Here is a 230033-nt window from a genome sequence, read left to right on the forward strand (position 1 = left end):
CCTGGCCACCGAGGGCGGCCACGACGACGCCACCATCGACCGGATCAGGACCCCGATCGGAATCGCCGAGATCACGGGCAAGGAACCCGCCACGATCGCGGTCAGCGTCGCGGCGGACCTGCTGCGCACGTTCGAGCGGGACCGGCGGAGCCACACGGCGCGGGAGGGCGGGCCCGTCCGGGAGGCCTCATGAACCGGCCCGGGCCCGTGCCGTCGTGCCGCGTCCGCTGGGATGCCATTCGGTGAGCAGGATGGTGGCGTCGTCACGGAGCTTGTGGCCCTGGTGCTGCCGCAGGCCCAGGATCAGGCGCCGGAGGGCTTCGGGGGCGGGATCGCCCGCCGCGGTGGCACGGATGACGGTGTCGGCCAGCCGTTCTTCGCCGTACAGATCCCCGTCGGGCGAGCGGGCGTCGGTGACTCCGTCGCTGTAGAGGAGGATCCGGTCACCGGGCTGGAGGCGCTGGGAGTGCTCGGTGGGCGGGAACTCGGTGACGAATCCCCACCCGAGGGGCAGGTCGGACTCCCGGGCCAGTACCTGCGGCAGAACCCTTCCCTGGCGGATGAGCAGGGGCGGCGGATGTCCGCAGTTGATCCAGGTCAGCCGTCCGTCGGAGGTGTCCAGGTGGGCGACGACGGCGGTCATGAGCCGGTCGATGAACCACTGGTCCAGGATCCGGTCGATCGCGGTGACGATGTCGGTCAGCGAACCGCCGGAACGGCGGGTCGCGCGGCACGCGGCAAGCCCGGCGGCGCTGGCTCCGCCCGAGGCGAGGTCGTGGCCCATGGAGTCCATGACCGTCAGGTGGAGGCCCCGTTCGTCCAGGCTGTGGTCGAAGGTGTCGCCGCCGATGTCGTACGCGGGCTCCAGCACCGCCGAGGAGGTCACCTCCGCCGTACCGATCGTCCGCGGTGGCAGGAAGGCCCAGAGCAGCTCCGCCTGCACCGTCATCGCCCGCATGCGCTCGACCTCGACCAGCAGGTCGCTGTGGGACGACTTCGACACCACGAGCAGAGCCGCCACACCGGCGAGCGTCTCGCTGCGCCTGAGCAGGGCGTCCCCCAGTGAGGGCGCCGTCACCATCAGGACGCCGAGGCGCTCGATTCCGTCGATCATCGGCAGCCAGGCGGTGCCGCCGTCCCTCGACCGCTGCACCTGCTGCGTACGGTAGGCCAGACCCGCGAGCGAGGTGTCGATGTCGAGGTTCTCCTGCCGCGCGGCACCCGGCTGGGGCAGTGCGATGAGCCGGATCTGCTGCAGGTCCGCCACATACATGGCCGTGCCCTGGAGCCCCATGTGCCGCCCGGCGTCGTCGACGAGGCCCGCGAGCTCCCGTACGGACAGCAGTTGGGAGCGGCTCAACAGATCGGCCAGCACATCCTCGTACGTCGACACACGACCTCCGCGGTTCTCCTCAGGACGTCTCGCGGGGCGGCGGCAGGTAACGGCCCGTGGCTCTCAGGCTACGCAGACCCTCCGGTGATCGCCTCCGCACGGGCCGGGGGTGGCAGGGCGACACGGGCCGGGGGGTACGGCGACGGCGGGAGGGCCCGGACTCGTCGAGTCCGGGCCCTCCCGCCTTACCGCCCCACGGTGTCTCAGATCATCGGGCCGCCGAACGGGCCGCCCAGTCCGTAGTAGGTGCCGATGCCGTGGCGGTAGTCGGGGTCCTCGAGGTGCTTGTCGCGGTGGAACTCGGGAGCGTCCTTGATCTGTTCCTTGGTCCGGTCGACGAAGATCTTCCGGTCGTCCACGTCGATCCGCACCACGGTGCCGGCCGGGAGGAGGACCTCCTTGCCGAAGATCCAGACCCCGGTGTCCACGACGAGGTAGGCGTCGTCGACCTGGTCGGAGTGCTTGTCCACCTTCCCGATGCTGCCGTCGGTCGCCTCGACCTTGTAGCCGGTCAGGTCCGTGCCGGCCAGATGACCCGCGGTCGACTTGTAGCTCCACACCTGCTCAGTCACGCGAAAACAACTCCTCCGGTAGGCGAGGACGGCCAACGGAACGCTGCCGTCCTCCTCTTCCGTATGCCTTTCCCTGCGGGGCGCCTGCCCCGCCTCGGCTCCGCCTGCCCCGAGCCGGGCCAGGCATTCGCCCGAGTGAGCCCGAACCGAACCTGGAAGCGAGAATTCCGGCCCCGGGCATGCCTTTCACGCCCCTCTCACAGAGAGCAGGCGTGAAATCCCGGTCCGCGGTTACGAGCGGGGGTACGGCGCCGTTAGGACGGCGCGCGACTGCCCCCGACGGAACGGGTGACGATGTCTGAATCGAGCCGGCACGAGACCGCCCAGCCACCCCCGGCACCTCTGGTGCGGTCGTGGCGGACCACGGCGCGCCGGATCCACGGAGGGATCGGTCTGCCCGTCGAGGCGACGTTCCACTACGACCCCGACGACCCCTGGGCGGTACGCGTCGCCTTCCGGCCTCCGCTGGGCGAGACGGTCGACTGGACGTTCTCCCGTGAGCTGCTGCGCTCCGGGACCCGCGTCCTGAGCGGCGAGGGCGACGTCCGGCTGTGTCCCCTGCGCCGCGGAGGCAGGGAGGGGCGCGTCCGCATGCGACTGGGCCCGGTCGAGCGGTTCGCCGTGGTCGACGTCGACCGCGCGGGTCTGCGGAGCTGGCTGGGCGAGACGTACGGCGCCGTGCCCGAAGGAGAGGAGGCCGCGCGGATCGTCTGGGCGGCCGAGACCTCATCGCTGTTCGCGCGGCCGTAGACCCGGAGATCCCGCGCGACGGACACACGTATGGAGACGACAGGAGGACATGATGTTGGACAGCTGGCGTGCACGTGCGGCCTGCCAGGATGTCGACCCCGACCTCTTCTTCCCGGTGGGGACGGGAGCACCGGCACTGATGCAGGTCGAGGAGGCCAAGGAGGTCTGCCGACGCTGCCCGGTGAGGGAGGAATGCCTGCGCTGGGCGATGGACGACTCCCGCCAGGTGACGGGCGTGTGGGGCGGCCTGGACGAGGGCGAACGGCAGTCGCTGAAGCGAAGGGCGCGCCGCCGGGCGAACAGGTCGGATTGAGGCGGGCGATGATACCGGGGTGAACGATGAAGCGAACGAGGTAGACGAGGCGATCAGGGGCGAGCTGCGGCTCATGGACCCGGAGGTGCGGACGTCGCGGGCGGAGGCCAGGCAACTCCTGGACCCGGAGTTCGTGGAGGTCGGCGCCTCGGGCCGGCGATGGTCGTACGAGCAGATGCTGGCCGAGTTGCCGGCCATGACCGGCAACTCGGCGCAGGGCCCCCGGTACGAGCCGTCGGGCATGACGGGCGTCGTGCTGGCTCCGGGTGTGGTGCACCTGACGTACGAGACCGAGATCGAGGGCCGCCGGGCGCGCCGGAGCTCGCTGTGGCGCAGATCGTCGGACGAAGGGGCGGGCTGGCGCATGTACTACCACCAGGCCACGCCCATCCCGTCCCGGGGCGACTAGGCCCACCGCGCAGCGGCTCGTCGGCGAGTGGGTGAGGTGAGGTGACACGGCCAGAGCACTGATCGCGCGTCACCTCACCTCCAGGTCGCTACGGCGACGCGTCAGAAGAAGTACGAGCCGTCGACCGTGCCGTCCGCGTTGTGGCTGGCGATGAACTCACCGCCCGCCTGGGCCGGTTCGAGGTTGGCGAAGTCGACGGCATCCTGCCAGCTGGGCCAGCCGGCGACGGCCAGCCAGGTCGCGCCCGGGGCCGCGGCCTGCTCCTTGCTGCGGGCCGCCTTGAGGTCGCGGGCTTCATTGATCGACATGGCCATGGGACATCCCTTCCTTGGTGACTTACAGTAGCTGAATCGTAGCCTATCGTCACACAATGTGAGCGCATATGCCACGGCGGTAGCTCACGCGCGTGTCGGATCAGCCGGGCGCGGCTGTGGATCCTCCGCAAGCGGGGAGCCAGGCACTGTCCGGCGAATCCCGGTGCCGGGGAAGCCCCGGGTCGGGCAGGATGCGGCGGTGGACTGCTGGGAGTACTTCATCGCGCCGGACGACGAATCGGCCGCACAGGTGCAGGGGTTCGGAACGGCCGGCGCGTTCGAAGCGGTGCTCGTGGGCGACTACGATCCGTCCGATGCCGTGGTCGAGTGGGAGGGGCTGTTCACCGGGGTGACCCCGGAGGCGCTCGTCCACGCCGGCGAGCCGTGGATGCTGACGTGGCTCACCAACGACGGCACGTACGTCTTCGTGTTCTCGGAGCGTCTGCAGAAATCACTCGGCACGGCGGATCGGGAACAGCTCGACTCCGTCGCCCGAGCCTGGTCCCGTCTGCGTCGGGAGGCCGGCGACGACATCGCCGAGGCCGAGGCGGTCGACCACCTCGCCGACCTCGCCGGCTTGGCGCGCAGGGCCACGGACCAGGGGCTCCGGGTCTACTGCTCCGTGACCTAGGCGGGCACCCGTGGTTCTCCGTGTACGCACGGAACGGCCTCACCAGAAGGGGGTTGGTGAGGCCGTTCCGCCGTGGGGGGGGGGAGATGGTCACGACTCGTCGAGCATGCCCTTGCGCAGTTGCTCCAGGTTGCGGGAGAGCAGGCGGGAGACGTGCATCTGGGAGATGCCGAGCTCCTTGCCGATCTCCGACTGCGTCCGCTCCTCGACGAAACGCAGATGCAGGATCCGGCGGCTGCGTTCGTCGAGTTCCACCAGCAGCGGCGCCAGCGTGTGGAACTCCTCGAAGAGTTCGAGCGCCGGGTCCTCCACTCCGATGAACTCGGCGAGCGCCGTGGCGTCGTCCTCGCCGTCAGGGCCGATGGCCGCGTCGAGTGAAGCCGAGTTGTAGCCGTTCGAGGCGATCCGTGCCTCGATCACCTCGTCCTCGGAGAGGTTCATCAGGCTCGCCAGCTCCGCCACGCTCGGCGCGCGGCCGAGCCGGGAGCTCAGTTCGTCGGTGGCCTTGGCCAGCTCCAGCCGGGCTTCCTGCAACCGGCGCGGTACGTGGACCGCCCAGGAGGTGTCGCGGAAGAAGCGCTTGATCTCACCGACGATGTACGGGATGGCGAAGCTGGTGAACTCCACCTCCCTGGAGAGGTCGAACCGGTCGATGGCCTTGATCAGACCGATGGTTCCGACCTGGACGATGTCCTCCATCTCGTCGCCGCGGGCCCCCCGGAAGCGGCCGGCCGCGTAGCGGACGAGCGACATGTTCATCTCGATCAGCGTGTTGCGCGCGTACTGGTACTCGTGCGTCCCCTCCTCCAACACCGCCAGCTTGTCGAAGAACACCTTCGACAGCTCCCGCGCGTCCTTCGGAGCGACCTTGCGGGGAGATTCGAGTACGGGAAGGTCCTCCGTACCCGTCTCGACACCAGTCCTCGTCTCCGTCGTCACCTCGGTCGGCACTTGATGACCTTCTCTCGTCCGTCGGCAGCGGTTGCCCCCCGTGCTGGCTTCGCCTACCCCCACTTCCCCAGGACATGTCAGTCGACTTTCAGCCAGCTGTTTCAAGCCAGCGAGAGACGGGCCCGCACCCGCTTCCCGGTCAACTCCCGCTCCACGCGCACGCTCTCACACACCGCCACGACGATCTCGAGACCGTGCTGGCCGACGCGCTGGGGATCGTGGGGCCGGGGTGCGGGGGCGGCGTCGAGCCGGTCGGCCACCGAGATGTCCAAGGCGTCCTCGAACCATTCGAGAAGCACCCGGAAGGGGCCCGGCGCGTGCCGTACCGCGTTGGTCACCAGTTCGCTGACCACCAGGCGGGCCACGTCGACACGCTCCTGGGGCACCGGTTCGCCGCCGGCGGCCGGTGCGGCGGTGAGGAAGTCGGCCGCGAAGTCGCGGGCCGACGCGATCGTCGTCACTCCCATGTCGGCCTCCTCGTAGGCCACGCTCGCCGACAGCGACGGCCGACGCACCGCGCTCGCCGTGCCGTTCACCTCACCCATCGCCCGTCCTCCTTCGCATGATGCCGTCCTTTCTTCTGTTTCCCGGATTCCCCTGACTGCCCGCCGCACACAAGCCCGTGGGCGCCACCCCGTCGAGGGTTGGCGCCCACGGACCCGGGACACGACGCGCTCACTACCAGCGGTACCAGCGGCCCGTACGCCCCTGGGGCCGGACCACGAAGCCCAGCAACCAGAGGATGAGCGCGAGCACGGCTATCCACCACAGCGCCTTCACCGCGAAACCGGCGCCGAAGAGAACCAGCACGATCAGCAGAACCAAAAGAAGAGGAACCATTCCTATCGACCTCCAGGTGCTTCGCCTGCCCCGCAGTTCGTCAGACATCCCTGCGCATGCGCGAGTTCTCTCGGAGAATCGGAAATCGGAAATCGGGAATGGGAATGGGGATGGGAAGGGGAAGGGGAATCGGGATTTCTTCGGCTACGGCAGTGCGGCGCCCCGGGCGGAGATCCACAGGGCGTACCACTCGTCGTGGCTCAGGTCCGGCTCGCCCGTCGCCGCGTCCCGGCAGGCCCGGATGCGCTCAGGGTTCGAGGTACCGATGACAGGGGCGATGCGGGCCGGGTGGCGCCGCAGCCACCAGAGCACGATCGTCTCCGGTGTGGTGCCCTTGGCCTCGGCGAGCGAGGCCACCAGCGCGGCCGTGGCCGTCTCCTCCGGGGTCCCGGGTGCCGCCCCGGTGTAGCGGCCCTGTGCCAGCGACCCCCACGCCTGCAGTTCGATGCCGTGGGTCAGGCAGTGCTCGACGGTACCGGCGGGGAAACCGTTGGCCGCGGACTCCGGGACGTTGACGAGGACACCGTCCTCCAGCCAGGCGCGCCGGTGCAGGCTCATCTCCAGCTGGTTGGCCACGAGCGGCAGGTCCATGTGGGCCTGGAGCCGGGCGATCTGCGCGGCGTTCATGTTCGAGACACCGAAGCGGCGCACGAGCCCCTGCCGGTGGAGGGAGGTCAGGGCATCGGCGATGTCGGCGGGGTCCGCGAGCGGGTCGGGGCGGTGCAGGAGAAGGACGTCGAGGACGTCGGTGCGCAGCCGCCGCAGACTCTCCTCGACCCGGCGGACGATGGAGGAGCCTCGCAGGTCGTACAGGCCCGGCCGGTCCCCTTCGGGCAGGCGGATGCCGCACTTGGTCTGCAGGGTGATCCGCTCACGCAGGCCGGCCGAGCGGGCCAGGACCTCGCCGAAGACCGCCTCCGACTTTCCGTGCCGGTAGATGTCGGCATGGTCGAACGCGGTGATGCCGCTGTCCAGCGCCGCCTCGACGGCGGTCTCCGCCTCGTCGATGTCGGCGGCCGTGTGGGGCGCCGGGTCCCAGCCTCCGCCGAGGCCCATGCAGCCGAAGAGGAGGTGGTGGTCGGTCTTCTCGGGCGTCGTCACCGGGCCACTTTCGCACACGTACTCGAGACGGTGCCACGACCGGTCGATGCGGGGTTCTCCGGCGGGGACGAGCCGCACGGCGGAAGCCCCCATGGGGAGCCATGGGGGCTTCCGCGCTCCGCGGTGGGCGGAGCCGGGTCACGCCCTGAGCAGCCGTTCCGTCACCTCGCGGTAGGTCCGCAGGGTGAGCCGGAGCTGCTCGGTGTCGGGACCCGGCCCGTCCGCGCCGCCGTTCTCCTGCCAGCCCGCCCGCAACGCGGTGCTGCGGTCCCGCAGGGCGGCGATGAGCTCTCGCTCCGCCGCGGCGAGCACCTCGGCCGCCTCGGCGACCGAGCCCCGGGGCGAGTCGACGAACCCCGCGAGCGCATGGTGCAGGCGCTGTCCGAGGCGGTCGCGTTCGCCCTCACCGAGGAGCTGCCCGGCCGGGCCTCCGTCGGCGTCGGCACCGTGTCCCGTACGGGCCGCGGAGCCGTCGTCCGGCCGGTCCGTCGTGTCCCGTCCGCGAGGCGCGGCGGGGGTCGCGGCGGGAGCGTTCGTGCGGCTCCCACCGCTCCTGCCCGTGGCACCGGGGTCGCCGGGCGGGACGGCGGATTGGGGCGCCTTCGACAGCGGCATGGCCGGAGGCGGGGCCGGCGGAGCCGGTGTGCGCGGGGCGGGGAGCGGGGGCGGCGGCGGGGGCGCGCCGACCGGCGGCACCGTGGGATCGCCGGTGCGCTGGGCGGGCACGGGCGCGGAGGGTACTCCCCCGTTCCCGGTGGGCGCCGGTCCGCCGGCGCCGCCCGCCGCGCCCGGGGCCTTCGCGGCCTCGGGTGCGATGTCGCGCCGCGTTTCGCGCCGCGCACCGCCCTCGGCCCCGCCCGCTGCCCGCCGGTCCCGGTTCTCGCGTGCCATCACGCACCACTTCCCTTCGGCTTGAGGAGATGCCTGCGGTCGTGCCCGGCCACCGGCCGTGTCCGTGCGCCCTGGGTGGCGGTCGGGCTCCCGGCCGCCGTCAGGCCCTCGAACAGGGCACGTGCGTGCACCAGCGCCTCCCGCAGCTCCTCCGTGGAGGCCGCGTCGGAGCGCGCCGCGCGGTGTACCGTGCGCAGGCCCTCCACGTGGTGCGGATGGTGGACCGACAGGGCGGCGAGCTGTTCCTCGCGCCGGTCGGGCTCCGGGAAGCCCCGGGTCGCGGCGATCCGGGTGAGGAGCTCCTCGGCGTCGGCGACGGCCTGCCGCGGCGCGTCGACGAAGCGCTCCTGGAGCATCGTCCACTGAGCGGAGTAGTGCTCGCGGACCGCCTGCTCCAGCGGCAGGGGGCGGATGCCGCCGTGCCGCTCGACCCGCTCACGCAGATCGCGGTGGGCGGCCTCGCTGTCACCCCCGTGCCTCTCCAGGGCGCGGTCGTACTCGGGGCCGAAACGTCGCCTGAGGGAGCGCGTGCCGCTGCCCGTGCCCATGCGGGCCCGGAGCAGGAAACCGGCCGCCACCAGTGCGGCGACCACCGCCGCGAGGACGAGAACTGTGGTCAGGGTCGACATGGCTGCCTTCCTCGATCGTGACTCCTGGCTGGCTTTTCGTCACTGCTTGTTGGGCGCCTGTCGGTTCGGCTTGCCGCTTCCCGGGCGGTCAAACCCCTCACAACCGTCGTAGCCTCGTAACCGTCGCGGACGATCGGCGCGGCCTGGGCCGTACGAGGGTAGGAGTGCAGCATGGACAGCTCCCTCTGGCTCCTCGTGGCCCTGGTTCTCCTGCTCGTGGCGGCGGGGTTCGCCGCCGTTCTGCTCGTACGCGTCTTCCAGGCTCGGCGGCTGCTGGTGGACGCCGGGGTCCCGTTGCAGTCCAAGGCTCTGTTCTGGGCGGCGGTGGTGTACACGGTCTCGCCCGTCGACCTGATCCCGGACCCCGTGTACCTGGACGACATCGGCGTGCTCCTGGTCGCCCTGAAGGCCCTGCACGCGGCGGCCGCGGGGAGCGGGGCGGCCGTCAGGAGGTCGCCCGCGGGTACGGACGCGGACGCCTCGGTCAGCCGTCCGGCGAGGATTCCGCCGCCCCAGTGACCCGTGGGCCCCCAGTGACCCGGGGCCCCAGTGCCCCGTGGGCCCCGACGTGCGGCGGGGGACGGCGGGCGTCAGATTGGAGGTATCCGCCCCGTGGGGCGGACACGCTTCGGCGGGCGACGACGGAGGAGCCGGTCATGACGCCGCAACTGGTGCTCGTCGTCGGCGTCGCCGGGTCGGGCAAGACGACCGTGGGGCGCCTTCTCGCCGAGCGGCTGGGCTGGGCGTACCAGGACGCGGACGAGCTCCACTCCGAGGCCGACCGCGCCTTGATGGCCGCTGGTCATCCCCTGTCGGACCGCGACCGGGAGCCGTGGCTCCGAGCGGTGCGGGAGTGGATGGACCAGATGATCGCGGCCCGTCGGCAGGCCGTCGTGAGCTGCTCGGCGCTCAAGCGTGACTACCGGGACGCGCTGCTGGCAGGGCGCCCCGAGATCCTTCTGGTGTACCTGCACGGTTCACGCGAGCTGCTGCGGTCCCGGCTGGCCGCGCGTCGCGGTCACTTCTTCCCGGTGTCGCTGCTGGACAGCCAGCTCGCGGCGCTCCAGGAGCCCGAGCCCGACGAGCACGCGGTGGCCGTGGAGGTGGACCAGTCTCCGGAGGCCGTCGTCGCGGCGGTCCTGGCGCTCATGTCGCGCAGCTCCACGGGCACCTCATGGGAGCTCGTCCGAGGAGACCAGAGCGCCGTCGTGGTTCAGCTGGGCGGCGCCCTGCGCGACTACGTCGCCGGCGGGCGACCGCTGCTCGACGGGTTCTCCGAGGGGTCCGCCATCCGGGGCGGGCGAGGCCAGCTGCTCGTCCCGTGGCCGAACCGCGTGGGCGACGGGCTGTACGGGTTCGACGGCAGGAGTCTGCAACTCCCCCTGAACGAGGTGGAGAAGGGCAACGCGATCCACGGACTTCTCCGCTGGGTCCTGTGGCAGCCGCTCGCCCGCACCGAGGACTCGTTGATGCTCGGGACCACGCTCTGCCCCCAGCCCGGGTATCCGTTCCTCCTCGATGTACGTGTCGAGTACCGGCTGGGGCCGGACGGTCTCGGCATCACCCTCCACGCCACCAACACCGGTACCGAGCCCGCGCCTTACGGCGTCGGTCAGCATCCTTACCTGACGGTCGGCACCGACCTCGTCGACAGCGCCGTGCTGACCGTGCCCGCCCGGTATCTGCTGCGGACCGACGACAGGGGTCTGCCCGTCGGACGCGAGCCCGTCGACGGCACCCCGTACGACTTCCGCACGGCCCGCCCCATCGGCGATCTGCGCCTGGACACGGCCTTCACCGGACTCGACCGCGCCCCTGACGGGCGGGCGGTCGTGCGGCTCGCGCACCCCTCGGGACTGCACGGCGTCGATCTCTGGCTGGGCGAGGGAACCCGGTACGTGCAGGTGTTCACGGGCGACACCCTGCCCGAGCCCGAACGGCGGCGGGGGGTCGCCGTGGAGGCGATGTCCTGTCCGGCGGACGCCTTCCGCAGCGGTACGGACCTCACCGTCCTGCGGCCGGGCGCGACCCATGTGCTCCGCTGGGGCCTGAGCCCGTGGAGGAACGCGTGACTCCGCCCGGCGAACCGCCGCAGGCCGGGGACATGACCGCGCTCGACTTCCGGGCGCTCTACGAGCGGCTGAGGGCGGGGGCGGCTCCGCCGACGGTGGACGGGCCGTACGGCGCGCTCCGCCTTCTGACGCCCGAACGGGTGGCGGCGGCCGCCGCGGAGGTACGCACCGGACGCACGGTGTCGCTGGCCGCGCCGATCGACACCGTGCGGGGCCCGGACGACCCCGAGCCGGCGGTGCACCGGATGACCGGACCGCGTGCGGACGACATCGGCGCGGACGGGCTGTACTTCGCCACGGACCGTTTCTCCATGAACGTGCACGGCGACGCGGACAGCCATCTCGACGCCCTGTGCCATGTCCTGTTCGACGGTGAGCTGTACGGCGGTGTGCCCGCGAGCACGGTGACGCCCGAGGGCGCCCGCAGGCTCTCCGTGGACCGGCTCGGGGACGGCATCGTCGGACGGGGCGTCCTGCTGGACATCCCGCGGCTGCGCGGCGTGCCCTGGCTGGAGCCGGGCGACCATGTGACCTCGGGCGATCTGACGGCCGCCGAGGCCGCGCAAGGGGTCCGCGTCGGACCGGGCGACCTGCTGTTCGTGAGGGTCGGGCATCGTCTGAGGCGTACGGAACTGGGGCCCTGGGACGTGGCCGGGGCGCGCGTGGGTCTCCACCCGACCGCCGTGGAGTTCCTGGCCGAGCGCGAGGTCGCGGTCCTGGGCGGAGACGGCAACAACGACACGGCGCCCAGCGCGGTGAGGGACGTCGCCTTTCCCGTACACGTCCTGGCCATCCACGCCATGGGCATCCATCTCATGGACTACCTGCGGTTCGAGGAGCTCGCCCCGGCCTGCGCCGAGGCCGGCCGCTGGAGCTTCCTGTGCGTGGTGGCGCCCCTGCGGCTGACCGGAGCGACAGGGTCGCCGGTGAACCCGATCGCGGTGCTCTGAGGGCGGGTCGGGACGCGCGCAGGGGGCACCGCTCCGGTCGCCGTCCCCGGGGAGGCCGGATACGTTCGAGAGAGGTGGGACCGCCGGCCCCTCGGCCGGCGGGGGCGCGAGGCGCCTGACACCAGGTCGGGGCCGTGATCCCAAGGACGGTGGTCGCCGTGGGCGACGCCCCTCACTACGACGTCATCATCATCGGCACCGGTGCCGGCGGAGGGACTCTCGCCCATCGCCTCGCGCCGTCGGGCAAACGGGTCCTCCTCGTCGAACGCGGTGGCTACCTTCCGCGTGAGCGGGACAACTGGGACTCGACGGCCGTGTTCGTCAAGGGCAAGTACCGGGCCCCGGAGTTCTGGCTCGACAAGAACGGCGCCGAGTTCCCGCCCGAGGTCAACTACTACGTCGGCGGCAACACCAAGTTCTACGGGGCGGCGCTCTTCCGGTTGCGGCCCGAGGACTTCGGCGAGCTGCGTCATCACGGCGGGATCTCTCCCGCCTGGCCGCTCCGGTACGAGGATCTGGAGCCGTACTACACGCAGGCCGAGCACCTGTACCTGGTCCACGGACGGCACGGCGAGGACCCGGGCGAGGGCCCCGTCAGCGCGCAGTACGCCCATCCGCCCGTGGAGCACGAGCCGCGCATCCAGCAGCTCAGCGACGACCTCGAGAAGCGTGGCCTGCACCCGTTCCACCTGCCGATCGGCGTCAACCTGAGCCAGGAGGACGGGGGTCGGCCCACCCACTCCAGTGTCTGTATCCGGTGCAACCGGGTCGACGGTTTCCCGTGCCTGGTGCGCGGCAAGTCGGACGCCGAGGTCATCTGCGTCGAACCGGCTCTGGAGCACCCGAACGTCGAGATGGTCACGCATACACAGGTGGTGCGGCTGGAGACCGATGACGGTGGCCGCCGTGTCAGCGCGGTCGTCGGCCGGCTTCCCGACGGTTCGGAGGTCCGGTTCACCGCGGACGTGGTGGTCGTCTCCTGCGGGGCGGTCAACTCCGCGGCGCTGCTGCTCGCCTCGGCGAACGAGCACCATCCCCGTGGTCTCGCGAACAGCTCGGACGTGGTCGGCCGGTTCTACATGCGGCACAACAACGCGGCACTGATGGCCGTGTCGAAGGAACCCAACGACACCCAGTTCCAGAAGACCCTGGCCCTGCACGACTGGTACCTCGGCGCGGACGACTGGGACTTCCCGCTGGGCGGGATCCAGATGCTGGGCAAGTCGGACGCCGAGCAGATCCACGGCGAGGCCCCGCGGTGGGCCGGTGCCGTGTCACCCGACATGCCGTTCGAGGTACTGGCCCATCACGCAGTCGACTTCTGGCTCTGCGGTGAGGATCTGCCGCTCGCGGACAACCGGGTCACCCTCGACGGCGACGGCCGTATCCGGCTCGCTCTCGACGAGAGCAACAACATCGAGGGCCTGAAGCGACTGCGGCACAAACTCCAGGGAATGCTGGGTCACTTGGGCATGCACGAGCACCGGCTGCTGTCGCACAGCATCTATCTGCACAAGGGCATGCCGATCGGAGCGACGGCGCACCAGGCGGGCACCGTGCGCTTCGGCAGCGATCCCGCCGCCTCCGCGCTGGACGTGAACTGCAAGGCCCACGATCTCGACAACCTGTACGTCGTCGACACGAGCTTCTTCCCGAGCATCGGCGCGGTCAACCCGTCCCTGACCGCCATCGCCAATGCCCTCCGCGTCGGCGAGCACCTCCTGGCCCGGCTGGGCTGAGCGCGGCGCCCGAAGCTGCCGCTGGTCCGTCCGGACGAAGATGCTGGATCCAACGGCCTAAGACCGATTCCGAGGGCATGCCGATCGCCCCTTCGGGTGGTTGCGTGATGCCGCCCGGCCGTGTCGACGCCGGGCGGCACATCCGCGCGGCGAGGAGGCAGTACGGCATGGACTCCACTGTGGAACAACCGCAGGGCGTGATCCCCGCACGCTTGCTGCACGGTCAGAAGGCCCTGGTCACCGGTGCCAATTCGGGGATCGGAAAGGCCACGGCCATCGGTCTGGGACGAGCCGGTGCCGATGTCGTCGTGAACTACGTGGCGGGCCGCGAGGCGGCCGAGGAGGTCGCCGCGGAGATCGCCTCGTTCGGGGTGCGCTCGGTGGCGTACGAGGCGGACGTGTCCGACGAGGGCCAGGTCGTCGCCATGATGGACCGGATGGTCCAGGAGTTCGGCACGATCGACGTGCTCGTGGCCAACGCGGGCCTGCAGCGGGACGCCCGGTTCACGGACATGACCATGGCCCAGTGGCAGAAGGTCCTCGACGTCAATCTGACCGGCCAGTTCCTCTGCGCCCGGGAGGCCGTCAAGGAGTTCCGGCGCCGCGGCGTCGTCCCGGAGGTGTCCCGGGCCGCAGGCAAGATCATCTGCATGAGTTCCGTGCACCAGGTCATCCCCTGGGCGGGTCACGTGAACTACGCGTCCTCCAAGGGAGGCGTGCAGATGATGATGCAGACCCTGGCCCAGGAGCTCGCTCCGGAGAAGATCCGCGTGAACGCGGTGGCCCCGGGGGCGATCAAGACGCCGATCAACCGCTCCGCCTGGGAGACGCCCGAGGCACGGAAGGACCTGCTGAGGCTCATCCCGTACGACCGGATCGGCGACCCCGACGACATCGCCAACGCCGTCGTCGCGCTCGCCTCCGACCTCATGGACTACGTGGTGGGAACGACTCTGTACGTGGACGGAGGCATGACTCTCTTCCCCGGCTTCGCCACCGGCGGATGACCCCCTCCCGGCCCCTCACATCCACGAACGGCGAAGGCACCAATGCCCACCTCGCTCCACCTGCTGGCGGAGGCTCCGGCCCAGCTCCTGCCGGCCAGGGAACTCATGGCGTTCACCCTGGCCTCCCACATCATCCTGGTTCCGCTCGGCGTGGCCTTTCCCTTCATCACCCTGGTCATGCACTACCGCGGGCTGCGCCGCAACGACGCCACGGCGCTGCTCCTGGCACGGCGGTGGTCGGCCGTGATGGCGGTGCAGTTCGCGCTGGGCATCGTCACCGGCACGGTGCTGTCGTTCGAGTTCGGGCTGTTGTGGCCGGGTCTGATGGGACGGTGGGGTGACGTCTTCGGCGTCGGATTCGGCGTCGAGGCGTGGGCCTTCTTCCTGGAGGCCGTGCTCATCGCCATCTACCTGTACGGGTGGCGCCGGCTGAAGCCGCGTACGCACTTCCTCCTGGGACTGCCCCTGCCGTTCGCCGCACTGCTCGGTGCGTTCGGCATCCTGGCCGCCAACTCCTGGATGAACACGCCCCAGGGCTTCTCGCTCGACTCCGAGGGCAACCCGGTCGACGTGGACGTCTGGAAGGCGATCTTCACACCCATGTTCGGTCCGCAGTACTGGCACTTCGTCGTGGCGATGGTGCTCACCGCGGGTTTCATGGTGTCCGGTGTCTATGCCATGGGCTGGCTGCGCGGCCGCCGGGACCACTACCACCGGCTCGGCTTCGCCGTGCCGTTCACCATCGCCGCTGTCGCCGCACCGGTGCAGTTCGTCCTCGGCGATTCCATCGCCCGGCAGGTCTTCCACAAGCAGCCGGTGAAGTTCGCGGCGCTGGAGATCGTCTGGAAGACCGACACCCGCGTGCCGGAGTACCTCTTCGGTCGGCTGCACGAGAACGGCACCGTCTCGGGCGGTATCAAGATCCCGCTGCTCGACTCGGTGCTGGCCGGGTTCAGTCCGGACACCGAGGTCAGGGGGCTGACCTCCGTTCCTGCGGACCAGCGGCCCACGGCGACGCAGGCGACCATCGCGCACTGGGCCTTCGACCTCATGGTCCTCATCGGGTCCGCGCTGGTGCTGCTCGCCCTCTGGTACGGGTTCGTCTGGCTGCGGCACCGCCGACTGCCCGCCTCGAAGTGGTTCTACCGCGCCGCCGCCTGTGCCGGTGTCGGCTCCGTCGTGGCCGTCGAGTGCGGCTGGATCGCCACCGAGGTGGGACGCCAGCCCTGGATCGTCTACCAGAACATGCGGGTCGCGGAGGCCGTGACCTCGACGCGCTCCACCACCCTGTGGATCATGCTCGGGGTGGTGATGGTGGTGTACGTCTTCCTCTTCGGCTCGTTCCTCGTCGTCCTGCTGAAGATGCGTACGCGCTGGCGACTCGCCGACGCGGAGCAGGCCGCGGGCGTCCCCACCCCGGAGGCTGACATCCCCTACGGGCCGCGGGCCCCACGTCCCCCGGACGACGTGCCCGCCGGCGGCCCGGGGACAGGCCGCAGCGGGGGTGCCGGCCCGTGACCGCCGACCTCATCGCCGTGGTGCTGCTCCTGGCCGTGACCGCGTACGCCTGTGCGGGCGGCACCGACTACGGCGCCGGCTTCTGGGACCTGACGGCCGGAGGGACGGACCGCGGCCGGCGCCCCCGCTGGCTCATCGACCACGCCATGGCTCCCGTGTGGGAGGTGAACAACGTCTGGCTCATCTTCGTCCTGGTCATCATGTGGACCGGCTTCCCCGTTCTGTTCCAGACCGTGTTCTCCGCGATGTGGCTCCCGCTCGCCCTGGCCGTCATCGGCATGGTCCTGCGGGGTGCCGGATTCGCGCTGCGCAAGCCCTCCCGACGGCTCGCCGGCCGGCGTCTGTACGGTGCCGTGTTCGCGGTGGCCTCGCTCGTCACGCCGTTCTTCCTCGGCGCCGCCGTCGGCGGGATCGCGTCGGAGCGCGTGGCTCCGGGGACCGAGGCCTCGGCGGACGTATGGACTAGCCCGACCTCACTCGTCTTCGGACTCGTCGCCATCGCGACCACCGCGTTCCTCGGGGCGGTGTTCCTCATGGGCGATGCCCGCAGGTTCGACGCGCCCGACCTGGTGGGCTACTTCCGGTGGCGGGCGCTCGGCAGTCTCGCCGTGCTCACCGTCCTGGCGGTGGTCACGGGGTTCGTCACGCACGAGGACGCCCCTCATGTGTGGCACGGTCTCACGCGTGGCCTGGGGCTGTTCTTCGTCATCCTGGCCGGGGTGGCCGCCCTCGCCACCGCCTGGCTGCTGTGGCAGTCGGCCGGAAGGTGGGTGGTGCGCGTCACGGGGGTCGGCGTCGTCGCGTCCGCCGTCATCGCCTGGGGCATGGCCCAACGCCCCTACCTGCTTCCCACCTCGCTGACCGTGGCCGACGCCGCGGGCTCTCCCTCCACGCTGACGTGGCTGGCGATCGTCACGCTGGTGGCCCTGCTGGTCGTCGTGCCCGCCGTCGTCCTCCTCTACTGGCTGGACTCGCACGGTGAGCTGGAGGAGCTCACGGAATCCGAGCTGCGGGGAGGCAGCGGCACCGGTGACGGAGCCGTACGCGACAGCTGATCCCGCACGTGTCCCGTCCGGACAACCCGTTCGCGCCCGTCCCCGACGGAGGAAGCCGCTGTGACCGACGACGAGATCCTTCTCGGCCTCGCACTGACGGTGGTGCTCGCCACCGGCTCGCAGATCCTGGCGGGCAGACTGCGCGTCCCCGCCCTGATCATCCTGCTTCCCGTCGGGTTCGCCGCCGGCGCGATGACGGACGTCATCCACCCCGACAAGCTGCTGGGGCCGACCTTCTCCGCCCTGGTGTCGCTGGCCGTCGCGGTGATCCTCTACGACGCCGGTCTGGGCCTCGACCTGCGCAAGCTGGCCCACCACACTCGGGGGATCGTGGGCAGGCTGCTCGTCTACGGCGTGCTGCTCATCTTCTTCGTCACCGCGACGATCGCACCGGCGATGTTCGACATGCCCCTGCGCGTGGCCGCGATGCTCGGCATGATCCTCGTCGTCTCGGGACCCACGGTCGTGGGGCCGATCCTCGACTTCGTGCGGCCGAGCGACAAGGTGCGCCGCATCCTGATCTGGGAGGGGACGCTGACCGACCCGATCGGCGGCATCCTCGGCGCCCTCACGTTCCACGCGGTCGCCTCGTCCCACCAGATCGACATCGGCCGGGGCTACCAGCTGGGCCAGTTCCTCCTCAGCATGGCCGTCGGGCTGGGCGGCGGGGTCGTGGGCACCGCACTGCTCTGGTTCACCCTGCGCACGCTCCGGCTCGGCGAGACCATGGGCACGCTCGCGCAGCTCGCCGTCGTGATCGGCGTGTCGGCCGGCTGTGACATCGTGCGGGACGACACGGGGCTCATCGCCGCGGTGATGGTGGGACTGGCCGTCGCCAACATCCGGGGCTTCGACATGCCGTCGCGCCGGCCCTTCTTCGAGACGCTGGTCCAGCTGATCATCGGGCTGCTCTTCATCTCCATCTCCTCCACCGTCACCCCGGCGTCCGTGGTGCCGGTGCTCCTTCCGGCACTCGGCCTGATCGCGATCCTCGTCCTGGTGGTCCGCCCCCTCGTGGCCTTCGGCGCCACGGCGCGTACGGATCTCTCGAAGGGCGAGCGCACCTTCATCGGATGGATGGACCCCCGCGGCATCGTCGCGGCGTCCACGGCCTCGGCCTTCTCCGCCGGCCTGGTGGAACGGGGGGTGAGCGGGGCGGCGAAGATCCTTCCGGTGACCTTCCTGGTCATCGTCGGGACCGTTCTGCTGTACGCGCTGACGGCGGCCCCGATGGCCAGACGGCTGGGTGTCGTCAAGGTGGCGGCCACGCGCGTACTCCTGGTGGGGGGCGAGCCATGGGTCGTCGACCTGGGCAGGACCCTGCGGTCCGCCGGCCTCGACATGCTGATGTGGGCGGGACTCGACGAGCAGCGCAAGAGGATCAAAGAAGCGGGACTCGCCCTGGCCAAGGGCGATCTGCTGGCCACGGCCATCAACCCCGGGGCGCGTCTGGAGGGCGTGACGGCCGTCTTCCTGGCCACCGACGACGACGACTTCAACGCGCTCGCCTCGATCGTGATGCAGGACAACGTCGACGGGCCCGTCTACCGGGTGGGGCCGCCGCACGACACCCACGGTGTGGTCGCTCCGTACACCGGTGGCGACATCCTCTTCGGCCGCGCCCTGGTCCGCCGGGTGCTGGCGGAACGCTACGCACGGGGCGCCCGGTTCGTGGTGCAGCCCGCCTCCGTTCCTCTGCCACCGGAGCACGACACGCTCTTCGTGGTACGGGCGGACCACCAACTGGATCCCGTCACGGAGACGAGGGACGCGACCCCGCGGGAGGGGGACACGCTCGTCCTCCTCGGGCCCGCGGCGGCCCCTCCCCCGCGCTGAGAGCCGGCGGCGGCGGCTCCGCGGGCTACACCTCGGGCCGCCGTTCCTCCCGGAGTATCCGGTCCAGGGTGATCGCCGCGTCGATCAGCGCGAGATGGGTGAAGGCCTGGGGGAAGTTGCCCAACTGGCGTCCCGTCAGGTCGATCTCCTCGGAGTACAGGCCCAGGTGGTTGGCGTACGTGAGCATCTTCTCCAGCACCAGGCGGGCCATGTCGGTGCGTCCGGCCCGCGCCAGGGCGTCGACGTACATGAAGGTGCACAGGGAGAAGGTTCCCTCGGAGCCGCGCAGTCCGTCGGGGGACGCCTCGGGGTTGTAGCGGTAGACGAGGCTGTCGCTGACCAGCTCTCTCTCCATCGCGTCCAGGGTCGTCTTCCACATGGGGTCGTCCGGTGTGAGGAAGCCGACCGTCGGCATGCGCAGCAGCGCGGAGTCGAGCACGTCGTCGCCGTAGTGCTGGACGAAGGCCTGCTTCGTGGGGTCCCAGCCCCGGTCGAACACCTGCCTGTAGATCGCGTCGCGCGCTTCCACCCAGCGTCCGCCGGCCGCGGGGCGGCCGTCGTCGCGGGCCATCCGCAGAGCACGGTCGAAGGCCACCCAGGACATCACGCGGCCGTAGGTGAAGTCCTTCCGGCCGCCCCGCGTCTCCCAGAGCCCTTCGCCGGGCTGGTCCCAGTGGTCGACCAGCCAGTCGAGCAGGGTGTGCAGCGCCTTCCAGCCCCCGTGGTCGAGATGCATGCCGTGTTCGTGCGCGAAGTAGATGCTGTCGAGCGCCTCACCGTAGATGTCCAGCTGGAGCTGGGTCGCCGCCCCGTTGCCGATGCGGACCGGGGCCGAGCCGCGGTACCCCTCCCAGTGCTCGAGGGTCTCCTCGACCAGATCGGCGGATCCGTCGACCCGGTACATGATGTTCAGCGGTCCGGAGCCGTTCGTCCGGCCGACCTTCTCCTTCACCCGGTCGTGCAGCCAGTTGATGAAGGCGGACGCCTCTTCCTTGAATCCGAGGCCCAGCAGGGCGTACACCGAGAACGAGGCGTCACGGATCCAGGTGAACCGGTAGTCCCAGTTGCGCTCTCCGCCCAGCTGCTCGGGAAGTCCCGCCGTGGGGGCGGCGACCAGGGCGCCGGTCGGCGCGTACGTCAGGAGCTTCAGCGTCACGGCCGAGCGTTCCACCGCCTCCCGCCAGCGGCCGGAGTAGGTGGACTGGCCCAGCCAGGAGCGCCAGAAGCGGACCGTCTCGTGGAAAAGCCGGTCGAACTCCTCCGCGCGGACCTCCTGCGGGGGCCCTCCGGGGGAGGATTCCATGATCAGGCCGCGCTGCTGCCCCGCCCGCAGGGTCAGGGAGAAGCGCACGTCGTTGTCGTCGGCCGAGAGGACGTTGAGCAGCCGTTCGTCCTCCGGCTCGCGGACGGCGTGGAGGGCGAGGTCCAGGCCTTCGGAGGTGAACACGGCCCCGTGCTCCGTGAGGTGCAGCTCGTGGGGCTTGCGGCCGTAGTCGAAGCGGGGCGCGATCTCCCCTTCGAACGTCATACTGCCGCGTACGCAGCGGAGCATGCGGACGAGACGGTGCCGGTCGGTCGCGGTCGTCCCGGTCACCGGCATGGAGTCGACGACCTCCCCCGCCCCTGCCTCGGTCATGAAGCGGGTCACCAGAACGGCGGTGTCCGGATGGTAGAGCTGCTTGGTGGTGAACGTGCCCGCGGCCGGCCGCACGCTGAAGTGGCCCCCCTTGGCGTGGTCGAGCAGAGCGCCGAAGACGCTGGGCGAATCGAAGCGCGGACAACAGAACCAGTCGATCGTCGCTTCGGTCGTCACGAGCGCTGCCGTCTGCAGATCACCGATCAGGCCGTGGTCCTCGATCAGGGGATAGTCGTCCATCGTGGACCCCTTTCAGCCCCGGTCGACGACACTCGGGGCACCGTCGCGGCGCGGCCGAAGTGCGCCGGGCGCCACCCGATCAGCTTAGGGCGCCGACGCCTGTCCGTCCTGGCAGGGACGTACAGGCCGGTCCTGGCACGGAGTCGTACGAGGTGGCGTCGGTGCTCCCGCTGCGCGGGGGCGGGAATCGCCCTACCGTGAGGTGAGGGCGGTCCCGTGGCGGAACCGTCCGTCGTGTGTGCCGCGAGCGCACCTGAATCCTCCGGTGAAGGGGGCGTGGCGTGGGTGGCAGGACGTCCTGGGCTGCCAGATTCAGGCTGCGGCAGTACGTCAAGGCGAGCCTGTGGATCGTGCCGATGCTCGGTCTCGTCCTGGGCGTCCTTCTCGCCGAGCTCGCCCTGGCCGCAGACGAAACGAATCGGCCGCCGAGCGGCTGGCACTACTCCGCCACGACCGCGAGCGGGGTGCTGGCAGCCATCGTGGGCGCGATGGTGGCGCTGCTGGGGTTCGTCGTGACCATCGGCGTGCTGGTGGTGCAGCAGGCCACGGGGACCCTCTCCCCCCGGTACATGCGCCTCTGGTACCGGGACCGGCTGCAGAAAGCGGTCCTGGCGACCTTCACCGGAACGTTCGCGTTCGCCTTCTCCCTGTTGCGCAGCATCGAGTCCGACTCGGTTCCGGACCTCGGCGTCACGCTGGCCGGCGCGGCCGTGGCCGTCAGTCTCGTGCTCCTCCTCGTCTACCTCAACCGGTTCACCCACAGTCTCAGGCCGGTGGCCATCGCCGAGCTGGTGGCGCACATGGGAGGGGCCGTGCTCACGAAGGGCATCGCGGCGATCCGGAGCGCCGCGCCCCGCGAACCCCTGTCCGAACCGTCCGACCGCGCGGTGACACGCATCCGTGCGGCGCGGGGAGGCGTCATCCAGGCTGTCGACGCGTCCGGTCTGGTCGCGGAGGCGGCGCGCCACGACTGCGTCTTCGTCGTGACCCGGCTGATCGGGGACTTCGTGCCGCCCGGCGCGGTGCTCGTCGAGGTCCACGGCGGCACGTCCGAACCGGATCCGGAGCGGGTCGCCGGTCTCATCGCCCTCGGCTCCGAGCGCACCATCGAGCAGGACCCCGCGTTCGCTCTGCGGGTCCTCGTCGACATCGCCATCCGGGCGCTGTCCCCGGCGGTGAACGACCCGACGACAGCCGTGCAGGTGCTCAACTACGTGGAGTGGTTCCTGCACACGGTGGGCAGGACGCATCTCCCCGGTCGCTATGTGCTGGCCGACGGTCAAGGGGACGCCCGGCTCGTGCTCCCGGGGCGTGACTGGGACAACTACCTGCAGCTCGCCGTCTGCGAGATCCTGGCCTACGGAGGCTCGTCCGTTCAGGTCTGTCGCAGGCTCCGGGCCATGCTCGACGGTCTGCTCGACTCCCTGCCGGCGCAACAGCATCCCGCGGTGAGGGCGCAGTCGAGCATGCTGCAGGAATCGGTCGAGCGGGAGTTCACCGATCCGGCCCGCCGGGCGCTCGCGCAGCAGCCCGACCTCCAGGGCATCGGCGGGCAGTACGCCTCCTGACGCCCCGTCCAGGCGTCCGTGTCAGGGGACCGAGCGGATGCGGCGTACGAGGACCGAGCCCGCGAGGGCCAGGGCTCCGGCGAGCGCGTACAGGGCGGTGTACCCGCCGGCGTGGGTGACGACGGGGGCGGCGATCACGGGAGCCAGCACCTGGGGCAGCGCGTTGGCGATGTTGATGACGCCCAGGTCCTTGCCCCGGTCCTCCGCCGTCGGCAGCACGTCCGTGAGCAGGGCGAAGTCCACGGCCGTGTAGACGCCGAACCCGAGACCGAGCACGAGCGAGGCGACGACCGCGCCGGTCCAGGTCTGCCAGACGGCGAGCAGCAGGGTGGCCGCGGAGATGACCAGACCCGACCAGATCACGTACGACTTCCGCCGGCCACTGCGGTCCGACCGGATGCCGCTGATCACGACCGTGGAGAGCAGGGTGAGCGCGTTGAGGGCCGTGAGGATCAGGACGCCGTTGTCCGCGTCGCCCTCGTAGCGCACGGCGTCGGTCAGGTAGTAGAGCAGGTACATCGTGCTGATGGAGTACGACAGGTTCATCAGGAACCGGGTGAGCCAGGCCCAGCCGAAGTCGGGGTGACGCCTCGGGTCGATCCAGAAGCCGGCGAGGAACGTCCGCCACCGGAAGACCGGCCGGTCGGCGGCGCGGAGCGGGGTGTCGCGCCGCATCAGCACGTACGGAAGGGCCGCGACCACGGAGAAGACCGCGCAGGCCAGGTATCCGGCTGTCACTCCCCCGGCGGCCGTGGCCAGCGCCGTGCCCGCCAGGATTCCGCCGACCTGGGAGACGCCGAGCCACCCGCCGACCAGACCGCGCTGCCGCTGGGGCACCTGGTCGGGGACGGCCGCGGTGAGCGCGGCGAAGGCCGCGTTGAGGGCGAGTTGCACCAGACACCAGCCCGCGACCACGGTCGCGACGCTCTGCGCCCCGGCGAGGACGTGCAGCCCGGCCGCCCCGCCAGTCACCCCGCCGACCACCCAGGGGATGCGCCGGCCGACGGACGCGGTCGTCCGGTCGGACAGCGCGCCGAAGACGGGGTTGGCGACCATCGACACGGCGGCCCCGACACCCGTCACCAGGGCGAGGGTGGAGGCCTTGTGGTCGGGTGTGAGGTGCTCGGCCTGGCGGGCCAGGAGCAGTTGGAGAGGGCCGAACCAGCCCACCCAGACCCCGAGGTTGGCGAGGGACAGCGCGCTCACCCACCGCCCGCCGACCGGGCGGGCGGGCTCGGCGGCCGACTGCGCGGGCTCAGCGGCCGGCTGCGCGGGCTCGGCCGAGGTGCCTTCCGACGCGGCCCCCTCGGCAGTCATCTGCCGCTCTTGATGAGGTCGCGGTACCAGGCGTACGACTCCTTGGGCGTCCGCGCCAGCGTCTCGTAGTCGACGTGGACGAGCCCGAACCGCTGCCGGTACCCCTCCGCCCACTCGAAGTTGTCGAGAATGGACCAGATGAAGTAGCCGCGGACGTCGGCGCCCTCCGCCATCGCCTCGTGGAGCGCGCGCACATGGCCGTCGTGGTAGGCGATCCGGCGGGCGTCGTCGACGCGCCCGGTCTCGGGGTCCGGCCCGTCACCGTACGAGCAGCCGTTCTCGGTGATGTACACGGGCGGCAGCCGGTCGCCGTAGCGCTCGCGCATGGTGGCGAGCAGTTCGCGCAGTCCGTCCGGGACCACCGGCCAGCCGAAGTCGGTGAGTTCGCGTCCTTCGATCTGCCGGATGCCGAAGGGGAGGTCCGCCGGCAGGTCGATGCCGCCGAAGGACGAGGAGGAAGCGGAGGGGTCGGCGGCGGGCTGCGGGGCGCCGACGAGCATCGGGTTGTAGTAGTTGATGCCGTACCAGTCGAGCGGTGTCGAGATCGTCTTGAGGTCCTCGGCCACGGGGCCGGGGAGCAGCGCGGCCAGGCCCTCGTCCGGGTAGGCGCCGGTCAGGAGGGGGTCGGCGAAGAGGCGGTTCGTGAGGGTGTCGTACAGCGCGGCGGCCTCCCGGTCGCCGTCGCTGTCCCCGGCGGTCCAGACGGGACTGTGGGAGACGGCGATGCCGACCTGGCGGGCGCCCGCGGCGCGCAGGGCCTGCACTCCCATGCCGTGGGCCAGGAGCTGGTGGTGGGCCGCGGGCAGGGCGTCGAAGACGAGACTCCGGCCCGGGGCGTGCTCGCCGAGGCCGTAGCCGAGCAGGGTCACCTCGGCGGGCTCGTTGATCGTGATCCACATGGGCACACGGTCGGCGAGCCGTTCCGCGACCACCGAGGCGTACGACGCGAACCGTTCGGCGGTGTCGCGGTCGAGCCAGCCGCCGCCCTTCTCCAGGGCGAGCGGGGTGTCCCAGTGGAAGAGCGTGGGCACCGGGGCGATCCCCGAGGCGCACAGTTCGTCGACGAGCCGGTCGTAGAAGTCGAGCCCCTTGTCGTTGACCCGCCCGTGGCCGTCGGGCAGGACGCGGGACCAGGAGACGGAGAACCGGTAGGCGCCGACGCCCAGTTCGGCCATCAGCGCCACGTCCTCGCGGTAGCGCCGGTAGTGGTCGGTGGCCACGCCCGCGTGCGAGCCGTCCTTGACGCGCCCGCGTTCCGCGGTGAAGGCGTCCCAGCAGGAGGGGCCTCGGCCGTCGGCCGTGAGCGAGCCTTCGATCTGGAAGGCGGAGGCGGAGACTCCCCACAGGAAGCCGGGCGGGAACGCGGGGACGGGCGCTGTCATGGGGACTCGCTTCGATCGCCGGGGTGCTGGTCGCACACGGCACTTTCGGGCCCCGAGGTCTGCCCTGTCAATGGAAAGTGAACAATTCTCAGCTTTACCTTGATCCCCGCTCCCCGCCCGGACGGGGCACCCCGCCGCGTCTCGCACGCCGGGCCGACAGGCCGTGCTCACGCGCCGCCGAAGTCGATCTCCCTCTTCAGGATCTTGCCGGTGGCACCCTTCGGCAGCGCCTCCACCAGCCGGATCTCGCGCGGGTACTTGTACGGCGCCACCCGTTCCCGTACGAACTCCCGCAGCTCGTCGGCCGTGACGTCCGCTCCCGGGCGCGGTGCGACGGCCGCCGCGACCTCCTCGCCGAGGGTCGGATGCGGCACGCCGACGACCGCCGCCTCGGCGACGGCGGGGTGCTCGTACAGCACCTCCTCCACCTCTCGCGGGTAGACGTTGAAGCCGCCGCGGATGATGAGGTCCTTCTTCCGGTCGACGATGTAGTAGTAGCCGTCCTCGTCGACGCGCGCGAGGTCACCGGTGCGCAGCCAGCCGTCCTGGAGCGCCTCCGCCGTGGCCTCCGGACGGCCGAGGTAGCCCTTCATCACGTTGTGGCCGCGCACGCACAGCTCTCCGACACCGTCGCGGACGTCGGTCAGGCGCAGCTCGACACCCTCGATCGGGGTGCCCACCGACCCGGGCTTGCGCGGGCGGTCGAGGTGGTTGAAGGAGGCGACGGGCGAGGTCTCGGACATCCCGAAGCCTTCCAGGACAGGCGCGTCGAAGGCCTTCTCGAACCCGAGAAGCACCTCGACCGGCAGCGACGCGCCTCCGGACAGGCAGAGGCGCAGGGTGGCGGTGTCGTACGCCTCGGGCTCAGCCGTACGGGCCGCGAGCAGCGCGGCGTACATCGTGGGCACGCCGGCGAAGACCGTGACGCCCCGGTCCTGAACGGTCCGCAGTGCGTCGGCCGGATCGAAACGGGCCGTCAGGGTCAGTCGCGCGCCGGCCACGACGGCGGCGTTCATGGCGCAGGTCTGGCCGAAGGTGTGGAACAGCGGCAGGCTGCCGAGGATCACGTCCTCGGGGGTGAGGCGGATCAGCGAGCGCGCGCAGATCTCGGCGTTGCGCGCCACGTTGGCGTGGGTGAGTTCGGCGCCCTTCGGGGAGCCGGTGGTGCCGGAGGTGTAGAGCAGTACGGCGGTGTCGTCGTCCGCGCGAGGCTGAGGAGCGGCCGGTTCCGAGTGCTCTGCGAGCAGGCCGGTGAGCGTGCCCGGCCCGAGCGGGACCACGGTCGCGACGACCCCCTGGGGGTCTTCGGTGGCACACGCAGCCTCGATGGCACGCGCAGCCTCGGCGGCGCACGCCTCGTGGGCGAACAGCAGCACCGCCCCGGAGTCCCGCAGGTAGTGGGCGATCTCCCGGGACTTCAGGAGCGGATTCATCGGGACGACGACGGCGCCGGCGCGCAGGATGCCGTAGTACAGGACGGGGAAGTCGAGGCTGTTGGGCAGCATCACCGCCACGCGGTCGCCGGGGTTGACGCCGCGGGCGGTGAGCAGCGCGGCGGCCCGGCCGGAGGCACGGTCGAGTTCGGCGTAGGTGAGGGCGCTGCCGCCCAGCTCGACAGCGGTACGGGGGCCGTGTTCGGCGGCGGTGCGGAGCAGGATGTCGGCGAGGTTCATGCGGCGGCTTTCGGGTCCGGGGATGGTCGGTCGGGAGAGGGTCGGGGAGGGTCGTGGGCTTCAGCCGCGCAAGGCGGAGGCGAAGAGAGCCGGGAGCTTGGCGACGGAGGGTGCCGTCGTGAAGCGGGTCAGCCGTTCGAGGGTCGTCAGGGCGGTGCGGTGGGTCACGAAGTACGGCGGACGCGGCGCCAGTGACGGCGAGCCGGTGAACAGGCCGCGAGGGGCGGGCGCGAACGGCGAGCGGAGCACCGTCTTCTCGACGTCTTCCAGCAGGAACGCGTTGTGCACGAAGCCGATGCCGCTGCCGATGTCCTGCCGGGTGTGGCCGGGGTACGCACCCCAGGGCGTGTACCCGAGCAGGAAGCCGGTCGCGCACCAGGCGTTGACGCCGACGGTGCCGTACCGAAGCTGCTCGACGGCGGAGTCGACGGCGGCACGGTGGGCGCGCTCGGTCGCGGGATGGACGATGAGCGTGGCGCCCAGGGTGCCGGGCAGCTTGTCGTTGGCGAAGACGACGGCCTCGCGGAGGAACGCGTCCGGGGTCGCGCCCGGCAGCCTGACCACGCCGAGTGCGCTCCCGAAGACCTCGTCGGTGAGCAGGACGTCGTCCTCGGCGGTGACGTCGGGGACGAGCACCCGGCACGTCCCGTCGCCGAGCACCTCGGCCCGCGGGTGGGCCGCCAGGACCGCGTCCAGCCTGCTCTCCGCGCCCGGGTAGTAGTCGGCGCGCGGCGGGAGTTCGCGCAACACCCGGCGGATCTCCCCGAGCAGCCGGTCGCCGCCCTCCCAGTCGCGGGGCAGGATCAGGATCTGGCTGGCGACGCAGTTGTGGCCCGAGTTGTTCATCTTGCTGGTGACGATGTGTTCGGCCTGGTACCGGAAGTCGGCGACGCTCCAGTCGCCCGGCGCCACGATGCACGGTGTGACGCCGCCGAGTTCGCTGCTGAAGGGCTTGCCGTTCAGGGGCGTGTCGGTGCGGCGGCGCTCGGCGGCCTGCTCGTCCGTGCCCCACACGATCGCGTCGTGCGTGCGCTCGCTTCCGGTGACGTGGATGGTGTCGACGTGGTCGTGGGCGGCGAGGTACGCGCCGGTGTCGGCCCCTCCGTCGACGAAGCGCACCCAGCCCCGGTCGACGAACTCGCCGAAGACGTACGCGAAGTGGGGCCGGAGGTAGTCGTTGACCGGGTTCATCTTGGCGAGGACGGTCTGGCCCTCGGCGTAGAGCTTGTACAGGATGTCGAGCGGTGTGATGGCCGCGACGTTCCCGGCGCCCAGCACCAGCGCGACGGCGGGGCGGCCGGCGCGCCCCCGGTACTCCCCGGCGGCGCGGTCGAGGACCTGCCGCGCCGTGGTGCCGGGCTTGGTCCACACCTGCGCCGTCGTGCCGTTCTGGAGCAGGGTGTCCCAGCCGGTTGCGGGGAAGACGTCCACGACGGCGCGCCCGCCGCGCTCGTGCACGGCGCCCGGGTCCACGGGAGGCCTGCCGGCGGCGATCCGGTGCAGGACGTGCAGTTGGGCGCTCACCCCTTGAGCGAGGGCCCAGGGAGCGCCGATCCAGTCCTCGGCGGCCCACGGGGAGTCGGGGGCGAAGCCCTTGGCCTCGGCGGCGTCCGCGACCATCGCCGCGGCGCGCTCGGCGATCCTCGGGAGCAGACGCTCCAGCAGCGCTGTCCGCTCCTCGATCGGGGTGGCGGCCCAGGTCCCGGCACCTGCCCGCAGATCGGCGACGGCGCGGTCGAGGTGTGCGGTGTCGAGGTGTGCGGTGTCGAGGGCGGAGACGGAGGTCATGGGGCTTCAACTCCTGATCGAGGGGGTGCGGTCGAGCTGCCGGGGAGTGGGGCTCAGGTGCCCAGCCGTGCCCGGTCGCGGGACGGGTCGACGAGGGTGGCGGAGAGCAGCCCACCGACGAGCAGCATCGCGCCGGTGATGACGACGGCGTTCTGGTAGCCGTCCGTGCCCTGCGTGTCGACCATGACGCCGACGAGGGCCGGAGCCGCCAGTCCCGCCGTGGTGACCACGGCGTTCATCACCCCGAGGGCCCCACTGGCGCGGGCGGGCGGGGCGAGTTCGGAGACGGTGGTGGCCGCGACGGCGGCGTACGAACCGGCCAGGCCGAATCCGACGGCCAGCAGCGCGGTCTTGGCACCGGCACCGTCCACCAGGGGGACGCCGAGGCAGACGAGTCCGCCCAGAGCGAGCGCCGCACCGCCGACGCCGCCGCGCGCCCACCTGGTGCTGACGCCGCGCCGCATCAGCCATCCGGTGACACCCGCCTGCGTCAGCAGGACGACCGCGCCCATGACCCACGGGAGCACCACGAGACGGCCCGCCTGGGCGGAGGAGTAACCGAGTCCGTTGTGCAGGTAGGAGGGCAGCCAGACCAGCATCAGCGCGACGCCCCAGTAGCAGGTGAAGTACGCGGCGGTGACGGCGAGCCAGGTGGGGGTGGAGAAGATGCGCCGGTAGGGGACGCGCTTGCCGGCGGATTCGAGGGCTCCGGTCGGGGTGGCGGTGTCGCAGGGCGGGGTGGCGGTGCCGGTCGGGGTAGCGGTGCCTCCGGGCGAGGCGTCGGCGGTCCGATGCGTTCCGGTGCCGCCGAGGAAGTACCAGGCCACCGCCCAGAGCAGCCCGACCGCGGCGAGCGCCCACAGGGCCGTGCGCCAGTGGTGGTGGTCGATGATCCAGGTGAGCCCGGGCGCCGCGGTGATCACGCCGAGGGTGATCCCGAGGGTGACCAGGGCGCCGGGAAGGTTGCGACGGTGGTCGGGGAACCAGCTGAACGTGGCGTGCTGGGCGACCGGGAACGCGGGGCCCTCGGCGGCGCCGAGCACGATCCGGGAGCCGATCAGCACGGCGAGCCCGCCGCCGACGGCGGGCGGCACCTGGGCGACCGACCACAGCAGGGCCATGATCAGGATCACCGTGGTGGGACGGACCTTGTCGGCGTACATGCCGACCACGACGGCGGCGACCGAGAAGAGCAGGAAGAACGCGCTGTTGGCGAGGCCGAACTGGGTGGCGCTGAGGCCCAGATCGGCGCGGATCTCGTCGGCAGCCAGTCCCAGCACGGACTTGTCCGCGAAGTTGATCATCATGAAGACGACGAGGAGACCGGTGACGGTCCAGGCACGGGACCTGGTGCTGCGGTCTTCCGGCGTCGCGTCGCCGAGCTGCCTCGACGTGGTGCCAGCGGCGGACACGGATCCTCCGGAGGGGTGCGGCCGACGTCGTCGCCGGGCGGGGAGGGCGGGGAAAGCGGGAGAGCGGGAGGGCGGCGAAGGGCCGATGGAGCAAGGAGGAAGGCCGACCGGGACCGCGGGTCCGGGGCGCGCGGCCGGCCCCGGACCGGGATCCAGCCCCGGACCGGGATCCGGCCCGGACCGGGACGGCGCGCGATCAGGCGAAGGGGACGCCTTCGATCGCGATGCGCTCCATCACCCGGCGCCGCGGGTAGTAGTCGTTGATCGCGTAGTGCTGGGTGGCGATGTTGTCCCAGATGGCGATCGAGTCGGCCTCCCAGTGGAAGCGGACCTGGTACTCGGGGATGCGGGCCTGCAGCACCAGCTCGTCCACGAGTTCACGGCTCTCGGCGTCCGACAGGCCGACGATGCGGGTGGTGAAGGGCTCGTTGACGTAGAGCGTCCGGCGGCCGCTGCGCGGATGGCGCACGACGACCGGGTGCTCGACCTGCGGCCAGTTCGCACGGAAGGCCGCCTTCTGCGCGTCGTTCATCAGGGCGCCCCAGCTGGGCTCCCAGTCGTGGACCGCGGTGAGGCCCTCGATCCGCTCCTTGAGCTCTGCCGAGAGGTTGTCGTACGCGGCGCCCATGTCCGCCCACATCGTGTCGCCACCGGCGGCCGGCACCTCGATGGCGCGGAGCACCGAGCCGAGGGCCGGGTTGGCCATGAAGGAGTGGTCGCTGTGCCAGATGTTCTTGTTCCCCTTGGACGTGGCGTCCTTGGCGAGGCGCGAGACCCCGGCGTGCTCGGTGCCGGGGAAGAACGGGTTGGGCTCCGGCGGGCCCCAGACGCCGGCCAGTGCGAGATGGTGCTCGGCCGTGAAGCCGGTCTGGCCGCGGAAGAAGACCACCTTCCACTCCAGCAGCGCCTGCCGCAGCTCCTCGGCGAGAGCCTCGCCGATCCCCCGGGTGAGGTCGACGCCGCCGAGCACGGCGCCGAAGTGCGGAGTGAGCGGGGTGAGGTCGAGGAGCTCGTACCGGCTCTCCGGTGTGCCGGGCGACACGCGGTCCAGCACACGTGTCCCGTAGTGCATCAGAGGCTTGTCGAGTACGGGCTTGGGGGCGACGACGGCGTCCATGATCCCTCCGAACGGCTCAAAGATTCGATACCGGCAGTATTGATATGTGGCGACGCCGTCGGCAAGGGGTTGCGGCCCTTGAATTCAAAACTGACGGTAACGAAACTGTCGACCCGCGGAACCCGCCGGGTGAACGCCGGGGAGTCCGGTCAGGGAGCGGCGCCGACGGCACGGCCGACGAGGTCGACCACCGAGTCCACCAGCCGCTCGTCGGGCATCCGCTGCTCGGCGACCATCCGGAACACGAGCGAGGAGGCGACCAGCGTCACCGTCGCGTCCACGTCGACGTCCGGGCGGACGTCGCCCCGGACGATCCCCCGCTCGACGATGTTCCGCATCTCCCCCGTGACCCGCGCGGTGTACTCCCCGTAGGCGCCGCGCTCGGAGCCCGCCTCGGCCGCGGCGGCGATCACGCCGGCCAGCAGCCGGTCGACCCCCGGCATGCGGTACGCCTCCAGACGCGCCGTGAGCACGGCCCGCAGCTCGGCACGGAAGTCCCCCATGTCCGGAACGGACAGGGGACCGACCCGCCACTCGGCGGCGGCGATGACGAGGTCCTGCTTGGTCGGCCAACGCCGGTACATCGACGGCTTGCTGACCCCCGCGCGGGCGGCCACGGCGTCCATCGTGACCGCGCCCATGCCCTGCTCGGCCACCAGCGCGACGACAGCCTCCAGCACCGCGCGGGTGACCCGCTCCTCCCGGGGCCGGCCGGGACCTCGCCCGCCACCCCGCCCCGCCTGCTCGTCGACCATGCCCCGACCCTACGGGCGACGACGATGATCACCCAATCCGGCCACGCGGACGGACGGTCCGGTGCCTCCGCACGTCTGGCGTGAAGGTCTGAACGGTGATTCACTATTTCCATGGCATACCGCAAGACCCCGGCCGAGCTGGCCCGGCTCAGCAGCACACGGGAGCATCTCGTGCAGCAGGCCACCGACGTCGTGGCCGACGTGGGCTGGGCGCAGGCGTCGGTGAACGCCGTCGCGGCCGCCGCCGGCATCGCGGCCGGCTCGGTCTACCAGCACTTCCCCTCCAAGGCGGCGCTGGCCGTCGAGGTCTTCCGGCGCGCTTCCGGCCGTGAGGTCGAGGTGCTGGGCGAGGTGCTGCGCAGCCCGGGTGACCCCGTCGAGCGCCTCACCCGAGGTGTCGAGGTGTTCGCCCGTCGGTCGCTCGAACGCCGCGGCCTGGCCTACGCCCTGCTCGCGGCGCCCGCCGAACCCGCCGTCGGTGCGGAGCGCCTGGAGTACCGGCGCCGGTACCGGACGCTGTTCGCCGAGGTCGTCGGCGAAGGGGTGGCCTCGGGCACACTGCCGCCGCAGAACGCGGAGGTCACCGCCGCCGCCCTGACCGGTGCCATCGGCGAGGTACTGGTCGATCCGCTCGGCGCCCCGGACGGGGACTCCGCCGAAGCGCTCGTCGCCGAGCTGACCGCCATGTCACTGCGCTGCCTGGGCGCCGGACAGGTCCCTGCCGGCTGACCGGCCCGTCACCTCCCCGCGCGGAGCACGACCGCCCCGCGCGGAGCATGACCGCACCGCCCGTCCCGACGCACCGCCCGTCCCGACACCCCGCCCGTCCTGACGCACCGCCCGTCCCGACGCACCGCCCCTTCTCCCGACGACCGCGAAGGACTCGATCATGACCACCACCGCCGGCGCGCGCCCGGTCAGCAACCCCACCGCACGCACCCACGAGGTGACGAACCAGGCGCCTCCGCTGGTCGGCCACGACGTCGCCGAGGACCCGGTCCTGCTGGAGGGCGTACGGCGGGAGGGCGCCGGATGGTACGTCGACGACCTGCACCGGATCGGCCGCCGCACCGGCAGCGAGGAGGTCCAGCGGTGGGCCGAGGAGGCCAACCGGTACGAGCCGGTGCTGCGCACCCACGACCGCTACGGCCATCGCGTCGACGAGGTCGACTTCCACCCGTCGTACCACGCCCTGATGGAGGTCGCGGTCGGTGAGGGCCTGGCCGGCGCCCCCTGGGCCGACGATCGGCCCGGCGTCCATGTGGCGCGCGCCGCGGGCTTCATGGTGTGGAGCTCCGCCGAGGCGGGACACGGCTGTCCGGTGTCGATGACGTACGCCGTGGTGCCGGCGCTGCGCCATTCCCCCGAACTGGCCGCACAGTACGTGCCGTTGCTGACCAGCCGTGAGTACGACCCGGTCCTGCGGGCGCCCGGCGCCAAGCGCGGCCTCCTGGCCGGGATGGGCATGACCGAGAAGCAGGGAGGCACCGACGTACGGGCCAATACGACGACGGCGGTGCCGTCGGCCGACGGGAGCTGGCGGCTGCGCGGCCACAAGTGGTTCACCAGCGCCCCGATGAACGACCTGTTCCTCGTCCTCGCCCAGGCGCCCGGCGGGCTGTCCTGCTTCCTCGTCCCCCGTGTGCTGCCCGACGGCGGTCGCAACACCTTCCGCATCCAACGGCTCAAGGACAAGCTCGGCAACCGCTCCAACGCCAGCAGCGAGCCCGAGTTCGACGACACCGTGGCCTGGCTGGTCGGCGAGGAGGGCAAGGGGGTGCGGACCATCATCGACATGGTGACCATGACCCGGCTCGACTGCATTCTCGGCTCCGCCTCCGGCACGCGCGCGGCCCTCGCCCAGGCCGCCCACCACGCCCGCCACCGCTCGGTGTTCGGCGCCAAGCTCATCGACCAGCCCTTGATGCGCAACGTCCTCGCCGACCTGGCCCTGGAGTCGGAGGCCGCCACCACCCTCGCCCTGCGGGTCGCGGGCGCGGCCGACCGCGCCCATCGCGGCGACGCCGGCGAGCGGGCGTTCCTCCGCCTGGCCACGGCGGTCGGCAAGTACTGGGTCTGCAAGCGCCAGCCGGCGGCCGTCGCCGAGGCCCTGGAGTGTCTGGGCGGCAACGGCTACGACGAGGCCTCGGGCATGCCCCGGCTGTACCGCGAGGCCCCGCTCAACGGCATCTGGGAGGGCTCGGGCAACGTCAACGCCCTCGACGTGCTGCGCGCCCTGCTCCGCGAGCCGGAATCGCTGGAGGCCTTCCGCGCCGAGGTGGAGGCGGCGGCGGGCGCCGACGCCCGGCTCGACGCGGCGTGGCGGGAGGTGCTGGGCGAGCTGGCCCGGCCGGAGGACGCCGAGCTGCGCGCCCGGCGCCTGGTGGAGCGCCTTGCCCTCGTCCTCCAGGGCTCCCTGCTCGTACGGCACGCCCCCGCACCGGTGGCGGACGCCTTCTGCGCCTCCAGGCTGGCCGGCGACCGGGGTCTGGCCTTCGGCACGCTGCCGGCGGGCACCGACCTCGCGTCGGTCGTCGAACGGCTCCCGGCAGGAGTGGGGTGAACCGGGCGGCCGGGCGCGTGCCCGCTCCGAACGGCGGCGAGGTGGACGGGCCCGTCCGTCAGTCGTCGTCCTTCGGGGCGAGCACCCGGTCCGCGCGGCGGAAGGCGGCGCGGTAGGTGCTCGGGCGGTGGCCGGTGTGGCGGGCGAAAAGGGCGGCGAAGGTGCCGGGGTCCCGGTAGCCGACGGCCGCGGCGACGGCGGCGACGGTACGGTCGGTGGTCTCCAGGAGGTGGCGGGCGCGGCGGACCCGGGCGGCCTGGAGATGGGCCAGGGGGCTGCGACCGGTCTCCTCGGCGAAGCGTCGCAGCAGCGTGCGGGTGCTGACCCGGAAGGCGCCCGCGAGCGCGGCGAGGTCGTACCGCTCGGCGAGGTTCTGGTCGAGCCGCCGCATGACCCGCTGGGAGAACTCGCTGCCGGGCTGCGGCAGAAGCCGCGGGTCGACGTACGGCGTCTGGGAGGTCCGGGCGTCGTCGAGGAGTGCCACCCGCGCGGTGGTCCGGGCCACCCGGGCGCCGCTGTGCCGGCGGATCAGGTCGAGCGCGAAGTCGTACATGGCGCTGAAGGCGGCCGTGGTCGTCACACCCGTGTCGGTGACGACCAGGTGCTCGGGGCAGACGTCGGCCTCCGGGCAGTGCCTGGCCAGTTCGGCGGCGTGCAGCCATGAGGTGGTGGCCCGGCGCCCGTCGAGGATCCCGGCCTCGGCGAGCAGGAACGCACCGACGCAGAGGGAGACGACCGCGGCGCCCGAGTCGGCCAGCGCGCGGATCGCCGCGGTCTCGGGGGCCAGCCCGGCGAGCGTGGCGTCGAGGTCCGTGGCCGGGGCCAGTTCGAAGCCGGGGACGACGAGCACGTCGACCTCGCGCAGCGGACGCACGTCCAGGCTCACGCCGCCCGAGGCGGTGACCCGGCGGCGCGGGGACACGATCGAGACCCGGTAGCCGGGCGCCTCCGGGCCGGCGACGTGCTCGGCCATCGTCAGCAGGTCGGGCACCCCGAAGACTTCGGACGCGAAGCAGCCCGGGTAGGCGAGGACGCCGACCCTCAGCGCACCCGGCCCGCCGCCCTCACGCTCCCCCTCCGTCACCGGCCGCACCCCCGTCCCCGCTCCGTTCGACGTCGCGTGGCGAGATTACCCCTGGCCCTGGCGATCCGGCCCCTCAACGTGTCGCCGGGCGGCGGGCGACGCTGTCTCCATGAGTGACGATCCGATCAGCGACTTCACCCGCCGGAGCGTGGCCGTGGAGGAGGTGGAGAAGACGGTGTACATGGCCGGGGCAGGTCCCGCGGTCGTGGTGCTGCCCGAGATGCCGGGGATCAGTCCGGACGTCCTGCGGCTCGCCCGCTGGGTGCGGGACGCGGGCTTCACCGTCCACGTGCCCTCGCTCTTCGGCAGGGACGGCGCCTTCCCCACCGTCGAGGACGGCCGCGAGGTCGTCCGCCGCGCCTGCGTCAGCAGGGAGTTCCGTGCCTTCGCCGGCGGCGGCACCAGCCCGGTGACGACCTGGCTGCGCGGCCTCGCCCGCCAGGCCCACGCGGAGTGCGGAGGGCCCGGGGTGGGCGCCATCGGCCTCTGCTTCACCGGCAACTTCGCCCTCACCATGGCCCTGGAGCCGGCGGTCGTCGCCCCGGTGGTCAACCACCCGTCGCTCCCGCTCGACGACCCCGGCGGCCTCGAACTCGACGCGGCGGACGCCCGCGCGATCCGTGACCGGCTCGACCGCGACGGACTCACGGTCCTCGCCTACCGCTTCGAGGGCGACCGCTGGTGCGGGCGAGAGCGCTTCGCCGCCTACCGGGCGCTCCTCGGCGACGCGTTCGACGGCCGCGTCCTCCCGGACAGCGCCGCCAACCCGAGCCCGCCGCCCTTCTTCGCCGACCTGGTCGGCACCCCGCACAGCGTGGTCACGGCCCACCTCGTCGACGCCTCGGGCCACCCCACGATCCGGGCCCGCGACGAGATTCTCGCCTTCCTCGCCGACCGCCTGCACCCGCGGGGAGAGCGGGCGTCCACGGACGGGTGAGCCCGGGCCGACGTTCTCGGCTCACCACTGTCGGCGGCCCCGGCCACCAGCCGGCCCCGGCCACCGCCCGGCCGGGGCCGCCGACTAGAAGCCGAGGCCCGACCGGACCTGGGTCGCCACCCGGTTCGCGAGGGCGCCGACGTCGATCTGGGGGACGATCCACTGGATGTCCCGCGCCTCGGGGAGGCGGAGCGGCTGGTCGGACTGGTAGTGGAAGGGGGCGATCAGGCCGAACTCCAGGCCGGTGGCGTAGGAGTAGGACGCCAGTTGGTAGGGGAAGCGCCAGGTGCCGCCGACCGCCGCCTCGATCAGGATGTCGGCCTCGATGCGGAGGGTCAGGACGGGCTGCACGCTGATGCGGGCCAGGGTGTCGAAGGTCAGCACCCCCTTCGCGTACGCGAGTCTGGCGGCGGCGTCGAGGCCTCCGCGCAGCAGGACGCCGCCGGTGAGGGTGATACCGCCGGTGGCGCTGGCGATGGCCACGGACGCGCCGATCCCGGCGCGCACGAACATCTCGAGCCCCGCTTCGGCGGGCAGCACGAGGCGTGCCTCCGCGGCGAGTTCGGCGTTCATGTCCTCTTCGAGGGGGTTGAAGGCGCCGCGGATCACCATGTCCCGGATCTCGCCCGGTCCGAAGCGGTAGAAGACGGCAAGCCCGCCGCCGATGCGGGCGACCAGGCCCACCGCCCCGACACCGAGGGGGATCGCGAAGATCGGGATGTCGGGCAGGCTGTGGCGGAACAACTCGTGCCGGGCGCCGCGCGGTTCGAGGAAGCGGTACGGAGGGAAGCGCAGCTCGCCGGAGACCCGGAGCTTCCGGTCCCTGCCGTACTCGACGCCGACGGTGCCGACCAGGCCGGGGCGGATCGTCAGACTGCCGGTGCCACGTCCGCTGATCCGCCCGTCCTCGTCCAGCTGGGCTTCGAGCCGCCCCGCGAACCGGCCGCGTCGGAGCTCGACGGATCCGTCGCCGCTGAAGCGTCCGTCCCGGTAGCGCAGGGCGATCTCGCCCTCGGCACCGAGCAGGGCGAACGTGGTGCGGGCCGTTCCCGTGACCCGCTCGCCGTCGTAGGACACCGCGACGTTCACCGGGCGCAGACCGGGGACCTTCAGGAGGGCCTCGCCCCCGTAGAGGATCCGCTCCCCCGCGCGGCGAACGGTCAGCCTGGCGGGGCTGTCGCCCGGCAGCACCACGTCGATCTGGCCGCCGATCCGCCACGCGCCGCCGCCGACGTCGAGCCGCACCTCGCCGCCGCGCACGAGCCCGGACGGCCTCGACGCCCGTGCGACGAAGAAGCCGGTGAGCCCGGTCGCGGGGCGGTACTCCACGTCGCCCGTCGCCTCGTCGAGCCCGGGGATGCGCCCGACCAGCCGGCCCTTGGCGAACAGCCCCTGCGGGTCCACCCCCGCCTCCAGCCGTCCGGTGACCCAGGAGCCGAGGGCGAAGGCCAGGTGGCCGGTCGCCTGGAGCTGCGGGGCGATGCTGAGGGCGAGGGCGGCCTCGGTGACCTTGAAGGGCGGCAGGGACAGCCTGTCCGCGGGCGCCTGCGCCGAGCCGCGGAAGCCGCTGCGGTCCCAGTCCACGGTGATCGGGACCCGGGAGAGCAGGGGAACGCTGGGGGTGAGGGTCCCGTGGCCTTCGAGGCCCTGCTCCGTCGAGGACAGGGTGAGCCTGCCGGTGGACAGGTACGGATAGAGGAAACGGATCTCCTGTTTTCCGCCGCGCAGTGACAGGGTGCCGGTCGTGAAGGGGTCCTTCACATCGAGGGCGAGCTGCTTGTCCTCGGCCTTCGGGATGCGGATGGGCAGCCGGCTGCCGCCTCGTACCGGGTGCGCGTCGGAGTCGATCCAGGCGGTGACGGTGTGCGCGCCCTTGCCCGACGACGGCCGTGTCAGCTTCTCCAGCATGACGCCCGCGATCAGCTCCCGCGCGGCACGGTTCTCGGGGACGGCGCTGGTCTCGATGTCGTCATGTCCGTCGGCCGCCGGCTTGTCCGGCACCCGCATGTCCTGCCGGTTGGTTCCGCTGGCGAGGGGGTAGCGCTTGTACGCGGCCCAGGCGTCGGCCGCCTTCTTCAGGTCGTCCGCCGAGGGCCGTCGGCCGGCCTTCAGGTCGGCCTCCGCGGTGAAGTGCACCTGGAGCGCCGATCCCGCCGTGCGGGACGCGAAGGGCGGATCGAGCGGCCTCGCCTCCTTGCTCTGGGCCTGGACGGCGCTGTCGAACCACAGGACGACGTGGTCGGGCCTCTTGCGTCCCTTCGCGTGCAGCGCGGCCGAGACCGACGTCGCGGCCTGCTGCACGTGCCGGGCGATGGTGCGGCCACTGTCCTCGTTGTCGGGTCCGTCGTGCGGTGCCAGGTTCTCGGGCACGTTGGTGCCGCCGAGCTGAAGCTCGACGACGTGGTCGATCTGCGACTGCACGCCGTGGACGTACGGATCGAATTCCGTGCCCTTCGGGGAGGCGTCGCCGCCGGCCTCCTTCCACCACAGGGCGGCCTGGTCCCTGGGCCACTGCATCCGCAGCAGCCACAGTCTGCGCAGCTCCTTCGACGGCGCCCGCTTCTCCCAGAGACCGGAACTCGGGTGGCTCCCGGTCATCTTGACGACCGCCTGGAGGCCCTTGGCCTTGGCGATCGCGTCGTACGTGTCCCGCCACGGGCCTTTGGAGTCCGGGACGACGAAGGTGCCCAGGTTGACGCGGACCATGCCGGCCGGGTCCCCCGGAGAGCGCTGCTCCTCCCGGACGGTGCGCGTCTGGTCCGCGTAGAGGACCGTGTACTGGTCCTTGGCCTCCAGCTGGGTCCAGTTCATGTCGGCGCGACCGAGGAAGGGTCCGGACGGCCGCTCCCAACGCCACGAGGCGGGCAGCGGCTCGCCGCGCGCGTGGAACGCGGACGCCGTGTGCGCCTGTCGCTCCAGGCGGGCGTCGGCGTCCGGTGGCGCGACCGACGGGTGTGCCCGCAGAAAGCCCGGCGCCGAGGGGTGGCCGCCGTGCTGGGCGACATGGGCCAGTTCGTGAGCGATGAGGGACCGGCCGCGGCGCGACAGCGGATCGTACGCGCCCTGCGCGAAGACGACGTCGTTCCCCACGGTGTAGGCCAGGGCACCGAGTTCGCCCGTGGCCCGCTCCGCCTCGGGTCCCACGTGCACGCGCACCGGGGAGAAGTCGTGGCCGTAGCTCGTGGACATCTGGTCCCGCACGCCCGGTTCCAGGGGCGCGCCCGGTCCCTGGAGGCCCGAGGCGGCGGTGCTGTGGCCGGCGCCGCTCATGACGGGACCCAGCCGCGGATCTCGGCGGCGGCCAGGGGGCGTTCGAGCTTGTCGCACTCGATCCGCGCCGCGTCGAGGACATGGCGCATGCCCACGGGTGCGCCCTCGTCGGCGGCGAGGAACGCGGCGTGCAGGGCCAGCTGGGCGATGGTGCCGCCGCTGACCGCGAGCTGGGCCAGCCGGACCGGTTCGAGCCCGTCGGTGGGGACGCCCGGCGGGAAGGCGCCGGCCCACAACCGGGCGCGCTGCTCGGCGTCCGGGAAGGGGAACGTGACGACGAACCGCATCCGGCGGACGAAGGCGGGGTCGATCGCCTCACGGGCGTTGGTGGTGAGGATCGCGATGCCGCGGAAGGACTCCAGGCGTTGCAGCAGGTACGACACCTCCAGGTTGGCGTAGCGGTCCCGGCTGTCCCGTACCTGGGTGCGCTTGGCGAAGAGGGCGTCGCCCTCGTCGAAGAGCAGTACCGAGCCGGTCTCGGCCGCGTCGAAGAGCCGGGCGAGGTGCTTCTCCGTCTCGCCGATGTACTTGCTCACCACCTGGCTGAGATCCGCGGCGATCACGTCGAAGCCGAGCTCGTGGGCGACCGCCTCGGCGGCCGTCGTCTTGCCGGTGCCGCTCGGGCCGGCGAACAGCGCGGTGACCGCGAGGCCGCGTGCGCGCTCGGCGTACCCCCACTCGCCGTGCACCCGTCGGCGGCGCCGGACGTGGGCGAGGAGCGCCCGCAACGAACGGTCCGCCTGATCGGGCAGGACGAGCCCGTCGAGTCCTGCCACGGGGCGGCGTACCGTCGCGAGACCGTGCAACGGCCGTTCCGCGAGGGCCCGGCAGGCGCTCGCGACATCGGCGACCGAGGCGCCGGCCGGGTGCGGCCCGGCGGCGTGGGACCCAGCGGCTTGCGGCCCGGGGGCGTGGGACCCAGCGGCGTGGGACCCGGCGGCGTGCGGCACGCCTGCTGCTGGGGATCCGACGGCGTCGGGCCCGGTCGCGCCGGCACCTGCGTGGCTCCCGTTCCCGGTGACGGCGGCGAGCCGGCCGGAGCGTTCCACGGCCAGGGCGATGCCCGCCGGAGTGAGCGGGTGCCGCTCGGCGAGTTCCGTCGGGTCGTCGGTCAGACGCGCGTCGCGCAGCGCCGCGTCGAAGAGGTCACGGCGTTCGCCCGCCGAGGCGGGCGGCAGCCGCAGCACCGGAAGGTCGCTGCCGAGCGGTGCCTCGTCCGCCGACAGGACGGCGGGGACGCCCAGGGGCGCTCCGGCGGTCAGCAGCCGCATGCAGCGTGGCAGGGTTTCGGCCGCCGACTCGACGAGCAGCAGCCGCGGCCCGAGCCCCGCCTCGCGGGCCAGCAGTCGCGTCAGCGTGTCCATGGCGGGGGCGGTCTCGGGCAGGTCGAGGCCGTCGACTGCGAGCACCGTGAGCCCGATCCGCGCGGCGGCGTCGACCGCGGCCTGACGCCGGGTGAGCCGGTCCTCGCCGGTGAGGAGACAGCCCTCGGTGCCGGGGCCCGGGCGGACCAGCGCGGCCAGAGAGGCCACGACGGCACCCTGCCCGGGAGCCAGCCGGCACACCGGAGCGACGACCCGGGCGCGCCCGGCCAGCCGGTCGTCGGTCGTGTCGGCACCCAGCAGGGCGTGCAGGACGCGCTCGTCGACGGCGAGCGGCAGCCGGGAGAGGCCGCCGAACTCGGTGGGCGGAAGTTGCGCCGGTACGTCGAGCAGGCGCCAGCCCCGCAGCGGGGCGTCGGGCAGCAGGGCGCTCCAGTGCGCGTCCGGCAGCTCGGCCAGGGCCCGGGCGAAGGTGACCGGCCCGGTCGCCGTCGGCAGGCCCAGTTCGGGGGCGGCGGCCGCGACCAGCACGTCCCGTTCGAAGGCGGTGAGCGTGAACAGCCCGGCGAGCCGGTCGAGTGCCGTGGGCAGGCCCGTCGCCGTCCGGACCTCGGCGGCGAGCAGCTCGGCGGCGCGGGCCGGTTCGTCCGCCTCGTCCGGGCGGGCGTCGAGACGGGCCGCGGCGGCGGCCGCCACCAGGGCGAGATGCCGCTGGTTGTCCCGGGCCCAGACGCGGTCGCGATCGGCCGCGTCGATCCGGGTTTCGGTGTCGGAGAGGGTCACAGGGTCACCACCGGGAGGACGTACAGGCCGTGGGAGTCCAGACCTGGGATGCTGCGCGCGCCGTCGACCTCGAGCGTCACGCGGTACGGGCCCGCGGGTGCGTCGGTCACCGCGAAGTCCACCTGCGCGGTGGGGGGCGTGCCGGCGGGCAGCTCGGCCGCGAGGGCGAGCGACACCGTGGATCCGGGCGTCGTGGCGTCGAGGAGGAGCCGTACCCGGTTTCCCTGTCCGACCGGCGGGACGACCCTCGCGGAGACGGTTCCCGTGCGCAGTCCGGGCTGGTGACCCGTGCTGGTCGCGGCGGTGACCGTGCGGAGCGTGGGGACGACCAGGATGACGACCGGCGGGCTCAGCTGGGCCGGCCGCGTCGTGGACAGGCCGGGGTGCGCCGCCGGTCCGCTGCGGCGGACGGCGATCCGCCGTCGGCCGGGTGCGAGGACCGGGGACGGAAGGACGAGATGGGTGTCGTCCACCGCCGTGACACCGGTGGTGACGACGGCGCCGTCGACCAGTACCTCGCTGGTCTCCCCCTCGCGGGCGGAGAGCGCGTGGCCGTGGAGATGGAGATCGGGCATGGGGGCGGCGGCGCGGACGGGCGCGCCCCTGCCCTCGGGCCCGGCGGCGCCGTCGAGGCGTGGCGGGGTGAAGGGGGCGGCGCCGGCGAGGACGGTACGGACCGGGAGCACCGCGCCGGGGTCCCCGTCGCCGTCCACCAGGACCGGGCCCGCCGTGACGGCGAGTGTCACGGTGAAGGAGGCGGGCGGGAACAGGGCCCACAGGCGGGTCAGTTCATCGGTCGAGAGGGCCTCGGGCGTGACGCGGACCGGCTCGTCGGCCTGGGCCAGGTCGTTGCCGTCGATCTCGGGGTGATCCGTCTCGGCCTCGGCGAGCAGCGTGTCGGTGAGGTAGGGGACGGTGTGCAGGGCGGCCGCGGTCCTGGCCATGAGCGCCTGCGTCTGCCATTCGTCGGTACCGCGGAAGGTGAACAGATAGTGCAGGTCCAGCGCCGCTCTCGGCTTCTGCCGCAGCTGGCCGGCCGACGAGCGGGTGGGCAGATCGGCGAGGGACAGGGTCGCGTTGCGCGTGACCCGGTACAGGTGCACGCCGACGCGGGCCTGGTCCCCCGTGCTGTCGAGCGGGCCGGGGGCGACGACCGGCCCGGGGTTGATGCCCAGACCGTTGACGGCGTTCTGGACGAGGGTGGTCAGGGCGGCGGTGACGGCCGGGACGGCCAGGGTGTTGCTCATCGGGCGCTCACCACTGCGGGCTGAGGTCGTCGAGGTCGGTGTACCACTGCTCGATGCCGTTGATCAGGCTCGCGGTGACCTCGGTGACGGTCTGTTCTTCCTGGTCGAGGGCGGTGGGAAGACCGTCCACGTAGCCCTGCAGCGTGTTGTCCTGCTGGGCCGCGGTCTGCACCGCTTCGTCGCCGATCACCTCGCGCATCGCCGCGAGTTCGGCCTTGGCGTCCGTTTCGGCGCTCTGCGCGGCCAGGACGAGCGCGTCGAGTTCTCGCCGGACCTGCTCGATGAGGCCGTACAGCGCTGCGTCCACCAGGTCGGGGTCGTGGTCGCGCGCCTCGTCGAGCCGTGGCACGACCACGATCATCCCCGGCCGCAGCCGGTCGAGGTCGAGGCCTGGATTGGCCTCTCGGATCGCCTGCGCGGCCTGCTCCTTGTCGGCCTTGGGCGTTCTGGCCTTCACGAGCCGGGAGACCAGGGCGGCGACGGTCTTCTCCTGCTCGACGACGACGATCGGCATCGGTGTGGGGTCCTTCCGGCGATGGGATCGGAGAGTTCGGACACCCGAGGGAGCGGGCGCTCCCCCGGGGTGGCGCGGGCACCGGAGCCGCTGTCAGTGCAAGCCCTGGACGTTGAGGGTCAGCCACTTGAAGTCGATGGAGTGATCCGGGTCCATGGGGTCGTACGGGCTGATGCCGCCGCTCGTGATGTTGCCGAGGACGGCGACGTGGTCCGGCTCGACGTCGAAGTGGATCGACGGCATGCCGCCCCTGGCGCGGTTGCCGGTCACGGTCGCGGTCGCGGCCCGCACGGTGAGCGCGGTCGGGTCCGAGTCGCCGTGCTGGCGGAACTGGTTGGCGGAGACGACGGCGTCCCTGGCCACGTCGATCAGCGCTGCGGGGTACTGGGCGGCACCGGTGAAGGTGTTGGCGGTGACGACAGCGCTGACGTCGTCCGACGCGTGGCCGAACGCGGCGTCGGGGCCGATGAGGTACGCGAACCTTTCCCCGACGACGGAGATGTACCGGCCGATGTGCGCCGTGCGCCCGCTCCGATGCGCGTCGTCCTGGGGGTCGTCGCCCACCAGCAGGCCGCTCCACGCATTGTGGGTGTCGTGGTCGACGTCCTCGGGGATCCGCCGGCAGACATTGCCCTCGATGGTGGTGCGGTCGAAGACGGAGACGTGGATGCCGAGGAGCCGGTCGACGTCCATGGGATCGGACGAGCCGATCCTCTCGACGCTGTTGCCGTGGATGCGGGACTCCCGGCAGGCCAGCACGGCCACCGCGGTCCTGCGGTCCGGGTAGCCGCCCTCCTGCCCCTCCCGTTCCTCCGCGCCGTCCTTTCCGTCCCCTGCGTCCTTGCCCTTCCTGCCCTTCTGGCGATGCGCACGCTCCTGCTGGTCCTCCTGGCCGCCGCCGAAGTCGGTGGTGAGACCGGAGACCGTGTTGGATGCGACCAGCGCGTGGGTCGCACCGACGATGCGGATGCCGTCGGTGCCGTCGGCCAGGTTCCACCCGTGCGTGGTGATGTCCCGGACCGTGTTGCCGACGATCACGGCGTCGACGAGCCTGCCGCGCCCCTCGACCACGATGCCGCCGTCGGCGGCCCCTTCGATCGTGTTGTGCGAGACGTCGAGGTCGCCCGTGGGCACCCGTACGAGGACGCCCACCCTGTCGATCCGCGTGATGCGGTTGCCCGAGATGCGAGTGGTCCCGCGCAGGACACCGGAGACGCCGTCCCGCACCTCGACCCCGTTGCCCGAGCCGGTCTCCGGGTCCGGGTTACCGGTGATCGTGTTGTCCCGGACGGTGTATCCGCTCGCACCGACCTCGATGCCTTCCCCCATGGCCTGCACATGGTTGTCGGCGATGTCGAAGGAGGCCCATGGTGAGAGGGCGCCGAGCAGCCGCAGACTCGCGCCCTGCGCGTACAGCACCGTGTTGCCCCGGATGGTGTTGCGCTGGGCGTGGGCGACGCTGCTGCCGAAGTCCACACCCGTCCACCAGCACATCAGGAGATTCCCGCTGATCTCCAGATCGGCCGTCAGCAGATGCGCCCGGATTCCGCCGCCTTCCTCGTCCAGGTGCTCCCGGGCAGCGATTCCGATGCGGCTCGCGAGGTCGCAGTCCTGGACGCGCGTGCGCAGGCATGCGCCGGACAGCTCGACGGCGGGGCCCTGGCCGCTCCCCTCTCCGCCACCGACGATCAGCACGGTGAGCCGCCGAAGGGTGACCTCGGCCGTGACGCCGATGCCGATGCCGGGGCGGTAGCTGGTCGAGATCAGCGCGAAGTCCTCCAGTGTGACGAAGGTCGAACGGCCGATGTCGAAGCCGCCGCGCTCGGCGACGAGCAGAGTGCCGACGCCCTGGCCCCGGACGCGCACCGACCGGGCGTCCCGCATGCGTACCGGATCCTCGCCGAGGTGGTAGACGCCCGCTGCGAGACAGACGGTGCCGCCGTCCTCGGAGACCAGGTCGACCGCATCCTGCACGGTCAGGGCACCGCTGGCGTGCGATTCGGGGGTGACGCAGACGGTGCAGTCGCCGCAGTGCCCCCCGGTCGGCCACAGGGTGCGGCAGTCGTGCGCCTCGGAGGGGAAGGTGACGACGGCGAGGCGGGCGTAGTGGTGGTGCGTGCCCAACGGGGGCGCTTCGTCGAGTTGTTCGACGGTGGCGGTGGCCGTGCGCGCGGTGAAGATCCAGTGGTCGCCGGGACGGAAGACCCCGCCCGGCGCGTCCAGCGTCACGGTGATGCCGTGCTCCAGGACGACCGGCACGCTCCCGGCCGGCACCGTGACGACTCCCGGGGAGCCCGCGGCGTCGAGGTCCTGGAGCGTGTCACCCGTCGCGCTCTTGACCAGGCCGGACTGGTCCCACCTGCGGATCCGCAGGTTCCGACGGAGCGCCTCGTCGGTGGTGGCGGGCAGGTCGCCGGGCAGCGCCGGGCTGAAGGAGACCGTCCCGTCGCCGTGGACCGTGGTGATGCGGCGCATCTCGCCGGGCTGCTCGTCGAGTTCCCGGTGGTCGTCGAGGATCTCCACCCAGTCGTCCTTGCGCAGGCCGAGCACCTCGTCCCGGCCCAGATGCTCGGGCCGCAGCCGGTCGGGGGCGACCACCTCGACGACCCGCATGGCGACGGAGCCGTTGTCCCGGGACCAGGAGAAGGTGGCGGTACCGGGTTCTCCGCCGTCGTGGATCTCGACCCGGTAGGTCTGGTTCTCGAGCCCGCGGTAGTCGCCGCCGGGCGGCAGCGAGCAGGGATCGTCGGCGCCCGCCACCGTCGCCGTGCCCGTGGTGAGCCGGCCCGCGGAGGGGGTGAGGACCTCGGGCCAGCCGGGGATGTCGTCGTCCTCGGTGCTGCAGTCGATGTCGGGGGTGTCGGGCTCGTGCACACGCACCCGCCACACGGTCTGGGTGCGGGCCGTCGTGTCGACCCCCACCGCCTCCTCGACGAGGTCCGGCGCCTGGAGCGGGGTGACCTCGCGCTGCCACACGTCCAGATAGACGAGATGGGTGCCGGTGGTGGGCAGGTCCTTCGGGGCGGGCCAGTACGGCTGATCCGTGTACGGGGTGTCCTCCGTCCGCGCGGGCTCGGCGAGCACCGGGTCGAAGGAGGCGGACCCCGTGCCGTGGTTCTCGGCGAGGAGTCCGTCCACGTACATCCGGCCGCGGCCGATGGTGATGCCGTCGGCCGACGGCGTGATGAGGAAGGCGTCGGGGGTCGTGCGGGGGACCACGGCGACATCGGCGAACCCGTCCGAGACGCCGGGCGTCCCGAGGTCGGCGGCGGTGGCACGCAGGCGGCGGTCGAGGATCGCCACGAACTCGTTCCAGTCGGAGTCGAGCAGCAGTCGGCCCTGCTGCATGACGACGCCGGAGTGGTCGCGCAGCGCGTCGAACCGGACGCGGCTCAGATCGGCTCCCATGGGGAGGCCTCCTTGCTCAGGTCGCGTAGAAGAAGCCCGCTTCGAGTCCGAAGCGGAGGTACTCGTCGAGCCGCAGCAGGAGATCGCTCTCCCGGTGCGGGGTGAACAGCAGATGGGTCGCGCCCATCTCGCTCTCGTCGTCGGCCCCGCGCCGGATGGTGTCCGGCGTGGCGGTGTCGAGCTGGGCGTACGCGGGGTCGCCGTAACGCAGCGAGGTGAAATGCGGGAACGTGGCGCGGCGGATCCCGGGCGGATCCGCGGGGTCCGGACGGCAGCGGTAGCGGCGGCCCGTCCGCGAGCCCTCCGGCACGTAGCTGAAGCGCAGGCATCCCTGCTGGCGGCGGCGGGCCCACACGGCGGCCTCCCGGGGGTCGCCGGGGGCGAGTTCGGCGACGAGCAGGGAGTTCGAGGCGTCCAGCTCGACGGCGTGGATGCCTCCGATGACGGTGCATTCGCGCAGGTGGAGCCGGCCGCCGGGCTCGGTGCCGGCGCCCGTGGCCTGGGCGGCCGTGTCGGGGACCGTACGCGGGCCGCCGTCGGCAGGTGCGGCGCGCCCGCAGTAGGCGACGCCCGTCGGGGCGGAGGCGTCGACCACGCAGTCGACGAGGGTGACGTCGGCGCCCTCGACGGCGACGACCGGTCCGAGGACGCACCGGGTGAGCCGCACGCTGGCGAAGGGATCGAGGATGATCAGGGAGGCCCGCTCGGGGTGGGCGGGCCCGCCGCCGGCGGTCCGGCCCTGGCCGGGAACCAGGGTGCAGTCGCGTAGTTCCACCGTGCGGTTGCCTCCGTCGCCCTGCTCCTCCAGGACGACGGGTCCGCCGGTGACCAGGAGCCCGTCGAGGACGACCTCGGTGCGCGGCTCCATCGCGAGGCGCAGACCGGCCTCCGGGACGACGACCGTGGGGCGGGTCGCATCGTCGGCGCGTACCCAGACGGACGTGTCCGGACTGCCCGCCCCGGCCGTGGTGGTGCGCACGGTGTGCAGGTCGGCGTACCGGTCGGAGTCGGTGATGCGCAGCGTGCCGCCTTCGGCGAGTCCGTCGAGGAGGGACTGCTGCGCCTCGCCGTCGGCGACCTCTCGGTGGGGAGGCGGCGGCGCCGCGTCACCGCGTGCCGCGCCCCGGGCGCCCAGCGGCACGGCGAGGCCGTAGTGGTGGGTGGCGACCGGCTTGACCGCCTCGGGGACGGCCGTACCGAAGTACACCCGGCCGAGTTCGGGGTCCACCGCGACGCGGCCCGCGGCCGGTTCGTGTGCCCAGGCGCCACCGCCACCGGGCAGGTCCGACAGGTCGCACACCGTGATCTCGGAGGACGGTACGGGGGTGAATTCCCAGTGACCACCCGGGCCGCGCTCGCCCTGGGACAGCGACAGGCTGCGTCCGTCTCCGTAGAGGGCGTCGAGGCGGAGGCCCAGCCGTCGGCGGGTCAGCGGCAGGGGGACGTTCTCCGGCTCGGCGAGGTGGGTGATCTCCTCCTCGGTGCGCGGGGCGGCGAAGAGCGTCGCGTCGCTTCCCAGCGTGTCGAAGCGGTAGCGGCGCCGGTCACCCGGAGCATGCGGGGTGAGCGGGGTGCGGTTCAGGCGCACGGCTTCGGTGCGCCAGAGGAAGATGCCGACGTGGGGGATGGCGTACCGTCCGGCACGGCGGGGCGGGGCAGCGGTGATGGCACGGACGTCGGCGGTGTGGGCGAGGTCGTCGAAGGCGCCGTTCATGCGCGTGCCCCAGGACAGCGCCTCCGGGTCGCGCATGCCGGGGGTGGCCTGCGCGTGCGGCCTGATGTGGTTCATGTACTGGGTCGTCACGAGGCGCTCGAAGAACTCGACGGCGCGGGCCGGCCAGCCGGTGACGTCCCGGGCGAGCTGCTCCAGTGCGGCGGCGGTTCCCTTGCGGCGCCGGTAGGCGATGGTGTGGGCCACCTCGGCGCGGGGTGAGCGGACCTTCTGCGCCACTCCGTGCAGCAGGCGGTAGCCGATGAGGTCGCCGATGTAGGGCGCCACCCAGGGCGCGCAGGTCTCGATGAACTGGTCGTCGTACAGCTGCTCCAGGTCCTCCTCCAGGACCTCCAGCTGGGTGGCGAGCACGTCGACGAACTCGCGGAGGGCCGCGTCCCGCTCCGCGTCGCGCAGTCGGTACACCACCGGCAGCAGGGCGTAGAGCCGGTCGGCGGCGGTGGGTTCGGGCTGAGCAGTGGTCACGGCATCTCCTGGAGCCGGTCGAACGGGGTATCCGCGAGGGCGAGCAACTCGGCGGCGACCGCCCTGCCGTGGGTGTCGACCGACGCTCCCGCTGCGGGGAGGCGGCTCTCCAGAGCCGGTTCGTCGCGTTCGTCGCGGTACAGCAGGTCCAGGTCCACCGCGACCACGCCGGGCACACTCGCCGCGACGGCCACGACCTGCGAGCGGTGCACGGGCGCGGCCAGTCCGCGGACGAGCGGCGCGTAGGCGGCGCGCAGAGCGGCCTCGACGGCGGCGAGGACGAGCTTCGTCTCGCGTGCGGGGTCCACCCGCACGGAGAGGGCCAGCCGGAACCGCGGCTGCCTGGCCGAGCGGACCTCGACGCGGGCCAGCGGGTCGCCGTACCGGCGCAGGGCCGCCGTGAGGTCGGCGACGGTGGCATCGGGAGCGGCCGCGCCGTCGGGCCCGCAGAGGCTGACGACGACGGTCCGGCCGGTCCTCAGTCGCAGCACGTCGGCCCGGGCGAGCGAGATCCCGGCGAACGCGAGGGCGAAGTCGGCGTAGTCGCGCACCGAGACTGCCCGGCCGAGGGTACGGGTGGCGAGCGGCATGGAGGCCCGGGCGTGCGCCTCGCTCTCGGGATCGACCCCTCCGTCGGCGGCGACCGGGTTGGTGACGGCCTTGAGTCCGAGGGGGCGGTCCATGAGGAGCGAGAGCCGGTCGGCCGGGAGGTTGCCGGCGAGGCCGAGGCCCTTGCGGTACGCGGCGCGCACGTTGTGCGATCCCGAGGGGAGCCGCGCTCCTCGTACGCCGTCCCCGAACGCCACCACCACGGTGCCGTCGGGTTCGTCGCGGGTGGTGAAGACCCGGTCGCCGGCCTCGGCCCCGTACAGGGTGGCCCGTTCGCGCCAGGCGACCTCGTCGGCCCGGACGGTGAGCGTCGAGGTGAAGCCCTGCGGGGTGTCCGCCCGGACGTGGGTGAGCGGCCCGTGCAGCAGCGGCATGGCCGGGAAGGGGCGGCGGGCGTCACCGTCGCCGAGGACCTGGTGCACGGTCTCGCCGTGGGTGGCCTTCGCGACGTTCCCGAAGAGCACGGCGGTCGCGCGGTCGTAGCGGTTGCGGGGAGGTCCGGTCAGCGTGATCAGGGTTCGGTCGCCCTTGTCCTCCACGGAGCCGAGGACGACGACCTCGGCCGTCTGTTCCCCGGGGCCGTCGGTCGCGTCGGTCCGGTGGGTCGTGCCGTTCCCGGCGGCGAGGCGGCCGGAGAGCACGAGCCGGCGCCCGGGGAGCATGGCGGTGGCATCGCCCTGGACGAGGAAGGTGTCGGTGGTCAGCGGGGCGGGGTCGGGTGCCTCGACGACGGTGAGCGGTTCGGACACGGCGAAGACCGTCACGTCGCGCGGCGTCTTGAACGTCGGCCCGTCGGCCCGTTTTCTGCCCGAAGGCCGCTGCTCGCCGAGCAGAGTCAGGCGGGTGACCGTGCCCGAGGCGGCGAACTCCGCACGGGAGAACTCGGTCCGGTCCACCACCTTGTAGAGCTCCCGGTAGAAGTCGCCGTCCTCCTGGACGTGCTCCTGGGACAGCACCACCCAGGATCCGGCCACGACGTCGGACTGCGATCCCTCGAGGTCGACGACGGTGAAGTTCTTTCCGGACTCGGAGAATTCGGAGACCGCGGTGAACTTCGGCCACTCCGACGCGCCCGCCGTGCCTCCGTGCACCGACACGTATCCGGTGCGGAACGCCTCGTTCATCGCGGCCCACACCGGCGCGTTGTGGCCGAACACCCGCAGCCGCTTGCGCAGGACGAAGACTTCGGGCCGGTCTGCCGGAGGGTTGTACGGGGCGTGCGAGCCGAGCCCCCGGTCCCAGCGGACGTGTGTGCGCCGGTGCGTCGGGTCCGGCTCGACGCGGGTCACCAGCCGCACGTCCCATCTGTCACCGGCCAGGTCCTCGCTCGCGAAGAGGATCGCGTCGCCGGTCCGGACGGGGAGGGTGTCGCCGTCGAACCAGGCGTCGACCCGGTTCCTGACCGGCGGATAGGGCCTGGTGGGGACGACCGGCAGCGCGTTCCACGCGGCGCGCGCCGAGAGCTCCTCCACCGTCTCGAAGAGCTGGGGCAGTTCGCCGGGGCCCGGCACGCTCTGGACCCTGAGTCCCGGGGGCAGGTCGACGGCCGTGGGGAGCGACGGGGGAACCAGACCGGGGTCGGGGGGAAGCCCTGGAGGCAGGGCCGCTTCCAGGGGCTTCTCCAGGGAGAAGGCGAGGTGTGTCTCGGCGGCGACACCGGGCGCCGGCCGGTAGGCGACGAGGCGGCCGAGTTCCTGGAGCGAGACGCGTTCGGTGGCCGTACGCAGATAGGACTCGTTGGCGAGACGCTCGTTGTAGAAGGTCAGGACGTCGCAGACGACCGCCCAGGCGTCGATCACGGCGATCGTCGGGTCGCCGGCGTCGCGGGTGAGCAGCCGGTTCAGCCGGGGCCTGCTCGGGTCCGAGAGGGCGGTGACCATGCTCGACCGGAAGTCGCCGTGGACGCCGCTGCGGTACGCGATCTCGGGGAGTCCGGGCCGGTTGCCGACGGTGCCGGGGGTGCGTGCGGAGGTGCCCGAGCAGCAGCCGCAGGTTCCGTCGTCGCCGCCGAGGGTGGTGTCGGTCACCGGCCGCCTCCCAGGGTGAGACCGAGCATCCCGCGCTCGGGGAAGTTCGGGTCGTTGTCCAGCCGGGCGATCTCCAGCCGCCCCATCGGGAGGACTCCGCTGTCGAGCCCGCTGGTCTCGGGGAGACGCTGTCGCCGGAACGTGTGGACGTCCACCGACTCGACGCCGGGCACGGCGTGGACCTCGGCGAGGACCGTGGACAGATGCACCGGCTGGCCGAAGGTGAGGCGGTCGGGGTGGAACAGGCCGCGGCCGCCACCCGGCAGGGTGGAGTCGCCGAGCCGGGCGAGCACCGCGGCCCCGACGTCGGACCGCAGGTGGGTGCGTTCCACGCACACCCGCAGTCCGATCTCCAGCGGAACGAACGCGGGGCCGTCCACCTCCAGGTCGTAGCCGGCGAGCCGGTACCGTTCGAGCCGGGCGCGCAGCTCGCGTTCGAAGGCGGCGTCGACGGGCTTGCCGCCCCGCCGGTCCGCGGTGACGAACACGCTGTGCCAGGAGCCCGTCCATCGCAGGGTCGCCGCCGCGCGCTGCACGGCGCCGACCCGTTCCGTGACGTCGGCCCAGTCCGCCGCGGTCACCGCGCGTTCCTGTACGGCGAAGGCCCGGGGCGCGTCGCGGCGGATCTCCTCCGCCGATTCCGGGTCGGTGCCGCCCGAGGCGGGCAGCGGGTTCTGTACGGAGACGACGCCGGCGACGTCCGTCACGGCGTGGGCGATCGACTCGGCGCCCACATTGCCCGCGCGGCCGTTCCCCACCCGGTAGCGGGCGTAGAACCGCGTGCCTTCCCGGGGGCGCATCCCGTGTTCGTCGTCCCCGAACCGCAGGCGTACGGTTCCGTCGTGTTCGGCCTCGACGGTGAACTCTGCGGCCGCCGCCGCGCTGTCCAGCAGGTCGGGCCGCACCTGCCAGTACCGGAGGTCGCCGCCCAGCTCGCCGAAGAGGCCGATGGCCGGACGCGCCGCGCGGGGCTCGGCGGCGCGGACGGCCGACGCGGGGGCGCGCTGCTCCGACACCAGCAGCTGGTCCCACATGAGGACGATCCGAAGGACGGTCGTGCCGTCGCTGATCGACCAGATCGGGTCGGCGCCGCGGACGGTGACCGTTTCGCCCGTCGGCTGCCGCCCGTGGGAGCGCAGCAACGTGCGGAGTTCGTCGTCGAAGGTGAGCGCGGTCAGCTCGGCCAGCAGGGCCGGTGTGACGGTCTGCTGGAAGAGGATGTCGGCGGGGTGCGCGACGGCGTGGGTGAGCGGGCCCCGGGCGAGCCTGGGACGGTAGCGGACCGGTACCGGGCCCGGTGGGGTGGCCCCGCCCCGACCGGGCCGGTCCACTCGGCTCAAGCGGGGTGCCGGGACGGGTCCGAGGGCTTCGCCGGGGTCGTCCCGTCCGGGGACGGTCAGCCCGTGGTCGGCGAGGACGATGTTCCCCCAGGCCCGCGCGGTCTCGAGACCGCCCTCGACGACACCCAGGCAGAGCGGGAAGGGCAGGGCGTCGTCCTCGTGCCAGGTGATCTCGGTGACGGGCAGCGGATCGGCCGTCTGCGGATCCTCGAACAGGCCGCCCACCGGGTCCTCGGAGCCGCGGACGTCGACGAGCCGGACGGCCCAGCGGCGGGTGGGGTCGGCGTCGGCGGGTTCTCCGGTGGTCGGCGACACGGTTTCGGCGAGCACCAGGACGTCTCCGGCCCTCAACCGGCGATGGTCTCCGCGCAGGGTGGCGGAGGTGGCGCCCGTCGGCAGGCAACAGCCCTGGTCGCCCCAGGTGTGGAAGCGCATCTCGGCCAGAGCGGCATGGAGTTCGGCCGCTTCGACCGTCTCGAAGACGACCGGCTGCGCCGCGAGCGCCGACCGGTGCTGCGGGGACCCCGGCTCCATCACCGGTGGCGCGTCCGGGACCGTGGTCAGCAGCGGGGTGCCCGCGGGCAGCTCCACCGCTGCTCCCTCCTCGACTCCGATCCGCATCCAGACCCGGGCGTTGCAGCCCTCGTGCACGCGGTAGTCGACGAGCCGGGCGTGCCGGCGGAGCGAGATCCGGCTTCTGGCGGTGCCGAGGTAGGCCTCGGTCGCCACGGCGTCCTGACGGTAGGACAGCTCGTCCGCGACGTAGGCGAGGAGTTCCACGAGGACCGTTCCGACGTCCGCCGGGTTGCGCTCGGTCCACTCGGGTGCGAGCAGCGAGATCCGGTCCAGCATCAGCCGCCGGAACCCCTGGTAGTCCTTGGCGAGGTAGTCGATGGCCGGGGCGATGGGCGGTTCCGGCACGCAGGTGTCGGCGGGGGCGCAGTCGAAGTCGCTCGGGCACTCGACCTTGAAGGCGAACTCGGCCTCGGCGAGCAGCGGGTCGAATCCGGCGGGCGGCAGGTCGGACTCCGGTCCGGCGACGAGCCGCAGCCGGTAGGTGGAGAAGTCCCCGCGCTGTTCCGTGCGGACGACGACGACATGGTCCGGTTCGTCGATGCCGGCGAGCAGCTCGGGCGGCACCTCGGCGCTGTCTCCCGCCGCTGCCCACTCGACGGCCACGTCCGGGATGCGCTCGCCGCCCTCGACGACGATGTTGTCGCGGCCGAGTCCGGCGGGCACCGGACGCACCAGCCGGACGTACAGGACGCGTTGGCGGAGCGCCGGGGAGGGCGCGGCGGTGTCGAGGACCTCCACGTACTCGATGCCGTTGAGGTCGCTCAGGGCGCCGGCCTGCTGGAGTGCGAGCAGGCGGCGCGGCTTGCGGCAAGGGAAACGGGTCATCGGCGGCCGCCAGGGGTGCGGACGGTGGCGACGGCGCGGGTGCGGGTCCTCAGGACCACGTACGAGACGGTGATCAGCAGTGCGGAGTCGACGGCCTCCACCTCGACGGCGTCGGCGGTCAGGACGTGGCCGAGGTGTTGTTCGAGGGCGCTCTGCACGAGGTACTGCGTGGTCGCCGCCGCTTCGGGGCCGCCCGGTTCGAAGACGAGCTGCAGGAGCCCGGCCCCGAAGTCGGGCCGCATCACCCGCTCTCCGGGCGAGGTGAGCAGCAGTTGCTCGATCATGTCCCGCACGTGGTCGTCCGGATCGGTCGTCGCCGTGCGGCCGCTGCCGCCGATGTCGTAGGGGTGATCGATGGTCATGACGCCTCCCTCATGAGGCGATGGCCCGGGTCTGGGCGGCCAGCGGGGTGAGTGGGGTGCCGGTGGGGGTGCACACCGAGGTGCCGGACTGCAGTGCGACGGGTGTGCCGCCGGCCAGCACGCGTACCGCGCCGGCGAGCCACTGGGCGGTGACGCAGGGCGGGGTGGGGGTGCCGGTGAGTCCGCACCCGGCCACGACGTAGGGGGTGGCGAGGGTGACGACGGGCTGGCCCGAGACCGTCACCCGGGGGAAGGGCGTGGTCGGGGTGGCCTGTCCGGCGTGGGTGCACAGCACGGTGGCGCCGAGGTGGAGGATCGGTCCGGGCATCGTTCACACCACCGTCAGCGCGCCGAGGTTGATGTCGGTGGTCGGCCCGGTCAGGGAGATGGTCGCGCCCTTGCCGTTGCTGATGACGATGCCGACGTCGCTGACCGAGATCATGGCCCCGGTCGCCGTGGTGATCAGGATTCCTCCCGTCGGGCCGGGTGCGTCGCTGATCACCAGGCCGTTCTTCAGCGTGGTCTGCAGGGTGATGCCGGCGACGCCGGGAGGCACGGTGTGCGACAGCAGGGGGACTTCGGCCGGGCTGCCCCAGTAGCCGCCGACCCAGACGGGGTGGTCGGCGTCACCGTGCTCGTACTCGATCCAGACCCCGGAGCCGATCGGCGGCACGGCGAAGACACCGGTGTTGATCCCGGCCAGGGGCAGACAGGGCGTCGCCCACGAGGACGGGCTCGGCGACACGTCGGGGACGAGGGCCTGGATCCGGCCGATCTTCAGCGGGTCGAGGTTGTTGACGACGGTGCCGCGGTATTTGCCGAGGTAGCCGGTCACGGCGGCGGTCCGGGTCTGGGTCATACCGGCACCGCCGGGACGGTGGAGACGACGCCGTTGCGGGCGAGCGAGAACGTCTGGGAGTACGAGCCGCGGCGGATCTCGTGCGACACGCGGGTGACGTAGTAGAGCCCGTCGAAGGCGGTGCCGGCGCCGCGTACGCCCACCAGTCTGCGCGAGCGCAGCACATGGCCGTACTTCGCGACGTCGAGGGTTCCCGTGGCGAACACGGCGTCGGAGTGCTGTGCGGCGTGCGCGACGCCCTTCATCACGGCGGCGAGCGGGCTGAGGTTCGCGGTGTCCGTCATGCGGTGCAGCTTCGGCGGCACCGGGGGGACGAGGCCGAGCGGCGGCCGGACGGGGGCGATGTCGGGGATGGGCAGGTTCAGCGGGGCCTTGCTCGTACGTTCCTGGATCGCGACGATGGGAAGCTCCCTCTTCTCCTTGTCGAAGGTGAAGTTCAGCGCGGCGACGTTGTCGTGGGCGGCGTCGAGCCCGACGTTCAGCGCGGGCTGCGGTGCCCCGAGCCGGATCTCCGGGCCCCAGTACGCCTTGCTGACGCCGGGCACCGGTCCGGGTTCGACGTAGAAGACGTGGCCGACCTCCTTGGCGAGGGCCGTGAGGTAGGCGTAGTCGGTGCCCTGGTGGACGGGGATGCGGTCCACGGGGATCGGCACGTCCTCCAGGAGGCTCGGGATCACCAGGGGCGCGCAGCCCAGTGCCGCGTACTTCGAGAGGACGGTCAGGGCGCGTACCGCCGGCGACATCGCCGGGTAGGGCAGGCCGTCGAACGGGATCAGGTCCATCACGCAGGTGAGGTCCTTGCCCTTCACGTGGAGCACCGACGTGGGGCCGGCCGCCGACATGTCCTGGTGCGTCACCACACCGTCGACGAGGACCTCGGTGACACCGCGCACCGTGACCGCGACGACGCAGCGGAACACCGGTACGGAGACCGGGAAGAACGCCTGGACCGGGGAGTCCTTGGGGATCGAGAAGGTCAGCTCGAAGCCGCTCTGCGCGTCCCCGGAGCCGCTCTCGACCTTGAGGCCGGTCAACGCGTCGATGACGAAGCGCGGGGCGGGCACGGGGACGGCGGGGCCGAGGAACAGCTGCAGCCGGACGGGACCCGGGGGCAGGTCACGCATCGGCAGCTCCCGGCACACCCTCGGGAAGGGTGATGCGCAGCCGGCGCCCCGGCGGCAGCGCCATCCGGGCCGGGTCGATGACCCCGTCGGCGTCGGCGAGTCGCCACCACAGCTCCGGGTCGCCGAGCAGCCGGGCGGCGAGCAGGTCGCGGCGGTCGCCGGCCACGGTCGCGTACTCGTGGAGCAGCGCGAAGCGTTCCGGTGACGGGCACAGCCGACGGCGGAAGTACGGGACGGGCGGGGCGGGTTCCTCGCCGGGTCCGGACGGGCGGATGTGGGCCGTGACGCCGACCTCGGCGTAGCGGCTGGTCGGCGGGAGCGACACGGTGGGAACGGCACCGGCCGCGAGCAGTGCCTGGAGTGGGTCGGGCACCTCAGATCACCTCCAGTCCGAGTGCGGACAGTGCGGCCGAGCCGGCGCGGGCGGCCAGCGCCTCCTTGTTGCGCAGATGGCTCATGAAGAGCGCTCCGCCGCGGTGGCCGAAGCCGAGGTCGTCGACGGACAGGACGCGCATGCCGAGGGTGACCTTGGCGCGGATCGGGTTGAGCGAGGTGTCGAAGGCCTCCTCGGCGATCGACAGTTCGGTCACCCGGACCGGCAGGACGCGCTGCCGGCTCCATACGAACAGCGTCAACGGCGACTCCGTGGGAAGGACTTCGAGCACCCCCCGGGCGGCCAGGGCGTCGTTGTCCGCGAGGGCGGTCGCCCGCGGGTTGACCAGCAGTTCCAGGGCGGCGAGCTGCGGATGGATACCGAACTCGACGGTGCTGCGGTTGTCGGCCGGGAACTCGAGCCGGTCCGTCGCGTCGATCTCGGCCTCCAGGCGGAGCGTCTCGACCGCGACGCCCTTGAGCCGCAGCGCCTGACCGGCGTCTCCGCCCGCTGCCTGGACCGCGACGGTACGGGTCAGTGCGTCGGGGTTGTACTGGAGCGCGATCGTCCGCAGCGGGCGGCCGGTGGACACGTCCACCTCGACGAGACCGCCCTTGACGACACGGGGCGAGATCACCTCGCACCTCCCACGGCCGTCCAGATCGCCTTCGCGGCCTGCGCCCCGAGCCTGTCGGCGTTCGGCGCGGGGGTGCGGGCGAGCCGGGGACGCACCACGGGGACGGTGCCTCCGGTGAGGCAGGCGGTGTCGGCGCCGGCCGCGAGGTCGCCGAGGGTCCGCTCCAGACCGGCCACCACGGAGTCGGCCTGGGCCGGTGTCAGGCCGCGCAGCACGATCTCGTCGACGACGATCCGCACCCTCGGCTCCCCGGCGCTCATCGCACGTCCCCCGTACCGCGGAGGAAGTCGCCGAGGGAGAGCGGGCCGGTGCCCGCTCCCGCCCCGCCCGGTGACGGGACGTCCGGCTCCGGCGGCACGTGCGCCGGCGGGACGGCTCGGATCTCGACCCTGCCGATGCTGATCGTGACGGCGGGCGCCGGCTCCGCGCCGGACCCGACGGGCACGGCCCCGGCGTGACGGGTCATCACGGTCAGCGGTACCGGTGGGGGAAGAACCGGTACGGGCCGGGCGACGGGTGGCCCGAGCGCTTCCCGGTGACGCCTCGGAGGAGCGCCGTCCTGACCGGGTGGCGCGGCAAGGCGCTGTGCTCGGATCTCTCCCGGCTCCCGCTCACCGGCGGGGAGCCGGGGCGTACGGCCTTCTGCCGCCGGGGCGGGCCGTACGACGGCCGGTGCGAGCGCCGATGTGACCTCGGCGTTCCCGGACGGGGCGGGAACCGGCGCGGCTGTCGGCGGAGGGGACGGCGCTGTGGACCGGTCGTCGGTGCGGACTGCGTCGCCGCTGGGCAGCCCGTGCGGCGCGGTGTCGGCGACGAGGGCTGGGGGCGGCGGAGTTCCGGGTGCGGGGCGGACGACCGGTGGCGGCGATCCGTACGGCGCGTCCGGGGGTGCGGTGACGGGCCGGTCGTCGACGGGGCGGCGGTCCGTCACGGTCCGGCGACCGTTCTCCTCGCCGTTCCGCGACGGCGCCGCGCCCGGTACCCCGTCGGGCGTGGTGTCCTGTCCGGTCCGGGCGTGTTCCCGGGACGGCGGCTCGGCGGTGGGGTGAGAGGGCAGGAGCGGGACGGGAGCCGGACGGGGGCGCCGTCCGGAGGCCCGGGAGGCGAGCCGCAGCAGCAGATCGGTCATGGCGACTCTCCCGTGACGATGCGGACGTAGTGCTCCCGTCGCGGCTCGCTCAGCGCGAGCACGTCGGTCTCGGACCAGCCGTAGGAGCGGGCGAGCGCGTCGACCTCCATCAGCAGCCGCCGTCCACGGGACTCGACTTCGGCCCAGACGAACGCAGCCATGTCGAAGTCGGCGGTGAACGCGTGCTCGCAGTCGGGGCATCGGAGGTCGACCAGAAGGTCGGCGAGCGGGTCCGCGGACGCCATGGCCTCGCTCAACGCCTCACGCAGCTCCACGGGGAGAGCGACGGCACCATCGGCCACCCTGCCCTCCTCGTGCCGCACGTTCAGCAGGCAGCGCTCCAGGAGCAGCAGCGCGCCGCGGACCGGGTCGTCCGCCTCGGGCCGCTCGGCCATCGCCTGGAGATCCCCGTAGGAGGGGCATCGCCAGTCCACCGCGTACCCGCCGTGCAGCAGGGGCGGTGGGGCGTCGACGATCTTGTCCTCCAGAGCGAGCAGTGATTCGGTCGTGGCCTGGAACTCCACGGTTCCGTGGCAGCCCGGGCAGCCGACCGTGGCCGCCATCCGGGGACCGGCCAGCGCGTTCCGCAGCCGCAGCAGCAGCGCGGTGACGCGGCCGATGGGCCGTTCTGCGGGCGGGACGGAGACGGTGCCGTCGTCGGCCGCGGCGGCCAGGACGAGAGCACGGGCCTCCGGGGAGGTGTCCCGGCACTCGTCCCACAGCCGCAGCACGTCTCCCGCGGAGAGTGCGCGCACATCCACTCCTACGGCTCGACGAACGAGGGCTCTTGCGGTTCGACCACGTCCACGTCGCGCTCCCAGCCCTCGTGTTCGAGCTTGAGCGTCTGGATGGCCACGGCGTTGGCGTTGGAGTCGAGTTCGGGAAGGGACTGGAACTCGGAGACCCAGGCGCGGAAGACCTTGTAGGCGAGGACGAGCTGGCCCGCCTCGTTGTACAGCTCGATGATCAGGTCCTTGCGGAAGTCCTTGAGGGAGACCTCGGCGCCGAGCGTGGAGCCGAAGTTCCAGACCTTGTTGGCCCACTGCTCGAACTCGACGTCGTGGGTCACACCGCGGGTGAGCGTGATCGCCTCGTACTTCGTGCGGCCCGGTGACTTGCGCGCCGTGGAGGGGTCGGCTCCGTCGCGGTGCTCGACGACCTCGGTGGTGCGCTTGAGGGCGCTCACCTTGCTGACGCCGGCGACGAAACGGCCGTCCCATTTCACCCTGAACTTGAAGTTCTTGTACGGATCGAAGCGCTGGGCGTTGACGCTGAACTGTGCCATGGGGTCGGCTCCTAGGCGGGGATCTGGCCGGCGATCTGCTGCAGCCGGAGGACGACGAACTCGGCGGGCTTGAGCGGTGCGAAGCCGACGAGGATGTTGACGACGCCGAGGTTGATGTCGGTCTGGGTGGTGGTCGTCGCGTCGCACTTGACGAAGTACGCCTCGCGGGCGGTCTTGCCCTGGAAGGCGCCCTGGCGGAACAGGGTGTTGAGGAAGGCGCCGATGTTCAGGCGGAGTTGTGCCCAGAGGGGCTCGTCGTTCGGTTCGAAGACGGCCCACTGGATGCCGCGGAACAGGCTCTCCTCGATGAACAGGGCGGTCCTGCGCACCGGGAGGTACTTCCACTCAGATGCGATCCGGTCCGCGCCGTTGCGGGTGCGGGCTCCCCAGACCACGTGCCCCGCCCCGGGCGCCAGGCGAAGGCAGTTCACCGCCAGAGGGTTGAGCTGCCCGATGTCGCCGTCGGTCAGCGGCACGGACAGCGCGGTGGCCCCGGGCAGGGTGGCGTCGAGCCCGGCCGGGGCCTTCCACACTCCCCGGGTGGCGTCGGTCCGGGCGATCGCACCGGCGACGGCCCCGGACGGCGCGAAACGCATGACCTGGTTGTCGCGGAGCGGATCCGGCTGCCTGATCGCGGGGAAGTAGACGGCGGCGTTCTTGCTGCTGGTGAACGTCGCCAGGCCGGTGACGGCCTGCGCCACCGACGTCCAGGCCTGGGGCGGGTCGAGCACGACGACGGCGCGGCGCTTGTCGGCGTAGGCGACGGCCGCCGTGACGACCGCGGCATCGACGTCACGATCGCCCGGATCACCGGCGCCCGCATAGGGCGGGATGACGAGCAGGTTGAAGAGATCGGCGTGCTCCAGGGCGTAGAGCCCCTTCTTGTCCGCCTCGAAATTGGTGCCGGAGGTGATGTCGGCGGCGGTGATCGCTCCGCCGTCGCCGCCTCCGGTGGCAGTGGCCTCCACCGGGAAGTTGGCGTGCGGCGCGGTGGGGAGCGATGCGGTCGGATCGGTCCGGACGAGCGTGGATCCTGCCGCGAGAACGAGGTCGACGCGGCGGGCGGAACCGGAGACGTACGAGACGTTGCGGAAGACCTCCTTGACCCCGGTCGCCTGGTCGAGGACGGTCAGGTTGAAGAGCGCCGGATCCTTCGACCCGTCGTCGTTCGTCCGGACGTCGTTGTCCACGATCGCCTTCAGCTTCGCGCCCCAGGCGCCGGGCGAGGCCGCGAGGAGCTTCAGCCGCTTGTTCCCGGTACCGATGCTGATGGCCGCGGTGTCGTCGGTGGCGGCGGCGTGGACCCGGACGACGAGGGCGGTGCCGCCGCCCTGCTGGAAGAAGTCCCTGACGGAGTACCCCAGATGGCTGTCCGACCAGAGCCCGCCGAAGGTGCGCTCGAAGTCGGCGTAGGACGTGAGCGTGACGGGCTTGTGGAGCGGGCCGCGCAGGGCGCGGCCGACGAACGCGGTGACCGAGGTGGGGACACCGGTGATCGTGCGCACACCACTGGACAGCTCATCCACGTACACGCCGGGGTAGGACAATTGCACCGCCATCTGCTTTCCCTCCGCCAGGTCGTCTGTTGTCCCTTGCTTATCCGGTACGTGTCACCGCGGCGTCACCGCTCGATCACCGGCCGGATCGGGGAGCCACGACCTGTCCCCGGGCCATCGCCGTCAGCTGCGCCGAGGGCCGCAGCCCCAGCTCGGCGTCGAGCAGTCTGCGGAACCACTCGTAGTGCCGGACCGCGTCGACGGCGTTCCCCTCGGACAGGTGCACGGCGATGACCGCCCGGCTGGCGGTCTCGCGCAGCGGCTCCAGGCGCACGGCCTCGAAGGCCAGCTCCAGGGCACCGGCGTGGGAACCCTCGCCGGCCATGCGGTGGGCGGCCGCCTCCAGTGCGTGCAGCCGGAGCTGGCGAGTGTGCTCCTGCTCGAGCACCACCCACTCGTCGTACCACCCCGGCAGCAGTTCACCGGCCCGTAGCAGCCAGGCGTAACCGTCGTCGTCCACCGGCGGCGGCTGGGCGCCGGTGGACGGTCGCAGTATCCGCCGGACGCGGGCCGTGAACTCCCGGTGGTCGACGACCGTGTCGGGTGCCAGGGCGACGTTGGTCCCGCGGGCGACCACCAGGTCGGGTACCGCCCGGTTGACCCGCCACACGGCTGTCCGCAGGCTGGGCAGCGACTTCTCCTCGGGCGCCTCGGGCCACAGCGCGGCGGCGGCGGCCGATCGGCCGGCGCCGGTCCGCAGTGCGAGATAGGCCACCAGGCGCTGCCCGCTCGGCGGCACGGAGACGGCACGGTCGGCGCGCAGGACGGCGAATCCGTCGAGGAGCCGGATGGTGGCGGGATAGATGGCGACGCTCGGAACGGACATGCGATTCCTCACTCAGGGTGATGAACGAGCGATTCGATCGCAGAAGGTAGCCGAGAGCCGAGGGGAACGACCGGACGAGGCGACCAGGTGGTCGCCTCCGGCCGGGAGACCGAGGGCCCTGGGAACCGGCATCGCGCGGTGGGAGTCGTGCGTCAGGTGTCGACGTACCGGGTGAAGGCCTTCGGAGGGATCAGGTTGACGATCCGTTGCCGGGCGGGGCGGGTTCCGTCAGTCCTGAGGTGGCAGCAGCGGGCCGAGGGGGCCGAGGTCGAGGTTGAGGTCGGCCAGTGTGTAGCCGTGTTCGGCGCAGAGGTCGGCCAGGGCGTCGTGCAGGGCCATCAGCGTGGCGCCCAGCTCCTCCTCCTGTTCGTCGGTGAGGTCTCCCGCGTCGACGCGGCGCAGCGCCTGCCTCTCGATGAGCTGGCGGAGCAACTCCACCAGTGTGAGGACCAGTTTGAGGAGGTCCTCCTCCACCGATTCGCGGTCGGCGCGGATCCGGCGTGCGGGACGCGGCGGTTCGCCGGCTCGGGCGGGCGGTGCCTGAAGGAGCCGGAACGCGTTGCTCAGCGCGGGGCCGACCTCGCGCAGGGGTGCGGAGGCGTCGGGGAGCGCGTCCCCGTCCCGGGAGGCTGCGCGCTTCCTCCGCTCCGTACCGCCGTTCGTCACGCCTGCCCCCGGTCCACCGTCGTGAACGGGTCCGACTCCGCGTCGACGGAGACGATGAGGGCCCTGAGCGAGATGCGGACGAGGTCGATGTCGGCGATCGACAGCACGATGTCGCCCGAGAGGACCACTCCCCCGCTGAGCAGCCGGTCGAGCAGGTCGACCAGGGCGACCTGGCGACCGGGCAGGGCCTCGGTGGACCGTGCGACGGTCATGGTGTTCGCCCGTCCCTCTGGACGGATCGCTGCGGGGCCGGCGGCTCGGAGGTGGCGGGCTCGGAAGCGGGCGGTTCGGAGGCGGTGGGCTCGGAGGTGGCGGGCTCGGAGGCGGTGGGCTCGGAAGCGGGCGGCGGCATGGCGAAGGAGTACGGGGCCCATGGCCCGGTCACCTCCATGCGTACGCCGTCGACGCCCTCCATCGCCCCGGTGAGCGCGCTCCTGAACTCGTCGGCCCGGTCGGCGGGAACGAGGTAGGCGTCGTTGAGGACGTTCTCCTCCGGGCCCGCCAGCGCGCCTCGTTGGGCCGGGTGTCGTACGCGATGGGTGCTGAACCGGGAGGCCAGCTCCTCCACCCGCGCGGCGGCGCGCTCGGCGGGCTCGTAACGGCTCTCACGTGCGTGGTGCTGTGCCCTGCGGCTGCGCAGATAGGCCTTGCCGGGGCTGAGTGACGATGTGTCCGGGGAATCGGCGGAGTTGACACCGTTCTCCGGAGGCGCCGCGGGGCTGACGTACAGCTTGACGCCGAACTCGCTCCGGCCGCGCAGCAGGGAGAGCCGTTCGGCGAACGCGTGCCGCTGGGCGGCGAGGGCCTGACGGGCGCGTTCGTCGTTCTGGTACACGGTGGCCATCCGCAGCGGGAGGACGGTGCCGTGGCGGCCGACGGCCTGGACGACCTCGTGGTGGGAGCGGGCGACCCCCTCGAGCCACTCCAGGTCCTCGAACCGTTCCTTCAGGTTCGGTTCGTCGAACTCGTCCGCAGGGACACGGCTGGAGACGAACGCGACGGCATCAGGACCGCTGCCCTGCTCGGCGCCGGTGTCCACGTCCGGTCGATGCCCGCCGAGGAGGAACACGGGTGCTCCGGAGATCCCTTGAACGCCGTCGAGGGATGCGCGCAGCGCCGGGGTGTCGGCGGCCACGGCGTACACGTAGGTGAGTCCCTCCCGACCGTTCATGCCCCACGCCCTCGGGGTGCTCGGCGGCGGGGGGCGGGGCCTTCTTCTCCGAGTACCCGGTCGGCTTGCGTCCGGGTGTCCGCGTCCGCCTCGGGGTCCGCGTCCGCCTCGGTGCCGGACGGCTCGCGGCCGGCGGCGAGCGCGTCTCGTCGTAGCTCGTCCAACTCCGCGCGAAGCCGCCGGTTCTCCTCCGCCAGGGCACCGCCCGTGTGCTTCGAGGAGAGCGCCGGATCGTGCTCCCACCAGTCGATGCCCATCTCCTTCGCCTTGTCCACGGACGCGACCACGAGCCGGAGCTTGATCGTGAGGAGTTCGATGTCGAGCAGGTTGATACGGATGTCCCCTGCGATGACGATGCCCTTGTCGAGGACGCGTTCGAGGATGTCCGCGAGATTGGCGGACGAACTCGGACCGTACGGCGCCGGGGCCGCGCGGGAGGGAGCGGACCCGAACCTGTCGGGTAGGGGTTCAGACACGTGACCGTCCTCGATTCCGGGTCATGACATCCCCTGCCGATAGGCCGTGATCTCCTCCAGCCGGTCGATCAGCTCGTCCTCGCGCCGGTCGAAGGTCTCCTGGTCGATCTCCCCGCTGACGAGCCGGCTCTCCAGCTCCGCGAGCTCACGCCAGACGGGAGCGGGGTCGTAGTACTCCTCCTCGGCCTTCTCCGTCACTCGTTCGGCGACCCAGACGACACCGCGCACCGGGGCCAGCGGGAGGGTCAGCAGCTGTGTCAGCAGTCCCATGCGTCGCTCTCTCCTTCCCATCGCGTCATCGCGCCCAGCACCTTCCGAAGGTCATCACTGTACGAAGCTGTACGGTGGCAGAGGGCCGCTGAGCCGGCACTCGACGCCTCCGTCGATCTCGCGGGCCATGTTCGACTGGGCCGTCAGGAACTCGTCCTTGCGGTCGTCCGGGATCAGCAGGGAGACGTTGAGGAAGTCGCTGCCGGACGCCGGCCGGAGCGCGTGCTCACGGGCGAACGGGAGGAGCGCCTCGACCAGCCCGGACGCCAGGGCCTCCTGCCTGTCCTGAACCTGTGCCGAGACCAGCTGCCCGAGCGCCAGCGGCAGCTGCGGGTCCTGGTCCCCGGCCCGTATCCGCTCGTTGAGCTCTCGGGCCTCGGGCGATTCCCAGAGGATCTGCCGGAGGAGCACCTCTTCGTCCTGCGACGCCCTCAGGTGGTACTCGGCGCAGCCGGCGAGCCGTTCGAGGGTGTCGCGATAGCCGTCCGCGTCCCTGCGGAGGACCTCCTCCACCGACGAGTCGTCGGCGGCGGTGTAGCCGAACTGCAGCGGCAGGACGGGCCCGTCCCGCATGAGCCGCTCCTGCACCTCCTGGTGGGTCAGCAGGTCACGCCGCTTGGGCCGGATCTCCTCGGAGATGTCGCTGACCACCGCGCACAGCGACCCGGAAGCCACGGCGCGTACGGGTGAGGGGTCGTATCCGACGCCGGTCAGCCCCTTCAGGTCGAGGGGGTGACTCTGCGCGGTGATGGCGTAGACGTAGAGGGCCATCGGTCACTCCTTCTCCCGGCGCGTCGGCCGTCGGGCGGGCCGCCGCCGTCGGGGAGCAGGCTCCTTCTCCGGCTCTTCCTCGTCCACTTCGTCTTCCAGCTCCTCGGGTTCCTCCTCGGACTCCTCGTCGGGTTCCTCTTCGTCGGACCCGCCTGTCAGGGACTCCTTCACCGCTTCGACCGCCCCGCTGAGCGCTCCCTTGGACTTGCCGCGGGCCCCGCCCTCCGCCATGTTTCCGACGACCTCCGGAAGCTGGGCGGGTGCCTTGCGGCCCGCTTCGAGGTCGAGCCGGTTGCACGCTTCGGCGAAGCGCAGGTACGTGTCCACGCTGGCAACGACGATCCGCGCGTCGATCTTGATGAGCTCGATGCCCACCAGCGAGACGCGGACGAAGACATCGATCACCAGACCGCGGTCCAGGATCAGCTCGAGGACGTCGTAGAGACTGCTGCTGGAGCCCCTGCCGCCGGTGCCGACGGCGCTGCCGCTCTGCGGCACCATGGTCATGGCGCCTCCCTTCACGGCGGACCGGGTCTCAGGTCGGCCGATCGATCATTCCGCGGTTGTAGCGACGAGTTCGTTCGAAGGAGATCAACGCCCCTTCCTCGTCCAACTCGACTCTGTAACTGGCGAGCACACTGGTCGTGTCGGGGATCCGTTCGAGCTCCAGTACTTCCACCTGGGCTTCCCATCCCGACTCGGTCGGTTTGAGCGAGGAAACGGATTCGGGCGGTCTCCCGAGGAGTTCGGCGAGTTGGCCGGCGGCGGAACTCATCGCCGTGGCGGCGCTGACGGTCTTCTTCGACCCGCTCGACGCGGATCGCCGCCGAGCGGGTGGACGCTTCTCGCGTCCCTCGTCGGCGCGCGACGCGGCCCGCCTGGGACGAGCCGGATCTGTTGCGGCCATATGTCACTTCCAGAGGACGTACCGCCATAAACGGCTAGAATTCCATCATATAGGGGTAAGTGTCATGCCCGGGAGTGCAGGCTCCTAGCGCCCGAGCGGCGGCCTTCATGGGCGACGGCGCGAATGCGCGGCCCGGGTCGGATGTTCCTGTCGAGGCGACGAAGAGGCCGCAGGCGCCCGGTGAAGGGACATGAGTCATGGAGGACACGACCAAAATCGCCCTGGCGGCCGCGGTGGCCGGGGGCTACGTACTGGGACGGACCAAGAAGGCTCGCGTTGCCTTCAGCATCGCGACCTACCTGGCGGGGCGACGCTTCGGTCTCGACCCGAAGCAGCTCGTGACGCAGGGCCTCACCGCCCTCAAGGACATACCGCAGGTCGCGGAGATAGGCGATCAGCTTCGGGGAGAGGCTCTCGACGCCGGCCGGCAGGCGCTCTCCGCGGCGGCCAACCGCAAGCTCGTGGACCTCGCCGACTCGCTCCACTCACGCACGCTGGCGATCGGCAGGGGGGATGAGGAGGACGAGGACGAGGACGAGGACGAGGGTCGCTACGAGGACGAGGAGGAGTACGAGCCCGAGGAGGAGTACGAGGACGAGGACGAGGAGACGGAGGACGGGGAGGAAGAGCCCGAGAAGTACGAGGGAGAGGACGAGGAGGACTGGGAGGAGGAAGAAGAAGAGCCCGAGGAGCCCGAGGAGCCCGAGGAGCCCGAGGACGAGGAGGAGGCGGACAAGCCGCGTGCACGGCGGTCCTCACGTACGACGTCCCAGCGTCGCGGCGCGGCGAAATCGTCCGCCCCGGCGAAGAAGTCGGCAGCACCGGCGAAGAGGGCACCCGCCAAGAAGACCGCGGCGAAGAAGACAGCGGGCACGAGGCCGGCGGCGAAGAGGAGCACGGCACCCGCCAAGAAGTCCGCCCCCGCAAAGAAGACCACATCCGCCAAGAAATCCGCCCCCGCGAAGAAGACCGCAACCGCCAAGAAGTCCGCCCCCGCGAAGAAGGCGGCATCCGGCCCGGCGAAGAAGACGGCGGCGCGCAAGACGACGGCGAAGAAGGCACCCGCCAAGAAGTCCGCGGCGAAGAAGGCACCCGCGAAGAAGACTGCGGCGCGCAAGAGCCCGGCACGCAAGTCGGCAGCGAAGAAGACGGCAGCGCGCAAGCCGTCGACGCGGAGGTAGGTCATGGCATCGGAAGACCGCAGCCAGAAGAAGGAGTCCGCCTCCGGGATGGAGCGACTGTTCAGCGAACTGGGCGACTTCCTCTCGGCCCAGACCGGCCAACTGGCCGAGAAGGCCACGGACAAGCTCGGGGACGTCACCGACCAGCTCAACGACGTGGCCGAGAACGGCGGCAAACTCACGGACATCGGCGGTCGCATGCTCAAGGGGGACTCGCCGGTCAAAGCGATCGTGGGACAGCAGTTCGGTGCGATGAAGGACAAGGTCACCGATGCGGCCTCGAACCTGTTCGGCAAGGGCAAGGGCAAGCGGAAGAGCGGGAGCCAGAAGATCACCAGCATCGTCGAGACCATGGATGTGGGCGCTCCGCTCCGCAGGGTCTACGACCACTGGACCCAGTACGAGGACTTCAGCGGATTCACCAAGGGCGTGCGCGACGTCTCGCAGGGCGACGAGACCACCAGCGACTGGAAGGTCAAGGTGGGCCCTTCGACCCGTAGTTGGAAGGCGACCGTCCAGGAGCAGGTCCCTGACGAGTGCATCGTCTGGACCTCCGAGGGAGCCAAGGGCTCGACGAGAGGCTGCGTCAGCTTCCACGAGCTGGGCCCGTCCCTCACCCGGGTCCTCCTCACCGTCGAGTACTACCCCTCGGGCTTCTTCGAGAAGACAGGGAACCTCTGGCGCGCGCAGGGCCGCCGACTGCGGCTGGACATGAAGCACTTCCGCCGTCACGTCACGCTCACCGACGACGAGCCGGAAGGGTGGCGCGGCGAGATCCGCGACGGCGAAGTGGTCCGCACGCACGAGGAGGCCCTCGAGGCGGAGGAAGCAGAAGAGGAAGAGGGCGAACCCGGCGAGGAGGAAGACGAGGACGAAGAAGGGCAGGAGCCTGAGGAGGGGTACGAGGACGAGTACGAGGACGGCTACGACGACGAGGAGGAGGACGAGGACGCCGAGCCCGAGGAGGAGTACGAGGAGGACGAGGAGGACGAAGAGGGTTACGCGGACGAAGACGCCGACGAGGATGAGGATGAGGACGAAGAAGAAGAGGACGAAGAAGAGACAGTCGGCCGCCGCCGGCGTCGGCGCTGATTCTTCCCCCGCTCCCCCGGCGCACGCTCGATCCCCACGGCAGAGGAGCGGCCCTTGAAGGGCCGCTCCTCTGCCGTGGGGATCGAGCTACCACCGGATGCGTGGTCCGGTTCGGCGGGCCCGGTCAGTGCTTCAGCGTGTCCTTGGCTTTCTGAGCCGTCTGCTTCGCGTCGGCCGCTGCCTGCTCCGCCCGCCCCTTCATCTCCAGGCTCTCGTTCCCGGTCGCCTTGCCCGTGGTCTCCTTCACCTTGCCCTTGGTGGACTTCGCCATGTTCTTGGCCTTCTTGCCTGCAGCCATGATCTTCACCTTTCTCGAAGCGATTTCCTAACCGCTCCCGGCATTGAGTCCTCCGCCGGGAGCCGGTGTGTCGTCTACCCCGTAATCCGCCCCGCATGCCCGATACATACCTTTTGCGAATGCCGTTCAGCACGGGGCACTCAGCGCTTGAAGACGTCCTTGCCCTTCTCCTTGGCCTCTCGCGCCTTGCCGCGCGACTCCAGAGCGGCGCCCTTCGCGGCGGTGGTCCTGTCGCCGCTCGCGTTCGCAACCTTTCTTACGGCCTTTCCGGTGATCTGCTCGGCCTTGGCCTTGGCTTTTTCCTTGCCACTCATATCGGCTCTCCCTCGAGAATCTCTTTCAGCGCCTACCCGCGACCCGGAATCGGAATCGGAATCTAGGATTCCAAGCGGCTCGGTCTTCCCAGCGGGCTCGTGTCGACCCGTCGGAGCAGTTCTGCCGCGTCCTCGTACACGGCGACCGCTCCCGCCTTCTCCAGCTCCTCGCGGGACGCGCCGCCCGTGAGGACGGCGACGCAGGGCACTCCGGCCCGGCCGGCGGCTTCGACGTCCCACACCGTGTCGCCGACGAAGACGGCGTCCTCCGCCTCGGCACCCACCTCTTCCAGAGCCTGTTTCACCAGGTCGGGGGCGGGTTTCGTGGTGTCCACATCGCTGCCGGCGGTGGCCGCCGCGATCACCTCGTCGGCGTCGAGCGCCCGGCGGATCGCGGCCACCTCGTCCTCGGACGCCGAGCTGGCGAGGACCACGGTCCAGCCCCGGGCGGCCGTGGCGCGCAAGAGTTCGGCAGCACCCTCGAAGGGGCGGAGAACGTCGTACCAGACCGCGTAGAGCGCCCCGTGGGCGCCGGCGATCGACTCGTCGTCCGAGCGCGACCGGCCGGAGCCGAGCAGGCCGTCGAGGATCCGGTCCGCGCCCATCCCGATCGCCCGGTGGATCCGTGCCATGGGCACGTCGTGTCCGTGCTGTCGCAGGGCCTGCCACCAGGCGAGCGTGTGCAGGTACGTGGTGTCCACGAGCGTGCCGTCGAGGTCGAACAGAACCGCGCTCCGTCGGCCCTGTCCCGTGTGTGCAGCCATGTCCGGCTCCTGTCCTTGCTCGGCCCCTGTCCTTCCTCGCGCCGCTGCGGTTGCCCGCTCGGGGCGTGATGATGCGCGGAGGCCGTCAGGTGACGGGTTCAGGGGGCGACAGCGGGCCGGGCAGGGGCCCGGGGTGCGGCTGCGGCTCCGGGCGCGGTCCGGGCTGCGGCCGCGGGTCGGGTTCCGGCCGCGGCGGCGCCGGAGGGACGGGGTCCGGCCCGCCCGGCGGGGAGACGGGCCCCGGGACCGGACCCGGCTGGGGGCCGGGGCCGGGTCCGGGCGCCGGTGTGGGGCTCGGTGGTACGGGATCGTTGGGAGGCGTGCCCATGAGAACCACCTCGCTCGATTCGCTCCCCGGAGCCGCCATCGGCCGCGTCGGCGCCGGTGCCTGGGCCGGTGCCGGTGCCGGTGCCGGTCCTGCGGACGGCTTGTGCATGGTCGTGGCCATTCCACTCATGCCACTCGCGTGCCCGCGCGTATGCCGTCCATGCCGGCGGTTGTGCCGGCTGCGGCGAGACATACTGGATCTGTGCTCCGGCCATCGCCGTACCTCGGCAGATTGCGCGAGCGAGCCGGTGAGTCCCTGCTCTACCGGGTCGCGGGCCCCGAGGCGCACCAGAAGCGTGCGCGCATCCACGGCACGCCCGGGCCTCGGTGGTTCGGTCCCGAACGGCCGGTACGGCTCGTGCACGCGGACGCGTCGATGTACATCGGTGGCCTCGCCGCGCTCCTGCTGCAGTCCCTGCACCCGATCGCCATGGCGGCGGTCGCGGCGCACTCCGGATTCCAGGGGGACCCGTGGGGCCGCCTCCAGCGGACCAGCACGTTCCTGGCCGTGACGACGTTCGGGACGGTCGCGGACGCCGAGCGGGCGGTCGTCCGCGTCCGGGAGGTGCACGGGCGGATCCACGGCAGGACGGAGGCCGGGGCTGCGTACAGCGCCGCGGATCCGCACCTGCTCGCCTGGGTTCACGTCGCCGAGACGGAATGCTTCCTGCGTGCCTACCAGCGGTACGGGCGGCGACCGCTGGACCCCTCCGGGGAGGACGGGTACGTGGCCGACATGGCCCGGGTCGCGCGCGCTCTGGGCGCGGAGCGCCCGCCCGAGACGCGCGCCGAACTCACGGCCCGGCTCGCCGAGTACCGCCCCGAGCTGCGTGCCACCCGGGAATCCCGTGAGGCCGCGCGCTATCTGCTCTCCCGTCCTCCGCTGCCGGCCCCGGCCCGGCTTCCCTACGGTTTCCTGGCGGCCGCGGCGGTCGATCTGCTGCCCACGTGGGCGAGGGACTGGCTGGATCCGCCCCGGACCACGCGCGTCATGCTGCCGCTGGCGCGGCCCGGGGGGCGTACGATCACCGCCGCCGTCCGCTGGGCGATCACCTCGCTGCCGCCCCCGCAGGCGGGCGGGCGACAGAACTCCGGGTAGCCGGAGCGGCCGGCATGGGCGGTGAGGGCACGCGGCCCGTCAGACCGCCCGCCAGATGTTGTCGAAGGCCGCCTGCTCGACGTCCCGGCGCTGTCGAGCGGCCGCAAGCTCCAACTCGGCCTCGCCGACGGCGGCGACCACCGCCTCCACTCCGTCCGGCAGGTCCGCGGAGTCCACGGCTGCCTCGTCGTGGACTCCGACGGCCGTGGCGAGAGCGGTGAGTACGGGCTCGCGAGCCGTCATGCGGTCGGTCGCGCCGCTGCGCGCGGGGGAATCGAGGAGTTCCGGCTCACCCTCCGCCCGGAACGGCGTCCAGCGGCTGCGCTGCCGCGTGAGCAGCCCTTCCGCCTCCAGCGCCGTCAGATAGGCCGCGGCGAGGTCACGGCCCCGCCGCCAGAGCCAGTCCTCCACCGTCTCGTACGGCTCCTCCCGTACCAGCGCCGAGGCGGCGGCCTGCAACAGCGCGTCATCCGGTACGCGCTCGTCGGCCGGCACGATGTGATCGCCGTCCAGCTCGACGGCCCGCGCGGCGATCAGATCGATCAGCTCGGCTCCCGCGAGCCCGAGGGACAGCTCGCCCCGGTCCACCGTGCGACCGGGTGCCGCGTCCAGGGCGGTGAACAGTATGTCGCGCGGTGTGGTCATGGGTCAGCTCCTGTTGTCGGCGGGCGAGGACCGGGTCGGCCGGCAGGCGTGTCGCATGAGATCAGTGCTGAAGTCTACGGCCGTGCCCGGCGGGGCGGACGGGGGCCGGGCGCGGGGGCGGGCGAAAAACTTCGGCCGGAGGTGAATCCTCTCCGGCTCGCCCCGCCTCCTATCTGCGTACCGGCCGAACGCGCCGGCCAGAACAGGAAGGAACCCCCATGATGATGACGGGCCTCGTCGTGATCGGAGTGCTGCTCGTGGGCGCGTGCAGCTGGCACCTGATGCGCCGTTACAAGAGCCGCAGCTGACCAGACCCCGCCCACGGGCCTTTTCCGGAAACGAGCACCATGAACCCACGCTTCTCCTGGCCGGACGAACGGCTGATCAGGGCCGCTCAGGACGGCGACCTCACCTCGCTCACCACCGTCGTCATGGAATCGCAGCCGCATGTGCGCAAGTTCGCCCGTGCGCTGTGCGCCTCGCCGCAGGACGCGGAGGACGCGGCGCAGGAGGCACTGATCATCCTCTACCGGAAGATCGGCACCTTGCGGGCCACCGGCGCGCTCGCCTCGTGGATGTTCCGGATCGTGCGCAACGAATGCCTGCGGCAGGTACGGCTGTTCGCCTCACGGAGCGACGGGACCTCGGCCGAACCGGACGCCTCGCCGGAGCCTTCGGCCGAGGAGGCCGCCATGCACAGGCTGGAGGTGGAGCGGCTGGCGGCCGCGGTCGCGGCTCTGCCCCGTGACCAGCGGCAGGTCCTGATCATGCGGGACGTACAGGGCCTGCCCGGCAGGGCCGTCGCCCATGCGCTCGGTCTGAGCAACGCGGCGATGAAATCGCGGCTGCACCGAGCGCGTGCAGCGCTGCGCCACTCACTCGAGACAACCGATCAGGCCGTCGACCGACCAGTCGAAGGAGAGTCCTCACCGTGAACACCCCCACCACCGTGAAACCCCCGACCGCCGTGAACACTCTGACCACCGTGAAGACCGAGAAGCCCGCACAGCCCGGGCCACCGGACTTCGCCAGCAAGTCCGTCCCGCGCCACCTGGCGCGCGGCGTCATCGGCTTCGGGCTGATCATCGGCTCGATCGCCCTGGTGCCCTTCGTCGGCCCCGTCTCCCTGCTGGCCGCCCCGTTGGCGCTGATCGCCTTCCGCGGCTGCCCCACGTGCTGGATGGTCGGGCTGGCGCAGACCATCTCCCGCGGTCGGCTGGAACGCCAGTGCGAGGACGGGGTCTGCACCCTCGCCAAGGCCCATCCTGCGGCCGACCGCAACGCCCGGGACGCCTCCTCCCGATGACCGGCCCCGCCCCCGCTCGCCAACCGCACACGGCATGCCGTCAGGTCAGTTCGTACGGTCCTCCCAAGCCCGGGTGAACAGCGTGGGCAGCGGGGCGGAGGGCACCGCGGCCAGGTGTGCCGTCGAGCGGTGCTCCCTGGCCAGGGGCAGCAGGCCGAGCTTGGCCACCTCGATCGGGAGGCGCGGCGGCTTGCGCTCCTGCCATGCTCCCGGCAGGAAGAGGGAGCGGCCTGCCCGCGGCCTGGTGGCGCGCAGCACAAGTCCAGAGGAGCCGAGTTCGGCCTCGGCCGCCTTGAAACGGGCGGGCTTCCACCCGGTCCACGCCTTGACGTTGCGGTCCGTCGGATCCGGCAGGGCGAGCAGCATGAGGTACAGCGCGGCGGCGTCCTCGCTCAGTCCGAACGCCTGGGCGCACTCCTCCACCAGCTGCGGCACGGAGCGCGTGGGGTCCTGCTCCCAGCCCGGGGGCCGCTCGCCGTCGGTGGCGAGGTGTGCGCCGAGCGCGGCGAAGTCGTCGCTCAGCACGAGCCGCAGGTCCGCGAGGGCGGGCAGGCCGGACGGGCTGGGCAGCCACTGGGAGGGGAGTACGGAGTCGAGATACGCGTCCAACGTCTCCAGCAGCGGATCGTCCGGCCCCTTGAGCGCGGCGGGGTCCACGCACAGGTGACGCATGTCGTGCGCCGTGTCGGCCACTTCGGTCACCGCCGGATGAGCGGTGAGCGCTTCGGTGGAAGGAGGCTCGCCCATCAGGTAGTTGCTCTGCAGGGAGAAGAGCCGGAGGGGACCCGAGACCGAGGCCCTCTCCATGCACAGCCGGGTGATCGCCGCGCCGACCGCGGGGCGCAGCGGATCGCCGGCCGGGGTGCGGTAGGCGAGCCAGGCGGCGAGCCTGGGCAGGGCGAGGAGCTGGGGTTCACCCGCCAGGCCCGCCCTGTGGTCGTCGAGACACCGGTCCCCCAGGGCAATCCGACCGAGCAGTGCGGGCAGCCGCAGATTGGGCCACCAGGCCGGGTTCCCACGGAGCAACTCCCGGGACAGGGACGCCTCGCCCTTGGGCAGCAGCGTCTCCTTGGCGGCGAGGGGCAGCAGCGCGGTGGGGACGGGCAGAGGGCTGCCCAGTTCCTCGCGCCACCATGCGGCGGCACGGTCCACGTCGGGCCCCGTGGTCCACAGCTTCTCGGGGTCGTCGGGGAGGAGCCTGTCGTAGAGCGTGGCGAGGAACCGGGGGCCGAGTTCGGACAGCAGCCCCTCCGCCGCCTGGTCCGCCTCCGCCCGCCGGACCTTCCAGCGCTCCAGGTCGAAGGAGCTCTGACGGGAGAGGTAGACGCCCTGCGTCTCCAACTGGTGCGGCGTGCACCCGACGTGCGCCGTCAGCAGCACGGTGGCCTCGACCGGAGTGAGCCCCAGCCGTTCGGCGAATGCGTGGGCGAGGTCCGGGCGGGCCGGAGCCGGTCCGTGCTCCCGGTACAGCTCGGCGAACCGCGCGAACCAGGCGGCCGGGCGCACCGGCTCCAGTACGACCGCGCTCGTCAGCTTCACTCCCGCGGACGCCAGGGGGCCGTCCTCGGCGAAGGAACCGTCGGGTGCGTACTCCCACAGCGTCCGCAGGGGGTCTTTCCCTCCACTGACCAGTACGAAGGAGACGGAGGTCGCCGTCCGGTAGACCTTCCGCAAACGGGGCGCGTGGACATCGGCACGGTCCTCCGGCGCCTCGCAACGGACGAGTCGCCACCTTCCCCGTTCACCCGAGGCGACGGGGTGGGCGGCGTACGTCAGCAGTGTCTGTCCGGCCGAGTTGCGCGGCCTGGAGGAGACGGCGCACAGGGCGAGCGGCGCGGTGAAGGCGTGCGCCGCCAGGAAGTGGTCGTGGCGGAAGGAGATGTCGAACTCGGTGCTGGCCTGCGTGAGATCGCCGCCCCAGACGTCCGTCCCTTGCGTCGCGAGCCTCATCATCCGACGGCCCAGCCGGGTGAAGGGCTCTTCACGCCCGGCATCGGGGGCCGGCCTGGCGTCGTCCTCACCGGGGGTGAGGCATCGGACGAGCCGCTCGATACCGGCACGGCAGTTGACGGCCATGACGAGGGAGCGGGCGGCCAGGCTGGTGATGGGCTCGCCCAGCTGCGGCAGCGCTTCCATGATCGGTCCGCGATTGGGGCCCCGGACGCCCTCCCGGTCGACGCTGCCGGGCTGGAGTCCGGCCATCGCCTTCTCCGCCTCGGCGCGCGTGACGGTGTCCGGCAACTCGGCCATCAGCAGGGGCACGACGTCCACCGCCGCGAACTCCGCGGCTGCGTCCGCGTCCTTGAGGAGCAGTTCCGCCGCCACGCCCACGTGGACGAACCGGCCGAGGAGGAGGACCAGCTCCTCGAAGTCGACCCCCGCGCGCAGCTTCGCCCGCTCGCGGTCGCACCAGGCACGGATCTCCTCGTGCCCGACGGCGTTGTCGAAGAGCGCGGGGATCTCCTGCCAGCCCTTGGTCTCGTGCGGCTGGTACCAGGCGTTGGACGCCAGGTCCTCGGTGGTCATCTCCAGGTCGGCGCGCACCCGTGCCCGCAGCGCGCGTGCGAAGCGCGCGTCCGCCTGCAGATGCTTCAGTTCCGGTCGGCGGCCGAGCGCAAGGGCGTACAGCGGCGTCGGGCCGAGGCGCTCCGGCGGGTCGGCGACCGGCGCGCCGTGCTCCAGCAGAACGTCGATCAGGTCGAGAGGCGTCACGCCGTCGCCCCGTTCGCGGATCTTCCGATAGCGGAACTGCACGGGGACACCGTCGGCCGCCAGGCGCGGCGCGAGCAGCTCCGCGATCTCGTACATGACGGGCCAGGGGCCCTTCTGGTTGCTGTTCGTCCGGACACACCGGGCCAGCCAGGCCGCGGCCTCGCCGTCGGGCAGGCCCTCGGCCTCCCCGGTGAGCTGTGCCAGGGCACCCGTACGCTCCAGCAACGCCCGCCACAGCGTGGCGCTGTGGCCCCAGGGCCTCGGGCTCAGCTTCAGCACCTCCTGGACGGCCGTGGAGGCGTGCTCGCCCAGGAGGTCCATGGCCGAGCCCTTGAGGCAGTCGGTCCAGAACTTGTCGTCGGTCAGCGAGAGAGCGCCCGCGGCGAAGACCTCCCCGAGCAGTGTGGCCAGTTCCCTCTCGGGCTCCAGGCCGGCGGCCTTGGCGATCTTGCGCACGTCGGCGCCCAGCTGCGGGTACACCTCGGACGACGACCGGAGCCGTCGGACCGCCACCGTGCGGAAGCGGTCGACGTCCGCTCGGGTCGCCACCCCCTTGACCGCCAGGTCGCGGGCCCAGGCACGCAGGACCGTGGCCGAGAGGGCATCGCCGTCGGCGAACGCGAGGTAGCGGCCCAGCAGCCACTCGGCGTCGATCTTGCGCGCCTGCACGCGCTCGGCGGTCCGGGCCCGCCCGAACCAGGCCGCCGCCATGGCCGGCTCACGCTGCCGCAGGGCCAGGTCGGCCATCTCGTCGAGGAGCGTGATCAGCAGGTCGGGAGCCGACTCCTCCACTCCCTGAAGGACGCTGTCGATCTCCGCCTTGAAGATGTACTGCCATTCGTGCGTGTGTCCCTGCAGGGCGACGACCTTCTCGGTCGCCAGCTCCTCACGGCCCGGGTGGGCGGCGATGATCCGCTCGGGAAAGGGCAGCGTGCCGTCGGACGGGTCCGGTATGCCGGTGGAGAAGAAGCCGTCCGGCTCCCAGTGCTCCTCACGCATCAGGCGGTCGCGGTACGGGATGAGCTGCTCGGGGAGCAGCTGGGTCAGCGTGCGGCCGTCGTAGCCGGCGTAGGTGCGGGCCCACAGGCCGCCTTCGCCCAGCTCGTCGGTGAGCTCGACCTGCTCGGCCTCCAGCGCCTCCCGCCACAGCGGGTCGGCGTCGGCCAGCGCTCGCGGCACGCGCGCCCCGTCCTGCGCCCACTCCTGCGCCCGCAGACGGCACTCCTCGCGCTGATTCCTCAGATGCTTCCGTGCCTCGTGCAGCGCCCGGAGCCCCGGAGCCCCGGCGATGGCGCCGGGATACTCCTTCAGCTTCCGCCCCCGTGGGTTGCGGTAGACGACCTCCAGATCATCCGTCAGCTCTGCTGTGTAGCCGTTCTTCTCGACACGCGTGCCCATGTGCGCCCGTCTCCCCGTGGTGCTGATCGACGATCACACGCTACGCGGCGCCACTGACATCGCCGCGGGCACGTCGACCGGTGCACACCGGCGGCCGCCCGGACGCGCGGGCGGACCGCCACGGGCGGACCGCCGCGGGGGCCCGCCACGCCGCGTCAGTGGGCGTGGGCGCCACCGGCGGAAGCCCCGGTCGGCGGTCTCTCCGCCGCGGCGGTCGCGTGATGTGCTCCGTGGCCGTCGTGACCCGGGATCGTCCCGTCGGGTTTGGCCACCAGGAAGAGGCCGGCCATGCCCATGTCGGAATGGCTCTGGACGTGGCAGTGGTACATCCACGCCCCCGCCCCGACGTGCTCGCCCGCGACGACCTGGAAGCCGAACGAGTCCGCGGGGCCCGTGATCTTGTTGTCGACGACCCGGCTCGCATCGTCGGGGCCGGCCAGCAGACCCGTACGGTTGTCCGCCCAGCGATGACCGTGCATGTGGAACGTGTGGTAGTACTCGCCGTGGGTGATCATGACGATCTCCACCCGGTCGCCCACCGTGGCCAGGAAGTTGGGCGGGTCCGCCGCCGGCCGGTTGTTGATCGTCATGTCGTTGAAGACGATCGTGAACTGCTTGTCCGGGAGGATGTCGCCCTTGCGGCGCACCACCAGGCCGCCGTACAGGCCCTTGCGGATGCCTCCGGTGCCGTGGTCCGTGCCCACGACGTGGTCGTGGTAGTGCCAGTACCCGGCGCTGCCGGGGCGCCATGTGCCGTCGGAGCGGCGGCCGGGAACATGGGTGCGCCAGGTGTACGTGCGGGTGGCGCCCGGTTCGACATGGCTGCCGCTCATCCTCGTACCGTCGTTGTCGATGTCGTAGTCCACGCCGTGCGGGTGGAGGCTCACGGGGACGTCCATCAGGTTCTCGAACTCGACGTGGAGGGTGTCGCCCTCGTTGAGCTCGATGAGCGGGCCGGGCACGGTGGCCTTGCCCTTCTCCAGGCCGTACCCCATCCGTCCGTCGGCCAACTTCTCCGCGAACAGCCTGAGATGGCGTACCTGGCCGCCGGCCGGGGCAGTCCTCGGTGTGGCGGCCGTGACTGCCGTTCCGGGTGCGGCGTTGGAGGCGGAGGTGAGAGACAACGATGTCATGCCGGTCGCGGCGACGGCCCCGCCCGCGAGCAGGCGACGGTTGAAGCTGCGTCTGTCCATGTCGAACTCTCCGGTCTTCAGTGGAGATTGACGGGGCGAGGGCCCCCGGGGACGGCCCACACGGTAGCGGGACGACTCTCGTTTATCCACGTCCAGGACAAAGTTCGTCCAGTTGCGGTCATAGCTCTTGGCGAGCCAGCCAAAGGGGTCTAGCTTCAACGGCTGTTGTTGTGACCTCAGAGGGATGGGTGACCCATGAAGCGCACACCACATCACCGGTCGAGATCAAGAACAGGCCTCGCCGTGGCGGCACTTGGGGCGGCAGCCCTGACCGCCTCGCTGCTCGGCGGCGACCCCGCCTCGGCCAGACCGTATCCGGATCCACCGTCGACCTCCGCCTCGACAACGTTGTCTCTCCCGTCTCCGCCAGGCGGCGCCAACGTCCGCGTACTCGTCTTCCACGGCTCGGCGACCGCGGAGTCGCCGACGGTCGACGCGGGCATCGCGGCCGTCGAGAGCATCGGGCTGACCGGTCCGGCCTCCGGGCGCTTCCGTACGGAGGCGACCGACGACCCGGCCGTCTTCACGGACGCGAGGCGGCTCGGCCGGTTCAACGCGGTGGTGTTCCTGACCGGGGGCGGCGATGTGCTCGACCCGGAGCAGGAGGCGGGCCTGGAGGCCTACATGGAGGCAGGCGGCGGTTTCGTCGGCGTCCACGAGGCGGCGCGCACCGAGCCCTACTCCACCTGGTTCACCGGACTGATCGGCGCTCGGCCCACCGGCGCACCGAGCGGCACGCAGCGTGCGGTGGTGGAGGTCGGCGACCGACAGCATCCGGCCACGAAGTCCCTTCCGCCGGAGTGGAAGCGGCCCGACCGGTGGTTCAACTGGGACCGCAACCCGTCCGGAACCGTGCACACCGTGGCGCGGGTCCGGGAGGCCTCGTACCAGCCCGTGGCCAGACCGAACGGCTGGGACCACCCGGTGTCCTGGTGCCGTGACTACGACGGCGGCCGGTCCTTCTACACCGCCATGGGCGGCACCGTCGACAGTTACGCCGAAACGGATTTCCGGGACCATCTCCGTGGCGCGATCGCCTGGACGTCCCGTATCTCCCAGGCGGACTGCAAGGCGACCATCGACGCCAACTACACCGCCGAGCGGGTCACCAAGCCCAACCAGCCCGGCCAGAACGACCAGATCGGCGAACCGCACGGCCTGGTCGCCGCGCCCGACGGGCGCATCCTGTACATCGGCCGCGGCGGCGCCGACGCGAGCGTGCCGGTGGTCACCGACTGGAACAACCCGGACATCGGCAAGGGCAACGGCGAGATCCACGTCTACGACCCGAAGACGAAGCAGGTCACCAGGGCCGGCACGCTCACGGTGTTCGGCAACAAGGGCGGCGGCGACGAACTGGTCAAGAACGAGGAGGGGTTGCTCGGCATCGAACTCGACCCCGACTTCATGACCAACGGCTGGGTCTACCTGCACTACACACCGCACTCCCGGATCGACCGGGCCGCGCACATGGGCGAGCGGCGGGTCTCCCGCTTCACCCTCGACCTCGCGACGAACAGACTCGACCTGGCGAGCGAGAAGGTGCTGCTGAGCTGGCCGGTCCAGATCCACAGCTGCTGCCACGCGGGCGGCGGGATGGCCTGGGACTCCGAGGGCAACCTCTACATCGCCACCGGTGACACCAACTCCTCCGGTTCCAGCGGAGGTTACTCGGGCAACAACCCCGCCCCCAACTTCCAGGGCGTCTCCTTCGCGGACGCCCGCCGCACCGCCGGGAACACCAACAACCTCAACGGCAAGATCCTGCGGATCCACCCCGAGGACGACGGCACCTACACCCTCCCCGAAGGGAACCTCTTCACCGGCGAGGAGACCGACGAGGGCGGCGGCAAGACCCGTGGCGAGATCTATGTGATGGGTGTGCGCAACCCCGCCCGCATCTCCGTCGACAGGAAGACCGACATCCTCTACGCGGGCTGGGTCGGCCCCGACGCGGGCGCGCCGTCGACGACCTGGGGCCCGGCCAAGTACGACACGTTCGCCGCGATCACCAAGGCGGGGAACCACGGCTGGCCGTACTGCATGGGCAACAAGCAGCCCTACCGGGACCGAGGCCTGACCGATCCGGGCAAGCCGCTGGGCTGGTACGACTGCAACGCCCCGAAGAACGAGTCGCCGAACAACGACGGTCTCGTCAACCTGCCGCCGGTGACGTCGAACACGATCTGGTACTCGCCCCAGGGCGGCGGCGTCGACTACCCGCGCGACGCGAACGGAGTCCCGAGCTACAAGCAGGAGGAGCAGAAGCTGCTGCTCCCGTGGCTCAAGGGCGGCGGGCAGGCGACCATGAACGGCCCGCTGTACCGCTACGACGCGGCGAGCGAGTCGACCGTCAAGTGGCCGTCGTACTGGGACGGCAAGTGGTTCGTCGGCGACTTCTACGACGGGGAGCAGCCGCGGCACGCCGTGCTGACCGACCCGAAGACCGTCGGCAAGGGCGGTCTGCCCGTCCACGCCGAGTCCCTGAAGAAGATCATCCCGGTCGGGCAGGGCGGGATCCGCAACCTGATGGACTGGAAGTTCGCCCCCGACGGTTCGCTGTACGTCCTCGACTACGGGCGGGGCTTCTTCACCTCGCACCCCGACTCCGCGCTCTGGCGCGTGACCTACAAGGGCGGCGGGCCCACCCCGGCCGCGGACCAGCTGGCAAGGAAGGCGACACGGTGACGACCATGAGACACAGAGGCGGAAGGCTCTGGGCGGCCCTGCTGGCCGCCGTGGCGATGGTCGTCGGGCTGACCTCGGCATCGGCCTACGGCAGGTCCGACGACGGACGGAGGTCCGCCGCGGCCCAGGTGCTGACCTGGAAGGCGGGCGACCCGATCGACCGCTATCTGGAGTTCCCGACCACGGCGGTGGCCGGTGCGACGACCATCGTCTTCGAGAACAGCACCGCCACCGGCAACACGACGGGCATGCCGCACACCCTGACGTTCGACGTCTCGGACCCCGAGTACAACAACGACGTCCCGCTCAACATCCTGGCCAACCCGAGCGACGCGAACGGCGGCAGGCACACGGCCGAGGTGACGCTGACCCCGGGCCGGTACCTCTTCAAGTGCACGATTCCCGGTCACGGTCAGATGCAGGGCATCCTCACGGTCACCGAGGGCGGCGGCGAGGACACCACCGCGCCGGAGACCACCGCGAAGGTCGAGGGTGACCGCAACGCCGTGGGCGCCTACATCGGCCAGGCGACGGTCACGCTCGGCGCGACGGACGCCGGTTCGGGCGTCGACAAGGTCGAGTACGCGGTCGGTGCCGACGGCCCCTGGCAGCCGTATACCGTCCCGGTCGTCGTCGACCGGGTCGGCGCGCACACGATCCGCTACCGGGCGAGCGACAAGGCGGGCAACACGGCCGCCGAGAAGACCGCCGCGTTCACGGTCGTCGCCCCGCCCACCGACGACACGACGGCGCCGGAGACCTCGGCGACCGTGACCGGCGAACAGGACGACCAGGGCCGCTACCTCGACATGGCCACGGTGACGGTCACCGCGTCCGACACCGGCTCGGGCGTCAACACCATCGAGTACGCGGTCGGCGACGGCGCCTGGAAGCCGTACACCGCCCCCGTGATGGTGCACGAGGCGGGCGCCCACACCGTCCGCTACAAGGCGACCGACAAGGCCGGCAACGCGGCGGCCGTGAAGTCGGCCGACTTCACGGTCGTGACGCAGCCCGACCCCGACACGACCGCCCCCGTGGCCTCCGCCTCCGTCGCAGGCGTACGGAACTCCGACGGGGCCTACATCACCAGCGCCACGGTCACCCTGTCGGCGACCGACGCGGACTCGGGCGTGGACCGGATCGAGTACTCGCTCGACGGCGGCCCGTACCTCGCGTACACCACACCGGTGATCGTCGACCGCGTCGGCCACCACACCGTGCTGTACCGGGCGACGGACAAGGCGGGCAACACCTCCGCGGCCGGAAGCACGGCGTTCACCGTCGCCGAGGGCGGCGGAGTGCCGGCGCCCGTCTGCCCGGAGTTCGACGAGCGGTCGACCGTCATCGTCGGGACCGTCGACACCGGCGTCCCGAACCGGATGACGAACAGCCGCTGCACCGTCAACGAGCTCATCGAGGACGAGAAGGACTGGTCGTCGCACGCGCTGTTCCTCAAGCACGTCGACACGGTGATCGACCGGCTGCTCGCCGACGGTGTCATCGACACGCGCGAGCACCGGAAGATCTACCGCGCCGCCAAGCAGTCCGGTATCGGAAAGCCGGGCCAGACCGAGGGCTACCGCGACCTGTTCGACGGCACCGCCGCGACCTTCTCGAAGTGGCAGCACGTCGGCGGCGGCAGGTTCGCACTCGGCGCGGACGGGGCCATGACCAGCAGCACCACCGTGCCGGGCATGGGCATGCTGTGGTTCCCGCAGCGGCAGTACGGCGACTTCTCGCTCAAGCTGCAGTGGCGCGACGACGCCCCCGGCGCCGGGAACGCCAACGGCGGTGTCTTCGTACGCTTCCCGTACGTCCACGACAACCCCGAGGAGACCCGTCCCGAGTGGGTCGCCATCAAGTACGGGCACGAGATCCAGGTCCTCGACCGGCCCGACGGCGACATGTACAAGACGGGCTCGGTCTACGGCTTCGACCGCGTCGGCCTCGCCGGCGCCGGGGTGACGCCGAAGGGCACGTGGAACGACTACGAGATCCGTGTGGAGGGCCAGCACTACTCGGTCTTCCGCAACGGCAAGCTGATCAACGAGTTCGACAACACCGGCGGCCAGGTCTTCCAGCCCCCGCGCGGCGACGACCCGGGCACGGACGGCAGGCGCTACGCCTCCGGCTACATCGGGCTCCAGGTCCACGGGACGACGGACGTCATCTCGTACCGCAACATCCGGGTGAAGGAGCTGTAGACCGCGACGCCTCGGGCCCCTCCCCCGTACCCTGGGGAAGGGGCTCGAGCCGTGTCAGGAGGGCAGGTTCTGCTCGGCCCAGACGACCTTGCCGGTCACGGTGCGGCAGGAGCCCCATCTGCGGCAGAGCATGTTGATCAACTGGAGCCCGCGGCCGCCCTCGTCGCTGAGGTCCGCGTGCTGGATCTGGGGCAGGTCGGGGCCCGTGTCCGAGACCTCCACGACGAGGCGTTCACCGCGCAGGAGCCGGAGCCGGCCCGGGCCGTTGCCGTAGCGCAGCGCGTTGCCCACGAGTTCGGAGACGACGAGTTCGCAGACGTCGGCGAGCTCCGTCAGATCCCAGGCGGCGAGCTGGTCGGTGACCAGGCCCCGGGCGACGGAGGCGGCTCGCCCCTCCCTCGGCAGCTGCCACTCCCGCAGGTCGCCCGGGGTGCGGGCGGGCGTCGTCGCGACGAGGAGCACGGCCTCGTCGAACCGGGGGGCGTCGGCGGGGGCACAGCCGATCAGGCTGCCCCCTTCCAGGGCCTCGGGCGTGAGGGCTCGGGCCGCCGTTCTCAGGCGCTCCAGCTGATGGTCGAGGTCCGCGTGCCGTGACTTGACGAAGCCGTCCGTGTACATGACCAGTTGACCGCCCGCCGGGACCTCCAGGACGAGCGGGTCGTACGGGATCACGCCCGCGCCGAGCGGTGCGCCGACCGGCACGTCCACGAAAGCGGCCGAGCCCTGTCCGTCGAGCAGCAGCGGCGGCAGATGCCCGGCGCTGGCGAGGGTGTACGTGGCCTCCGCCGGGTCGAAGACGGCGCAGAGGAACGTGGCGACCTGCTCGTCCTCCAGGTCGCGCGTGGCCAGGTCGAGCCGGGCCAGCACGCGCTCCGGGGCCATGTCGAGGGTCATCAGCGTGCGGGCGACCGCCCGCAGGCGTCCCATCGTGGCGGCGGCGGGCAGCCCGTGGCCCATGACATCGCCGACCATGAGGGCCGTACGTCCCCCGGGCAGGGCCATGACGTCGTACCAGTCGCCGCCGACCCCGTGGTGGGCCGTCGCGGGGGCGTACTCGGCGTGGACGCGCAGCCCCGGCGTCACGGGGGTCGCGCGCGGCAGCAGCGTGCGCTGCAACGTGACGACGTGCTCGCGCTCGCGCCCGTACAGCCGGGCGTTGTCGATGTAGACCGCGGCCTGGGAGGCGAGCTGCTCCGCCAGCGCGAGGTCCGTGGAGGTGAACGGCCGCGTCCCGGGGCCGCGTACGAAGTCCGCGCTGCCGAGGAGCAGCCCGCGGGCGATGAGCGGCACCGCGAGGTAGCTGTGCACCCCCGCGGCGCGCATGGACGCGGCGGCGCTCGCCGTCGGTGCGACCTTGATGAAGTCGGCGTCCCTCATCCGGCTCACCAGCACCGGCCTGCCCTGACGCAGGCAGTACCGGTGGAGGAGCGTCTCGTGGGCCTCCTCGGTGCGGACGAAGGTCTCACCGACCGGGGTCGGTTCCAGGGAGGACAGCGACTCGACGGAGGACAGCGCGGTGGCTCGCATGAGCGGGACGCCCGTACCCGTCCAGCGCGAGCCCTCCTCGCCCCGCAGGACACTCTCCAGGATGTCGACGGCGGCCCCGTCGGCGAAGCCGGGCACGGTGAACTCGGCCAGTTCCTGGGCGGTGCGCTCCAGGTCCAGGGTGGTACCGATCCTGGACCCGGCGGAGCTCAGCCAGGCGAGCCGGCCGCGCGTGGTGAGACGGTCGAGAGGAACCTCTCCCCCGGCCCGGCCGCCGAGCCGCCCGCGCGCGCCGGCCGAACGGTGCACCGTGGTGCCCTGTCCGGCCGAGGCGCGGATGGTGAGGCGCCGTCTCCCGTTACCACCGTTCACTCTTTCGGCCTCCAGACAGGAACTCGACCGCTGCTGGTGCACATCATGCACCGGGCCGCGCGTCGAGGCCGATCGGGTCGCCTTCGGCGGAGCGCCGCCGCCTCGATCCGGGCGTGTCGGCGCCGCCGTTCCGGGGCGGGGCGAGGCGGGGCGGGGCTAGACGCCGGTCCGGCCGTCGAGGAGTTCACGGACGATGTCGAGGTGGCCGTTGTGGCGGGAGGTCTCCTCGACGAGGTGGAGGATCACCCAGCGGAGGTCGACATGGCGGCCGTCCCTGATCGGGCGCTCGGCCTTCGTGTCCAGGTCGTGCTCGGCGACCAGACCGCGGAACCTGGCGCTCTGCTCCTCGTACTCGGCGAGGAGCCGGCTCAGGGGGATGTCGACCGCGACCCGCATCTCGGGATCGGGGTCGTCGTCGGTCGCCTCCGCCAGCGGCCCCGCGAGTTCCCCGCCGAGGAACACGACGTCGAACCAGTAGTGCTCGACCCACCGCAGATGGTTGATCAGCCCGCAGATCGTCATCAGCGGCGAATGCGGGAGGGGGGCCTTGCGGGCGTCTTCCGCGGACACGCCCTCACATTTGGCGCGCGCCGTGTCACGGGCGTAGTCGAGGAAGGTGGCCAGCTGAGTGCGCTCGTCCCAGGCGGGAGGCGTATCGGTTCGTTGAGTCATCGCGGGAAGTGTGCCGCAGGGCAGGGAGGGTGTCGAGAAGATTTCGTCCGACCGTGCCGGGAGGCGGACGGTCCGCCCGCCTCCCGGCCGCCCCACCGCACAACTCACCCCATCGGCACGGCTCCCGCACGGCTACTCCGGCCGAATCGCCTCGACCGGGAGCTCGAAGACGAGATCGAGACCGTCGTGCTCGTTCCCCCGCTCGCCGACGCGGGTGAAGCCGAAGCCCGCGATGGTGGCCAGGGAGGCGCTGTTGTCGGACCGGATGGTGGCCCGCACGGTCCTGACGCCGGGTTCCGCGGCCGCCCTGGCGAGCAGCGCCCTCACCATGGCGCGGGCATAGCCCTGGCGGCGGTACTGGTGCGCCACGGTGTAGCCGACCTCGACCACACCGGCCGCGTCCGGCGGCCCGTGGAACCCCGCGTCGCCGACGACGGTGCCGTCCGGCTCGGAGACCGCGGCCCGGGCGATCCAGGGCGCGGCCGAGGGGTCCTTGGCGACCTGATCGGCGCGGTAGCCGAATATCCAGCGGGCGCGTTCGCCGACGAAGTAGTCGTCGAGGGGGACACCGGCCTCGGCGCTGCCGGCCGCGAGGTCCCCGTCGGCGAGCGCGCGCAGCGCCGTGGCGCTGAGCTCGACGAAGCGGACGCGCTTGGGAGAGGAGGGAGATTCGTTGCTCATCGCGGAGATGCTCACCCGAGCGGCGCAGCCCTGTCCAGCGCTTTCGGAGCAGGTGCCGCCCTCCCTCCTGCCCTCCCTCCTGCCCTCCCTCCTGCCTTCCCGTCCGTACTGCCGAGGGCTCTAGGACTTGCGGGCGAGGAGGTGGACCTCCTGGAACTGCCGTCGGTCGGTGGGCAGGGGTTCGCGGACCAGCCGCGCCGCCTCCGCCAGCCCGGCCTCGCGCAGCAGGGCGGCGAGGTGGTCCGGACACCACCGGTAGGCCGGTACGACCGCGTGGTCGAAGACCTTCGTCGGCCGAGACGGATCGTCGCCTGCCCAGAAGCCGACCAGGAGGTGTCCCCCGGGTGCCAGCACACGGTGGAACTCACTGAGGATGGCCGGGAGTTCCCGGGGCGGGGTGTGGATGATCGACCAGCGCGAGAGCACGCCGCCGAGCGCGTCGTCGGCGATGTCGAGGGCGGCCATCGAGCCCACGTCGAACCGCAGGTCCGGGTAGGCCCGGCGAGCCGCCGCGATCATCGCGGGAGAGGCGTCGACGCCGAAGGCGTTCAGCCCCAGCTCGGACAGGTGGGCGGTGACATGACCGGGCCCGCACCCCAGGTCGGCCACCTCACGGTCGCCACCCGCCCGTACGGCCTCGGCGAAGGCGCCCAGCATCGCGCGGTCGAGGGGAGCGTCGGACAGCGAGTCGCGGAACAGCCGCGTGTAGGTGGGAGCGGCGGCGTCGTAGGCATCGCGGGTGGCGGCGAGGGAATCGTGGTCGGCCATGCTCGCGACAGTACTTCCCCGGCGCCGGGGCGAGCCGGGAAGGTCACGGTCCCTCAGGACTGGGCCGCTGACCCCCGCCCGGCCGTGCGGCTCCCGCCTCCGTCATCATTGCCGCAGACCAGACCGACCGGGGGCGGGCGGTCGTTCCCGCGTACGGTGCGGGGCGGCCCGTCGTCGGGCAGATCCACGGGGGCGTTGATGCGGGGCGACGGCGAGAAGGTGCTGCTGGATGTGCTGGCCGGTGCGGCCGGCGCGGCGCCCGACGAGGGGATCGTCCATGTGGACGGTGACGGCGGGGAGCGGACTGTCACCCATCGGGCGCTGTTCGCCGACGCGCTCCGTGTCGCGGGAGGGTTGCTCGGCGCGGGTCTCGCGCCGGGCAGCCCCGTGGTGCTGCCGGCGGACCGGAGCGACGAGTTCCTGCCGCTCTTCTGGGGTGCCGTCGCCGCCGGACTCGTACCGGTACCGCTCGCCCCGGACGTACGGCGGGTGCTGCCCGTCTGGGAGTTCCTGGGCCGGCCGCCGGTGGCCGTCGCCGCATCCACGGCGCCGCTGCTCGACGCCCTGCCCGACTCCGTACACCCACTGACGCTCGACGGGCTGCGCTCCCACGCCGCCCCACGGCAACTTCCCGAGCGGTCGCCGGACGACGTGGCGTTCCTGCAGTTCTCCTCCGGAAGCACGGGCGCGCCCAAGGGGGTCGAACTGACCCACGCGGCCGTGCTGGCCAACCTGGCACAGATACGTGCCGCCGCCCGCATCACCTCCCGGGACGTGCTGGCCACCTGGATGCCGTACTTCCATGACATGGGCCTCATCGGCACGCATCTCGTCCCGCTTTCGGCCCGGATCAAGCAGGTCCGGCTCGAACCCCTGACCTTCGCCAAACGGCCCGCGCGGTGGCTGGAGGCGGCGGCACGGCACGGGGCGACCCTGCTCTCGGCGGCGAACTTCGCCCTGGCGCTCGTCGAGCGCCGCGTACCGGAGGACACGCTCGCCCGTCTCGATCTGACGCGGGTACGGATGATCCTGGTCGGCGCTGAGCCGATCTCCCCGGCCGTGTGGCGCGCGTTCGTCCGGCGGATGCGGTCCACCGGCCTCGCGCCGGACGCACCTCAGCCCGTGTACGGCCTGGCCGAGGCCACGCTGGCCGTGACCTTCCCGCCGCCCGGCGAGGTGGCGCGACCGCTCGTCCTGGACCGGGCCGCACTCAGCCGCGGGCGGGCCGTCGACACCGCGCCCGGGCCGGACGCGGTCGAACTGATGGACGTCGGCGGCCCCGTGCCGGGATGTGCCGTACGGATCGCCGACGACGACGGCGAGGCGGTCGAGGACGGTCACGTCGGCCATGTCGAGGTCCGGGGACCGCAGGTGGCCCGCGGGTACCACCACGCGCCGGAGGCGACGGCGGACGCCTTCGTCGACGGATGGCTGCGCACCGGCGACCTGGGGTTCCTGCGCGAGGGGCGGCTCTGTGTGACGGGTCGCTCCAAGGACGTCGTCTTCGTCGACGGACGTACGTTCCACGCGGCGGATCTCGAAGAGGTGGCCGCGTGCACACCGGGCCTCGGGCGGTGCCCGGTCGCGGTCGTGGGCTCCACCGATCCCGCGGGCGGCGGTGAGCGGGTGGTCGTCTTCCTCGCCCCCGCGCCGCCTCTCGCCGCCGTGCCCCGAGCGCTGCTGCGGGAGGTCGGCGGGCGCGTGCGCGAGGCGCTGGGACATGACGACGTACGGGTGTTGGCGATGCCCGTGCGGGGGTTCCCGCGTACGACCAGCGGGAAGGTCCGGCGCGGTGTCCTGCGCGAGCGCTTCGAGGCCGGGGAGTACCCGGAGATCGAAGCTCGGCGGGCCACCGGGGTGGCGGGCGCCCTGTCGGCGGTGGTTCGCGGTGTCGGCGGTGGCCTCGACGGCCGTGACGGCGATGACGGCAGTGCCGACGGTCACGGCGGTGACGGCGGTGACGGCGGTGACGGCCGCGGAGAGAACGGCGTCGCGCGGCACGGCGTCGCGCCGTCGCCCGCGCCGCGGTCCCGACGGGACGTCGAGACCGGCGTGCTCCGCGTCTGGGGTCAGGCCCTCGGGCTGCCGGTGCGGGAGATCTCCCCGCACGACGACTTCCGTGCGCTCGGCGGCTCGTCGCTCAAGGCCATGGAGGTACTCGCCGCCCTGGAGGACGAGTTCGGCGTGGCACTGCGTCCGTCCGACATGCGCGACCACGCCACGGTGGACGCGCTCGCCGGGCTGATCCTCGCTTCCGAGCCCGCCGACGGCCTGCGTGCGGACGGGTCCCCGGCACCCGGCACCCTGACGGACGCCTCCCGCTCCCCCGCTCGCCCCACCGAACCCACGGAACCCACCCCCGACACCGAGCCGGTCGTGGCCGTCACCGGCCTGGCCTGCCGCTTCCCCGGTGCCGACTCCCCGGAGGCGTTCTGGGAGCGGCTGATCGAGGGCTACGACGCCGTCACCGCCGTACCGGAGGGGCGGTGGCCGGACCCGTCGGACGGCGTGGGCCGCCGGGGCGCGTTCCTCGACGATCCGGCCGGCTTCGACGCGAGGTTCTTCGGGATCGGCGACGACGAGGCCCTGGCGACCGATCCGCAGGCGCGGATCCTTCTGGAGCTCGCGCACGAGGCGCTGGAGCGGGCCGGTCACGCGGGCTCACGACGGCAGGGCCGCCGGGTGGGCGTGTTCGTCGCGGCCGGAGACACCTCCTACCGGAAGGTGCTGGAACAGGCCTATGGCGACAGGGAGTTGTCCACCGCCGCGCTGGCCGGGAACCTCCCCAACATGCTCGCCGCCCGCGTGGCGCAGTGTCTGGACCTGACCGGGCCCGCGCTCGCCGTCGACACGGCGTGCTCCTCCGCGCTGGTCGCCCTGCACCTGGCGCGCCGCAGCCTCCAGGCCGGGGAGTGCGACGTCGCGGTCGTCGGGGGCGTACACCTCAATCCGACGCCGACCGGATACACCCTCCTCGAGAAGGCGCAGGCGCTGTCACCGACCGGCCGCTGTCACGCGTTCGGCGCGGCGGCCGACGGCTTCGTTCCCGGAGAGGGCGGCGCGGCGCTCGTCCTGACCCGGCTCGACGAGGCGGAGCGGGCCGGGGATCCGGTCCTCGCGGTCCTGCGCGGCACCGCCGTGAACAACGACGGCCGCTCCCTGAGTCTGATGGCCCCCAACCCCCTGACGCAGCGTGAGGTCATCACCCAGGCGTACCGCGACGCGGGCGTCGATCCCGAGAGTGTCTCGTACGTGGAGGCGCACGGCACGGGAACGCCGATCGGCGACCCGGTGGAGGTGCGCTCGCTCGCGCACGCGTTTCCGCCGCGCGCCGACGGGCGGCTGCGGCTGCTCGGCTCCGTCAAGACCAATGTCGGGCATCTCCTCAACGCCGCCGGTATGCCGAGCCTGGTGAAGGTGGTGCTCGCCCTCGGTCATCGGCGCCTGGCGCCGTCGCCGCTCCAGGGGTCTCCCGCGCCCGCGCTCGACCTGGCCGGTGCCGGTTTCGCCCTGGTGGCGGAGGTACGGGACTGGGACGAGCCGGGCCCGCTCGTCGCGGGGGTCAACGCCTTCGGCTTCGGTGGCACCAACGCCCATGCCGTACTCGAGGAGGCGCCCGCCCTGCCCGAGGAGAGGCGGACGCCGTCGCGGGGTCCTCGGCTGCTCACCCTCTCGGCGCACGGACCCGAAGCACTGCGTACCGCCGCCGCCTCACTCGCGACCCATCTGCGGGACCACCCCGGTCTCGACGAGGGCGACGTCTGCGCGGCCGTCGCCGCCGCCCGTGACGAAGGGCCCGACCGGCTCGCCGTCGTCGCCGACGGAGATCTCGCCACCCGCCTCGAATCCCTCGGCGACGACCTGGGCGTCGGTCCGGCCGGTGCCGCCGTGCGCTCCCGGGCGCGCCTCGTCCTCCTCCTTCCCGGCCAGGGCGTACGCCCTCACGGCCAGGCCCGCGCCCTGTACGCGGACGCACCCGCCTTCCGGGAAGCGCTCGACGAGGCGTCCGACCACGTGGGCGTGATCGGTGGGCGCACGCTCGCCGCCTGGTGCCTCGACCCCGATGTGTCCGCCGACGCGATCTCCGGTACGGACGTGGCCCAGCCGCTCCTCGTCGCCTACGGTGTCGCCCTCGCCCGCCAGGTGCGGGCGTGGGGGATCACACCGGACGCGGTCGCGGGGCACAGCGTCGGCGAGATCGCCGCCGCGTGCGTCGCCGGGACCCTGTCGCTCGCCGACGCCGTACGGTTCGCCGCGGAACGCGGGCGCCTGATGGCGGAGTTGTGCGCGCCCGGCGCCATGGCCGCCGTGCGCGGGGACGAGGAGGTGGTCGCCACCCTCGTGGCCGATTCGCGCGGCGCGCTGAGCGTGGCCGCGGTCAACGGTCCCGACCAGGTCGTCCTGGCCGGCACGGAGGCGGCCGTCGAGCGCGCGGTCGCCGAGCTGTCCGCCCGTGGAATCGCGGCACGCCGGCTCGCGGTGTCCCGGGCCTTCCACTCCGCCCTGATGGATCCGGCACTCGCCCCGCTCGCCGAAGGCGCCGGGGCCCTCACGCTCCGGCCGTCCGTGACTCCGCTGATGAGTACGGTCACCGCGGGGTGGCAGCCGGCCTTCGACCCGGCCCATCTGCGTGACCATGCCCGGCAGCCGGTCCGCTTCGGCGCGGCCGTGGCGCGCCTTCTCGACGACGGGTACGACACGTTCGTCGAACTCGGCGCCACCTCCCTGCGCGGTTCCGTCCGTGCCGTCGCGGCGGCGCACCCGCGCGGGGCGGGGGCGCTCGCGCTCTCCGCAGGGAACGACGACGGCGCGCGGGGGCTGCTCGCGACCGTGGGCCGGCTCTGGCAGCGGGGCGTGCCTCTGGACCGTACGTCCCTGGACGCGGGCCGGGCCCGGACCGCCGTGCCGACGTACCCGTTCCAGCGGCGCCGCTACTGGCCGGCCGCCGCTCCGCGGCCCCGGCCGCTGCTCCACCGGTTCGTGTGGGAGGACGCGCCTCTGACCGTCGGGTCCGTACCGCGCGTGGTCCTCCTGGCCGGCCCCCCGGACTCGCCGCTCGCCCGCGCGTTCGCGGACCGGCTCACGGGGCGGGGTGTCACGGTTCTGCGGGCCGGGGACGCGTCGGCCGACGGCGCGCCGGTTCCTGCGGCGGCCGTGCTGATCGCGGGTCCGGCCGTGGAGCCGGACTCCGCCACCGCGCTCGACGCTGCGCACCGCGCCATGGTGGCCGGCCTCCAGGAGTTGCTGCCGCATCTCGCGCACCACCGCCCGCGCATGCTCGTCGTCACCGAGGACGTCCATGTCGCCGATACCGGGCAGGAACGCCCTCGTCCGGCTCAGGCGGTTCTGACCGGGCTGACCTTGGCGCTGCCCGAGGAGCTGCCGGGCGTCGCGGCACGGAGCGTCGACCTGTCCTCCCTGGACACGGTCGACGACCGGCTCGACGCGCTCGAACTCGAACTCACCGCCCGTCCGGGGCCGTCCGGCAACGGTGTCGGCCAGGCGGCTGTCGCGTGGCGCGCGGGGCGGCGCCTCGGCCGGACCACCGTGCCGGTCGCCACGGGCGCCGCTTCGCGGTCGCAGGATCGCGGCGGCCCGGAGGCGCAGCCGACGGCGCTGCCGGCGGACGGCGTGTACCTGATCACCGGGGGCGCGGGTGGGGTCGGTGGCGCGCTCGCCCGTGATCTCGCGGCACGGGGGCGGCCGACCCTGGTGCTGACCGGTCGCTCGGCGGTGCCGCCGAGCGGGCTGCTCGCCGAACTCCGGTCGCTCGGGGCCACCGTGGAGTACCGCGCCGCCGATGTCTCCCGCGAGGCCGACGTCGACGCCCTGCTGGCCGGTCTGCCGCGCCTGGACGTGCTGGTGCACGCGGCGGGGGTGGTCCGGCCCGGCAGCCTGCGGGCGAAGACGCCCGACGAGGTGGCCGAGGTCCTGGCGGCCAAGACGCGCGGCACGGCACTGCTCGCCCACGGCCTGCGCGCGCACGGCCTGCGTCCGGCCCTGTGCGTCGCGTTCTCCTCGGTCGCCTCCGTACTGCCGGGCCTGGCGGGGGCGATCGGCGACTACGCGGCCGCCAACGCCTACCTCGACGCCTTCGCCTCCGCCGAGCGCGCGGCCGGCCGGCCGTGGCAGGCGGTCAACTTCGCGGCGTTCGCGGAACGGGGGCTGTTCGCCGGAGCGGGCCTGGTGGCCGGTGCGGGGCCGGTAGCTGGTGCGGCGCCGGTGACCGGTGCGGGAGGCGGTCCGGGTGGCGGGGGAAGCGGTGCGGGTGGTGCCGGGCGCGGGCCCGCGCCACTGGAGACGGGCGCGGCGCTGGAGGCCCTTCGGTGGGCCTGTGGCACCGACGCGCCCCAGCTGATGATCGCCGACCTCGATGCGGCCGCCTCCGCCCGTACCCAGGCCGGCGCCCCCCAGGTCGTACCGGTACCCGCGCCGCGGAGCCCACGGCCGCTCGCAGCCACGACCACCACCCAGGCCCCGCTCACCGGACCGGACCGCACCGGACTGCCGGACGTTCTGCGGCAGTTGCTGTCCGAGGCGCTGCTCGTGTCCCCGGACGACCTCGGTGACGACGTACCGCTGCTGGGCCTGGGTCTGGACTCGCTCATGGCCGTCGACCTCGTCAAGCGGCTGGAGAAGGAGCTCGATCGCTCCCTGCCCATCACCCTCTTCTTCGAGCATCGCACGCTGGGTGAACTCGCCCGCCGGCTCGGCTCGGAGGACCCCTCTCCTGCCCGGAAGGCCGCGGTGTCGCGCGCGGAGGAGACGGAGGAGACGGAGGAGGCGGAGGAGGCGGTGGAGGAGACGGCCGGCGACGGCAGCGGCCCCTTCCCCCTGACCCCGGTCCAGCTCGCCTTCCACACCCAGAGCGGGCTGTACCCGGACATCGCCGCCTACGGGTACGTGACACAGGAGGTCCGCGGCCCCCTCGACCCCGGCCTTCTCGGGGTGGCACTCGGTCTGCTCGCGGACCGCCATCCGATGCTCCGCATACGGATCCACCCCGGACAGCAGCCGACGCCCACGCAGGAAGCAGTGGCGTCCGGAGGCGGCGGGCGGACACCGGACTGGTACGAAGTCCGTGATCTGCCCGGCGTCCACTCCGTCGAGGAGGAGCTGCGGCAGCTCGAAGAGGCCCTGTCCAACCGGCCGTTCGACCTCGCCGTCGAGGCCCCCGTACGTGCCGTGCTCGCCCGAACCGCGGACGCCGAAGCCGCCCGCCTCGTCCTCGTCGTGCATCACGCCGCCGCCGACGGGTTCAGCCTGAACGTCCTCGGCGAGGAACTCTGGACGCTCTACACCGCCCTGTCCCGGGGGCGCTCCCCGGAACTCCCCTCACCCGCCACCGACTTCGCCGCGTATGCCGCGCACGAACATGCGGAACGGTCGCAGGCCGCCCTCGCCGAGGACCGCGCCTACTGGCGCGAGGTGCTCGCCCGCAGAGGTGAACCGCTCGCGCTCCCGTACGACGGAGATCCGCTCGCCCTCCCCGAACCCCCGCTCCTCGCCCACCAGGTGGCCCCCGGCCACGCTCTGACGGCCGCGCTGCGCGCTACGGCAGCCGCACACGACGTGTCCCTGTTCCACCTTCTTCTCGCGGCCTACGCACGCTGCCTGTCCCGCTGGGGCGGCGGACGGGAGGACGTGTCCGTCAACGTCGCGCGAGCCCGCCGCGACACCAGGCTGACCGGTGTCGACCGGCTGGTCGGGCCGCTCGCCGACACCCTGCCGATCCCCGTCCGCGTCGGGCCGCACGACGCGGTGCACACGCTCGCGGTACGGCTGCGCGACGCATGGCCGGAGGCCGAGCGCCACGGCCGCCTCACGAGTCCGGACCTCGCCCGGCTGCTGCCCGCCGACGGGGCGGCGCCGCGTACGGCGGGGCACGCGTCGTTCAGCTTCGCGCGGTTCCCCGTCTCCCTCGACCCCGACTGCCCGGTGGAGGTCCGGCCGACGTCCGCCGGAACGGCCTCCGCCGCGACCCGGCTCAGTCTGCTGTGCTGGGAGTCCGACGGAGCGCTCTCCTTCTCGTGGAACTTCCCCGCCCGGCTCTTCGAGCGGGCGACGATCGCCCGACTCGCCGACGAGCACCTGGCCGAACTCGTGGCGGCGACCGCCGAGGCCGTCGTCGAACCCGCCCGCGCCGCGCTGACACCTCCGGCCCCACCCCGCTCCGTCCCTGTTCACGAGCCGACGGACATCGTCGGCCGCCTGCTCGCGCAGTTCGGCGCGACACCGGACCTGGTGGCCGTCGAAACAGGCGAGGGCTCCGCCCTCACGTACGCCGAACTGGACCGGGCGTCCGGCGCGCTCGCCGACCGGCTGCGGGCCGAGGGCGTCGCTCCGGGTGACCTGGTGGGCCTGCTGACCGAGCCGGGCGCGGACGCCGTGGCGGGTGTGGTCGGCATCCTGCGGGCCGGGGCGGGCTGGGTTCCGCTGGACGCCGCCCATCCCCGAGCGCGACTGGCCGACCAGTTGGGGCGGTCCCGTACCCGCGCGCTGGTCTGCCATGCGGCGACGCGCACGGCGGCGTCGGATCTCGCCTCGGACGCCGGTATCACTCTCGTCGCGGCCGACGAGCCCGACTCCGAACCCGGGCAGGGCCGTGGCGGGTGCGACCGTCCCGAACGCACGGGTCCTGCGGAGCCGGGTCCCGACTCCGTCGCGTACGTGATCTTCACCTCCGGCTCCACGGGGCGCCCCAAGGCGGTCCCGATCACGCGGCGTTCGATGACCAACTACCTCGACTGGGCGCTCGCCACCTTCGGGTACCGCGAGGGAGACCGGCTCGCCCAGACCGCGTCGCTCTGCTTCGACGCGTCCGTACGCCAGCTCCTCGCGCCCTTGTTGGTCGGGGCCACGGTGGTCACCGTCCCCCGGCAGCTGCTGCGGGACCCCGACGCGCTGCTCGACCGCGTCGAGCAGGCCCGCATCTCGGTGTGGAGTTCGGTTCCGAGCCTCTGGTCGCGGCTCCTCGAAGCCGCCGAGACACGGGTACGGGAGGGTGCGCCGGCCCCGGACCTCTCGGCGCTGCGCTGGATCCACGTGGGCGGTGAGGCGCTTGCGCCCGCCCATGTGCGCCGCTGGTACGACCTGTTCGGACCCGGGCCGCGGATGGCCAACCTGTACGGACCGACCGAGGCCACCATCAACGCCACGTACCACATCATCGACTCCCGCCCCGCCGACGACGTACGGGCGCTGCCCATCGGCAGGCCCCTCACCGGCACGGAGATCGACGTGGTGGCGGCCGACGGCAGACGCTGCGCACCGGGTGAGCCCGGTGAGCTGCTCATCGGAGGCGTGGGCCTCACACCCGGCTACCTGCACCAACCGGAGCTGACCGCCGCCGCGTTCACCGAGCGCGACGGTCGCCGCTGGTACCGCAGCGGCGACCGGGTCCGGCGTGACGAGAACGGCGTCCTCGACTTCCTCGGGCGGCTCGACGACCAGGTGAAGATCCGCGGGCACCGGGTGGAGCTGGGCGAGATCGAGTCGGTGCTGCAGACGCATCCCACGGTGGCGCGTGCCGCGGTGGTGCACAGGGACGAGCGACTGAGTGCGTTCGTCGAGTGCAGGCCGGGCGTCGCGGCACCGGACTCCACGGCGCTCCGTGCCCATCTGGCGCTGACGCTGCCGCAGTACATGCTCCCGGCCCGGATCCACCTGGTCGACGATCTCCCCCTGACGGGGACCGGGAAGATCGACCGCAGCCGGCTGACGGCACCGGGACAGACCCCGGCACCGGCACCGGCACCCACTTCCACTCCCGCGCTCGCGTCCGCGCCCGAGCCCGCACCCGCACCCGCACCCGCACCCGCATCGCTGCCCGTCGACACCACGGACGGGCGGACACTCCCCGCGACGCCGACCGAAGTGCTGCTGGCCCGCGTCTGGTCCGAGTTTCTCGACAGCGACGAACTCCGGCGCGAGGACGACTTCTTCGCTTTGGGCGGCGACTCCCTGCTCGTGCTTCAGGTGTTCGCGCGGCTGCGGGAGGAGATCCCGGTGCTGCCCAGGCCCACGGCCGTGTACACCCACCGCACGCTGGCCGCGCTCGCAGCGGCCATCGACCGAGCCGCCGAAGGGCCTGGCAACCGCGACGCCACCCCACCGGTCCCGGCAGCCGCACACGCCCACGGTCCCGCGCCGTTCCCCCTCGCCCCCTCCCAGCGCGGGTTCCTCCTCGCGGAGGCCATGGCGCCCGGCTCGCACACGGCGTGGCTCGCCTGTCTGCGGGTCGACGGCCCCCTGCGGCCCGAACTGTTCCAGCGGGCCGTCGACGCCTGCGTCGTACGCCACCCGATGCTGCGGACCGTCTTCCCCGCCGGCGCGCGCCCGCCGGTCCAGCAGGAACTTCCGCCCACCCTGCGGCTCCCCGTCGAGTTCGAGACGCTCGCCGATCCCGGCCTCCTCGACTCACGGCTCGCCGAGGAGCGCGAGCGCCGCTTCGAGTCCTGGGCGTGGCCGCTGCTGCGACTGCGGCTGCTCACCCTCCGGCCCGACGAGCACGCGCTCCTCGTCCATGCTCACCACCTGATCGGCGACGGCTACAGCGTGGCGCTGCTCGGGCGGGAGCTGCTCGCCGTCTACGACCGTCTCGTACGGGGCGAGTCGGCCGAACTCCCGCCGCTGCAGGGCACCTTCCGTGACCACGTGGCCCTTCGGGAACGCGTGACATCGTCCGAAGCCGCCTCCAGAGACAGGACCGACGCGCCGTATCGCCGGCCGGCTCTCGGGGTGCGCGACGGCTCCGGTGCGCCCGACGAAGGCCGTGTCGTCCACCCGTACCGCTCGACGGGTTTCACGCTGGACGCGGAGCAGGTCGCGAGCCTGCGCCGGATCGCCACCACGGCGCACACGACGCTCTTCGCACCGCTCCTCACCGCGTACTACAGGACCCTGGCAGCCGCGACGGAGCAGGAGGATCTGATCCTCGGCCTCGCGGTCTCCGGCCGCGACGACGCTCAGCCGGACGCCCACCGGGTGTTCGGGCCGTACGCCGCCGCCGTTCCCGTACGGCCGTGCCCGCCGCCGAGTGGCGGGCGCGCGAGCCGTACGTTCGGCGAGGATCTGCGCGCGGTCGTGGCCGAGGCCGAGGCGGCCCGTACGCACGGAGTCCACGCGCCGCCGAAGGACGGCGGGCTGCCGCCCGCGGCCCAGTTCTTCTTCACGTTCCTGGACTTCACGGCGCTCGGCCCGCTGCGCGGGGACACGCTGAGCATGAGGTGGGACGACGGCGACGCCGTCCTCGCGCCGCCTCCTGCGGGTACGGACACGTTCCTTGCGGTGCGGCCGGTCGGCGAAGGGGAGCTGAGGGTGACACTGCGCGCGTCCGCGGCCGCCTTCCCGGGCGAGTCGGCCTTCGTCGCGTTCACCGACGCGCTACGGAAGGAGCTCGCCGAGGCTGCGCGTGCCGGGGCGCGCCCGCGCGTGACGACGGCGCCGCACGGTCCGAAGACGTCCTCGACGAGGGTGGCGAGCGTCCTGGACTCCGCGCTGGTCGGATACCTCCCGCCGCCCGGTCAGCTCATGGCACTCGCGTCACACGGATCGCGAGGCTCGGCCGGACTCCTCGGCAGTCCGGCGACCGAGGCGGAGTCGCGTGAACACCTGCGCCGGATGCTGTTCCCGGACGGACGTCCGCGACTCGTGGAGGAGATCGGCACCCCGCTCGGCCGGTCCGGGTTCGTCTGCCTTCCCCTGTTCGCCGACGAGTTGGCGTCGACACCCGACCTCGCGGCCCGCACGGCCCGAGCCGTCGAGTACGCGTCGTCCCTGGGCGCGCGCTGCGTGTCTCTGGCCGGCATGATCCCGTCGCTCACCGCGTACGGCTTCGGGGTCCTGCGCGAGGCGGAGGCCCGGACGGCCCGTGCGACGGCCGTCACGACCGGGCATGCGGCGACCGCGGTGTCCGTGGTGAAGACCGTCCACGCCGCGCTCGCGCGGACCGGCCGCGAACTCGCCGGTCTCGTCGTCGCCGTGGCCGGCCTGGGCTCCATCGGCGGCTCGTCCCTGGAACTGCTCCTGACCCTCGCGCCCGAGCCGCCCGCCCGGCTGCTCCTGTGCGACGTCGAGGGCAGCGCGCCACGGCTGCGGAAGCTGGCGGAGGATCTGGTGGCCCGCGGCCTGGCCCGTGACGTCGTGGTCCACGAGTCGGATCCGGCCCTCCCCGCGGCGGTGTACGAGGCCGACCTCCTGGTCACCGCCGTGAGCGGGGGCGGCGCGGTGCTCGACGTGGCGAGGCTCCGGCCCGGTGCGATCGTCGTCGACGACTCGTTCCCGCACTGCTTCGACACCACGGCGGCCCTCGCCCGGATGCGGGAGCGGCGCGACGTCCTGATCGTGGGCGGCGGTCTGCTGTCCGTCGGCTCGGTGGAACGCCGCACGGCTCCGGGGCTCCCCCGGGAGGCGGCGGAGGGGTACGCGGCGCGGACGTGGCTTCCGGGCACGATCGCCTCGTGCCGGCTGGAGTCCCTGCTCCACGCGGCCGATCCGGAACTCCCCCTGGTCCACGGCCTGGTGGACGCCCGGCTGGCGCTGGCGTACTGGCGTGGCGTGGAGAAGGCCGGCATCGAGGCGGGTCCGCTGCACCTGCTCGGCCACGAGGTGGCCACGCAGAACGGTGACCTGGACAACTTCCCGCCCCGGACGGCTGGTTCCCGCTAGGACGGCTCAGGCGGCGCGGCAGAGTGCCGCAGAGCCGGCGGGCGTGGTGCGGGCCACGACGGCGGTCGTGGGCACGGGGTGGACGGGGGGCGCGGAACGCGAACGGGTGCGGGCGAAGACGACGGCGCGCAGCACGGCGAACCGTGCGACTCCGGCGAGCGCGGAGGCGGACAGGTAGACGACCTGTTCGACCACCGCGCCGGGCTCCGCCACCAGGTGCTGCAGGACGAGCATCGCCATGCAGGTGACCGCGTACGCCGCCGCCGCGGACCCGGCCGACTGCGTGTGCTGGCGCCATGTCGCGCGCCCGCCCGCGCCGAAGGTGAAGCGGGCGTGCAGCTCGGTGGCGAGGAGCGTGGAGACGACGGTGACCAGGGCGTTGGCCACGACCCAGGGAACCCACGAGGCGAGGGCCGCCACGGCGAAGCTGGAGGCGAGCCCCACGCCGCCCCCGCAGAGGACGAAGCGGGCGAAGGCCGCGAGAGCGCCGGGTGCCGTCTGCCCCTGATCCTGGCCCCGGCTCCGGCCCTGTGCTGTCTCCATGATCCGACCCCCCTCTGACGCCCCACCCCACGAAGGGCGCGCGACCCCGACCGTGGCCGGGGCGCGCCCCCATGCCGCCATCATGGCGCATGAATGGCGCCAATGCGAGCCACAATTGGCGCCGCGTGAAGCGAAGTGCGCCATTCCACCCACAAAGGCCCAGCTCAAAGCTGATATCCCTATGGCGCCAGGGCGAAAAATTCGTCGCGTGAAGCCCACCCTCCGGGGCGGCAATGGGGCGTGCGGCGCCCACCCGCATGCGCAAGGGGGAGCGATGGCGGGGGGGCTCGCAACGCAAGAGACCCTGACGGATCGCGCCGAGCCCGGGCGGGCGCGGTGCGGTGCGGTGCGGTGCGGTGCGGTGTCAGCGCACCAGTTCGGCCGCCAGGAGGTCCATCAGCAGGCCGTCGTGCCAGGTTCCGTCCGCACCGCGCTCGTACTGGCGCATCACCCCGACCTCACGGAAGCCGACCTTCGCATAGCAGCGGATCGCCGCCGCGTTGTCGGCCGCAGGGTCGATCACGAGCCGGTGGTAGCCCTGAGCGTCGACGAGGTACGCGGCGAGGGTGCGCACGGCGTCGGTGCCCAGGCCCCTGCCGTGCACCGACGGGTCGAGAAAGAGGTCGATCCCGGCGTGCCGGTAGTCCGGCTCGTCCTCGGAGTACCACTGGATCATCCCGATGACCCGCCCCTGGTGACGGATGGTCAGGCACCGGACGTCGGGGTCCTCCAGATCGGAGGCGACCTCCGCCGCCAGATCGTCGTCGCCACGCCATCGCTCCCGCACCTCCGGCGTCGCCCGGATGGCCGCGAGGGCGGGAACATCCTCGGCAACGGCGGGGCGGAGAACGACGGAAGCGCCGTACAACTCGGTCATCCCCCGACCCTACCGGCCCACCCCCAAGCACCTCCGGCCCCGCACGCACCGGGGGCTTCAGACTGGTGAGCTCGCATGTTCAGGTGTCGCGTATGCGCTCCAGCGGCCGGAACTGCCTGGCGGCCTGCGACCATTGCGCCACCCGGACCAGGCAGTCCAGGGTGAAAGTGTCCTCTGTCGGTCATCCGCCGAGCGTGACCGGGCCGAGGCCGGATGGCAGGTGCTGGACGGCCATTGCCACAGCCTCGTGCGCTGTGGCGAACTGGCCGAGGTCTGAAGTGACGATGCCCCGACCCAGGCCGTACGTACTGTCGCTGACCGCCGTCAGGCATGGCCCGACGACGGTCAGGTCCGGGCGGGTGCTGCTCGAGAAGCGCAGTGCCCAGTGGCTGGTGAACGGATAGAGGGCACGCAGCGCCGGCTCGGCGTATGCCGCCTCGATCAGGGCTTGGTACGGCTCCTTCCAGGCGTACTCCAGTTCAGCCGCTTGCTGACGCAGGCTCTGCCACTCGGATTCCGTAAGACGCGCGGGATGGTGGTCCGGCACCTCGGACCTGCCGGTCAGGTGCACGATGGGGATCGCCCTACGCATGTCATCCAGGGCTGCCCCGTCGTGCCACGCTCGGGCAGCCCTGGCGACCTCCGTCAGGTCCTCTGTCGTGCCGTCGAGGAGTGACAGGCCCTGGAATGGCTCCGTGCCGCGAATCGACCAGCGGCGTTCGTGGGACCACGCGCTGATCTGTAGCGGCTCGCGGTGCGGCAGGGTGCTGGCGACGGCCGCGTGGCGCAGCGGATCGGAATCCGAGGACGTGACCGGGACGGCACCGAGGCAGCCCCCCGCCTCGGCCCGAAGCGCGGCAGCGAGGCTGCCGAAGGCTGCGACATCCGGGTACAGAGCGGAGGCGTCAGGAGGGGTAGGCACGGCTTGATTGTGCCTGAGCCCCCATCCGGGGCAGTGGCTCGGGCCTCACAGCCCTTCGGCCGCGACAGACACGACCCTGAAGGGACGCGGGCGGGAATGGGGGCGGCACCGGGTTCGGCCACAGGAGAGGCGGGCGCGCCAGTGTCGGGGCAGACGTCGCGAGGGCCAGTCACTCTTCCGGGGCCCCGTATCCGCCCCCTCACGAGTGGACGATCACCTCGGCGGGTCTTCGCCCGTGAGTCCGTCGACGGATTCGCGGATGAGGCCGGCGTGACCGGCGTGGCGGGCGTACTTCTCGACGAGGTCCAGGAGAGCGCGACGGAGGTGGGGGCGTTCGCCCCTACGGGTCGTGTGGGCGCCGAGCTGGTCCAGGCCGCCGACGCCGAGTGCCTGTCGACGACGGCACGGGAGCGGGCGACCGATTCCCACCAGAGAGCGAGCGGTTGCTCGGGGGGTCCCTCGGCAGCGGAGCGGTAGTGCGTGTCATCGCCGCAGAGCCTGGCGAACGGTGCTGACGGCGCGCCCCGGCCGCCGGTGGATCGAGCCGCGAGCCTCCGGGCCGGTGCGTTCGCTCGCTGTGGGGGTGTGGCCTAATGGCAGGACCCGGGCCGCATCGGGTGCAGGGCGTCGCGGCTCGAACGACCAGGAGCGATGAAGGATCCATGACGCTGAATGAGGGACGCCGGGTGCGGCTGGCGGCCGAGCTGACGCTGACCGGGGGGCTGACCGGGCCGCCGGAGTCGGCTCAGGAGACCGAGGCGGGCGCGGACTCGCCGGCGAGCGCGGTCGCCGTCACCGGTTCCCTGGCCCTCGCGGCAGGGGTCGAGGGCACCGTCGAGCGGGTGGACTCGTACGCGAACGAGCAGAGTCACGAGGTCCGCGAGTACGTCCGGCTCACCTCCCTCCGCGACGACTTCGGCCACCAGATGCCGCCCGGCAGCCGCGGGCAACTGGACGAACAGATCGCCTCGTTGGAACCCGCCTGGCAGGCGCACCTGCGGCAGAGGGACCGTGTGACGGTCCGCGTCCGCCTGGACAACGGTTTCGTTCTCTACGACGTACCCGAGCACCTCTTCACCAAGCTCTGACCCCGGATCCCGAGAGGTGCCGCGGCGAGCGAAGGCAGGCACCGTGACCACCGCCGTTCCGATGATCGTGATCGGCCTCGGCACCGTCTGGATCCTGGACGGACTCGAGGTCACCATCGTCGGCAACATCGCCGGCCGCCTCGCCGAGGAGGGCAGCGGTCTGGACATCACCGCCGCCCAGGTCACCGGAACCGCCGGCGTCGGCCGGCGCGTCGAGCGCGTACCTGACCGTGTCGGAGATCTCCCCGATGGAGACCCGGGCGATGGCCATCGCCTTCTTCTACGCCATCGGTACGGCCGCGGGCGGCATCAGCGGCCCCCTGATCTTCGCGAGCCTCACCGAGTCCGGAGTCCCGGCCGAGGCCGTGCCGGCCTTCCAGATCGGCGCGGGCCTGATGTGCGCGGCCGGCCTCGTCGCCGCCTTCCTCGCCGTGAAGACGGAACGCCGCTCCCTGGAGGACATCGCCGAGCCGCTGTCGGTGGCACACGGCACGACGCCCACGAGCGGCCCGTCGGCCTCGACGGTCTCGGCCGGCTCGACGGCCTCGGCCGGCTCGACGGCCTCGGCCGGCTCGACGGGTCACGGTCCGCAGGAATCGTCCCAGGGTGGCGGCTCCCCTGCCCCTCGCTGACGCACGTGCGAGCTCCCGGCCGCGTGTGGTGCCCTCCGCGCGATCAGGACAGCCCGCGGCCGAGCGGGAATACTTGAGGAGGCGGGGGAACGGAGGCGAAGCACTCGCCCCCTGGCACCCGGAGCGGTATTGAGGCGGTCGCCATGAGTCACCCCGCGGATGACCAGCGCATACTTGCCGAGATCGAGCATGACCTCAGTCGCGACGATCCGGCACTCATGGCCTTGGTGGACGCGCTGAACAAGCAGTTCCCCGGGCAGCCCACACCGCCCGGCGAGGTCCGCGCGCCGCGACATCGCGCGCGTCTCGTGGTGGCCGTCGCACTGGTCGTCATCGCCCTCGTGGGGCTCGTCCTCATCGCCGTCCTCGGCGGCGGCCCCTCCACGCCGCCCGACGTGAACGACGGAGTGCCCACGACCTGGTGATCCGTCACACGCTCGGCGCGAGGGGCGGCCGGGCCGCCCGATCATGAGCGCGGCGGACGCCTGCCCCGCGCCATGTGCCGGGATTTCGAAGGGTGTTGGGGCGCGTCCCCCTGCACAGACTCGTCGGCGCCGTCTCCGCGCCGCGTCCGCGCCGTCTCCGCGCCGCCCTCCGCGCCGCCCTCCGGTCCGGCCGCGTCCTGCCCCGAGCTCAGCCTGAACGGCGTCCACTCGCCCCGCCTCGCCCGTGCCCCCCGCAGGGCCGCGAGACGCTGAGCGTTGCACCGCGCCCCGGTGACCGCCGTCGCCCACGGCTCGTCGACAGATCAACGCACCTGGTATGGACCTGACAACCCATCGCCGTTAGCGTGACCTCCGGAAGCATTCTGAGAGCGCTCTGAGAGCGCTCTCATGCGTTCGACTCCCCCACATCTGGAGGCTCCGTGAAGCGCACGACCTTCCCCCTGCCCGCCGCCGTCGCGGCCCTGCTGATCACCGTCGGATTAGGCGCCACCCACGCACCGTCCGCCCAGGCCGCTCCCCCGCCCGTACCCCCCGCCGCCTCCGCCGGGCTCCTGGACGCCATGCGGCAGGACCTCGGTCTGACGGCCGAGCAGGCCGAGAAGCGGCTGCGTGCGGAGAAGGCCGCGGCGGACGTCGAGGAGGAAGCCCGCCGGGCCGCGGGCACCGACTACGGCGGATCGTGGTTCGACCCGGCGGCCGGCCGGCTCGTCGTCGCGCTCACCGACCGGTCCGAGGAGGCCGAGGTACGCGCGCTCGGCGTCGCGACCCGTCAGGTGCGGCACAGTGCCGCCGCGCTCGACCGGGCCAAGTCCCGGCTGGACGCGCTCGCCGCCCCGGCGGGCGTCGCCGGCTGGCACGTCGACCCCCGGGCCAACAGCGTCGTCGTCACGGTCGTGCGGGCCGAACGTTCCGCGCCCGCCGTACGCGCCTTCGTCGAACGGGCCCGCGCGAGCGCCCCCGTCACCGTGGCCGAGACGGCCCGGGCGCCGCGCACCTACGCCGCCGGCACCGTCGGAGGCGACCCGTACTACACCGGTAACGTCCGCTGCTCCATCGGCTTCTCCGTGCACGGCGGATTCGTGACGGCCGGCCACTGCGGACAGGCCGGCGCCGCGGTGCGCGGCTGGGACGGCTCCGCGATGGGAACCTTCCAGGGCTCGTCCTTCCCCGGCAACGACTACGCCTACGTGAGCATCCACAGCGGCTGGTGGACCGTGCCCGTCGTGCTCGGCTGGGGTACCGTCCCGGACCGGCTCGTGCGCGGCTCCGCGGTGGCGCCGGTGGGCTCGTCGATCTGCCGCTCGGGGTCCACGACGCGGTGGCACTGCGGCACCGTCCTAGCGATGAACGAGACCGTCAACTACAGCCAGGGGGCCGTCCATCAGATGACCAAGACCAGCGTCTGCGCCGAGGGCGGTGATTCCGGCGGGGCGTTCATCAGCGGGGACCAGGCGCAGGGCGTCACGTCCGGCGGGTGGGGCAACTGCTCGTCCGGCGGCGAGACGTGGTTCCAGCCGGTCAACGAGATCCTCGGCCGGTACGGCCTGACGCTGCACACCGCCTGACAGCCCGTCGGCCGTCTCGCGTCGAGGGGCCACCGGCCAGGGCCTCTCTGGGAACGCTCTCCCGTTCCCGGGGAGGCCCGTGGGCGGTGACCGTCGGGCCCCCGCGCTCACCCCGGCTCCCGCACCGCCTCCACCGCCTCCCGGACCTCGTCCCAGGGGTCGTCCTCCAAGGCGTTCAGCAGGTCGCCGACGCCCGGGGTGGACCAGCCGGCGACCGCCCACACCAGGTCCTCCCGCACCCCTGGGTCGGGGTGGGCGGCGAGGCGGGCCAGCCGGTCGATCGGGCCCCGGCGGCGCATGCCGAACCAGTGGAGCACCTCCCGCAGCACGACCGGGTCTCCCGGCTCCCCCGCCGCCGCGACCCGGGCGAGCAGCACACGGACCGGTGGCGGCGGGCCGTCCAGCGGGTGCGGCAGCCGTTCGCGCAGCCGCCGCGCGCCGTACCCTCCGCGCACCCGGCAGCCGAAGCAGGTGCAGGGGCGCGTGCCGTGCGCGTCCGGCCGGTACCGCCAGCCCGCCACCTGCGGCGCGGTGCGGATGCGGTGCAGCTCGCGCGGCCGGATCGCCCGGGGTACGAACACCTCCCACCCGCGCGGATCGTCCAGTGCCGCGATCCGCCGCACCGCCTGGGCCGCGGGGACGGCGGCCTGGGCGTTGCGCGCCCGGTCGGCGTAGCGCCCGACCAGTACGTCCTCGTCGTCGTCCAGCCGTACGTGGACGGCCACGAGGCCGCCCCGGCTGCCGAAGCGGGCCAGCTCACGGAGCCACTGATGGGTGAGGGTGTACGAGGGCAGTACCGGGAAGCAGTAGACACCGCGCGCGTCGCCCTGTCCGTGGCTCACCGCCCGGATCCCTGACCGCCTGATGCGCGGCGCGTTCGCCGCGGACGTCACGTGCACGAACATCGCCATGACCTGGCATGTTAGGCGACCGCTCGGGGACCCACGCGGACGGCCGGCGAAGTGCGGGAGCGGCCGCGGGACGCGCCCGGCGTGCCGCGCGCCGCGTGCCGGGCGCGCCGGGGCGGGTGATGCTGGTGGTATGGGTCGCGTTCCCAAGCTGCGGCTGCCGGCCTCCTACGCGGCGATGGCCCGGCGGTCCGTGCGGGTCACGCTCGCCGCGAGCGCCGGCTTCTACCTGTTCCTGTACGGCTTCGGCTCGTCCGTCGCCGCCACGTACGCGCTCTTCGCCGCCGTCTCGATGGCCGGTCTGTCGCACATCCCCGGCACCGGGCGGCAGCGGGCCAGGGTCCTGATCCCGGTGGTGCCGGCCTGCTGGGTGCTGGTCACGATCGGCACGTACCTCTCGGTGCGGACGTGGAGCGCCGCCGTCGGGATGCTGGTCATCGGCTTCGTGCTGGCCTTCATCGCGGTGGGCGGCCCCCGGCCGGCCGGCGCCGCGCCGGGGCTGCAACTGATGTACATCCTGCCGTCCTTCCCGCCCTACGACCCCGGTTCGCTCGGCGAACGCCTGACGGGCGCGACGGTGGGTCTCGTTCTGCTGATCCTCGCCGAGCGGTTCCTGCTGCCCGATCATCCGACGACCGTTCCGTACCGGGAGCGTGCCGCACGTGCCGCCGACTGCGCGGAGGGCTTCGCCGACACGCTGGCGGCGCCCCCGTACGCGCTCTCCGACGCGACCGTGCGCACGGCGCGGCCGGTGAGCAAGGACCTGCGGTCCTCGCAGGTTCCGGAGGCGGATCGGCCCGCGGGGCCGAGCGTACGGGACCGGGCGATGGCCCATACCGGGCTCGCGGCGCGCACCCTGCTGGCCCGGCTGGCGGTGTTGCCGCCGCTGCCCGGCGGCCCCACGTCGCCGGGGGCCGGGCTCGACGTGCTGCGCGCGGTCCGGGACAGCTCGCGGGAGACGGCCGAGCGCCTGCGCGGCCGGACGACCGGCACGGCCGCGCACGCGGAGCTGTGGCGGGTGCGGCAGGCCTTGGCGGCGGGGCCGCCGAACGAGGCCGTCGTGCCCGCCGTGCTGCGACGCCACGCGGCTGCGCTGGAGGTGGCGGACGCCGCGCTGGCGATGTCCACCGCCGCGGACATCGCCGTACGGGGGCGGGCGGCCGCGGCGACAGCGGCGCCGGGGCGGTTCTGGTACGCGCAGATGCGGGCGCCGGCGCTGTGGTGGCGGCGGCTCACCGGGCACCTGGGGCAGCGGTCGGTGTTCTTCCAGAACGCCGTACGCATCAGCCTGGCGCTGGCGGCGGCGCGGGCGATCGCGGGCATCGACACGCTCCCGCACGGCTTCTGGCTGCTCCTCGCGACGCTCACCCTCACCCGTACGACGGCCCGGGGGACGAGATCCACGGTGCGGGTGGCGCTGACCGGGACCCTCGTCGGGGCGCTCGTGGCCGCCACGCTGCTGGCGCTCGTCGGGACGGACATCGAGGTGTACGCGGCAGCGCTCCCTCCGCTGATGCTGGTCACCTTCACCCTGGGCCCGGTGAAGGGCGTGGGCTGGGCGCAGGCCATGTTCACGGTCGTCATCGCCCTGGTCTTCGCGCAGCTGGCGCCCGCGACCTGGCAGCTCGCGGAGTTCCGGCTCCTGGACGTGCTGGCCGGCAGCGCGATCGGCGCCGTGTTCGGGCTGTTCGCCTGGCCCCGGGGCGCCCATGACGAGCTGCGGCGGGCGGCGGCGACCCTGCTGCGCCACGCCGCGGAGACGGCGGTGGACACGACGGCCCAGGTCGCGGCGGGCGGGACCCGCGTACCGCTGCTGACCGCTCCGGGGCACAGGTCGCTGCAGCACGCGCTGATCATGGCGGAGTCGGCGTACGCGCAGTACCAGAGCGAACCGAAGGGGCTGGGGGTGCCGTCCGGGCGGTACGACTGGCAGGCCACGCTCATGGCCGGTCACCACACGCTGTGGGGCGCCGACCGGATGCTCGTACCGCCCGAACCGGTCGTCGTACCGCCCCTGGAACGGGGTCCGACCGAGGCGGTCACCCGGATCGGCGACCGGGTGGCGGCGGGCATGCTCCTGGTCTCCGCCCGCATGGACCCCACCGGCGACACCCCGGACACCACGGTGCCGCTGCGCGCGCGGACCTTCGACGACTTCTCGGCCGAACCGCCGGGCGCGCCATGGCAGTACTTCGCGGCCGTGTCATGGCTGGACGCGCTGGTGACGGACCTGGAGCGGATCACGGGCGAGCTCGGAGAACGGAAGGACGCCCAGCACACCGGCAAGTCCCCGGGCCCGTGACGACTCGCGCTGTCCTCCCGGCCGGCTCCGGCGCACGAAGCCGTCCACGGCGGGAGGGATACGGTGGTGTCGTGACCGGCTCCGGACTTCCCCTGCTCTTCCTCGACGTCGACGGACCGCTCATCCCCTTCGGCGCGTCGCAGGAGTATCGGACGTACGAGGACGGTCCCGGGCTGCGGGAGACCGGGGCCAACCCGCTTCTGGCCAGGATCGATCCCTCGCACGGGCCCCGGCTGGCGGCACTGCCGTGCGAGCTGGTGTGGGCCACGACCTGGACGGACGACGCGAACGACGCTGTCGCGCCCCGGCTGGGTCTGCCCCGGTTGCCGTTGGTGTTCTGGCCGGAGCCGTCGGCGGAGGACGAACGCGACGAACGCGACGGTCTGCACTGGAAGACCCGTGCTCTGGTCCACCGGGCGGCGGGGCGCCCGTTCGTCTGGGTCGACGACGAGATCACCGACCGCGACCGTGCATGGGTGGCCGCACACCATCAGGGTGATGCACTGCTGCATCGCGTGGATCCACGACGGGGTCTCACGGACGCCGACTTCGCCGTCCTCGACGGGTGGTTGGGCCGGGTGGGCGCAGTCGGCCGGGCCTGAACCCGACGGGCGGTCTCGGCGCTTCGCCGCCGGCCTCGGTTCGCCGCACGTCGGATATCGGCCGTACCGGTCCGCTGGGGGGCGAATTCACGGCCTTCGCGCTACCCTCCGCGCATGATTGGCATGAGCATGCTGCGGACGGGAGCCCGTGGGCGCTTCCGGATCACCGCACCGACACCCGGCCGACGGGCCGCCCACCCCGCGCCCACGCGAAGAACCGGGCGCTGTTCCTTCGTACTCCTCCTCCTGTTGACCCTGCTGGGCACCCCGACCCTCGCGACCGCCTCGGCACCCACGACTCACGCGGCCCCTTCGGCCCTCTCGGTCCCGGCGGCCGCCCCCTCCGCCGGGGCCGGTTCGGCCGACGCGCGCTGGGGCGACCGCCGGCTCGACGAGGTCTCCTTCCTGACCACCCACAACGCGTTCACCAACTACGAGGACTCCCGCTGGAGTTCGGTGAACCAGTCCGAGTCCGTGCGCGCCCAGCTCGACAACGGCGTCCGCGGTCTGAGTCTGGACACGCACTGGTACGAGCGGAGCACCTGGCTCTGCGTCATCAGCTTCGGCAGCGACTGCTACCCCAGCGACGTGTACCTGTGCCACGGCGAGTGCAAGACCTTCGCCGGAGCGACGTACGCCCTGCCCCGGCAGTCCTTCCACGGCACGATGCAGACCGTGGTGGACTTCCTCGCCACCCATCCCCAGGAGGTCGTGACCGTCTTCCTCGAGGACTACGTCGGCGCCGAGCAGTTGCGGAACTCGCTGAGCAGGGTCCGGGGGCTGCCCGAGCTGCTGTTCCGGCCCGACGCGTGGAACGTGCGCCAGCAGGGCTGGCCCAAGGTGGCCGACCTGGTCACGGCCGGAAAGCGACTGCTGATCTTCTCCGACCGCCCGGACCGCGAGCACCTGGGCGTCATGTACGACCGGTCGTGGACGGTCAGCAACTACTGGAGCCTCGGGGACATGGGCAACGACCTCGCGTGCGTCACGCGCTGGCCCGACGTTCCGCTGGACCGTCAGGAGCCGGGATTCCGGCGGCTGTTCACGATGAGCCACCACCGCAACGTGCCGACGGTCCTCACGGCGGCCCTCGACAACGGGGCCAAACTGAGGAACCGGATCGCCGAGCGGTGCCGGCCCGCGGCCGGTGGCCGCGACCCCAACTTCGTCTCCGTCGACTTCCACCGGCTGTCCGACAACAGCGGTCACTCCCCCGCCTCGATCGTCGCGGAGCTCAACGCGCGCCCCTGAGGCCCGCCCGACCCGGACCCGGGTCCGGATCCGGTGAGTCGCCCGGCCGCCCGCCGGTCGGGCGACCCACCGCCCCACACACGCTGTGCCAAGCTTTGGCCATGAGTGTCGAACCCAGCGATTTCGTCAGGCGGTTGCCGATCGGCGAGCGCATCTCCCTGCCCGAGGACGGCATCCCGTTCTGGGACGTCTTCCCCTACGAGGGTGACCTCCGCATCCGTGTGCTCGACGAGCCGGTACTCCCCGAGCCGCCCCGCAGGGGCGAGGACGGCGACGAGTGCCCCGGCTGCGTGGACACCGAGGGACCGACGCTGTGGAGCGACGCGCACTGGAAGGTACGCGGCTTCGTGGAGCCCGAGGGCGTGCCGGCCCAGGTGATGCTGCTGCCACACGACCACGGCGACCTGGCCGACCTGGCACCCGAGCGGGCGGCCCAGCTCGGCGGCATGCTGCAGCGCGTCGAACGCGCGGTCATGTCCCTCGGCGGGATCGCGCGCGTGCACATCAACCGCTGGGGCGACGGCGGTTCGCACTTCCACGTGTGGTTCGTCGCCCGCCCGGAAGGCATGATGCAGCTGCGCGGCACCTGCCTGCCGCTCTGGAGCGACGTCCTGCCGAAGGTCCCGGCGGAGGAGTGGCAGGAGACGAACCGCCGCATCGCCCGGGCCCTGGCGGCCGAGGGAGGAACGGCACACGTCGTCTAGCCGTCGGCCAGGAGCGCGTCGAGGGCGCGGTCCAGGGCGTCGAGGAGTGAGGTCTGTTCGGCGGGTGTGTAGAGCATCCGCAGCGCGAGTCCGTCGCTGAGGGCGATGACGGCGTCGGCGGTGGCCCGGGCGCCGGGGCAGCCGACGTCGTCGAGCCATGCCGCGAGGACCTCCCTGACGTCATGGTCGACCTGGCGCCGGATCGCGGCGAGGCGGGGGTGGTGGGCCGCGTGCACGGCGAAGGCGAGCTGCGCGGCAGCTTCGGCGCGGCGTTCCTCGTCCAGCGGGAGCGTGGTGAGGACCAGTTCGCGCAACGCCTGACGCAGCGGGAGGCCGGTGTCGACGAGCGCCATGCGCTCCTCGACGCGCTCACCGGCGAGTTCGGCGGCGAAGGCCAGCATCTCCTCCTTGGAGCGGAAGTACTTCTGCACCGCCCCGGCGGACCGGCCGCTGGCCGCGGCCACGGTGCGCACACTGATCTGGTCCAGGCCGCTCTCGGCGGCGAGGCGCAGCAGCGCGGCGCCGATCTGACGGCGCTGCTCCGGCCGGTCGACGGTCTTCGGCATGGCCACCTTCCCTCTTTGAGATACAGTCGTATTCTAACGACGAACGGGGACGACCGATGAACGAGGACCAGAGCAAACCCTCCACGCCCGCGGTGCGCGTCTCGGACGCCGACCGCGATCGGGCTCTCGGCATCCTGGCCGCGGCGCTGGCCGAAGGACGGCTCGACGCGCCGGAACACACGAGCAGGGTCCAGGCGGCCCTGCGGGCACGCACCGCCGACGACCTCGGCGCCCTCACCGCCGACCTGCCGGCCCCGATACCGACCCGGGCCGAAAAGGACCGCAAGGACATGGCGGAGTGGCTCGCGGAGTGGCGGTACTGGCTCGGCGGGCTGGTGATCATGTCGGCCGTATGGGGCGTGCGCTGCGTACAGAAAGGGGAGTTGACGTACTACTGGCCGGTCGCCCCGCTGGGAGTGTGGGCGGCCGTCCTCCTCGCCATCGCGATCTGGCCCCGCAGCGACGACGAGGACGGCGACAGCAAGAGCTGACCACCGGGCGGTGGGTGAGCCTGCGCGCGCCCACCCGTACCCACACCTGCGACACTCTCACGCCGAGCGCGCATCCGGCAGCCCGGAGGGCCGGGGCGGAGCGTGCGGCGTGCGCGGCTGCAGGCCTGCCACCTGCAGGTTTCCGATGGCGGGGCCCGCCTCGCGCCGGGAGCAGGCCGGCGGGGCCGCGGGGGAGGTTATCGGCCAGGCAGGTGGTTGCGCGCGTTTCGCGAGCCGCCTACCGCGTTTTGAAAGATCTTTAGCTTCTGATGGGCGGCGGTCGATAAGTATGACAATCACCCCGGCTTCAAGGAGTTCAGCATGATCCTGTCCACTCCCCTGCGCCTGCGCGGGATCCGCGCGGGTACCACGGTGGCCGCTGTCGTCGCCGCCGCCGGAGCCACCCTGGTCGGAGCGCCGGCCGCCCACGCCGCTCCCGGAGACAGCGGCGATCTCAACGTCCGCTCGGCCGGGTGGCACTCGCGAGGCCAGGACGGAGTCGAGGTCTGCGCGTTCACTCTCGTCGCCAGCAACTTCGAGTCCTACCGCGCGGTCCCATGGACGATCACCGCGCAGCCGCCGACGGTGCCCGCCGGTGACACCCTGGTCAGCACGCTGCCGCTCGTCAACGGCGCGGGGGTCAGCGAGCGGTACCTGCTCCCGGAGGGCACGTACCAGCTGGTGTGGACGGTCCCGGCGGGCCCGAAGAACAGGACCTTCAAGGTCGACTGCGCCACCCGCGCCGGGGACCAGGGCCCGAACCGGCCCTCGGCCGACCGTCCCAGCGGCCGCCCCAGCAGCCAGCCGTCGCAGGAGATCAACTCCGGGACCGACTACCGCGAGCCGTCCGGTGCGGTGCCCGCGGGCGCCGGCGGTGTTCCGGACCTGGAGAACCTCAGCACCGCCGAGAGCGACTCCGGCTTCGGAACCACGGCTGCGGTGAGTGCCGGCGTTGCCGGGATCGCGGCGCTGGTCCTGGTCCGCCGATCCGCCCGGCGCCGTGCCCGCAACGAGGCATAGCTCAGCCCCTCCACGGCCCCGTCCCCGGCCTCGTCCGCGGCCCCGCCGACGGCCCCGGAGGCGTGGACCGAGCCGCGCGTGCCGTCTCACGATCACGCTGTCGGTGACGTTCACGTTGCTGACCGGCATCGTGTCGGCCTGCTCCGGCCCGTCCGAGGAACGCGGACCGTCGGTCGCCGCCGTCCACGCAGATGATGCGGCGGGCGGCGGCGCCGGGCCGGCCCGACCGGTCGCGCACGCACCCCAGGAGCGTGCGCGACCGGTCAAGGTCGCTGTTCCCGCCATCTTCATCGAGGCTCCGGTCACCCCTCTCGGCCTCGACAGGAAGGGGCAGCTCGGCGCACCGCCCCTGAGCACGCCCATGACGGTGGGCTGGCACCGGCACGGCCCGTCGCCCGGGGATGCGGGAACGGCCGTGCTGGTAGGGCACCGTGACACCGCCACCGGACCGGCGATCTTCCTCAATCTCAAGATGCTGCGCCGGGGTGACGCGGTGAAGGTCACCCGGGCGGACCGGCGTATCGCCGTCTTCACCGTCGACGAGGTGCAGACGTACACGAAGGAGAAGTTCCCCAACCGCAAGGTGTACGGGCATTCCAGCCGCGCGGAGCTCCGGCTCATCACCTGCGGCGGGCGTTTCGACAAGAAGCACGGCTACTCGGCCAACGTCGTGGTGTTCGCGCACCTTGCTTCCCTGAAGAAGCACGCGGCCTGAGCGCGGCGGGGCGCCCGTCGCCGGGGCGCCCTCCGATCGTCCTCCGATCGTCCTCCGGTCGTCTGCGGGCCGGTGGCGGGCTCGTCCGGTCAGCGGACGACGTCGAACACGTTCTTCTGCAGGCCGTTGGCGTACACCTCGTGCTCCACGAGCTTCAGCTTCTGGGTGTCCTTGTCCGTGGCGCTGAAGAGGCGCTTGCCCGCGCCGAGCAGGAGCGGGAAGACGAGCAGGTGGTAGCGGTCGATCAGGCCTGCGTCGGAGAGGGCCTGGTTGAGGGATGCGCTGCCGTGGATGATGATCGGGCCGCCGTCGGTCTGCTTGAGCGCGGCGACGTCGTCGAGCGTGCGCAGGATCGTGGTGTCGCCCCAGTTCGTGACCAGGTCGTCCTCGGTGAGCGTGGTGGAGACGACGTACTTCGGCATCACCTTGTAGTCGGCGAACTCCTCCATGTCGGGCCACACCGCGCTGAAGGCCTCGTAGCTGGCCCGGCCCAGCATCATCGCCGCGGCCTCCTTCTGCTCACGGCCCTTGATCTCGTACGCCTCGGGGACGAATTCGATGTCCTTGAAGGTCCAGCCGGAGTTGCGGTAGCCGGGCTCGCCGCCCGGGCCCTCGACGACGCCGTCGAGCGAAATGAAGGCGGTGCTGATGAGAGTACGCATGATGGGTTCCTCGATATCTCGTCGGCTTCTCGGCGGGCTCGTTCGTCACCAGCCATGATCTATGACCGTGGATCACGGCGGAACTCATCGGTCGCATCCGTACGGTCTCCGCCGCGCCTACCCCTCGCGTGCCCGCCGCCTTCCGCGTCCGGCCCTCACTCCTCCGGCGGGACGCAGAGCACGGGGACGGTCGACATGTGCAGCAGTTTGTGGGGCGTCGAGCCCAGGAGCGCCCCGCGCATGGGGCTCTCGCCCCAGCTGCCCACCACGATCACCCGTGCGCCATGGCGGTTCGCCGCGTCGATCAGGGCCGGGGCGGGCTTGTCGTCGATCACCTCGACGGTGGTCGGGACGCCCGCACGGTCGGCCTCCGTGACCGCATGTTCCAGTCCGATCCGGCCGGCCTGACGGACCGCCTCGCGGTGGGACGCGCTCTCCTCACCCGTGGGGCCGGGGGCCGCTGCGCCGTAGACCAGGACGAGACGCTCGTCGAAGGCGGCCGCCACCTCGACGGCGATGCGCAGGGCGCGGGCGGCGCCGGGGGATTCGTCGTAGCCCAGGACGACCGACATCTCAGGTCTCCTTGCCGGGGGCGGGGCCGTGACCGTGACCGTGACCGTTGCCCGGACCGTGGCCGTGGCCGTGGACCAGTTCGGGGTCCGCCACGCCGGGCCGCTCCCTCCAGTACGCGGGAGCCCGCAGACGCCATACGAACATGATGATCACACCGGCCACGGCGATGCCGATACCGATGACGAGCGGTGGTCCGAGGCCGAACCACGACGTTCCGCTGTAGGAGTTCTCCGGGTCCGACATGTCCATCACGGACTTCACGAGGAGCCAGGTCAGCAGCCCGGCGCCGACCAGGGGGCCGAGGCCGATCAGCAGGAAGTTGTGGACGCTCTCGAAGAGATGACGGCGGTAGTAGACCGCGCAGGCCAGCCCCGTCAGCGCGTAGTAGAACGCGATGAGCAGCGAAAGGGCGGTGAGCGAGTCGAAGAGCGCGTTCTCGCTGATCTGGCTCACCACGAGATACCAGGCGATGGCGATCGCGGCGACCCACCACGTACTCACGTCAGGGGTGCGGAAACGCGGGTTGATGTGCCGGAAATGGGCGGGCAGTGCCTGGCGGCGTGCCATGGAGAGCGCCGTACGCGAGGCCGGGATGATCGTCGTCTGGGTGGAGGCGATGGCGGAGGTGGAGACCGCGAGGAGCAGGACCCAGTCCCAGCCGCCCAGCACGTCCCCGGCGAGCTGCGCGAAGATGAACTCCTCCTCGCCGGCGTTCTCGGCCAGGAAGGTGGGACCGGCGTAGGCCACGACCGCGAAGCCGACGGACACGTACGTCACGAGCAGGATCACGGTCGACCAGAGTCCCGCCTTGCCCGGGGCGGTCGCGGAGTTCTCGACCTCTTCGGTGAGGTTGACCGCCGACTCCCAGCCCCAGTAGATGAAGACCCCCAGGAGCAGGCCGCCGCTCAGCGCGGCGCCGCCTGCGCCGAACGGATTCAGCCAGCTGAACTGGGGATCGATCGCGGGGTACTTGCTCGTTCCCGCGTACACGCTGTAGAGCGCCACCCCCACGAAGATCAGCAGGCAGGCGACCTGGGCCAGGATGAGGACGTTCTGCACCTTGGCCGAGAGTTCGGTGCCGATGACGCACACGGCCGTCATCACCAGGATGAGGAGCACGGTGAGCAGTTGGCGTACGAAGGTGTTGTCGACCCAGCTGTCGAGTCCGAACGCGAGCAGGGCGAAGCTCACGGCCACGTCGGCGAGCGAGCCGACGACCAGCACACCGGTCATCGCGATGGCCCAGCCGCCCAGCCAGCCGGCCCAGGGGCCCATCGCGCGCGTCACCCAGGAGAAGGTCGTACCGCAGTCCTGGTCGACCTTGTTCAGGTAGTAGAACGCCGATGCGATCAGCAGCATCGGCACGAAGGACGCGAACATCACGCCCGGGGCGTAGATACCGACCAGGGCGACGATCGGGCCGATGACGGCCGCGAGCGAGTACGCGGGTGAGGTGGAGTTGAGCCCGATGACGAGCGCGTCGACGAAGCCGATCGCGTTGGCCTTCAGGCCCTCGGGGCGCCCTGCGGGCGCGGCGTCCTCAGCGGCCATGTTCCCTCGCTCCCGTCGAGCCAGACAGCACCGCGAGACCTACGCCTTCATCGTAGGGAGGGTCGTCCGTCCCTGCATGCGCAGGAGCGGCCTGCGGGGCCGGACGCCCCGTCACTGCTCGCGCATGTGCCATGGCGACCGGTACTCCGTGAGAAGGTCGAGGAAGGGCTGCGGCGGCAGCGCCTCGGGGCCGAGTACGCCCCGGCCGTGCCAGGCGCCGGAGGCGACGAGTTCGAGGGCGACGACGGGGTTGACGGCGGTCTGCCACACGACTGCCTGGGAGCCGTACTCGCGCATCGACCACTCGTTGTCGACCACGTGGTAGAGGTAGACCTCCCGGGGCCGGCCATCCTTGGTTCCCTTGACCCAGGTGCCCGCGCAGGTCTTGCCGCGCATCCGGTCGCCGAGAGTCGCCGGGTCGGGCAGACAGGCGGCGACGACGTCACGCGGCGAGACCGCGACCTTGCCGTCGGCTCCGTTCACGGTCACCGGTTCCGTGCGGTCGAGCCCCAGTTTGTTGAGGGTGCGCAGGACGCCGATGAACTCGTCGCCGAGACCGTACTTGAAGGTGACGCGCCGGGCCTTGAGCCATCTGGGGACCAGCAGCACCTCTTCGTGTTCGACGTTGACGCACTCCACCGGCCCGATGCCCTCCGGGAAGTCGAAGACCTCCGGCTCGCTGAAGGGCGCCGTGGTGAACCAGCCACGTCCCTCCTCGTAGACGACGGGCGGGTTGAGGCACTCCTCGATGGTGGTCCAGATACTGAAGGACGGTGCGAAGTCGTAGCCCTCCACCGTGAGGTTCGCGCCGTCACGGACGCCGATCTCCTCGATCTCGTCGAAGAGCTCGTCGGCCGCGTACCGGGCGAACACATCCGCGAGGCCCGGCTCCACGCCCATGCCCACGAGCGCGAGCCGGTCGGCCGCCTCCCACTCGGCCGAGCGGGCGAACTGCTCGTCGCCCAGCTTCACGCCGCACTCCTCGTACGGGCGCGACGGATGGGGCCGGGAGAGAGACATGGCCATGTCGAGGTAGTGGGCGCGTTCGGCGAGAGCGGCCTCGAAGAGGGACAGGACGAAGCGGGGATCGGTGGCGTTGAGCAGGACGTCGCAGCGGTGCTCGGCCAGGGCCGCCCGTACCGCGCCGGTGTCCGAGGCGTCGAGCCGGGCCGCCGTGAATCTCTGCTCGTCCGCGCCGAGGGCGGCGACGGCCGCCTCCGCCCTTGTCGGGTCGTAGTCGGCGACGACGACGTGTTCGAAGAACGAGCGTCGGGCCGCGATCCTGGTGATCGCCGTGCCCACACCTCCCGCCCCCACCATGAGGATGCGCACCGTGCAGCACTCCTTCGTTGCGGCTCCGCGCCGGGCGCGGCACGACCCTGGCGTCATCTCCGATGATGCAGCGCCGCCCCTGATCCGGCGCGCGGTGCACGGCGGGGATTCAGCCCGTGGTGCGAGGTGACCCGGGGCGCTGTACGCGCACGGGCGCCGCGGCGGCCGTACGGGCGACACGCCGGGCATCACGCGCCCGTTCTCGGTGCGTGATGCCTGGCGTGTCGCGACTACAGCGGCGGTCCGTACTACCGCGGCGGTCCGCTCGGGCGGGTCCGCCAGAAGGCGCACTGGTGGTCCGACTCGAACGACGAGCTCGGCCGGGTGGCCTCCGGGTTGAGCGTCAGCACCCTGACCGGCCCGGATCCGCGCCCGTTCCCCTCCCCCTTCCCGATTCCGTTTCCGTTCCCCTTCCCGGTGCCGGTGCTGGTGCCGGCCGCGGGCCAGGGGGTCTGGCCCCGGACGGTCGGCGCGCCGTAACGGGCGAAGGCGCCCCAGTAGCGCTTCATCCGTGTCGCGAGCGCCGTCTGGACCGGGGTCAGCGGCCGGTCGCCCGCCGTGAAGTCGTGCAGGTACGCCAGCTCGGCGCTGTGCGCGTTCGCCATGTCGAGCCCGGGAACCTGCGCCCCCGCCAGGGTCGGCGAGCCGGGATCGTCGAACTCGTAGGCGAAGGTCGGTACCTGCGAGGCGAACAGCCGCGTCGTCCACGCCGTGTGACAGGCGAAGGAGGAGTCGGTCATGACCGCCGACAGCGCCAGGTACGGCGAGCCGTACGCCTCGACCGGGTAGCGCGCGAGCACCTCCGGACCCGCCGTCCCGTACCCCGCGAGGATCTGTGCCCTGTACTCGGCCTCCGTCAGCCGTGGCTGCGAGAACGCCACGAACAGCCGGGACTCCGAGCGCGTGCTCCCGATGAGCACGGGCACCCTGTTCCACTCCCCGGTTCCGATCGCCGCCGCCGGATCCACCGGAAGCAGCCCGTCACCCGAGGCGGGACCCGAGGTCGGCCGTGTGCGCGCCGCCTCGACGAGCGCGGCGACCGGGGCGGCGCGCAGGCACGCGACCGCCCGGGCCGGATCGGTGCAGCCGACCGCCTCGGCGAACTCCCGGGCCTGCGCCGCGGCCCGCGTGCTGTCGGGTGTACGGATCAGTGTGCACGGGCCGCTCTGCAGCACGGCGCGGTGGAACAGGCCCGCCGCCGAGGGCGCCGCGAGCAGCCCGCACACCGAACCGCTGCCCGCCGACTGCCCCGAGACGGTCACGTTGCCGGGGTTTCCGCCGAACGCCGCGATGTTCTGCCGCGTCCAGCGCAGCGCCTCGACCTGGTCCAGCAGGCCGAACGAGCCGGAGCGCCGCGCGCTCTCCCGTACGAGCTCGGGCAACGCCAGATAACCCAGCTGCCCCAGACGGTAATTGATGCTGACCACGACGCTGTTCGTGAGGTCGGCCATGGTCCGGCCGCCGAACTGGGTGCCGGTGCCCTGGCTGTACGCACCCCCGTGGATCCAGAGGATCACCGGGAGCCGGGACCCCGCCCCGGCGCCCATGGGCCGGTACACGTCCAGGTAGAGGCAGTCCTCGCCGGCGGCCGACGGGTCCGCCAGGCCGAACGGCGAGAACTGCACACAGGCCGGGGCCTGACTGTCCGCCTCGCGCACGCCGCTCCAGCGGCGCGGCTCGCGGGGCGCCCGTAGCCGGGCCTCCCCGACCGGGGGCTCGGCATACGGGACGCCGAGGAACTCCTGTGCCCCGTCGTGGTTCTGACCGCGCAACGTGCCCTGCGCGACGGTGACCACGGGGCGCGGCCCCGCCTCCGCTGCGGGGCCCGCCAAGGCAGGGACCGCTGATACGGGGGCTGATGCGGGGGCCGCTGCGGTGGGGACCGCTGATGCGGGGGCCGCCGATGTGAACAGCGCCAGCAGCGCGAGCGCCGTACCGAGCAGGGATCGTGCCGAAGTGGACCGCTCTCCGGACCGCTTCATCCGTCCTCCTGAATGGGCTGGTGGAAGCGGTGGTCAGGGCCGCAGACCGGCGATCAGGGCGGCGGTGGTGGCGTGGTCGGCGGGGCCGGTGTTCCAGTTGGCGCTCATCGGGCTGACGGCGATCCGGTTGCCGCTGACGGCTTCCAGGTCGCCTCCCTTCGCGGGTGCGCCCAGGTCGACCTTCACGTCGACCTTCCAGGTGCCGTCGCCGGAGTCGGTGAAGTCCGGTTCGAGGATCGTCTGCGCGTCCTGGAAGGTCGCGGACACCCCGGCGGCGGTGCCCCGGCCGTCGGAGCCGACGACGGGGTGGTTCACGTTCAGGCCGACACCCTTGGGCAGCAGCGGGCCGGACTTCGCCCGCGCGCGCAGCCGGTCGATGAGCTTGACGGCGAAGTCGAGCGTCGGGCCCATCGCGTTGACGGTGGTGACCGGGTCGGGCACCGAAAGGCCGCCGGTGCTCAGCGCGATGGCGGGGACGCCCGACTCAAGGGCGGTGACGGCGCCGCCGACCGTACCGGAGTGGGTGGCGAGCCCGGCGACGTTCGGCCCGAAGTTGGTGCCGGACACCACCAGGTCGGGCGCGCGGCCCTCGAACACCTCGGAGAGGCCGAAGGCCACCGAGTCGCCGGGGGTTCCGTCGACGGCCCACACCTTCGGTTCGGGGTGCTTCACCGTGATCGTGGGGGCGTTCGACATCTTCGTGCCGGTTCCGCTCTGGTTGGTGAGCGGGGCGACGATGGTGACGTCGTGTCCGGCGGCTGTGAGCCGGTCGAATGCCTTGCGGATGCCGGGCGCGTTGTAGCCGTCGTCGTTGGTGAGCAGGATCCGCAGCGGGGCGGCGGGCCTCGCGGGGGCCGTGGCGGTCCGGGGCGAGGCGACGGCGGGTGCGGTGCCGACGAGGGCCGCCGCGCAGAGCGTCAGCATGGCCGGAGGCAGAACTCGCTTGCGTCTCACAGAGGGCTCCTTGGTAGAGGGAGGGAGATGCCGGTGGTGGTGCGAGGCGAGGGTGGGTGGTGCGAGGTGGTGGTGCGAGGCGAGGGTGGGTGGTGCTGGACCGGCGGGCACGTGACCCTCGGCAGGCGCCCGCCGGAGCAGGGGCGGCCGGCAACAGGCGGGCCGGGAGCGGATCAGCGCACGCTGCGGATCGGGAGGATGGCGAGCGCGCCGATCAGCGAAAGGGCGCCGCCGGCCAGGAAGAGCGGGGTGTACCCGCCCAGGCCGGTGACGATGGCGGAGGCGACGAACGGGGCGATGATCTGCGGCCCGGCGTTCGCGATGTTGAGGACCCCCATGTCGCGGGCCGCGTCCTCCGCCCGGGGCAGGACGAGCGTGACGAGCGCGGTGTCGACGGCCATGAAGCAGCCGAAGGCGAGGCCGTTGAGGGCGCTGAACACGAGCATGCCGGTCCAGGTCGGGCTGACGACCGGCACCACCATCACCAGTCCGGCCAGCGCGGCCGACACACCGACGAAGACCTTGCGACGGTTCCAGCGGTCGGACAGCAGGCCGCCGACGACGGTGGACAGCGCCACGGCGACCATCGACACCGGAGTGAGGATCGCCATCGCCGCGGGCGGGTTGAGCCCGGCGGGCAGCGCGACGTGATCGCCCAGGATGTACAGCTGGTAGCCGACGACGGAGAAGTAGCCGAGCACCATCAGCGCGCGGCCGATGAAGGCCCACCGGAAGTCGTGGTTCGCCAACGCGGAGAGGAACGCGGCGAGTTGCGAGCCCCTCGGGGCCTTCGCCACGGCTCGACCCGGGGAACGTCACGGCAGAAGACGGAGAGGAGCAGGGCCGCGACGGCGACGATCGCGCCGAAGACCAGGTATCCGGTACGAAGGTGGGTCACGGTCTGCGAGGCGACGAGGACGCCGGCGGTTCCGCCGATCGGCATGCCGAGCCCGACCAGGGCCGAGGCCGTCCCGCGGCGGGCGGCGGGGATCCGGTCGGGGACGATCGCGGTGACCGCCGCCTGGTAGGTGTTCATCGTCGCCTGGACCAGACACCAGCCGATGCCGACGAACAGCGCGGTGGAGACGCTGCCGAGGAGGGCCAGGCTGATCAGCGCGCCGAGGGCGCCGCCGAGGATCCAGGGGTTGCGGCGGCCGCTGCGGTCGGAGAGCGCGCCCGCGATCGGGTTGAAGGCCGTCGCGAAGACGGCGCTGATGCCCCCGATCAGGCCCAGGACGGCGACCTTGTCGTCCGGTGCGATCGCGGCGACCTGGGTGGGCAGGAGGACGGAGCCGACTCCCATGTAGACCGCCATCATGGCGGAGTTGGCGACCAGCAGCAGGAGCATGAGCGCGCGCTGGCGCGGAGCTTCCGGTTCCGAGGAGGTGGCGGAGGTGGCACCGGTGCCGGGGGTGGGCGGATCGATCGGATCGGTCAGCTCGTTCGTGGCCATGACGACTCCTGGGAGGACGGAGTGGGGAGATGGAGGTGTGCGGGACCGGCGGTCGTGCGGGACCGGCGGTCGTGCGGGACCGGGGTGCGGGGCACGGGCGGGGTACTGCACCGGTTCCGGGTACGCGGGTGGGCGGTGGGTCCGGGTGAGGGGGAGGCCGCGTGAGCGGTCGCGCGGGGACAGCGGTGTCACCGGAAGCCCGCCGGCGGCTGCGGCCGACATGATGTTGTTACACGTGTTACCCGCAGCGCTAGGACACTGTGTAGCACCCATTTCCGGACTCGGCTAGAGCTTTCGCGGGGTCGCTGCGCGGATCGTGACCGAGGAGAGATGTGCACGTCGAGCACGTGTAACCAGAGTCGCGCCCGCACTGACCAGGGAGATCGCACCCGGGAACCCTCTTGCCCTTGTGGCGACGGTGACGCATCCGCAATACTCCGTGCCCATCGCGGCGGCACCACCGCGCCGCCCCCACCGCGACGGCCCCCACCCTCGGTGACTCGAGGCCGACCCGCACCACCGCCGGCGCCGCCGCACCGTGCACCACACACCCTTCGGTACACCGTCGCGCCTCGCGCCCCGCACTCCCGGTCCCCACACCCCCGCACTCCTGTACCGGTGTACTCCCACGCCCCCGCACCCCCGCGACCGCCTTCCCGCGTGCCCCCACCGCCCGGGTGAACGACCGTGAAAGGCCCTCCATGTCGCGTCCGTCCGACGCCCCTCTCGCCGACGCACCGCGCACCCTCCCCGTCCACCACCTCCCCTCCGCCCCGCCACGCCACGCACTTGCCGCCGGCGTCGCGCTGCTCGCCGCGTCCCTGCTGTTCGGGCTGCTGCTCCTGACCGGCGACCGCCCGTTCACCCAAGGACTCGACGATCGCTGGGCGGTCGCCATGAACGGCTCACGCGCCGACACCGCCACCGGATTCGCCACCGTCCTCGACAGGCTCGGCGGCCCGATCGGGGTGGTCCTCCCGCTCATCGTGTGCGCCTGCCTCTGCGTCTACGGCCGCTGGCGCTCGGCGCTCTTCCTCTGCGCGGCCGCCGTCGTCTCCAGCGTCGTCGTGGTTCTGCCGCTCAAGCACCTGGTCGATCGCCCGCGACCGCCGCACCCCTGGGTCCTCGTCAACGACGGCTCGTTCCCCTCCGGCCAGGTCTTCAGTGCCGTGACGCTGATGGTCGCGGCCGCGATCGTGCTGCTCCCGCCCCGCGCGCGACGCTGGTGGTGGCTCGTCGGTGCCGCCTACGTCGTCGCCATGATGTGGAGCCGCACCTGGCTGCACGCCCAGTGGCTCAGCGACACCCTGGTCGGCGCGGTGGCCGGAGCCGGGACCTGCCTGGTGCTGTGGCGGGTTTTCGCGCCCCTGCTGAGAACGGAGGCCGAGCGGACGGCCAGCAACAGCCTCTGGCTGTGACGGGCGAACCCCGGGCGCGCGATATGGTGAACAATTGACGGTCGTCGATTTTCCGCAATACTCTCGGCGGGTCGGCGCGTGCTCGGCGCGCGATCCAGGAAGGATTGACTCATGGCCCTCACCCAGGACCCGGACCGGACGCTGGTCGACCTCCCCGCAGGACGCCTGCGCGGCGCGGTCGAGGGCGGGATCACCGTGTTCCGCGCCGTGCCCTACGCCGCTCCCCCGGTCGGCGACCTGCGCTGGCGCCCGGCCCGGCCGCACCCGGGCTGGGCCGGCACCAGGGACGCGACCGCCGACGGCCCCAGCGCGCCACAGCTCTACACGGAGGGCGGGGACCCGGTCCTCGGCGGACACGGATCCCCGCCCTTCGACGAGGACTGCCTCACCCTCGACATCTGGACCCCGGGGGCCGACGAGGCCCGACGGCCCGTGCTCGTGTGGATCCACGGAGGCGGCTTCGTCTCGGGTTCGGGATCGCTGCCGAACTACTCCGGCGAGACCTTCGCCCGGGACGGCGACCTCGTGATGGTGAGCATCAACTACCGCATCGGGCCGCTGGGTTATCTCTACACCGGGCCCGAGGAGGGCAACGACTCGGGCGCCGGCAACCCCTGGCTCAGCGACCAGCTGGCCGCCCTCCGCTGGATCGCGGCGCACATCGCCTCCTTCGGCGGCGACCCGGAGAACATCACGGTCGCCGGGCAGTCGGGCGGCGCGCTGTCCACCGCCGCGCTCGCCGGACTCCCCGAGACCCAGGGGCTGATCAAGCGCGTGATCCTGCAGAGCCCGCCCTTCGGCCTGGACCTCCCCGGCCCGGACGCGTACGCGGAACGCACCGCGGCCTTCATGGAACTGGCGGGCGTCAAGACCGTCGCCGAGCTGCGGGGGCTGCCCTGGCAGGCGCTGATGGGCGCGACCGCGGGACTCTTCGCCCGCACGACGCGCTGGGGCTACTGGCCGACCCCGTTCCTGCCCGTCATCGACGGAGTCACCCTGACACGCCATCCCGTGGAGGCCCTGCTGCACGGCGCGGCGACCGGCGTCGACGTGATGATCGGCTGGACCCGCGACGAGGCCAACTTCGGCTTCGCCCTCGACCCCGGGTACGCCACCGCCGACCGGGAGCGGGTGACCGCCCGGATCGCCGAGACGTTCGGGGCGGAGGCCGCGACCGAGGTGTACGCGGCGTACGAGCGGGCCCGCCCCGGCGCTCGTCCCGCCGACGTGCTGATGGACCTGATCACGGACGAACTCTTCCGTGTGCCCGCCGTACGGCTCGCCGAGGCCAGGGCGGAGGCCGGGCGGCCGGTCCTGGCGTACCAGTTCGACCTGCCGACGCCCGCGTACGACGGCCGCCTCGGCGCCGCCCACTGCCTGGAACTCCCCTTCGTCTTCGCCAACTTCGACCGGTGGGCGCACGCTCCCTTCCTGGCCGGGCTCGATCCCGCGGTCCGCGACGGCCTCGCGGACACCATGCACCGGGCGTGGATCGCCTTCGCCCGCACGGGCGACCCCGGCCATGCGGAGATGCCGGCGTGGGGCCCGTACGAGACGGGGACGCGCACCACGATGCGCTTCGACTCGACGGTGGCCGCCGTCGGGGACCTCGCCGGGGACGCGCGCCGTCTGCACGGGGCCGCCACCCGGGGCCCGCTGCGGTGAAGGACGGGCCGCGCGAATGTCACACGCGGCCCACCCTGTTCGCGATCTAACTCGTGTAACCTTGAGAGCAAGGAAGACATCCGCGCAGACACGAACCTCGCAAGGAGCGTCACGGGACGTCATGGCAGAAGAAACCCCCGTCCCCGCCTCGATCACGAGCGCCGATGTGGCACGCCTTGCGGGCGTGTCGCGCGCCACCGTCTCCTTCGTCCTCAACAACACCCCGGGACACCGGGTCAGCGAGAACACACGCAACCGCGTCCTCGACGCGGCCGACCGGCTCGGATACGTCCCGCACGCCGCCGCCCGGTCCCTGCGCGCGGGACGCTCCAACCTCGTCCTGATGCCCGCGTCGATCTCGGCGATCGGCCGGCTCGTCAGCGACTGGGTCGACGACCTGCACAGCGAACTCGACCGCCACGGCTATACGGCCGTCCTCCACGCGGGTCGTTTCACGGACCCCGTCGACGCCGCCCGGGCCTGGGCCGAACTGCGCCCGGCGGCGGTCGTCGCCCTCGACGGCGACCGACTCACGCGGGAGGCCGCCGAGTTGCTGCGCCGCGCCGGAGTGCGCGGGGTGCTGGCCTTCGCCTCCCGCCCCGTACCCGGCGTCCACACGATCGGCTTCGACCACGCCCACATCGGCGCCGCGGCCGCCGAGCATCTCATCGCCCGCGGCCGGACCCGGATCGGCGTCGTCATGCCCCAGGAGCGCGGCCTCGGCGTGCTCGCCGCACCCCGCCTCGCGGGAGCCGAGTCGGTGGCCGCACGCCACATGGCCACCGTCACCCCGCTGGAGCTCGCGTACACCCGGGAGTCGGCGACCGCGCTCGCCCGGCGCTGGGCGAGCCTGGGGCTCGACTCCGTCTTCGCCTACAACGACGAGTACGCCACGCTGCTGCTGCACGCGCTCCAGGCCGAGGGGATCGCAGTCCCGGACGACGTGGCGATCGTCGGCTCCGACGACCTCGTCCTGTCCGGGCTCCAGCAGCCCGCGCTCACGACGGTCCGCCTGGAGCTGGCCACGCCCGCGCAGGTCGCGGACGCCCTGCACGAGCTGATCGAGACCGGGTCGACCGCACCCCTCCCGGCCATAGAGGCCGTACTCGTCCACCGCCAGACGTCCTGAGCCGGTCGCACGGCTCTTCCGGCGGAAGCGGCCCGGGGAACGCGCCGCCGTCGCGTCTGCCGAGCGCGCGACGATGCGTGCGCTCCGATCCCCGGGCCGGCCGCGTCTCCAGCACCGATGACGCCGGGCACGCAGGCCCGGCGTCATCGAACTGCGTGCGGCGGAAGGGCGCGTCGCCGGGGCGCGCGATGCCGGAGCACGCGATGCCGATGCCGGACCCCGCCTCGCCGAACCTCGCTTCGCCGAACCGCGTGCGCTCCGGCCGGGCGTGCTCCGGTCGGGCGTGCTCCGGTCGGCCTGTCCTTGCCGGAGCACGCGTCAGGCGGCGGCGTTACGGAGTCGCGGGGGCGGTGTCCGGGACCGTCGCGGCCGCCCCCCGGCGGTCGCGGACGGCCTCCCGGGCGAGCGCGGGAGCACAGAGCCACCACGCCAGCAGGCCCGCCCCCGCGCCGGCGGCCGCACCGGCCGCCGTGTCGGTGAGCCAGTGCGCGTGAAGCCACGTACGGCTCCACATCATGGCCAGCGTGAACACCACGCCCCCGAGCCACCACGCCCGCCGCCTGGCGGCCGGGACCAGCAGCACCCCGACGAGTACGACGAGCAGCGCCGCCCCGGCCGCGTGGCCGGACGGGAACGAGCCGTGGTCGACCCGGACCAGCGGGTTCGCCGGACGGGGCCGGTCGACCAGGTGCTTGAGCCCTTGGACGACGAGCAGATTGCCGGCGAGGTAGACGCCGAGCAGGAAGCCGGCCGAGACCCAGCGCCGACGCAGGAGCAGGAAGAACAGCAGGGCCAGCGGTACGACGGCACCCAGCGGCCCGCCGAACCAGTTCAGGGCCGAGGCGAGGACGGCGTACGGCCCGTCGTGCGGGCCGCCCATCCATGCCAGCCACCGGTCGTCGAGGTCCTGGAACGGCGGGTTCACCGGGTCGGGCCGGACGACGAGGGCCGGCAGCGTGGCGAGGCCGAGCAGGAGAAGCCCCGCGGCGAGGACGCCCGGACGGCGCGCCGCCCGCGCCTCGGTGCGCGGCGGTCTCTCGGTGTGCGGGGAAGGGGTGACCGTGTTCGTGGACATGGGTGTGCCTCTCACGACCGCGGGATGCCGCGGCTCTGGGGTGTCGGCGTCCTTCGAAAGGCCGTGCAGGAACGGCCCGTTCGGACGGAGCAGGAGTGCCGACAGGAGCGGAAAGGGGAGGGAGGAAAGGAAGGGAAGGGAAGAGATGCGGAGATGGGGAGGGAGGGGAAGAGGGCTGCGACGGGCAGGGAGCGAGCAGAGGGTGGCGGGCCGGCCCGGGAGCCTCGGGCCCGGGCCGGCGCGCCCCTCCGCCCACCGGTCTCAGGCCTTCGCATCCAGGTGACGGGCCAGGAACGCGACGCTTTCCGCGACGATCCCCGGAATGTCCGTGGAGCCCAGGAAGATGTGGTCGGCGCCCTCGACGGGGCGCAGGGTCACGTCGCCGCCCGCCACCGCGAGGGCCTCGGCGAGCGCCTCGCTCTGGCTGTAGGGGACCAGACCGTCACCCGTGCCGTGGATCAGCAGGAACGGCGGCGGGTTCGAACCCGTCGCGTACGTCACCGGGCTCGCGGCCCGGGCCAGCGCCGGGCGCTCCGCCTCGGTGCCGCCGAGCAGGGCTTCGTACGGGTCGGGGAAGTCACCGCCGGGAGGCATCCCCGGCAGGGGCTGACCGGCCAGGGCGGCGAGGTCGGAGACTCCGTACCAGTCGACGACGGCCCGGACGCCGGTGTCCCCGGCGCCCACCCCGTGCGCGCCCTCCAGCATCTCGGCGCCGGCGCTGTCCGGACCGACGAGGCCGGCGAGGGCCGCCAGGTGGCCGCCCGCCGACTCGCCCCAGACGGCGATCCGGTCCGGGTCGGTGCCGAGGACTCCGGCGAACTGGCGGACGTAACGGATCGCGGCCTTCACGTCGTGCAGCTGGGCCGGGAAGGGTGCCTCGAGGCTGTGCCGGTAGTCGACGGAGACGAGCGCGATCCCGGCGGCCAGGACCGCTCCGTGCAGCAGGGGCGCCGGGACGGTCGGCGGCGGGTAGCGGCGGTCTCCGTCCAGCCAGCCGCCGCCGTGGATCCACACGACAGCCGGGAACGGCCCTTTGCCTGCGGGCACTTGGACATCGAGGAGGCGCGGGCGGTAGCCGGGCGTGGTGGCGTACGTGACCCCGTGAAAGTGGCGCACCCCGTGCTCGTCCGTGACGGGCGGTACCGGGGGCTGGTAGGGCGGGGGCGGCCAGGTCATGTCGGCCAGGTCGAACTCGGCCGGGTGGGATTGCGTCATTGCGGCCCTTCTGCCGGCCCGGGATTCGTAGCGCTTTGTCCGAAATGCTTGCGCCCGGCACCCGGGGAGACGTAACGTGTTACACGTGTTATCAAAACTCTAGCGACGCGTTTCCGCTGACGACAAGCCCAACAGCTGTCCGACTCTCGAGTTAGTTACACGAGTGACCACGCGGTCGCGTTGCGCAGCCCCTCTGGGAGCACGTCATGCTCACCGCCACCGCCCCTCCCGCACCCCGCGCTCCGGCCGCCGCGCACACCCCCGCCCGGACCGACGCCCACGACGCCGGCCCCGGCCGCGCGACGACCGACTCGACGCCCCACGCGCCGACCCACCCCACACAGGCCTTCGTCCGCTGGATCCCCGGACCCACCGCCGCGACCGTCCCTCTGGTCCGCTCGCGCGTCCGCGTCCTGCTCGAAGGGTGGCGGATCACCTCCGACGCCACGGACACCCTCCTGCTCGCCGTCAGCGAGCTCGTCGGCAATGTCGTCCGGCATGCCGCCGCCGCGACGGACCGCATGCGCGTCGCCGTCTCCCGCGGCGAGGGCTGGCTGCGCCTGGAGGTCGCGGACGGCGCGGCCACTGCGCCGCGCCTGCGCGAACCCGCCGAGGTCGATCCGGACTCCGAGAGCGGGCGGGGCCTGCTCCTGATCCAGCTGATGACCGCCGAAGCGGGGGGCGAACTCTCCGTTCTCGTCCACGACTTGGGCAAGTGCGTGCGGGTGCGGCTGCCGCTCGCCTGAGCCGGCCGAGGGTGCCACGGATCTCAGATTTATCGCGGAAAGTTGACGGCCGCCAAATTATCGAGATACTTGCCCCATCTCCCGCTGCTCCCTGATTGAGGTGCCGCCCCATGGAGCTCTCCCCCTCGGCGCATGCCGATTCCTTCTGCCGCGATCGGCTTCCCGACTTCTCTCTCTGGCCCGAACTCCACTTCGATCTACCGGAGTTGGGCTATCCCGACCGTCTCAACTGCGCCCGTCGGCTGCTCGACGACGCGGTCGAGCGCTGGGGCCCCGACCGCCCCTGTCTGCTCACCCCGACCGAGCGCTGGACCTACGGCGAGCTCCAACGCCACGCCGACCAGGTCGCCCAGGTGCTCACCGAGGATTTCGGGCTCCGGCCCGGAAACCGCGTGCTGCTGCGCGGCCCCAACAACCCCTGGCTCGTGGCGGCGTGGTTCGGCGTCCTCAAGGCCGGCGGTGTGGCCGTCACGACGATGCCGCTGCTGCGCGCCGCAGAACTCGCCGAGCTGTGCGAGATCAGCCGGCCGGCGGTCGCCCTGTGCGACCACCGCTACGTCGCGGAACTCGACGCCGCGACTCCGCCCGGTCCTCCGGGCAGTCCCGGTCCGCCGGGCCTGCCCGTCATCCCCTACGGGGGTCCGGGCGATTCCGATCTGACCGCCCGCTGCGCGAGGAAGGAAGGCCGGTTCACGGCCGCCGAGACGGCCGCCGACGACGTGGCACTGATCGCTTTCACCTCGGGTACGACGGGCCGCCCCAAGGCGACCCTCCACTTCCACCGGGACGTTCTCGCCAACGCGGACACGTTCTCCCGGCACGTCCTGAAGCCCGGCCCGGACGACGTCTTCACCGGCACGCCGCCGCTCGCGTTCACGTTCGGCCTCGGCGGACTCGTGGTCTTCCCGCTGCACGTGGGCGCCGCGACCCTGCTGGTCGAACAGGCCGGCCCCGAGGAGCTGGCCGAACTGGTCGCCGCGCACGGGGTGACCGTCCTGTTCACCGCGCCCACCGCCTATCGGGCGATCATGGCCGCCGGGGCGACCGGGAAGCTCTCCGGTCTCCGCCGCTGCGTGTCCGCCGGAGAACCCCTGCCCGCCAGGGTCTGGGAGGAGTTCCACGCCGCCACGGGCCTGCGCATCATCGACGGCATCGGCGCCACGGAGATGCTGCACGTCTTCATCTCCGCCGCCGACGAGGACATCCGGCCCGGCTCCACGGGCCGGCCCGTCCCCGGATACCGCGCCGCCGTGGTCGACGACCGGGGCGATCCGGTGCCGGACGGGCAGCCGGGGCTGCTCGCCGTGACGGGCCCGACGGGCTGCCGCTATCTCTCCGACACGCGGCAGACCACGTACGTCAGGAACGGCTGGAACATCACCGGCGACACCTACATACGGGACGCCGACGGCTACTTCTGGTACGTGGCCCGCAGTGACGACATGATCGTCTCCTCCGGGTACAACATCGCGGGCCCTGAGGTCGAGAAGGCCCTGGCCGCCCATCCGTACGTCGAGGAGTGCGGTGTCGTCGGCGCCCCCGACGTGGGGCGCGGCATGATCGTCAAGGCGTACGTCGTCCTTCGGGACGGCACACCGGCGGCCGAGGCCACGGCCCGGGAGCTCCAGGCCCACGTCAAGCAGGCCATCGCTCCGTACAAGTACCCCAGGGCCGTCGAGTTCGTGGCGGACCTGCCGAGGACGGCCAACGGCAAGCTCCAGCGCGGGGAACTGCGTCAACGCGCACGGGCCGAGGCCCGCGCCGAGGACACGCGGACGGACGCCGCCGAGGTCAAGGCCGACGGCGCTCGGGTCGAGGCCGACGGCGCTCAGGTCTCGGCGGCCGACGGCATCGTCGACGGCGGCTGTGCCGCCGGAGCCGCCGTGAGCCCCGCCCCGCGCCTGCCCAGTGTCACGGTCGAGCGCCGGGTGGAATGGCCGGACACGGACGCCGCCGGCCACTACCACCACTCGACCGTCGTGCGCTGGGTCGAGGCGGCCGAGGCCGTGCTGCTGCGCCGTCTGGGCCTCTCCCATCTCTTCGGCAGCACACCCCGGGTCCATTTCGAGGCCGACTACCGGGCCCGGCTCTGGTTCGGCGAGGCCGTCCGTACGGAGCTCCGCGTCACGAAGGTCGGTACGAGTTCCCTGCACTACGCCTTCACCGTCCGCGGCGCGGAGGGCGCGGAGGCCGCCACCGGCCGCATGGTCATCGCCCATTCGGCGGCCCGCGCGACCGGCACCACCCCCTGGCCCGCGGACGTGCGCGAGGTCCTCACCATGGCGGGCCCCCAGGCCCCCGAGCTCATCACCGGAACCACTGGAGGTACCCCGTGCGCGTAGCAGTCATCGGAGGAGGGCCCGGCGGCCTGTACTTCGCGGCGCTTGCCAAGCAGCTCTCCCCGGACTGGGAGGTCACGGTCTGGGAGCGCAACGCGCCCGACGACACGTTCGGCTTCGGCGTCGTCTTCTCCGACGAGACCCTCGACGGGATCGCGACCGCCGACCCGGTCGTCCACGCCGCCATGTCGGCGGAGTTCGCCCGCTGGAGCGACATCGACGTCCGCTACCGGGGGCGGACCCTCACCTCCGGCGGTCATGGCTTCGCGGCCCTCGGCCGGCGGAGTCTGCTCCGGATCCTCCAGGACCGCTGCGCCGACCTGGACGTGGACGTCCGCTACCGCACCCAGGCGCCGGCCGTGGACCTTCTCGCCGCCGAGTACGACCTGGTGGTGGCGTGCGACGGCGTCCGGTCGGCCACCCGCGCCGCCCACGCCGGCACGTTCGGCCCCGACCTCGACGAGCGCTCGGGCCGGTACATGTGGCTCGGCACCGACAAGGTCTTCGAGGCCTTCACCTTCATCGTGGAGGAGCGGGAGTTCGGCACCCTGCAGGTGCACGCGTACCCCTACGACGACACCCGCTCCACCTTCATCGTCGAGCTGGACGAGGACGCCTGGCGCCGCGCCGGATTCGCCGACTCCGACCAGGCGCTCCCGCCGGGAGCGAGCGACGAGGAGAGCATCCGGGTGTGCGAGGAGATCCTCGCCGGGCACCTGGACGGCCACCGGCTGCTGCCCAACAACTCCAAGTGGCTCCGCTTCACCACGGTGCGCAACCGCACCTGGCGGCACGAGAACGTGGTCCTCCTCGGCGACGCGGCCCACACGGCCCACTTCTCCATCGGTTCCGGCACCAAGCTCGCCATGGAGGACGCCCTCGCCCTCGCGGCCTGTCTGCACGAGCATCCGGCGGACATCCCCGGCGCCCTCGCCGCGTACGAGGACGAGCGCCGTCCGGTCGTGGAGTCCACCCAGCGGGCCGCGCAGGCGAGTCTCGAGTGGTTCGAGAACATCGACCGCTACACCGGTCAGGACCCGCACCAGTTCGCCTTCAACCTGCTGACCCGCAGCCGTCGCGTCACGTACGACAATCTGCGCGTCCGCGACGAGGCCTTCACCACGGCCGTCAACGGCACCGCGCCCGTGCCGCCGATGTTCCGGCCCTTCCGCGTCGGCGGGCTGCACCTGCGCAACCGTGTCGTCGTCCCGCCCACCGCGCTCGCCACGGCCCGTGACGGCGTCCCGGGCGACTTCGACCTCGTCCATCTGAGCACGCAGGCCCTCGGCGGGGCCGGCCTGGTCGTCGCCGGAATGACGGCCGTCAGCGCCGACGCCCGCCCGGACCAGGGCTGCCCCGGTCTCTGGAACGACGACCAGGAGGCCGCCTGGCGGCGCATCACCGGCTTCGTCCACGGCCAGAGCGACACCTGCCTCGGCCTCCAGCTCACCCACGCGGGACGCCGTGCGGCCGGCGGGCCGCTCCTCGCCGCGTCGCCGCTGCCCTGGGACGCGGGGGGTCCGGTGCCGCGCGAGGCGACGCGGGGCGACATGGATCTGGTCGTACGGGATTTCGTCCGCGCGGCCCAGCGCGCCGACCGGGCGGGCTTCGACGCCCTGGAACTCCAGTACGGGCACGGGCACCTCATGTCCGGGTTCCTGTCACCGCTGACCAATCGGCGCACCGACGAGTACGGCGGCGGTCTGGCCGGCCGGCTGCGCTTCCCCCTCGAAGTGCTGCGCCGTGTGCGGGAGTCGTGGCCCGCCGGGAAGGCTCTGCTGGTCCGGATCTCGGCCGCCGACTGGGCCGAGGGCGGGCTGAGCGAGGCGGACGCCGTGGGGATCGCGCGCGCCCTCGCCGACGCGGGCGCCGACGCCATCGACGTCTCCACCGGCGAGGTCGTCCCCCACGAGCGGCCACGGTTCGGGCGCAGCTACCAGACCCCGTACGCCGATCTGATCCGTAACGCCACCGGGGTCCCGACCGTCGCGGTCGGCGCCATCTCCACGTACGACGACGTGAACTCGATCATCCTGGCGGGCCGCGCCGACCTGTGCGGTGTGGGCCGGGCGCAGCTCCACGACCCGCTGTGGACGCTGCACGCGGCCGCCGCCCAGGGCTACCGCGGCCCCGCCGCGCCGTGGGCGCCGTCCTGGAGGGCCGGCAGCGGCCGACCGCCGGCCGCCCGTACGGACCGGGTGCCGCCGCGTCTCGAACTCCTGCGGCAGCCCGCCGTGCCCGTGCACCAGCGCTGGCTGCCGCGCGCCGCCACCGCCGAAGCCGTCACGACCGGTGACAGGCCGGCCGAGGCCGCCGCCTCGCTCACCCGCTGAAAGGGGAGAACCTCCGTGACACCACAGCCGCTTGACGACCTTCCCCGGTTCACTGCCGCCGCCGTCCAGGCCTCGCCCGTCTACCTCGACCCCGCCGCCACCGTCGACAAGGCCGTCGCCCTGATCGCCGAGGCGGCCGGGAACGGGGCCCGACTGGTCGTGTTCCCCGAGGTGTTCGTCCCCGGGTACCCGTACTGGAACTGGACGATGAACCCGGTCCAGGGTTCGCCGTGGTTCGAGCGCCTCCAGCGCGCCTCGGTCGACATCCCCGGCCCGTACGTCGACGCCCTGCGCGCGGCGGCCCGCCAGTACGGCGTGGTCCTGGTCATCGGCGTCAACGAACGCGCGGCCCACAGCCTCGGCGTCCTCCACAACACCCTGCTCACCATCGGCCCGGATGGCGAACTCCTGGGGGTGCACCGTAAGTTGGTGCCCACCTGGGCCGAGAAGCTGACCTGGACCGGCGGCGACGGAAGTTCGCTGCGCGTCCACCGGACGCCCGTCGGGCCGCTCGGCGCCCTCGCCTGCGGCGAGAACACCAACACACTGGCCCGCTTCACCCTCCTGGCACAGGGCGAACTCGTCCACGCCTCCTGCTACATCGCGCTGCCCGTCGCCCCGGCCGACTACGACATGGCCGACGCGATCGCCGTCCGTACCGCCGCCCACAGCTTCGAGGGCAAGGTCTTCTCCGTCGTCGCCTGCTCCACCGTGTCCCCGGAGATCGTCGACACCCTCGCCGGGGACGACGAGGAGCTGCGCGCGCTGTTCCGGCGGCCGCGCAGTGCCCTGTCCGGCATCTTCGGCCCGGACGGCCGTCCCGTGAGCGAACCGCTCGTCGACGACGAGGGCATCGTCTACGGCGAGATCGACCTCGGCCGTTGCATCCAGCCCAAGCAGATGCACGACATCACGGGCCACTACAACCGCTTCGACATCTTCCGCCTCGAAGTGGACAACACCCCGCGCGCGGCCGTGACGTTCACCGTGCCGCCGGCGGGTTCCCCGAGCACCACCGCACCTGAGGAGGACGCATGACCATCGAGCAGGACGACACGATGCTCGGCCGCGCCCGGGTCTCCGACACCCCCGAACTCCGGCGCTACTACGGTGAACTGGAGGCGCTGGACGCCGGCGCCCTGTGGACCGTCGCCAACGACATCGAGCCCTGGTATCCGCAGCCCAGGTCCGTTCCCGTGCTGTGGCGCTACGAGGAGCTGCGGCCGCTCGTCCACAAGGCCCTCGGCCTCGTGGACGCCGACGACGCGGGCCGACGCGTCGTGATGCTGGTCAACCCCGGCCGGAGGGACGTCAGCGCCGCCGCCGGACTCCTCTACACCGGCCTCCAGATCATGGGCCCGGGTGAGGCGATGACCGCCCACCGCCACCAGGCCGCCGCGCTGCGGTTCGTCCACGAGGGCACCGGCGCGTGGACGATCGTCGACGGCGAGAAGCTCAAGGTCGGCCCGCGCGACTTCGCCATCACCCCGAACGGCACCTGGCACGAACACGGCAACGACGGGACCGACGCCCCGGTGATCTGGCAGGACGGCCTGGACATCCCCCTGGTCAACGCACTGGACGCCGGGTTCTACGAGGTGCACCCCGAGCTCCACCAGACGCCGGGGAAGGTGGTGAACGCCTCCGTCCTCACCTACTCCGGCACCCTCCTGCCGTACGGAGCCGAGAAGTGGACCCGGCCCTACTCGCCGCTCCTCGCCTACCCGTGGGAGCCGACGTACGAGGCGCTGCGCGGCCTCGCCAGGGCGACCGAGGGCTCTCCGTACGACGGGGTCATCGCCGAGTACACCAACCCGGTGACCGGCGGCCCGGTGATGCCGACGATGGGCGCCCACATGCAGCTCCTGCGCCCCGGGCAGGCGACCGCGGCCCACCGGCACACCGGTTCGGTGATCTACACCGTCGCCAAGGGCCGGGGCGCCTCGGTGATCGCGGGACGGCGGTTCGAGTGGCGGGAGGGGGACATCTTCTGCGTGCCGTCCTGGGCCTGGCACGAGCACGAGAACCACGACCCGTCCGAGGACGCCTGCCTGTTCTCGTTCAACGACTTCCCCGTCATGCGCTCGCTCGGCTTCCACCGGGAGGAGGCGTACCCGGACAACGGCGGCCATCAGCCCGTCATCCCCTCCCCCGCCGGCCGAACCGCGGCGTGAACCGACGTCTCACCCGCCGTCCGGCCCGACGTCTCCCCCGCCGCCCCACCCGCCGTCTCCCCCCGGCGTCTCCCCCGCCGTCCGACCCGCAAGGAGCCCTCCCATGCGTCTGCTGACCTTCACGACCACCACCTGCGCCGATCCGCGGCCGGGTGTCGAGACCGACGGTCACGTCCTCGACCTCGCCGCCCTCGCCGACCACGCGGGCGTCCCGCTCCCGCACGACCTGCTCGGCCTGGTCCAGGCCGGCCCGTACGGCCTCGCCACCGTTCGCCGGCTGCTCGACGGCGACCTGCCCGCGCACGCCGTGCACCGGACCGAGGACGTCCGGCTGAGCGCGCCCTTCCGGCCCGGCAAGATCATCGGGGTCGGTCTCAACTACGTCGAGCACGTCGAGGAGTCCAGCCGCAGTCTCGACACCGACAGGGAACTCCCGCCACGCCCCGTGCTGTTCAGCAAGCCCGCCACCGCCGTCACCGGTCCGGGCGCGCCCATCCTGCACAACGCCGACCTCACCACCCAGCTGGACTGGGAGTGCGAACTCGCCGTCGTCATCGGCCGGACGGCGTACCGGGTGAACGAGGAGGAGGCGTACGACCACATCTTCGGCTTCAGCATCGTCAACGACATCAGCGCCCGGGACCAGCGCCGCTCCGGTCAGTGGTTCTTCTCCAAGGGGCAGGACTCCTACGCGCCCTTCGGCCCGGTGGTCGTCACCGCCGACGCCGTCCCCGACCCCATGGACCTGGACCTCTCGCTGCGCGTCAACGGGGTCACCAAGCAGAAGTCGAACACGCGGCACATGCTCTTCCCGATCGCCCGTCTGATCGCCGACATCAGCTCCGGCATGACCCTGGAGCCCGGCGACGTCATCGCGACGGGTTCGCCCTCCGGGGTCGGGGCCGGCATGGTCCCGCCGGAGTTCCTCGCGCCCGGTGACACCGTGGAGGCCACGGTCGAGCTGATCGGCACCCTGACCAACCCCGTGGTCGACGCCCGCTGACCCCGTCAGACACGTCCGAACGAGAACCGAGGAGCAGCCGTGTCCCCCCGTACCTACCGCATCGGCCAGATCGTGCCGAGCTCGAACGTCACCATGGAGACGGAGGTCCCCACGATCCTGCGCGCCCGCGCGGCCGTCGCGCCGGACGAGCGTTTCACCTTCCACTCCAGCCGGATGCGCATGACCCATGTGACACCGGAACAGCTCAAGGCCATGGACGCCGACTCCGACCGCTGCGCCGTGGAACTCTCCGACGCACGGGTCGACGTGCTCGGTTACGCCTGCCTCGTCGCCATCATGAGCATGGGGCCGGGCTACCACCGGGTCTCCGAGGAGCGACTGCACCTGCGTACGGTCGAGAACGGCGCCCCGGCGCCGGTCGTCACCAGCGCGGGCGCTCTCGTCCACGGGTTGCACACGATCGGCGCCCGGAAGATCGCCCTGCTCGCCCCGTACATGAAGCCGCTGACGCGGACCGTCGTGGACTACCTCGTCCGGGAGGGCATCGAGGTCCTCGACCACCAGGCCCTGGAGATCCCGGACAACCTGGCCGTGGCCGCCCACGACCCGGCGCGGCTGCCCGGTCTCGCCCGCGCGCTCGACCACGCGGACGCCGACGCGGTCGTCCTGTCCGCCTGTGTCCAGATGCCCTCGCTCACGGTGATCGAGGAGGCCGAACAGCTCCTGGGCAAGCCGGTCGTGTCGGCAGCCGTGTGCACCGCCCACCAGATGCTGCGCACCCTGGGTCTGCGGGCCGTCGCCCCCGGTGCCGGACACCTGCTGTCGGGGGCGTACGCCTGACCGGGACGGGCTTCGAGGGGGCCTCGATATGATCGCGACCGCGTACAACGGAAGGCGATCATGTCGGACAGCCCCCTCAGGCCCAGCTCGTTGATCAACACGGTCTACGGGGCGTTCGTTCGGCGCCTCGGCGGCTGGATCTCCATCGCCGACCTGATCACGCTGATGGGGGAACTGGACGTCGACGGCCCGGCGGTGCGCTCGGCGATCTCCCGGCTGAAGAAGCGCGGAGTCCTCGAACCGGAGCGCCGGGGCGCCACCGGTTACCGGCTGAGCCCGGCCGCCCTTCCCGTCTTCGACGAGGGCGACCGCCGGATCTTCGCCAGCCTGGAGCCGGCCGACCTGGCGGACGGCTGGGCGATGGCGGTGTTCTCCGTGCCGGAGTCGGAACGCTCCCACCGCCATCAGCTGCGCACCCGCCTGACGTGGCTCGGCTTCGGCAACATCGCTCCGGGGGTGTGGCTGGCGCCGGGCCGGCTCCTGGAGGACGCGCGCGGCATGCTCGTACGGCTCGGCCTCAGCGATTACGTCCACCTGTTCGCGGCCGAGTACGCGGCCTTCAGCGATCTGCCGGGCACGGTGAGCTCGTGGTGGGACTTCCCGGCGATCCAGACCCAGTACGCGGCGTTCACCGACACGTACGCGCCGGTGGCCGCACAGTGGGCGGCGGCCGAGGCGGAGCCCGGGCCGGCGGAGGCGTTCCGCCACTACGTTCCGATGCTCACCCAGTGGCGGCGGCTGCCGTACCTGGACCCGGGGCTGCCGACCGAGCTGCTTCCGGCGGACTGGAACGCGGTGGCCGCCCGGCAGGTCTTCCAGCGGCTGCACGGCATCCTGCTCGACCCCAGCCTGCGGCACGTGGCCGAGGTCACGGGGCTGAAGTCACAGGACTGAGGTCACGGGGGGTCAGGTCGCGGGGCTCAGGTAGCGGGTCTCAGATGGCGGGTCTCAGATCGCGGGGCTGACGTCGCACCGGGGTCAGGCGGTGGGGCGGACACGGGGCGGACGCGAGAAGTGCGCGCGGGCCTCGGGGAGGTACATCGGGACGACGGCAGCCGCGGCCAGCAGGTCCGGCAGGGAGTTGACGACCGCCCACCAGCCGGGTTCCACACCGTCCATCCCGAAGTCGTTCACCCGGAACAGAAGGCACAGCGCGCCGACGGAGGTCAGGACGGCGCGGGCCCAGCCGCGGCCGGCCCGCATGTGCACCGCCACGGTCAGCCACGCGCCCAGGAGGAGGGCCAGTACGGCTGCCGACAGGGCGAGTTGACGGATCGCCGCCCCCTGTCCGGAGTGCTCGGTCAGCTCGTCCAGGCCCGTGGGCGGCACCACGAAGGCGCCCAGTGCCCAGACCAGCACCTCGGCCCCGACGGCGGCCAGCGTGAGTGCCCAGACGGCCTCGATCTGTCGCGGGCGCCCCGGGCTCGTGCTCGTCGTACCGGTCGTCATCACGGCCTCCCTCGGATTCGTCCTGGAAGAGGGCGATCAGCGGGGAAGGGTTGTGCGGACCGTGCGATCGGTTGCCGGGCCTCTTCCCGTCGCCGTGCGACCCGCGCCGTACGCTCTACGGGTGACCCTGCGCGCTCTTCACGACCGATCCGTCCTGGCCGACCGCTTCGACCGGGATCCGGCGATGCACCTGATGGAACTCGGCGACCTCGACGATCTCCTGTGGCCGCACACGAGTTGGTACACCGTCTCGCGGAGCGGCCCGGTCGCGCTCCTCTACGCGGTCGGCGACACCCCCACGCTGCTCGCCTTCTCCCGTCCCTCGGAGGCGGCGGATCTGGAGGAGCTCGCCGGGGCGCTCCTGCCCGTGCTTCCCCGCCGTTTCTTCGGCCATCTCACGGGCGAGGCGGCCAAGGTGCTGGAGTCCGCGTACGAGGTGCGGCGGCACGGCGTCCTGCTGCGCATGGCCCTCACCGATCCCGGTCCCACCGCCGCCCACCCTGACGGCCCGTGGCAGGTCGCCCCGCTGGACCGGGGCGACCTGCCGGAGCTTCTCGAACTGTTCGCACAGGCGTATCCGGGCAACTGGTTCGACGACCGGATGCTGGACACCGGGCAGTACATGGGCGCCCGGCGGGACGGACGGCTGGTCGCCGTCGCGGGGGTGCACGTCTACTCGCCCGCGTATCGCGTCGCCGCCATCGGGAACGTGACCACCCACCCCGAACTGCGGGGACAGGGCGCGGGCGGAGCGTGTGTGGCCGCGCTGTGCCGGCGGCTCGCAGAGACCGTCGACCACATCGGGCTGAACGTCCGGGCGGACAACGCCACGGCCGTGGGGCTCTACCGGCGGCTCGGCTTCTCCGTCGTCACGGAGTTCACCGAGGCGACGTTCACGGCGCTCCCGCACGGCACGGCCGGCTGACCGCCGGCGGCGGCCGTTCCGTCTTGGGGCGTCCCCGGGGTCAGGCGGCCTGCTGACGGCCCGCCAGCGTCTTCGTGAGGTATCCGCCGCCCACGATCAGGGCCACGCCCAGCCACCACACGTTGCCGTCGAAGATCAGGACCGCGATTCCGATGGGGACGAGCAGCCCCGCCAGCGGCAGGAGCATCCCCGCCAGGTGCGGCGGGTCGGGCGCTGACCCGTCCGCCGCGTGCCGGGCACGGGCTCGTACGACCTCCGGGTACCACTCGGTGAAGCGGAGGGCGGCCACGATGGCCAGGATCTGGATGATCCAGCCGGTCCAGATGTTGTTCGGGTTGTGCAGGACCAGGTCGCCGTAGGCGCCCGCGGCGGCGGCGACCAGGAAGGCGAGGCCCCACACTCCGGTGATGACGTAATTGGCCCGCACGAAGGTGGGCGTGTGCCAGTAGGCCGGATCGACCTGTTCCCGCGCGTACTGGAGGGTGAAGGGCATGCGGAACGCCATGGAGCCGAACGCGATCAGGACGAGGGCGAGGTTGGACACCTCTCCGGCGTACGTCTCCAGCCAGCGCAGCGTGCCTTCGCTCGCGAGGATGCCGACGACGGCCAGGATGGCGAAGAACACCATGTCGGCGAGTTCGAGGAGCTTCCAGGAGCTGCCCCGGTTGACGATCCGCCCGGCGGCGACGAGCACGATCGTCGTCGCCAGGGCCAGCGCGACCGCTATTTCGAACCGGCCGGGTCCGACGAGCAGCGAGAACACGATCCAGGGCGCCATCCCGACGACCGGGTTCTCCAGGAAGCCGGCGACAGCACCGCGATCCGTGGTGGGTGTCTCGGTCTTCACCTTTCCAGACTGCGCGCTGCGGGCCGACGGGTCCATTCGGGAGATCGGAACCCGCGGCGGCAGACTCGTGTCGTCCGGTCCGCCGACGAACTCGGACGGCGACCGCCGTGGCCGTGCCCGTGAGGCCCCGCCGCGCCGCCCTCCCGCGAAGGAGCCCCCTCCCATGACCACCAGCCGCACCTGGCTTCCGCCCGAGGAGTACGCGAAGACCCTTCCGAAGGCGACCGTCTTCGGTTCGGTGTTCTTCACCGACGAGCACGACCACCCCGTGCACCTGCGGGCCGTCTACACGGCGGCTCATCCGTGGCAGTGGCCCGGCGGGGTGACCGAGCACGGCGAGCGGCCGTGGGAGACCGCCGTACGGGAGTGCGAGGAGGAGACCGGGCTGGTCGTTCCAGGGCCTCCACGGCTCCTGGCGGCGGTCTTCGGGCTGCCGGGGGCCGCCTGGCCCTACGCCACGGCAGGGTTCGTCTTCGACGGCGGCCGGCTCTCCGCCCGGCAGCTCGCGGGCATCCGGCTCGACCCGGACGAGCACGACGAGGTCCGCGCACTGCCCCTGACGGAGTGGCAGGCGCTCATGCCGGCCCAGGACTTCGCCCGGCTGACGACCGTGACGGACGCACGGCGCACGGGCACGACGGCGTACTTCGGCAGGTGGGACTGGGAGGCCTAGGAGCTGCCCGGCGGACCCGGACGGGGTCCGCAGGACACCTCCTGGGCGCGGTCGGGGCCCTGCGGCCTCATGCCGCGTTCGGTGCGGCGGCCAGGCTCCGCTTGACGTACCGGGTGGTCTCGTCGGCGAGGATCTCGGGCAGGCCCGCCTCGATGCCGAGCAGCGCCTGGGCGGCGACCTCGGCGGGGTCGGCCTTCTGCTCGGCGGGGACCGCGGCGGCCATGTCGGTGTCCATGTAGGCGACGTGGAGCGCGGAGACGGTGATGCCGCGCGGTGCCAGTTCCTCCCGGGCCGCGCCGGTCAGCGCCCAGGCCGCCGCCTTCGCCGCCGCGTAGGACCCGAGGCCGGCCGGGTGGAGCCAGGACAGTACGGACAGGACGTTGAGCACGGCGCCGCCGCCGTTGCGCTCGATGACCGGGGCGAAGGCCCGCGTCACGGCGAGCGGGCCGAAGAAGTTCGTCTCCATCTCCAGGCGGACCGCGTCCGGATCGCCCGCGAGCAGCGGTGTGGATGTGGAGATGCCCGCGTTGTTCACGAGCAGCGTCGCGTCGGACGCGATGCGGGCGGCGGACCGGACCGACTCCGGGTCCGTCACGTCCAGCCGCAGCGGGACGGCACCCGGAAGGTCGACCGTCTCGGGGCGCCGTGCGGCCGCGTAGACCGTCGCTCCTCGCTGGAGGAGCTGCTCGGCCAGATGCCGGCCCAGCCCGCGGTTGGCGCCCGTGACCACGGCGACGGAGTCCTTCAGTTCCATGTCTGCACTCCCGGTGTTGCGGACCCGGCAGCGACCGGCCCGCGCATTAGATGATGACTACAATCTAAAACGGGTGTAGGATAGATGTCAATCGACATCCAACAGGGAGGTGGCTGATGGGGCGCGTGTCGCAGGCGCAGGCCGAAGAGAACCGCAAGCGGGTCGTGGAGACCGCCTCCCGGATGTTCCGGGAGCAGGGAACGCAGGTCAGCGTGGCAGACCTCATGAAGGCGGCCGGCCTGACCCACGGTGGCTTCTACAAGCAGTTCGCCTCCAAGGAGGCGCTGGTCGACGAGGCCACGGCCCAGGCCTTCGAGGAGTTCACCCGGCGCCGCACCGCCGGTCCGGAACGGCGTGCGGGGCAGAAGGACACCGCCCAGCAGAGGCTGATCGACGGCTACCTCTCCCCCGCGCACCGCGACAACGCCGCGGAGGGCTGCCCGGTCGCCGCCCTCGCCACCGACATGGCACGGGAGCCCGGAGACCGCGATGCCCACCGGGTCTACAGCGAGGGGGTGGCCCAGTTCGCCGACTGGCTCGCCACCGACGGCCAGGACGGCATCACCCGCCTGTGCACGATGGTCGGGGCCCTCGTCCTGTCGCGCGCCACGACGGGCTCCCCCCTCTCGGACGAGATCCTCACGAGGGCACGCGCGGCCTTGACGGCCACGGACTGAGAAACGGGGCCGGGCCCCGGGGGGAATCGATCCCCGGGGCCCGGCCGGCCGTTCCGGTCGCTAGTGGGCGGCGTCCGGGATCCAGGAACCGTGGATACCGGCCGTCACCCGGCGCGGGAGGTGGACCGTGGCGATCCGGTCGAGACCGGAGGCGTCCAGGACCAGCAGCTGGGACGCGTCCTGCTTGAGGTCGGAGACGACCGTCAGCAGGTAGCCGTCGTCCTCGCGGGTGCCGCCTTCCGCCGGCACGAAGACCGCCTCGCTGGGCAGGCGCGCGTCGCCGGCCTCGTGGACCCGGCGGGCGCCGGTGGCGCGGTCGTACTTGACGATGCCGTAGCCGCCGAAGCCCCGCTGGTCGGGGAAGGAGACCGCGTACTGGTAGCGGTGCTCCGAGCCGAGGTGGTCCTCGTTCAGGGTGGGGAACTCGACGGCCAGGTCGTCGACGACGCGCTCGTCGACGCTGCCGGCCACCAGGTCGACGACCCAACGACGGCTGTACGAACGGGTGTTGGGCTCCGTGCCACGACCCGGGGCGCCGACCCACCAGTTCCAGGAGAGCTGGAAGCCCTCCCGGTCGACGGCGGGCCCCTCCAGGACGATCCGGCCCTGCGCGTCCTCGTAGGCGTTGGCGGCGTGGAGCATGCTCCCGGGCTCGATGGGGAACCAGCGGATCTTGCCGGCGCCGTCCGCGCCGCGGGGCATGACACCGATACGGGCGGGCTGGTCGTCCTTCCATGCGTACGGGATACCGGAGTGCTCGGTGGGGTCGAAGGTGACGGAGCCCTCGACGAAGACGACGTGGTGGCGGGTGAGGGCGAAGTCGTGCTTGAGGGCCTGGCTCGCACCGGGGATCTCGGCGGTGTGGGTGACGTCGCCCTTCGCGTCGGCGACGTAGTACATGAGGAAGGGAGGGAAGGGCGAGGAGCCGAAGAAGTGCAGCTCGCCGGTGACCGGGTCGGTCTTGGGGTGGGCGGTCATCGCACCGCGCAGCGTGCCGCCGAAGTCGTAGGCGCCGACGGTGTCCAGGTCCCTGGTGAGCTCGAAGGGGAGGTTCGCCTCGCACAGCGCCAGCAGCCGTCCGCCGTGTTCGATGACGTGCGTGCCGGCGGTGCTGGCGGTCAGGTCGGGGCCCTGCTCGGTCATGAAGGGCGCGCCTTCGAGGGCCGGGGTGTGGACCCACCGGTTGCGGTACCACTCGGCGCGGCCCTCCCTCAGCCGGATGCCGTGGACCATGCCGCTGCCCTTGAACCAGTGGGTGGGGGTGACACCGGGCTTGGGGTTGTGGCTGTTGCGGATCAGCCGGCCGGTCAGCTCCGGCGGCAGGGTTCCCTCGACGGTCAGCTCGGTGGCGGTGATCTCGTCCACGGCCGGGGTGTAGTGGCCGACCAGGTAGGGCTTCTGGGTGGTCGTGTTCGTGGTCGTGGCCTTGGTCGTGTGCGCGGTCTTGGGCGTGTGCGCGGTCATGGCAGGAGCCTCGATTCCGTGACGGGGAGGATGCGGGTGGGTTGGGCGCGTGGGGCGGGGTGGCGGGAGGATCCGAGGGGGGCTCAGGCGCTCTGTTCGGCGCGGGCCTTGAGGCCGGCGAGCCAGCCGGTCAGCGAGGCGTTCAGGGCATGACCGAGCTCCTCGGTGGCGGCGTCGACGGGGGCGCCACTCCAGGACTCCTCGGTGTGCACGGTGGTGACCTGGTCTCCGGTCCGCTCGAAGGTCCAGACGTGGATGCCCTCGATGCCGTGGGCGGGGCCGCCCCAGACCACGCGCTCCCCGGGGACGACTTCGCGGATCGTGGAGGTGATGTCCATCCCGTGCGTCAGCCAGGTGAAGGAGGCGCCGGGCAGCAGCGGGCCGTCGAGTTCGGCCCGGTCGATGTCCGCGTTCCAGTCGGCCCAGGCGTCGATGTCGGTGTGCAGGGACCAGACGCGCTCCAGCGGGGCGTCGATGACGGTGGACAGGCGGACGATGACGGGGGCGGTCTCGTCGATGGTGAACATGGCGTTCGTTCCTCTCGGTCGGTGTATCGGGTCGCGTTGACGTGTCAGGCGTGAGCTGCGGGTCAGCGGTGGGCTGCGGGTCAGTGGTGGGCTGCGGGCGCCGGCCGTGTTCCCGCCTCGCCGACGGGGGCGGCGGGCCCGCGGCGGGCGAGGAGCGGAGCGAGGGCGGCGGCGGCCGCGAGCACGGCGGCGGAGACGGCGAAGGCGGTGCGGTAGCCCGCGGTGAGTGCCTCCAGGTACGGCTGGTGGGCGGCCTCCGCCCGGCCTGTCGTGGCGCCGGCCAGGGTGGCCAGTACGGCGAGTCCGACCGCTCCCCCGACCTGGCGGGTGGTGTTGACCAGACCGCCGGCCAGCCCGGCGTCCCGCTGCGGGACGCCCTCGACGGACAGCGCGGTCAGCTGGACGAAGGCGACGCTCAGGCCCAGGCCGATCAGGATGCTGGGGCCGAGGACGTCGGTGAGATAGCCGCCGTGGGCGCCGATCCGGGCCAGCCACAGCAGTCCGGCGGCCTCCGCCAGCAGCGCGCCGGTGACCGTCGCGGTGGGGCCGGCGCGGCGGGAGATCCGGGGCGCGAGGGCGGAGCCGAGCATGATGGCGAAGGCCAGCGGGAGTTGGCCGACTCCGGTGACCAGCGGGCTCAGTCCGAGAACCTGCTGCTGGTGGAGGGGGAGGAAGAAGAAGAGCGCGATCCACACCGAACCCAGCAGCGCCATCAGCACGTTGCCGGCGGCGACCCGTCCCGTGCGGAACAGGCGGGGCGGGAGCAGCGGGTTCGGGTGGCGGCGCTCGACCAGGACGAAGACGGCGAGCAGGAGGGCGGTCAGGCCGAACGCGCCGAGGACCGTGGGGTCCGTCCAGCCCGAGCCGCGGGCCGACGTCAGACCCCACACCAGGGCGGTGAGCGCCAGGGTGACGGTGACGGTGCCCGGCAGGTCGAACCGTCCGGTCTCCGTGACGGGGGTGCGCGGCACGCTCGCGGCAGCGGCGGCCAGGACGGCCAGCGCGCCGACGGCCACCGCGTGGAAGATCCACGGCCATCCCCACGCCTGCGTCAGGACACCGCCGAGGAGGACTCCGGCCGCGCCTCCGGCGCCGGACACCGCTCCCCACACCCCCAGCGCCCGCCCCCGGCCGGGGCCCGTCGGGAACAACCCCATCACCAGGGCCAGCGACGCGGGTGCGACGGCCGCCGCGCCCATCCCCTGCACCGCTCGCGCCGCGATCAGTACGGTCGGCGAGCCGGCCAGGCCCGCCGCAACCGAGGAGAGCGCGAACACCGCGAGCCCGGTGAGCAGGACGCGGCGCCGTCCCAGCAGGTCCGCCGCACGGCCGCCCGCCAGCAGCAGAGCTCCGAAGGCGAGACCGTAGGCGTTCACGACCCAGGGGGTGCCGCTGTCGGAGAGCCCCACGCCTGCGCGGATCCCGGGCAGGGCCACGTTCACGATCGAGGTGGCCAGCATGACCGTGAACTGCGCCCCGGCCAGGGCCGCGAGAGCGGCTCCGGGACGGCGGCGGCTGATGACGTCGGACTTCATGACTCCCCCTGTGTGGTTGACCACTCACAAAAACGGCCGAAGAAAGACGGGGCTTGACGGCCCCGCCGGTCCACCCTGTCGCGCGCTGACGCGACGGGCGTCAGTAGTGCGTGATGCCGGCCGCCAGCGTCCGGGTCCAGGGGGCGTCGACCTCGTCGGCGCCCATGGAGACGATCAGATGGCAGAGCATGCCGGTCGCGAAGAACTCCTGGACCTGGCGCTCGGTACCGCCGGAGGCGCCCCGGACGTACTCGACCAGCCGGGCGTACCCCTGACGCACCGTCTCGCGGACCGCGGCCTCGGAGACCGCCGCCGCCTGGGCATGGAGCTGGATCAGCATCAGGTCGTTGTTGCTGATGAGCTGGGCGTAGGCGTCCCCCATCGCCGCGAGGACCACCTCCGCCGAGCTGCCCCGAGCGTCGGCCGCCGCCTGCTCCAGGCTCGACCGCACCCGCACGAAGCAGTGCTCGACCACCGCGGTGAACAGCAGCTCCTTGTTCGGGAAGAGGCGGTAGACGTACGCCTGCGAGATGCCGGCCGCCTTGGCCACCTCGGTGGTGGTGGTGCCCCAGTAACCCCGGGCGGCGAAGGCGCCGATGGCGGTGCGCAGCACCGTCTCGCGGCGCTCTTCGGCGGTGGACAACTGGCGGGGACGTTCGCTCTTCATGTGAGTACTCAACCACTCACACTTTTGAGTGTCAACCGTTCCTACGCCCCGCCCATCCGCATCGTCGCGGTCAGCGTGGCGTAGACGACGGTGTTGGCCTGGTAGCCGGTGCCCTTGGACCAGGCGCCGCCGCAGGTGATCAACCGCAGTTCCGGGCGGCCCGTGTCGCCGTACACCTTCTCGTCGGGGAACCGGCCCTTCTCGTGCTCCTCCACCGCGTCGACCGTGAAGACGGCCGTGCGGCCGTCCCTGCGGTCGACCTCGATCCGGGCACCCGGTTCCAGGGCGCCGAGCTGGTGGAAGACGGCGGGGCCCGTGGGTGTGTCCACGTGTCCCGCCAGGACGGCGGTCCCGAGCGCGCCGGGCGCGGTCCCGTCGGCGTACCAGCCGGCCAGGGCGGGGGCCGTCGCGGGCGGCGGCTGCAGCACCCCCTTCGCGTCCAGCTCCAGGTGCGTCAGGAAGGCGTCGACGTCGACGGCGGGGATCCGGATCCGTACGGGGGCCGAGGCGGAGAGCGGCGCGGCCGGGCGGCCGGAAGCGCCTCCCCCGGCGGTCCCGCCTCCGGGGGCGGTCCGCGCGGCGGGCTGCCCGGTCCGCGCCGTCGGGCGCGGGGGTTCGTCGGCGCGCGTCGCGTCGGCGAGCAGCAGGGCTCCGGCGAGGGCGGCCCAGGCGAGCCACCTCAACGACGGGGCGGCGCGCGGCGGCGGGGCGGGGGGCGTCCTCCCGGAGGCTCTTCTCATGGTGGTGGTGCCTTCGTTCGGCGCCTGAACGCCTCCGCCCCCGGGCCTCCTCGCGGAGCCGGGGGACGGAGGCACGGTACGGACGTACGGTCGGCCGGCGCCGCGCGGTCGCGGCCCGGCATACGGTCAGGCAGACGTCCTGGCGGCCGTCGCGCGCCGGCGCAGGACGATCGCTCCGCCCGCGACCGCACCACCGAGAAGCAGCCAGCCGAAGCCGGACTCCGCCTCCTTGTCGGCGGCTCCTCCGAAGCCCGCGTCGACGGGACCGTTCGGACGGCCGGCGATCTGGTACGTGGCGGTCAGCTTCACCCGCGGCGGGCACTTGAGGGTCACGGTGTCCGTGCCGGAGGCGGCGTCGTCCGGCACCTGGAACTCACCCTGGAGGACGCCCTTGCGGTCCCCCGGGAACAGGTGGAACTGCCCGGCGAGTTCCGACTCGCCCTTGCCGTAGGTCTCCTTGCCACAGGCCGAGGTGCTGACGGTGACGGTGGTGCCCGGGGACACCTTCCCGGGGGTGATGCGGACGTTCGCCGACGCCTCGGATGAGGTCGACTCCCCCTCGGCGGCCGAGGCCACGGGGGCGGTCAGGGCGAGGGCTCCGGTGATCAGGGCGACCACGGGGCCGGTACGTGCGAGACGCATGGTTTCTCCTTCGACGGAGCGTTCTCGGCCGGCGTGTCTGCGCGGCACCTGTGCTGTGCTCCGTGCACGAGGCAAGCGCCCGCCTCCGGTCACCGCAACGCGAGCGGCCCGCGCGGGTGTCGCCCGGTCGGCGGCTCGATCGCCGTCTGTCGCCCCGTCACCGCAGGTCACGGCGGCGGACCCGACACGGTGACAACGCACCCGCGCGCGGGGCGAACGGGCTAGGGGCTGTCCTCGCGAGCCCGGCGTGATCCGAAAGACCGGCCCCGGGGGCCGCGGTGGGCCGGCCGGAGCGACGTTCGGGGGAAGGGCTGCCCGGCCGGGGGATCAGCGGTGGCGGGCCGGAACGCCCCCTCATAGCTTCGCCATATGACCAAACGACAGATCGCCTACCTGGCATGCACCGTGGCGCTCGTGGCCTCGGGGGTGGGTGCCGCCGCCCCGACGGCCGAGAAGCGAACCCTGCACCGGGTCAAGCCCGGCGAATCGATCCAGAAAGCCGTGGACGCCGCGAAGCCGGGGGACACCGTCGTCCTCTCCCCCGGCACCTACCGGGAGAGCGTCCGCATCACCACGTCGAACGTGACCCTGCGGGGCTCGATCGTCTTTCCCTCCGTCCTCGTGCCCGACGCCGCCGCCACCGACTCCTGCGCCAAGGCGGGCCACGGCATCTGCGTGACCGGCGCGGACGGCAGCCCCGTCGAGGGCGTCACCGTGCGCTCCCTGACCGTCCGGGGCTTCGCCAAGAACGGCCTCTGGGCGTCGCGGACCGACCGCCTGAAGGTCCAGAGGGTGAAGGCGGAGAAGAACGGCAACTGGGGCATCGCCCAGGAGCGTTCCGTACGCAGCGTGCTCAGCCACAACGTCGCCCGGGACAACGGCGACGCCGGCCTCTTCGTGTCCAACACCACCGACACGGAGGCGGGAGCCGTCGACGCCCGGGGGACGGTGATCTCCCACAACCGTCTGTCCGGCAACCGGATCGGCGTCACGGTGCGGCGCCTGCGGAACCTGACCGTCGAGCGGAACGAGGCGACCGGGAACTGTGCCGCGGTGTTCGTGGTGGGCGACGAGTCCACCCCGCGCGCCGGGGCCATGACCCTGCGCCGGAACTACATCCACGACAACAACAAGCACTGCCCCAAGACCCCCCGGCTGCCCTTCCTGCAAGGCTCGGGCATCGTCCTGACCGGCGCCGAGGAGACGCTGGTGGCGCAGAACCGGATCGAGGACAACGTGGGCACCTCGCCGCTCTCCGGCGGCATCGTGCTGTTCAAGAGCTTCGTCGGCGCCCTGAACGAGCGCAACGAGATCCGCGACAACGTCGTGCTCCGCAACGGCGCGGCCGACCTGGCCAACCGTGACACCGGCAAGGGCAACACCTTCAGCCGTAACACCTGCGGAGTCTCGGACCCCGCGGGCATGTGCTGAACGGTCGGCTCCGCTTCCCCACCCACGGCACCACAGCACAGAGAAGGCGACAGATGACGACTGTTGATCCGGCTCCCCCGCCGCCCATGCGGCTGAGGGAGCTCGTATTCGGGGCGGCGTGCGCCGCCGCCGTACGCGCGGCCGCCCGTCTCGGTGTGGCGGACGCCCTGGACGACACCCCGATGACCGTGGAGGACCTGGCGGCGGCGGTGAAGACCCAGCCGCGGACACTGCGCCGGCTGCTGCGCGCCCTGTCCTGCCAGGGCGTCTTCGCGGAGCACCCCGACGGCACCTTCGGGCACACGGAGATGTCCCGGCTGCTGCGCGAGGACGATCCGCACAGCCTGCGGTACATCGCGCTGTGGTGCACCGAACCGTGGACGTGGGACGTCTGGCCGAAGCTCGACGAGGCGGTGCGCTCCGGCCGCAACGTCTTCGAGGACGTGTACGAGAGGGAGTTCTTCACCTATCTCAACGAAGAGGCCCCCGAGTCCGCGTACGTGTTCAACCGGGCCATGACGACGTCGAGCCGGCAGTCCGCGCAGGACGTGGCCGACCTGCTCGACCTGGAGGGGGTGGCCGCGGTCGCGGACATCGGCGGCGGTCAGGGACACGTCCTGGCGAGCCTGTTGGAGAGGCACCCCACCCTGCACGGCACCCTGCTCGATCTGCCGGGCGTGGTGGAGAACGCCGATCCTCGTCTGCGTGACGCGAAGGCACTGGGCTCCCGGGTCCGTGTCGTCGCCGGGGACTGCCGTGAGGACATCCCCGTCCGGGCGGACGTGTACATCATCAAGAACATCCTCGAATGGGACGACGACAGCACCCGCAGGGCGCTGGCCAACGTCCGGAAGGCGGCGCGGCCCGGCGCGCGCGTCATCGTGATCGAGAACCTCGTGGACGACACTCCGTCGATGAGGTTCACCACGGCCATGGACCTGCTGCTGCTCCTCAACGTCGGGGGTGCGAAGCACACCCGGCAGAGCATGGTCGACCGGCTGACGGACGCGGGGCTGGTCATCGGCGAGATCCGCCCGGTCAACGCGTATCTCCACGCCTTCGAGTGCACCGTCCCCGCCTGACGGGACGACCGGCACAACCCGAGGCCGCCCGCTCCGCGTCGTTCGCGGGGCGGGCGGCCTCGGGTTGTGCCGTCGTGCGGGCGCTCGGGGTTCAGGAACCCGCGTCGCGCTCCCAGCGGTAGAAGCACTGCGCCATGGCGTCCTTGGGGCTGCGCCATGTCGCCGGGTCGTACGCGCTGACGTACGCCGACAGCTTCTCGCTGGCGTCCCGGAACTCCGGGTGCCCCGTGAGCTTCGCGATGGCCGGCGCCGGGTCCTGCTCGGACTCGATGAGGTGCAGATACACGTCGCCGAACTGGAAGAGGCGGCGCCGGGTGACGCCGACCAGGTGCGGGAGTTCGCCGCGGTCGGAGGCGGCGAACACGTCGGCGATCGCCGGCGCCGAACCGGGCGCCATGCGGGCGACGATCAGTGCGTGGTGCATCGAGCGTCCTTCCTGGGTGTGCGGTGTACGGGCGCCCGGTGCCCGGGCGCCCCGCGTACGGGTGTCAGCCGGGCAGGACCGAGGCGCTCCGGCGGTCGCGGGCGACCTGCTCGATGCGGTCCCGGATCAGGGACATCTGGGTGCGCGAGTTGCGGTTGATGTTGTCCGTCATCCAGTCGTCGTCGACCGGAGCCTCGGGCTTCATCGCGAAGTCCTGCACCCAGCGCATGTGGACGCCGGCCGGGGTCTCCTCGTACTCCCACCGGATGTCCATGTGGGCGAACGGGCCGGTCTCCACGCGGCGGGCGCGGACGGTCCGCTTCGGACGGTCGACGGTGCGCTCCGAGACCCAGCTCCAGACCTTCCCGTTGTCGTCCGGGTGCATGGTGAGGCGGAAGGTCGTGGAGTCGCCCTCCCGCGAGAGCACCTCGACGGAGGCGTACTCGCTGAAGAGGTTCGGCCAGTTCTCGATGTCGTTGGTGATGTCCCACACGAGGTCGAGCGGAGCGTCGATGGTGATGCTGTTGTCGGTGTGACCGGACACGTCAGACTCCCGTCTTGAGGGTGGTGTTGACCAGGTCGACGAACTCGGCGGGCGTCTTGCAGCGCTCCGCGTCGGTGGGCAGCGCCACGCTGTAGCGGTTCTCCAGCTCGCCGACGATGCCGAGCAGGCCGAGCGAGTCGAGGCCGATGGTGTTGAAGGGCGCGTCCGGCGCCTTGGCGAGTTCCTTGGGGTCGACCGTCACTCCGGCGGCCTGCTTCATCAGCGTGGCGAGGTCGTCGAAGGTCAGTGCGGTGGTGATCATGTGCGTTCTCCTTCCCGCCCGGTCCTACCGGGCGGAGTCGCCGCCGCGGCGCACGACCAGCGCCGCGTTGGATCCCATGAGTCCCCTGCTGAGGACGAGGGCCGTGCGCAGCTCGGCGGGGCGAGCGCGGGACATCACCAGATCGAGGTCGTGGCAGATGTCGAACACGTTGGGGGTGGGGGGCACCACGCCGTGTTCCATGGCGAGGACCGCGGCCGCGATGTCGAGGACGGGCGCCCCGCAGTACGCGCGGCCGATGCCGGTCTTGGGCGCGGAGACCGGCACGCGGCCGCCGTGCGGGCCGAGGGCGTCGGCGATCGCCAGTGCCTCGGCACGGTCCGCCTCCGGTACGCCCAGGGCGTCGGCGAACACGACGTCGATCTCCTCGGGGGCGCAGTCGGCCTCGTCGAGGGCGCCCCGGATCGCGCGGGCGAGTCCCTCCCGGGACTCCTCCCAGCGGGAGGCGCCGGTGAACGTGGCGGCGTGCCCGGCCACGACGGCCCGGACGGCCGCTCCCCGGTCGCGGGCGCGCGCCTCGTCCTCCACGACGAGCATGGCGCCGCCCTCCGCCGGGACGAAGCCGCACGCTCCGGCGGTGAAGGGGCGGTAGGCCCGGTCCGGCTCCTCGACGGTGCTGAGCTCCGGGTAGCCGAGCTGGCACACCATCGAGTACGGGGCGAGGGGAGCCTCGGCCGCGCCGACGATCACCGCGCCCGTACCGCGCCGTACGGCCCGGGCGGCGTGGGCGACGGCGTCCAGGCCGCCGGCCTCGTCGCTCGCGACCACTCCGCAGGGGCCCTTGAAGCCGCTCCGGATGGAGATCTGGCCGGTGCTCGCCGCGTAGAACCAGGCGATGGACTGGTAGGGGCCGACGAACTTGGACCCCTGTCCCCAGAGCTTCTGCAGCTCCCGCTGGCCGAACTCGCCGCCACCGGACCCCGCGGCGGTGACCACGCCGATGGAGAAGGGCTCCTCCGGGTCGTCCCGGGCGAGACCGGCGTCGTCGAGTGCCAGGGAGGCCGCGGCCATCGCGTAATGGCTGAAGCGGTCCGTCTGGACGAGGAACCGCTCCTCGATCAGGGTCGAGGCGTCGAAGCCCCGTACCTCGCCCGCGACCTTCAGGGGGAGCCCGTCGCATCCCTCACGGGTGATCAGGTCCAGGAAGCCCAGGCCTTCCCGGACGGACTTCCAGTACGCGTCCGCGTGCAGTCCGTTGGGGGCGATCACACCGATGCCGGTGACGACCGCCCGCTGAGGACGCTCAGTGCTCATCGTGACCTCCCACCCGCCCCGGACAGCAGGACCGCGGACTGGAAGCCGCCGAATCCGCTGCCGACGGAGAGGACGTTCCTCAGCTTCCGCGGGCGGGCGGTGCGCGGCACGTAGTCCAGGTCGCACTCCGGGTCGGGGGTCTCGTAGTTCGCCGTCGGAGGCACCACCTGGTGCTGCAGCGCGAGGACGCAGGCGACGACCTCGATCGCGCCGATCGCGCCGAGCGAGTGCCCCACCATGGACTTGATGGAGCTCATGGGGGTGTCGTAGGCGTGTGCGCCCAGGGACCGCTTCACGGCGGCGGTCTCGTGCCGGTCGTTCTGCCGGGTGCCCGAGCCGTGCGCGTTGACGTAGTCGATCAGGGTGGGGTCGAGGCGGGCCTGGTCGAGCGTGTTGTCGATCGCCCGGGCCATCTCGAGCCCCTCACTGGTCAGGCCGGTCATGTGGTACGCGTTGCCGTACGTCGCGTAGCCGCTGATCTCGCAGTACACGTGCGCACCGCGGGCCCTGGCGTGCTCGTACTCCTCCAGGACGAGGACCGCCGCGCCTTCGCCCATGACGAACCCGTTGCGGTGGTCGTCGAAGGGCCGGGAGGCGTGCTCGGGGTCGTCGTTGTCGGGTGACGTCGCCTTGATGGCGTCGAAGCAGGCCATGGTGATCGGAGATATCGGCGAGTCGGACGCGCCGGCGATGCAGACGTCCGCCCGGCCTTCCTCGATGGTGTGGAAGGCGTAGCCGACGGCGTCGAGGCCGGAGGTGCAGCCCGTGGAGACGGTCTGCACCGGGCCGCGGGCGCCGAACTGCTCGGCGACGACGGAGGCGAGCGTGCTCGGCGAGAACGCCAGGTGCAGCTTGGGGTCGGCGGCGCGGTGGTCCACGTCCCACCGCCGGCCGCCCTCGCTGACCAGGACGTAGTCGTGTTCGAGCCGGGTGGTGCCGCCGACGGCGCTGCCCAGGGAGACCGCGACGCGCCAGGGGTCCTCCGTGCCGGTGTCGAGTCCGGAGTCGCGTACGGCTTCCCCCGCGGCGACGACGGCGAACTGGATGTACCGGTCGGCGTGTCGGCTCAGCTCCGGGTCCAGGCCGTGCGCCGTCGGGTCGAAGTCGCACTCGGCGGCTATGCGGGAGCGCAGGCCGGCCGGATCGAACAGGGTGATGCCGCGGGTCGCGGTACGGCCGTTGGAGAGGAGGTCCCAGAACGCCTTCGCTCCGGTGCCGCCCGGAGCGACCACACCTATACCGGTGACGGCCACTCGCCGGGTCACTCGATGGCCCCGCTTCGCTCGGACACCTGGGCCGGGTCGTGCACGGTCAGGTGCGGACCGGCCGCGGCGAGCTCGCCCTCCTCGGTGACCTCCGTGTCGACGTGGCCGAGGCTGGGACGCGGGGCGAGCGGGCCGAGGTGGAAGACCATGCGGGCCTCCACGTCGCCGACGTTGCGGAAGCGGTGCCGCACGTCGATGGGGATCAGGAGTCCCTGGTCGGGCTGGAGCCCGTACGTCTCGCCGTCCAGGTCCACTTCCAGAGCGCCCGAGACGACGTACACGAACTCCTCGGAGTACGGGTGGTAGTGCTCCCCGATGCGCTCGCCGGGCTGCACGATGGCCAGGCCCATGAAGCCGCTGGTGGAGCCCACGGTGGCCGGTGTGAGCATGGCCCGCAGGTCACCTCCGCGCCTGCGGTTGGGTTCCGTCTCGCTCAGGGTCACGATGCGTGGACGCTGCTTGAGCATGGTTCTGATACCTCCGAGTGTGGCAGTGACGTGCGGGGGACGGCCGCGGCCGGGGCCACGGCCGTCCGTCAGGAGTCCGCCGAGCTGCGGTCGGTGACGGGCAGCATGTCGGCGTGCGACAGGAGCCGGTTGATGTTGCGCTCCGAGTCGAGGGAGCCCTCGACGCCGATCGCGGCGCCGTCGAGGAGACGCTCGAGTACCGCCGCCTTGCGGGGGCCCTTGAGGCCCAGGGAGGCGACGGGGTCGACGTCGAGGTCGCCGGTGATGTCGACGAGCCGCACCACGATGTCGTCGCGCTGGAAGACCGTGCTGCCCCACACCGGGTTCTTGGGGTCGTCCGCCGCGGCCTCGTCCTGCTGTGCCAGGAGGCGGGCCAGATCCATGCCGCGGCCCTCCTTCGCCGGGTAGTAGAGCGCGTGGCGCCGCAGCCCGTCGGGAGCCGGCCGCCCGGACACCACGTGGTGCACGGCCGGGAGGGCCGCCCGGGTGAAGAAGACCCGCGCCGATTCGGGGTCGGTCAGGTCCCGGTCCTGCTCCAGGTACGGGTTGATGGCCTCCTCGACCGCGCGTACCTCGGGCTGGCGGGCGACGTGGCGCAGGGCCGCGAGGAGGTCGCCCTCCACCTCCACGGCGCGCACGACGCGGTTGCCGTGCATGAAGAGCGAGGTGCGGCGCAGCCGGGTGTTCTCGTCGACCTGGGCCTTCGGCGACTGGTAGCCGGCGAGGAGCTCCGCGACCTTCGACTCGGATCCCGGCTTGACGGTGAAGGTGAGGGCGTGGCGTGCGACGCCGTCGCCGACACGGGCCGCGACCTGTTCGCGCCGCGCTGCCGGTTCCTGCGCGTGCGCCTGTCGGGGTCCGGTCTCACGGACGATGCTGTAGCGCATCGAACGGGTGTCACGGACACAGCTGTGCATCGGCCTGACGGTCTCGACGTGCTCCTCGCTGTTCACCCAGGCGAGGAAGGGCGGAGCGCTCTCCCACTCGCTGGTGATGAGCCACTGCGAGGGGTTCTCGATGGACTGGCAGAGCTGGTCGCTGATGTGTCCGGGGACGGAGGCGACCTGCTTGCGCATCAGCTCGTACGCGTCGAGGAACTGCTCCTGGGCGCCTTCGTACAGGTCGAGGAGCAGAATCACCCGCAGCCTGGAGCCGTCGAAAGCGGACTGGGATATGCGTCCCGAGTTGGTCATCAGGCGCACCTCTTCTCTCTTCACGGAAGGGTCGGGAGGGACCGCCGTGCCCGATGGGGGCGCCGGGGTCGTCATGTGCCGATCGTCGGTGGGCACCCCGGTCGACGCGAGCCCCACGGGGCGGACGAGTGAACCCCGCGTCAATCGGGTGCTCCGAGCGCGCGCAACGCTCCCCGCAGGGCATGGATCTGCATCCCACCCCTATCGCGTCGCAGGTGACGCTGGAGGCATTCAATGAACCGGTCCGAAGACGCCGGCGAGGTCGTTCACCGCACTCCCGTCCTCATCGTCGGCGGCTCTCTGGTGGGCTTGTCCACGTCGCTCTTCCTGGGGCGACTCGGTGTGCCGCACACCCTCGTCGAGCGCCATGCGGCGACCTCGATCCACCCACGGGGGCGCGGCAACAACGTGCGGACGATGGAGCTGTTCCGGGGAGCCGGTGTGGAGCGGCAGATCCAGGCGGCCGCGTCCGTCCTGGGGCGGAACAACGGCATCCTGCAGGCTCCCGGCCTGGTCGGCGACGTCGGCGAATGGCTGTTCAAGGAGATCGACCCGGGCGGCGGGCTCGCCCGCTTCAGCCCGGCCGGCTGGTGCCTGTGCAGCCAGAACGATCTCGAACCGGTGCTCCTGGAACGCGCGCGGCAGCTGGGCGGGGACCTGCGGTTCTCCTCGGAGCTGATGTCGTTCGAGCAGGACTCCGAGGGGGTGACCGCACGGGTGAAGAGCCGCGAGTCGGGCGAGCACGTCACGATCAGGGCGGACTACCTCGTCGCGGCGGACGGCCCGCGCAGCCCCGTGCGCGAACAGCTCGGCATCGGGCAGACGGGCCCGGGCGACCTGTTCCACAACGTGAGCGTCATGTTCGTCTCGCACGGCCTCGCCGATGTGGTCGGTGACCGGCGATTCGTCGTCTGCTACCTGACGAATCCGGAGGCCGACGGGGCTCTTCTGCCCGTCGACAACCGGGAGAACTGGGTGTTCCACGCGCCCTGGCACCCCGAACGCGGCGAAACGCTCGAGGAGTTCACGGACGAGCGGTGCGCGGAGCACATCCGGCGTGCCGTGGGTGTGCCGGATCTCGATGTGGAGATCAAGGGCCGCGCGCCCTGGCACGCCGCGCAGAGGGTCGCCCAGCGGTACGCGGACGGGCGGGTGTTCCTCGTCGGCGACTCCGCCCACGAGATGCCGCCCACCGGGGCGTTCGGCTCCAACACCGGTATCCAGGACGGGCACAACCTCGCCTGGAAGCTGGCCGCGGTGCTGGGCGGCTGGGCCGGTCCCGGTCTGCTGGCGTCGTACGACGCGGAGCGCCGGCCGGTCGCGGAGGCGACGAGTTCCCGTGCCTCGTCGCGTTCGGTGGAGCACAGCCACCCCGGGTACGCCCCCGAGCCGGGCGCCGGTGGTCCCGGCGGACGGAAGGGCGGAATCCTCAACGTGGCGCTGGGCTACCGCTATCCGCAGGGTGCGGTGCTCGGTGCCGACGAGACGGTGCCGGTGGTCCCCGACGGCCTGCGCCTGACGGGCGAGCCCGGGAGCCGCGCTCCCCACATGTGGCTGAACCGCGCGGGTGCCCAGGTCTCCACCCTGGATCTGTACGAGCGGTCCATGGTGCTCCTGAGCTCCGGGGACGGTACCGGGGCGTGGCACGCCGCGGCGGTCCGGCTGGCGGAGGAGCTGTCGGTGCCGCTCGACTCGTACCGGATCGGCGACGGTCCGGAGCCGGAGCTGTCGCCCGAGAGCCTGGACTGGGCGGAGGTCCACGGTGTGGGGGCGGACGGCGCGGTGCTGGTCCGCCCGGACGGGTTCGTCGCGTGGCGCTCGGTCGGTGCGTCGGCCGATCCGGAGGCGGAGCTGCGGGAGGCGCTCGCCACCGTCCTCGGCCTCTCCTGAGCGTTACGCACGCACATCGCCGGCCGGTGCTCCCGGGAGCGCCGGCCGGCGGTGTGCTGGGCCGTCAGGTCGTCAGGTCGTCAGCCCGTGTCCGCCAGTTGCCCGAGGGCGATGTTGAGCTGGAGGACGTTGACGCGGGGCTCGCCGATGAAGCCGAGGATGCGGTCGTCGGTGTGGTCGGCGACCGGCTTCTCGACCTGGGCGACGGTGAGGTCGTTCTTCTCCGCGACCCGGTGGGCACCGCCTGACCTCGCCGGAGAATGAGACCGGCCCGCACCATCCCGAGTGGGCACAACGTTTCAGAGTGCTGCGCTGCTGCCGGGACGGCGGGGGCCGTTGCAACCAGGGGCTCGGTTGGTTGAGGCCGAGAGCCCTGGTGATCTTCTGCTCGACGCTCAGTCCAGTCCCAGCAAAGCGACCCCAACGCGTCAGTCCTCGGTGGTCAGCCGTGCGCACCGGGTCACCATCCGGGCGAGACTGCCTTCGCTTCCGAGGAGCCGCCGCTGGATGCGGGCGCCGTTGCCGCGTTCGTGGAGGTGGGCGATCGCCCGGCGGACCCGCTCGTCGTCACCGTGGTCGGCCAGCGCCTCCCGCACGTGCCGGTGGAGCACGTCGACGGCGTGGGCGGGGGACGTCTCCCGCATCGTCTCCGGGTGGAGCAGCGGTCCGTCCAGGCCCGAGCGGCCGGCGCGCCAGGACGCGAGCCGCAACAGGCTCGTGCCGACCCGGGCCGGCGGCTCGCCGTCCTGCCACGCGCGGGCCGCGGTCTCCACCAGAGCGCGGATGAGCGCGGCCAGGAGGACGGGGGTCTCCGCGTCCAGGCACACGTCCGCGACCCGGACCTCCACCGTCGGGTACGTGGCCGACAGGCGGGCGTCGAAGTAGATCATGCCCTCGTCGCGCAGCACGCCGGTTCCGATCATGGCGCGTACCTGCTCGTGGTACTGGTCGGCCGAGCCGAAGGCCTCCGTCGGGCCCGCGGAGGGCCACCGGTTCCACACCCGGCTGCGGTAGCTGCCGTACCCGCTGTCCTCGCCGTGCCAGAACGGCGAGTTCGCGCTCATCGCGAGGAGGACGGCCAGCCAGGGGCGGATGCGGTCCAGGACGGCGACGCCTTCCTCGTCGGAGTCGACGGAGACGTGGACGTGCGTGCCGCACGTCAGCTGCTCCTGTGCGGTGATCCCGAACTGCTCCCCCAGCCATTGGTACCGCTTGCCCGCGCTCAGCGAGGGCCGGACGGGCAGTGGCGATGTCGCGAGGGCCGCCACCATGGCGCCGGACTGCGCCGCGTGGCGGGCGGCCTCGGCGCGGATGCGGGTGATCTCGTCCTGGAGTTCGCCCATCTCGGTGACCGGCTTGGTGGCGAACTCCAGCTGCTCCTTCTGGAGTTCGCCCTCGAACTCGTGGGACTTCTCGCCGTCCCCGTCCGGCCGCCGCCACGCATGGCGGTCGGCGGCCGCCAGGACCGCCCCCGAGACGGCGAGTGGGGCCCCGCTGCGCGCATCGACCAGCATGAGCTCTTCTTCCACGCCTACGCTGCGCATGCCGCCACCTAGAGAGTCACCCGGCCGGTACGCCTCTACGTCTGCCCTCCCGTGCTTCGAGCATGCCGCTCCCCGGCCGCGGGCGCATGGCGGCAGCCCAACCCGGCTGCCGTGACCGGTGTGGACCGCGGACCCGTGCGACGGGGGGAAGACGCGCCGACGCCCGTCGGCATCACGTCAAGCCGCTGCGCCGTCGCACAGAGAGTCCGTAAAACGCCGGGACGGGACTCCGTCCGCGGCTTACCGTCCCCTGCATGGAACTCCCCTTCATACCGCCGGAGGACCACTCGGCCGACGCCGTGCGTGACATGGGCTGGCCCTCGGACGCGCGTGCCGCCGTCGGGTTCGCGGCGGTGCTGCTCGGCGTGTCGCTCGCCGTCGAGGCGGGGAACCGCAGCCTGAACGCCGTCCACGCCCTGCTGTGGTCCGGGCTCTCCGTCCTGATGTTCGCGATCCTGCTGCCGCCGCGGGTCGAAGCGGTCCCGGGCCGGCTGACCGTGCGCGGCCTGAGAACACGGCGGACGGTGCGCACGGACCGGCTGGCCTCCGTCCGATGGTGCGACGGCGTCGCCCAGCGGGTGATCCTCTGCGACACCACCGGTACGCGCGCCGAAATCGATCCGCGCGTCTTCTTCGCCAACCCTCCGCTCTGGCACCGCCTGGAGGCGGACGCTCGCGCCTCCGCGGCCCGCGGCACCCTGATTCACGGCGGCGCCGAACTGGACCTGCTGGCCCTGCGCCTCGACCGCGAGACGGCCCGTACGGTCTTCCGGATCTCCGGGCTGGACTAGGAGTGTCCGGCGTGTCGGCCCGTCGGCCGTCAGTGGCGTGTACGGAACCGGCCGATCGCCGTCAGGACGGCGTCAGGGAACCGCCCCGAAGGTACGGCGCCGGGGATAGCTTCGGGGCGGGCCCCACGTCCGCCTCACGGCGGCCGGGGCCCCACCCACCGTTCGCGGCTCCCCAGGGAGGCACCATGTGTCTGTTCCGGTACGACGACGATCCCGAGCCCGAGGAACAGGTCCCGGCCGGACCGCTGTACGTGCCCGTCCGGCCGGGTAGCGGCGCGGAGAGCGTGATCCGGCTGTTCCGCACACCGCTGGGCGCGCGTACCGCCGTCGGCTTCACCAGTACGCACCGCCTGACCACGGTGCTGGGCGAGCACCAGCCGTACATCAGGCTCTCCGAGTCCGTTCTGCGGACGCTCTGCGAGCCGCTCGGCGCGAGCCTGGTCACCGTCGACCCGGCGTTGTCGGCTCCGGCGGTTCCCCAGGGGGCCGCGTGCCTACCGGGGCTTTCGCCGGTCCAGGTCCTGCGGGCCGTCTGAGAAGGAGACGAGATCCATGACCGTCGTTCTGGCCTCCGAGACCGCCGCGGACGCGGACGATCTGTCGGTGTGGCCGGCGTCCACGACCCCGCTCCCCGACGGCGACCTCGCCGTCGGCGGGGTGTCGCTCGCCGACGTCGCCGCGCGTTTCGACACTCCTGCGTACGTCCTGGACGAGGGCGAGGTACGGTCCCGCTGCCGGGCCTACCGCGCCGGCTTCCCCGACGCCGACGTGCTCTACGCCGCCAAGGCGTTCCTCTCCCGGACCATGGTCCGCTGGATCGGCGAGGAGGGCCTCGGCCTCGACGTGTGCTCGGCGGGCGAGCTCGAACTCGCCGTCACCTCCGGCTTTCCGCCGGACCGGATCGTCCTGCACGGCAACGCGAAGTCGCCGCACGACATCGGGACGGCCCTGCGGCTCGGGGTCGGCCGGATCGTCATCGACAGCCCCTCGGAGATCGCACGGCTGGCCGCCGCGGTGGGTCCGCACGGCCGGCAGAAGGTGATGGTGCGCGTGGTGCCCGGCGTCTCGGCCGGCGGCCACGAGAAGATCCGCACCGGCACGGACGGCCAGAAGTTCGGCCTCTCCCTCACCGACGGCACCGCGCAGCACGCCATCGCCCGTCTGCTGACGCAGCCTCAACTCCCGCTGGTCGGGCTGCACTGCCACATCGGCTCCCAGATCACGGCCGTCAAGCCGTACGTCGCGGCCCTGCGCCGCATGGTCGGCCTGATGGCCCGGATCCGCGACACCCACGGTCTCGTACTGCCCGAGCTCGACATGGGCGGAGGCCATGGCATCGCGTACCGTCCGGGCGAACCCGCCCTCGACCTCACGGCCCTCGCGCGCGGACTGCGCACCGAACTCGCCGCGAGCTGCTCGGCGGCCGCGCTCCCGGTACCCCGGCTCGTCCTCGAACCCGGGCGTGCCGTCGCGGGTCCTGCGGGCGTGGCGCTCTACCGGGTGCTCGCCGTGAAGACCACCGGCGACAGGGTGTTCGTCGCCGTGGACGGCGGCATGAGCGACAACCCGCGCCCGGCGCTGTACGGGGTGCGCTACGCCCCTCGGCTCGTCGGGCGGCACTCCACCGCGGTCACCCGGACGGCCACGGTGGTGGGACGGCACTGCGAGGCGGGCGACATCCTCGCCGCGGACGTCGGACTGCCCGGTGACGTCCGCCCCGGCGACCTGCTCGCGGTACCGGTGGCGGGCGCGTACCAGCTGTCCATGGCCTCCGGGTACAACCTGGTCGGCCGTCCCCCGGTCGTCGCGGTCGACGGCGGCACGGCCCGTCTCCTGGTACGGCGGGAGACGCTGGACGACCTCCGCGGCCGGGACGTCGGCGAATAGACACGCGTCCCTCCGTCACGTCCGCCGGACGCGGACGTGACGGGGGCGGCGGCGGGAAGGGCGGTAGCCCCGTGCCCGGAGCGCGGTTCGCGGGTGGGACGGGCTATTCGGCCATCTCGTACGCGCCCGAGAGCGCCTCGACGCGCTGCCAGACGCGGTCCGAGCGCGACGCGTCGACGACCGGGCGGCGGACGGCCTCCAGCGACCAGGCCTGCTGCTGCTCGGTGGCGGAGTCCTTGCCGTGCAGCTCGACGGCGTGCGCGGAGAAGTCCCGTACGAGGACGGCGAACAGCTCGTCCAGCACGTCCTCGTCGAGGTCCGTGAGACGCGCCTGCTCCAGGACCAGCTGGCCGTGGACGACGAGCGCGAACAGCTGGCCGACCGCGAGGAGCAGGTCGAGGTCGCGGCTCTGCGCCTCGTCGGGTGCGGCGGTGGTGACGAACTCGCAGAGGGCGTCCGCCTGTTCGCGGAAGCGGCCGACGTTGGGCAGGTGCGCGTACGTGTCGTACGCCGGACGCCAGTCGTGGAAGCGGACAGAACCCAGACCGCGGGCCGGGCCCTGGCGGAAGAGGAACGTGTCGTCGGCGTCGTCCAGGCGTGTCGGGACGGGCTCGTACGCCGCCGGGTCCAGGAGGTGGTTCCGCATGAACTTGAGGATCAGCGCCAGGTTGACGTGGACGGTGCCCTCCAGCTTCGGCAGGCCCCGGATCTCGACGGCCGCCTGGGCGAAGTAGTTGTCCTTCTCGAAACCCTTGGCGGCGATGACGTCCCACATCAGGTCGATGACCTTCTCGCCCTCCGTGGTCACCTTCATCTTCGTCATCGGGTTGAAGAGGAGGTAGCGCCGGTCGTCGGGGCCGGCGGAGCGGAAGTAGTCGACCGCGCGGTCGCTGAAGAGCTTCATGCCGACGAGACGGACGTACGCGTCGGTCAGCTCACGGCGCACGTGCGGGAAGGCGGTGACGGGACGGCCGTAGAGGATGCGGTTCTGGGCGTGGGTGACGGCCTCGTACATCGCGTGCTCGCAGATGCCGATCGAGGCGGTGCACAGGTTGAACTTGCCGACGTTGACCGTGTTGAGCGCGGCGTCGAAGGCGGCGCGGCCGGTGTGCAGGACGTCCTCGGCGGCGACGGGGTAGTCCTCCAGGCGGAACTCGCTGACGAACTTCGACGAGTCGACGACGTTCTTCACCAGGTGGTACGCCGGGTGGCGGCTGTCGGCGGCGAAGAAGACGTAGCCGTCGGGGCCTTCGACGTCCGTGCGGCGGCCGAAGACGGAGACGAGCCCGGCCGCGTTGCCGTTGCCGATGTAGTACTTGGAGCCGGTGGCCCGGAAGCCGCCCGCGCCGTCGGGCTCCAGGAGCATGTCGGTGGAGTAGATGTCGGCGCCGTGGGTCTTCTCCGAGAGGCCGAAGGCGAACACCTCGCCCTGGGTGAGGAGTTCAGCGGCGCGGGCGCGGGCGGCGGCGTTGTCGCTCTGCCAGACCGGGCCGAGGCCGAGGATGGTGACCTGCCAGGCGTACCAGTAGTCGAGCCCGTAGAAACCGAGGATCTCGTTGAGGGCGGCGATGCGGGCCGTGTCCCAGCGCTTGTCCCGCTGCCCCTCGGCGGCCTCGGAGGAGGGCGTCAGGAAGGTCTCGAAGAGGCCCTCCTTCGCGGAGAAGGCGAGGAAGTCCCCCAGCCAGGCCCGGGTGCGGTAGTCCTCGATGAGCTTGCGCCTGCCGCGCTGCTCGAACCAGTCGACGGTGGCGCGCAGCAGCCGGCGGGTCTCGGGATCGAAGTGTGCCGGGTCGTAGGTGTGCGGGTTGAAGAGCAGCGAGTCGGCCATGGGCTCCGTCTTTCGGTCCGATGAGGGTGCGGTGGGCAGGGTGGCGCGGCTGGTCGCGGCGGGAGTCAGCTCCCGGAACCGAGCCGGTGGAGGGTGGCGAGGACGTCGTCGAGCCAGGCGAGCGTCATCCGTTCGTACGCGATGCCTCCGCGCAGCACGACGTGCTGGAGCTCCCTCCCGGCGTTGGAAGGACCGTCGGACGGGTCGCCGGACGGGTCGCCGGACGGGTCGTCCTGCGGGCCGTCGGCCGCGCCGGGCGCGTCGGGTCCCGTGAAGTCCCGCTCCTCGCCCGCGAGGTAGCGGGCAAGGCGCTCGGTGTGCGCCTGGCGGTGCCGCTCGACCTCGCCGATCAGCGCAGCGGGGTCGTCGAAGGCCGCGCCGCGGATCTTCACCGCCAGGTCGTGCCGGATGCTCTCGGGCTCGATGGGCTCGTGCAGCCAGGCGGCCAGGGCGGTCCGTCCGAGGGCCGCGACGGAGTACTCCTTCTTGTCCGGACGGCCCTGCTGCGGCACGTCCTGGACGTCGACCCAGCCCTCGCTCTCCATCCGCTTGAGCACGCGGTAGATCTGCTGGTGGCTCGCGGTCCAGAAGTACCCGATGGACCGCTCGAAGCGCCGGGCCAGCTCATAGCCGGAACCGGGCTTCTCCAGGAGGGACACAAGAATCGCGTGTTCGATCGCCACACCCGAATCCTTCTATGCAACTCGTTGCATAGGCAAGCGCGACCGCGCGGGTGAGACGCGGCTCACCCGGGCGGACCGGCCGGCGGGCGACGTCCGCGCGGCCTTCTCGGGAATGTCGCGGTGGTGGGCCCGGCTCCGGACGTCAGTTGCGTTCGGCCTCCTTGTCGAGCTCCTCGTCGAGGGCGATCGCCGCCGTGATCAGGGCGAGGTGGGTGAACGCCTGCGGGAAGTTGCCGAGTTGCTCCCCGGTCGGGCCGATCTCCTCGGCGAAGAGCCCGACGTGGTTGGCGTAGGTGAGCATCTTGTCCATCGCGTAGCGGGCCTTGTCCAGGCGCCCCGCCCGGGCCATCGCCTCGACGTAGAGGAAGCTGCAGAGGGAGAAGGTGCCCTCGGAGCCGCGCAGCCCGTCGGGGGACGCCTCGGGGTTGTAGCGGTAGACGAGGCTGTCCGTGACGAGTTCGCGGTCCATGGCGTCCAGCGTGGAGTGCCACCGGACCGACTTCGGGGAGATGAAGCCGACCAGCGGCATGAGGAGCAGCGACGCGTCGAGGACCTCGCTGCCGTAGTGCTGGACGAAGGCCCGGCGCTCGGCGTTCCACCCGCGCTCCATCACCTGGGCGAGGATCGCGTCGCGCTGCGCCGTCCAGCGCGGCAGGTCGGCGGGGCGGGCGTACTCGTGGGCGAGGCGGATGCCCCGGTCGAGGGCCACCCAGCACATCACCCGGCTGTACGTGAAGTCCTTCTGGCCGCCGCGGGTCTCCCAGATGCCCTCGTCGGGACGGTCCCAGTGGTCGCAGAGCCAGTCGAGGAGCCCGGCGAACCGCTGCCATCCCTCGTAGCCGGCGAGATCGGCCAGATCCGGGGAGTGGGTCATCGCGTAGGCGAGCTCGCCGTAGATGTCGAGCTGCAGTTGCTCGGCCGCCCCGTTCCCGGCCCGTACGGGGAAGGAGTCGCGGTACCCGGAGAGATGGTCCAGGGTCTCCTCGGACAGATGGGGGTCGCCGTCGATGCGGTACATGATCTGCATCGGCTCGGAGCCGGGCGGGCGGGGCGAGCGGGCGCGCAGGCCGAGCCAGCGCCGGAAGGAGTCGGCCTCCTCGACGAAGCCGAGGTCGAGCAGGACCCGCACGGAGAGGGACGCGTCGCGGATCCAGGTGTAGCGGTAGTCCCAGTTCCGTTCCCCGCCGACCTGTTCGGGCAGGCCCATGGTGGCGGCGGCGATCGGCGCGCCGGTCGGGGCGTAGATGAGCAGTTTGAGGGTGATGACCGAGCGGTTGACCATGTGCTGCCAGCGGCCCCGGTAGCGGCAGCGCCGGATCCAGCGGTGCCAGAAGGCGTGGGTCTCCCTGGCGTCCGCCTCCACGCTCTGTTCGGTGACGGGAGAGGGTTCCGCTCCCGAGGAGGTGGTCTCCAGCGCGATTCCGGCGATCTCGCCCTGCCGGAGGGTGACGGTGGCACGGACGTCCTGGCCGTCGGCCTCCAGGGGCATGGTGCCCCGCAGATGCACGTCGAGTCCGGGGCCGTGGAAGGTGGCGGTCGCGCCGTCGAGGGTGAGCGTGTGCGGTGCGCGGCCGTAGTCGAAGCGTGGTCGGCACTGCACCTGGAAGGTGAGGGTCCCGCGCACCACGCGCATCGCCCGCACCATGCGGTGCCGGTCGGTCGCCACGTCGGGCTGCTCGTTCACCGGCATGAAGTCGACCACCTCACCCACCCCCTCCGGGGTGAGGAACCGGGTGATCAGGACGGCCGTGTCGGGCAGGTAGAGCTGGCGGACGGTCACGTCGTCCGCGACGGGCGCGATGGTGAAGTGGCCGCCGCGCTCCTGGTCGAGCAGGGAGGCGAAGATGCTCGGCGAGTCGAAGCGGGGTGCGCAGAACCAGTCGACCGCGCCGTCGGCGGAGACGAGGGCCGCGCACTGGAGGTCGCCGATCAGTCCATGGTCCGCGATCGGTGGATAGCCGGGCACCCGGGACCTCGCTTCCGCCTCGGCTCGGGCGTTCCGGTGCCGCGCGCCGTCTCGGTCCCACGCAACCCGCCGCGGCCCGGTTCGGCAACAGGAGTCAACCGACCGGGCGAACGGCCGCGGCGGCGTACGCACCGGCTCCCTTCCCACCGATCCGACCAGTCGGTATGTTGCTCGCAACCGCCGAGGCCCCTGGAGGACGTCATGCCCGCGCCCGATCCGCTCCGCTCGCCGGCCCCCTCGATCGAGGGTCACTGCGATCCCCGCTTCGCCGCCGTACGGGAGGCCTTCGAGGCCAATTTCCGTACGAGGGACGAACTCGGCGCCGCGGTGTCGGTCCGGCTTCACGGCGAGACCGTGGTCGATCTCTGGGGCGGCTGGGCGGACCCCGCCCGCACGCGCCCCTGGGAACGCGACACCGTGGTCAACGTCTGGTCCACGACCAAGGGCGTGACCGCGCTCTGCGCCCACCTGCTCGCGGACCGGGGGCTGCTCGACCTGGACGCGCCGGTCGCCTCGTACTGGCCGGAGTTCGCCGCGGCGGGCAAGGAGGCCCTCCCCGTGCGCCACCTCCTGTCCCATCGCGCGGGGCTCTCCGGCCTGCGGGAGCCCCTCAGCCTGGCGGAGTTCTACGACTGGGAGGTGACGACCGCCCGCCTCGCCGCGATGGAGCCGTGGTGGGAGCCGGGCACCCGCTCCGGATACCACGCGATGACGTACGGCTTCCTGGTCGGCGAGGTGATCCGCCGGGTCGGCGGCGAGCTGCCGGGCGCCTTCCTCCGCCGGGAGATCACCGGACCGCTCGGCATCGACTTCACCATCGGCCTGCCCGAGAAGGAAGCGGACCGGGTGGCTGAGCTGGTGCACCCGCGGACCTCCTCGGCGAGTGAACAGGCCGCGGTATTCGCACAGTTGGAGCCCGCCGCGCAGGCCGCGCTGGCCAACCCGCTCGTCGGCGCCGACCACGCCAACAGCCCCGAGTGGCGCGCCGCCGAGCTGCCCGCGGCCAACGGTCACGGGACGGCCCGGGCGGTCGCGGAGCTGTACGGCGTCTTCGCGGGGCGCGGCCTCCTGGGCGAGCACCGCATCCTCTCCGGACCGGCGGCCGAAAGGGCCCGCGAGGGGCAGGGGGCCTGCCGCGACCTGGTGCTCGGCGCGGGCTTCGCCCACGACACCGAGTGCGCGCTCGGGCTGTGGCTGAGCGGCCCCAACGGCTCGTACGGGCCCAACCCGAGGGCCTTCGGCCACGACGGCTTCGGCGGCTCCTGCGGCCTCGCGGACCCGGAGGCGGGGCTTTCGCTGGGGTACGTGATGAACCGCATGGGCCCGGCCATCGCGGACGACCCCCGCAAGATGGCCCTGGTGGCCGCCGTCTACGAGGCGCTCTGACGGCAAGACGTGGAAACCGGACACCCGGGCCGCGGGACGGAACGAACGATTGCGGCATTGAGGGGCGCCGGGCAGCTGTACCACTCGACGCCCACCGGCCCGGGAAGGGCCGCCCCACCGCCGCCCGCCCGCACCGTTCCCACCCCGGCGCGCCCTCGGTCCGCGGCCGGATCTGTGCGCCCGCTACCGCTCCCGCGTACGACCGGGGGCCCGTCGGCCGATGCGCCGCCGCCGGGCTCGCTCCGGGCGCGGAACGAGGGCGCGCCGGTGGGTGAGCAGGAGAAACGGGGCGACACCTTCCGCTTTCTCGCCGCCGCCTCACCACGTCAACTTGTTGCCACATAAACGAACCTGAAAGCTCGTCAGCAAACTCCCGCAAGCATTTGCGCCCTGCGCGTCCTGCGCCCCTGCCCCGGCGAACGCCCCACCCGCACACCCGCCCCGCCCGGACTCCGGACCACATGAACGCGCGTAGATCGGCCGAAAGGCGTCCTTGTGGCCGAAGCCTTCGGATTCGAGGATTCCCCTTGTCGAGTTTGACAGGTCCATGGCGGAGATCCCGGGTGTCCACCCGCCGCCTCCTGGGCCTGCCGGCTCCGCGGCAAGGGTCCGCCCACCCAGCGGGTCCCCCCACCACTCCCCCACCGGAGGATGTAGTGAACCTCAAGCGCCTGTCCCCCCTCGGCGGCGTAGCCAAGGGCGCACGGCTGATCGCCGTGGCCTCAGCGCTCCTCGCCGCCTCAGCGCTTGCCGCCCCCATGTCGTCCGCGGCGACGGTCGACGACGGCCGGGCCACCACCGCCCAACTCGCCGCCACCGACCAGGCCGTACGCGGCGCCGACGTGCCCGGCACCGCGTGGTACACGGACGCGGCGACCGGGAAGGTCGTCGTCACCGCCGACTCCACCGTCTCCGCCGCCGAGATCGCCAAGATCAGGAAGGCGGCGGGCGACCGCGCCGCCGACCTGGAGATCAAGCGGACCCCGGGCACGTTCAACAAGCTCATCGCGGGCGGCCAGGCCATCTACGCGGGCGGCGGACGCTGCTCGCTCGGCTTCAACGTCCGCAGCGGCTCGGCCTACTACGCCCTGACCGCCGGCCACTGCACCAACATCGGCAGCACCTGGTACACCAACTCGGCGAACACCACCGTGCTGGGCACCCGGGCCGGGTCCAGCTTCCCGACCAACGACTACGGCATCATCCGGCACTCCAACGCCTCGGCCGCCGACGGCCGGGTCTACCTCTACAACGGCAGCTACCGCGACATCACCGGCGCCGGCAACGCGTCCGTGGGTCAGTCCGTCCAGCGCAGCGGCAGCACGACCGGGCTGCGCGGGGGCACGGTCACCGGCCTCAACGCCACCGTCAACTACGGCGGCGGCGACATCGTCTACGGCATGATCCAGACCAACGTCTGCGCCGAGCCGGGCGACAGCGGCGGCGCCCTGTTCTCGGGCACCACCGCGCTCGGGCTCACCTCGGGCGGCAGCGGCAACTGCACCAGCGGGGGAACCACGTTCTTCCAGCCGGTGACGGAGGCTCTGAGCGCGTACGGCGTGAGCGTCTTCTAGCCCGCGCCGAAAGGCCACACGGGCCGGCGGCACCCCTCCGGGGGCCGCCGGCCTCGGCACGCCCGCCGGCTCACCGGCCGGCCAGGAACTGGGAGCAGCGGTACGGACCCAGGGGTTCGCCCGTTCCGCTCAGGGTGACCTGGACGTCGTCGGGGCGGATTCCGGGGTGCAGGACCGACTGGGCCCGGGCCAGGGTGCACACGAGCTGGCCGTTGACGAGGTCGTCGCGGCGGTTGCCCGTGAAGGAGGCGTCCGGGGAGCTCAGTGTCACGCGAGCCTCCTCGCCGGTGGCCCGGTAGGAGAAGCCCCCCACCAGGGAGGTCAGGCCCCGCTGCTGTTCGGCCTCGGTGGGGCCGGCGGAGAGGAGTTTGAGGGCGGCGCCCACCTCGGTGATCGTCGTGTCGGGACGGGAGACGCCTTCGAGGCGCCCCGAGGCGGAGACGTAGTAGAGGCGGAGGCCCTTGGTGAGCCCCGTCGCGGGTTCGCCCGCGCCGATCACTCCGCTGGGCTGCACCCCGCACGCCGACAGCGACACCGCGAGGAGCAGGACCGGGGCCGTGATCAGGGCGCGCGGGCGCCGGGGCGGTCTCATGCGGAGGTCCTCTCGGGCGCGTCCAGCGGGAGTCGCAGAGTGAAGACGGCACCGCCCGCCGGCCCGTTCGCGGCCTCGATCGTGCCGCCGTGCAGTCGGGCGTTCTCCAGCGAGATGGCGGTTCCCAGCCCGCTGCCGTCGGAGCGGGTACGCGCCGAGTCCGCCTTGTAGAAGCGGTCGAAGACCCGGGCGAGGGCCTCGGGCGAGAGGCCCGGGCCGTGGTCGGCGACGGTGACGGTCGCCGCGCCGGCGCCGGAGGCCAGCGACACGGTGACCGGCGGCGCGCCGTGCCGCAGCGCGTTGCCGACGAGGTTCGCGATGATCACGTCGACGCGCCGGCGGTCCACGGCCGCGCGGACGCCGTCGGGAAGCTCGGCGCGCACCTCGTCCGTCCACCCCCGCAGGGCGAGGGAGGCCCGGACCGCCTCGCCGAGGTCGGTGTCGGCGCGGCGCAGCCGGGCGGCGCCGGAGTCGAAGCGGGACATCTCCATCAGATCGTCCACGAGCCGGGAGAGCCTGGCCGTCTCGGCGCTGACCGTCCGCGCCGCGCGGGCGGTGTCCGGCGGGAGCTGGTCGGCGTCCTCGTCGAGGACCGTGGCGACCATGGTCATCGCGGCGAGCGGGGTACGGAGCTCGTGGGAGACGTCGGCGACGAAGCGTCTGGCGCGCTCCTCCTGCTCGCTCAGATGGCTGACGGAGGACTGCAACGCGTCGGCGGTCTCGTTGAAGTCCTGCGCGAGGTTGGCGAGTTCGTCGCGCCCCTTGACGACCACCCTGATCGACAGGTCGCCCTCGGCGAGCCTGCGGGTCGCCGTCCCCAGGTCCCGTACGGGCCGCAGCACGGCGCGCGCGGAGAGCAGGGCCAGGAGCGCGGAGAGCAGCACGACGGGGACGACACCGTTCCGTACCGCGGAGAGGAGGGCCGCCGTGTCGTCCTGCTCGGGGCGCAGGGAGGTGATGGCGTAGATCTCCAGGCCGGAGGCCCGGCCGTCGTCGGCGAACGTGACGGGTGTGCCGACGACGAGGTAGGGGGTGTCGTGACGGGTGACGCGCTGGAAGCTCATCGCGTCGCGCGTACGGACGGCCTCGCGCAGCTCGGGTGTGATCCTCGTCCGGTCCGCGAGTCCGTCGGACGTGCCCTGGAGGTCCCGGTAGCGGCCGACGACCACGGGTGCGCCGTCGAGGCTCTCGGAGACCCGCTCGGCGAGCTCGGTCAGGCCGCGCTCGGTCGGCGGGAGGTCGACCTCGGGGGCGAAGCGGGTGACGCGGTCGTGGAGATCGTGCTGGAAGGAGTCCTGCGCGCGCTTGAGGACGGCTGTGCGGGCCTCTCGGTAGGCGAGGACCGTCGCGGTGGCCGAGCCGGTGAGGGTGACGAGCACGAACGTGACGACGAGGCGGGTCCGCAGACTGCCCAGCCAGGGGCGGCCGCGGCCGGACGAGGGGCGAGCAGGGCGACGCGTGCCGGTGGTGCGGGTTCGCGTGCCGGTGCGGGTTCGTGTGCGGGTTCGCGGTCCGAACCAGATGCGCAACAGGGTCATATCGGTCCGAACCGGTAGCCGAAGCCGCGTACGGTCTGGATGTACCGGGGCCGGGCGGGTTCGTCCTCGATCTTGGCCCGCAGGCGGCCCACCGCCGCGTCGACGAGGCGCGAGTCCCCGAGGTAGTCGTGGTCCCAGACCCGTTCGAGCAGCTGCTCACGGCTCAGGACCCGGCCGGGCGAGGCGGAGAGTTCCAGGAGCAGCTTCAGCTCGGTGGGCGGCAGGGCCACCGGGATTCCGTTCCTGGTGACGGTCAGTCCGGCCCGGTCGAGGACGAGTCCGGTGTACTCCGAGCGCTCCGGGTGGGCGGGCAGCGGCTCGGCCCGGCGCAGGGCCGCCTTGATCCGGGCTTCGAGGACGGGGGCGGTGACGGGCTTGACGACGTAGTCGTCGGCGCCCGCCTCCAGACCCTGGACGATGTCGGAGTCGTCGCCGCGGGCGGTGAGCATGATGACGGGCAGGGTGGAGCGGGTCCGGATACGGCGGCAGACCTCGAAGCCGTCGATGCCGGGCAGCATGAGGTCGAGCACGGCCAGCTCCACGGCCCTGCCGGCAGGGCTGTCGAGCAGGGCGAGCGCCTCCTCACCGGTGGCCGCGGTGTCGACGCCGTAGCCGTGCCGGCGCAGCACGAGTTCCATTCCGTCGCGCACGGCGTCGTCGTCCTCGATCAGCAGAACATGGGGCATGCGCCCGATTATGGGCGAGGATCTCCCGTCGGAAGCAACCGTCCCGGGGCGCGGATGCGCAGGCCGCGGGCATTGTTACGTTCCCATCATGTGGTGTTACGTGCCCATGGAACGACGGGCGACGGATCATCACGTCCGCCGCCGACAGTCGTCCGCATGACATCGAAGAACACCTCTCGATCCGCCGCTCCTCTTCCCTCGCGACGGTCGGCCTCGGGCCGGGTAGCCTCGGGCCGGGCCGCCTCGCGACCGCCCGTCTCGCGTCTGCGCCTCACCTCACTCGTCGCCGTTCCCCTCCTCGCCTTCGCGGTGGCCTGCGGATCCGGCGGCGAGGCGCGCGACGCCGGCGTCGCCACGGTCCCCGGGGAGCCGGCGGCCCCGGGCGCGGACACGCCCTCCGACGGCACGCCCTCCGACGGCACGAGCTCCGGCGGCACGGCCTCCGCCGACGGGTCGTCGTCGGCACGCGGCAAGGGCGCCTTCTACGACGCGCAGATGACCTACGTGCGGTGCATGCGCGGCAAGGGCGGCGTCAAGGAGTTCCCCGATCCCAGGCTCAGCGGATATCTGGACTGGACGAAGATCGACGAGCTCAGCCCGCGGTACCCGGAGGTGTCGAAGGGCGGCAAGGCCGGCGTGTGCGCGGCCGAGATGACCGAGGCGATGCGGCACGAGCCCGAGCGCGACCCGCAGAAGGAGTACGAGTCGATGCTCGCGCACGCCCAGTGCATGCGGCAGAAGGGCGTGTCGGCGTTCCAGAACCCGACGATGTCCGGCGGCAACGTCATACCGGGCGGCGATCCGAACCCGGCCCGCCCGTCGTTCGACCAGAGCTCCCCGGCGTACAGGCAGGCGGATACGGCGTGTGCCGACAAGCTCCTCGACGGCCTGGACGGCATGCAGTGACGCGCCGGCGGACACTCCTCGTCGCCGGCGCGGTGGTCGTGGCCGTCACCGGCGGAGCCGGAGCCGTCGTGTACGGCGTGGGTGCCGAGGCCGAGCCGGGGCCCGGCCGGGCCCCCGGGCTGCCGCCCGCCACCACGACCGTCGTACGCACCGACCTGGTGAGCAGCAAGACCGTCGACGGGCGCCTCGACCACGCCGGGCGCCGCCCGGTCAAGGCGGCGGTCGGGGGCACCGTCACGGTCGCGGCTCGGGAGGGCACGACCGTGACGCGGGGGCAGGCCCTGTACGAGCTGAACGACAAGCCCGTCACGCTGCTCTACGGGCAGGTGCCGATGTTCCGCGAGATGCGGACCGGCGACCGCGGCTCGGACGTCCTCCAGCTCGAGCGGAATCTGCGCGACCTCGGGTACGGCGCTGGGCTGTACGTCGACCCGCGCTACGACGCCGCCACGGAGGCCGCGGTCAAGCGGTGGCAGAAGTCGCTGAACCGCGAGCCGACCGGGCGGGTCGGCAAGGGGGACGTGGTCTTCCAGCCGGACCGGGTCAGGGTCGTCTCGGCGGACGCGGCCCTGGCCGACCAGGTCGGCCCGGACGCGCCGGTGCTCACCGTCGCCTCGCCACGGCCCGTCGTCAGGGCCGCCCTCGACCGGGCGGACGCGCCGCTGACCGCCCCGGGCACCCGTGTCGAGGTGACCTTGGCCGGCAGTACGAAGGTACGGGGGAAGGTGACCGGCACCGTACGCCCCGAGACCGCCGGGCCGGGTGAGGGCCCCGGCCGCGCCGCGGAGGACGGGATCACGGTCGAGGTGACCCTGGACGGCCGGACGCCGGCGGGCGAGGACGCGCGGGCGACCGTGAGCGTCACGTTCGTGAGCGAGAGCCGTCAGGGGGTGCTCGTCGTGCCCGTCGAGGCGGTCGTGGCGCTGCGCGGCGAGAACGGCGGCTACGGGCTGGAGGTGGTCGAGGGCGGCACGACCCGCATGGTGCGGGTGGAGACCGGCATGACCGCCGACGGGAAGATCGAGGTCAGCGGTGCCCAGCTGCGCGAGGGCATGACGGTGGGGGTGGCCGCGCCGTGAACGCACCTCCCTCTGCCGGGGTGACGGCCGGGACAGCGGCCCCCGCCGGCGCACATGTGATCGAACTCCGGGGTGTCACGAAGTCCCACCCCGGCCCGGTGCACGCCCTGCGCGACGTGGACCTGACCGTCGGCGCCGGCGAACTCCTCGCCATCGTCGGCCCGTCGGGCTCCGGCAAGTCGACCCTCCTCAACATCGTCGGGACCCTGGACCGGCCCACGACCGGCACCGTCCGGGTCGCGGGCCGCGATACAGGCGCGCTGACCGACGCCCAGCTCTCGGCGCTGCGCTCCCGGCACATCGGCTTCGTCTTCCAGCACTTCCACCTCTCCCCCGGCCGTGACGCGGTCGACAACGTCTGCGACGGCCTGCTGTACGCGGGCGTCGGGCTGCGGGAACGCAGAGCGAGGGCCCGTGAGGCGCTGGAACGCGTACGGCTCGGCCATCGCCTCGGGCACCGGCCCACCGAACTCTCCGGCGGCGAGAAGCAGCGCGTCGCCATCGCCCGGGCGCTGGTGGGCCGGCCCGAGCTGCTGCTCGCCGACGAGCCGACGGGCGCCCTCGACACGGCGTCGGGGCGGATCGTGATGGAGCTCCTGCACGAGCTGAACGCGGCCGGCACCACCGTGTGCGTCATCACGCACGACCGCGACATCGCGGACTCGCTGCCCCGCCGGGTCCGTTGCCGCGACGGTGAGATCGTCGACGACTCCGGACGGCCGGGGGTGACGGCATGAGCGCCGTACCGACGCGACCGGCGAGCCGGGAGAGCACGTACATGAACTCCGGTCCTCTGCGGCCCGCCCGGCTCTCCCCGCGCGACGTCCTGCGGACCGGAGCGGTCGGCCTGCGCGCGCGCCGTACACGGGTCGTACTGTCCGCGCTCGGCATCGCCATCGGCATCGCGACCATGATCGCCGTGGTCGGTCTCTCCACCTCCAGCCGGGCCGACCTGATGAACCGCCTCGACCGCCTCGGTACCAATCTGCTCACCGCCGAGGCCGGCAGGGACGCCTTCGGCCGGCAGGTCGAGCTGCCCGAGAACGCGGTCGCGATGGTGGAGCGCATCGGACCGGTCCAGCACGCCACGGCGACCGCCGAGGTCGACGCGCGGATCCGGCGCAGCGACGTCGTACCGGAGGAGCAGGCGGCGGGTGTCACGGCGCAGGCCGCGCGTCCGGACCTGCTCGCCGCGCTCAACGCGGAGGTGAGCCGCGGCGTGTGGCTGAACCGGGCGAACGAGCGCCTGCCGGTGACCGTCCTCGGTTCGGTCGCGGCCCGGCGCCTCGGCATCACCGAGCCCGGCGAGAAGATCATGATGAACGACGTGGACGTCGTGGTCGTCGGCATCCTCGAACCGATCGAGCTGGTGCCCAACCTGGACCGGGTCGCGCTCGTCGGATTCCCCGCCGCCGAGCGTCACTTCGCCTTCCACGGCCGTCCGACCACGGTCTTCGAGCGCTCCTCCGACGCCTCCGTGGAGGACGTGCGCGCGGTGCTCGCCCGTACCGTCAGTCCGGGCAACCCCGCGGGGGTCAAGGTCTCCCGTCCCTCCGACGCGCTCGCCGCGAAGGCCGCCACCGACAAGGGCCTGACCACGCTCATGCTCGGCCTGGGCGCCGTGGCCCTGCTCGTCGGCGGTGTCGGCGTGGCCAACACCATGGTCGTCTCCGTACTGGAACGGCGTCAGGAGATCGGTCTGCGCCGCGCCCTGGGCGCGACCCGGAACGCGATCCGGCTCCAGTTCCTGACCGAGTCGCTGCTGCTGTCCGCCCTGGGCGGTCTCGCGGGCGCGGCGCTGGGCGCGGCGGCGACCCACGGCTTCGCGCTCGTCCAGGGCTGGACACCGGTCGTCCCGCCCTGGTCGCTCGCCGGTGGCTTCGCCGCCACCCTCCTCATCGGCGCACTGGCCGGCCTCTACCCGGCCGTCCGCGCCTCCCGTCTCGATCCGACGACCGCCCTCAACGCGACGTGAGGTCCCGGCCGGGGCCCTTCAGCCGCTCGCGGACGGCCTGACCGAGCGCCAGCACGCTGAGGGCGAACATCAGGGTCCCCAGCGGGACATGGAGCGCGGGCATGTGGGCGATGCCCAGCACCACCTGTACGGACGCGAGGACGAGGAAGACGACCGCGTACAGGACCGGGCGTGGCGACCCGCCGCCGGGCCGCCACGCCACGACGGCGGCGAGCACGTACAGCATCGAGGCCCCGTACATCACGCGCGCTCCGACGCTGTGCAGCACCTCGCCGTTTGAGGAGGACAGCAGCAGTCCGGCGGTGGCCGCCTGGAAGAAGAGGAAGAGGGTCTGCAGGGCGATCGCGGTCCTCAGGAAGGCCGTGCCGCCCCGCCGTGTCGCCGTCACCGTGGCTGTGGTCATGTCGCCAACCCCTTTTCTGCCTCTCGGCACTTGATCGGTACTGTCTCGACAGTCCGACGACGTGGCCCCGCGAAATGTGAGGCGGCGTGTGTCGTGGAAAGGGCGGGAACGGAAACCGTCCAGGGGCGAGGAGCGGTCACGAGCATGAGCATCACACCCGCCGAGCCGGAGCCGAGCGCGGTCGTCGGCGAGCGGCGCCGGCTGATCAACCTGGCCTATCGGCTGCTCGGTTCGGTCGCCGAGGCCGAGGACGCCGTGCAGGAGGCCTACGCCCGCTGGTACGCGATGCCGCGGCGGCGGCAGGAGGCCATCGAGTCGCCCGGCGCCTGGCTGACGACCGTGGCCGGCCGTGTCTGCCTGGACATGCTCGGCTCCGCGAGGGCCCGGCGCGAGCGGTACGTCGGCGCGTGGATACCCGAGCCGGTGCCGGACCGCACGGAGTGGATCGGCGGGCGGGCCGGGGCAGGCCGGGCCGAACAGGCGGACCCTGCCGACCGGATCACCCTGGACGAGTCGGTGAGCATGGCGTTTCTCGTCGTGCTGGAGTCGATGACCCCCGCCGAACGCGTGGCGTTCGTCCTGCACGACGTCTTCCGCTATCCCTTCGCCGAGGTCGCCGCGATCGTCGACCGGACGCCCGCGGCCTGCCGGCAACTGGCGTCGTCGGCCCGGCGGCGCGTGCGTGCCGCGAGCGCCCCGGCGGCCGCGACGGCCGCTCAGGCCGGACTGGTGCGGGACTTCAAGGAGGCGTGGGAGGCCAGGGACATCGGGGCGCTCGTCGGCCTTCTCGACCCCGAGGCCACGATGACCGCCGACGGCGGGGGCCTGGTCGGCACGGTACTCCGACCGGTCGAGGGCGCCGGGCCCATCGCCCGGTACCTGATCCACATCGCCGACAAGGCGCCCGGGCTGACGCTCCTGGAACGGGCGGTCAACGGCCGTCCTGGCCTGGTCGCCCAACATACGGGCGCGACCGTGACCGTGGCCGCGTTCGACGTCACCGAGGCACGCGTCACCCGCATCTGGGCGGTCCGGAATCCGGAGAAGCTCCGGGCGTGGAGCGCCGGCGGAGCGGGCTGATCCGGCCAGGTTTCCCGGCGGATCGCCGGACACGCCGCCCCGGGCTGGACACCGTTCCTCAGAGTGACTTAGGTTAGGCTTACCTTAGTCCGGTTCGGTCGTCGTCCGCGCCGGACGTGTCCCGACGCCCACCGTCCCGCGAGGAGTTCCGTTGAACGCCGCCACCGACACCGTCCCGCACGAGCAGGCCGCGGCGGAGCTGGTCCGCTCCGTGCTGACCCGGGCGGTCTCCCTGTCCCTCACCACGGACGCACAGTGCTACGACCTGATCGGCATGCACTCGATCGACCGCAACGGACGGATCACCCTCGCCCCTCAGCCGGACAGCCCGCTGGAGGCCCAGGTCGCCTCCGCTCCACGCGGCAGCCTCGCCGCCCTCCTGGAGTTCACCGACATCGCGCCGACACCCCTGCGCGACCGGGTCCGGGCCAGGGTGACGATCTCGGGCTGGCTGACCCCGGCCGGGCCCGAGGGTGAGGACGGGCTCCGTCTCGACCTGGCGCGCGTGACCCTGCGGACCCCGGCCGGCACCCAGGACGTCGATCTCGACCGGTTCACGCTCGCGCAGCCCGACCCGCTCGCCGTACAGGAGGCGGCGATGCTCACGCATCTCGCCGACGCCCACGAGGACATGGTCGCGGACCTGATCGTCCTCGCCGGCTCGCGCCTCCCCTTCGGCGTGGTCCGGGCCCTCCCGCTCGCCGTCGACCGGCACGGCATCACCCTGCGCTGCGAGTACCGCGAGGGCCACTGCGACCTCCGCCTGCAGTTCCCCGTCGAGGCGCGCGACGCCGCCGAGGCCGGGGAGCAGGTCCGGCGGCTCCTGACGACCCCCTCCTGCGCGCACCACCGGCGCCCCTCCACCAGGCCGTGACACCAACTCGGCGTATCTGAAGCACAGTTGTTCCACCCTCTCGCGCATACTTAGGTTAGGCTAAGCTAAACCACACACGAGTGGTGGTGGCGCGGACACGCGCACGCCATCCGGGGGGAGGAACCACCATGGGCCTGCCGACCGTCGGCCCCTACCCCCTGCCCGACCGTGCGGCCCTCCCCCGGTCCTGCGCCTCCTGGTCCGTCGACCCCGGACGCGCCGCGCTCCTGGTCCACGACATGCAGAACCACTTCGTGGAGGTGTTCCCGGCCGGGCAGAGCCCGGTCGTGGAACTCGTCGAGAACATCGCGGCCCTGCGCGAACTGGCCGGGGCCCTCGGCATGCCCGTCGTCTTCAGCGCCGAGCCGGCCGCCCAGCGGCCCGGCCAGCGCGGGCTCGTCGCCGACATCTGGGGTCCCGGCATCGGCGACGAGCCCGACGCGGCCGCGATCGTCGCTCCGCTCACTCCCCGCACGGGCGAGCATCTGCTCCCCAACGTGCGCCAGAACGCCTTCCTCCGCAGCCATCTCGGGAGGCTGCTGCGTTCGGAGGGCCGCGACCAGCTGATCGTCTGCGGGGTGTACGCCCATCTCGGTGTCCTGCTGACCGCCGCGGACGCCTTCATGAACGACATCCAGCCCTTCGTCGTCGCCGACGCCGTGGCGGACTTCTCCCCCGAGGAACACGCCATGGCGCTGCGCTGGGCCGCCCGCAGCGGTGTCGTCTGCACGACCGAGGCCATGCTGCGCGACCTCCTGCTCAACAGGGTTCCACCAGCCGTTCACCGGGACGCGTGACCGGGTCCCCCTGACGGCGACCTGCGGCGCCGACTCTGTCACCGCAGGACCACACGCACAGGGAGAGACGAAGAAGATGACCGTACGGGTCGCCGTGGCCGGTGCCAGCGGCTACGCGGGCGGAGAGATCCTCCGCCTGCTGGACGCCCATCCCGGAGTGGAGATCGGCGCGCTCACCGCGCACAGCAGCGCGGGCCGCCCGCTCTCCTCCGTACAGCCGCAACTGGCCTCGCTCGCCGGGCGGGTCCTGGACGAGACCTCGGCCCAGTCCCTGCGCGGGCACGACGCGGTCTTCCTGGCCCTGCCGCACGGAGAGTCGGCCGCCCTCGCGCGGAAGCTCGATCCGGAGACGGTGGTCGTGGACTGCGGAGCGGACTTCCGGCTCCGTGACCCCGCGGCCTGGGAGCGGTTCTACGGCTCCGCCCACGCCGGCACCTGGCCCTACGGCCTGCCGGAACTCCCCGGCGTCCGGGAGGAGCTGAAGGGCGCCACCCGGATCGCGGTGCCCGGCTGCTACCCCACGGCGGTCACGCTGGCGCTCTTCCCCGCCTACGCGGCCCGCCTGGTGGAGCCGGAGGCGGTCGTCGTGGCGGCCAGCGGCACGTCGGGCGCCGGACGCGCACTCCGGCCGCATCTGCTCGGCGCCGAGGTGATGGGCTCCATGAGCCCGTACGGAGTGGGCGGCGGCCACCGCCACACCCCCGAGCTGATCCAGAACCTCTCCCTGGTAGCCGGCGAGCATGTCACCGTCTCGTTCACCCCGACGCTGGCCCCGATGCCGCGCGGCATCCTCGCCACCGGCTCCGCCCGGCTCCGCCCCGGCGCGGCCGCCGGGGCGGAGGACGTCGTGCGCGCGGTCTACGAGGCCGCGTACGCCGACGAACCCTTCGTCCGTCTGCTGCCGCCCGGACAGTGGCCCTCCACCGCGGCCGTCCTCGGCTCCAACACCGCGCAGGTGCAGATCGCCGTCGACCCCGACGCGGGCCGGCTGATCTGTGTGAGCACCGTCGACAACCTGGTCAAGGGCACCGCGGGCACCGCGGTGCAGTGCATGAATCTCGCCCTCGGCCTGCCGGAATGGCTGGGCCTGCCCACGAATGGAGTGGCTCCGTGAGTGTGACCGCTGCCCGTGGATTCCTTGCGAGCGGCGTGGCCGCCGGCATCAAGGAGTCCGGTGATCGCGATCTCGCCCTCGTGGTGAACCGAGGGCCGTCACGCGCCGCCGCCGGCGTCTTCACCTCCAACCGCGTACAGGCCGCGCCCGTACGCTGGTCCCGCCGCGCCCTGGCCGACGGACGCCTCACGGCCGTCGTCCTCAACTCCGGTGGAGCCAACGCCTGTACGGGTCAGGCGGGCGCGGTCGACGCGCTGCTGATGGCCGAACGCACCGCGCGGGCCCTGGACGTCGACCCGCACGAGGTGGCGGTGTGTTCCACCGGCCTCATCGGCGTGCGGCTGCCGATGGAGCGGGTCACCGCCGGCATCGACACCGCCGTGGACCGGCTGACGGACGGGGGCGGGGAGGACGCGGCCGTCGCCATCAGGACGACGGACTCGGTACACAAGACCGCCGTGGTGTCCGGGGACGGCTGGACGGTAGGGGGCATGGCCAAGGGCGCGGGCATGCTCGCGCCCGGTCTCGCCACGATGCTGGTCGTCCTCACCACGGACGCCGACCTCGGCGCGGACACGCTCGACGCGGCACTGCGCCGGGCGGTGCGCACCACGTTCGACCGGGTGGACTCCGACGGCTGCATGTCCACCAACGACACCGTGCTGCTGCTGGCCTCGGGGGCCTCGGAGATCAGCCCCGCCCCCGAGGAGTTCACCGAGGCCGTGCACGCGGTCTGCCTCGATCTGGCCCGGCAGCTGGTGGCGGACGCCGAGGGTGCGTCCAAGGAGATCGAGGTGACGGTCGTCGGCGCGGCCTCGGAGGAGGACGCCGTCGAGGTCGGGCGGTCCGTGGCACGGAACAACCTCCTCAAGTGCGCGCTGCACGGGGAGGATCCGAACTGGGGCCGGGTGCTGTCCGCCATCGGTACCACGTCGGCGGCCTTCGACCCCGACCGGCTGGACGTGGCGATCAACGACGTCTGGGTGTGCCGGAACGGCGCGGCGGGCGAGGCCAGGGACAAGGTCGACCTGTCGGGCCGCCGGATCACGATCACGGTGGATCTGGCCGCGGGGGACTCCTCCGCGGCGATCTGGACCAACGACCTCACCGCCGAGTACGTCCACGAGAACAGCGCGTACAGCTCATGAAGGGGCAGGGGACCACACGGATGAGATCGCTCTCCCCCGAGCACGTCGACACGACCGCCGGCCGGACGACCGGCCCGAACCCCGCCGAGACGCCCTGGCTCGAGGAGCTCCAGGGCCGCACGGTGGTCGTCAAGTTCGGCGGCAACGCCATGGTGGACCCGGCGCTGCACCGGACGTTCGCCCAGGACGTGGTGGAGCTGTGGCACGCGGGGCTGCGGCCGGTCGTCGTGCACGGCGGCGGGCCGCAGATCAGCGCGATGCTCGACCGTCTCGACCTGGAGACCCGCTTCGAGGCGGGATTACGCGTCACGACGCCGGAGACGATGGAGGTGGTCCGCATGGTGCTGACGGGCCAGGTCCAGCGGGACCTCGTCGGCGCCCTCAACGCCCACGGGCCGTTCGCGGTCGGCATGTCGGGCGAGGACGCGCACACCATGACGGCGGTGCGACGCCCGGCCTGGGTGGACGGACGCCCGGTGGACATCGGCCTCGTGGGTGAGGTCGTCGCCGTGGAGCCCGGAGCCGTACGCACGCTGCTCGACGAGGGCCGCATCCCGGTGGTGTCACCGGTCGCGCGGGGCGCGGACGGAGAGATCTACAACGTCAACGCCGACCTCGCGGCCTCGGCGCTGGCCGTCGCGCTCGGCGCCGAGCGGCTGGTGGTGCTGACCGACGTCGAGGGTCTCTACGCGGACTGGCCGCGCAGCACCGAGGTGATCTCCCGGCTCACGGCCTCCGAACTGGGCGCCCTGCTGCCGGGCCTCACGAGCGGGATGCTCCCCAAGATGGAGGGCTGTCTGCGGGCGGTCCGCGAAGGGGTCCGCCGGGCCCATGTCCTGGACGGCCGGGTGCCGCACGCGCTGCTGCGCGGAGTCTTCGCCGAGGAGGGACCGGGTACGACCATCGTCCCCGACCAGCACCACGGGCCCGAGGAGTCCCAGGGGCCCGGGGCGACCCGGGTGACCGAGGAGGCCCGGGTGACCGAGGAGGCCCGCTCATGACCGCCACCGACGGCGCCGTACCCCTGGCGCACCGCTGGAGCGCGGTCATGATGGACACCTACGGGACGCCGCCGCTGGCGCTCGTCCGGGGTGAGGGCAGCACCGTCTGGGACGAGTCGGGCCGTGCCTACACGGACTTCACCGGCGGGATCGCGGTCACCACCCTCGGCCACGCGCACCCTGCCGTCGTCTCGGCCGTCACTGCACAGGTCGGCCGGCTGGCGCACGTGTCGAACCTGTTCGTCTCCGAGCCGCCGGTGGCGCTGGCCGAACGGCTGCTCGCCCTGCTGGGCCGGCGGGAGCACGGCCGGGTGTTCTTCGCCAACTCCGGTACGGAGGCGGTCGAGGCGGCCTTCAAGATCGCCCGGCGGGCGGGGCGCCCTCACCTCGTCGCCGCGCGGGGCGGTTTCCACGGGCGCACGCTGGGGGCGCTGGCTCTGACCGGCCAGCCGGCGAAGCGGGCCCCCTTCCTGCCGCTGCCCGGCGATGTGACGCATGTGCCGTTCGGGGACGTCGAGGCGCTGCGCGACGCCGTGACGGAGGACACCGCGGCGGTCGTGCTCGAACCGGTCCAGGGCGAGGCCGGAGTCGTCCCGGCGCCGGAGGGGTACCTGCGGGCCGCCCGCGACATCACCCGGGCGACCGGAAGCCTGCTCGTCCTCGACGAGGTGCAGACGGGGATCGGCCGAACCGGCCGGTGGTTCGCGCACCAGGCGGGCGAGGGGGTGGACCCGGACGTGATCACTCTCGCCAAGGGGCTCGGCGGAGGGCTTCCGATCGGCGCGACCGTGGCCTTCGGCCCGGCCGCCGAGCTGCTGGAGCCCGGACAGCACGGCTCGACGTTCGGCGGCAACCCGGTGGCCTGTGCGGCCGGTCTGGCCGTTCTGGACACCATCGAGACCGAAGGGCTGCTCGCCCACGTCGTACGGGTGGGTGAGCGACTGCGCCGCGGCATCGAGGCGGCGGCGCACCCCCGGGTCGCCGAGGTCCGGGGCGCGGGTCTGCTCCTGGGCGTCGTCCTCACCGAGCCGGTCGCCGCGTCCGTCCAACGGGCGGCGCAGGATGCCGGTTTCCTGGTCAACGCGGCGGGACCGGGCATCGTACGCCTGGCTCCGGCCCTGACGGTGACGGAGCATCAGGTCGACCAGCTGGTGAAGGCGTTCCCGTCGATCCTCGACACCGCCTGACGCACACCGCACGGTCCACCGACGAAGGGCGGCCCCGGAGCCGAACCGGCTTCCGGGCCCGCCACCCTCAACCAGTGGTCAGGCGCCGCGGGGCGGACGGTCGAGCCGGTCGCGGACCGCGATCAGGCGCCGGGCCAGCTCCGGCGCCCGTTCCCGCACCTCCGTGAGATCGGAGCGCAGATCCAGCAACTGGGACCACAGGACACTGCGACCCTGCTCAAGCAGCTCCACCGAGGTGTCGGCACGCCCCGCGCCGAGGGCCGCCGCTGCCGCGTCGCCCGCGAGTCCCCGCCACCGGGTGAGGAACCTTTCGCGGTCGGAGCGAGCCGCTCCCAGGGACACGAGAATCCGTTGCAGGTCGATCGCCCAGCGATACGCCTCTAGGGCCGAGGCGTCCGATCGCCGCTCGGCGAACCGCGCCCAGATGACCGCCGCGGCCAGACGTGCCTCGACCCGGCCCGTGGAGGCCGTGGCCCCGGCGCGCCACACCTCGACCGCTTCCCGGATCGCGTCGGTGTCGCCCGTGAGGTCGGAACGTGCGACCAGAGCCTGCCCCAGGGTGAGGCGCAGGTTCACCGTGGTCGGGGATTCGAACCCGAGCCCCTCTCTACAGAGGGCGATCGATTCGTCGAGGTCCTCCGCAGCCCCGGTGAGGCTGAATCGGTCGAGGAGGTAGGCGGCCAGATTGTGCACCATCTGTCCCAGCGCCGGATGGTCGTTGACGTCCCGGGCCCTGCGGGCGACCGTGATCGCCTCGTCCAGGTCGGCCGGATCGCCGGTCCTGGAGTACCGCTCTGCAGCGACGTGGCCGAGGGTGTCCAGGGCGCGGGCCTGGAGCGGGTGACCGGCGGGCGCGAGGGCGACGGCCTCGCGCGCCGCCGCGTCCGCAGCCCGGAAGTCGTCCTCGGCACCGGTCTGCCGGTACCGCTCGCGCAGGCCGAGAGCCAGGTTGATCAGCCGGTTGGGCCGGCCCTGGTGGTGCGGGTCGGTCCGTCTCACGGCCTCCCGGAAGAAGCCGATCGCCTCGTCCCGATCCTGAGACGTGCCCATCTCCTGATACCGCTGGGCCAGGCAGGAGCCGAGATTGGTCAGTGCCGCGCCGACGTCCGTCTCGACGCGTGTCACGGCCTCGCGTGCCAGCAGGACGGCCCGGTGCAGATCGTCGAGCTGCCCGAGCGACTCGAATCTCTGCATGACGGCCGTACCGTGATGGCCCACGCCGTCCGTCTCGCCGCCTTCGGCCGCCATCCGGCCCTGTTCGATCGCTTCGTCGATGTCCGCGAGGGAGCCGGTGCTCTCGCACCGCTCGCGCAGCGCGGCGCTCAGGTACGACCGCCAGCGGGGGAGGTCCTCGGGTGCCCCGCCGTGGAAGGTGACGGCCGCCCGCCCGTGGTCGACGGCCCGGTCGATGTCGGCGCGGTGCCCTGTGCGGCTGTACTTGACCCGCAGGAGGTAGCACAACTGCCCATGCAGGGGGAACCGTGCGGCATCCGGGAGATCGCCGGGCGACAGGGGCTCCTGGCACAGGTCGATGGCGGCGTCCAGGTCGGCGGGATCGCCGGTGCGGCTGTTCCGGTTCTGGAGGGTGACGGCGAGAGTGCACCGCAGCCCTGCCGACACGACGGGATCGGTCATGAGCGGGAGCGCCTCGTGCCCGGCACGGAGCATCTGCTCCTCGTCCTGCGGCAACCTCGTGACGGACGCCCTGACTCCCAGCAGCAGGCAGCGCATCGTCGTCAGGCGCGGTCGGCTCATGTGGTCCCGGGGAACGACGGCGGAAGCCTCCTCGTACGCGTCGATGGCGGCGGTCAGATCCACCATGTCGTTCGTGTGCTCGTAACGGTGGATGTGCAGGTCTCCACGGAGCATGAGCAGCGCTCCCCCTTGCACGCCGTGGCCCGCGCGGCCCGACGAGGCGCGGTCGTGGACATTCAGGGCCCGTGTGATCACGTCGATGCCCTCGTCCACCGTGGCCTGATCGCGTGTGGCGTGCGCCAGTTGGGTCAGAGCGCCGCCGAGCGCATTGAGTCCCTCCACGCCGCCCTCCCGGGCGGCCTCCCGCGCCAGGGCGACTGCCTCGCGGATCTGATGTTCCTCGCGCTGTGTGCCGTCCGCCGCCGCGGCCAGCACCGTGGACAGCTCCGCCCGGAAAGAGGTCAGCAGCGGATGGCCGGCCTTCGTGGAGGCGATGGCCTGTCGCAGGAGTCCGACTGCCTCGGCGAGCAGCGGCTCGTCCTTGGTGAGCCGGGCGAGCAGGTGCAACGATCGGCCCAGCCCGGCCTTGACGACCGCCACGGGCGCCTGCTCGCCCGGCACTTCGCCGCGATACGCCGCGAGAGCCTGACGCCCGGCGGTCACCGCATCGTCGAGCAGCGCCTGGACCGGCTCGGACTTGTAGTGCAGGAACAGCTGCTGCCCGAGCTCGTGCAGCGCGGTCATCCTGCCAGGCTGCCCCGCCGGTACGAGAGCGGCCATCCGCCGGGCCGTCTCCGTGGCCTCCACCATCAGCCGGAGGTCGTCGCGTTCGCGTGCCGACCGGCTGAGCAGACCGGTCAGCCGCGAGAGCGCGACGACTTCGCCGGGCCGGCCCTGGTACCCCTTCGCGGCCGCACGGGCGAGTTCGAGGGCCGCGTCGCTCTGGCCCGACTGGGCCATGACCTCGCTCAGTTCCGACTGCCACCGTGCCTTTTCGCCCAGAGTGCCGCTCATGCGGATCGCGTCACCGTAGTGCCGCTGGGCGGCCGTCGGATCGCCGAGCGCGGCCAGCGCGGAGCCGAGCCGACCGCTCGCCTCGGCGCCCCCGCCCTCCGCCACGGCGCTCCGGCCGGCCCGTACCGCCTCCGTCAGCGCCTCGCGGTCGTCGTCGAGGCGCCCCGTCTCCACGAGGTGCGAGCAGAGCTCCAGGTGGCCCACCACGCTGTGCGGCCCTTCGGGCGCGGCGGCGAGCGTCTCGCGCCACAGGGCGATGGACTCGACCAGCCACGTACGGAGCCCGGTGGCGCGGTGGAGGTCACCCGCGGTGACGGCCACGAGACTCAGGGCGGCGGCGTACCGGTCGGGGTCGGACTCCCTGAATCCGTCTGCCAGTTCCTTCCCCACCGGCACGCTCGCCTCCAGCGCCGCCGGATCCCCCGTCGTCTCGTACTGCTTCCTCAACTCCTGGAGGAGCAAGGGAAGAACGGCTGAGCGGTCGGGGTTCGGGGCGGGCATGGCGTCGAGCAGTCGACGAAGCGTCGAGACGAGTTCGGCATGGACGTCCTTGCCACCCGCGTTCCGGACGGCGGCGTACAGAAGCCGGACGAGGTCTTCGAGTCGGGCGGCAAGGTGCGGAGAGCCGGCGGGGGTGACCCGTACCGCCCTCCGGGCGGCGTCCAGCGCCTCGCCCAGGACGCCCCTTTCCGCCGTCCCCGAGGAGAGCAGCGCCCCGAGGGCGAGCGCGAGGTTGCTGAGCACGAGACCGGCGGACGGATCGTCGTCGTGAAGGCAGTTCACCGCCGTGCGGGCCGCCGACACCGCACCGGCCAACAGGGCGGATTCTCCGGTCATTCGGTGACAGGTGCGCAGGGCGTGGCTCAGGTTGGAGAAGATCATCGCTCGGGCGGGATCGTCGTCGGCGCACATATCTGCCGCCCGGGCGAAGATCGCCACGGCTGCGCGGAGTTGTGCGGGGTCGCCGCTCCCGCGTGAGCGCGCCAGGACGGCCGCGCCCTCGTTCGAGAGCAGCGCCGCGTCGCTGACTTCTTCGTACTCGGCGAAGTGCGTCACGACGAATCCCCCTCCTTGCCCGGCCTCGGACCGTAATGTTCTTTTGTAGCGGGCCGCTCGGGGGGAGCGTGGGCGTATGAGCGAAGAGCTGGACGACCGCATCGCGGCAGCGGCGGAGTGGGAGGCACTGCTCGGGGAGATCCGCAGCGTGGAACGGCTGGAGGACTTCCTGCGGCCGCTACGGATCGAGGCGCTGAGGCCGACGGCCGAGGGGCCGGTGGTGATGCTGAACGTCGGACGCAAGCGCTGCGACGCTCTCGCCGTGTCCGACGACGGCGTCCGTGCCCTGGAGTTGCCGGGACTGACCCGCGCCGAGGTGGAGCGGGAAGCTCTGGCCTATCTGCGCACGGTGCAGGGGTTCGAACGAGCGCAGGCGGAGGTCTCGTCCTTGCGCCGCCGACTGCTGGAGGGTGTGCCGGCCCCGGAGGACCTGCACACGTATCAGGATGCGCAGCAGGCACTCGCAGAGCTCAGGCTGGTGACCGAGGCGAAGCTTCAGGGCACCCTCGGGTGGCTGTGGGACCGGATCGCCGGCCCGGTACTGGCCCACCTGCGTCCCGTGGCACGACCGGACGGGACTCTGCCCCGGCTGTGGTGGTGCCCCACCGGGCAGCTCGCGCTCCTGCCTCTCCACGCGGCCGGACATCACGGCGAACCGGGCCGCAGCGTGCTCGACACCGTCGTGTCCTCGTACACGCCGTCCCTGCGCGCCCTGCAGCATGCCAGGCAGCGTGGGGCGCCGGACGGTGGACGGATGCTCGTCGTCGCGATGCCGCAGACTCCGGGACAGGCCCCGCTCCCCAATGTGGCAGCCGAACAGGCCTTACTGACAAGCCTGTTCGGCGAGGACCGGTGCACCGTCCTCGGCGAGTCGGACGCCGCAACCGAGAGGGTCCTGGCGGAGCTGAGAACTCATCAGTACGTCCACTTCAGTTGTCACGGCACCCAGAATCTCAACGAGCCGTCCCGCGCCGGACTGCTGCTCGCCGACGGCATGCTGTCGGTGACCGACCTGCTGGCGGGCCCTCTGGAGACGGACCTGGCCTTCCTGTCCGCGTGCAAGACCGCGACCGGCGGTGTGTGGCTCTCCGACGAGATGATCACGCTGGCGGCGGCGCTCCACCACGCCGGATGCAGGCATGTGATCGCCACTCTCTGGTCCGTGTACGACCCGGCCGCCGCGTTCGTCTCCGACCACGTCTACCGGCAGCTGAGGCGGGACGGCGGGCTGGACACGGATGCCGCCGCCCGCGCACTGCACTCCGCCCTCGTCCGGCTGCGCAACCGACGTCCCGACCGGCCGAGCGTCTGGATCCCCTTCACCCACACAGGACCCTGAACCGTGAGCCATCTTCCCCTGCAGTACCAGTTGTCGAGCGATCCCCTCTATGCCTCCACGGCGGCCGCGGTGTTCACCGTCGAGGACTTCGGCGACGGGGCCGCGGTACTTCGTGGGCCGTGCCCGCGATGCGGCGTCTCCCTGGAGGTACCCGCCTTCGACGAGGTGGTCAGAGCCGTCGGCGGCGGCGATCCCCTGCTGGTCGTCTGCGACTGCCGCCAGGAACACCCCGGGCGCCCGGACGGCCGCACCGGATGCGGCGCCTACTGGAACTTCCTGCTGTGATCCGCCGACCGAGGCCGGGCCCCGTGGCCACGCCCGAGGATCTGCGCCGCGCCGAGGAGCGGGAGGAGCTGATCCGCGGCGAACTGCCCCGCATCAGGTCCGCCGCCCTCGCGTGGCGCAACGGGCTGGGGGCCCTGCTCGCCGGGCTCGTCGGTTTCGGCCTCGTGAAGGGCCGGTCCGACGTCGGCCAGCTCGCCCAGGGCTGGTCCGCAGCCGTCGGCGCCATGCTTCTCGCGGCGCTGGTCTGCGGCGCCTGTGGCGCGGCACTGGTGCTGCGGGCGGCCCATGGTCGCTTCGGAGTCGTCCCGTTGCGTGACCTGCCACCCGCCGCCGTACGCGCCCACACGGAGGCCCTGGCCTCCGTGACGGCGCTCAGGCGCGGTGTCGTCGCCACCTCCGCCTGCGCGGCGCTGCTCGTCGCCGCGGTCGCCACCACCTGGTACGGGCCGCCCCGTGACGAGCCGGCGCTGCGCGTCGAGCACGGTTCCACGACGACCTGCGGGAAGGTGGTGCGGATCACCGGGGGAACGCTGGTCCTCAAGACGGAGAGTGGCGAGGTGCCGGTGCCGTTGAAGCTCCTCGGCGCGGCCAGACCGGTGGCGTCGTGCGCCCCCAAGCAGTGACGTCAGGAATCGGGCCGGACGGCGCGGGACAGGATCAGGGCGTTGCGGCGGGGGTCCAGGGATCTGGTCCATGCCACCGGTGCGAGGGCCGTACGGGCCGGGGTGAAGCCGTGCCGGAGGAAGAGGCGGCCGCCACCGGTCGTGGCCGTGAACAGGGTTCGGAGGGACTCGTTCCGGGCCCGTGCGAGGGCGGCGGTCAGCAGTCCTGCTCCCATGCCGCATCCCTGGCGCCGGCCGGCGACGCAGAAGTTGTAGAGCACGCCCGCGCCGGCCGGGTGGGTGCGGAGCCCGACGCAGGCGTCGAGCGCTCCCCCGGCGGTCTCCACGACGAGGAAGTCGGCGGCACGGTCGGCGTACAGGGAGAGCGGGCGCTCGCGGAGCGCTCCGGTGCGGACGAAGGGCCGGGAGAGTGCGGCGAGCGCGGCGGCGTCCTCCGGCCGGGCGGGCCGCAGGGAGAACGGGGGGAGGCCGGGAGGGACGGGTACGCGAGGCGACAGCGTGGCCTGGCGCGGCGGGGCCGTGGTCAAGGCTTTCCTTCCTCGGTTCCACCGTGCGCGAAGGGGCGGTGGGGGTCGCCGCCCAACCCGATGGAACAGTCGAACTAAGGGTAGCCTTGGCTAAGTTGATGACCAAGTCGACTCGGCCGGAGCCGATGCGGCTGACGGCCCGGCGGCCACGTCGACTAGGCCGGAGCCGGTTCGTCCATCAGTCGGGTGGCGCACGCCGCCGCGTAGCCGGGCGGCACCGGCACGTCGTTCAGCGACCAGCCGGGAACAGCGGCCGGAGCGGTTCCCGCGCCCACGCAGGTGACGGAGGGATCCTCGCCGAGGCCGATGCCGACGCCCTTGAGGTAGGCCTCCTTGCGGGCCCAGCAGCGCCCCGTGGCGGCGGCGCGAGCCGGCTCCGGCAGCGCCGCCAGCTCGGCGCGCTCGGCCCGGTGGAGCAACTCGGCGACCTCGGCCGCCACCTCCGGGGCCGGTACCGCCTCGACGTCGACACCCACCGCCGTGTCCGCGAAACCCAGCAGGACGACGTCGCCGGAGTGGGAGAGCGAGAAGTGGAGCGGTACGGACCGCAGGGCCGGGGCCACGGCCGGGCGGCCGTGCGGGCCGCCGCACCCGGGGCACGCCTCGCGGACGTAGCCCACCTTCGCCGGGTCCGTGTCCAGGTACGCGCCGAGCAGCTGCCGCAGAGCGACATGGGCGACCCGGTAGCGGGCGCGGTCGGCGGCCCGTACGAAACCCTGGAGGCGGGTCCGCTCGCCCTCGTCGAGCAGCTCGCGCAACTCGTCCGCCCGCGGCCCGTACGCGCCCACGGGCACGATCCACAGCCGCGGACCCTGCCCGGACCGCCAGGGCCCCGGCAGCGGGTCCTCGCCCAGGCGGGCCGGGGTCGTCCCGGTCAGCACGGCCGGCCCGGGTAGTCGTGGCTCTCGGGCGCCCCGGCCTCGCGCATCCGGCGGACGACCTCCGCCAGAGCCGCGTCGTCCACGTCGACCGGGATGTTCAACTCGCGGTCGAAGACGAGGACTTCATCCTCACGGACGTGCCAGACCACCCAGCGGGGCGGCACCGTGGGGACCTGCCACAGGTCGGAGTGGACTGCCGGGGTCTCGGTCCGCCTGCTCACAGCTTCCGTCCCTCCGTCGCCTCGCGTCCGTCCACGAAGGTCGCGAGGACCTCGATGTCGCCGATCCGCGAGGGGTCGACGCGGTGCGGGTCGTCGCCGAGGACGACGAGGTCGGCGCGCTTGCCGGGGCTGAGCGTGCCGGCGCGGTCCTCCCAGTGGCAGGCGTGGGCACCGGCGACAGTGTAGGCGCGCAGCGCCTCGTCGACCGTGATCGCCTCGTCGGGGCCGATGAGGCGCCCCGAGACCGAGGCGCGTTCGACCATGAACTGGACGGCCCGCAGGGGTGATCCGTCGGTGACGGGCCGGTCGGAGCTGCCGACGAGCGTCACCCCGTGGTCGAGGAAGCCCCGGCCGCGGTACATCCAGGGCGCACGCTCGGGGCCCATGATCGTCGCGTAGTCGTCGCCGAAGTAGCGCAGGAAGTTGGGCTGGACGACGGCGCTGAGCCCGAGCCGGGCGAAGCGGGCGAGCTGGTCGGGCCTGATGAGCCCGGCGTGCTCGATGCGGTGGCGCGCGTCGGTGCGGGGGCGCAGCTCCTGGGCCCGTTCGATGGCGTCCAGGGCGAGGTCGGCGGCCCGGTCGCCGATGGCGTGGACGGCGAGCTGCCATCCCGCGAGATGGCCGTCGACGATGAGGGAGGTGAGACGGTCGGGGTCGTCCTGGAGCTGGCCGGTGTGGTCCATGCCCTCGTACGGGGCGGTGAGCGCGGCCGTACGGGCCATCATGCCGCCGTCGGTGTAGATCTTCAGGGCGCCGACGGACAGCCAGTCGTCGCCGAATCCGGTGCGCAGGCCGAGGTCGAGCGCGCGCGGGATGCCGTCGCGCTCGTGCGCGCCCTGCGGCCGCAGTGTGTCACCGCCCGGCATGAGCTGGACCCTGAGGGGCAGACGGCCCTGGTCGCGCAGGAGCTGGTACGCGCCGAGTTCGACCGGGCTGTGGCCGAGCAGACCCCCGCCGATCCCGGCCTCGGCGCAGGCGGTGACGCCTTCGGCGAGGCACACGCGTGCCGCGTACTCGATGGCGTCGGCGAGTTCGTCCTGCGCGTAGGGCAGGCGCAGCCGGCGCACGGCGCCCATCGCGCTCTCCACGAGGACCCCGTTGTCGTGCGGGACCTCCGGGGGGAGCAGGTCGAGCACGGCGCTGTTGACGACGCAGGCGTGGCCGGAGTCGTGCATCACGAAGACCCGGTGGCCCTGGCTGACCCGGTCGAGCTCCTCGGCGGTCAGGTGCCGCCCGAGGGTCCGCTGGTCGTACCCGCCGATGCTGACCCACGCGCCCGGAGTGTTCCTGCGGGAGGCGGCCTCCGCCACGACGTCGAGGACGTCCTCGACGCGGTCGAGGCCCGCGATGCTCGGGGAGCTCGCCCTCAGACCGGTCCAGGACAGGTGGACGTGGTTGTCGATGAAGCCGGGCAGGACGGTGGCGCCCTGGAGGTCGACGACCTCACGGGCCGGCAGGGAGGTCACGGCCTCGTCCAGGCCCACGATCCTGCCCTGCCAGATGCCCAGGTCGTGGGCGACGGGGCGGTCGGGATCCATGGTGAGGATGCGCGCGTTCGTCAGCCTCGTGCAGAGCATCATGCGCAGTCCGTCCTAGGGGGTTTCGGCGAGTACGGCGTCGTCCGCCGTGTCCGGGGCGGGGGCCGCGCCGGCCTCGGGTTCGAACCGCCGGGGCGCGGCCGGGATCATCAGCGGGGTCCCGGTCTCCGGGTCGTCGATGATCCGGCAGGGCAGGCCGAACACGTCCTCGACGAGATCGGCGGTCATGACGGTGGCCGGGTCGCCCTCGGCGGCGATGGTTCCGCCGGGGCGCATCACGATGAGGTGCGTCGCGTAGCGGCACGCCTGGTTGAGGTCGTGCAGGACGGCGACGACGGTGTGGCCCTTGCGGGCGTGCAGTTCGGCGCAGAGGTCGAGCACCTCGACCTGGTGGGCGATGTCGAGGAAGGTGGTCGGCTCGTCGAGCAGCAGGATGGACGTCTGCTGTGCCAGCACCATGGAGAGCCAGACGCGCTGCCGCTGACCGCCGGAGAGGTCGTCGACGGGACGGTCGGCGAGTTCCAGTACGCCCGTCTGCCGCATCGCTTCGACGACGGCCGTCTCGTCCTCGGCGGACCACTGCTTCAGGAGGCGCTGGTGCGGGTAGCGGCCGCGGGCCACCAGGTCGCCGACCGTGATGCCGCCGGGAGCGCTGGAGGTCTGCGGGAGCAGTCCGAGCCGCCGGGCCACCTCGCGGGAGCGGTACGAGGCGATGGCCGCGCCGTCGAGGTAGACCTGCCCGGCCTTGGGTTTGAGCATCCGCGCGAGGGCCGTGAGCAGCGTCGACTTGCCGCAGGCGTTCGGTCCGACGATGACCGTGAAGGAGCGGTCGGGGATGTCGACGCTCAGGGACGAGGCGACGGTCCGCTGGTCGTAGGAGAGGGTCAGCTCCTCGGCGCGGAGCCGGGGCTGCGGGGCGTTGGTTCCAGTCATGCGCGGCTCTTTCGCGACTCGGTGATCAGCAGCCAGATGAGGTAGAGCCCGCCGATGGCGCCGGTCGCCGTGCCGACCGGGAGGAGCGCGGGCGCGAAGACCCGTTGCACGACGAGGTCGCTCACGGTGAGCAGGAGGGCGCCCATGAGGGCGGACGACAGCAGCGAGGGCGCGGAGGATCCGGTGAGTCTGCGGACGACCTGCGGCGCGGCCAGGGCGATGAACCAGATGGGGCCGGTGACGGCGGTGGCGAACGCGGCGAGGGCGACGCCGATGACCAGGAGGACCGTGCGGGTCCGTGCCACATTGACGCCGAGGGCCGTCGCCGTGATGTCGCCCATCTCGACCATGGCGAGCCGGCGGGAGAGCAGGAGGGCCGGCGGGAGGAGGACGGCGAGGGCGATGCCGATGGCGTTGGCGTGCGTCCAGAGCCGGTTGCCCAGGCTGCCGATCAGCCAGGCCTGGGCCTCCTGCGCCTCCTGGAAGGTCGCCCGGGTGATCAGGTACGAGTTGGCGGCGAGCAGCAGGGCGCTGACGCCGATGCCGATGACGATCAGCCGGAAGCCCTGCAGTCCGCGGCCGATCATCAGGAGGTGGACGGCGAGGGCCGTGGCGAGGCCGCCGACGAGCGCGCCGAACGCGATCTGGGTCATGCTGCCGTGCAGCAGGATGATGACGACGAGTGCGCCCACGGCCGAGCCGTTGGTGAAGCCGATGATGTCGGGGCTGCCGAGGGAGTTGCGGGTGAGGCTCTGCAGGATCGCCCCGCTCACGGCGAGGGCCGCGCCGACGAAGACCGCGGTCAGCAGGCGCGGCATGCGCAGCGTGTTGACCACGAAGTCGGCGGCGCCGGAGCCGTTTCCGGTCAGGGCCCCGACGACCTCGCCGACGGTGAGCGGGAAGTCGCCGGTGGTCAGGGTGATGCCCATGACGACGACCAGCAGGGCGACGAGCAGGGCGGTGACGGCGACGGTACGGCCCCGGACGCGGAGCGAGACACCGCCCGTCCGGACGACGCGGCCGCTGACGACCTGGGGGGTGCGGGGGACGGGGCGCTTCGTCGACGCGGGCACGGATTCTGTCGGCTCCCCCACGGCCGACTTCCCTACGGCGCTCACAGCATGACCAGCTTTCGACGACGGCACAGCGCGATGAACAAGGGGGCCCCGATGAAGGCGGTGACGATGCCGACCTGCACCTCGCCCGGCGCGCCGAGCACCCGGCCGATGACGTCCGAGCCGATGAGCAGGACCGGGGCGAGCAGCATCGAGTACGCGAACACCCAGCGCTGGTCGGCCCCCACGAGGAAGCGGGCGATGTGCGGGACGGCCAGGCCGACGAAGCTGATCGGCCCGGCGGCCGCGGTGGCCGCCCCGCAGAGCAGCATCACGGCGACCGCGGCGAGCACGCGGGTACGGCCGACGTGGACGCCGAGGGCGCGGCCCATCTGGTCGCCCATGGCCAGGGCGTTCAGGGAGGGGGCCAGCAGGAAGGCGACGGCCAGCCCGACGACGACGAACGGCACGACGAGCAGGACGATGTCGTAGTAGCGGCCCGCGAGGGACCCCACGGTCCAGAAGCGGAACTGGTCGAACGCCTCCGGGTCGAAGAGCAGGACGGCCCAGTTGAAGGCGTACAGGACGGCGGTGACCGCCGCTCCCGCGACGACGAGCCGGTCGGGGGTGGCCAGTTTCCGCCCGGAGGAGCCGAGGAGGTAGACGCCGACCGACGCGACGGCGGCGCCGGCGAGGGCGAACCACAGGTAGCCGAGCGGCGTGGCGACGCCGAGGAAGGCGATGGCCACGACGACGCCCGAGGACGCGCCCAGGTTCACGCCGAGCAGTCCGGGGTCGGCGAGCGGGTTGCGGGTCAGCGCCTGCATCAGGGCCCCGGAGAGTCCGAGGGCCACTCCGACGAGCAGTCCGAGGACGGTCCGGGGGATCCGGTACTCGTGCACGATGGTCGCGGCTTCCGAGCTGTCGGGGGCCCAGAGGAGGTCCCAGGTCGCGGCGAACGGGATGCCGCGGGTGCCCACCCAGACGCTGAGCAGCGAGACGAGGACCAGTGCCCCGAGCGACACGAGGAGTCCGAGACTCCGCAGGGCCACCGTGGCCGGACGTGCCGTGGCCGCGGCCGGATCGGCGGGGCCCACGCTCTCACTTCCGGGCGCCGCCCGGGTTTCGACGGACAACGACCACTCCCCTGGCGGCGGAATCGAGCGCCCCGCGAGCGGCGCGAAGCGTGGAACACGGTGGTGCGGCACGCGACATGACCCACCGCCGATCGAACTTAGGTGAGCCTAACCGTACAGCCGCGAAGAGGTCAACGTGGCTGCGCCGCATGCCATTTCAGCCACGCGCACGGGCGCCGCGAGAGCCCCCGGGCACCCTTGGCAGCAGCGGTGTTTAAGGTAGCCTTACCTAACAATCCAGCTCTGTTTCTGTGGAGGCGTCGCATGCCCGCTGGAGGACCAACGGGAGGCTTCGTCCTCCGCAGAGCACTCGCCGATCAGCGGCGCCGTGTCACCGGAGCCTCGCTCCTCGGCATGGCGCATCAGTTGTGCGAGGCTCTCGTCCCGGTCGTCATCGGACTGGTCATCGACGAGGCGGTGGCGACCGGTTCCTCCGGCGCCCTGCTGCGGTGGCTGCTGGTGCTCGCCGGCCTCTTCCTCGTGCTCTCCACCTGCTACCGGAACTCGGCGCGGCTGGCCGAGGGCGCGGGCGAGTCGGCCGCGCACCGCATCCGGCAGGACCTCGCCGCCCGGGTGCTCGACCCGCGGGGCGGCGCGGACAGCGGGCGGCTGCCCGGAGCGCTGACCGCCGTGGCGACCGGTGACGCCAAGCGCGTCGGATCGGTCGCCGCCGCGCTCCCGTACACCCTGTCCGCCGTCGCCGGACTGGCGATCAGCGCGGTGGCCCTGCTCCGCATCTCCGTACCGCTCGGCCTGCTGGTCCTCCTCGGCGTCCCGCCGCTGCTCTGGCTCGGCCATGCCATCAGCCGCCCGCTCGAACGGCGCAGCGAGGCGGAGCAGGAACACGCCGCCCACGCCTCCGGGGTCGCCGCCGACCTGGTCGCCGGCCTGCGCGTGCTGAAGGGCATCGGGGCCGAGGCGGCGGCGGTCTCCCGGTACCGGGAGACGAGCCGCAGCTCGCTGGCCTCGGCGCTGCGCGCCGCGACGAGCCGGGCCTGGCACGACGGCGCGATCCTCGCCCTGACGGGCATCTTCATCGCGGCCATCGGACTCGTCGGGGCGCACCTCGCGATGAGCGGCAGCATCACCGTGGGCGAGCTGGTCGCGGCCGTCGGCCTCGCCCAGTACCTCCTCGGCCCCTTCCAGCTCCTCACCTACGTCAACGGCGAGTTCGCCCAGGGCCGCGCCTCCGCCGAGCGGATCGCCGAGGTCCTGGCCTCGCCGCCCGCAGTCCCGGCGGGCACGGCCACGCTTGCCGACCCGGTCGCCGGGCGGCTGAGGCTGCGGGGGGTCACCCAGGGCGCGCTGCGCGGGGTCGACCTCGACATCGCGCCCGGCAGCCTCGTCGGCGTGGTCGCCCGTGACGCGGCCGCCGCGAACGACCTGCTGCTCTGCCTGGGCCGCGAACTCGACCCCGCCGAAGGGAGCGTCGAGCTCGACGGCGTACCGCTGACCGGCCTCGGCCCGGACGACGCGCGCCGCGCGATCCTGGTCGCGCACCACGACGCCGACCTGTTCGAGGACAGTCTGCTCGCCAACGTACGCGCCGGGGCGGAGCTCGACGGCGCGGACCTGGGCCCGGCGCTCGCCGCCTCGGCCGCCGACGACGTCGCCCAGGCGCTGCCCGACGGCGTGGACACCGTCCTCACCGAGCGCGGCAAGTCGCTCTCCGGCGGTCAGCGCCAGCGCGTCGCGCTCGCCAGGGCACTCGCCGCGGACCCGCCTGTCCTCGTCGTCCACGACCCCACCACGGCCGTCGACACCGTCACCGAGGCCCGCATCGCCGGCCGGCTGCGGGACCTCCGCCGCGGCCGCACCACGGTCCTGGTCACCACGAGTCCCGCGCTGCTCGCCGCGACCGACGTGGTGGTCATGCTCGACGACGGCCGGGTGACCGCCGAGGGCAGCCACCCGCAGCTGGTCGCCGACCACGAGGCCTACCGCTCGGCGGTGCTGGCATGACGACCGCGCAGGACCGAGACGGCCAGGACCGAGACCCGCAGGACGAAGGACGGACGATGAGCGGACCCGGCACACCCGAACGCGAGCTGCTGCCCACCGCGAGCGGCGCCCGGACCCTCGCCGTCGTACGCGAGCTGGTGCGCCGTCACCGGCTCCTCGCGGTCGGCGCGGTGACCGTCCTCGTCGTCGGCACGGCCATCGGGCTGCTGACGGCGCCACTGCTGGGCCGGATCGTGGACCTGGTCGTGGAGAAGAGCGGCGCGTCCGCGCTGACCGTGCCGATGCTGCTCCTCCTCGCGGTCGCCGTCGCCCGCGGCGTCGCGACGGCGATCGGCAAGTCGCTCGTCGCCAGGCTCGGCGAGACGGTCCTCGCGGACCTGCGGGAACGGTTCATCGCGCGGGCGCTGCGGCTGCCGCTCGAACGGGTCGAGCAGGCCGGGTCGGGCGACCTCACCTCGCGGGTGACGGGCGACGTGACCCTGATCGCGCGGGCGGTACGCCAGGCCCTCCCGGAGTTCGCCGGCGCCTTCCTCACGATCGTGCTGACCCTCGTGGGCCTCACCGTCCTCGACTGGCGCTTCCTGCTCGCCGTTCTGATCGCCGTCCCGGTCCACGTCCTCACGGTGCGCTGGTACATCCCGCGCGCCGCGAGCATCTACGGCGAGCACCGGGTGGCGACGGGCGCGCTGCAGCACCAGTTGCTCGACAGCATCGGCGGTGTCCGTACGGTACGCGCGTTCCGTCTCGACGGCCGGCACGCGGAGCTTCTGGAGCAGCGGTCGCAGACGGCCGTGGACCTGGCGGCGCGGGGCATGCGCCTGGTCTCGGGGTTCTTCTCGCGCCTCAACATCGCCGAGTTCATCGGCATGACGTCGATCCTCGTCACCGGGTTCTTCCTGGTCGACAACGGCTCGGTGAGCATCGGTACGGCGACGGCGGCGGCGCTCTACTTCCACGGTCTGTTCAACCCGATCAACGCCGCGCTCTTCCTCATCGACGACGCCCAGTCCGCGGGCGCGAGCCTCGCCCGCCTCGTCGGCGTGTCGAGCCTCCCGGCCGAGCGGGAGACCGACGAGCGGGCCGCCGTGCCGGTGGACGGCTCGGTCAAGGTGACGAATCTCGGCCACGCGTACATCGACGGCCACCCGGTGCTCGCCTCGGTGGACCTGGAGGTCCGGGAGGGCGAGCGGGTGGCCCTCGTCGGCGCCAGCGGCGCGGGCAAGACCACGCTGGCGAAGCTGATCGCGGGCGTGCACGACCCGTCGACCGGCGCGATCTCCCTGGGTGGTGTGGACTCCCGGGAGCTGGGCCCGGCCGGGGTCCGGCGGGCGGTCACGCTGATCAGCCAGGAGGTGCATGTCTTCGCCGGACCGCTCTCCGAGGACCTGCGGCTGGCCCGCCCCGAGGCGACGGACGAGGAGCTGCGCGCCGCGCTGGACCGTGTCGGTGCCCTGGAGTGGGTCGACGCGCTGCCCGAGGGGGCGGCCACGGTCGTGGGCGAGGGCGGTCACCGCCTCACGGTGACCCAGGCCCAGCACCTGGCCCTGGCCCGGCTGGTCCTCACCGACCCGCCCATCGCGATCCTCGACGAGGCCACCGCCGACGCCGGCAGCGCGGGTGCCCGCGTCCTCGAGACGGCCGCGCTGCGCGCCCTGGAGGGGCGCACGGGCCTGATGGTGGCCCACCGCCTCCCCCAGGCGGCGACCGCCGACCGCGTGGTCGTCCTGGACCAGGGCCGGGTCGTGGAGACGGGCACGCACGAGGAACTGGTCGCGGCGGGCGGGCGGTACGCCGAGCTGTGGTCGGCGTGGTCGGACAGCCGCCGCGAACCGGCGGTCCCGGCGTAGGCTTCGCGCCCCTGCGAAGAAGGCTCCCGCCCGGATCTCCGGGCGGGAGCCTTGCGCGTTGTGGGCAGTCGTCCCGTAGGGCGGTGGGGGTCCCCCCGGACGGAGTCTGGGGGAGGGTGGGCCCAACGGGACGGCGCCCTGGCGGGCGCGTCCGCCCCCGTGCCCCCGCATTCACCACGTGGGTCCTGGTCAAGGCAACGGCCTCGTGGGTACCGGGGGCCATGTGCGGAACGCGCCCGCAGGGGCGCCGTCCCGTGTGCCCACCCGTTCCGCCCCAGCGGAACGAATGCCCACACGAGGCGGGTGGGGCGGAGGCGGTCGGCCATCGCCCGGCACGATGCAAGACGCCGCCGCCCCGGGAGCGGGGCTCCGGGGCGGCGGCGTCGGACGTGACGGTCAGGCCTGCTGTGCCGTGGCCAGGCTCGCCGGGCGGAGGTCCTTCCAGTGCTCCTCGACGTACGCCAGGCACGCCTCGCGCGTCTCCTCGCCGAAGACCGTGCGCCAGCCGGCGGGTACCTCGGCGAACGAGGGCCAGAGCGAGTGCTGGTTCTCGTCGTTGACGAGAACCAGGAAGCGGCCCTGCGGGTCCTCGAACGGGTTGGTGCTCATGCGTTGTCACTCCTTGTCGAACGCGCGGTCATGGCGGTGAACAGCTCGGAGAGCGGCTGTCCGGGGTCGGCTGCCACGGCGTGCAGCAGCCTCTGAAGTTCGTCGGCGAGTCGCCGCGCCTTCGCGGTACCGAGCAGGTCGGTCGCGTGGATCAGTCCGCAGTGGACGGGTCCGTCACCCTGCGGCTCGTAGAAGCTGAGGGTCAGCCGCGCCCGGGTGGAACCGGTCGGTACGGCCTCCAGGGAGCCGACCCCGCCCTCCAGCTGCTCCAGGTCCGCCTGTTCATGGTGGATCACCATGACCTGCGGGCCCTCCTGGGGCAGTCCGGCCACCCGGACGACCTCGTCGAACGGCACGTCCTGCCGGTCGAGGGCGCCGAGCGTGGTCTCCCGTACGCGGGAGAGCAGCTCCGCGAACGTCGGGTCGCCCGCGGTGTCGGTGCGCAGCACCACCGTGTTGAAGAAGCAGCCCACCAGGTCGGCCAGTTGGTCGTCCGTACGGCCGGCGACCAGGGTGCCGATGGGCAGGTCCGTGCCGGCGCCGTGGGCGGTGAGCAGGGCCGCCAGGGCGGAGTGCAGCACCATGAACATGCTGGTGCCGGTCGTCCGGGCGAGCTCGTCCACCGCGGCGTGCAGCCGCTCGTCCAGGACGAAGCCCACATGGTCCGCTCCGGGCGTGGACGAGCGCGGGCCGTCCGCCGGGAGGGCCAGCTCGGCCGGTGCGTCCTTCAGCGTCTCGCGCCAGTAGGCGAGCTGCCGGCCGCCGCGGCTGCCGGGGTCGTCGAGGTCGCCCAGGACCTCGCGGGCCCATCGGGCGTAGTCGGTGTACGACACCGGCAGCGGCCGCCACGCGGGGGCGCGGCCTTCCGTACGCGCCGCGTAGGCCGCCGTCAGGTCACGGAAGAGCGGGACCACCGACCATTCGTCCACCGCCAGGTAGTGCATGGTCAGCAGCAGCGCCTGCTCGCCGGTGGGCGCCGTCAGCAGGCGGGCGCCGAGCGGTGCCGCACGGTCCGGCTCCGGTGCTCCGGCGGCCAGTTCGGTCAGGCGCGCGTCCAGCTCGGCGCACTCCTCCAGGACGAGGACCGGGGGCTGGACGGCCCGGTGGTGGAGCGCGCGGCCGCGTTCGGTGAACGCCGTGCGCAGGGGCTCGTGCCGGGCCGCCACGTCGGCGAGGGCCGCGGACAGCACGTCCGCGTCCAGACCACCCGGCGAGCGCAGCACCAGCGCGTGGTCGAAGCGGGGAGTGCGGAGGTACGCGTTCCACTGCCAGCGCTGGACGGGGGCGGCGAGGAGGGGCTCCTGACGGTGCGAATCCTGACCGTGCGGCTCCTGACCGTGCGGCTCCTGCCGGACCTCCGCCGGACGCAGTGCCGGGCGGGCGGTCGAGGCGCCCTTGAGCTTGCCCTCGATGCCGGCGACGGTCAGCGCGTCGAAGACGTCCCTGATGCTCAGCTCGACGCCGAACTCGGCCCGGATGCGGCCCAGGAGCCGCATGGAGGCCATGGAGTGGCCGCCGAGCGCGAAGAAGTTGTCGTGGACGCCGACCCGGTCCAGCTTGAGGATCTCGCCGAACAGGGCGGCCAGCCTGGCCTGCGTCTCGTTGGCGGGCGACGCGTCCCCGGTCATCGCCGCCCAGTCGGGCGCGGGCAGCGCCTTGCGGTCCAGCTTGCCGTTGGGGGTCAGCGGCAGCGGGCCGTCCAGCGGCACGACGAGCGCGGGGACCATGTACTCGGGCAGCAGCCCGGCCACGTGGGCGCGCAGCTCCTGCGGGTCGAGCTCCACGGACTCCCCCGCCTCCGGGACGGCGTAGCCGACGAGGCGGACGATGTCGCCGTCGCGGTCGGGCAGCACGGCGGCCTGGGCGACGGAGGGGTGTCCGGCGAGGGCCGCCTCGATCTCGCCCAGCTCGATGCGGAAGCCGCGCACCTTGACCTGGGTGTCGACGCGTCCGAGGAAGTCGAGGTTGCCGTCGGCGCGCCAGCGGGCGCGGTCGCCGGTGCGGTACATCCGCGCGCCGGGCTCCGTGGCGTACGGGTCGGCGACGAACCGCTCGGAGGTCAGCGCGGCCTTGCCGAGGTAGCCGCGGGCGAGGCCGCGTCCGGAGACGTACAGCTCGCCGACGACACCGGGCGGGACCGGTCGCAGGTGCTCGTCCAGGACGTAGGCGCGGGTGTTGGGGTCGGGCCAGCCGATGGGCACCCGGCCGGAGGGGCGGCCGCCGTGCTCGCGCGAGGGCCACAGCGTGGAGTTGACCGTCGCCTCGGTGAGTCCGTAGGCGCAGATCAGGTGGGCCGTGGCGCCGAACCGCTCGAAGACGTCCGGCGGCACGGTCTCCGTGCCGACCAGGACGGTCGACCCCTCCGGGAGCTCGCAGCCGGGAGGCAGGGCCGACACGAGGGACGGCGGAAGGATCATGTGGGTGATCCGCTGCTCCGCGAGGAAGTCGGTGAGCGCCGGCCCCGCGACCCGCGCCTCGTCCGTGATGAGGACGAGCCGGCCGCCGTGGCAGAGCGCCATGGCCAGTTCGAAGGCGAAGACGTCGAAGCCGATCGACGCGAACTGCAGGACGTGGCTGTCGTGTTCGAGACCCATGCGGTCGACGGCGGTGGCGACGAGGCTGGAGACGCCCTCGTGCGGGACGACGACGCCCTTGGGCCGTCCGGTGGAGCCGGAGGTGTAGATGACGTACGCCGCCTGGTCGAGGAGGACCGGCCTTCCGTCGAGCGCGGTCTCCGGCAGGGTCTCCAGCTCGGCGGCCACCGACGGTTCGTCGAGCAGCACCACCGGCACGCCCGCCACCTCGGGGATCTTCCCGGCGACCGGCTCGGTGCCGACGACGAGCGCCGCCCTCGAGTCCTCGATCATGTAGGTGAGGCGGTCGGCCGGGTGGACCAGGTCGAGCGGGAGGAACGCGGCGCCCAGCTTCAGCGCGGCGAGCACCGTGGCGACCATGTCCACCGAGCGGGGTACGGCCACGCCGACCACGCTCTCGGCGCCGGCTCCGCGTGCCGCGAGCAGTCGGGCGAGGCGGTTGGCTCGGGCGTCGAGCTGTGCATAGGTGACGGACCGGTCGCGGTCGACGACGGCGACCGCGTCGGGGCGCTCGGCGAGCCGCTGGGCGAACAGGGCCGGGAAGGACTCCTCGTCGACCTCGCGGGAGGTGGCGTTGAAGCCTTCCAGGACCAGCCGCCGCTCGTCGTCGCCGAGGATCTCGGCCCGCGAGACGGGCTGCCCGGGCGCGGCGACGAGGGCCGCGACGAGGGCGCGGAGGCGCTCGCCGAGGCGCTCGGCGGTCCGGTGGTCGAACAGCTCGGTGGCGAACTCGAGACGGCAGCCGAGGGAGCCGGTGCCGCCGTCGGCCGGCGTGTGCTCGGTGAAGCTGAACACGAGGTCGAACTTGGCCGAGCGGATGCGGAAGGGCACGTAGTCGGCGCTGAGGCCGGAGAGTTCCAGGGCGTCGCCCGTACGGGCGTGGTAGCCGACCATCACCTGGAAGAGCGGGTTCCTGGAGAGGGAGCGGGTCGGGTTGAGCTTCTCCACCACGGACTCGAAGGGGACGTCCGCGTGCGAGAACGCGGCCAGGTCGGTCTCCCGCACCCGGGCGAGCAGCTCGGTGAAGCTCGGGTCGCCGCTCAGGTCGGTCCGCAGTACCAGCGTGTTGACGAAGAAGCCGACCAGGTCGTCGAGGGCCTCGTCGCCCCGCCCGGCGATGGGCGAGCCGAGGGGGATGTCCGTACCGGCGCCCATGCGGTGCAGCAGGGCGGCCACGGCCGCGTGGACGACCATGAACATGCTGGCGCCGCTCTCGCGGGCGAGCCGCTTCAGGCCCTCGTGGACGTCGGTGTCGAAGGCGATGTCCAGTTCGGCGCCGGTGAACGCGGGCCGGGCCGGGCGGGGCCGGTCCGTGGGCAGTTCCAGCTCCTCGGGCGCGCCGTCCAGGGTCGTGCGCCAGTACTCCAGCTGCCGGGCGGCCAGGCTGTCCGCGTCGGCCGGGTCGCCGAGCAGTCGCTGCTGCCAGAGGGCGTAGTCGGCGTACTGGACGGGCAGCGGCTCCCACTGCGGGGCCGCGCCCCCGACGCGGGCGGCGTAGGCGGTGGCCAGGTCGCGGAGGAACGGGCGGTCCGACCACTCGTCGGTGGTGATGTGGTGGAGCAGCAGGACGACCACGTGGTCCTCGGGCGCCAGCTCGACGACCGTGGCGCGCAGCGGCAGTTCGGCGGCGAGGTCGAAGGGCCGGTTGACGGCGGCCTCGACGAGACCGGGCAGCTCGTCCTCGGTGGCGCGCAGCCGCTCCACGACGGGGCGTGCCTCGTCGACGGGCAGGACGCGCTGGACGGCCTGGCCCTCGTGCTCCACGAACACCGTGCGCAGGGCTTCGTGCCGGGCGGTCACGTCGGCGAGCGCCGCACCCCACGCCTCGACGTCGAGGGTGCCGCGCAACCGCATGACCAGCGGGAAGTTGTAGGCGGCCGAGGTGCACTCGATCTGCTGGATGACCCACAGGCGCTGCTGGGCGTGCGAGAGCGGCAGCTCGTCGGGCCGCTCCCCCGCGGTCAGCGCCGGCCGGGCGGCGCCGCCGGAGCGGTCGGCGCGCTCGACCAGCTCGGCCACGGTGGGTGCCTCGAAGAGGTCACGGATGGCGAGTTCGGCGTCCAGCGCGGTACGGGCCCGGCTGACGAGCCGGGTGGCGAGCAGCGAGTGGCCGCCGAGCTCGAAGAAGTCGCTGTCGATGCCGACGCTGCCATCCGGCAGGCCGAGCGCCTCGGCGAAGAGCGCGCAGAGCGTCTCCTCGCGCGGCGTGCGCGGGGCGCGGCTCGTGCCGGTTCCGGCGAAGTCCGGTGCGGGCAGGGCCCGTACGTCGAGCTTGCCGTTGACGGTGAGCGGGAGGGTGTCCACGGGGACGAGCGCGGAGGGGACCATGTAGTCCGGCAGCGCGGCCTTCAGGTGGTCGCGGAGCCGCTGGAGCAGCTCCTCGCCGGGCGTGGTGCCGTCCTCCGGCGCGAAGTAGCCGACCAGACGCTTGGTGCCGGTGCTCTCGTTGACGACGACGGCGGCGTGGGCGACCCCGGGGTGCGAGGAGAGTGCGGTGGAGATCTCGCCGAGTTCGATCCGGTAGCCGCGGATCTTCACCTGGTCGTCGGTGCGGCCCAGGAAGTCGAGGAGCCCGTCGGGCCGCTGCCGTACGAGGTCGCCGGTGCGGTACATCCGCTCCCCCGGCTCGCCGAAGGGGTCGGCGACGAACCGCTCGGCGGTGAGGCCGGGCCGGTCGTGGTAGCCGCGGGCCAGGCCCGTGCCGGCGATGTACAGCTCGCCGGGGCAGCCGGGCGGGACCGGGCGCAGCATGGCGTCCAGGACGTGGGCGCGGGTGTTCCGGATGGGCATGCCGACGGTGGAGGTCGCGCTGTCCGTGGTGGAGCCGCCGAGGGTGTTGATGGTGTACTCGGTCGGCCCGTAGAGGTTGTAGCCGTACGTGCCCTCGGTGCGGCGCAGCGTGCTCCAGACGGTGTCGGACACGGCCTCGCCGCCGAGCAGGACCAGCGCGGGGCGGTGCTTCCCGGCCGCCTCGTCGTGGTCGAGGAGCCCCTCCTCGATGAGCAGCTGGGCGTACGTGGGGGTCACGTTGACGACGTCGACCCGGTTCCGGTCGCAGTAGTCGACCAGCGCCTCCGCGTCGCGGCGCAGCTCCTCGTCGCAGACGTGGACCTCGTGGCCCTCGACGAGCCAGAGCAGCTCCTCCCAGGACATGTCGAAGGCGAAGGAGACGGTGTGCGCGATGCGCAGTCGCCGTCCTCCGGCCGAGGCGATGGCCGGGTCGAAGATCTCCTTCTGGTGGTTGAGCTGCATGTTCGTCAGACCCCGGTAGGGGGTGACGACGCCCTTGGGCCGGCCGGTCGAGCCGGAGGTGTAGATGACGTACGCCGGGTGTTCGAGCCGGTCCTCGACGTCCTGGGCGAAGGCGGGCCGCTCGGCGTCGGTGATCTCGCCGCCGGGGAGGGCGGCCAGCTCGGCGGCCACGGTCTCGTCGTCCAGCGGGAGTTCGGGGGCGACGGCGCCCTCGGGGCCCCGGAGGGCAGGGGCGACGGCGGTGGTGGTGACCAGGCACAGGGGCCCGGTGTCCTCGACCATCAGCCGCAGCCGGTCGGCCGGGTGGTCCAGGTCGAGCGGCAGGTACGCGGCGCCGGTCCGCAGGACGGCGAAGAGCGCGGCGACCATGTCGATGGAGCGGGGCAGGGCGAGGGCCACGACCTTCTCCGGGCCCGCTCCCCTGGCGAGGAGCAGCCGGGCGATCCGGTTGACGTGCGCGTCCAGTTCGGCGTACGTGAGGGCGCGTTCGCCGAAGACGAGCGCCACCGCGTCCGGGGTACGGGCGACCTGGGCCGTCAGCATGTCGGCGATGGTCTCGTTCGGCACCGGCTCGCGGCTGCCGGCCAGCTCGGCCGCCAGGGCGGCGTGCTCCGAGTCCAGCAGGAGGTCCACGCCGACGGTGCGGGCCGTGACGGCGTCGGGGCGGGCGAGGATCTCGCCGAGCCGCTCCAGGACGGTGGTGAACCGGCCGAGGATCGTGTGCGCTGCCTCCGTGTCGAACAGGTCGGGCCGGGCCGCCAGCGTGACCCGCAGCCGGGTCTCGGGCGTGACGATCAGGGTGAGGGGGAAGTGGGTGCCGTCCACGTTCGAGACGTCGGTGATGCCGTGCCGCTGCCGGAGTTCCGCGGCACGGTCCTCACCGTCGGCGGAACGCAGCACGAAGAGGGTGTCGAACAGTCGCCGGTGGCCGGTCTCCTGCTGGAGGGTTCCGAGGCCGACGTACTCGTACGGCATGACCGAGGCGCGCTCGGACTGCATGCGGCGCAGCAGGTCGAGCAGCGGCTCGTCCGGGGCGAACGCGACGCGCGCCGGGATGGTGTTGAGGAACATGCCGATGATGCCGGCGACGTTCGGTACGTCCGCGGGGCGGCCGGCGACCGCGGTGCCGAAGGCGACGTCGCCGCGGCCGGTCATGGCCGAGAGGACCAGACCCCAGGCGGCGTTGAGCACCGTGTTCAGGGTGAGACCGTGCTGCCGGGCCAGTGCGCGGAGACGGTCGCTGGTCTCCTTGGTGAGCACGGCGTCGAAGTCGGCCGGGATGACCGGGCCCGCGTCGCGGCCGGTCGGTGCGACGAGGGTCGGCTCGTCGAAGCCGGCGAGCGCTCCGCGCCAGGCGTCGAGGGCCTGGGTGGTGTCCTGCCGGTCGAGCCACGCCAGGTAGTCGCGGTACGAGCCGGGGGCGGGCAGCCCGGTGGTGTCGCCGGCCCGCTCGTACAGCGTGAACAGCTCCTCCAGGAAGAGCCAGGCGGACCAGCCGTCCCACAGGATGAGGTGGTGGGTGACGACGAGCCGGTCCCGTCCGTCGCCGAGCCGGATCAGCTGCAGACGGCAGAGCGGCGGGGCGGAGAGGTCGAAGCGCTGGCGGCGGTCGGCGGCGAGGAGCGCGTCCACGCGGGCGCGCCGCTCCTCGGCGGACAGCTCGGAGAGGTCGGTCTCGGTGAGCGGGATCTCGGCGCCGTCGGCGATGAACTGGACGGGCCGGGGCAGGCCGTCGCTGGTGAACCCGGCGCGCAGGCTCGCGTTGCGTTCCAGCAGCGCACGGCAGGCGGCGCGCAGCCGGTCGGCGTCCAGGGGGCGGTCGAAGTCCAGGGTCTCCTGCGACAGGTAGACGTCGAGGGCGTCCCCGGTGTCGTAGGTGGCGTGGAAGTACATGCCCTCCTGGAGCGGGGAGAGCGGCCAGACGTCGCCGACCGGGAGGCCCGCGACGGCCTCGACGCGGGCGGTCTCCTCGTCGGTCAGTTCGAGGCCGCCGAGCGGGGCCGGGGCCGGGGGCTCGGCGGGGGCGCCGGCGGTCAGCTGGGCGAGCAGCGCCTGGAGGGCCGGGTCGACGGCGGCGCCGGACTGCGCCTGCGCGGCGAGCATCGCCTGGAGGGCGGCGGCGGCCTGCCCGGCGTCGGCGGCGGACATGTTCACCCCGGCGGCGGGAGCTTCGGGAGCGGTCTCGACGGCGGGTTCGTCCGGCACGTTCGCGGCCGTCGCGGCGAGCGCGGCGGGCGTGCGGTGCTCGAACACATCGCGCGGGCTGATGGTCAGTCCCCTTTCACGGGCCCGGGTGGCGACGGCGATCGAGGTGAGGCTGTCGCCGCCCAGGACGAAGAAGTCGTCGTCGGCACCGATCCCGGCCATGCCGAGGACATCGGTGAAGATCTCGCAGAGGGCGCGTTCGCGTGCGTCGCGCGGCGCGCGTCCACCGGCCCTGGGGGCGACGGACGGCGAGGGCAGGGCGTTCTGGTCGAGCTTGCCGCTGGGGGTCAGCGGCAGCGTGTCGAGGGCCATGACGGCCGTCGGCACCATCGCTGCGGGCAGCGCGGCGGCGAGCGCCGCGTGGAGGGCTTCGCCGTCGAGTGCGGTGGCGGGGCCGGAGCCTCCCGCTGCCGGGACCGCGTAGCCGAGGAGCGTTCCGTCGCGGACGACGACGGCGGCGCGGGCGACCCCCGGGAGGGCGGCCAGGGCGGCCTCGATCTCGCCCAGCTCGACGCGGTTGCCGCGTACCTTGACCTGACGGTCGGTGCGGCCGAGGTAGTCGACGGCACCGTCGGCGCGCCGGCTGACCAGGTCGCCGGTCCGGTACATGCGGGCGCCGGGCTCCCCGAACGGGTCGGCGACGAACCGCTCGGCGGTCAGCCCGTGCCGGTCGTGGTACCCGCGGGCCAGCTGGACGCCGGCGAGGTACAGCTCGCCGGGGACGCCGTCCGGGACGGGGCGCAGGAAGGCGTCGAGGACGTACAGGCGGGTGTTCCAGACGGGGCGGCCGATCGGGACGGCGAGTTCGTCGTCGCCTTCGTACGGGAAGTACGTGACGTCGACGGCCGCCTCGGTGGGGCCGTAGAGGTTGTGCAGCGGCACCGGGCCGTGGCCTCGGCGGGAGGTCAGCTCCGCCCAGCGGCGGGCGTCGGCGCCGGTGAGCGCCTCGCCGCTGCAGAAGACGCGGCGCAGGCTCCCGGCCCACTCGGGGGTTCCCGGCGCGGCCTCCATGACCTGGACGAACGCCGCCAGCATCGACGGCACGAAGTGCGTGGTCGTGATGTGCTCGGTCGCGATCAGCTCGGCGAGGTACGCCGGGTCGCGGTGGCCGTCGGGCCGGGCGAGGACGACGGTCGCGCCTTCGGCCAGGGCCCAGAAGAACTCCCAGACGGACACGTCGAAACTGGACGGCGTCTTCTGGAGCACACGGTCGTGGACGGTGAGCCCGTACTCGTCCTGCATCCAGGCGAGGCGGTTGACGATCGCGCGGTGGGTGACGGCGACGCCCTTGGGGCGGCCTGTGGAGCCCGAGGTGTAGATGAGGTACGCGGGGTGGTCGGGTCCCGCGTGCACGGTCGGCGTGTCGGCGGTCTCCTCGTCACGGTCCACCAGGACGTGGGCGAGTCCGGGTACCTCGGGCAGCCGGCCGGACGCTCCGGCGGTGGTCACGACCGTACGGGCACCCGAGTCGGCGAGCATGAACGCCACCCGGTCGGCGGGGTAGTCGAGGTCGAGGGGCAGGTAGGCGGCGCCGGCCTTGTGCACGCCGAGCAGCGCGACCATGAGCTCCACGGAGCGGGGCACCGCGACGGCGACGAAGTGTTCGGGGCCCGCGCCCCGTGCCCGCAGCCGCCGGGCCAGCGCCTCGGCGCGCCGGTCGAGTTCGGCGTAGGACAGCGTGGTGCCCTCGAAGACGACCGCCGGGGCGTCGGGCCTCCGTGTCACCTGTGCGGCGAAGAGGGAGGCGAGGGTGGCGTCCGGGACGGGGAGCGGGTGGGCCGTGGCGTTCAGCTCGGCGAGGCGCTCCTCCTCGCGGCCGGAGAGCGTCCCGACGCGGGCGACGGGCCGGGCGGGGTCGTCGACGAGCGTCCGCAGCAGCGCCTCGAACCGGTGGGCGAGGACGGCCACGGTCAGCTGGTCGAGCCGGGCCGCGTCGTACTTGAACCGCAGTGCGAGGTGGGCCCCGTCGTGCTCGACGATCAGGGCCAGCGGGTAGTGGACGGCGTCGAAGACCTCGGCGCCGGTGACGCGGAGCGTCTCCTGGCGCGCTGCCGGGGACAGTTCCCCGGAGGGGAAGTTCTCGAACACCACGAGCGTGTCGAAGAGTTCTCCGCCGCCCGCGAGCCGCTGGATCTCGGCGAGCCCGAGGTGCTGGTGGTCCAGGAGGGCCGCGTGCTCGTCCTGGACGCGCCGCAGCAGCTCGACGAGCGTTTCGCCGCCGTGCAGGGTGACGCGGGCCGGCACGGTGTTGATGAAGAGGCCGACCGCCGCGTCCAGACCCCTGACCTCGGTCGTACGTCCGGAGACGGTGGTGCCGAACACCACGTCCCGGCTGCCGGTCAGACTGCCCAGGAGCAGGGCCCAGCCGCCGTTCAGGACGGTGCTGAGGGTGAGCCCGTGGCTGCGGGCGCGGGCCGCGAGGTCGGCGGTGAGCGACTCCGGCAGCCGGACGTCGACGTGCTCGGGGCGGGCGGCCGGCGCCGCCTGGTCGCCCGGTGCGGAGGCGAGGACGGGCAGCCGGGTCGGACCGTCCAGGCCGGCCAGCGCCTGGCGCCACGCGTCACGGGCGGTGTCGAGGTCCCGGCTCGCGAGCCAGGTGAGGTACGCGTCCGGGGCGGGCGGCTCGGGCAGGGCCTCGCCCGTGGAGGCGGCGGTCAGTTCGCGGAGCAGGACCGAGACCGACCAGCCGTCGGCGATGATGTGGTGCAGCGTGAGCAGCAGACGGTGGTGCTGCCCGTCTCGGATCAGGGTGGCCCGCATCAGCGGGGGCCGGGCGAGGTCGAAGCCCTCGGCGCGGTCGCGCCGCAGGATGTCCGCCAGCGGGGTGCGGGCGGTGTCGGCCTCGCGCCAGGGGAGGTCGGCGCGGTCGGCGATCCGCTGGACGACCTCGCCGCCGGGGAGCTGGCGGAAGGAGGCGCGCAGCAGCGCGTGCCGGTCGAGGAGCAGTTGGAGCGCCTGCCGGAGCCGGTCGGGGTCGACGGTGCCCGCGAGGTCCAGGAGTTCCTGGACGACGTAGAGGTCGGCGGCCTCCCGGTCGAACTCGGCGTGGAAGAAGAAACCTTCCTGGAGCGGGGAGACGGGCAGCGCCTCCCTGTCAAGCTCCACCGCCCTGGGGACCTCGGAGGGCGCCTCGGCGGTGACCGGCACGGCGGTCCGGGCGAGCGCCGCCACGGTCCGCTGCCGGAAGACGTCGCGCGGGGTGATGACGAGCCCGGCCTCACGGGCGAGGTTGACGAGCTGGATCGCGACGATGCTGTCGCCGCCCAGTTCGAAGAAGCTGTCGTGGACGCCGACCGACGGCAGGTCGAGCACCTCGGCGAAGAGCCCGGCGAGCGCGGTCTCTGCCGGGGTGGTGGGCGCGTCGCCGCCGGCCGTGGCGGTCCAGCGGGGCTCGGGCAGGGCGCGGCTGTCGAGCTTGCCGTTGGGCGTCAGTGGCAGCGGTCCGTCGAGACGGACGACGGCGGAGGGGACCATGTGGTCGGGCAGCGTCCCGGCGATCCGGGCCCGTGCCTCGGCGACGGCGGACTCCGGGTCCGTACCGGGCTCCGCGACGAGGTAGGCGACGAGCCGCTTGGCGCTCCGGTGGTCCTCGCGGACGAGGACGGCGGCCTGGGCGATGCCCGGGCAGGCCATGAAGGCGCTCTCGATCTCGCCGGGTTCGATGCGGTGGCCCCGGATCTTGATCTGGCCGTCGGCGCGTCCCAGGAACTCCAGGTTGCCGTCGGCGCCCCAGCGGACGCGGTCGCCCGTGCGGTACATCCGCGCGCCGGGCTCGGTGGCGTACGGGTCGGCGACGAAGCGCTCGGAGGTGAGGCCCGGCCGGCCCAGGTAGCCGCGGGCGAGGCCGCGTCCGGAGACGTACAGCTCGCCTTCGGTGCCGACGGGAACGAGACGGAGCGCCGCATCGAGCACGTAGGCGCGGGTGTTGGGGTCGGGTTCGCCGATCGGCGCGGGTCCGGGGCGGTCGGGGGCCGCGACCCACAGGGTGGAGTTGACCGTCGCCTCGGTGAGGCCGTACGCGACCACGACCTGGAGGCGTCCGGCCCAGCGGGCGATCAGCTCGCTGGGGACCGCCTCGGTGCCGACGATCAGGACGGCGCCGTCCGGCAGTTCGCACTCCTGCGGCAGGGCGGAGACGAGGGACGGCGGCAGGATCATGTGGGTGGCGCCGTGGCGTGCGATGTACTCCGTGAGCGCGGGACCGGCGACGCGGCGCTCGGTGGGGACCACGATGATCCGGCCGCCGACGCACAGCGACATGATCAGGTCCCAGACCGTCACGTCGAAGCCCACGGAGGCGAACTGGACGACGCGGCTCTCGGCGGTGATCCCGATGCGGTCGGTGGCGGTGGCGACGAGGCTGCCGACGCCGTCGTGGGAGACGACGACGCCCTTGGGGCGGCCGGTGGAGCCCGACGTGTAGATGACGTACGCCGCCCGGTCCAGGGCGATGTCGAGGCCGAGGTCCGCGCCGTCGAGGGCGTCACGCTCGGCCGTCAGCGACGGCTCGTCGAGGAGCAGGCGGGCGACGCCGGGGGCGTCGGGCAGCGCGTCCGACAGCTCGCGGGTGGTGAGGACCGTGCGCGCGCCGGCGTCGGCGAGCATGTAGGCGATCCGGTCCCGCGGGTGGTCGGCGTCCAGCGGCAGATAGGCCGCGCCCGCCTTCATCACCGCGAGCAGGGAGACGACGAGGTCGACGGAGCGCGGGACGGCGACGGCGACGATGTCCTCGGCGCCGACGCCACGGGAGGCCAGGAGACGGGCCAGCCGGTTGGCCGCCGCGTTCAGTTCGGCGTACGTGAGCTCACGGTCCTCGCAGACGAGGGCGACGGCGTCCGGGGTACGGCCGGCCTGCCGCTCGAACGCGGCGGGCCAGGAGAGCTCGGCCGACTCCCGCGGCTTGTCGCCGAACTCGTCGAGGAGCCGGGCCCGTTCGGGGGCCGAGGTCAGGTCGATGTGCCCGACCGGGCGGTCGAGGTCCTCGACGAGGGCGTCGAGCGTCGCGAGGAAGCGGCGCTCGTGGTCCCGAAGCGTCGACTCGTCGCAGACCTCGGCGTCGGCGTCGAGGTGGACGCACATGCCGCGCCCGTCGCTGCACTCGGCGAAGCTGAGGGCCAGATCGCTGACCGGACCCAGCCAGACGGGTTCGAGTGCGGTGTCGAGGTCACGGAACCGCAGGTCGTCCGGGCGCGGGAGGACGTTGACCGTGGGGCCGACGAGTTCGTGCACGCCGTCGGGCAGGCCCAGTTCCCTGGCCAGGTCCTCGGCACGGTAGCGCCCGTGGGCGAGCGCCTCGCCCACCGCGCGCCGCACCTCGGCGAGGAGTCCGGCGACGGTGGTGCCGGGGCGGACGGAGAGCCGCAGCGGCACGATGTTGGAGACCATGCCGGGGACGTCCGCGGAGACCGCGTCCTGGCGGGCCGCGATCGGCAGGCCGAGGACGAGGTCCTGCTCGCCGCTGACCCGGTGGAGGTAGGCGGCGACGGCCGCGACGAGCAGGCGGGACGGCCGGGTGCCGGCTCGTTCGGCGGCGGCGTACAGCCGCTGGACCTGCCCGGCGCTCAGTTCGGACGTACGGCGCACGCGCCGGGTCATGGGTACGGGGGCGCGCTCGACGAGGCGTACGGGCTCGGGCCGGTCGGCCATGCGGGTCAGCCAGTAGGCGCGGTCCTCCTGGTGTGCGGCGGAGGCGCGGTAGGCGATGTCGGCGTCGACCAGGCGGGAGACCGCCCAGTCGCGCGGGGCGGGCGCCTCGTCGCCGGCGGTGTACAGCTCACCGGCCCGGCGGGTGACGAGCGCGACGCCCATGCCGTCGACGACGATGTGGTGGTAGCGCTGGTACCAGACGATGTGGTCGTCGGCGAGGCGCAGCAGCGCGTGGCCGAAGAGGGGGCCCCGGGCGAGGTCCATGGGGCGCGCACGGTCGGCGGCCATCCAGTCGGCGGCGGCCCGCTCGGGGTCGGCGGCGCCGCGCAGGTCCACGACAGGGAGGTCGACGGGGGCGGGTGCGGGGGTCTGGCGGGGGCCGCCGTCGCCCGCGCGGACGCGCACGTGCAGGCTCTCGGCCTCCTCGACGGCCTGCCGCACGGCGGCGGTGAGGCGCTCGGTGTCGGCGTCGCCGTGCAGGTCCAGGGCGAACACGATGTTGTAGGCGGAGCTGTCCGGGTCGATCTGCTGGGCGAGCCAGATGCCGGATTGCGCGCCCGTGACGGGTATGCCGGAGGTGGACGTCCGGTCCGACTCGACGTCAAACATCGTTCGAATGGGCCTTTCCCTGGTGTGCGTCGGTGAGGTGTGTCCGGCGCGCCCCGCTCCCGGGCCCCGCGCCGGGGAGGGGGCCACCGTGTGTGCGGTGGCGTGGCGCGGTGCTGCCGGGAACGGGGCGCGGTTCCGCCGGGAGGCGGACGGGCCGGACGCCGGTGACGGGCGTTACTTGACGGCCGCGATCAGCGGCTCGACCTCGTCGATGGCGTAGGGGATCGACAGGACGGTGTTGAAGGAGAAGGCCGCGCCGATGTCCGGGTCCTGGTAGGGCACGAACAGGTCGCGCTTCTCCGAGTTGACCTTCAGCTTCTTGTAGAGCGGCTCGGCCTTGATGCGGTCGTTGGCCTCGGTGCTGGAGGTGACCCAGACGAGCCGGTCGACGTCGAGCACGTTCAGCTTCTCGGCGCTCAGTTCGGCGACGTTCCAGCCCGGCTTCGCCAGGGTGTCGATCTCGGGCTTCAGCTTGAAGCCGAGCTCGGAGAAGAAGATCGCCTTCGGGTCGGTCTTGGTGAAGGCCGAGTACTTGCCGGCCTCGAAGCTGTCGGCGACGGCGAGGGTCTTCGTGGCGAACTCGGGGTGCTTGTCGCGGACGGCCTTGAAGCGCGCGTCGATGCCGGAGATCAGCTTCTCGGTCTCCGCGTCCTTGCCGAGGGACTTGCCGATCTGCCGCGTCATCACCTGCCAGGACGCGCCGTAGTCGGGCAGGCCCTTGGGCTGCGCCACGACCTTGGTGAACTTCGAGAGCGTGTCGTACTGCTCCTTCTTCATCCCCGAGTACTGCGCGATGACGAGGTCGGGCTTCAGGGCCGCGATCTTCTCGATGTTGTACTCGTCGCGCTCGCCGACGATCTCGGGCTTCGCCGACCCCCACTTGTCCTTCGCCCACGGCCACTTGCCGTACGGCTGCTCCTTGAACCAGTCCACCGCGCCGACCGGCTTGATCCCCAGCGCCAGCACCGCGTCCTGGTCCGACAGGCCCAGGGTGACGACCCGCTTCGGCTCCGCGTCGATGGTCGTGGAGCCGTACTTGTGCTCCACGGTCACGGGGAAGGCCGCGGACGAGGAGCTGCTCGCCGCGCCCGAGGGCTTGGACTCGGTCTTCTCGGTGCCGCCCCCACAGGCGGACAGCGCGAGCGCGGCGACGGTGGCGACGGCCACCTGCGGGAAGTGTCTGACGAACCGCGTCAGAGCGGGGCGCGTACCAGTGGACACGGAGGTTCCTTTCACGGGGATCACACGGTGCGTGCCGCGACCGCCGCGTACGAGGACGCTACGAGACGGCCGGGGCGGGTGGGGCTCGGTGGAGCGATGGGGGGTGGGGTCTGTCGGGCGGAGGCAGCCCGGCGGGAAGGGGCCGAGGTCAGCGGACCGAGCCGATGCCGTCGGCGACCGGCCGGGGCTCGTCCACGGTGGGCTCCTGACCGCGGTCGAGGATGGAGTCCAGGATCTCGCCGACCCTGATCGCGGTGTTGGAGAGCAGGGACGAGGTGATGCCGTGGGTGTGCTCGGTGCCGCCCTGCAGATAGATGCCGCAGCGCACCGCGGGATCGGTGGAGATGCGGTAGTCCCGCTCGACGCGGACCCGGCCCTGCTCGTCGCGGTGGCAGCTCTTCGCGACCTCGCCCAGGAGCCCCAGGGGCTCGGCGGGGCTGTAGCCGGTGGCGAGGACCACGACATCGGCGTCCAGCACGTTCTCCTCGCCGGTGACCAGGGAGGTGACGGTGGCGCGGACCGTGTCCGGGGTCTCCTCGACCCCGGTCAGGCGCGAGATGTTGAGGAAGCGCAGCCGTTCGGCGCCGAGCACCTTCTCCTGGTACGCCACCCGGTACAGCTCGTCGATCAGGTCGATGTCCACGACCGAGTAGTTGGTGTTCCCGTGATAGTCCATCAGCCGGCGCTTGATGTCGTCGGGAGCCGTGTAGTACTCGTCGACCGCCTCGGGGTCGAAGATGCGGTTGGCGAAGCTGCTGTCGTCCGCCGGGCTGTAGCCGTATCGGGAGAAGACGGCGCAGATCTCGGCGTCGGGGAAGCGGCGGTGGAGGTACGCCACGTTCTCGGCGGCGCTCTGGCCGGCGCCGACCACGATGAAGCGGGTGGGGTCTGTGCCCTCCAGGCCGTCGACCTTGGCGAGCAGGTCGGAGTTGTGCCAGACGCGGTCGCTGCGCTCGACACCCTCCGGCATGAGGGGCCGAAGTCCCGTGCCGATGACGAGGTTTCGGGCGCGGTGCACCACGGTCTCCGAGCCCGAGCGGGCCGTGACGTCGAGGTACTCCACGACTCCGTCGCGTACGACGGGCTCGACGGAGACGACCTCGTGGCCGTAGGAGACCATGTCGTCGACCTTCGCCGCCGCCCACTCGAAGTAGTCGTGGAACTCGACGCGGAGCGGGAAGAGGTTCTTGTGGTTGACGAAGTCGATCAGCCGGCCCTTGCTCTGCAGATAGCGCAGGAAGGTGTACTCGCTGGACGGGTTACGGAGCGTCACCAGGTCCTTGAGGAAGGACACTTGCATCGTGGCGTCGTCGATGAGCATGCCGCGGTGCCAGCCGAAGTTGGGCTGGCGCTCGAAGAAGTGAGCAGTGACCGCCTCCTGCCTCCCGACGCGAGCGTTGTGCTCGCTGAGCGCGATCGCCATGGCCACGTTGGACGGCCCGAAGCCGATTCCTATGAGGTCATGGATCAGAGGTGCGTCGCCAGGAAGAACCTGTGACATGTCACTCCCATCGTGCGGGACAGCCGCCTGTCAGGCGAGGATGAAAAGTACGAGACGCCGAGCCCGCCGGTGGCGTCGGCCAGGGGCGAACTTAGGTAAAGCTAACCTGACTTGCCCCGAGCTGTCGACCGGACGAATCGGTCACGCGAGAGAAAGTGCCACTGAACACGCGTGAAAACAGGGGCCGTTGCATCCTTAGGTAAGCCTTGCTTTACTTGGCGGCGGTCATTCGCTCTTCCGAGGAGGAACTCCATGCGGGTCGTCATGTTCGGTTACCAGACCTGGGGGCATCGAACCCTGCAAGCTCTCCTGGACTCCGAGCACGACGTGGTGATGGTCGTGACGCACCCCAAGAGCGAGCACGCCTACGAGAAGATCTGGAGCGACTCCGTCGCCGACCTCGCCGAGGAGCACGGCGTCCCCGTCGTCATCCGCAACAGGCCTGACGACGACGAGCTGTTCCAGCGGCTCAAGGAGGCCGACCCGGACATCATCGTGGCCAACAACTGGCGCACCTGGATCCCGCCGCGGATCTACACCCTCCCCCGCCACGGCACGCTCAACGTCCACGACTCACTGCTGCCCAAGTACGCGGGCTTCTCGCCGCTGATCTGGGCCCTCATCAACGGAGAGCGCGAAGTCGGCGTCACCGCCCACATGATGGACGAGGTGCTCGACGCCGGCGACATCGTGGACCAGCGCGCGGTGACCGTGGAGCCCACGGACACGGCGACCGACCTGTTCCACAAGACGGTCGACCTCATCGCCCCGGTCACGGTCGGCGCCCTGGACCTGATCGCCTCCGGGCAGACCGAGTTCACCAAGCAGGACCGCTCCCAGGCCAGCTTCTTCCACAAGCGGTCCGAGGAGGACATCCGGATCAACTGGGACTGGCCCGCCGACGCCCTGGAGCGTCTGGTCCGCGCCCAGTCCGCGCCCTACCCGGCCGCGTTCACCTTCCACAAGGGCCGGCGCCTCGAAGTCCTCTCCGCCGTGGTGTCCGAGGGCCGTTACGGCGGCACGCCCGGGCGCATCTTCTACCGCGAGGGCGAGGGCGTGGTGATCGTCGCCGGCGCCGACGCCCGCACCGGCCGCAACCACGGTCTGGCGATCACGCGCGTACGGACCGAGGACGGCCAGGAGCTGTCCGCCACCGACCACTTCACCTCGATGGGCGGCTATCTCACCGGCCGCCCCTGACGGCCTCCGCGCCGCGCCCCGCTGAACTCCGGCGCCCCCAGACGGTCCTGGGGGCGCCGGCACCCCTTCCGGCACGAGTAGGTTAGGGTCACCTAACTTGAACTGCGAACAGGTACATCGATGCAACCACGGGTTACCTCCGGCACCGCGCACGATGCGAACGGCACACGGTTCGCCGTCGTCGGCATATCGAACATGCCGACCGACTGGGCTCAGGTCTTCAGCTCCCTCGCCAACGCCGATCTGACGACGGGCGCCCTCGGCGTCGACATCACCGCCGCGGCCACGGCCACGGCCACGAGTCCCGGCACCGACTCCGCCGGGACGTCCGGTGACGACGAGCCCGGCTCCCCCGTCGCCTCCGGCCCTCCCTCGCTCAGCACGACACCACCGAGCGTGCTGAACCTCAACGCCTACCTGATGTACGCGATCGGCAAGGCCGCACGCCGCAGACTCACGGACCGGCTGACAGCCCACGGACTGCGCCTGTGGCATCTGACCGTGATGGCGATGGTGGCCGACCTGGGTCCCCAGATGAAGACGGTCCTCGCATCCCGCCTGGACATGAACGCCAGCGACCTGGTGAAGATCGTCAACGATCTGGTCAGGACGGGCCATGTCGACTGCGGCCGGGACCCGGCCGACCGGCGCCGCGTCGTCGTACGGCTGACACCCGAGGGCCGCTCGTTCCTCGATCTGCTCAACGCGGACATCGCCTCGACCGACGACGACATCCTGGCCCCGCTGAACGCGGAGGAACGCGACCAGCTCGCCTCCCTCCTCCGCCGTGTCCACCGTCACCTCGAACCGGCACCGGCGAGCGTCGTCCACGAGCCCGCGCGGTACGACACCCCGGCGCGCACGGACTCCGTCGAGGACGGCCGGATCGACTGGACGCACCCGGCCGAGCGGATCGCCCGGCTCGTCGAGGCCCGGCGCGACCGCTTTCCGACCGCGTACACCCACCACCAGGGCCGGCGTATCGAACTCCTCGCGGCGACGGTCTCCGAGCGGACCTACTCCGGCGCCCCCGGCCTGGTGCTCCACCACGAGGACGAGGGCGTGGTGATCGTCACGGGAGCCAAGGCCCCCACGAGCGGCGAACACGGGCTCGTGCTGAGCCGTTTACGCACCGAAGCCGGTCGCGAGATGTCGGCGGAGGAGTACTTCCCCTCCGAGGGTGAGCTGCTCGCCCACCAGCCCTGACGGGGCCGGCCACCCGGTCCCGTCCGGCCCGGCTACCGCCAGTCGTCCCAGGGCGGCGGATCCATCTCCTCGTCCGGGTCGGCTGGCGGCTCTTCGTCGAACAGGTCCGGTTCCGGCTCCGGGCTCCGCCGTACGGGCCCGGTCGGCGCGGACCCGGACGGCCCGGAGCCGGACGGCGCCCGGGTCGGGGGCGTCGGCGCGGACGCGGACGACGGCGCGGCGGCCGGGGCCTCTCCGGGAGCGCGGCACCCGTCCAGGGTGTCGAGGACGCCCTCGGCGTACTTGGCGAGCTTGGCCTCCCCCACGCCGCCGACGGTGCCCAGCTCCGCCGCGGTCGCCGGGAACCGGGTCGCGATCTCGCGCAGGGTCGCGTCGTGGAAGACGACGTACGCCGGGACGCCCTGCTCCTTGGCCGTCGCGGCCCGCCAGGCGCGCAGGGCCTCGAAGACCGGGACCGCCTCGGCCGGAAGGTCGACGGGCACGCGGGCACCCTTGCCGGAACGCGAGCCCGAACCGGTCCGGGCCGCGGCGGCGGGAGCCTTCTCCTTGCGCATCGGCACCGGACGGCGTCCGCCCAGCACCTCACCGCTGGCGTCCGTCAGGACCAGCGTTCCGTAGTCGCCCTCGACCGCGAGCAGCCGCTGGGCGAGGAGCTGGCGCACCACCCCGCGCCACTCCGCGGTGCCCAGGTCGGCCCCGACACCGAACACCGACAGCGCGTCGTGGTCGAACTGGATGACCTTGGCGGTCTTCTTGCCCTGGAGGATGTCGATGATCTGGCCGGCGCCGAACTTCTGGCGCCGCTCCTTCGCCAGCCGCCAGACCGTGGACAGGAGCTTCTGCGCCGCGACCGTGCCGTCCCAGGACTCGGCCGGAGTCAGACAGGTGTCGCAGTTCCCGCAGGGTTCGCCCGACTGTCCGAAGTAGGCCAGCAGCCGCACCCGCCGGCACTCGACCGTCTCGCACAGGGCGAGCATGGCGTCCAGATGCGCGGCCAGCGAGCGGCGGTGCGTCTCGTCTCCCTCGGAGCCGTCGATCATCTTGCGCTGCTGGACCACGTCCTGCAGCCCGTACGCCAGCCATGCCGTGGCCGGCTCCCCGTCGCGTCCGGCCCTGCCGGTCTCCTGGTAGTAGCCCTCGACCGACTTCGGCAGGTCGAGGTGGGCCACGAAGCGGACGTCCGGCTTGTCGATGCCCATGCCGAAGGCGATCGTCGCCACCATCACGACCCCGTCCTCGCGCAGGAAGCGGGCCTGGTTCGCCGCACGCGCCCGGGCGTCCATGCCGGCGTGGTACGGCAGGGCGTCGATCCCCTGCTCGACGAGGAAGGCCGCGGTCTTCTCGACCGAGGCGCGGGAGAGGCAGTAGACGACCCCGGCGTCCCCCTCGTGCTCGGTGCGGATCAGCTCCAGGACCTGCTTCTGGGCGCTGTTCTTGGGGACGATGCGGTACTGGATGTTGGGCCGGTCGAAGCTCGCGACGAAGTGCCGGGCGTCCTGCAGACCGAGGCGGGCCGCGATCTCCGCGTGGGTGGCTTCGGTGGCCGTCGCGGTCAGCGCGATGCGGGGGACCTTGGGCCATCGCTCGTGCAGCATCGACAGCGCGAGGTAGTCGGGCCGGAAGTCGTGGCCCCACTGGGCGACGCAGTGCGCCTCGTCGATCGCGAAGAGCGACACCGTGCCCCGGTCGAGCAGGCGCTGCGTCCCTTCGGTGCGCAGCCGCTCGGGGGCGAGGTAGAGCAGGTCGAGCTCGCCGGCGAGGAAGGCCTGCTCGACCGTCTGCCGCTCGTACGGATCCTGCGTGGAGTTCAGGAATCCGGCCCGCACCCCCAGGGCGTTGAGCGCGTCCACCTGGTCCTGCATCAGCGCGATGAGGGGCGAGATCACGATGCCCGTGCCGTCTCTGACCAGCGCCGGGATCTGGTAGCAGAGCGACTTTCCGCCGCCGGTGGGCATCAGGACGAGGGCGTCGCCGCCCCCGACGACCTGATCGACGATCTCCTGCTGTTCGCCGCGGAAGGAGCTGTATCCGAAGACGCGGTGAAGCACCTGGAGAGGGTCGGAGATCGCGGGGGAAGCATCCGGAAGGGCCATTCGACAAGCCTAACGGCGTGCGCCGACACCCCCGGCCGCCCGGGTGAACCTGTGGACGGCCCGGGCGGGCGGGGGTGCTCGTCGGCCACGGTTCAGCCCGCGGTCCGGGCCATCCACGCCTCGACGTCGTCAGCGGACCTCGGCAGGCCCGCCGACAGGTTCTCGTGACCGTCCTCGGTGACGACCAGGTCGTCCTCGATCCTGACCCCGATGCCGCGCCACTCCTCGGGCACGGTGAGATCGTCGGGCTGGAAGTAGAGGCCGGGCTCGACGGTGAGCACCATGCCGGGCTCCAGGACTCCGTCGACGTACTCGTCGTTCCTGGCGTGGGCGCAGTCGTGCACGTCCAGGCCGAGCATGTGACCGGTGCCGGCCATGGTGAAGCGGCGCTGGAGTCCGAGTTCGTACGCACGCTCGGCCGGGCCCTCGATGAAGCCCCACTCGACGAGGCGGGCCGCCAGGTGGCGCTGGGACGCCTCGTGGAAGTCGCGGTACGCGGCGCCCGGCTTGACGGCGGCCATGCCCGCCTCCTGCGCCTCGTACACGGCGTCGTAGACCTGGCGCTGCACCGGGCTGAAGGTGCCGCTGATGGGGAGCGTGCGGGTGACGTCGGCCGTGTAGAGCGTCCGGGTCTCGACGCCGGCGTCGAACAGGAGCAGCTCCCCCGGGCGCACCGGTCCGTCGTTGTCCGTCCAGTGCATGATCGTGGCGTGATCGCCCGCGGCACAGATCGATCCGTAGCCGACGGAGTTGCCCTCCAGGCGTGCCCGGCGGAAGAAGGTGCCCTCGATCCAGCGCTCGGAGGACGCGACCGCCCGGGAGAGCTCCCCGACGGCGTCGGTGAAGCCGCGGACGGTGGAGTCCACGGCCTTGCGCATCTCGCCGAGCTCCCACGCGTCCTTGACGAGCCGGAGATCGCCGAGCGCCTCTTCCAGCGCGTCGTCGCGCTCCTCGTCGGTGGTGACGGCGGCCTCCAGCGACGGGTCGACGCCACGGACGATGCGGGTGGGCACGCCGGAGGAGGCGGCCAGGTCGCGGGCGGCGGTCCGGACGTCGCGGCAGGCGAGCCCGAGCACGCGCTCCGCCTCGGTGAGGGAGCGGCGCCGGCCCATCCACAGTTCCGCCGTGGCGCCCGTCCAGAACTCGTCGTCGTCCCTGCTGTCCCGCGGCAGCTGGTAGCAGTAGGCGTCGTGGCCGCCGTCCGCGCGGGGTTCGAGGACGAGCGCGCCGTCCCGTGCCTGGTCCCCGGTCATGTGCACGTAGCCGGAGTACGGCCGGAAGGGGTAGGGGTCGTCGTTCGAGCGGACCTTGAGATTCCCCGAAGGGATGACGAGGCACTCGCCGGGGAATCGCGCGGAGAGCGCGGCGCGGCGGCGGGCGGCGTACGGAGCCTGTTCGTCGGGCGTCAGGTCGTGCCGCTCGGTGTCGTCCCACCCCGTGCGCATGAGGGCGGACAGCTCCTCGGAGATCCCTGCGTACAGACCGTTCTTTCGGCCCTTGGCCACGGCGTTCCCCTTCTTCCCGTCGGTACCGGTGGGTGGTGCGTTCCTGGACTGCGTCCCGGACGGTAGCCGGGGATGGGCGCGCCGGGTGCCCGGGAGTGCCACTGGCACGGATCGGCCACGAGGGGGGCGTGGGCGCGGTCGATAATGCGTTCCATGACGAACGCGAAACTCGGGGACGCCCTCCGGCTCCTGGGCGTCGGCGAGGCCGCCTGCCGGGTCTATCTGGCGCTGCTCGAACAGGCGCCCGCTCCGCTGAGCGCGATCGGCGCCGCGGTGGGCCTGGGCGGCGAGGAGCTGGCCGTGGCGTACGGCGAACTCGCCGACGCGGGGCTGGCCGGCGCCGCGGAGGGGGACGCGGACGTGGTGGCTCCGGTGTCGCCGGCGGCGGGTCTGGAGATCCTCGCGCGGCACCGGGCGGCCGAGCTGGAGGAGTCGCGGATCGCCGTCGGCGGCGCGTTCGAGTCCTTCCGGCGCCGGCGGCTCACCGCGTACGACGACCATCTCGTCGAGGTCGTCACCGGTGACGCCGTCGGCCCGAGGATGCGCCGGGCGTGGTCGAGCGCCCGCGAACAGATCCGGCAGCTCGAGTCGCCTCCGTACTTCCCGCACTCCGGCGCGACGGAGGACGCGCTGGCCACGCTCGCCCGCGGGGTGACGCAGCGGGTCGTGTACGCGCGGGAGTCGCTGGAGTACCCCGGCCGGCTGACGGAGGCCATCGAACCGTGCGTCGAGGCCGGCGAGCAGGCCAGGGTGCTGCCCTCGGTGCCGGTCAAGCTCCTGATCATCGACGACGCGTACGCGCTCGTGTCGCTCTCGATCAAGGAGGCGGACGTGGTCAACACCCTTCTGGTGGTGCAGCCGAGCGGGCTGCTCTCCGCGCTCGTGGCCCTGTTCGAGCAGTCGTGGGCGAACGCCCTTCCCTTCCACGGCCGCACCACACGACCGAGCGGTCCGCCCCCCGGCGACCGCCGCCTGCTGTGGCTCCTCGCGAGCGGCGCGACGGACGACGTCATCGCACGGGAGCTGGGCATCAGCCGCCGCACCCTGTTCCGGCGGCTGCAGATCCTGATGGCTCGTCTGGGCGCCTCGAACCGCTTCCAGTTGGCTTTGCAGGCGCAGCGTTCCGGTTGGCTGTGAACGGGGTTCGGCGCGCGGAATCGCGATGAGCGGCCGATCTCACACGGGAGTCCGGCGGGGATTGAGGGCAATGGGCCGCAGTCGTCCCCATATTGACGATCGGTCACCTGTTCGCGCCCGGTGATAAGATCACGACGCTTGCGGAGCGGTGGATGGATGCAAAACGAACATCTCCGACCACGGCGACCATCCGGGCATGTACCCCGGTACGGACGGTCCGCCGGTCCACCCGTATTGACGGAATTCAGCAACTGGCCGTCAGTCGCCTGAAGAGAGCCTTATGACGTCTTACGCACAGAACCCAGCACTCTGGGTCCTCCTGATCGCCGTGCTCGGCGCTGTGGCCGTAATCGTTCGCCAGCGCAAAGCGATACGGACTTTACGACAGGAGACCACAGAGCTCAAGGCCCACTACGCCGAGTTGGAGAACAGCTACTCGAAGTCCGTAGAAGACGAGAAGGAGCGGGCCCAGGACTCGACGAAGACGGTCCTCAAGTCCGCCATGCGGACGCTCCAGGGCCTCGCCGCCGAGCAGCAGTTGGTGATCTCCGGCCTGCAGAACAAGTACGGCGATTCCGTCATTCTCCACGACCTGCTGGAGATCGACCACACCAACTCCCAGTTCGGCCGGCGCGCTCAGTCCATCGCCGTCCTCTGTGACGGCTGGCTGGGGCGGCAGCGTGAGGTCGCGTCGGTGTACGACGTGGTCCGCAGCGCCCAGGGACGGATCCGGCACTACCGCCGGGTCGAGATCCTGTCGCAGGTCGACTTCGGTATCACCAGCCGTGCCGTCGAACCGGTGGCGCTCGCTCTCGCCGAGCTGCTCGACAACGCCACCAGCTATTCGAGCCCCGACACCGTCGTCGAGATCAACATTCGTACCGTCCCCAAGGGAATTTGCATCGTCGTCGACGACGCCGGTGTCGGTATGAACGACGAGGAGCGGGCCCGTGCCGCGAAACTCCTGACGAGCGAGCGCGTTTCCGGTGTCTCCGGCCTCGGCAGCCCGCCGCAGTTCGGTTTCGCCGTCATCGGCGTGCTCTGTGAACGCTTCGGATTCGAGGTGTCCGTGGACTCCAGTTCCCCGTACGGAGGTGTCCGTGCCGTCCTCCTCCTGCCGCACGAGATGCTCACCGGCATGCCTGAGAAGAAGACCCCGCCGCCGACCGTGCCGGCCGTCGCCGTGACCGACCCGGGTGGTCCGACGCCCGCCGTCGCCGCGTCCACCACCGACGACGGACTGCCGCGTCGCCGCCGTAAGCGGCCGATGGCCATCGTGAGCGGCACCCCGGCGCCCGCACCCGCCGCCACGCGCTCCGGCGCGGAGACCGCGGCGATCATGGGAGCCTTCCAGCGGGGCACCCAGTCCGGCCGGGCCACGCGCCCGGACGCGGCGGACCAGACGATCAGCACACGTGATGCGAGCAGCGAAGGGCCTGAAATCTCGTGAACGACGATCTGTCATGGATGCTTGACAGTGCCTTGGAGATACCGGGGGCGCTGCACGCGGTCCTGGTCTCGGCCGACGGTCTGCTGATGGCCCGGACGAGGGACTTCGGCAAGGACAACGCGGACACGGTCGCCGCCGCGATGAGCGGTATGCAGTCACTCAGCCGCTCGCTCGGGTTCTTCGTCCAGGAGGGGCGCCTGCAGTGGCGCCAGACGCTGGTCGAGTTCGACGGCGGCTGGGTCTTCCTGATCTCCGCCGGGGAGGGCGCGTACCTCGGCGTCTCCGCCTCGCCGGACGTCGACATGCAGGACATCACGTTCCGGATGCAGCAGCTCGTCGGTCAGCTGGGCAAGGCCCTGACGACGCCGCCGCGCGAGAACCTCGGCGTCCGCTCATGAGCGGCTTCGACGAACTGGGGGCCGAGGCGGCGGAGTTAGTCCGCCCGTACGTCATCACCAAGGGCCGCGGTCTGCCGGACGAGGCACAGCTGTCGCTGGTCACTCTGGTCACCGCGGCCGAGGAGGGGCAGCAGCGGCGCCCGAGGCGGCTCTCTCCCGAGGAGCAGAGCCTGCTGGACCTGTGCACCGCCGGCTATCTCTCGGTCGCCGAGGTCGCGGGCCACACGCGGCTGCCCATCGGTGTGGTGAGGATCCTGCTCTCCGCCCTCGACGAGGGCGGCTACCTCATCACCCGCCCACCCGTGCAGCGTGCCGCGCTCGCGGACCGAGACATTCTCGAGGAGGTTCTGAATGGGCTCCGCGCCAAGTTTGGATGAGCAGGCCTATGTGCGCGGCGGCGCGACGCAGACCGCCGTGAAGATCCTCGTCGTCGGTCACTTCGCCGTGGGCAAGACCACCTTCATCGGTGCGATCTCGGAGATCCCTCCGCTGACCACCGAGGAGACGATGACCCGCGCCGGGGAGTCGTACGACGACCTCAAGGGGGTCCGGAGCAAGACCACCACCACGGTGGCCATGGACTTCGGACGGCTGACCATCAGCGAACGCGTGGTGCTGTACCTGTTCGGGACCCCCGGTCAGCAG

At 72.5% G+C, this 230033-nt stretch carries 191 protein-coding genes and 3 pseudogenes (2 of these 194 running past the window's edge); 82 read left to right on the top strand and 112 right to left on the bottom strand.

The features are described 5' to 3' along the window. Positions 1-193 carry the 3' end of a xanthine dehydrogenase accessory protein XdhC gene (xdhC, locus tag ACFVGW_RS04360; protein WP_385851008.1) on the top strand. 659 nt of this gene lie to the left of the window's left edge, so 193 of the gene's 852 nt are visible here — the last part of the coding sequence; its start codon lies beyond the left edge, outside the window; it ends in the stop codon at positions 191-193. Here xdhC and ACFVGW_RS04365 read toward each other — a convergent pair. Continuing rightward, complete coding sequence (locus ACFVGW_RS04365) at positions 188-1393, bottom strand: PP2C family protein-serine/threonine phosphatase (RefSeq protein ID WP_385850725.1); 1206 nt, start codon at positions 1391-1393, stop codon at positions 188-190. The two genes, xdhC and ACFVGW_RS04365, sit on opposite strands and share 6 nt — an antisense overlap. 203 nt (positions 1394-1596) lie before the next feature. After that, positions 1597-1965: a PRC-barrel domain-containing protein gene (locus tag ACFVGW_RS04370; protein WP_385850726.1), complete on the bottom strand. Its 369-nt coding sequence runs from the start codon at positions 1963-1965 to the stop codon at positions 1597-1599. A 294-nt stretch (positions 1966-2259) separates the two neighbouring features. On the opposite strand from ACFVGW_RS04370, the gene ACFVGW_RS04375 reads away from it, so the two are divergent. The 3 genes from ACFVGW_RS04375 (at position 2260) to ACFVGW_RS04385 (ending at position 3437) form a co-directional block, all read left to right on the top strand. Then, positions 2260-2715: an SsgA family sporulation/cell division regulator gene (locus ACFVGW_RS04375; RefSeq protein WP_385850727.1), complete on the top strand. Its 456-nt coding sequence runs from the start codon at positions 2260-2262 to the stop codon at positions 2713-2715. Positions 2716-2767: 52 nt separating this feature from the next. Then, complete coding sequence (locus tag ACFVGW_RS04380; RefSeq protein ID WP_385851009.1) at positions 2768-3028, top strand: WhiB family transcriptional regulator; 261 nt, start codon at positions 2768-2770, stop codon at positions 3026-3028. Positions 3029-3101: 73 nt separating this feature from the next. Continuing rightward, positions 3102-3437 (top strand): DUF4440 domain-containing protein, encoded by a 336-nt coding sequence (locus tag ACFVGW_RS04385; protein WP_385851010.1) that lies wholly within the window; start codon positions 3102-3104, stop codon positions 3435-3437. A gap of 101 nt (positions 3438-3538) precedes the next feature. Here the strand turns inward: ACFVGW_RS04385 and ACFVGW_RS04390 are convergent, their stop codons facing one another. After that, on the bottom strand, positions 3539-3745 hold the full coding sequence (locus ACFVGW_RS04390; protein ID WP_383220777.1) for a hypothetical protein: 207 nt from the start codon (positions 3743-3745) through the stop codon (positions 3539-3541). Between the two features lie 205 nt (positions 3746-3950). Here ACFVGW_RS04390 and ACFVGW_RS04395 point away from each other — a divergent pair, with 205 nt between their 5' ends. Beyond that, positions 3951-4382: a hypothetical protein gene (locus ACFVGW_RS04395; RefSeq protein ID WP_385850728.1), complete on the top strand. Its 432-nt coding sequence runs from the start codon at positions 3951-3953 to the stop codon at positions 4380-4382. A 90-nt stretch (positions 4383-4472) separates the two neighbouring features. Here the strand turns inward: ACFVGW_RS04395 and ACFVGW_RS04400 are convergent, their stop codons facing one another. The 6 genes from ACFVGW_RS04400 to ACFVGW_RS04425 all read right to left on the bottom strand — a co-directional run bounded on the left by ACFVGW_RS04400 (position 4473) and on the right by ACFVGW_RS04425 (position 8794). Continuing rightward, positions 4473-5333, bottom strand: coding sequence for an RNA polymerase sigma factor SigF (locus ACFVGW_RS04400; protein WP_352186676.1), 861 nt, complete (start codon positions 5331-5333; stop codon positions 4473-4475). A 101-nt stretch (positions 5334-5434) separates the two neighbouring features. Further along, positions 5435-5878 (bottom strand): ATP-binding protein, encoded by a 444-nt coding sequence (locus ACFVGW_RS04405; protein WP_352186677.1) that lies wholly within the window; start codon positions 5876-5878, stop codon positions 5435-5437. Positions 5879-6011: 133 nt separating this feature from the next. Next, positions 6012-6173 (bottom strand): hydrophobic protein, encoded by a 162-nt coding sequence (locus tag ACFVGW_RS04410; RefSeq protein ID WP_383220774.1) that lies wholly within the window; start codon positions 6171-6173, stop codon positions 6012-6014. 144 nt (positions 6174-6317) lie between these two features. Next, positions 6318-7274, bottom strand: a complete 957-nt coding sequence (locus tag ACFVGW_RS04415) for an aldo/keto reductase family oxidoreductase (protein WP_385850729.1) — start codon at positions 7272-7274, stop codon at positions 6318-6320. A gap of 138 nt (positions 7275-7412) precedes the next feature. Further along, positions 7413-8165: a hypothetical protein gene (locus tag ACFVGW_RS04420; RefSeq protein WP_385850730.1), complete on the bottom strand. Its 753-nt coding sequence runs from the start codon at positions 8163-8165 to the stop codon at positions 7413-7415. Further along, positions 8165-8794: a hypothetical protein gene (locus tag ACFVGW_RS04425; RefSeq protein WP_385850731.1), complete on the bottom strand. Its 630-nt coding sequence runs from the start codon at positions 8792-8794 to the stop codon at positions 8165-8167. Before ACFVGW_RS04425 ends, ACFVGW_RS04420 begins: the two co-directional genes overlap by 1 nt. A gap of 171 nt (positions 8795-8965) precedes the next feature. On the opposite strand from ACFVGW_RS04425, the gene ACFVGW_RS04430 reads away from it, so the two are divergent. From ACFVGW_RS04430 to ACFVGW_RS04465, 8 genes are all read left to right on the top strand, one after another. Next, positions 8966-9313 carry a YkvA family protein gene (locus ACFVGW_RS04430; RefSeq protein ID WP_385850732.1) on the top strand — a complete coding sequence of 116 codons (348 nt, stop codon included), beginning with the start codon at positions 8966-8968 and terminating at the stop codon, positions 9311-9313. Between the two features lie 137 nt (positions 9314-9450). After that, on the top strand, positions 9451-10866 hold the full coding sequence (locus tag ACFVGW_RS04435) for a gluconokinase, GntK/IdnK-type (RefSeq protein ID WP_385850733.1): 1416 nt from the start codon (positions 9451-9453) through the stop codon (positions 10864-10866). 32 nt (positions 10867-10898) lie between these two features. Then, positions 10899-11816, top strand: a complete 918-nt coding sequence (locus ACFVGW_RS04440) for a cyclase family protein (protein ID WP_385851011.1) — start codon at positions 10899-10901, stop codon at positions 11814-11816. A 158-nt stretch (positions 11817-11974) separates the two neighbouring features. Next, the gene (locus ACFVGW_RS04445; RefSeq protein ID WP_385850734.1) at positions 11975-13555 is read left to right on the top strand and encodes a GMC oxidoreductase; all 1581 of its coding nucleotides are present in this window, start codon (positions 11975-11977) and stop codon (positions 13553-13555) included. Between the two features lie 167 nt (positions 13556-13722). Next, the gene (locus ACFVGW_RS04450) at positions 13723-14562 is read left to right on the top strand and encodes an SDR family oxidoreductase (RefSeq protein WP_385850735.1); all 840 of its coding nucleotides are present in this window, start codon (positions 13723-13725) and stop codon (positions 14560-14562) included. A gap of 42 nt (positions 14563-14604) precedes the next feature. After that, a complete protein-coding gene (locus tag ACFVGW_RS04455; RefSeq protein ID WP_385850736.1) occupies positions 14605-16080 on the top strand; it encodes a cytochrome ubiquinol oxidase subunit I in 1476 nt (491 codons plus the stop codon). Continuing rightward, positions 16077-17135, top strand: coding sequence for a cytochrome d ubiquinol oxidase subunit II (locus ACFVGW_RS04460; RefSeq protein ID WP_385850737.1), 1059 nt, complete (start codon positions 16077-16079; stop codon positions 17133-17135). Before ACFVGW_RS04455 ends, ACFVGW_RS04460 begins: the two co-directional genes overlap by 4 nt. 60 nt (positions 17136-17195) lie before the next feature. Further along, on the top strand, positions 17196-18971 hold the full coding sequence (locus ACFVGW_RS04465) for a cation:proton antiporter (RefSeq protein WP_385850738.1): 1776 nt from the start codon (positions 17196-17198) through the stop codon (positions 18969-18971). Positions 18972-18996: 25 nt separating this feature from the next. On the opposite strand, the gene ACFVGW_RS04470 is transcribed toward ACFVGW_RS04465, so the two are convergent. Then, a complete protein-coding gene (locus tag ACFVGW_RS04470) occupies positions 18997-20847 on the bottom strand; it encodes a glycoside hydrolase family 15 protein (protein WP_385850739.1) in 1851 nt (616 codons plus the stop codon). Between the two features lie 281 nt (positions 20848-21128). On the opposite strand from ACFVGW_RS04470, the gene ACFVGW_RS04475 reads away from it, so the two are divergent. After that, a complete protein-coding gene (locus ACFVGW_RS04475; RefSeq protein ID WP_385850740.1) occupies positions 21129-22415 on the top strand; it encodes a DUF2254 domain-containing protein in 1287 nt (428 codons plus the stop codon). Positions 22416-22436: 21 nt separating this feature from the next. Here ACFVGW_RS04475 and ACFVGW_RS04480 read toward each other — a convergent pair whose 3' ends face one another. The 7 genes from ACFVGW_RS04480 to ACFVGW_RS04510 all read right to left on the bottom strand — a co-directional run bounded on the left by ACFVGW_RS04480 (position 22437) and on the right by ACFVGW_RS04510 (position 31859). Continuing rightward, entirely contained in the window at positions 22437-23732 is a 1296-nt protein-coding gene (locus ACFVGW_RS04480) for an MFS transporter (protein WP_385850741.1), read from the bottom strand. Further along, positions 23729-25114, bottom strand: coding sequence for a GH1 family beta-glucosidase (locus ACFVGW_RS04485; RefSeq protein WP_385850742.1), 1386 nt, complete (start codon positions 25112-25114; stop codon positions 23729-23731). Before ACFVGW_RS04485 ends, ACFVGW_RS04480 begins: the two co-directional genes overlap by 4 nt. Before the next feature lie 167 nt (positions 25115-25281). Next, positions 25282-26787, bottom strand: a complete 1506-nt coding sequence (locus tag ACFVGW_RS04490; protein ID WP_385850743.1) for a long-chain fatty acid--CoA ligase — start codon at positions 26785-26787, stop codon at positions 25282-25284. A gap of 60 nt (positions 26788-26847) precedes the next feature. Next, positions 26848-28575 carry an aldehyde dehydrogenase family protein gene (locus ACFVGW_RS04495; protein ID WP_385850744.1) on the bottom strand — a complete coding sequence of 576 codons (1728 nt, stop codon included), beginning with the start codon at positions 28573-28575 and terminating at the stop codon, positions 26848-26850. Positions 28576-28628: 53 nt separating this feature from the next. Then, positions 28629-29987, bottom strand: a complete 1359-nt coding sequence (locus tag ACFVGW_RS04500) for an MFS transporter (RefSeq protein WP_385850745.1) — start codon at positions 29985-29987, stop codon at positions 28629-28631. Positions 29988-30183: 196 nt separating this feature from the next. Beyond that, positions 30184-31104: a TauD/TfdA dioxygenase family protein gene (locus tag ACFVGW_RS04505; protein WP_385850746.1), complete on the bottom strand. Its 921-nt coding sequence runs from the start codon at positions 31102-31104 to the stop codon at positions 30184-30186. A 149-nt stretch (positions 31105-31253) separates the two neighbouring features. Next, the gene (locus ACFVGW_RS04510) at positions 31254-31859 is read right to left on the bottom strand and encodes a TetR/AcrR family transcriptional regulator (protein WP_383220744.1); all 606 of its coding nucleotides are present in this window, start codon (positions 31857-31859) and stop codon (positions 31254-31256) included. Positions 31860-31970: 111 nt separating this feature from the next. Here ACFVGW_RS04510 and ACFVGW_RS04515 point away from each other — a divergent pair, with 111 nt between their 5' ends. Further along, positions 31971-32588, top strand: coding sequence for a TetR/AcrR family transcriptional regulator (locus ACFVGW_RS04515; protein ID WP_385850747.1), 618 nt, complete (start codon positions 31971-31973; stop codon positions 32586-32588). A 160-nt stretch (positions 32589-32748) separates the two neighbouring features. Next, entirely contained in the window at positions 32749-34422 is a 1674-nt protein-coding gene (locus ACFVGW_RS04520; protein WP_385850748.1) for an acyl-CoA dehydrogenase family protein, read from the top strand. 58 nt (positions 34423-34480) lie between these two features. Here the strand turns inward: ACFVGW_RS04520 and ACFVGW_RS04525 are convergent, their stop codons facing one another. Beyond that, positions 34481-35506, bottom strand: coding sequence for a GlxA family transcriptional regulator (locus ACFVGW_RS04525; RefSeq protein WP_385850749.1), 1026 nt, complete (start codon positions 35504-35506; stop codon positions 34481-34483). A 109-nt stretch (positions 35507-35615) separates the two neighbouring features. Between ACFVGW_RS04525 and ACFVGW_RS04530 the strand changes: the two genes are divergently transcribed. Continuing rightward, positions 35616-36443, top strand: coding sequence for a dienelactone hydrolase family protein (locus ACFVGW_RS04530; RefSeq protein WP_385850750.1), 828 nt, complete (start codon positions 35616-35618; stop codon positions 36441-36443). Positions 36444-36527: 84 nt separating this feature from the next. Here ACFVGW_RS04530 and ACFVGW_RS04535 read toward each other — a convergent pair whose 3' ends face one another. The 28 genes from ACFVGW_RS04535 to ACFVGW_RS04670 all read right to left on the bottom strand — a co-directional run bounded on the left by ACFVGW_RS04535 (position 36528) and on the right by ACFVGW_RS04670 (position 66973). Next, positions 36528-39713, bottom strand: coding sequence for a DUF4157 domain-containing protein (locus tag ACFVGW_RS04535; RefSeq protein ID WP_385850751.1), 3186 nt, complete (start codon positions 39711-39713; stop codon positions 36528-36530). Further along, positions 39710-41818, bottom strand: coding sequence for an ATP-binding protein (locus tag ACFVGW_RS04540; protein WP_385850752.1), 2109 nt, complete (start codon positions 41816-41818; stop codon positions 39710-39712). The genes ACFVGW_RS04535 and ACFVGW_RS04540 overlap by 4 nt, the downstream gene beginning before the upstream one ends. Next, the gene (locus ACFVGW_RS04545) at positions 41815-43065 is read right to left on the bottom strand and encodes a DUF4255 domain-containing protein (protein ID WP_385850753.1); all 1251 of its coding nucleotides are present in this window, start codon (positions 43063-43065) and stop codon (positions 41815-41817) included. Before ACFVGW_RS04545 ends, ACFVGW_RS04540 begins: the two co-directional genes overlap by 4 nt. 7 nt (positions 43066-43072) lie before the next feature. Continuing rightward, positions 43073-43579, bottom strand: a complete 507-nt coding sequence (locus ACFVGW_RS04550) for a hypothetical protein (RefSeq protein WP_385850754.1) — start codon at positions 43577-43579, stop codon at positions 43073-43075. 93 nt (positions 43580-43672) lie between these two features. Further along, a complete protein-coding gene (locus ACFVGW_RS04555) occupies positions 43673-46987 on the bottom strand; it encodes a DUF6519 domain-containing protein (protein ID WP_385850755.1) in 3315 nt (1104 codons plus the stop codon). A gap of 16 nt (positions 46988-47003) precedes the next feature. Beyond that, positions 47004-49184: a hypothetical protein gene (locus ACFVGW_RS04560; protein WP_385850756.1), complete on the bottom strand. Its 2181-nt coding sequence runs from the start codon at positions 49182-49184 to the stop codon at positions 47004-47006. Then, a complete protein-coding gene (locus ACFVGW_RS04565) occupies positions 49181-51820 on the bottom strand; it encodes a baseplate J/gp47 family protein (protein WP_385850757.1) in 2640 nt (879 codons plus the stop codon). The genes ACFVGW_RS04560 and ACFVGW_RS04565 overlap by 4 nt, the downstream gene beginning before the upstream one ends. Continuing rightward, on the bottom strand, positions 51817-54561 hold the full coding sequence (locus tag ACFVGW_RS04570) for a putative baseplate assembly protein (RefSeq protein WP_385850758.1): 2745 nt from the start codon (positions 54559-54561) through the stop codon (positions 51817-51819). The genes ACFVGW_RS04565 and ACFVGW_RS04570 overlap by 4 nt, the downstream gene beginning before the upstream one ends. Continuing rightward, positions 54558-54923, bottom strand: a complete 366-nt coding sequence (locus tag ACFVGW_RS04575) for a GPW/gp25 family protein (RefSeq protein ID WP_385850759.1) — start codon at positions 54921-54923, stop codon at positions 54558-54560. Before ACFVGW_RS04575 ends, ACFVGW_RS04570 begins: the two co-directional genes overlap by 4 nt. Positions 54924-54933: 10 nt before the next feature. After that, entirely contained in the window at positions 54934-55251 is a 318-nt protein-coding gene (locus tag ACFVGW_RS04580) for a hypothetical protein (RefSeq protein WP_383291508.1), read from the bottom strand. Between the two features lie 3 nt (positions 55252-55254). Further along, entirely contained in the window at positions 55255-55782 is a 528-nt protein-coding gene (locus ACFVGW_RS04585; RefSeq protein WP_383291509.1) for a phage baseplate assembly protein V, read from the bottom strand. Then, positions 55779-56906 carry a hypothetical protein gene (locus ACFVGW_RS04590; RefSeq protein ID WP_385850760.1) on the bottom strand — a complete coding sequence of 376 codons (1128 nt, stop codon included), beginning with the start codon at positions 56904-56906 and terminating at the stop codon, positions 55779-55781. The genes ACFVGW_RS04585 and ACFVGW_RS04590 overlap by 4 nt, the downstream gene beginning before the upstream one ends. Beyond that, complete coding sequence (locus ACFVGW_RS04595) at positions 56899-57279, bottom strand: LysM domain-containing protein (protein ID WP_385850761.1); 381 nt, start codon at positions 57277-57279, stop codon at positions 56899-56901. Before ACFVGW_RS04595 ends, ACFVGW_RS04590 begins: the two co-directional genes overlap by 8 nt. 1 nt (position 57280) lies before the next feature. Continuing rightward, positions 57281-57916 (bottom strand): hypothetical protein, encoded by a 636-nt coding sequence (locus ACFVGW_RS04600; RefSeq protein WP_385850762.1) that lies wholly within the window; start codon positions 57914-57916, stop codon positions 57281-57283. Further along, positions 57913-58176, bottom strand: a complete 264-nt coding sequence (locus ACFVGW_RS04605; protein ID WP_385850763.1) for a hypothetical protein — start codon at positions 58174-58176, stop codon at positions 57913-57915. The genes ACFVGW_RS04600 and ACFVGW_RS04605 overlap by 4 nt, the downstream gene beginning before the upstream one ends. Further along, positions 58173-59045, bottom strand: a complete 873-nt coding sequence (locus tag ACFVGW_RS04610; RefSeq protein WP_385850764.1) for a hypothetical protein — start codon at positions 59043-59045, stop codon at positions 58173-58175. Before ACFVGW_RS04610 ends, ACFVGW_RS04605 begins: the two co-directional genes overlap by 4 nt. Then, positions 59042-59800 carry a hypothetical protein gene (locus tag ACFVGW_RS04615; protein WP_385850765.1) on the bottom strand — a complete coding sequence of 253 codons (759 nt, stop codon included), beginning with the start codon at positions 59798-59800 and terminating at the stop codon, positions 59042-59044. Before ACFVGW_RS04615 ends, ACFVGW_RS04610 begins: the two co-directional genes overlap by 4 nt. An 8-nt stretch (positions 59801-59808) precedes the next feature. Continuing rightward, positions 59809-60330: a phage tail protein gene (locus tag ACFVGW_RS04620; protein ID WP_352186719.1), complete on the bottom strand. Its 522-nt coding sequence runs from the start codon at positions 60328-60330 to the stop codon at positions 59809-59811. A gap of 11 nt (positions 60331-60341) precedes the next feature. Further along, positions 60342-61889 (bottom strand): phage tail sheath family protein, encoded by a 1548-nt coding sequence (locus ACFVGW_RS04625; protein ID WP_385850766.1) that lies wholly within the window; start codon positions 61887-61889, stop codon positions 60342-60344. A 73-nt stretch (positions 61890-61962) separates the two neighbouring features. Next, the gene (locus ACFVGW_RS04630) at positions 61963-62712 is read right to left on the bottom strand and encodes a BTAD domain-containing putative transcriptional regulator (RefSeq protein ID WP_385850767.1); all 750 of its coding nucleotides are present in this window, start codon (positions 62710-62712) and stop codon (positions 61963-61965) included. A 228-nt stretch (positions 62713-62940) separates the two neighbouring features. Then, entirely contained in the window at positions 62941-63378 is a 438-nt protein-coding gene (locus ACFVGW_RS04635) for a gas vesicle protein K (RefSeq protein ID WP_385850768.1), read from the bottom strand. After that, positions 63375-63590 (bottom strand): gas vesicle protein, encoded by a 216-nt coding sequence (locus ACFVGW_RS04640; protein WP_385850769.1) that lies wholly within the window; start codon positions 63588-63590, stop codon positions 63375-63377. The genes ACFVGW_RS04635 and ACFVGW_RS04640 overlap by 4 nt, the downstream gene beginning before the upstream one ends. Further along, complete coding sequence (locus tag ACFVGW_RS04645; RefSeq protein ID WP_385850770.1) at positions 63587-64549, bottom strand: GvpL/GvpF family gas vesicle protein; 963 nt, start codon at positions 64547-64549, stop codon at positions 63587-63589. Before ACFVGW_RS04645 ends, ACFVGW_RS04640 begins: the two co-directional genes overlap by 4 nt. Then, positions 64546-65025 (bottom strand): gas vesicle protein GvpJ, encoded by a 480-nt coding sequence (gvpJ, locus tag ACFVGW_RS04650; RefSeq protein WP_385850771.1) that lies wholly within the window; start codon positions 65023-65025, stop codon positions 64546-64548. Before gvpJ (ACFVGW_RS04650) ends, ACFVGW_RS04645 begins: the two co-directional genes overlap by 4 nt. Positions 65026-65046: 21 nt before the next feature. Further along, the gene (locus tag ACFVGW_RS04655; protein ID WP_385850772.1) at positions 65047-65295 is read right to left on the bottom strand and encodes a gas vesicle protein GvpG; all 249 of its coding nucleotides are present in this window, start codon (positions 65293-65295) and stop codon (positions 65047-65049) included. Positions 65296-65349: 54 nt separating this feature from the next. Further along, a complete protein-coding gene (locus tag ACFVGW_RS04660) occupies positions 65350-66066 on the bottom strand; it encodes a GvpL/GvpF family gas vesicle protein (RefSeq protein WP_385850773.1) in 717 nt (238 codons plus the stop codon). Positions 66067-66069: 3 nt separating this feature from the next. Continuing rightward, entirely contained in the window at positions 66070-66573 is a 504-nt protein-coding gene (gene gvpJ / locus ACFVGW_RS04665; RefSeq protein WP_385850774.1) for a gas vesicle protein GvpJ, read from the bottom strand. Between the two features lie 28 nt (positions 66574-66601). Next, positions 66602-66973, bottom strand: a complete 372-nt coding sequence (locus ACFVGW_RS04670; protein WP_385850775.1) for a gas vesicle protein — start codon at positions 66971-66973, stop codon at positions 66602-66604. 197 nt (positions 66974-67170) lie between these two features. On the opposite strand from ACFVGW_RS04670, the gene ACFVGW_RS04675 reads away from it, so the two are divergent. After that, a complete protein-coding gene (locus ACFVGW_RS04675) occupies positions 67171-68154 on the top strand; it encodes a histone protein (RefSeq protein ID WP_385850776.1) in 984 nt (327 codons plus the stop codon). A 3-nt stretch (positions 68155-68157) separates the two neighbouring features. Continuing rightward, positions 68158-69246: an SRPBCC family protein gene (locus ACFVGW_RS04680; RefSeq protein ID WP_385850777.1), complete on the top strand. Its 1089-nt coding sequence runs from the start codon at positions 68158-68160 to the stop codon at positions 69244-69246. 124 nt (positions 69247-69370) lie between these two features. Here the strand turns inward: ACFVGW_RS04680 and ACFVGW_RS04685 are convergent, their stop codons facing one another. From ACFVGW_RS04685 to ACFVGW_RS04695, 3 genes are all read right to left on the bottom strand, one after another. Beyond that, a complete protein-coding gene (locus ACFVGW_RS04685) occupies positions 69371-69544 on the bottom strand; it encodes a CsbD family protein (protein ID WP_385850778.1) in 174 nt (57 codons plus the stop codon). A 140-nt stretch (positions 69545-69684) separates the two neighbouring features. Beyond that, a complete protein-coding gene (locus tag ACFVGW_RS04690) occupies positions 69685-69858 on the bottom strand; it encodes a hypothetical protein (RefSeq protein ID WP_352186732.1) in 174 nt (57 codons plus the stop codon). Positions 69859-69920: 62 nt separating this feature from the next. Further along, positions 69921-70622 carry an HAD family hydrolase gene (locus ACFVGW_RS04695; RefSeq protein ID WP_385850779.1) on the bottom strand — a complete coding sequence of 234 codons (702 nt, stop codon included), beginning with the start codon at positions 70620-70622 and terminating at the stop codon, positions 69921-69923. A gap of 529 nt (positions 70623-71151) precedes the next feature. On the opposite strand from ACFVGW_RS04695, the gene ACFVGW_RS04700 reads away from it, so the two are divergent. Continuing rightward, positions 71152-72048: an oxygenase MpaB family protein gene (locus ACFVGW_RS04700; protein WP_385850780.1), complete on the top strand. Its 897-nt coding sequence runs from the start codon at positions 71152-71154 to the stop codon at positions 72046-72048. Positions 72049-72087: 39 nt separating this feature from the next. Here ACFVGW_RS04700 and ACFVGW_RS04705 read toward each other — a convergent pair whose 3' ends face one another. Further along, positions 72088-72693: a GPP34 family phosphoprotein gene (locus ACFVGW_RS04705; protein ID WP_385850781.1), complete on the bottom strand. Its 606-nt coding sequence runs from the start codon at positions 72691-72693 to the stop codon at positions 72088-72090. Between the two features lie 347 nt (positions 72694-73040). On the opposite strand from ACFVGW_RS04705, the gene ACFVGW_RS04710 reads away from it, so the two are divergent. Further along, positions 73041-73628: an RNA polymerase sigma factor gene (locus tag ACFVGW_RS04710; RefSeq protein WP_385850782.1), complete on the top strand. Its 588-nt coding sequence runs from the start codon at positions 73041-73043 to the stop codon at positions 73626-73628. A gap of 50 nt (positions 73629-73678) precedes the next feature. Next, positions 73679-73999, top strand: coding sequence for a hypothetical protein (locus ACFVGW_RS04715; protein WP_385851012.1), 321 nt, complete (start codon positions 73679-73681; stop codon positions 73997-73999). Positions 74000-74044: 45 nt separating this feature from the next. Here ACFVGW_RS04715 and ACFVGW_RS04720 read toward each other — a convergent pair whose 3' ends face one another. Further along, positions 74045-78109 (bottom strand): hypothetical protein, encoded by a 4065-nt coding sequence (locus ACFVGW_RS04720; RefSeq protein ID WP_385850783.1) that lies wholly within the window; start codon positions 78107-78109, stop codon positions 74045-74047. Positions 78110-78264: 155 nt separating this feature from the next. Next, positions 78265-79302 (bottom strand): multicopper oxidase domain-containing protein, encoded by a 1038-nt coding sequence (locus ACFVGW_RS04725; protein ID WP_385850784.1) that lies wholly within the window; start codon positions 79300-79302, stop codon positions 78265-78267. Positions 79303-79497: 195 nt separating this feature from the next. Between ACFVGW_RS04725 and ACFVGW_RS04730 the strand changes: the two genes are divergently transcribed. After that, positions 79498-81990: a ThuA domain-containing protein gene (locus ACFVGW_RS04730; protein ID WP_385850785.1), complete on the top strand. Its 2493-nt coding sequence runs from the start codon at positions 79498-79500 to the stop codon at positions 81988-81990. 5 nt (positions 81991-81995) lie between these two features. Then, a complete protein-coding gene (locus tag ACFVGW_RS04735) occupies positions 81996-84197 on the top strand; it encodes an OmpL47-type beta-barrel domain-containing protein (RefSeq protein ID WP_385850786.1) in 2202 nt (733 codons plus the stop codon). Between the two features lie 54 nt (positions 84198-84251). Here ACFVGW_RS04735 and ACFVGW_RS04740 read toward each other — a convergent pair whose 3' ends face one another. The 4 genes from ACFVGW_RS04740 to ACFVGW_RS04755 all read right to left on the bottom strand — a co-directional run bounded on the left by ACFVGW_RS04740 (position 84252) and on the right by ACFVGW_RS04755 (position 88175). Continuing rightward, positions 84252-86054, bottom strand: a complete 1803-nt coding sequence (locus ACFVGW_RS04740) for a SpoIIE family protein phosphatase (protein ID WP_385850787.1) — start codon at positions 86052-86054, stop codon at positions 84252-84254. Between the two features lie 156 nt (positions 86055-86210). Further along, complete coding sequence (locus ACFVGW_RS04745; protein WP_385850788.1) at positions 86211-86726, bottom strand: DinB family protein; 516 nt, start codon at positions 86724-86726, stop codon at positions 86211-86213. A gap of 132 nt (positions 86727-86858) precedes the next feature. Further along, positions 86859-87407 (bottom strand): GNAT family N-acetyltransferase, encoded by a 549-nt coding sequence (locus tag ACFVGW_RS04750; RefSeq protein ID WP_385850789.1) that lies wholly within the window; start codon positions 87405-87407, stop codon positions 86859-86861. Between the two features lie 120 nt (positions 87408-87527). After that, entirely contained in the window at positions 87528-88175 is a 648-nt protein-coding gene (locus ACFVGW_RS04755) for a class I SAM-dependent methyltransferase (RefSeq protein ID WP_385850790.1), read from the bottom strand. A 198-nt stretch (positions 88176-88373) separates the two neighbouring features. Here ACFVGW_RS04755 and ACFVGW_RS04760 point away from each other — a divergent pair, with 198 nt between their 5' ends. Beyond that, the gene (locus ACFVGW_RS04760) at positions 88374-100844 is read left to right on the top strand and encodes an amino acid adenylation domain-containing protein (protein WP_385850791.1); all 12471 of its coding nucleotides are present in this window, start codon (positions 88374-88376) and stop codon (positions 100842-100844) included. A gap of 6 nt (positions 100845-100850) precedes the next feature. Here the strand turns inward: ACFVGW_RS04760 and ACFVGW_RS04765 are convergent, their stop codons facing one another. The 4 genes from ACFVGW_RS04765 to ACFVGW_RS04780 all read right to left on the bottom strand — a co-directional run bounded on the left by ACFVGW_RS04765 (position 100851) and on the right by ACFVGW_RS04780 (position 103615). After that, a complete protein-coding gene (locus ACFVGW_RS04765; RefSeq protein ID WP_385850792.1) occupies positions 100851-101387 on the bottom strand; it encodes a hypothetical protein in 537 nt (178 codons plus the stop codon). Positions 101388-101751: 364 nt separating this feature from the next. Next, on the bottom strand, positions 101752-102264 hold the full coding sequence (locus ACFVGW_RS04770; protein WP_385850793.1) for a GNAT family N-acetyltransferase: 513 nt from the start codon (positions 102262-102264) through the stop codon (positions 101752-101754). Positions 102265-102445: 181 nt separating this feature from the next. Continuing rightward, entirely contained in the window at positions 102446-103186 is a 741-nt protein-coding gene (locus ACFVGW_RS04775; protein ID WP_385850794.1) for a DUF6193 family natural product biosynthesis protein, read from the bottom strand. A 213-nt stretch (positions 103187-103399) separates the two neighbouring features. After that, positions 103400-103615, bottom strand: coding sequence for a DUF664 domain-containing protein (locus tag ACFVGW_RS04780; protein WP_385850795.1), 216 nt, complete (start codon positions 103613-103615; stop codon positions 103400-103402). A gap of 233 nt (positions 103616-103848) precedes the next feature. Between ACFVGW_RS04780 and ACFVGW_RS04785 the strand changes: the two genes are divergently transcribed. Next, the gene (locus tag ACFVGW_RS04785) at positions 103849-104274 is read left to right on the top strand and encodes a hypothetical protein (RefSeq protein WP_385850796.1); all 426 of its coding nucleotides are present in this window, start codon (positions 103849-103851) and stop codon (positions 104272-104274) included. On the opposite strand, the gene ACFVGW_RS04790 is transcribed toward ACFVGW_RS04785, so the two are convergent. Next, positions 104261-104545 (bottom strand): hypothetical protein, encoded by a 285-nt coding sequence (locus ACFVGW_RS04790; protein ID WP_385850797.1) that lies wholly within the window; start codon positions 104543-104545, stop codon positions 104261-104263. The two genes, ACFVGW_RS04785 and ACFVGW_RS04790, sit on opposite strands and share 14 nt — an antisense overlap. Between ACFVGW_RS04790 and ACFVGW_RS04795 the strand changes: the two are divergent. The 3 genes and pseudogenes from ACFVGW_RS04795 to ACFVGW_RS04805 form a co-directional block, all read left to right on the top strand. Continuing rightward, a pseudogene (locus tag ACFVGW_RS04795) lies at positions 104472-104906 on the top strand (MFS transporter); the annotation flags it as partial. The gene ACFVGW_RS04790 and the pseudogene ACFVGW_RS04795 overlap by 74 nt on opposite strands. 143 nt (positions 104907-105049) lie before the next feature. Further along, positions 105050-105331 carry a DUF3040 domain-containing protein gene (locus tag ACFVGW_RS04800; protein ID WP_383291538.1) on the top strand — a complete coding sequence of 94 codons (282 nt, stop codon included), beginning with the start codon at positions 105050-105052 and terminating at the stop codon, positions 105329-105331. A 440-nt stretch (positions 105332-105771) separates the two neighbouring features. Further along, entirely contained in the window at positions 105772-106917 is a 1146-nt protein-coding gene (locus tag ACFVGW_RS04805; RefSeq protein ID WP_385850798.1) for an alpha-lytic protease prodomain-containing protein, read from the top strand. Between the two features lie 107 nt (positions 106918-107024). Here the strand turns inward: ACFVGW_RS04805 and ACFVGW_RS04810 are convergent, their stop codons facing one another. Next, positions 107025-107828 carry a HEAT repeat domain-containing protein gene (locus tag ACFVGW_RS04810; protein ID WP_385850799.1) on the bottom strand — a complete coding sequence of 268 codons (804 nt, stop codon included), beginning with the start codon at positions 107826-107828 and terminating at the stop codon, positions 107025-107027. Between the two features lie 130 nt (positions 107829-107958). Here ACFVGW_RS04810 and ACFVGW_RS04815 point away from each other — a divergent pair, with 130 nt between their 5' ends. The 4 genes from ACFVGW_RS04815 (at position 107959) to ACFVGW_RS04830 (ending at position 112684) form a co-directional block, all read left to right on the top strand. Further along, on the top strand, positions 107959-110127 hold the full coding sequence (locus ACFVGW_RS04815; RefSeq protein WP_385850800.1) for an FUSC family protein: 2169 nt from the start codon (positions 107959-107961) through the stop codon (positions 110125-110127). 71 nt (positions 110128-110198) lie between these two features. Next, on the top strand, positions 110199-110729 hold the full coding sequence (locus ACFVGW_RS04820) for an HAD domain-containing protein (protein ID WP_385850801.1): 531 nt from the start codon (positions 110199-110201) through the stop codon (positions 110727-110729). Positions 110730-110843: 114 nt separating this feature from the next. Continuing rightward, entirely contained in the window at positions 110844-111980 is a 1137-nt protein-coding gene (locus ACFVGW_RS04825; RefSeq protein WP_385850802.1) for a PI-PLC domain-containing protein, read from the top strand. Positions 111981-112081: 101 nt separating this feature from the next. Next, entirely contained in the window at positions 112082-112684 is a 603-nt protein-coding gene (locus ACFVGW_RS04830; protein ID WP_385850803.1) for a hypothetical protein, read from the top strand. Here the strand turns inward: ACFVGW_RS04830 and ACFVGW_RS04835 are convergent. Then, positions 112681-113250, bottom strand: coding sequence for a TetR/AcrR family transcriptional regulator (locus tag ACFVGW_RS04835; RefSeq protein ID WP_385850804.1), 570 nt, complete (start codon positions 113248-113250; stop codon positions 112681-112683). The genes ACFVGW_RS04830 and ACFVGW_RS04835 overlap by 4 nt on opposite strands. A 56-nt stretch (positions 113251-113306) precedes the next feature. Here ACFVGW_RS04835 and ACFVGW_RS04840 point away from each other — a divergent pair, with 56 nt between their 5' ends. From ACFVGW_RS04840 to ACFVGW_RS04850, 3 genes are all read left to right on the top strand, one after another. Next, positions 113307-113741: a DUF1707 domain-containing protein gene (locus tag ACFVGW_RS04840; RefSeq protein WP_385850805.1), complete on the top strand. Its 435-nt coding sequence runs from the start codon at positions 113307-113309 to the stop codon at positions 113739-113741. 321 nt (positions 113742-114062) lie between these two features. Further along, a complete protein-coding gene (locus ACFVGW_RS04845) occupies positions 114063-114761 on the top strand; it encodes a hypothetical protein (RefSeq protein ID WP_385850806.1) in 699 nt (232 codons plus the stop codon). A 103-nt stretch (positions 114762-114864) separates the two neighbouring features. Then, complete coding sequence (locus ACFVGW_RS04850; protein ID WP_385850807.1) at positions 114865-115476, top strand: class F sortase; 612 nt, start codon at positions 114865-114867, stop codon at positions 115474-115476. An 89-nt stretch (positions 115477-115565) separates the two neighbouring features. Here the strand turns inward: ACFVGW_RS04850 and ACFVGW_RS04855 are convergent, their stop codons facing one another. The 8 genes from ACFVGW_RS04855 to ACFVGW_RS04890 form a co-directional block, all read right to left on the bottom strand. Next, positions 115566-116138 (bottom strand): dihydrofolate reductase family protein, encoded by a 573-nt coding sequence (locus ACFVGW_RS04855; RefSeq protein ID WP_385850808.1) that lies wholly within the window; start codon positions 116136-116138, stop codon positions 115566-115568. Between the two features lie 155 nt (positions 116139-116293). Continuing rightward, the gene (locus ACFVGW_RS04860) at positions 116294-116710 is read right to left on the bottom strand and encodes a universal stress protein (RefSeq protein WP_385850809.1); all 417 of its coding nucleotides are present in this window, start codon (positions 116708-116710) and stop codon (positions 116294-116296) included. Position 116711: 1 nt separating this feature from the next. Next, entirely contained in the window at positions 116712-118262 is a 1551-nt protein-coding gene (locus ACFVGW_RS04865; RefSeq protein ID WP_385850810.1) for an APC family permease, read from the bottom strand. Positions 118263-118373: 111 nt separating this feature from the next. After that, complete coding sequence (locus tag ACFVGW_RS04870) at positions 118374-119594, bottom strand: saccharopine dehydrogenase C-terminal domain-containing protein (protein WP_385850811.1); 1221 nt, start codon at positions 119592-119594, stop codon at positions 118374-118376. A gap of 248 nt (positions 119595-119842) precedes the next feature. After that, entirely contained in the window at positions 119843-121426 is a 1584-nt protein-coding gene (locus tag ACFVGW_RS04875) for a carboxylesterase/lipase family protein (RefSeq protein WP_385850812.1), read from the bottom strand. A gap of 183 nt (positions 121427-121609) precedes the next feature. Then, on the bottom strand, positions 121610-122530 hold the full coding sequence (surE, locus tag ACFVGW_RS04880) for a 5'/3'-nucleotidase SurE (protein WP_385850813.1): 921 nt from the start codon (positions 122528-122530) through the stop codon (positions 121610-121612). Between the two features lie 173 nt (positions 122531-122703). Continuing rightward, the gene (locus ACFVGW_RS04885) at positions 122704-123279 is read right to left on the bottom strand and encodes an MFS transporter (protein WP_385850814.1); all 576 of its coding nucleotides are present in this window, start codon (positions 123277-123279) and stop codon (positions 122704-122706) included. Next, entirely contained in the window at positions 123234-123983 is a 750-nt protein-coding gene (locus tag ACFVGW_RS04890; RefSeq protein WP_385850815.1) for an MFS transporter, read from the bottom strand. The genes ACFVGW_RS04885 and ACFVGW_RS04890 overlap by 46 nt, the downstream gene beginning before the upstream one ends. Positions 123984-124684: 701 nt before the next feature. Between ACFVGW_RS04890 and ACFVGW_RS04895 the strand changes: the two genes are divergently transcribed. From ACFVGW_RS04895 to ACFVGW_RS04905, 3 genes are all read left to right on the top strand, one after another. Next, entirely contained in the window at positions 124685-125401 is a 717-nt protein-coding gene (locus ACFVGW_RS04895; RefSeq protein WP_385850816.1) for a phosphatase PAP2 family protein, read from the top strand. 111 nt (positions 125402-125512) lie between these two features. Next, positions 125513-127066 (top strand): carboxylesterase/lipase family protein, encoded by a 1554-nt coding sequence (locus ACFVGW_RS04900; RefSeq protein ID WP_385850817.1) that lies wholly within the window; start codon positions 125513-125515, stop codon positions 127064-127066. A gap of 121 nt (positions 127067-127187) precedes the next feature. Beyond that, the gene (locus ACFVGW_RS04905) at positions 127188-128195 is read left to right on the top strand and encodes a LacI family DNA-binding transcriptional regulator (RefSeq protein WP_385850818.1); all 1008 of its coding nucleotides are present in this window, start codon (positions 127188-127190) and stop codon (positions 128193-128195) included. Positions 128196-128526: 331 nt separating this feature from the next. On the opposite strand, the gene ACFVGW_RS04910 is transcribed toward ACFVGW_RS04905, so the two are convergent. Next, complete coding sequence (locus tag ACFVGW_RS04910) at positions 128527-129270, bottom strand: phosphatase PAP2 family protein (protein WP_385850819.1); 744 nt, start codon at positions 129268-129270, stop codon at positions 128527-128529. Between the two features lie 261 nt (positions 129271-129531). Then, positions 129532-130485, bottom strand: a complete 954-nt coding sequence (locus ACFVGW_RS04915) for an alpha/beta hydrolase fold domain-containing protein (protein ID WP_385850820.1) — start codon at positions 130483-130485, stop codon at positions 129532-129534. 206 nt (positions 130486-130691) lie between these two features. Here ACFVGW_RS04915 and ACFVGW_RS04920 point away from each other — a divergent pair, with 206 nt between their 5' ends. From ACFVGW_RS04920 to ACFVGW_RS04960, 9 genes and pseudogenes are all read left to right on the top strand, one after another. Continuing rightward, positions 130692-131231 carry an ATP-binding protein gene (locus tag ACFVGW_RS04920; protein ID WP_385850821.1) on the top strand — a complete coding sequence of 180 codons (540 nt, stop codon included), beginning with the start codon at positions 130692-130694 and terminating at the stop codon, positions 131229-131231. A 110-nt stretch (positions 131232-131341) separates the two neighbouring features. Next, a pseudogene (locus ACFVGW_RS04925) lies at positions 131342-132976 on the top strand (AMP-binding protein); the annotation flags it as partial. After that, positions 132962-133573 carry an acyl-CoA thioesterase gene (locus ACFVGW_RS04930; protein ID WP_385851013.1) on the top strand — a complete coding sequence of 204 codons (612 nt, stop codon included), beginning with the start codon at positions 132962-132964 and terminating at the stop codon, positions 133571-133573. The pseudogene ACFVGW_RS04925 and the gene ACFVGW_RS04930, both read left to right, overlap by 15 nt. Beyond that, positions 133564-135903 (top strand): FAD-dependent monooxygenase, encoded by a 2340-nt coding sequence (locus ACFVGW_RS04935; protein ID WP_385850822.1) that lies wholly within the window; start codon positions 133564-133566, stop codon positions 135901-135903. The genes ACFVGW_RS04930 and ACFVGW_RS04935 overlap by 10 nt, the downstream gene beginning before the upstream one ends. 15 nt (positions 135904-135918) lie before the next feature. After that, on the top strand, positions 135919-136941 hold the full coding sequence (locus tag ACFVGW_RS04940; protein ID WP_385850823.1) for a carbon-nitrogen hydrolase family protein: 1023 nt from the start codon (positions 135919-135921) through the stop codon (positions 136939-136941). Continuing rightward, entirely contained in the window at positions 136938-138077 is a 1140-nt protein-coding gene (locus ACFVGW_RS04945; RefSeq protein WP_385850824.1) for a cupin domain-containing protein, read from the top strand. The genes ACFVGW_RS04940 and ACFVGW_RS04945 overlap by 4 nt, the downstream gene beginning before the upstream one ends. 103 nt (positions 138078-138180) lie before the next feature. Then, a complete protein-coding gene (locus ACFVGW_RS04950) occupies positions 138181-139080 on the top strand; it encodes a fumarylacetoacetate hydrolase family protein (protein WP_385850825.1) in 900 nt (299 codons plus the stop codon). 93 nt (positions 139081-139173) lie between these two features. Further along, positions 139174-139881, top strand: coding sequence for an Asp/Glu racemase (locus tag ACFVGW_RS04955; protein WP_385851014.1), 708 nt, complete (start codon positions 139174-139176; stop codon positions 139879-139881). A gap of 60 nt (positions 139882-139941) precedes the next feature. Next, on the top strand, positions 139942-140775 hold the full coding sequence (locus ACFVGW_RS04960) for a PaaX family transcriptional regulator C-terminal domain-containing protein (RefSeq protein WP_385850826.1): 834 nt from the start codon (positions 139942-139944) through the stop codon (positions 140773-140775). An 84-nt stretch (positions 140776-140859) separates the two neighbouring features. Here the strand turns inward: ACFVGW_RS04960 and ACFVGW_RS04965 are convergent, their stop codons facing one another. Continuing rightward, a complete protein-coding gene (locus ACFVGW_RS04965) occupies positions 140860-141330 on the bottom strand; it encodes a hypothetical protein (protein ID WP_385850827.1) in 471 nt (156 codons plus the stop codon). A 121-nt stretch (positions 141331-141451) separates the two neighbouring features. Between ACFVGW_RS04965 and ACFVGW_RS04970 the strand changes: the two genes are divergently transcribed. Next, positions 141452-142255: a GNAT family N-acetyltransferase gene (locus ACFVGW_RS04970; RefSeq protein WP_385850828.1), complete on the top strand. Its 804-nt coding sequence runs from the start codon at positions 141452-141454 to the stop codon at positions 142253-142255. Between the two features lie 40 nt (positions 142256-142295). Here the strand turns inward: ACFVGW_RS04970 and ACFVGW_RS04975 are convergent, their stop codons facing one another. After that, the gene (locus ACFVGW_RS04975) at positions 142296-143102 is read right to left on the bottom strand and encodes a hypothetical protein (RefSeq protein WP_385850829.1); all 807 of its coding nucleotides are present in this window, start codon (positions 143100-143102) and stop codon (positions 142296-142298) included. 163 nt (positions 143103-143265) lie between these two features. Here ACFVGW_RS04975 and ACFVGW_RS04980 point away from each other — a divergent pair, with 163 nt between their 5' ends. Then, positions 143266-143775, top strand: a complete 510-nt coding sequence (locus ACFVGW_RS04980) for an NUDIX domain-containing protein (protein WP_385850830.1) — start codon at positions 143266-143268, stop codon at positions 143773-143775. A gap of 67 nt (positions 143776-143842) precedes the next feature. Here the strand turns inward: ACFVGW_RS04980 and ACFVGW_RS04985 are convergent, their stop codons facing one another. After that, on the bottom strand, positions 143843-144529 hold the full coding sequence (locus ACFVGW_RS04985) for an SDR family oxidoreductase (RefSeq protein ID WP_352186782.1): 687 nt from the start codon (positions 144527-144529) through the stop codon (positions 143843-143845). Positions 144530-144645: 116 nt separating this feature from the next. Here ACFVGW_RS04985 and ACFVGW_RS04990 point away from each other — a divergent pair, with 116 nt between their 5' ends. Next, on the top strand, positions 144646-145206 hold the full coding sequence (locus ACFVGW_RS04990) for a TetR/AcrR family transcriptional regulator (protein ID WP_385850831.1): 561 nt from the start codon (positions 144646-144648) through the stop codon (positions 145204-145206). 60 nt (positions 145207-145266) lie between these two features. Here ACFVGW_RS04990 and ACFVGW_RS04995 read toward each other — a convergent pair whose 3' ends face one another. The 6 genes from ACFVGW_RS04995 to ACFVGW_RS05020 form a co-directional block, all read right to left on the bottom strand. Then, positions 145267-146670, bottom strand: a complete 1404-nt coding sequence (locus ACFVGW_RS04995; RefSeq protein WP_385850832.1) for a carotenoid oxygenase family protein — start codon at positions 146668-146670, stop codon at positions 145267-145269. An 83-nt stretch (positions 146671-146753) separates the two neighbouring features. Next, the gene (locus ACFVGW_RS05000) at positions 146754-147197 is read right to left on the bottom strand and encodes an SRPBCC family protein (RefSeq protein ID WP_385850833.1); all 444 of its coding nucleotides are present in this window, start codon (positions 147195-147197) and stop codon (positions 146754-146756) included. A gap of 80 nt (positions 147198-147277) precedes the next feature. Beyond that, positions 147278-148732 (bottom strand): MFS transporter, encoded by a 1455-nt coding sequence (locus ACFVGW_RS05005; protein ID WP_385850834.1) that lies wholly within the window; start codon positions 148730-148732, stop codon positions 147278-147280. 100 nt (positions 148733-148832) lie between these two features. Further along, a complete protein-coding gene (locus tag ACFVGW_RS05010) occupies positions 148833-149399 on the bottom strand; it encodes a TetR/AcrR family transcriptional regulator (protein WP_385850835.1) in 567 nt (188 codons plus the stop codon). A 41-nt stretch (positions 149400-149440) separates the two neighbouring features. After that, positions 149441-150139, bottom strand: a complete 699-nt coding sequence (locus ACFVGW_RS05015; protein ID WP_385850836.1) for a class F sortase — start codon at positions 150137-150139, stop codon at positions 149441-149443. Between the two features lie 126 nt (positions 150140-150265). Beyond that, a complete protein-coding gene (locus tag ACFVGW_RS05020; RefSeq protein ID WP_385850837.1) occupies positions 150266-150781 on the bottom strand; it encodes a sortase in 516 nt (171 codons plus the stop codon). A gap of 369 nt (positions 150782-151150) precedes the next feature. On the opposite strand from ACFVGW_RS05020, the gene ACFVGW_RS05025 reads away from it, so the two are divergent. After that, a complete protein-coding gene (locus ACFVGW_RS05025; RefSeq protein WP_385850838.1) occupies positions 151151-152212 on the top strand; it encodes a nitrous oxide reductase family maturation protein NosD in 1062 nt (353 codons plus the stop codon). Positions 152213-152265: 53 nt separating this feature from the next. Beyond that, a complete protein-coding gene (locus tag ACFVGW_RS05030; protein WP_385850839.1) occupies positions 152266-153294 on the top strand; it encodes a methyltransferase in 1029 nt (342 codons plus the stop codon). Between the two features lie 91 nt (positions 153295-153385). On the opposite strand, the gene ACFVGW_RS05035 is transcribed toward ACFVGW_RS05030, so the two are convergent. The 7 genes from ACFVGW_RS05035 to ACFVGW_RS05065 all read right to left on the bottom strand — a co-directional run bounded on the left by ACFVGW_RS05035 (position 153386) and on the right by ACFVGW_RS05065 (position 158721). Then, positions 153386-153718: a TcmI family type II polyketide cyclase gene (locus ACFVGW_RS05035; protein ID WP_352186792.1), complete on the bottom strand. Its 333-nt coding sequence runs from the start codon at positions 153716-153718 to the stop codon at positions 153386-153388. A 64-nt stretch (positions 153719-153782) separates the two neighbouring features. Continuing rightward, complete coding sequence (locus ACFVGW_RS05040; protein WP_352186793.1) at positions 153783-154262, bottom strand: SRPBCC family protein; 480 nt, start codon at positions 154260-154262, stop codon at positions 153783-153785. A gap of 1 nt (position 154263) precedes the next feature. Continuing rightward, positions 154264-154524, bottom strand: a complete 261-nt coding sequence (locus ACFVGW_RS05045; protein ID WP_352186794.1) for an acyl carrier protein — start codon at positions 154522-154524, stop codon at positions 154264-154266. Positions 154525-154548: 24 nt separating this feature from the next. Then, positions 154549-155796, bottom strand: coding sequence for a ketosynthase chain-length factor (locus ACFVGW_RS05050; protein ID WP_385850840.1), 1248 nt, complete (start codon positions 155794-155796; stop codon positions 154549-154551). After that, complete coding sequence (locus ACFVGW_RS05055) at positions 155793-157061, bottom strand: beta-ketoacyl-[acyl-carrier-protein] synthase family protein (RefSeq protein WP_383307817.1); 1269 nt, start codon at positions 157059-157061, stop codon at positions 155793-155795. Before ACFVGW_RS05055 ends, ACFVGW_RS05050 begins: the two co-directional genes overlap by 4 nt. Next, positions 157058-157528 carry a cupin domain-containing protein gene (locus ACFVGW_RS05060; RefSeq protein WP_352186797.1) on the bottom strand — a complete coding sequence of 157 codons (471 nt, stop codon included), beginning with the start codon at positions 157526-157528 and terminating at the stop codon, positions 157058-157060. Before ACFVGW_RS05060 ends, ACFVGW_RS05055 begins: the two co-directional genes overlap by 4 nt. A gap of 68 nt (positions 157529-157596) precedes the next feature. After that, the gene (locus ACFVGW_RS05065; protein WP_385850841.1) at positions 157597-158721 is read right to left on the bottom strand and encodes a SchA/CurD-like domain-containing protein; all 1125 of its coding nucleotides are present in this window, start codon (positions 158719-158721) and stop codon (positions 157597-157599) included. A 234-nt stretch (positions 158722-158955) separates the two neighbouring features. Here ACFVGW_RS05065 and ACFVGW_RS05070 point away from each other — a divergent pair, with 234 nt between their 5' ends. Further along, on the top strand, positions 158956-160611 hold the full coding sequence (locus ACFVGW_RS05070; RefSeq protein ID WP_385850842.1) for an FAD-dependent oxidoreductase: 1656 nt from the start codon (positions 158956-158958) through the stop codon (positions 160609-160611). A gap of 80 nt (positions 160612-160691) precedes the next feature. Here ACFVGW_RS05070 and ACFVGW_RS05075 read toward each other — a convergent pair. Beyond that, positions 160692-160850: pseudogene (locus tag ACFVGW_RS05075) on the bottom strand (potassium-transporting ATPase subunit C); the annotation flags it as partial. A gap of 189 nt (positions 160851-161039) precedes the next feature. After that, positions 161040-162155, bottom strand: coding sequence for a glutamate--cysteine ligase (locus ACFVGW_RS05080; protein WP_385850843.1), 1116 nt, complete (start codon positions 162153-162155; stop codon positions 161040-161042). Positions 162156-162409: 254 nt separating this feature from the next. Between ACFVGW_RS05080 and ACFVGW_RS05085 the strand changes: the two genes are divergently transcribed. The 3 genes from ACFVGW_RS05085 (at position 162410) to lysA (ending at position 164833) form a co-directional block, all read left to right on the top strand. Beyond that, positions 162410-162946 (top strand): hypothetical protein, encoded by a 537-nt coding sequence (locus ACFVGW_RS05085; protein WP_385850844.1) that lies wholly within the window; start codon positions 162410-162412, stop codon positions 162944-162946. A 185-nt stretch (positions 162947-163131) separates the two neighbouring features. Further along, positions 163132-163482, top strand: a complete 351-nt coding sequence (locus ACFVGW_RS05090) for an SAV_915 family protein (protein ID WP_385850845.1) — start codon at positions 163132-163134, stop codon at positions 163480-163482. 16 nt (positions 163483-163498) lie between these two features. Beyond that, entirely contained in the window at positions 163499-164833 is a 1335-nt protein-coding gene (gene lysA / locus ACFVGW_RS05095) for a diaminopimelate decarboxylase (protein ID WP_385850846.1), read from the top strand. 103 nt (positions 164834-164936) lie between these two features. On the opposite strand, the gene ACFVGW_RS05100 is transcribed toward lysA, so the two are convergent. From ACFVGW_RS05100 to ACFVGW_RS05110, 3 genes are all read right to left on the bottom strand, one after another. Then, positions 164937-166661 carry an acyl-CoA dehydrogenase family protein gene (locus ACFVGW_RS05100; protein ID WP_385850847.1) on the bottom strand — a complete coding sequence of 575 codons (1725 nt, stop codon included), beginning with the start codon at positions 166659-166661 and terminating at the stop codon, positions 164937-164939. Positions 166662-166726: 65 nt separating this feature from the next. Beyond that, on the bottom strand, positions 166727-167344 hold the full coding sequence (locus ACFVGW_RS05105) for a PadR family transcriptional regulator (RefSeq protein ID WP_385850848.1): 618 nt from the start codon (positions 167342-167344) through the stop codon (positions 166727-166729). A 142-nt stretch (positions 167345-167486) separates the two neighbouring features. Continuing rightward, on the bottom strand, positions 167487-169310 hold the full coding sequence (locus tag ACFVGW_RS05110) for a glycoside hydrolase family 15 protein (protein ID WP_385850849.1): 1824 nt from the start codon (positions 169308-169310) through the stop codon (positions 167487-167489). Positions 169311-169511: 201 nt separating this feature from the next. Here ACFVGW_RS05110 and ACFVGW_RS05115 point away from each other — a divergent pair, with 201 nt between their 5' ends. Together ACFVGW_RS05115 and ACFVGW_RS05120 are read left to right on the top strand one after the other, a co-directional pair. After that, positions 169512-170696, top strand: coding sequence for a serine hydrolase domain-containing protein (locus tag ACFVGW_RS05115; RefSeq protein ID WP_385850850.1), 1185 nt, complete (start codon positions 169512-169514; stop codon positions 170694-170696). A gap of 656 nt (positions 170697-171352) precedes the next feature. Continuing rightward, positions 171353-172270, top strand: coding sequence for a S1 family peptidase (locus tag ACFVGW_RS05120; protein WP_385850851.1), 918 nt, complete (start codon positions 171353-171355; stop codon positions 172268-172270). 70 nt (positions 172271-172340) lie between these two features. On the opposite strand, the gene ACFVGW_RS05125 is transcribed toward ACFVGW_RS05120, so the two are convergent. The 3 genes from ACFVGW_RS05125 to ACFVGW_RS05135 form a co-directional block, all read right to left on the bottom strand. Next, positions 172341-172862, bottom strand: coding sequence for a hypothetical protein (locus ACFVGW_RS05125; RefSeq protein ID WP_385850852.1), 522 nt, complete (start codon positions 172860-172862; stop codon positions 172341-172343). Next, on the bottom strand, positions 172859-174241 hold the full coding sequence (locus ACFVGW_RS05130) for an ATP-binding protein (protein WP_385850853.1): 1383 nt from the start codon (positions 174239-174241) through the stop codon (positions 172859-172861). The genes ACFVGW_RS05125 and ACFVGW_RS05130 overlap by 4 nt, the downstream gene beginning before the upstream one ends. A 155-nt stretch (positions 174242-174396) precedes the next feature. Continuing rightward, a complete protein-coding gene (locus tag ACFVGW_RS05135) occupies positions 174397-175086 on the bottom strand; it encodes a response regulator (protein WP_385850854.1) in 690 nt (229 codons plus the stop codon). Positions 175087-175242: 156 nt separating this feature from the next. Here ACFVGW_RS05135 and ACFVGW_RS05140 point away from each other — a divergent pair, with 156 nt between their 5' ends. The 4 genes from ACFVGW_RS05140 to ACFVGW_RS05155 are packed head-to-tail and all read left to right on the top strand — an operon-like array spanning position 175243 to position 179046. Beyond that, the gene (locus tag ACFVGW_RS05140; RefSeq protein ID WP_385850855.1) at positions 175243-175992 is read left to right on the top strand and encodes a hypothetical protein; all 750 of its coding nucleotides are present in this window, start codon (positions 175243-175245) and stop codon (positions 175990-175992) included. Next, positions 175989-177071, top strand: a complete 1083-nt coding sequence (locus ACFVGW_RS05145) for a peptidoglycan-binding protein (protein ID WP_385850856.1) — start codon at positions 175989-175991, stop codon at positions 177069-177071. The genes ACFVGW_RS05140 and ACFVGW_RS05145 overlap by 4 nt, the downstream gene beginning before the upstream one ends. Beyond that, positions 177068-177808, top strand: coding sequence for an ABC transporter ATP-binding protein (locus ACFVGW_RS05150; protein WP_385850857.1), 741 nt, complete (start codon positions 177068-177070; stop codon positions 177806-177808). Before ACFVGW_RS05145 ends, ACFVGW_RS05150 begins: the two co-directional genes overlap by 4 nt. Further along, entirely contained in the window at positions 177805-179046 is a 1242-nt protein-coding gene (locus ACFVGW_RS05155) for an ABC transporter permease (RefSeq protein ID WP_385850858.1), read from the top strand. The genes ACFVGW_RS05150 and ACFVGW_RS05155 overlap by 4 nt, the downstream gene beginning before the upstream one ends. On the opposite strand, the gene ACFVGW_RS05160 is transcribed toward ACFVGW_RS05155, so the two are convergent. Then, complete coding sequence (locus tag ACFVGW_RS05160) at positions 179033-179449, bottom strand: hypothetical protein (protein ID WP_385850859.1); 417 nt, start codon at positions 179447-179449, stop codon at positions 179033-179035. The genes ACFVGW_RS05155 and ACFVGW_RS05160 overlap by 14 nt on opposite strands. A gap of 144 nt (positions 179450-179593) precedes the next feature. Here ACFVGW_RS05160 and sigJ point away from each other — a divergent pair, with 144 nt between their 5' ends. The 7 genes from sigJ to ACFVGW_RS05195 all read left to right on the top strand — a co-directional run bounded on the left by sigJ (position 179594) and on the right by ACFVGW_RS05195 (position 186650). Continuing rightward, positions 179594-180529, top strand: coding sequence for an RNA polymerase sigma factor SigJ (gene sigJ, locus ACFVGW_RS05165; RefSeq protein ID WP_385850860.1), 936 nt, complete (start codon positions 179594-179596; stop codon positions 180527-180529). A gap of 151 nt (positions 180530-180680) precedes the next feature. After that, positions 180681-181403: a DUF2470 domain-containing protein gene (locus ACFVGW_RS05170; RefSeq protein WP_385850861.1), complete on the top strand. Its 723-nt coding sequence runs from the start codon at positions 180681-180683 to the stop codon at positions 181401-181403. A 128-nt stretch (positions 181404-181531) separates the two neighbouring features. After that, entirely contained in the window at positions 181532-182200 is a 669-nt protein-coding gene (locus ACFVGW_RS05175) for an isochorismatase family protein (RefSeq protein WP_383220594.1), read from the top strand. Positions 182201-182276: 76 nt separating this feature from the next. Further along, complete coding sequence (gene argC, locus ACFVGW_RS05180; protein ID WP_385850862.1) at positions 182277-183314, top strand: N-acetyl-gamma-glutamyl-phosphate reductase; 1038 nt, start codon at positions 182277-182279, stop codon at positions 183312-183314. Then, positions 183311-184462 (top strand): bifunctional glutamate N-acetyltransferase/amino-acid acetyltransferase ArgJ, encoded by a 1152-nt coding sequence (argJ, locus tag ACFVGW_RS05185; RefSeq protein WP_385850863.1) that lies wholly within the window; start codon positions 183311-183313, stop codon positions 184460-184462. Before argC ends, argJ begins: the two co-directional genes overlap by 4 nt. A gap of 149 nt (positions 184463-184611) precedes the next feature. Further along, positions 184612-185463, top strand: a complete 852-nt coding sequence (gene argB / locus ACFVGW_RS05190) for an acetylglutamate kinase (protein WP_385851015.1) — start codon at positions 184612-184614, stop codon at positions 185461-185463. Then, entirely contained in the window at positions 185460-186650 is a 1191-nt protein-coding gene (locus ACFVGW_RS05195; protein WP_385850864.1) for an acetylornithine transaminase, read from the top strand. The genes argB and ACFVGW_RS05195 overlap by 4 nt, the downstream gene beginning before the upstream one ends. A 78-nt stretch (positions 186651-186728) precedes the next feature. Here the strand turns inward: ACFVGW_RS05195 and ACFVGW_RS05200 are convergent, their stop codons facing one another. After that, positions 186729-190415 carry a hypothetical protein gene (locus ACFVGW_RS05200; protein ID WP_385850865.1) on the bottom strand — a complete coding sequence of 1229 codons (3687 nt, stop codon included), beginning with the start codon at positions 190413-190415 and terminating at the stop codon, positions 186729-186731. Between the two features lie 76 nt (positions 190416-190491). Here ACFVGW_RS05200 and ACFVGW_RS05205 point away from each other — a divergent pair, with 76 nt between their 5' ends. The 3 genes from ACFVGW_RS05205 to ACFVGW_RS05215 are packed head-to-tail and all read left to right on the top strand — an operon-like array spanning position 190492 to position 192662. Further along, the gene (locus tag ACFVGW_RS05205; protein ID WP_385850866.1) at positions 190492-191754 is read left to right on the top strand and encodes a CHAT domain-containing protein; all 1263 of its coding nucleotides are present in this window, start codon (positions 190492-190494) and stop codon (positions 191752-191754) included. Positions 191755-191757: 3 nt separating this feature from the next. Continuing rightward, complete coding sequence (locus ACFVGW_RS05210; protein ID WP_385850867.1) at positions 191758-192039, top strand: hypothetical protein; 282 nt, start codon at positions 191758-191760, stop codon at positions 192037-192039. A 23-nt stretch (positions 192040-192062) separates the two neighbouring features. Continuing rightward, a complete protein-coding gene (locus ACFVGW_RS05215) occupies positions 192063-192662 on the top strand; it encodes a hypothetical protein (RefSeq protein WP_385850868.1) in 600 nt (199 codons plus the stop codon). A 2-nt stretch (positions 192663-192664) separates the two neighbouring features. Here the strand turns inward: ACFVGW_RS05215 and ACFVGW_RS05220 are convergent, their stop codons facing one another. The 7 genes from ACFVGW_RS05220 to ACFVGW_RS05250 all read right to left on the bottom strand — a co-directional run bounded on the left by ACFVGW_RS05220 (position 192665) and on the right by ACFVGW_RS05250 (position 198953). Continuing rightward, positions 192665-193189 (bottom strand): GNAT family N-acetyltransferase, encoded by a 525-nt coding sequence (locus tag ACFVGW_RS05220; RefSeq protein WP_385850869.1) that lies wholly within the window; start codon positions 193187-193189, stop codon positions 192665-192667. A 155-nt stretch (positions 193190-193344) separates the two neighbouring features. Next, positions 193345-194070: a 4'-phosphopantetheinyl transferase family protein gene (locus ACFVGW_RS05225; protein ID WP_385850870.1), complete on the bottom strand. Its 726-nt coding sequence runs from the start codon at positions 194068-194070 to the stop codon at positions 193345-193347. Further along, complete coding sequence (locus tag ACFVGW_RS05230) at positions 194064-194291, bottom strand: hypothetical protein (RefSeq protein ID WP_385850871.1); 228 nt, start codon at positions 194289-194291, stop codon at positions 194064-194066. Before ACFVGW_RS05230 ends, ACFVGW_RS05225 begins: the two co-directional genes overlap by 7 nt. Continuing rightward, complete coding sequence (locus ACFVGW_RS05235) at positions 194288-195868, bottom strand: amidohydrolase (protein ID WP_385851016.1); 1581 nt, start codon at positions 195866-195868, stop codon at positions 194288-194290. The genes ACFVGW_RS05230 and ACFVGW_RS05235 overlap by 4 nt, the downstream gene beginning before the upstream one ends. Positions 195869-195883: 15 nt before the next feature. After that, positions 195884-196762 (bottom strand): ABC transporter ATP-binding protein, encoded by an 879-nt coding sequence (locus ACFVGW_RS05240; protein WP_383220585.1) that lies wholly within the window; start codon positions 196760-196762, stop codon positions 195884-195886. Continuing rightward, positions 196759-197835 carry a FecCD family ABC transporter permease gene (locus ACFVGW_RS05245; protein ID WP_385850872.1) on the bottom strand — a complete coding sequence of 359 codons (1077 nt, stop codon included), beginning with the start codon at positions 197833-197835 and terminating at the stop codon, positions 196759-196761. The genes ACFVGW_RS05240 and ACFVGW_RS05245 overlap by 4 nt, the downstream gene beginning before the upstream one ends. A gap of 41 nt (positions 197836-197876) precedes the next feature. After that, positions 197877-198953, bottom strand: coding sequence for a FecCD family ABC transporter permease (locus ACFVGW_RS05250; protein ID WP_385850873.1), 1077 nt, complete (start codon positions 198951-198953; stop codon positions 197877-197879). A gap of 264 nt (positions 198954-199217) precedes the next feature. On the opposite strand from ACFVGW_RS05250, the gene ACFVGW_RS05255 reads away from it, so the two are divergent. Beyond that, positions 199218-200915, top strand: a complete 1698-nt coding sequence (locus ACFVGW_RS05255; RefSeq protein WP_385850874.1) for an ABC transporter ATP-binding protein — start codon at positions 199218-199220, stop codon at positions 200913-200915. Then, positions 200912-202762, top strand: coding sequence for an ABC transporter ATP-binding protein (locus ACFVGW_RS05260; protein WP_385850875.1), 1851 nt, complete (start codon positions 200912-200914; stop codon positions 202760-202762). Before ACFVGW_RS05255 ends, ACFVGW_RS05260 begins: the two co-directional genes overlap by 4 nt. 396 nt (positions 202763-203158) lie before the next feature. Here ACFVGW_RS05260 and ACFVGW_RS05265 read toward each other — a convergent pair whose 3' ends face one another. From ACFVGW_RS05265 to ACFVGW_RS05280, 4 genes are all read right to left on the bottom strand, one after another. Continuing rightward, positions 203159-203371, bottom strand: coding sequence for an MbtH family protein (locus ACFVGW_RS05265; RefSeq protein WP_385850876.1), 213 nt, complete (start codon positions 203369-203371; stop codon positions 203159-203161). Continuing rightward, entirely contained in the window at positions 203368-217677 is a 14310-nt protein-coding gene (locus ACFVGW_RS05270) for an amino acid adenylation domain-containing protein (protein ID WP_385850877.1), read from the bottom strand. Before ACFVGW_RS05270 ends, ACFVGW_RS05265 begins: the two co-directional genes overlap by 4 nt. Before the next feature lie 174 nt (positions 217678-217851). Continuing rightward, positions 217852-218898: an iron-siderophore ABC transporter substrate-binding protein gene (locus ACFVGW_RS05275; protein WP_383220579.1), complete on the bottom strand. Its 1047-nt coding sequence runs from the start codon at positions 218896-218898 to the stop codon at positions 217852-217854. A gap of 148 nt (positions 218899-219046) precedes the next feature. Then, a complete protein-coding gene (locus tag ACFVGW_RS05280) occupies positions 219047-220399 on the bottom strand; it encodes a lysine N(6)-hydroxylase/L-ornithine N(5)-oxygenase family protein (RefSeq protein ID WP_385850878.1) in 1353 nt (450 codons plus the stop codon). A 252-nt stretch (positions 220400-220651) separates the two neighbouring features. On the opposite strand from ACFVGW_RS05280, the gene ACFVGW_RS05285 reads away from it, so the two are divergent. Continuing rightward, positions 220652-221599 (top strand): methionyl-tRNA formyltransferase, encoded by a 948-nt coding sequence (locus ACFVGW_RS05285; RefSeq protein WP_385850879.1) that lies wholly within the window; start codon positions 220652-220654, stop codon positions 221597-221599. A 120-nt stretch (positions 221600-221719) separates the two neighbouring features. Continuing rightward, positions 221720-222805, top strand: coding sequence for a winged helix DNA-binding protein (locus ACFVGW_RS05290; protein WP_385850880.1), 1086 nt, complete (start codon positions 221720-221722; stop codon positions 222803-222805). Positions 222806-222837: 32 nt separating this feature from the next. Here the strand turns inward: ACFVGW_RS05290 and recQ are convergent, their stop codons facing one another. Beyond that, the gene (recQ, locus tag ACFVGW_RS05295; RefSeq protein WP_385850881.1) at positions 222838-224898 is read right to left on the bottom strand and encodes a DNA helicase RecQ; all 2061 of its coding nucleotides are present in this window, start codon (positions 224896-224898) and stop codon (positions 222838-222840) included. Positions 224899-224990: 92 nt separating this feature from the next. Beyond that, positions 224991-226403: an aminopeptidase P family protein gene (locus ACFVGW_RS05300; RefSeq protein ID WP_385850882.1), complete on the bottom strand. Its 1413-nt coding sequence runs from the start codon at positions 226401-226403 to the stop codon at positions 224991-224993. 153 nt (positions 226404-226556) lie between these two features. Here ACFVGW_RS05300 and ACFVGW_RS05305 point away from each other — a divergent pair, with 153 nt between their 5' ends. The 5 genes from ACFVGW_RS05305 to ACFVGW_RS05325 form a co-directional block, all read left to right on the top strand. Beyond that, positions 226557-227540 (top strand): LuxR family transcriptional regulator, encoded by a 984-nt coding sequence (locus tag ACFVGW_RS05305; RefSeq protein WP_385850883.1) that lies wholly within the window; start codon positions 226557-226559, stop codon positions 227538-227540. Between the two features lie 280 nt (positions 227541-227820). Continuing rightward, the gene (locus tag ACFVGW_RS05310; RefSeq protein ID WP_385850884.1) at positions 227821-228990 is read left to right on the top strand and encodes an ATP-binding protein; all 1170 of its coding nucleotides are present in this window, start codon (positions 227821-227823) and stop codon (positions 228988-228990) included. After that, positions 228987-229388, top strand: coding sequence for a roadblock/LC7 domain-containing protein (locus ACFVGW_RS05315; protein WP_352188906.1), 402 nt, complete (start codon positions 228987-228989; stop codon positions 229386-229388). The genes ACFVGW_RS05310 and ACFVGW_RS05315 overlap by 4 nt, the downstream gene beginning before the upstream one ends. After that, positions 229385-229765 carry a DUF742 domain-containing protein gene (locus ACFVGW_RS05320; RefSeq protein WP_383220571.1) on the top strand — a complete coding sequence of 127 codons (381 nt, stop codon included), beginning with the start codon at positions 229385-229387 and terminating at the stop codon, positions 229763-229765. The genes ACFVGW_RS05315 and ACFVGW_RS05320 overlap by 4 nt, the downstream gene beginning before the upstream one ends. Beyond that, positions 229740-230033 carry the 5' end (the start) of an ATP/GTP-binding protein gene (locus tag ACFVGW_RS05325; protein ID WP_352188908.1) on the top strand. Its footprint extends 300 nt past the window's final position, so 294 of the gene's 594 nt are visible here — the first part of the coding sequence; it begins with the start codon at positions 229740-229742; its stop codon lies off the right edge, out of view. Before ACFVGW_RS05320 ends, ACFVGW_RS05325 begins: the two co-directional genes overlap by 26 nt.

It is taken from the genome of Streptomyces sp. NPDC127129 (assembly GCF_042671585.1).
GTDB lineage: Bacteria > Actinomycetota > Actinomycetes > Streptomycetales > Streptomycetaceae > Streptomyces.

Excerpts from the sequence above, each read along its gene's own strand:
- ACFVGW_RS04450 (WP_385850735.1), top strand. The coding sequence starts at position 13,723 with ATGGACTCCACTGTGGAACAACCGCAGGGCGTGATCCCCGCACGCTTG.
- ACFVGW_RS04755 (WP_385850790.1), bottom strand. The coding sequence starts at position 88,175 with ATGGCCGACCACGATTCCCTCGCCGCCACCCGCGATGCCTACGACGCC.
- ACFVGW_RS04530 (WP_385850750.1), top strand. The coding sequence starts at position 35,616 with ATGAGTGACGATCCGATCAGCGACTTCACCCGCCGGAGCGTGGCCGTG.
- ACFVGW_RS04860 (WP_385850809.1), bottom strand. The coding sequence starts at position 116,710 with ATGTCGGTCGTCCTGGGCTACGACGAATCCCCCGGCGCCGCCCGCGCC.
- ACFVGW_RS04585 (WP_383291509.1), bottom strand. The coding sequence starts at position 55,782 with ATGACCCAGACCCGGACCGCCGCCGTGACCGGCTACCTCGGCAAATAC.
- ACFVGW_RS04405 (WP_352186677.1), bottom strand. The coding sequence starts at position 5,878 with ATGGGTGAGGTGAACGGCACGGCGAGCGCGGTGCGTCGGCCGTCGCTG.
- ACFVGW_RS04580 (WP_383291508.1), bottom strand. The coding sequence starts at position 55,251 with ATGCCCGGACCGATCCTCCACCTCGGCGCCACCGTGCTGTGCACCCAC.
- ACFVGW_RS04535 (WP_385850751.1), bottom strand. The coding sequence starts at position 39,713 with ATGAGCGGCGCCGGCCACAGCACCGCCGCCTCGGGCCTCCAGGGACCG.
- ACFVGW_RS04825 (WP_385850802.1), top strand. The coding sequence starts at position 110,844 with ATGATTGGCATGAGCATGCTGCGGACGGGAGCCCGTGGGCGCTTCCGG.
- ACFVGW_RS05205 (WP_385850866.1), top strand. The coding sequence starts at position 190,492 with ATGAGCGAAGAGCTGGACGACCGCATCGCGGCAGCGGCGGAGTGGGAG.
- ACFVGW_RS05045 (WP_352186794.1), bottom strand. The coding sequence starts at position 154,524 with ATGATCACCACCGCACTGACCTTCGACGACCTCGCCACGCTGATGAAG.
- ACFVGW_RS05090 (WP_385850845.1), top strand. The coding sequence starts at position 163,132 with ATGTGTCTGTTCCGGTACGACGACGATCCCGAGCCCGAGGAACAGGTC.
- ACFVGW_RS05175 (WP_383220594.1), top strand. The coding sequence starts at position 181,532 with ATGGGCCTGCCGACCGTCGGCCCCTACCCCCTGCCCGACCGTGCGGCC.
- ACFVGW_RS04385 (WP_385851010.1), top strand. The coding sequence starts at position 3,102 with ATGGACCCGGAGGTGCGGACGTCGCGGGCGGAGGCCAGGCAACTCCTG.
- ACFVGW_RS04695 (WP_385850779.1), bottom strand. The coding sequence starts at position 70,622 with ATGGCTGCACACACGGGACAGGGCCGACGGAGCGCGGTTCTGTTCGAC.
- ACFVGW_RS04890 (WP_385850815.1), bottom strand. The coding sequence starts at position 123,983 with ATGGCCACGAACGAGCTGACCGATCCGATCGATCCGCCCACCCCCGGC.
- ACFVGW_RS05265 (WP_385850876.1), bottom strand. The coding sequence starts at position 203,371 with ATGAGCACCAACCCGTTCGAGGACCCGCAGGGCCGCTTCCTGGTTCTC.
- ACFVGW_RS05015 (WP_385850836.1), bottom strand. The coding sequence starts at position 150,139 with ATGAGAAGAGCCTCCGGGAGGACGCCCCCCGCCCCGCCGCCGCGCGCC.
- ACFVGW_RS04660 (WP_385850773.1), bottom strand. The coding sequence starts at position 66,066 with ATGGCCCTCTACGTCTACGCCATCACCGCGCAGAGTCACCCCCTCGAC.
- ACFVGW_RS04745 (WP_385850788.1), bottom strand. The coding sequence starts at position 86,726 with ATGACTCAACGAACCGATACGCCTCCCGCCTGGGACGAGCGCACTCAG.
- ACFVGW_RS04640 (WP_385850769.1), bottom strand. The coding sequence starts at position 63,590 with ATGACCGTCGCACGGTCCACCGAGGCCCTGCCCGGTCGCCAGGTCGCC.
- ACFVGW_RS04810 (WP_385850799.1), bottom strand. The coding sequence starts at position 107,828 with ATGGCGATGTTCGTGCACGTGACGTCCGCGGCGAACGCGCCGCGCATC.
- ACFVGW_RS04895 (WP_385850816.1), top strand. The coding sequence starts at position 124,685 with ATGTCGCGTCCGTCCGACGCCCCTCTCGCCGACGCACCGCGCACCCTC.
- ACFVGW_RS05020 (WP_385850837.1), bottom strand. The coding sequence starts at position 150,781 with ATGCGTCTCGCACGTACCGGCCCCGTGGTCGCCCTGATCACCGGAGCC.
- ACFVGW_RS04470 (WP_385850739.1), bottom strand. The coding sequence starts at position 20,847 with ATGGACGACTATCCCCTGATCGAGGACCACGGCCTGATCGGTGATCTG.
- recQ (WP_385850881.1), bottom strand. The coding sequence starts at position 224,898 with ATGGCCCTTCCGGATGCTTCCCCCGCGATCTCCGACCCTCTCCAGGTG.
- ACFVGW_RS05260 (WP_385850875.1), top strand. The coding sequence starts at position 200,912 with ATGACGACCGCGCAGGACCGAGACGGCCAGGACCGAGACCCGCAGGAC.
- ACFVGW_RS04555 (WP_385850755.1), bottom strand. The coding sequence starts at position 46,987 with ATGGGAGCCGATCTGAGCCGCGTCCGGTTCGACGCGCTGCGCGACCAC.
- ACFVGW_RS05305 (WP_385850883.1), top strand. The coding sequence starts at position 226,557 with ATGACGAACGCGAAACTCGGGGACGCCCTCCGGCTCCTGGGCGTCGGC.
- ACFVGW_RS04610 (WP_385850764.1), bottom strand. The coding sequence starts at position 59,045 with ATGACCGATCTGCTGCTGCGGCTCGCCTCCCGGGCCTCCGGACGGCGC.
- argB (WP_385851015.1), top strand. The coding sequence starts at position 184,612 with ATGGTGGACCCGGCGCTGCACCGGACGTTCGCCCAGGACGTGGTGGAG.
- ACFVGW_RS04910 (WP_385850819.1), bottom strand. The coding sequence starts at position 129,270 with ATGTCCACGAACACGGTCACCCCTTCCCCGCACACCGAGAGACCGCCG.
- ACFVGW_RS05050 (WP_385850840.1), bottom strand. The coding sequence starts at position 155,796 with ATGAGCACTGAGCGTCCTCAGCGGGCGGTCGTCACCGGCATCGGTGTG.
- ACFVGW_RS04515 (WP_385850747.1), top strand. The coding sequence starts at position 31,971 with ATGGCATACCGCAAGACCCCGGCCGAGCTGGCCCGGCTCAGCAGCACA.
- ACFVGW_RS04410 (WP_383220774.1), bottom strand. The coding sequence starts at position 6,173 with ATGGTTCCTCTTCTTTTGGTTCTGCTGATCGTGCTGGTTCTCTTCGGC.
- ACFVGW_RS04435 (WP_385850733.1), top strand. The coding sequence starts at position 9,451 with ATGACGCCGCAACTGGTGCTCGTCGTCGGCGTCGCCGGGTCGGGCAAG.
- ACFVGW_RS05065 (WP_385850841.1), bottom strand. The coding sequence starts at position 158,721 with ATGACCAACTCGGGACGCATATCCCAGTCCGCTTTCGACGGCTCCAGG.
- ACFVGW_RS04480 (WP_385850741.1), bottom strand. The coding sequence starts at position 23,732 with ATGACTGCCGAGGGGGCCGCGTCGGAAGGCACCTCGGCCGAGCCCGCG.
- ACFVGW_RS04655 (WP_385850772.1), bottom strand. The coding sequence starts at position 65,295 with ATGGGACTGCTGACACAGCTGCTGACCCTCCCGCTGGCCCCGGTGCGC.
- ACFVGW_RS04905 (WP_385850818.1), top strand. The coding sequence starts at position 127,188 with ATGGCAGAAGAAACCCCCGTCCCCGCCTCGATCACGAGCGCCGATGTG.
- ACFVGW_RS05155 (WP_385850858.1), top strand. The coding sequence starts at position 177,805 with ATGAGCGCCGTACCGACGCGACCGGCGAGCCGGGAGAGCACGTACATG.
- ACFVGW_RS04830 (WP_385850803.1), top strand. The coding sequence starts at position 112,082 with ATGAGTGTCGAACCCAGCGATTTCGTCAGGCGGTTGCCGATCGGCGAG.
- ACFVGW_RS04425 (WP_385850731.1), bottom strand. The coding sequence starts at position 8,794 with ATGTCGACCCTGACCACAGTTCTCGTCCTCGCGGCGGTGGTCGCCGCA.
- ACFVGW_RS04995 (WP_385850832.1), bottom strand. The coding sequence starts at position 146,670 with ATGACCGCGCACACGCCCAAGACCGCGCACACGACCAAGGCCACGACC.
- ACFVGW_RS05280 (WP_385850878.1), bottom strand. The coding sequence starts at position 220,399 with ATGTCACAGGTTCTTCCTGGCGACGCACCTCTGATCCATGACCTCATA.
- ACFVGW_RS04965 (WP_385850827.1), bottom strand. The coding sequence starts at position 141,330 with ATGACGACCGGTACGACGAGCACGAGCCCGGGGCGCCCGCGACAGATC.
- ACFVGW_RS04790 (WP_385850797.1), bottom strand. The coding sequence starts at position 104,545 with ATGGCCATCGCCCGGGTCTCCATCGGGGAGATCTCCGACACGGTCAGG.
- ACFVGW_RS04900 (WP_385850817.1), top strand. The coding sequence starts at position 125,513 with ATGGCCCTCACCCAGGACCCGGACCGGACGCTGGTCGACCTCCCCGCA.
- ACFVGW_RS04490 (WP_385850743.1), bottom strand. The coding sequence starts at position 26,787 with ATGAACCTCGCCGACATCCTGCTCCGCACCGCCGCCGAACACGGCCCC.
- ACFVGW_RS05270 (WP_385850877.1), bottom strand. The coding sequence starts at position 217,677 with ATGTTTGACGTCGAGTCGGACCGGACGTCCACCTCCGGCATACCCGTC.
- ACFVGW_RS05285 (WP_385850879.1), top strand. The coding sequence starts at position 220,652 with ATGCGGGTCGTCATGTTCGGTTACCAGACCTGGGGGCATCGAACCCTG.
- ACFVGW_RS05160 (WP_385850859.1), bottom strand. The coding sequence starts at position 179,449 with ATGACCACAGCCACGGTGACGGCGACACGGCGGGGCGGCACGGCCTTC.
- ACFVGW_RS05030 (WP_385850839.1), top strand. The coding sequence starts at position 152,266 with ATGACGACTGTTGATCCGGCTCCCCCGCCGCCCATGCGGCTGAGGGAG.
- ACFVGW_RS04620 (WP_352186719.1), bottom strand. The coding sequence starts at position 60,330 with ATGGCACAGTTCAGCGTCAACGCCCAGCGCTTCGATCCGTACAAGAAC.
- ACFVGW_RS04725 (WP_385850784.1), bottom strand. The coding sequence starts at position 79,302 with ATGGACAGACGCAGCTTCAACCGTCGCCTGCTCGCGGGCGGGGCCGTC.
- ACFVGW_RS04815 (WP_385850800.1), top strand. The coding sequence starts at position 107,959 with ATGGGTCGCGTTCCCAAGCTGCGGCTGCCGGCCTCCTACGCGGCGATG.
- ACFVGW_RS05135 (WP_385850854.1), bottom strand. The coding sequence starts at position 175,086 with ATGCCCCATGTTCTGCTGATCGAGGACGACGACGCCGTGCGCGACGGA.
- ACFVGW_RS05310 (WP_385850884.1), top strand. The coding sequence starts at position 227,821 with ATGACGTCTTACGCACAGAACCCAGCACTCTGGGTCCTCCTGATCGCC.
- ACFVGW_RS04570 (WP_385850758.1), bottom strand. The coding sequence starts at position 54,561 with ATGACCCGTTTCCCTTGCCGCAAGCCGCGCCGCCTGCTCGCACTCCAG.
- ACFVGW_RS04990 (WP_385850831.1), top strand. The coding sequence starts at position 144,646 with ATGGGGCGCGTGTCGCAGGCGCAGGCCGAAGAGAACCGCAAGCGGGTC.
- ACFVGW_RS04720 (WP_385850783.1), bottom strand. The coding sequence starts at position 78,109 with ATGGGCACGCGTGTCGAGAAGAACGGCTACACAGCAGAGCTGACGGAT.
- ACFVGW_RS05115 (WP_385850850.1), top strand. The coding sequence starts at position 169,512 with ATGCCCGCGCCCGATCCGCTCCGCTCGCCGGCCCCCTCGATCGAGGGT.
- ACFVGW_RS05320 (WP_383220571.1), top strand. The coding sequence starts at position 229,385 with ATGAGCGGCTTCGACGAACTGGGGGCCGAGGCGGCGGAGTTAGTCCGC.
- ACFVGW_RS04945 (WP_385850824.1), top strand. The coding sequence starts at position 136,938 with ATGACCATCGAGCAGGACGACACGATGCTCGGCCGCGCCCGGGTCTCC.
- ACFVGW_RS04770 (WP_385850793.1), bottom strand. The coding sequence starts at position 102,264 with ATGACCGAGTTGTACGGCGCTTCCGTCGTTCTCCGCCCCGCCGTTGCC.
- ACFVGW_RS05125 (WP_385850852.1), bottom strand. The coding sequence starts at position 172,862 with ATGAGACCGCCCCGGCGCCCGCGCGCCCTGATCACGGCCCCGGTCCTG.
- ACFVGW_RS04420 (WP_385850730.1), bottom strand. The coding sequence starts at position 8,165 with ATGGCACGCGAGAACCGGGACCGGCGGGCAGCGGGCGGGGCCGAGGGC.
- ACFVGW_RS04485 (WP_385850742.1), bottom strand. The coding sequence starts at position 25,114 with ATGACAGCGCCCGTCCCCGCGTTCCCGCCCGGCTTCCTGTGGGGAGTC.
- ACFVGW_RS05060 (WP_352186797.1), bottom strand. The coding sequence starts at position 157,528 with ATGCTCAAGCAGCGTCCACGCATCGTGACCCTGAGCGAGACGGAACCC.
- ACFVGW_RS04625 (WP_385850766.1), bottom strand. The coding sequence starts at position 61,889 with ATGGCGGTGCAATTGTCCTACCCCGGCGTGTACGTGGATGAGCTGTCC.
- ACFVGW_RS04960 (WP_385850826.1), top strand. The coding sequence starts at position 139,942 with ATGTCGGACAGCCCCCTCAGGCCCAGCTCGTTGATCAACACGGTCTAC.
- ACFVGW_RS05235 (WP_385851016.1), bottom strand. The coding sequence starts at position 195,868 with ATGCTCTGCACGAGGCTGACGAACGCGCGCATCCTCACCATGGATCCC.
- ACFVGW_RS04785 (WP_385850796.1), top strand. The coding sequence starts at position 103,849 with ATGACGCTGAATGAGGGACGCCGGGTGCGGCTGGCGGCCGAGCTGACG.
- ACFVGW_RS04750 (WP_385850789.1), bottom strand. The coding sequence starts at position 87,407 with ATGAGCAACGAATCTCCCTCCTCTCCCAAGCGCGTCCGCTTCGTCGAG.
- ACFVGW_RS04630 (WP_385850767.1), bottom strand. The coding sequence starts at position 62,712 with ATGTCCGTTCCGAGCGTCGCCATCTATCCCGCCACCATCCGGCTCCTC.
- ACFVGW_RS04865 (WP_385850810.1), bottom strand. The coding sequence starts at position 118,262 with ATGGCCGCTGAGGACGCCGCGCCCGCAGGGCGCCCCGAGGGCCTGAAG.
- ACFVGW_RS04705 (WP_385850781.1), bottom strand. The coding sequence starts at position 72,693 with ATGACCACACCGCGCGACATACTGTTCACCGCCCTGGACGCGGCACCC.
- ACFVGW_RS04675 (WP_385850776.1), top strand. The coding sequence starts at position 67,171 with ATGGAGGACACGACCAAAATCGCCCTGGCGGCCGCGGTGGCCGGGGGC.
- ACFVGW_RS05070 (WP_385850842.1), top strand. The coding sequence starts at position 158,956 with ATGAACCGGTCCGAAGACGCCGGCGAGGTCGTTCACCGCACTCCCGTC.
- ACFVGW_RS04575 (WP_385850759.1), bottom strand. The coding sequence starts at position 54,923 with ATGACCATCGATCACCCCTACGACATCGGCGGCAGCGGCCGCACGGCG.
- ACFVGW_RS05290 (WP_385850880.1), top strand. The coding sequence starts at position 221,720 with ATGCAACCACGGGTTACCTCCGGCACCGCGCACGATGCGAACGGCACA.
- ACFVGW_RS05080 (WP_385850843.1), bottom strand. The coding sequence starts at position 162,155 with ATGCGCAGCGTAGGCGTGGAAGAAGAGCTCATGCTGGTCGATGCGCGC.
- ACFVGW_RS04840 (WP_385850805.1), top strand. The coding sequence starts at position 113,307 with ATGAACGAGGACCAGAGCAAACCCTCCACGCCCGCGGTGCGCGTCTCG.
- ACFVGW_RS04375 (WP_385850727.1), top strand. The coding sequence starts at position 2,260 with ATGTCTGAATCGAGCCGGCACGAGACCGCCCAGCCACCCCCGGCACCT.
- ACFVGW_RS04590 (WP_385850760.1), bottom strand. The coding sequence starts at position 56,906 with ATGCGTGACCTGCCCCCGGGTCCCGTCCGGCTGCAGCTGTTCCTCGGC.
- ACFVGW_RS05195 (WP_385850864.1), top strand. The coding sequence starts at position 185,460 with ATGACCGCCACCGACGGCGCCGTACCCCTGGCGCACCGCTGGAGCGCG.
- ACFVGW_RS05255 (WP_385850874.1), top strand. The coding sequence starts at position 199,218 with ATGCCCGCTGGAGGACCAACGGGAGGCTTCGTCCTCCGCAGAGCACTC.
- ACFVGW_RS05035 (WP_352186792.1), bottom strand. The coding sequence starts at position 153,718 with ATGCACCACGCACTGATCGTCGCCCGCATGGCGCCCGGTTCGGCGCCG.
- ACFVGW_RS05240 (WP_383220585.1), bottom strand. The coding sequence starts at position 196,762 with ATGACTGGAACCAACGCCCCGCAGCCCCGGCTCCGCGCCGAGGAGCTG.
- ACFVGW_RS04680 (WP_385850777.1), top strand. The coding sequence starts at position 68,158 with ATGGCATCGGAAGACCGCAGCCAGAAGAAGGAGTCCGCCTCCGGGATG.
- ACFVGW_RS04550 (WP_385850754.1), bottom strand. The coding sequence starts at position 43,579 with ATGCCGATCGTCGTCGTCGAGCAGGAGAAGACCGTCGCCGCCCTGGTC.
- ACFVGW_RS04495 (WP_385850744.1), bottom strand. The coding sequence starts at position 28,575 with ATGACCTCCGTCTCCGCCCTCGACACCGCACACCTCGACACCGCACAC.
- ACFVGW_RS04985 (WP_352186782.1), bottom strand. The coding sequence starts at position 144,529 with ATGGAACTGAAGGACTCCGTCGCCGTGGTCACGGGCGCCAACCGCGGG.
- argC (WP_385850862.1), top strand. The coding sequence starts at position 182,277 with ATGACCGTACGGGTCGCCGTGGCCGGTGCCAGCGGCTACGCGGGCGGA.
- ACFVGW_RS04760 (WP_385850791.1), top strand. The coding sequence starts at position 88,374 with ATGCGGGGCGACGGCGAGAAGGTGCTGCTGGATGTGCTGGCCGGTGCG.
- ACFVGW_RS05005 (WP_385850834.1), bottom strand. The coding sequence starts at position 148,732 with ATGAAGTCCGACGTCATCAGCCGCCGCCGTCCCGGAGCCGCTCTCGCG.
- ACFVGW_RS04980 (WP_385850830.1), top strand. The coding sequence starts at position 143,266 with ATGACCACCAGCCGCACCTGGCTTCCGCCCGAGGAGTACGCGAAGACC.
- ACFVGW_RS04455 (WP_385850736.1), top strand. The coding sequence starts at position 14,605 with ATGCCCACCTCGCTCCACCTGCTGGCGGAGGCTCCGGCCCAGCTCCTG.
- ACFVGW_RS05085 (WP_385850844.1), top strand. The coding sequence starts at position 162,410 with ATGGAACTCCCCTTCATACCGCCGGAGGACCACTCGGCCGACGCCGTG.
- ACFVGW_RS04855 (WP_385850808.1), bottom strand. The coding sequence starts at position 116,138 with ATGCGTACTCTCATCAGCACCGCCTTCATTTCGCTCGACGGCGTCGTC.
- ACFVGW_RS04950 (WP_385850825.1), top strand. The coding sequence starts at position 138,181 with ATGCGTCTGCTGACCTTCACGACCACCACCTGCGCCGATCCGCGGCCG.
- ACFVGW_RS04605 (WP_385850763.1), bottom strand. The coding sequence starts at position 58,176 with ATGAGCGCCGGGGAGCCGAGGGTGCGGATCGTCGTCGACGAGATCGTG.
- ACFVGW_RS04845 (WP_385850806.1), top strand. The coding sequence starts at position 114,063 with ATGATCCTGTCCACTCCCCTGCGCCTGCGCGGGATCCGCGCGGGTACC.
- ACFVGW_RS04520 (WP_385850748.1), top strand. The coding sequence starts at position 32,749 with ATGACCACCACCGCCGGCGCGCGCCCGGTCAGCAACCCCACCGCACGC.
- gvpJ (WP_385850774.1), bottom strand. The coding sequence starts at position 66,573 with ATGACCATGGTGCCGCAGAGCGGCAGCGCCGTCGGCACCGGCGGCAGG.
- ACFVGW_RS04915 (WP_385850820.1), bottom strand. The coding sequence starts at position 130,485 with ATGACGCAATCCCACCCGGCCGAGTTCGACCTGGCCGACATGACCTGG.
- sigJ (WP_385850860.1), top strand. The coding sequence starts at position 179,594 with ATGAGCATCACACCCGCCGAGCCGGAGCCGAGCGCGGTCGTCGGCGAG.
- ACFVGW_RS05025 (WP_385850838.1), top strand. The coding sequence starts at position 151,151 with ATGACCAAACGACAGATCGCCTACCTGGCATGCACCGTGGCGCTCGTG.
- ACFVGW_RS04670 (WP_385850775.1), bottom strand. The coding sequence starts at position 66,973 with ATGGCCGCAACAGATCCGGCTCGTCCCAGGCGGGCCGCGTCGCGCGCC.
- ACFVGW_RS04710 (WP_385850782.1), top strand. The coding sequence starts at position 73,041 with ATGAACCCACGCTTCTCCTGGCCGGACGAACGGCTGATCAGGGCCGCT.
- ACFVGW_RS04800 (WP_383291538.1), top strand. The coding sequence starts at position 105,050 with ATGAGTCACCCCGCGGATGACCAGCGCATACTTGCCGAGATCGAGCAT.
- ACFVGW_RS04835 (WP_385850804.1), bottom strand. The coding sequence starts at position 113,250 with ATGCCGAAGACCGTCGACCGGCCGGAGCAGCGCCGTCAGATCGGCGCC.
- lysA (WP_385850846.1), top strand. The coding sequence starts at position 163,499 with ATGACCGTCGTTCTGGCCTCCGAGACCGCCGCGGACGCGGACGATCTG.
- ACFVGW_RS04505 (WP_385850746.1), bottom strand. The coding sequence starts at position 31,104 with ATGGACGCCGTCGTCGCCCCCAAGCCCGTACTCGACAAGCCTCTGATG.
- ACFVGW_RS04690 (WP_352186732.1), bottom strand. The coding sequence starts at position 69,858 with ATGAGTGGCAAGGAAAAAGCCAAGGCCAAGGCCGAGCAGATCACCGGA.
- ACFVGW_RS04955 (WP_385851014.1), top strand. The coding sequence starts at position 139,174 with ATGGAGACGGAGGTCCCCACGATCCTGCGCGCCCGCGCGGCCGTCGCG.
- ACFVGW_RS05010 (WP_385850835.1), bottom strand. The coding sequence starts at position 149,399 with ATGAAGAGCGAACGTCCCCGCCAGTTGTCCACCGCCGAAGAGCGCCGC.
- ACFVGW_RS05140 (WP_385850855.1), top strand. The coding sequence starts at position 175,243 with ATGACATCGAAGAACACCTCTCGATCCGCCGCTCCTCTTCCCTCGCGA.
- ACFVGW_RS04430 (WP_385850732.1), top strand. The coding sequence starts at position 8,966 with ATGGACAGCTCCCTCTGGCTCCTCGTGGCCCTGGTTCTCCTGCTCGTG.
- ACFVGW_RS05100 (WP_385850847.1), bottom strand. The coding sequence starts at position 166,661 with ATGGCCGACTCGCTGCTCTTCAACCCGCACACCTACGACCCGGCACAC.
- ACFVGW_RS04730 (WP_385850785.1), top strand. The coding sequence starts at position 79,498 with ATGAAGCGCACACCACATCACCGGTCGAGATCAAGAACAGGCCTCGCC.
- ACFVGW_RS04390 (WP_383220777.1), bottom strand. The coding sequence starts at position 3,745 with ATGTCGATCAATGAAGCCCGCGACCTCAAGGCGGCCCGCAGCAAGGAG.
- ACFVGW_RS04510 (WP_383220744.1), bottom strand. The coding sequence starts at position 31,859 with ATGGTCGACGAGCAGGCGGGGCGGGGTGGCGGGCGAGGTCCCGGCCGG.
- ACFVGW_RS04440 (WP_385851011.1), top strand. The coding sequence starts at position 10,899 with ATGACCGCGCTCGACTTCCGGGCGCTCTACGAGCGGCTGAGGGCGGGG.
- ACFVGW_RS04645 (WP_385850770.1), bottom strand. The coding sequence starts at position 64,549 with ATGAACGGTCGGGAGGGACTCACCTACGTGTACGCCGTGGCCGCCGAC.
- ACFVGW_RS04545 (WP_385850753.1), bottom strand. The coding sequence starts at position 43,065 with ATGAGCAACACCCTGGCCGTCCCGGCCGTCACCGCCGCCCTGACCACC.
- ACFVGW_RS04685 (WP_385850778.1), bottom strand. The coding sequence starts at position 69,544 with ATGGCTGCAGGCAAGAAGGCCAAGAACATGGCGAAGTCCACCAAGGGC.
- ACFVGW_RS04920 (WP_385850821.1), top strand. The coding sequence starts at position 130,692 with ATGCTCACCGCCACCGCCCCTCCCGCACCCCGCGCTCCGGCCGCCGCG.
- ACFVGW_RS05000 (WP_385850833.1), bottom strand. The coding sequence starts at position 147,197 with ATGTTCACCATCGACGAGACCGCCCCCGTCATCGTCCGCCTGTCCACC.
- ACFVGW_RS04765 (WP_385850792.1), bottom strand. The coding sequence starts at position 101,387 with ATGGAGACAGCACAGGGCCGGAGCCGGGGCCAGGATCAGGGGCAGACG.
- ACFVGW_RS04380 (WP_385851009.1), top strand. The coding sequence starts at position 2,768 with ATGTTGGACAGCTGGCGTGCACGTGCGGCCTGCCAGGATGTCGACCCC.
- ACFVGW_RS04735 (WP_385850786.1), top strand. The coding sequence starts at position 81,996 with ATGAGACACAGAGGCGGAAGGCTCTGGGCGGCCCTGCTGGCCGCCGTG.